217 protein-coding genes, 3 tRNA genes and 4 pseudogenes (2 of these 224 only partly in view) are annotated in these 222885 nt (G+C 63.5%); 116 read left to right on the top strand and 108 right to left on the bottom strand.

Going from position 1 to position 222885, the window contains the following annotated elements:
- Positions 1–155: pseudogene (locus tag QXZ85_RS33810) on the bottom strand (acyltransferase family protein) (its annotated part extends 949 nt beyond the left edge of the window); the annotation flags it as partial.
- 259 nt (positions 156–414) lie between these two features.
- Between QXZ85_RS33810 and QXZ85_RS20160 the strand changes: the two are divergent.
- The gene (locus QXZ85_RS20160) at positions 415–1026 is read left to right on the top strand and encodes a hypothetical protein (RefSeq protein WP_315742106.1); all 612 of its coding nucleotides are present in this window, start codon (positions 415–417) and stop codon (positions 1024–1026) included.
- 88 nt (positions 1027–1114) lie between these two features.
- Positions 1115–1534 (top strand): hypothetical protein, encoded by a 420-nt coding sequence (locus tag QXZ85_RS20155; RefSeq protein WP_315742107.1) that lies wholly within the window; start codon positions 1115–1117, stop codon positions 1532–1534.
- 214 nt (positions 1535–1748) lie between these two features.
- Here QXZ85_RS20155 and QXZ85_RS20150 read toward each other — a convergent pair whose 3' ends face one another.
- On the bottom strand, positions 1749–1991 hold the full coding sequence (locus tag QXZ85_RS20150; RefSeq protein WP_316174732.1) for a helix-turn-helix domain-containing protein: 243 nt from the start codon (positions 1989–1991) through the stop codon (positions 1749–1751).
- Positions 1984–2205, bottom strand: coding sequence for a hypothetical protein (locus QXZ85_RS20145; protein ID WP_316174730.1), 222 nt, complete (start codon positions 2203–2205; stop codon positions 1984–1986). Before QXZ85_RS20145 ends, QXZ85_RS20150 begins: the two co-directional genes overlap by 8 nt.
- Positions 2206–2464: 259 nt before the next feature.
- Here QXZ85_RS20145 and QXZ85_RS20140 point away from each other — a divergent pair, with 259 nt between their 5' ends.
- The 5 genes from QXZ85_RS20140 to QXZ85_RS20120 all read left to right on the top strand — a co-directional run bounded on the left by QXZ85_RS20140 (position 2465) and on the right by QXZ85_RS20120 (position 6280).
- Entirely contained in the window at positions 2465–3169 is a 705-nt protein-coding gene (locus QXZ85_RS20140) for a hypothetical protein (protein WP_316174728.1), read from the top strand.
- Between the two features lie 293 nt (positions 3170–3462).
- Positions 3463–3642 (top strand): hypothetical protein, encoded by a 180-nt coding sequence (locus QXZ85_RS20135; RefSeq protein ID WP_316174726.1) that lies wholly within the window; start codon positions 3463–3465, stop codon positions 3640–3642.
- A 39-nt stretch (positions 3643–3681) separates the two neighbouring features.
- On the top strand, positions 3682–4200 hold the full coding sequence (locus QXZ85_RS20130; protein WP_316174725.1) for a hypothetical protein: 519 nt from the start codon (positions 3682–3684) through the stop codon (positions 4198–4200).
- Between the two features lie 372 nt (positions 4201–4572).
- Positions 4573–4761 (top strand): hypothetical protein, encoded by a 189-nt coding sequence (locus QXZ85_RS20125; protein ID WP_316174723.1) that lies wholly within the window; start codon positions 4573–4575, stop codon positions 4759–4761.
- Positions 4762–5788: 1027 nt separating this feature from the next.
- On the top strand, positions 5789–6280 hold the full coding sequence (locus QXZ85_RS20120; protein WP_316174721.1) for a hypothetical protein: 492 nt from the start codon (positions 5789–5791) through the stop codon (positions 6278–6280).
- Between the two features lie 398 nt (positions 6281–6678).
- Here QXZ85_RS20120 and QXZ85_RS20115 read toward each other — a convergent pair whose 3' ends face one another.
- Positions 6679–7314: a hypothetical protein gene (locus tag QXZ85_RS20115; protein WP_316228790.1), complete on the bottom strand. Its 636-nt coding sequence runs from the start codon at positions 7312–7314 to the stop codon at positions 6679–6681.
- On the bottom strand, positions 7314–7601 hold the full coding sequence (locus tag QXZ85_RS20110; RefSeq protein ID WP_316174719.1) for a hypothetical protein: 288 nt from the start codon (positions 7599–7601) through the stop codon (positions 7314–7316). The genes QXZ85_RS20115 and QXZ85_RS20110 overlap by 1 nt, the downstream gene beginning before the upstream one ends.
- Positions 7602–7663: 62 nt before the next feature.
- Here QXZ85_RS20110 and QXZ85_RS20105 point away from each other — a divergent pair, with 62 nt between their 5' ends.
- The 9 genes from QXZ85_RS20105 to QXZ85_RS20065 all read left to right on the top strand — a co-directional run bounded on the left by QXZ85_RS20105 (position 7664) and on the right by QXZ85_RS20065 (position 10731).
- Positions 7664–7927 carry a hypothetical protein gene (locus QXZ85_RS20105; RefSeq protein ID WP_316174717.1) on the top strand — a complete coding sequence of 88 codons (264 nt, stop codon included), beginning with the start codon at positions 7664–7666 and terminating at the stop codon, positions 7925–7927.
- Positions 7928–7993: 66 nt separating this feature from the next.
- On the top strand, positions 7994–8212 hold the full coding sequence (locus QXZ85_RS20100; RefSeq protein ID WP_316174715.1) for a hypothetical protein: 219 nt from the start codon (positions 7994–7996) through the stop codon (positions 8210–8212).
- 13 nt (positions 8213–8225) lie between these two features.
- The gene (locus QXZ85_RS20095; RefSeq protein WP_316174713.1) at positions 8226–8612 is read left to right on the top strand and encodes a hypothetical protein; all 387 of its coding nucleotides are present in this window, start codon (positions 8226–8228) and stop codon (positions 8610–8612) included.
- Positions 8613–8615: 3 nt separating this feature from the next.
- Positions 8616–8963 carry a hypothetical protein gene (locus QXZ85_RS20090; RefSeq protein ID WP_316174711.1) on the top strand — a complete coding sequence of 116 codons (348 nt, stop codon included), beginning with the start codon at positions 8616–8618 and terminating at the stop codon, positions 8961–8963.
- A gap of 9 nt (positions 8964–8972) precedes the next feature.
- Positions 8973–9191: a hypothetical protein gene (locus QXZ85_RS20085; protein WP_316174709.1), complete on the top strand. Its 219-nt coding sequence runs from the start codon at positions 8973–8975 to the stop codon at positions 9189–9191.
- A gap of 23 nt (positions 9192–9214) precedes the next feature.
- Positions 9215–10000 (top strand): hypothetical protein, encoded by a 786-nt coding sequence (locus tag QXZ85_RS20080; RefSeq protein WP_316174707.1) that lies wholly within the window; start codon positions 9215–9217, stop codon positions 9998–10000.
- Positions 9997–10185, top strand: coding sequence for a hypothetical protein (locus QXZ85_RS20075; protein ID WP_316174706.1), 189 nt, complete (start codon positions 9997–9999; stop codon positions 10183–10185). The genes QXZ85_RS20080 and QXZ85_RS20075 overlap by 4 nt, the downstream gene beginning before the upstream one ends.
- The gene (locus QXZ85_RS20070; protein ID WP_316174705.1) at positions 10185–10367 is read left to right on the top strand and encodes a hypothetical protein; all 183 of its coding nucleotides are present in this window, start codon (positions 10185–10187) and stop codon (positions 10365–10367) included. The genes QXZ85_RS20075 and QXZ85_RS20070 overlap by 1 nt, the downstream gene beginning before the upstream one ends.
- The gene (locus QXZ85_RS20065; RefSeq protein WP_316174703.1) at positions 10345–10731 is read left to right on the top strand and encodes a hypothetical protein; all 387 of its coding nucleotides are present in this window, start codon (positions 10345–10347) and stop codon (positions 10729–10731) included. The genes QXZ85_RS20070 and QXZ85_RS20065 overlap by 23 nt, the downstream gene beginning before the upstream one ends.
- A gap of 132 nt (positions 10732–10863) precedes the next feature.
- Here QXZ85_RS20065 and QXZ85_RS20060 read toward each other — a convergent pair whose 3' ends face one another.
- Positions 10864–11643: a hypothetical protein gene (locus tag QXZ85_RS20060; protein WP_316174701.1), complete on the bottom strand. Its 780-nt coding sequence runs from the start codon at positions 11641–11643 to the stop codon at positions 10864–10866.
- Between the two features lie 312 nt (positions 11644–11955).
- On the opposite strand from QXZ85_RS20060, the gene QXZ85_RS20055 reads away from it, so the two are divergent.
- Entirely contained in the window at positions 11956–12408 is a 453-nt protein-coding gene (locus QXZ85_RS20055; RefSeq protein WP_316174700.1) for a hypothetical protein, read from the top strand.
- Positions 12409–12455: 47 nt separating this feature from the next.
- On the opposite strand, the pseudogene QXZ85_RS20050 reads toward QXZ85_RS20055, so the two are convergent.
- The 3 genes and pseudogenes from QXZ85_RS20050 to QXZ85_RS20040 all read right to left on the bottom strand — a co-directional run bounded on the left by QXZ85_RS20050 (position 12456) and on the right by QXZ85_RS20040 (position 14048).
- Positions 12456–13080 (bottom strand): annotated as a pseudogene (locus tag QXZ85_RS20050) (SOS response-associated peptidase).
- 12 nt (positions 13081–13092) lie between these two features.
- On the bottom strand, positions 13093–13599 hold the full coding sequence (locus tag QXZ85_RS20045) for a hypothetical protein (protein ID WP_316174698.1): 507 nt from the start codon (positions 13597–13599) through the stop codon (positions 13093–13095).
- A gap of 50 nt (positions 13600–13649) precedes the next feature.
- A pseudogene (locus QXZ85_RS20040) lies at positions 13650–14048 on the bottom strand (hypothetical protein).
- Positions 14049–14272: 224 nt separating this feature from the next.
- On the opposite strand from QXZ85_RS20040, the gene QXZ85_RS20035 reads away from it, so the two are divergent.
- On the top strand, positions 14273–14896 hold the full coding sequence (locus QXZ85_RS20035) for an SAM-dependent methyltransferase (RefSeq protein ID WP_316174696.1): 624 nt from the start codon (positions 14273–14275) through the stop codon (positions 14894–14896).
- On the opposite strand, the gene QXZ85_RS20030 is transcribed toward QXZ85_RS20035, so the two are convergent.
- Positions 14878–15183: a hypothetical protein gene (locus QXZ85_RS20030; protein ID WP_316174694.1), complete on the bottom strand. Its 306-nt coding sequence runs from the start codon at positions 15181–15183 to the stop codon at positions 14878–14880. The genes QXZ85_RS20035 and QXZ85_RS20030 overlap by 19 nt on opposite strands.
- Before the next feature lie 194 nt (positions 15184–15377).
- On the opposite strand from QXZ85_RS20030, the gene QXZ85_RS20025 reads away from it, so the two are divergent.
- Positions 15378–15650, top strand: a complete 273-nt coding sequence (locus QXZ85_RS20025; RefSeq protein WP_316174692.1) for a DNA -binding domain-containing protein — start codon at positions 15378–15380, stop codon at positions 15648–15650.
- A gap of 93 nt (positions 15651–15743) precedes the next feature.
- Here the strand turns inward: QXZ85_RS20025 and QXZ85_RS20020 are convergent, their stop codons facing one another.
- The 3 genes from QXZ85_RS20020 to QXZ85_RS20010 all read right to left on the bottom strand — a co-directional run bounded on the left by QXZ85_RS20020 (position 15744) and on the right by QXZ85_RS20010 (position 17856).
- A complete protein-coding gene (locus QXZ85_RS20020; protein ID WP_316174690.1) occupies positions 15744–16226 on the bottom strand; it encodes a thermonuclease family protein in 483 nt (160 codons plus the stop codon).
- 13 nt (positions 16227–16239) lie between these two features.
- A complete protein-coding gene (locus tag QXZ85_RS20015) occupies positions 16240–17553 on the bottom strand; it encodes a tyrosine-type recombinase/integrase (protein WP_316174688.1) in 1314 nt (437 codons plus the stop codon).
- A gap of 228 nt (positions 17554–17781) precedes the next feature.
- Positions 17782–17856: transfer RNA gene (locus QXZ85_RS20010), tRNA-Asn, on the bottom strand.
- Between the two features lie 402 nt (positions 17857–18258).
- On the opposite strand from QXZ85_RS20010, the gene QXZ85_RS20005 reads away from it, so the two are divergent.
- The 4 genes from QXZ85_RS20005 to QXZ85_RS19990 all read left to right on the top strand — a co-directional run bounded on the left by QXZ85_RS20005 (position 18259) and on the right by QXZ85_RS19990 (position 24950).
- Complete coding sequence (locus QXZ85_RS20005; RefSeq protein ID WP_315766189.1) at positions 18259–18924, top strand: protein-L-isoaspartate O-methyltransferase; 666 nt, start codon at positions 18259–18261, stop codon at positions 18922–18924.
- Between the two features lie 277 nt (positions 18925–19201).
- On the top strand, positions 19202–20587 hold the full coding sequence (locus QXZ85_RS20000) for a TolC family outer membrane protein (protein ID WP_315703886.1): 1386 nt from the start codon (positions 19202–19204) through the stop codon (positions 20585–20587).
- Between the two features lie 428 nt (positions 20588–21015).
- Positions 21016–21774 (top strand): DUF2497 domain-containing protein, encoded by a 759-nt coding sequence (locus QXZ85_RS19995; protein ID WP_315703887.1) that lies wholly within the window; start codon positions 21016–21018, stop codon positions 21772–21774.
- 308 nt (positions 21775–22082) lie between these two features.
- Positions 22083–24950, top strand: a complete 2868-nt coding sequence (locus QXZ85_RS19990) for a valine--tRNA ligase (protein ID WP_315704283.1) — start codon at positions 22083–22085, stop codon at positions 24948–24950.
- Positions 24951–24978: 28 nt separating this feature from the next.
- Here QXZ85_RS19990 and QXZ85_RS19985 read toward each other — a convergent pair whose 3' ends face one another.
- Positions 24979–25665, bottom strand: a complete 687-nt coding sequence (locus QXZ85_RS19985) for a DNA-3-methyladenine glycosylase (RefSeq protein ID WP_315767865.1) — start codon at positions 25663–25665, stop codon at positions 24979–24981.
- A 132-nt stretch (positions 25666–25797) separates the two neighbouring features.
- Here QXZ85_RS19985 and lipA point away from each other — a divergent pair, with 132 nt between their 5' ends.
- The 3 genes from lipA (at position 25798) to QXZ85_RS19970 (ending at position 28789) form a co-directional block, all read left to right on the top strand.
- A complete protein-coding gene (lipA, locus tag QXZ85_RS19980) occupies positions 25798–26757 on the top strand; it encodes a lipoyl synthase (protein WP_315703889.1) in 960 nt (319 codons plus the stop codon).
- Between the two features lies 1 nt (position 26758).
- Positions 26759–27232 (top strand): type II toxin-antitoxin system RatA family toxin, encoded by a 474-nt coding sequence (locus QXZ85_RS19975; protein WP_315703890.1) that lies wholly within the window; start codon positions 26759–26761, stop codon positions 27230–27232.
- Between the two features lie 1326 nt (positions 27233–28558).
- Positions 28559–28789, top strand: coding sequence for a DUF1127 domain-containing protein (locus QXZ85_RS19970; RefSeq protein ID WP_315730997.1), 231 nt, complete (start codon positions 28559–28561; stop codon positions 28787–28789).
- A 30-nt stretch (positions 28790–28819) separates the two neighbouring features.
- Here QXZ85_RS19970 and QXZ85_RS19965 read toward each other — a convergent pair whose 3' ends face one another.
- The gene (locus tag QXZ85_RS19965; RefSeq protein WP_315767864.1) at positions 28820–29791 is read right to left on the bottom strand and encodes an alpha/beta hydrolase family protein; all 972 of its coding nucleotides are present in this window, start codon (positions 29789–29791) and stop codon (positions 28820–28822) included.
- Between the two features lie 360 nt (positions 29792–30151).
- On the opposite strand from QXZ85_RS19965, the gene QXZ85_RS19960 reads away from it, so the two are divergent.
- Together QXZ85_RS19960 and QXZ85_RS19955 are read left to right on the top strand one after the other, a co-directional pair.
- Positions 30152–31372: a hypothetical protein gene (locus tag QXZ85_RS19960; protein ID WP_315767863.1), complete on the top strand. Its 1221-nt coding sequence runs from the start codon at positions 30152–30154 to the stop codon at positions 31370–31372.
- Positions 31373–31386: 14 nt separating this feature from the next.
- Positions 31387–32217 (top strand): glycoside hydrolase family 16 protein, encoded by an 831-nt coding sequence (locus QXZ85_RS19955; protein ID WP_315767862.1) that lies wholly within the window; start codon positions 31387–31389, stop codon positions 32215–32217.
- A gap of 130 nt (positions 32218–32347) precedes the next feature.
- Here the strand turns inward: QXZ85_RS19955 and QXZ85_RS19950 are convergent, their stop codons facing one another.
- From QXZ85_RS19950 to QXZ85_RS19940, 3 genes are all read right to left on the bottom strand, one after another.
- Positions 32348–33613 (bottom strand): methyl-accepting chemotaxis protein, encoded by a 1266-nt coding sequence (locus QXZ85_RS19950; protein ID WP_316174685.1) that lies wholly within the window; start codon positions 33611–33613, stop codon positions 32348–32350.
- Between the two features lie 141 nt (positions 33614–33754).
- Positions 33755–34366 carry a CinA family protein gene (locus QXZ85_RS19945; protein WP_315703895.1) on the bottom strand — a complete coding sequence of 204 codons (612 nt, stop codon included), beginning with the start codon at positions 34364–34366 and terminating at the stop codon, positions 33755–33757.
- Positions 34367–34430: 64 nt separating this feature from the next.
- Positions 34431–35612 (bottom strand): bifunctional 2-C-methyl-D-erythritol 4-phosphate cytidylyltransferase/2-C-methyl-D-erythritol 2,4-cyclodiphosphate synthase, encoded by a 1182-nt coding sequence (locus QXZ85_RS19940; RefSeq protein WP_315764361.1) that lies wholly within the window; start codon positions 35610–35612, stop codon positions 34431–34433.
- A gap of 429 nt (positions 35613–36041) precedes the next feature.
- Between QXZ85_RS19940 and dusB the strand changes: the two genes are divergently transcribed.
- The 8 genes from dusB (at position 36042) to QXZ85_RS19900 (ending at position 47040) form a co-directional block, all read left to right on the top strand.
- Positions 36042–37043, top strand: coding sequence for a tRNA dihydrouridine synthase DusB (gene dusB, locus QXZ85_RS19935; RefSeq protein WP_316174824.1), 1002 nt, complete (start codon positions 36042–36044; stop codon positions 37041–37043).
- On the top strand, positions 37040–38227 hold the full coding sequence (locus QXZ85_RS19930) for a nitrogen regulation protein NR(II) (RefSeq protein WP_315703897.1): 1188 nt from the start codon (positions 37040–37042) through the stop codon (positions 38225–38227). The genes dusB and QXZ85_RS19930 overlap by 4 nt, the downstream gene beginning before the upstream one ends.
- A gap of 9 nt (positions 38228–38236) precedes the next feature.
- A complete protein-coding gene (gene ntrC, locus QXZ85_RS19925) occupies positions 38237–39679 on the top strand; it encodes a nitrogen regulation protein NR(I) (RefSeq protein ID WP_315703898.1) in 1443 nt (480 codons plus the stop codon).
- 166 nt (positions 39680–39845) lie between these two features.
- The gene (locus QXZ85_RS19920) at positions 39846–42194 is read left to right on the top strand and encodes a PAS domain-containing sensor histidine kinase (RefSeq protein WP_316174683.1); all 2349 of its coding nucleotides are present in this window, start codon (positions 39846–39848) and stop codon (positions 42192–42194) included.
- 17 nt (positions 42195–42211) lie between these two features.
- Entirely contained in the window at positions 42212–43582 is a 1371-nt protein-coding gene (locus QXZ85_RS19915) for a sigma-54 dependent transcriptional regulator (RefSeq protein WP_315703900.1), read from the top strand.
- Between the two features lie 260 nt (positions 43583–43842).
- The gene (hfq, locus tag QXZ85_RS19910; protein WP_315703901.1) at positions 43843–44091 is read left to right on the top strand and encodes an RNA chaperone Hfq; all 249 of its coding nucleotides are present in this window, start codon (positions 43843–43845) and stop codon (positions 44089–44091) included.
- Positions 44092–44102: 11 nt separating this feature from the next.
- The gene (hflX, locus tag QXZ85_RS19905) at positions 44103–45512 is read left to right on the top strand and encodes a GTPase HflX (protein WP_315767860.1); all 1410 of its coding nucleotides are present in this window, start codon (positions 44103–44105) and stop codon (positions 45510–45512) included.
- Between the two features lie 316 nt (positions 45513–45828).
- The gene (locus tag QXZ85_RS19900; protein WP_409977816.1) at positions 45829–47040 is read left to right on the top strand and encodes a hypothetical protein; all 1212 of its coding nucleotides are present in this window, start codon (positions 45829–45831) and stop codon (positions 47038–47040) included.
- A 91-nt stretch (positions 47041–47131) separates the two neighbouring features.
- Here QXZ85_RS19900 and mazG read toward each other — a convergent pair whose 3' ends face one another.
- The gene (gene mazG, locus QXZ85_RS19895; RefSeq protein WP_315767859.1) at positions 47132–47944 is read right to left on the bottom strand and encodes a nucleoside triphosphate pyrophosphohydrolase; all 813 of its coding nucleotides are present in this window, start codon (positions 47942–47944) and stop codon (positions 47132–47134) included.
- Positions 47945–48069: 125 nt separating this feature from the next.
- On the opposite strand from mazG, the gene queC reads away from it, so the two are divergent.
- Entirely contained in the window at positions 48070–48777 is a 708-nt protein-coding gene (gene queC / locus QXZ85_RS19890) for a 7-cyano-7-deazaguanine synthase QueC (RefSeq protein ID WP_315767858.1), read from the top strand.
- Between the two features lie 70 nt (positions 48778–48847).
- Here queC and QXZ85_RS19885 read toward each other — a convergent pair whose 3' ends face one another.
- The 4 genes from QXZ85_RS19885 to nthA form a co-directional block, all read right to left on the bottom strand.
- Entirely contained in the window at positions 48848–49591 is a 744-nt protein-coding gene (locus QXZ85_RS19885) for a hypothetical protein (protein ID WP_315767857.1), read from the bottom strand.
- A 185-nt stretch (positions 49592–49776) separates the two neighbouring features.
- Entirely contained in the window at positions 49777–50163 is a 387-nt protein-coding gene (locus QXZ85_RS19880; protein WP_315703907.1) for a nitrile hydratase accessory protein, read from the bottom strand.
- The gene (gene nthB / locus QXZ85_RS19875) at positions 50160–50822 is read right to left on the bottom strand and encodes a nitrile hydratase subunit beta (RefSeq protein WP_315767856.1); all 663 of its coding nucleotides are present in this window, start codon (positions 50820–50822) and stop codon (positions 50160–50162) included. The genes QXZ85_RS19880 and nthB overlap by 4 nt, the downstream gene beginning before the upstream one ends.
- A complete protein-coding gene (gene nthA / locus QXZ85_RS19870) occupies positions 50822–51442 on the bottom strand; it encodes a nitrile hydratase subunit alpha (RefSeq protein WP_315767855.1) in 621 nt (206 codons plus the stop codon). Before nthA ends, nthB begins: the two co-directional genes overlap by 1 nt.
- Positions 51443–51636: 194 nt before the next feature.
- On the opposite strand from nthA, the gene QXZ85_RS19865 reads away from it, so the two are divergent.
- The 3 genes from QXZ85_RS19865 (at position 51637) to QXZ85_RS19855 (ending at position 55451) form a co-directional block, all read left to right on the top strand.
- A complete protein-coding gene (locus QXZ85_RS19865; RefSeq protein ID WP_316174679.1) occupies positions 51637–53106 on the top strand; it encodes a GH1 family beta-glucosidase in 1470 nt (489 codons plus the stop codon).
- A 107-nt stretch (positions 53107–53213) separates the two neighbouring features.
- A complete protein-coding gene (locus QXZ85_RS19860; protein ID WP_315703911.1) occupies positions 53214–54326 on the top strand; it encodes a S1/P1 nuclease in 1113 nt (370 codons plus the stop codon).
- Positions 54327–54581: 255 nt separating this feature from the next.
- Positions 54582–55451 (top strand): hypothetical protein, encoded by an 870-nt coding sequence (locus QXZ85_RS19855; protein WP_315703912.1) that lies wholly within the window; start codon positions 54582–54584, stop codon positions 55449–55451.
- Positions 55452–55658: 207 nt separating this feature from the next.
- Here the strand turns inward: QXZ85_RS19855 and QXZ85_RS19850 are convergent, their stop codons facing one another.
- Positions 55659–57080: an FAD/NAD(P)-binding protein gene (locus QXZ85_RS19850; RefSeq protein WP_315767853.1), complete on the bottom strand. Its 1422-nt coding sequence runs from the start codon at positions 57078–57080 to the stop codon at positions 55659–55661.
- Positions 57081–57303: 223 nt separating this feature from the next.
- Positions 57304–58134, bottom strand: coding sequence for a hypothetical protein (locus tag QXZ85_RS19845; RefSeq protein WP_315703914.1), 831 nt, complete (start codon positions 58132–58134; stop codon positions 57304–57306).
- 344 nt (positions 58135–58478) lie between these two features.
- Between QXZ85_RS19845 and QXZ85_RS19840 the strand changes: the two genes are divergently transcribed.
- Complete coding sequence (locus QXZ85_RS19840; protein WP_315703915.1) at positions 58479–60446, top strand: alkaline phosphatase family protein; 1968 nt, start codon at positions 58479–58481, stop codon at positions 60444–60446.
- A 29-nt stretch (positions 60447–60475) separates the two neighbouring features.
- Here QXZ85_RS19840 and QXZ85_RS19835 read toward each other — a convergent pair whose 3' ends face one another.
- Complete coding sequence (locus QXZ85_RS19835) at positions 60476–61093, bottom strand: helix-turn-helix domain-containing protein (RefSeq protein WP_315704286.1); 618 nt, start codon at positions 61091–61093, stop codon at positions 60476–60478.
- Positions 61094–61349: 256 nt separating this feature from the next.
- Here QXZ85_RS19835 and QXZ85_RS19830 point away from each other — a divergent pair, with 256 nt between their 5' ends.
- Genes QXZ85_RS19830 through QXZ85_RS19795 form a run of 8 tightly spaced genes read left to right on the top strand, consistent with a single transcriptional unit; the run spans position 61350 to position 69735 of the window.
- Positions 61350–62210 (top strand): xanthine dehydrogenase family protein subunit M, encoded by an 861-nt coding sequence (locus tag QXZ85_RS19830; protein WP_315703916.1) that lies wholly within the window; start codon positions 61350–61352, stop codon positions 62208–62210.
- Entirely contained in the window at positions 62207–62746 is a 540-nt protein-coding gene (locus tag QXZ85_RS19825) for a (2Fe-2S)-binding protein (RefSeq protein ID WP_315703917.1), read from the top strand. Before QXZ85_RS19830 ends, QXZ85_RS19825 begins: the two co-directional genes overlap by 4 nt.
- Positions 62743–65118: a xanthine dehydrogenase family protein molybdopterin-binding subunit gene (locus QXZ85_RS19820; RefSeq protein ID WP_316174676.1), complete on the top strand. Its 2376-nt coding sequence runs from the start codon at positions 62743–62745 to the stop codon at positions 65116–65118. Before QXZ85_RS19825 ends, QXZ85_RS19820 begins: the two co-directional genes overlap by 4 nt.
- 25 nt (positions 65119–65143) lie before the next feature.
- On the top strand, positions 65144–66394 hold the full coding sequence (locus QXZ85_RS19815) for an ABC transporter substrate-binding protein (RefSeq protein ID WP_316174675.1): 1251 nt from the start codon (positions 65144–65146) through the stop codon (positions 66392–66394).
- A gap of 9 nt (positions 66395–66403) precedes the next feature.
- A complete protein-coding gene (locus QXZ85_RS19810) occupies positions 66404–67279 on the top strand; it encodes a branched-chain amino acid ABC transporter permease (RefSeq protein WP_315742130.1) in 876 nt (291 codons plus the stop codon).
- Entirely contained in the window at positions 67276–68271 is a 996-nt protein-coding gene (locus tag QXZ85_RS19805) for a branched-chain amino acid ABC transporter permease (RefSeq protein ID WP_315703921.1), read from the top strand. The genes QXZ85_RS19810 and QXZ85_RS19805 overlap by 4 nt, the downstream gene beginning before the upstream one ends.
- On the top strand, positions 68268–69023 hold the full coding sequence (locus QXZ85_RS19800) for an ABC transporter ATP-binding protein (protein ID WP_315764334.1): 756 nt from the start codon (positions 68268–68270) through the stop codon (positions 69021–69023). Before QXZ85_RS19805 ends, QXZ85_RS19800 begins: the two co-directional genes overlap by 4 nt.
- Positions 69016–69735 (top strand): ABC transporter ATP-binding protein, encoded by a 720-nt coding sequence (locus QXZ85_RS19795; RefSeq protein WP_315764331.1) that lies wholly within the window; start codon positions 69016–69018, stop codon positions 69733–69735. The genes QXZ85_RS19800 and QXZ85_RS19795 overlap by 8 nt, the downstream gene beginning before the upstream one ends.
- Before the next feature lie 435 nt (positions 69736–70170).
- On the opposite strand, the pseudogene QXZ85_RS19790 reads toward QXZ85_RS19795, so the two are convergent.
- Positions 70171–70434: pseudogene (locus QXZ85_RS19790) on the bottom strand (IS5/IS1182 family transposase); the annotation flags it as partial.
- A 382-nt stretch (positions 70435–70816) separates the two neighbouring features.
- On the opposite strand from QXZ85_RS19790, the gene QXZ85_RS19785 reads away from it, so the two are divergent.
- From QXZ85_RS19785 to QXZ85_RS19775, 3 genes are all read left to right on the top strand, one after another.
- Positions 70817–71848: a TRAP transporter substrate-binding protein gene (locus QXZ85_RS19785; RefSeq protein WP_316174673.1), complete on the top strand. Its 1032-nt coding sequence runs from the start codon at positions 70817–70819 to the stop codon at positions 71846–71848.
- 68 nt (positions 71849–71916) lie between these two features.
- Complete coding sequence (locus QXZ85_RS19780; RefSeq protein ID WP_316168510.1) at positions 71917–73803, top strand: TRAP transporter large permease subunit; 1887 nt, start codon at positions 71917–71919, stop codon at positions 73801–73803.
- A gap of 31 nt (positions 73804–73834) precedes the next feature.
- The gene (locus QXZ85_RS19775) at positions 73835–75478 is read left to right on the top strand and encodes an acyl-CoA synthetase (protein ID WP_316174671.1); all 1644 of its coding nucleotides are present in this window, start codon (positions 73835–73837) and stop codon (positions 75476–75478) included.
- 59 nt (positions 75479–75537) lie between these two features.
- Here QXZ85_RS19775 and QXZ85_RS19770 read toward each other — a convergent pair whose 3' ends face one another.
- Entirely contained in the window at positions 75538–75780 is a 243-nt protein-coding gene (locus QXZ85_RS19770; RefSeq protein ID WP_315742133.1) for a helix-turn-helix transcriptional regulator, read from the bottom strand.
- A 9-nt stretch (positions 75781–75789) separates the two neighbouring features.
- Positions 75790–76338 (bottom strand): DUF2975 domain-containing protein, encoded by a 549-nt coding sequence (locus tag QXZ85_RS19765; RefSeq protein ID WP_315764327.1) that lies wholly within the window; start codon positions 76336–76338, stop codon positions 75790–75792.
- Between the two features lie 73 nt (positions 76339–76411).
- Between QXZ85_RS19765 and QXZ85_RS19760 the strand changes: the two genes are divergently transcribed.
- On the top strand, positions 76412–76993 hold the full coding sequence (locus tag QXZ85_RS19760) for a hypothetical protein (RefSeq protein ID WP_315742135.1): 582 nt from the start codon (positions 76412–76414) through the stop codon (positions 76991–76993).
- A gap of 4 nt (positions 76994–76997) precedes the next feature.
- On the opposite strand, the gene QXZ85_RS19755 is transcribed toward QXZ85_RS19760, so the two are convergent.
- The 4 genes from QXZ85_RS19755 to metG all read right to left on the bottom strand — a co-directional run bounded on the left by QXZ85_RS19755 (position 76998) and on the right by metG (position 80948).
- Entirely contained in the window at positions 76998–77627 is a 630-nt protein-coding gene (locus QXZ85_RS19755) for an antibiotic biosynthesis monooxygenase family protein (protein WP_315767849.1), read from the bottom strand.
- 149 nt (positions 77628–77776) lie between these two features.
- Positions 77777–78574 carry an MBL fold metallo-hydrolase gene (locus QXZ85_RS19750; RefSeq protein WP_315703931.1) on the bottom strand — a complete coding sequence of 266 codons (798 nt, stop codon included), beginning with the start codon at positions 78572–78574 and terminating at the stop codon, positions 77777–77779.
- Positions 78571–79362, bottom strand: coding sequence for a TatD family hydrolase (locus QXZ85_RS19745; RefSeq protein ID WP_315767848.1), 792 nt, complete (start codon positions 79360–79362; stop codon positions 78571–78573). Before QXZ85_RS19745 ends, QXZ85_RS19750 begins: the two co-directional genes overlap by 4 nt.
- Complete coding sequence (metG, locus tag QXZ85_RS19740) at positions 79362–80948, bottom strand: methionine--tRNA ligase (RefSeq protein ID WP_315703933.1); 1587 nt, start codon at positions 80946–80948, stop codon at positions 79362–79364. Before metG ends, QXZ85_RS19745 begins: the two co-directional genes overlap by 1 nt.
- Before the next feature lie 67 nt (positions 80949–81015).
- Between metG and QXZ85_RS19735 the strand changes: the two genes are divergently transcribed.
- Positions 81016–81450: a hypothetical protein gene (locus tag QXZ85_RS19735; RefSeq protein WP_315703934.1), complete on the top strand. Its 435-nt coding sequence runs from the start codon at positions 81016–81018 to the stop codon at positions 81448–81450.
- A gap of 23 nt (positions 81451–81473) precedes the next feature.
- On the opposite strand, the gene QXZ85_RS19730 is transcribed toward QXZ85_RS19735, so the two are convergent.
- The 4 genes from QXZ85_RS19730 to QXZ85_RS19715 all read right to left on the bottom strand — a co-directional run bounded on the left by QXZ85_RS19730 (position 81474) and on the right by QXZ85_RS19715 (position 85848).
- Entirely contained in the window at positions 81474–82514 is a 1041-nt protein-coding gene (locus tag QXZ85_RS19730; protein ID WP_315703935.1) for a DNA polymerase III subunit delta', read from the bottom strand.
- A complete protein-coding gene (gene tmk, locus QXZ85_RS19725; protein WP_315703936.1) occupies positions 82511–83194 on the bottom strand; it encodes a dTMP kinase in 684 nt (227 codons plus the stop codon). The genes QXZ85_RS19730 and tmk overlap by 4 nt, the downstream gene beginning before the upstream one ends.
- 2 nt (positions 83195–83196) lie before the next feature.
- Complete coding sequence (locus tag QXZ85_RS19720; protein WP_409977500.1) at positions 83197–84351, bottom strand: D-alanyl-D-alanine carboxypeptidase family protein; 1155 nt, start codon at positions 84349–84351, stop codon at positions 83197–83199.
- 561 nt (positions 84352–84912) lie between these two features.
- Positions 84913–85848, bottom strand: coding sequence for a septal ring lytic transglycosylase RlpA family protein (locus QXZ85_RS19715; protein WP_315703938.1), 936 nt, complete (start codon positions 85846–85848; stop codon positions 84913–84915).
- A 1315-nt stretch (positions 85849–87163) separates the two neighbouring features.
- On the opposite strand from QXZ85_RS19715, the gene QXZ85_RS19710 reads away from it, so the two are divergent.
- Positions 87164–88930: a B12-binding domain-containing radical SAM protein gene (locus tag QXZ85_RS19710; RefSeq protein WP_315767847.1), complete on the top strand. Its 1767-nt coding sequence runs from the start codon at positions 87164–87166 to the stop codon at positions 88928–88930.
- Positions 88931–89068: 138 nt separating this feature from the next.
- On the opposite strand, the gene QXZ85_RS19705 is transcribed toward QXZ85_RS19710, so the two are convergent.
- Positions 89069–89503, bottom strand: coding sequence for a MarR family winged helix-turn-helix transcriptional regulator (locus tag QXZ85_RS19705; RefSeq protein ID WP_315742141.1), 435 nt, complete (start codon positions 89501–89503; stop codon positions 89069–89071).
- Positions 89504–89588: 85 nt separating this feature from the next.
- Between QXZ85_RS19705 and QXZ85_RS19700 the strand changes: the two genes are divergently transcribed.
- Together QXZ85_RS19700 and QXZ85_RS19695 are read left to right on the top strand one after the other, a co-directional pair.
- The gene (locus tag QXZ85_RS19700; RefSeq protein WP_315703941.1) at positions 89589–89978 is read left to right on the top strand and encodes an ester cyclase; all 390 of its coding nucleotides are present in this window, start codon (positions 89589–89591) and stop codon (positions 89976–89978) included.
- A 364-nt stretch (positions 89979–90342) separates the two neighbouring features.
- Positions 90343–90660, top strand: a complete 318-nt coding sequence (locus QXZ85_RS19695; protein WP_315703942.1) for an NIPSNAP family protein — start codon at positions 90343–90345, stop codon at positions 90658–90660.
- A 338-nt stretch (positions 90661–90998) separates the two neighbouring features.
- On the opposite strand, the gene QXZ85_RS19690 is transcribed toward QXZ85_RS19695, so the two are convergent.
- Positions 90999–91688 (bottom strand): TetR/AcrR family transcriptional regulator, encoded by a 690-nt coding sequence (locus QXZ85_RS19690; RefSeq protein ID WP_315703943.1) that lies wholly within the window; start codon positions 91686–91688, stop codon positions 90999–91001.
- Between the two features lie 189 nt (positions 91689–91877).
- On the opposite strand from QXZ85_RS19690, the gene QXZ85_RS19685 reads away from it, so the two are divergent.
- Positions 91878–92198 (top strand): aldehyde dehydrogenase family protein, encoded by a 321-nt coding sequence (locus QXZ85_RS19685; RefSeq protein ID WP_316174821.1) that lies wholly within the window; start codon positions 91878–91880, stop codon positions 92196–92198.
- A gap of 45 nt (positions 92199–92243) precedes the next feature.
- A complete protein-coding gene (locus tag QXZ85_RS19680; RefSeq protein ID WP_315742144.1) occupies positions 92244–93734 on the top strand; it encodes a carotenoid oxygenase family protein in 1491 nt (496 codons plus the stop codon).
- A 290-nt stretch (positions 93735–94024) separates the two neighbouring features.
- On the opposite strand, the gene QXZ85_RS19675 is transcribed toward QXZ85_RS19680, so the two are convergent.
- The 4 genes from QXZ85_RS19675 to QXZ85_RS19660 form a co-directional block, all read right to left on the bottom strand.
- Positions 94025–94114, bottom strand: a tRNA-Ser gene (locus tag QXZ85_RS19675).
- Positions 94115–94149: 35 nt separating this feature from the next.
- Positions 94150–94578, bottom strand: coding sequence for a hypothetical protein (locus tag QXZ85_RS19670; RefSeq protein ID WP_315764313.1), 429 nt, complete (start codon positions 94576–94578; stop codon positions 94150–94152).
- 71 nt (positions 94579–94649) lie between these two features.
- Complete coding sequence (locus QXZ85_RS19665) at positions 94650–96089, bottom strand: NAD(P)-binding domain-containing protein (RefSeq protein ID WP_315806884.1); 1440 nt, start codon at positions 96087–96089, stop codon at positions 94650–94652.
- 26 nt (positions 96090–96115) lie between these two features.
- Positions 96116–96460 carry a DUF3088 domain-containing protein gene (locus QXZ85_RS19660; RefSeq protein WP_315703947.1) on the bottom strand — a complete coding sequence of 115 codons (345 nt, stop codon included), beginning with the start codon at positions 96458–96460 and terminating at the stop codon, positions 96116–96118.
- A gap of 391 nt (positions 96461–96851) precedes the next feature.
- Between QXZ85_RS19660 and QXZ85_RS19655 the strand changes: the two genes are divergently transcribed.
- The 3 genes from QXZ85_RS19655 (at position 96852) to QXZ85_RS19645 (ending at position 99994) form a co-directional block, all read left to right on the top strand.
- Complete coding sequence (locus QXZ85_RS19655; protein WP_316174666.1) at positions 96852–97667, top strand: class I SAM-dependent methyltransferase; 816 nt, start codon at positions 96852–96854, stop codon at positions 97665–97667.
- Between the two features lie 63 nt (positions 97668–97730).
- Positions 97731–99074: an LLM class flavin-dependent oxidoreductase gene (locus QXZ85_RS19650; protein ID WP_315703949.1), complete on the top strand. Its 1344-nt coding sequence runs from the start codon at positions 97731–97733 to the stop codon at positions 99072–99074.
- A gap of 77 nt (positions 99075–99151) precedes the next feature.
- Positions 99152–99994, top strand: coding sequence for a MetQ/NlpA family ABC transporter substrate-binding protein (locus QXZ85_RS19645; RefSeq protein WP_316174665.1), 843 nt, complete (start codon positions 99152–99154; stop codon positions 99992–99994).
- A 48-nt stretch (positions 99995–100042) separates the two neighbouring features.
- Here the strand turns inward: QXZ85_RS19645 and QXZ85_RS19640 are convergent, their stop codons facing one another.
- The 10 genes from QXZ85_RS19640 to QXZ85_RS19595 form a co-directional block, all read right to left on the bottom strand.
- Complete coding sequence (locus QXZ85_RS19640; RefSeq protein WP_316174819.1) at positions 100043–100969, bottom strand: TauD/TfdA family dioxygenase; 927 nt, start codon at positions 100967–100969, stop codon at positions 100043–100045.
- 226 nt (positions 100970–101195) lie between these two features.
- Positions 101196–102050, bottom strand: coding sequence for an NADPH-dependent oxidoreductase (locus QXZ85_RS19635; RefSeq protein ID WP_315703951.1), 855 nt, complete (start codon positions 102048–102050; stop codon positions 101196–101198).
- Positions 102037–102846, bottom strand: coding sequence for an ABC transporter permease (locus tag QXZ85_RS19630; RefSeq protein ID WP_316174663.1), 810 nt, complete (start codon positions 102844–102846; stop codon positions 102037–102039). Before QXZ85_RS19630 ends, QXZ85_RS19635 begins: the two co-directional genes overlap by 14 nt.
- Positions 102836–103696: an ABC transporter permease gene (locus QXZ85_RS19625; protein WP_315742148.1), complete on the bottom strand. Its 861-nt coding sequence runs from the start codon at positions 103694–103696 to the stop codon at positions 102836–102838. The genes QXZ85_RS19630 and QXZ85_RS19625 overlap by 11 nt, the downstream gene beginning before the upstream one ends.
- Positions 103693–104544: an ABC transporter ATP-binding protein gene (locus QXZ85_RS19620; RefSeq protein ID WP_315767845.1), complete on the bottom strand. Its 852-nt coding sequence runs from the start codon at positions 104542–104544 to the stop codon at positions 103693–103695. Before QXZ85_RS19620 ends, QXZ85_RS19625 begins: the two co-directional genes overlap by 4 nt.
- Positions 104541–105626, bottom strand: a complete 1086-nt coding sequence (locus QXZ85_RS19615) for an ABC transporter substrate-binding protein (protein WP_315703955.1) — start codon at positions 105624–105626, stop codon at positions 104541–104543. Before QXZ85_RS19615 ends, QXZ85_RS19620 begins: the two co-directional genes overlap by 4 nt.
- 22 nt (positions 105627–105648) lie before the next feature.
- A complete protein-coding gene (locus QXZ85_RS19610) occupies positions 105649–106878 on the bottom strand; it encodes an LLM class flavin-dependent oxidoreductase (RefSeq protein ID WP_315742150.1) in 1230 nt (409 codons plus the stop codon).
- Positions 106814–107125, bottom strand: coding sequence for a hypothetical protein (locus QXZ85_RS19605; RefSeq protein ID WP_315742151.1), 312 nt, complete (start codon positions 107123–107125; stop codon positions 106814–106816). The genes QXZ85_RS19610 and QXZ85_RS19605 overlap by 65 nt, the downstream gene beginning before the upstream one ends.
- A gap of 402 nt (positions 107126–107527) precedes the next feature.
- The gene (locus QXZ85_RS19600) at positions 107528–108316 is read right to left on the bottom strand and encodes a MetQ/NlpA family ABC transporter substrate-binding protein (protein WP_315742152.1); all 789 of its coding nucleotides are present in this window, start codon (positions 108314–108316) and stop codon (positions 107528–107530) included.
- A gap of 270 nt (positions 108317–108586) precedes the next feature.
- Positions 108587–109396 carry a MetQ/NlpA family ABC transporter substrate-binding protein gene (locus QXZ85_RS19595; RefSeq protein ID WP_315742153.1) on the bottom strand — a complete coding sequence of 270 codons (810 nt, stop codon included), beginning with the start codon at positions 109394–109396 and terminating at the stop codon, positions 108587–108589.
- Between the two features lie 251 nt (positions 109397–109647).
- On the opposite strand from QXZ85_RS19595, the gene QXZ85_RS19590 reads away from it, so the two are divergent.
- Positions 109648–111057: an LLM class flavin-dependent oxidoreductase gene (locus tag QXZ85_RS19590; protein WP_315742154.1), complete on the top strand. Its 1410-nt coding sequence runs from the start codon at positions 109648–109650 to the stop codon at positions 111055–111057.
- Between the two features lie 15 nt (positions 111058–111072).
- Here the strand turns inward: QXZ85_RS19590 and QXZ85_RS19585 are convergent, their stop codons facing one another.
- The 7 genes from QXZ85_RS19585 to QXZ85_RS19555 form a co-directional block, all read right to left on the bottom strand.
- Positions 111073–111495, bottom strand: a complete 423-nt coding sequence (locus tag QXZ85_RS19585; protein ID WP_315742155.1) for a DOPA 4,5-dioxygenase family protein — start codon at positions 111493–111495, stop codon at positions 111073–111075.
- Between the two features lie 178 nt (positions 111496–111673).
- Positions 111674–112456 (bottom strand): class II aldolase/adducin family protein, encoded by a 783-nt coding sequence (locus QXZ85_RS19580; protein ID WP_315742156.1) that lies wholly within the window; start codon positions 112454–112456, stop codon positions 111674–111676.
- Between the two features lie 218 nt (positions 112457–112674).
- Complete coding sequence (locus QXZ85_RS19575; protein WP_315742157.1) at positions 112675–113520, bottom strand: amidohydrolase family protein; 846 nt, start codon at positions 113518–113520, stop codon at positions 112675–112677.
- A gap of 28 nt (positions 113521–113548) precedes the next feature.
- Entirely contained in the window at positions 113549–114925 is a 1377-nt protein-coding gene (locus QXZ85_RS19570; protein WP_315764298.1) for an LLM class flavin-dependent oxidoreductase, read from the bottom strand.
- Positions 114926–115155: 230 nt separating this feature from the next.
- Positions 115156–116124, bottom strand: a complete 969-nt coding sequence (locus tag QXZ85_RS19565) for a sulfonate ABC transporter substrate-binding protein (RefSeq protein ID WP_315742159.1) — start codon at positions 116122–116124, stop codon at positions 115156–115158.
- A gap of 223 nt (positions 116125–116347) precedes the next feature.
- The gene (locus tag QXZ85_RS19560) at positions 116348–117130 is read right to left on the bottom strand and encodes a MetQ/NlpA family ABC transporter substrate-binding protein (protein ID WP_315703965.1); all 783 of its coding nucleotides are present in this window, start codon (positions 117128–117130) and stop codon (positions 116348–116350) included.
- 260 nt (positions 117131–117390) lie between these two features.
- A complete protein-coding gene (locus QXZ85_RS19555; protein WP_315742160.1) occupies positions 117391–118473 on the bottom strand; it encodes an LLM class flavin-dependent oxidoreductase in 1083 nt (360 codons plus the stop codon).
- A gap of 305 nt (positions 118474–118778) precedes the next feature.
- Here QXZ85_RS19555 and QXZ85_RS19550 point away from each other — a divergent pair, with 305 nt between their 5' ends.
- From QXZ85_RS19550 to QXZ85_RS19525, 6 genes are all read left to right on the top strand, one after another.
- On the top strand, positions 118779–119651 hold the full coding sequence (locus QXZ85_RS19550; RefSeq protein ID WP_315704290.1) for an ABC transporter permease subunit: 873 nt from the start codon (positions 118779–118781) through the stop codon (positions 119649–119651).
- Positions 119648–120361 carry an ABC transporter ATP-binding protein gene (locus tag QXZ85_RS19545; RefSeq protein ID WP_315703967.1) on the top strand — a complete coding sequence of 238 codons (714 nt, stop codon included), beginning with the start codon at positions 119648–119650 and terminating at the stop codon, positions 120359–120361. The genes QXZ85_RS19550 and QXZ85_RS19545 overlap by 4 nt, the downstream gene beginning before the upstream one ends.
- An 18-nt stretch (positions 120362–120379) precedes the next feature.
- Positions 120380–121405, top strand: coding sequence for an NrtA/SsuA/CpmA family ABC transporter substrate-binding protein (locus tag QXZ85_RS19540; RefSeq protein WP_315728957.1), 1026 nt, complete (start codon positions 120380–120382; stop codon positions 121403–121405).
- A 37-nt stretch (positions 121406–121442) separates the two neighbouring features.
- Complete coding sequence (locus tag QXZ85_RS19535; RefSeq protein WP_315742161.1) at positions 121443–122672, top strand: acyl-CoA dehydrogenase family protein; 1230 nt, start codon at positions 121443–121445, stop codon at positions 122670–122672.
- 61 nt (positions 122673–122733) lie between these two features.
- Positions 122734–123306, top strand: a complete 573-nt coding sequence (locus tag QXZ85_RS19530) for a flavin reductase family protein (protein ID WP_315767842.1) — start codon at positions 122734–122736, stop codon at positions 123304–123306.
- A gap of 364 nt (positions 123307–123670) precedes the next feature.
- Entirely contained in the window at positions 123671–123952 is a 282-nt protein-coding gene (locus QXZ85_RS19525; RefSeq protein ID WP_315703971.1) for a hypothetical protein, read from the top strand.
- A 125-nt stretch (positions 123953–124077) separates the two neighbouring features.
- Here the strand turns inward: QXZ85_RS19525 and QXZ85_RS19520 are convergent, their stop codons facing one another.
- The 4 genes from QXZ85_RS19520 to csgH all read right to left on the bottom strand — a co-directional run bounded on the left by QXZ85_RS19520 (position 124078) and on the right by csgH (position 126162).
- A complete protein-coding gene (locus QXZ85_RS19520) occupies positions 124078–124893 on the bottom strand; it encodes a CsgG/HfaB family protein (protein WP_315767841.1) in 816 nt (271 codons plus the stop codon).
- A 101-nt stretch (positions 124894–124994) separates the two neighbouring features.
- The gene (locus QXZ85_RS19515; RefSeq protein WP_315703973.1) at positions 124995–125336 is read right to left on the bottom strand and encodes a curli assembly protein CsgF; all 342 of its coding nucleotides are present in this window, start codon (positions 125334–125336) and stop codon (positions 124995–124997) included.
- 29 nt (positions 125337–125365) lie between these two features.
- On the bottom strand, positions 125366–125860 hold the full coding sequence (locus QXZ85_RS19510) for a hypothetical protein (RefSeq protein ID WP_315703974.1): 495 nt from the start codon (positions 125858–125860) through the stop codon (positions 125366–125368).
- Complete coding sequence (gene csgH / locus QXZ85_RS19505) at positions 125845–126162, bottom strand: curli-like amyloid fiber formation chaperone CsgH (protein ID WP_315703975.1); 318 nt, start codon at positions 126160–126162, stop codon at positions 125845–125847. Before csgH ends, QXZ85_RS19510 begins: the two co-directional genes overlap by 16 nt.
- Positions 126163–126281: 119 nt before the next feature.
- Here csgH and QXZ85_RS19500 point away from each other — a divergent pair, with 119 nt between their 5' ends.
- Positions 126282–126863: a hypothetical protein gene (locus QXZ85_RS19500; RefSeq protein WP_315703976.1), complete on the top strand. Its 582-nt coding sequence runs from the start codon at positions 126282–126284 to the stop codon at positions 126861–126863.
- On the top strand, positions 126844–127197 hold the full coding sequence (locus tag QXZ85_RS19495) for a helix-turn-helix transcriptional regulator (protein ID WP_315703977.1): 354 nt from the start codon (positions 126844–126846) through the stop codon (positions 127195–127197). The genes QXZ85_RS19500 and QXZ85_RS19495 overlap by 20 nt, the downstream gene beginning before the upstream one ends.
- A 59-nt stretch (positions 127198–127256) precedes the next feature.
- On the opposite strand, the gene QXZ85_RS19490 is transcribed toward QXZ85_RS19495, so the two are convergent.
- Positions 127257–128498, bottom strand: coding sequence for a hypothetical protein (locus tag QXZ85_RS19490; RefSeq protein WP_315703978.1), 1242 nt, complete (start codon positions 128496–128498; stop codon positions 127257–127259).
- A gap of 219 nt (positions 128499–128717) precedes the next feature.
- A complete protein-coding gene (locus QXZ85_RS19485; RefSeq protein WP_315703979.1) occupies positions 128718–129161 on the bottom strand; it encodes a hypothetical protein in 444 nt (147 codons plus the stop codon).
- A 1171-nt stretch (positions 129162–130332) separates the two neighbouring features.
- On the opposite strand from QXZ85_RS19485, the gene QXZ85_RS19480 reads away from it, so the two are divergent.
- On the top strand, positions 130333–133881 hold the full coding sequence (locus QXZ85_RS19480; RefSeq protein ID WP_315767839.1) for an autotransporter domain-containing protein: 3549 nt from the start codon (positions 130333–130335) through the stop codon (positions 133879–133881).
- Between the two features lie 124 nt (positions 133882–134005).
- On the top strand, positions 134006–134476 hold the full coding sequence (locus tag QXZ85_RS19475) for an A24 family peptidase (RefSeq protein ID WP_315703981.1): 471 nt from the start codon (positions 134006–134008) through the stop codon (positions 134474–134476).
- A gap of 24 nt (positions 134477–134500) precedes the next feature.
- Here QXZ85_RS19475 and QXZ85_RS19470 read toward each other — a convergent pair whose 3' ends face one another.
- The 10 genes from QXZ85_RS19470 to QXZ85_RS19425 are packed head-to-tail and all read right to left on the bottom strand — an operon-like array spanning position 134501 to position 142746.
- The gene (locus QXZ85_RS19470; protein WP_315767838.1) at positions 134501–135190 is read right to left on the bottom strand and encodes a hypothetical protein; all 690 of its coding nucleotides are present in this window, start codon (positions 135188–135190) and stop codon (positions 134501–134503) included.
- 11 nt (positions 135191–135201) lie between these two features.
- On the bottom strand, positions 135202–135762 hold the full coding sequence (gene gspM, locus QXZ85_RS19465) for a type II secretion system protein GspM (RefSeq protein WP_315703983.1): 561 nt from the start codon (positions 135760–135762) through the stop codon (positions 135202–135204).
- The gene (locus QXZ85_RS19460; protein WP_315742170.1) at positions 135759–136829 is read right to left on the bottom strand and encodes a PilN domain-containing protein; all 1071 of its coding nucleotides are present in this window, start codon (positions 136827–136829) and stop codon (positions 135759–135761) included. The genes gspM and QXZ85_RS19460 overlap by 4 nt, the downstream gene beginning before the upstream one ends.
- A 5-nt stretch (positions 136830–136834) precedes the next feature.
- Positions 136835–137758, bottom strand: a complete 924-nt coding sequence (locus QXZ85_RS19455) for a type II secretion system protein GspK (protein ID WP_315703985.1) — start codon at positions 137756–137758, stop codon at positions 136835–136837.
- The gene (locus QXZ85_RS19450) at positions 137758–138504 is read right to left on the bottom strand and encodes a type II secretion system protein J (RefSeq protein ID WP_315742172.1); all 747 of its coding nucleotides are present in this window, start codon (positions 138502–138504) and stop codon (positions 137758–137760) included. The genes QXZ85_RS19455 and QXZ85_RS19450 overlap by 1 nt, the downstream gene beginning before the upstream one ends.
- On the bottom strand, positions 138501–138905 hold the full coding sequence (locus tag QXZ85_RS19445; RefSeq protein WP_315742173.1) for a type II secretion system protein J: 405 nt from the start codon (positions 138903–138905) through the stop codon (positions 138501–138503). The genes QXZ85_RS19450 and QXZ85_RS19445 overlap by 4 nt, the downstream gene beginning before the upstream one ends.
- The gene (locus QXZ85_RS19440) at positions 138886–139350 is read right to left on the bottom strand and encodes a prepilin-type N-terminal cleavage/methylation domain-containing protein (RefSeq protein WP_315764263.1); all 465 of its coding nucleotides are present in this window, start codon (positions 139348–139350) and stop codon (positions 138886–138888) included. The genes QXZ85_RS19445 and QXZ85_RS19440 overlap by 20 nt, the downstream gene beginning before the upstream one ends.
- 5 nt (positions 139351–139355) lie before the next feature.
- Positions 139356–139838, bottom strand: coding sequence for a type II secretion system major pseudopilin GspG (gene gspG, locus QXZ85_RS19435; RefSeq protein WP_315742175.1), 483 nt, complete (start codon positions 139836–139838; stop codon positions 139356–139358).
- An 11-nt stretch (positions 139839–139849) separates the two neighbouring features.
- Positions 139850–141058: a type II secretion system F family protein gene (locus QXZ85_RS19430; RefSeq protein WP_315728952.1), complete on the bottom strand. Its 1209-nt coding sequence runs from the start codon at positions 141056–141058 to the stop codon at positions 139850–139852.
- A gap of 8 nt (positions 141059–141066) precedes the next feature.
- Positions 141067–142746, bottom strand: coding sequence for a GspE/PulE family protein (locus QXZ85_RS19425; protein ID WP_315728951.1), 1680 nt, complete (start codon positions 142744–142746; stop codon positions 141067–141069).
- Positions 142747–143024: 278 nt separating this feature from the next.
- Between QXZ85_RS19425 and gspD the strand changes: the two genes are divergently transcribed.
- Both gspD and QXZ85_RS19415 read left to right on the top strand, forming a co-directional pair.
- The gene (gene gspD, locus QXZ85_RS19420) at positions 143025–145370 is read left to right on the top strand and encodes a type II secretion system secretin GspD (RefSeq protein ID WP_315703992.1); all 2346 of its coding nucleotides are present in this window, start codon (positions 143025–143027) and stop codon (positions 145368–145370) included.
- Position 145371: 1 nt separating this feature from the next.
- Positions 145372–145884 (top strand): tetratricopeptide repeat protein, encoded by a 513-nt coding sequence (locus QXZ85_RS19415; RefSeq protein WP_315728950.1) that lies wholly within the window; start codon positions 145372–145374, stop codon positions 145882–145884.
- A gap of 154 nt (positions 145885–146038) precedes the next feature.
- Here the strand turns inward: QXZ85_RS19415 and QXZ85_RS19410 are convergent, their stop codons facing one another.
- Positions 146039–146698, bottom strand: coding sequence for a Spy/CpxP family protein refolding chaperone (locus QXZ85_RS19410; protein ID WP_315731148.1), 660 nt, complete (start codon positions 146696–146698; stop codon positions 146039–146041).
- Between the two features lie 516 nt (positions 146699–147214).
- Here QXZ85_RS19410 and QXZ85_RS19405 point away from each other — a divergent pair.
- From QXZ85_RS19405 to QXZ85_RS19380, 6 genes are all read left to right on the top strand, one after another.
- Entirely contained in the window at positions 147215–148555 is a 1341-nt protein-coding gene (locus QXZ85_RS19405) for an ABC transporter substrate-binding protein (RefSeq protein ID WP_315730985.1), read from the top strand.
- Positions 148556–148689: 134 nt separating this feature from the next.
- Positions 148690–149625 carry a sugar ABC transporter permease gene (locus tag QXZ85_RS19400; RefSeq protein ID WP_315730983.1) on the top strand — a complete coding sequence of 312 codons (936 nt, stop codon included), beginning with the start codon at positions 148690–148692 and terminating at the stop codon, positions 149623–149625.
- Entirely contained in the window at positions 149625–150536 is a 912-nt protein-coding gene (locus QXZ85_RS19395) for a carbohydrate ABC transporter permease (RefSeq protein ID WP_315703996.1), read from the top strand. Before QXZ85_RS19400 ends, QXZ85_RS19395 begins: the two co-directional genes overlap by 1 nt.
- Before the next feature lie 5 nt (positions 150537–150541).
- Entirely contained in the window at positions 150542–151642 is a 1101-nt protein-coding gene (locus QXZ85_RS19390) for a sn-glycerol-3-phosphate ABC transporter ATP-binding protein UgpC (RefSeq protein ID WP_316174654.1), read from the top strand.
- Between the two features lie 34 nt (positions 151643–151676).
- Positions 151677–152678, top strand: coding sequence for a hydroxyacid dehydrogenase (locus tag QXZ85_RS19385; RefSeq protein ID WP_315703998.1), 1002 nt, complete (start codon positions 151677–151679; stop codon positions 152676–152678).
- A gap of 210 nt (positions 152679–152888) precedes the next feature.
- A complete protein-coding gene (locus QXZ85_RS19380; protein ID WP_315730037.1) occupies positions 152889–153302 on the top strand; it encodes a hypothetical protein in 414 nt (137 codons plus the stop codon).
- Between the two features lie 4 nt (positions 153303–153306).
- Here QXZ85_RS19380 and QXZ85_RS19375 read toward each other — a convergent pair whose 3' ends face one another.
- Entirely contained in the window at positions 153307–153813 is a 507-nt protein-coding gene (locus QXZ85_RS19375; protein WP_316174652.1) for a DUF1993 domain-containing protein, read from the bottom strand.
- 93 nt (positions 153814–153906) lie between these two features.
- Between QXZ85_RS19375 and QXZ85_RS19370 the strand changes: the two genes are divergently transcribed.
- The 3 genes from QXZ85_RS19370 to QXZ85_RS19360 all read left to right on the top strand — a co-directional run bounded on the left by QXZ85_RS19370 (position 153907) and on the right by QXZ85_RS19360 (position 155844).
- On the top strand, positions 153907–154695 hold the full coding sequence (locus QXZ85_RS19370; RefSeq protein ID WP_316168196.1) for a transporter substrate-binding domain-containing protein: 789 nt from the start codon (positions 153907–153909) through the stop codon (positions 154693–154695).
- A gap of 92 nt (positions 154696–154787) precedes the next feature.
- Positions 154788–155357, top strand: coding sequence for a bifunctional transcriptional activator/DNA repair enzyme AdaA (locus QXZ85_RS19365; RefSeq protein WP_316168195.1), 570 nt, complete (start codon positions 154788–154790; stop codon positions 155355–155357).
- 16 nt (positions 155358–155373) lie between these two features.
- The gene (locus QXZ85_RS19360; RefSeq protein WP_410052546.1) at positions 155374–155844 is read left to right on the top strand and encodes a PaaI family thioesterase; all 471 of its coding nucleotides are present in this window, start codon (positions 155374–155376) and stop codon (positions 155842–155844) included.
- Positions 155845–156062: 218 nt separating this feature from the next.
- Here QXZ85_RS19360 and QXZ85_RS19355 read toward each other — a convergent pair whose 3' ends face one another.
- The gene (locus QXZ85_RS19355; RefSeq protein ID WP_315762022.1) at positions 156063–156758 is read right to left on the bottom strand and encodes an alpha/beta hydrolase; all 696 of its coding nucleotides are present in this window, start codon (positions 156756–156758) and stop codon (positions 156063–156065) included.
- A 608-nt stretch (positions 156759–157366) separates the two neighbouring features.
- Here QXZ85_RS19355 and QXZ85_RS19350 point away from each other — a divergent pair.
- Complete coding sequence (locus QXZ85_RS19350) at positions 157367–158086, top strand: hypothetical protein (RefSeq protein ID WP_316174650.1); 720 nt, start codon at positions 157367–157369, stop codon at positions 158084–158086.
- 317 nt (positions 158087–158403) lie between these two features.
- Here QXZ85_RS19350 and QXZ85_RS19345 read toward each other — a convergent pair whose 3' ends face one another.
- Positions 158404–158883 (bottom strand): GNAT family N-acetyltransferase, encoded by a 480-nt coding sequence (locus QXZ85_RS19345; protein ID WP_316174648.1) that lies wholly within the window; start codon positions 158881–158883, stop codon positions 158404–158406.
- A 1112-nt stretch (positions 158884–159995) separates the two neighbouring features.
- Positions 159996–161015: a 1-aminocyclopropane-1-carboxylate deaminase gene (locus QXZ85_RS19340; RefSeq protein ID WP_316174646.1), complete on the bottom strand. Its 1020-nt coding sequence runs from the start codon at positions 161013–161015 to the stop codon at positions 159996–159998.
- 144 nt (positions 161016–161159) lie between these two features.
- Between QXZ85_RS19340 and QXZ85_RS19335 the strand changes: the two genes are divergently transcribed.
- Positions 161160–161639: an Lrp/AsnC family transcriptional regulator gene (locus QXZ85_RS19335; protein WP_315704010.1), complete on the top strand. Its 480-nt coding sequence runs from the start codon at positions 161160–161162 to the stop codon at positions 161637–161639.
- A gap of 67 nt (positions 161640–161706) precedes the next feature.
- Here the strand turns inward: QXZ85_RS19335 and QXZ85_RS19330 are convergent, their stop codons facing one another.
- Both QXZ85_RS19330 and QXZ85_RS19325 read right to left on the bottom strand, forming a co-directional pair.
- Positions 161707–162114, bottom strand: coding sequence for a cupin domain-containing protein (locus QXZ85_RS19330; RefSeq protein ID WP_316174644.1), 408 nt, complete (start codon positions 162112–162114; stop codon positions 161707–161709).
- A gap of 75 nt (positions 162115–162189) precedes the next feature.
- A complete protein-coding gene (locus QXZ85_RS19325; RefSeq protein WP_316174642.1) occupies positions 162190–162888 on the bottom strand; it encodes a ribonuclease activity regulator RraA in 699 nt (232 codons plus the stop codon).
- A 248-nt stretch (positions 162889–163136) separates the two neighbouring features.
- Here QXZ85_RS19325 and pxpB point away from each other — a divergent pair, with 248 nt between their 5' ends.
- From pxpB to QXZ85_RS19310, 3 genes are read left to right on the top strand one after another with little or no spacing between them, the layout of a single operon-like run.
- The gene (gene pxpB, locus QXZ85_RS19320; protein ID WP_316174640.1) at positions 163137–163868 is read left to right on the top strand and encodes a 5-oxoprolinase subunit PxpB; all 732 of its coding nucleotides are present in this window, start codon (positions 163137–163139) and stop codon (positions 163866–163868) included.
- Positions 163865–164902 carry a biotin-dependent carboxyltransferase family protein gene (locus QXZ85_RS19315; RefSeq protein WP_315704014.1) on the top strand — a complete coding sequence of 346 codons (1038 nt, stop codon included), beginning with the start codon at positions 163865–163867 and terminating at the stop codon, positions 164900–164902. Before pxpB ends, QXZ85_RS19315 begins: the two co-directional genes overlap by 4 nt.
- Before the next feature lie 45 nt (positions 164903–164947).
- Positions 164948–165721 carry a 5-oxoprolinase subunit PxpA gene (locus QXZ85_RS19310; protein ID WP_316174638.1) on the top strand — a complete coding sequence of 258 codons (774 nt, stop codon included), beginning with the start codon at positions 164948–164950 and terminating at the stop codon, positions 165719–165721.
- Here the strand turns inward: QXZ85_RS19310 and QXZ85_RS19305 are convergent, their stop codons facing one another.
- The 5 genes from QXZ85_RS19305 to QXZ85_RS19285 form a co-directional block, all read right to left on the bottom strand.
- Positions 165722–165865, bottom strand: coding sequence for a hypothetical protein (locus QXZ85_RS19305; protein WP_315704016.1), 144 nt, complete (start codon positions 165863–165865; stop codon positions 165722–165724).
- A 149-nt stretch (positions 165866–166014) separates the two neighbouring features.
- Positions 166015–167619 (bottom strand): sulfite reductase subunit alpha, encoded by a 1605-nt coding sequence (locus tag QXZ85_RS19300; protein WP_315767834.1) that lies wholly within the window; start codon positions 167617–167619, stop codon positions 166015–166017.
- Entirely contained in the window at positions 167616–169394 is a 1779-nt protein-coding gene (locus tag QXZ85_RS19295; protein WP_315742186.1) for a NirA family protein, read from the bottom strand. The genes QXZ85_RS19300 and QXZ85_RS19295 overlap by 4 nt, the downstream gene beginning before the upstream one ends.
- A gap of 348 nt (positions 169395–169742) precedes the next feature.
- Positions 169743–170897 (bottom strand): CmpA/NrtA family ABC transporter substrate-binding protein, encoded by a 1155-nt coding sequence (locus tag QXZ85_RS19290; protein ID WP_315704019.1) that lies wholly within the window; start codon positions 170895–170897, stop codon positions 169743–169745.
- Positions 170894–171484 carry an ANTAR domain-containing response regulator gene (locus QXZ85_RS19285; protein WP_315704020.1) on the bottom strand — a complete coding sequence of 197 codons (591 nt, stop codon included), beginning with the start codon at positions 171482–171484 and terminating at the stop codon, positions 170894–170896. The genes QXZ85_RS19290 and QXZ85_RS19285 overlap by 4 nt, the downstream gene beginning before the upstream one ends.
- Before the next feature lie 111 nt (positions 171485–171595).
- Here QXZ85_RS19285 and rimO point away from each other — a divergent pair, with 111 nt between their 5' ends.
- On the top strand, positions 171596–172921 hold the full coding sequence (gene rimO, locus QXZ85_RS19280; protein WP_315704021.1) for a 30S ribosomal protein S12 methylthiotransferase RimO: 1326 nt from the start codon (positions 171596–171598) through the stop codon (positions 172919–172921).
- Positions 172922–172938: 17 nt separating this feature from the next.
- Here rimO and QXZ85_RS19275 read toward each other — a convergent pair whose 3' ends face one another.
- Positions 172939–174072 carry a DUF2336 domain-containing protein gene (locus QXZ85_RS19275; protein WP_315742187.1) on the bottom strand — a complete coding sequence of 378 codons (1134 nt, stop codon included), beginning with the start codon at positions 174070–174072 and terminating at the stop codon, positions 172939–172941.
- A gap of 371 nt (positions 174073–174443) precedes the next feature.
- Here QXZ85_RS19275 and QXZ85_RS19270 point away from each other — a divergent pair, with 371 nt between their 5' ends.
- From QXZ85_RS19270 to QXZ85_RS19260, 3 genes are all read left to right on the top strand, one after another.
- Positions 174444–175640, top strand: coding sequence for an acetylornithine transaminase (locus tag QXZ85_RS19270; RefSeq protein ID WP_315742188.1), 1197 nt, complete (start codon positions 174444–174446; stop codon positions 175638–175640).
- A gap of 120 nt (positions 175641–175760) precedes the next feature.
- The gene (locus QXZ85_RS19265) at positions 175761–176171 is read left to right on the top strand and encodes a hypothetical protein (RefSeq protein WP_315742189.1); all 411 of its coding nucleotides are present in this window, start codon (positions 175761–175763) and stop codon (positions 176169–176171) included.
- Between the two features lie 119 nt (positions 176172–176290).
- Positions 176291–176977 (top strand): YkgJ family cysteine cluster protein, encoded by a 687-nt coding sequence (locus QXZ85_RS19260; protein ID WP_315704025.1) that lies wholly within the window; start codon positions 176291–176293, stop codon positions 176975–176977.
- A 54-nt stretch (positions 176978–177031) separates the two neighbouring features.
- Here QXZ85_RS19260 and QXZ85_RS19255 read toward each other — a convergent pair whose 3' ends face one another.
- The 3 genes from QXZ85_RS19255 to pcsA form a co-directional block, all read right to left on the bottom strand.
- Entirely contained in the window at positions 177032–178006 is a 975-nt protein-coding gene (locus QXZ85_RS19255) for a quinone oxidoreductase (RefSeq protein WP_315742190.1), read from the bottom strand.
- Positions 178007–178188: 182 nt separating this feature from the next.
- Positions 178189–178926: a TerC family protein gene (locus QXZ85_RS19250; protein ID WP_315742191.1), complete on the bottom strand. Its 738-nt coding sequence runs from the start codon at positions 178924–178926 to the stop codon at positions 178189–178191.
- A complete protein-coding gene (gene pcsA, locus QXZ85_RS19245; RefSeq protein ID WP_315742192.1) occupies positions 178923–179657 on the bottom strand; it encodes a phosphatidylcholine synthase in 735 nt (244 codons plus the stop codon). The genes QXZ85_RS19250 and pcsA overlap by 4 nt, the downstream gene beginning before the upstream one ends.
- Positions 179658–179791: 134 nt before the next feature.
- On the opposite strand from pcsA, the gene QXZ85_RS19240 reads away from it, so the two are divergent.
- Positions 179792–181006 carry a UbiH/UbiF family hydroxylase gene (locus QXZ85_RS19240; RefSeq protein ID WP_315742193.1) on the top strand — a complete coding sequence of 405 codons (1215 nt, stop codon included), beginning with the start codon at positions 179792–179794 and terminating at the stop codon, positions 181004–181006.
- Between the two features lie 21 nt (positions 181007–181027).
- Here QXZ85_RS19240 and QXZ85_RS19235 read toward each other — a convergent pair whose 3' ends face one another.
- On the bottom strand, positions 181028–181981 hold the full coding sequence (locus QXZ85_RS19235; protein WP_315704030.1) for an AEC family transporter: 954 nt from the start codon (positions 181979–181981) through the stop codon (positions 181028–181030).
- A gap of 108 nt (positions 181982–182089) precedes the next feature.
- Here QXZ85_RS19235 and hspQ point away from each other — a divergent pair, with 108 nt between their 5' ends.
- Entirely contained in the window at positions 182090–182422 is a 333-nt protein-coding gene (gene hspQ, locus QXZ85_RS19230) for a heat shock protein HspQ (protein ID WP_315704031.1), read from the top strand.
- A gap of 161 nt (positions 182423–182583) precedes the next feature.
- Here the strand turns inward: hspQ and QXZ85_RS19225 are convergent, their stop codons facing one another.
- Positions 182584–183360 (bottom strand): invasion associated locus B family protein, encoded by a 777-nt coding sequence (locus QXZ85_RS19225; RefSeq protein ID WP_315742194.1) that lies wholly within the window; start codon positions 183358–183360, stop codon positions 182584–182586.
- Between the two features lie 260 nt (positions 183361–183620).
- Here QXZ85_RS19225 and QXZ85_RS19220 point away from each other — a divergent pair, with 260 nt between their 5' ends.
- From QXZ85_RS19220 to QXZ85_RS19210, 3 genes are all read left to right on the top strand, one after another.
- A complete protein-coding gene (locus QXZ85_RS19220; protein ID WP_315742269.1) occupies positions 183621–185447 on the top strand; it encodes an extracellular solute-binding protein in 1827 nt (608 codons plus the stop codon).
- 66 nt (positions 185448–185513) lie between these two features.
- A complete protein-coding gene (locus QXZ85_RS19215) occupies positions 185514–187022 on the top strand; it encodes a class I adenylate-forming enzyme family protein (protein ID WP_315704293.1) in 1509 nt (502 codons plus the stop codon).
- A gap of 81 nt (positions 187023–187103) precedes the next feature.
- On the top strand, positions 187104–188333 hold the full coding sequence (locus QXZ85_RS19210; RefSeq protein WP_315742195.1) for a GGDEF domain-containing protein: 1230 nt from the start codon (positions 187104–187106) through the stop codon (positions 188331–188333).
- Between the two features lie 882 nt (positions 188334–189215).
- Here QXZ85_RS19210 and mfd read toward each other — a convergent pair.
- Both mfd and QXZ85_RS19200 read right to left on the bottom strand, forming a co-directional pair.
- The gene (gene mfd / locus QXZ85_RS19205; RefSeq protein ID WP_315704034.1) at positions 189216–192731 is read right to left on the bottom strand and encodes a transcription-repair coupling factor; all 3516 of its coding nucleotides are present in this window, start codon (positions 192729–192731) and stop codon (positions 189216–189218) included.
- Positions 192731–193018: a succinate dehydrogenase assembly factor 2 gene (locus QXZ85_RS19200; protein ID WP_315704035.1), complete on the bottom strand. Its 288-nt coding sequence runs from the start codon at positions 193016–193018 to the stop codon at positions 192731–192733. Before QXZ85_RS19200 ends, mfd begins: the two co-directional genes overlap by 1 nt.
- 191 nt (positions 193019–193209) lie before the next feature.
- Between QXZ85_RS19200 and recG the strand changes: the two genes are divergently transcribed.
- A complete protein-coding gene (gene recG / locus QXZ85_RS19195; protein WP_315764220.1) occupies positions 193210–195312 on the top strand; it encodes an ATP-dependent DNA helicase RecG in 2103 nt (700 codons plus the stop codon).
- Positions 195313–195633: 321 nt separating this feature from the next.
- Here recG and QXZ85_RS19190 read toward each other — a convergent pair whose 3' ends face one another.
- The 3 genes from QXZ85_RS19190 to glmS all read right to left on the bottom strand — a co-directional run bounded on the left by QXZ85_RS19190 (position 195634) and on the right by glmS (position 199412).
- Entirely contained in the window at positions 195634–196494 is an 861-nt protein-coding gene (locus tag QXZ85_RS19190) for a DUF1932 domain-containing protein (RefSeq protein ID WP_315704037.1), read from the bottom strand.
- A 116-nt stretch (positions 196495–196610) separates the two neighbouring features.
- Positions 196611–197405 (bottom strand): DUF502 domain-containing protein, encoded by a 795-nt coding sequence (locus QXZ85_RS19185; RefSeq protein WP_315742197.1) that lies wholly within the window; start codon positions 197403–197405, stop codon positions 196611–196613.
- Between the two features lie 180 nt (positions 197406–197585).
- The gene (gene glmS / locus QXZ85_RS19180; protein WP_315704039.1) at positions 197586–199412 is read right to left on the bottom strand and encodes a glutamine--fructose-6-phosphate transaminase (isomerizing); all 1827 of its coding nucleotides are present in this window, start codon (positions 199410–199412) and stop codon (positions 197586–197588) included.
- A 196-nt stretch (positions 199413–199608) separates the two neighbouring features.
- On the opposite strand from glmS, the gene QXZ85_RS19175 reads away from it, so the two are divergent.
- Entirely contained in the window at positions 199609–199827 is a 219-nt protein-coding gene (locus QXZ85_RS19175; protein ID WP_315704040.1) for a hypothetical protein, read from the top strand.
- 10 nt (positions 199828–199837) lie between these two features.
- Here the strand turns inward: QXZ85_RS19175 and glmU are convergent, their stop codons facing one another.
- A complete protein-coding gene (gene glmU, locus QXZ85_RS19170) occupies positions 199838–201199 on the bottom strand; it encodes a bifunctional UDP-N-acetylglucosamine diphosphorylase/glucosamine-1-phosphate N-acetyltransferase GlmU (protein WP_315742199.1) in 1362 nt (453 codons plus the stop codon).
- A gap of 135 nt (positions 201200–201334) precedes the next feature.
- On the opposite strand from glmU, the gene QXZ85_RS19165 reads away from it, so the two are divergent.
- Both QXZ85_RS19165 and QXZ85_RS19160 read left to right on the top strand, forming a co-directional pair.
- Entirely contained in the window at positions 201335–202714 is a 1380-nt protein-coding gene (locus QXZ85_RS19165; protein WP_315742200.1) for a hypothetical protein, read from the top strand.
- 106 nt (positions 202715–202820) lie between these two features.
- Complete coding sequence (locus QXZ85_RS19160; protein ID WP_315704043.1) at positions 202821–203201, top strand: hypothetical protein; 381 nt, start codon at positions 202821–202823, stop codon at positions 203199–203201.
- Here the strand turns inward: QXZ85_RS19160 and QXZ85_RS19155 are convergent.
- Positions 203161–204783 carry a beta-(1-6) glucans synthase gene (locus QXZ85_RS19155; protein ID WP_315764211.1) on the bottom strand — a complete coding sequence of 541 codons (1623 nt, stop codon included), beginning with the start codon at positions 204781–204783 and terminating at the stop codon, positions 203161–203163. The genes QXZ85_RS19160 and QXZ85_RS19155 overlap by 41 nt on opposite strands.
- A 363-nt stretch (positions 204784–205146) precedes the next feature.
- Here QXZ85_RS19155 and QXZ85_RS19150 point away from each other — a divergent pair, with 363 nt between their 5' ends.
- From QXZ85_RS19150 to QXZ85_RS19140, 3 genes are all read left to right on the top strand, one after another.
- Entirely contained in the window at positions 205147–205740 is a 594-nt protein-coding gene (locus tag QXZ85_RS19150) for a beta-1-3, beta-1-6-glucan biosynthesis protein (protein WP_315704045.1), read from the top strand.
- A gap of 350 nt (positions 205741–206090) precedes the next feature.
- Positions 206091–208781 (top strand): glycosyltransferase, encoded by a 2691-nt coding sequence (locus QXZ85_RS19145; RefSeq protein ID WP_315767915.1) that lies wholly within the window; start codon positions 206091–206093, stop codon positions 208779–208781.
- 419 nt (positions 208782–209200) lie between these two features.
- A tRNA-Lys gene (locus tag QXZ85_RS19140) sits at positions 209201–209276 on the top strand.
- A gap of 113 nt (positions 209277–209389) precedes the next feature.
- On the opposite strand, the gene QXZ85_RS19135 is transcribed toward QXZ85_RS19140, so the two are convergent.
- The gene (locus tag QXZ85_RS19135) at positions 209390–210235 is read right to left on the bottom strand and encodes a hypothetical protein (RefSeq protein WP_315767830.1); all 846 of its coding nucleotides are present in this window, start codon (positions 210233–210235) and stop codon (positions 209390–209392) included.
- 238 nt (positions 210236–210473) lie between these two features.
- On the opposite strand from QXZ85_RS19135, the gene QXZ85_RS19130 reads away from it, so the two are divergent.
- Both QXZ85_RS19130 and QXZ85_RS19125 read left to right on the top strand, forming a co-directional pair.
- The gene (locus QXZ85_RS19130; RefSeq protein ID WP_315704047.1) at positions 210474–210935 is read left to right on the top strand and encodes a GNAT family N-acetyltransferase; all 462 of its coding nucleotides are present in this window, start codon (positions 210474–210476) and stop codon (positions 210933–210935) included.
- A 442-nt stretch (positions 210936–211377) separates the two neighbouring features.
- Positions 211378–211545, top strand: a complete 168-nt coding sequence (locus QXZ85_RS19125; protein ID WP_315704048.1) for a hypothetical protein — start codon at positions 211378–211380, stop codon at positions 211543–211545.
- Positions 211546–211749: 204 nt separating this feature from the next.
- Here the strand turns inward: QXZ85_RS19125 and QXZ85_RS19120 are convergent, their stop codons facing one another.
- Both QXZ85_RS19120 and QXZ85_RS19115 read right to left on the bottom strand, forming a co-directional pair.
- The gene (locus QXZ85_RS19120; protein WP_315728942.1) at positions 211750–212340 is read right to left on the bottom strand and encodes a hypothetical protein; all 591 of its coding nucleotides are present in this window, start codon (positions 212338–212340) and stop codon (positions 211750–211752) included.
- A 308-nt stretch (positions 212341–212648) separates the two neighbouring features.
- The gene (locus QXZ85_RS19115) at positions 212649–213047 is read right to left on the bottom strand and encodes a hypothetical protein (protein ID WP_315764206.1); all 399 of its coding nucleotides are present in this window, start codon (positions 213045–213047) and stop codon (positions 212649–212651) included.
- Between the two features lie 310 nt (positions 213048–213357).
- Between QXZ85_RS19115 and QXZ85_RS19110 the strand changes: the two genes are divergently transcribed.
- Positions 213358–213594 carry a hypothetical protein gene (locus QXZ85_RS19110; RefSeq protein WP_315704051.1) on the top strand — a complete coding sequence of 79 codons (237 nt, stop codon included), beginning with the start codon at positions 213358–213360 and terminating at the stop codon, positions 213592–213594.
- A gap of 357 nt (positions 213595–213951) precedes the next feature.
- Here the strand turns inward: QXZ85_RS19110 and QXZ85_RS19105 are convergent, their stop codons facing one another.
- Positions 213952–214176, bottom strand: coding sequence for a hypothetical protein (locus QXZ85_RS19105; RefSeq protein WP_315704052.1), 225 nt, complete (start codon positions 214174–214176; stop codon positions 213952–213954).
- A 1015-nt stretch (positions 214177–215191) separates the two neighbouring features.
- Between QXZ85_RS19105 and QXZ85_RS19100 the strand changes: the two genes are divergently transcribed.
- On the top strand, positions 215192–215605 hold the full coding sequence (locus QXZ85_RS19100; RefSeq protein ID WP_315704053.1) for a group II truncated hemoglobin: 414 nt from the start codon (positions 215192–215194) through the stop codon (positions 215603–215605).
- Between the two features lie 18 nt (positions 215606–215623).
- Here QXZ85_RS19100 and QXZ85_RS19095 read toward each other — a convergent pair whose 3' ends face one another.
- Positions 215624–215815 carry a hypothetical protein gene (locus QXZ85_RS19095; RefSeq protein ID WP_315704054.1) on the bottom strand — a complete coding sequence of 64 codons (192 nt, stop codon included), beginning with the start codon at positions 215813–215815 and terminating at the stop codon, positions 215624–215626.
- Between the two features lie 191 nt (positions 215816–216006).
- Between QXZ85_RS19095 and QXZ85_RS19090 the strand changes: the two genes are divergently transcribed.
- Positions 216007–216393, top strand: a complete 387-nt coding sequence (locus tag QXZ85_RS19090; RefSeq protein WP_409977501.1) for a hypothetical protein — start codon at positions 216007–216009, stop codon at positions 216391–216393.
- Positions 216394–216437: 44 nt separating this feature from the next.
- On the opposite strand, the gene QXZ85_RS19085 is transcribed toward QXZ85_RS19090, so the two are convergent.
- A complete protein-coding gene (locus QXZ85_RS19085; RefSeq protein ID WP_315704056.1) occupies positions 216438–216824 on the bottom strand; it encodes an NUDIX hydrolase in 387 nt (128 codons plus the stop codon).
- A 182-nt stretch (positions 216825–217006) separates the two neighbouring features.
- Between QXZ85_RS19085 and QXZ85_RS19080 the strand changes: the two genes are divergently transcribed.
- The 3 genes from QXZ85_RS19080 to QXZ85_RS19070 all read left to right on the top strand — a co-directional run bounded on the left by QXZ85_RS19080 (position 217007) and on the right by QXZ85_RS19070 (position 218380).
- Positions 217007–217201 (top strand): DUF3072 domain-containing protein, encoded by a 195-nt coding sequence (locus QXZ85_RS19080; RefSeq protein ID WP_315704057.1) that lies wholly within the window; start codon positions 217007–217009, stop codon positions 217199–217201.
- 81 nt (positions 217202–217282) lie between these two features.
- Entirely contained in the window at positions 217283–218029 is a 747-nt protein-coding gene (locus QXZ85_RS19075; protein ID WP_315704058.1) for a 4'-phosphopantetheinyl transferase family protein, read from the top strand.
- Positions 218030–218092: 63 nt separating this feature from the next.
- Positions 218093–218380: a hypothetical protein gene (locus tag QXZ85_RS19070; RefSeq protein ID WP_315704059.1), complete on the top strand. Its 288-nt coding sequence runs from the start codon at positions 218093–218095 to the stop codon at positions 218378–218380.
- Here QXZ85_RS19070 and QXZ85_RS19065 read toward each other — a convergent pair.
- Entirely contained in the window at positions 218377–219681 is a 1305-nt protein-coding gene (locus QXZ85_RS19065) for a glycoside hydrolase family 3 N-terminal domain-containing protein (RefSeq protein ID WP_316174631.1), read from the bottom strand. The two genes, QXZ85_RS19070 and QXZ85_RS19065, sit on opposite strands and share 4 nt — an antisense overlap.
- A gap of 205 nt (positions 219682–219886) precedes the next feature.
- Here QXZ85_RS19065 and QXZ85_RS19060 point away from each other — a divergent pair, with 205 nt between their 5' ends.
- The 3 genes in view from QXZ85_RS19060 to QXZ85_RS19050 are tightly spaced (at most 22 nt apart) and all read left to right on the top strand, a layout consistent with a single transcriptional unit that may run on beyond the window.
- A complete protein-coding gene (locus tag QXZ85_RS19060; protein WP_316174629.1) occupies positions 219887–221374 on the top strand; it encodes a DUF4173 domain-containing protein in 1488 nt (495 codons plus the stop codon).
- Between the two features lie 22 nt (positions 221375–221396).
- Positions 221397–222098 carry a response regulator transcription factor gene (locus QXZ85_RS19055; protein ID WP_315704062.1) on the top strand — a complete coding sequence of 234 codons (702 nt, stop codon included), beginning with the start codon at positions 221397–221399 and terminating at the stop codon, positions 222096–222098.
- Positions 222095–222885: the start of a sensor histidine kinase gene (locus tag QXZ85_RS19050; protein WP_315742241.1), read on the top strand. The gene runs 796 nt beyond the window's last position; only the first 791 of its 1587 coding nucleotides appear in the window; it begins with the start codon at positions 222095–222097; its stop codon lies beyond the right edge, outside the window. The genes QXZ85_RS19055 and QXZ85_RS19050 overlap by 4 nt, the downstream gene beginning before the upstream one ends.

Here is a 222885-nt window from a genome sequence, read left to right as displayed (position 1 = left end):
ACGAAGCCGCTGCGCAGCGCGCCCGGAAACGCGTGAAAGATCACGACCGATAGTACGGCGATGCCGCGGAGCCCATCGATATCAGGGCGATAGTGGCCCGCATAGTTGGTAGCCGGTCCGAATGCGGACACACTGCTTTTGTCGGTTCCGTGCATGTCGAGCGGCCCCCTGTCACTCGCGCGCACCGAAGGTCTAGTGCTGCGCCCCCGCCGAGCCGTCGTGATCGCCCGAACAGGGGTCAGGCATAGCATCTCAATTTGGGAGCATTCAATCCTTGCGGGTCGATCTGCCGATGCGCACCTTTCTGGGAGTTTTGCTAGAATATCAAGATTTTTCAGTGGGGTACCGCGATTTGAAGAGTTCGCGCCCTCCGCGTTCGTCACAAAAATCGTCCCAACAATGAGGCAGATCAAGATGATCGACCTGCACGGGATCTCGCAGGAGACCTTCGACGACGCCGTCGGCTACGAGGTGACCAGCCGCGATGTCTATGAGAAGCGTTGCCGGTGCCTGACCTGGCCGAACCCGCAGTCGGGGCCGACTGGCGCCATCGGCCATGATTTCGGCCAGGCGAGCCGAAAGCAGATCGCGGCCGATTGGGAGGGACAGATCTCCGACGCCGAGCTCTGGGCGCGCCGTTGTCCTGCGCCGGCGTCACCGGGCCGCGCGCGCGATCTGACGCGGCAGCTGCACGGCGTCGTCGACATTCCCTGGGATCTCGCGCTGGAGGTCCACGCGGCGTGCGACCTGCCGCGCTACACCACGATGTGCCGCGCGCATCTGCCGGGCTATGACGCGCTGTCGCCGTATTGCAAGGGCGCGCTGTTCTCGCTGGTGCTCAACCGCGGCGCCTCCTTCGACAAGCAGGGGCCGCGCTATGCCGAGATGCGCGACATCAAGGCCGCGATCAAGCGCGGCGATCTCGCCCGGGTGCCGGCGCTGCTGCGTTCGATGAAGCGGATCTGGAAGGGCACGCCTGATGAGAAGGGCCTGTCCGCGCGGCGCGAGAAGGAGGCGCAGCGCTGAGAGAGGGGGGGTCCTCGAGAACGATCCGGAGCAGCACGCGCGGCTGCCGGATCTGGCCGAGGTGCCGGATCCGGAGCTAGTTGCACGCGTGCAGCAGCAGCTGAAGAACATCAGGCTGTTCCAGGTCGACAGCGGCGATGGTTCGATGACGCCGAAAGGCAGGACCGAGGGCGCTATTCTCGACTTCCGCAATCGCGAGGGCCTGCCGCTGGCGCCGACTATCGACGACGAATTCCTGACCCGGCTGGCCAAGGCGCAGCCGATCGATGTCGCCGAGCACCGCGCCTATGCCACCTTAGAGGCCGCCGCCATCGAACATCTTGTAGGATTTTTGGCCCTGGGCTTGGCTCCCTTGATCTTGTTGTCGGTCAGCAGCTTCTCGGCCATCTTGTGCGCCCTTCTCGTTAGGCTTCCACTCGCTGGGGGCCTTTTGGAGAATAGGCCCCGAAATTGGGGCACAAGAGGCAGAGGCCCCCACCAGAGGCCCCACGGTTTCCCGCGGATTTGAACGGCCAGAGACGGCTCGGAACGGGATTGATAGGGAAAAACCGAGTGTTTTCAGGGCGCTTCAGGCGGGTTTGAAAGGAATTGAACGGGGGATTTGGCCTGAAAAGAGCTCTCTGGCTCCCCGGGCTGGATCACCTTTCGGTGATCCAGCCCTATTCTGACAGTGTTCGCGGTACGCGGGCAATTTATACCCCCAACTTTGCCCGCGCCTCGGCTCACTGATTCGCCTGCCGCTGACGGCGAGGGCCGGACCCGCCGACGGGCTTCCATTCGGGCAGGTTGGAGTTCATCGCGTCGAGGCTGTCCATGTCGATCAGCGTGGTGCCGTGGCGCTTGTAGGCCTTCACCTCTCCGGCGGCCAACCGGACATAAAGCTGGCTCTTGCTGATCTTGGCGTACTGGCAGGCTTCCTTGACGGTGCAGATGCGCGGCTTGGGCCGCGCGACCGCGTTACTCATGGCTGCCTCCGATGTTCGCAAAGATACCCCCATCGAGGAAGTCCACCAATTGGTCGAGGAGGGCCATCAGACCAGCGGCATCACCGGCTTTGGCCATTGCTCGTGCGTCCTGGCGAAACTCCTCCCAGAGTCGATGGGACTCACGCCTTTCATGCTCGGCGCGCGGCTTCGCAGCGGCCAACTGCTCTTCAGCGGCCGCGAAGAGAATACTCATACTCCTGTCTCAGGTTTGAAATCGTCCAATGTCGGACAATGTAGTTTGTAGTCGATCGCGCGTGTCCATGGAAGGCGCGACGTCAAATTGACTGTCGATAGGAGAGCTCGCAGGCGCAAGAGTCAAATCAGCTTACTGTTCAAGCGGTTATCGACGCTCCGCTTGATCGAGATGCGACAGAGGCGCATAAAAAGGCCCCGGAGACGGCGATCTCCAGGGCCAAAGAAAACCGACACGCACCCGCTAAAGAGCGTTCGATATGAGTAGACGTACAGTCGCGGCATCGAGCAATCAAGAGAAGATTGCACGTCATCAGCCGGACCGCTTCGCCCGCGACAAGGCTGGCAATCGCATCAAGCTGGAGATCGGCGAGCAGCGCAAGCGCGGCCGCAAGGTGCCGCTGGCGACCCTGCGCTGCAATGAGCTGGATCGCTTCCTCGCCGATCGATACGGCCTGATACTGCCCGACGACGACGCCGGCCGCGCCGACGCGATGATCTATCTCAGCCATCTGACCCACCGCGAAGGGATCGACAGGCAGCGCGCCATGCATGCGTGGCTCGATGAGCACGCGCCATGGCTTGTCGACGACGAACGCAGCGGCGCCATCGCCAAGGCCTTCCGGCTCATGACGAAGTACAAGCCCGACACGCTGGCCGATCTGCTTGGATTGACCTATGCGCGCCGGCAGCGCCTCAAGATCACGACGATTGGCGCAATCGACATGGACAAGGCCAAGCGCGCCGAGCTGCGCAAGGCCAAGGCCCGCGAGCGCATGCAACGCCTGCGCAAGGTGGAAGGCCGCCTGTCACACGACGACTCCATCTCGAAGATCAAGCCATGGGAAGCGGCAGGCGTCAGCCGCGCGACCTGGTACCGCCGGAAGAAGGCAAAATCACCTTATGCTGCGAACACAATTGTCTCACCGATTTCCCATGCCGTCGTCCGCATCCGGTTGGTGTGACATGAGACAGTTCTGTTCGCAGCATAATCTCTATCATTTGCTGCGCACAAAGTTGTCTCACCCAACTGCCAGGAGCCAAGACGGAACTCCAGCGTGTGACGGTAGGCGGCTACGCCCGCCGGACGTCACGCGCGCTTGGTGGATCATATCGGCCTGTGACGCGCTCTGCGGTGCCTGTCGGCACACGCGCATCACGGTCAGACAGCTCGTTGCTGGGATAGAATCTCTATCACCGGACTCGTAGCCGCGCGCGAGGCCAATCTTCTCGCATGTCACAGTGTCACGGACGTCACATGATCACGCTCACCACCTCGGCCAAGCACGCCATGCTGCTCGACATGGCCAAGCGCCGTGCGCCGAGACAGTCGCGGCTCAGGATGCTCGACACCATCGGGCGACAACTCGATGAGTATGGGACTATGACGAGCGCGCAGCTTCAGTTGTGCCACACGACACTGACGTCAAGCCGCTGAGGCCTTGGTGTTGCTATCTATCACGGCTATCATCGTGCCATGGGCTCACTTACGAACATCAGACACGAGCAGTTCTGCCGCATCATGCTGACAGCCGCAGCGAAAGGGCTGTCGCAAGCTCGCGCGTACCAGCTCGCCGGATACGACGTCGACGACAACACCGCTCGCATGGCTGCAAGCCGCCTGATGACGAGGGATAGCATCCGCATGCGTCTGGACGAGCTGCGGCGGCCAAAAGAGCAGAAAGTGAAGGCAGACGCGGCCTCGCTGATCGAAAAATCCGAGGTCGTCTACACGCGCGCCGTCGAGAAGGATCAACTCGCCGCGGCCCGTGGCGCGATTGAGCTACAAGGCAAGTTGTCGGGCGCGCTGGTCGATCGGGTTGAGATCGGCGAGCCGGGCGCATTCGCTGGCCTTACGCGGCCGGAGGAGATCGTCAGCGCGGTTCTGGCCGACAACGAAGATGCTGCAGGCTGGCCTGAGACGCTACGATGGATGGCCGACGAGATCGAGCGGCAACTCGGCGATCGGGCGCGCGTAGTCGGTTCGGAGGGATAGAGTTGGGGGCATATTTCAAGAAAGAGCAGAAAGCCAAGCAGTTTCAATGTCGATCTGCTCCTCACCCTGGAGCATGTTCTCTTTCCTTCGGGAAGCGGAACGCCGAGGCGCTAATCGACGCCGCCCGTGTTGCCGCCGCACCAGGGCAGGCCGGGCATGCCACCCGCCCGCCGCCCCCCTGCCGGGACGGGACCCAGGCCACCGGACCCCCTGTGTGGAAAACACCTCCTGGTGAAAAATCTGAGGACCCGCCCTGCTGCCCCCACACCTGCGCAGATGGGACCCGTTTTCCAGGAGGTGCATCTGCGCGGATGGGACCATCTTTGGAGTCCCGCATTAGCAGGGGCGTGGTTCCAACGGGAAGGGTGACAAGTGACCGACCGAGAGCAGTTGATCGAGGAAATCAGGAAGCAGTTGAAAGCCTTGAAGGAGGGCGTTGGGTCGCCAGATTCGCTGGCGATGGCGCACAAGTTGGCCAAGTCGTACTCGTTCCCGGTTCAAGAAATCCGCGCGATTGTCCGCAAGGAGGCGGAAGCGGCGGGCGTACAATTAGTCGACTGATGCGCGTGATCCAGGTCACGGCACGCCAGAGTTCCAGCGGCGCAACATTGCGCCGCTCGAAATCAATTACTTTGTCCGGGTCGGCCCGAATGGGCCGCGTCGTTGTTGCGGTCGCAACTCAGGGCATGCAACGCTGCTAGCGGATGGGACTCGTTAATGTGAATTTGGGGGCGGCCCGCACAACTACACGGCCATGCCCCCGATGTTCTCGTTGAGCTATCGACACCTATCGCCGTCCTTGGGCTTGCGCTTGATCAGCTATGCGCTCATAGTTCGGGGCAGGTTGATCGAGCGGTTTCTCGCACCACCAGCGTCCAGAGTGACCAGTGCCAATGTGCCCGTGCCCTATGTGGCCAGCGGCCAAGTGCGAGCGTCCAAAGTGGCCAGCGAAAGCGAGCATCAACCTATGTCCTGGTGTTGGGGCAGGTCAACACGACACATAACAACACGACAATTGCTCGGTAGTGATGTGCCGGGTGTGGTGTGGCGAGGGGCCGCCGGAATGACCACCCGGCGGCCTTTTCCGTTTTTGATGGTCACCGGCCTGCCGCAGGCCAGCCTCGCCGCACTTCGCGTGGGACATGCAATGGGCTTCCATCTTCCGTGGGCGGTGTTCGAACCATCACTGCATCGTCGTGTAGCTCAACGTGCGGACCCGTAATCTCGCGGACGAGAATATCGAAGGCCGCACAGTCCACAAAGCAAGCAGAATGACGCGAGTTCTGCGCGTTATCTAAGCGACCATGCGGCAAATGTGTGCAGTGCAACAAAATGCGCAGGCGCGGCCCGCAGGCGAGGCTTGCGGACCGAGCGGATTCGGGGTGTACTTCAGATCGGGGTAGGGGGAGCGACAGCGTCGGTCATGCACCGACGCGCCGCATCATCTGGGGCGCAGGTGCACGTGATGGCTAGCCTAGTCACACAACCGCGTGAGATTGTCGCGCGACATTGCCGCCGCCCGCCCTGCTGTTCATCAAGCATACATAGCTGCTGATCCATGCGAGCTGGTTCGCCCCAGGAACGTCGCTTGCTGATCCTTTTGGGATTGGCTGTGCTGCTCGTTTTTCTTCTATCGACGGCAGAGCTGTACACCAATCCTTCATCGGATTCCGCGAAAATTTACCAACTGTTCCTGGTTACGTTGGCGGGCAATTGGAACCCAGTGAAGGAGCTGGGACCAACGTGGAACGCGTTCTCGGGCGCGCTTGCTCTGCTTGTGAACTGGGGTCCCCTGATCGCGTTGATCACCCTATTCTGGAACGTCGCTTACCTGAGACAGGAGCAGAGAATGAAGACACTGACCTTGATCGACATTCTAAACGATCTAGTCGAGGCTCGGGTCGAAAAGGATGTCGCCACCGAGTTCGACTTTTCTGGTGAACGTCGCAGGCGACTGCAGGAGATTGTGGCAAACGCCGTCAAGGAGACGCGGGAGCACTGGGTCAGCGGCACCATTGACAGTCTACTTCCAGCGGGCAAGGCGACGAAGTTTCGCGAGGACCTTCTGCGCGACTACTGACACGCAAGTCTGAAGACCGAGAGTGATTTTTAAATGACGTAGATGAAGGCGATGGGCCACGGGGGACCCATGAATTTTGATGACCTGAACGGTATTGAGAAGTTGGCTCGGAAGCTTAAGGGACGTGGCATGACCGATGATCAGGTGCTCGACGAAGTCTGCTGGGTCTTCGGCTGCGACCGACATAGCGTAAAGTCCATCCTTCAGGGGAAAGGAATATTGAGCTAATTCTCGCGCGTCGCGGCTGCTCCGAATTCATCAGCTCCGTCAGACCTCTTGTCGGCGTCTTCCGATGTCATCGGCGTACACTCCCAATTCAGCGAGGGGCAAAACAAGAGACTCTCAATGGCGCCGCTGATGTTCGCTCCGACTCGATTAGAGATTACTCTGACGCTTCACTAGACAGCAGGCGTGAGCGCTTGCCGTTGTTGGACGACATCGGTTGTAGCTCGCCAGTGTTTGGTCGGGAGCAGCTCAATGAGGTCATGCTCGCTGCGGACGGCGGCCTGGAGCGCGAGACGAGCAAGAACAACAACGTCGTTGCACCAACTCTCACGCATGGCGAGGGCGGCGCGCTGGATCATGTCGCCGGGGAAGCCGATCGGGGCGCCCTTCGCCTTCCATGCAGGACGCGGCTTCTGAACGATATTCCGCACCTTCGGCGATGGGAGTTGCAAGCTCCTCTGCCAGCCGTTGATGATGCCGTGCGGCGTCGTAAACCGACGGCGCTTGTTTTCGGGCAGGGCGTCACGCCACCCCGCAATCGCCTCCGCATGTTCGGCCATCTGCATCGCGTAGAACTGGTCCATGCGGCTGATGTCGCCGAGGCCATGGTCGGAAAGCCAGCCATTCATCTGCAGCGAGTAGTTCGGCCCTCTCGGCTCATTGACCTTGGCCCGGATCATCGCTTCTCGGCGCCCGATTCGGCAGGCGCAACCGACCGCGCACCAGTCCTGGAATGACATCTGCTCGCCCTGACGGATGCGAGCCATGGCCTCGCGCCCCTGCGCGATGATGTCGTTGTCGCCGACCATCATCCGATTCCGACCTGGAGCGCCGTCACCGTAACACTGCCGCCCGTGCTGTTGCTGGTGAGGCGCCATGCTGCGACGGGGCATGTTGAGATCGCGCCGATTTGATTCTGTGACGACGTGACCGGCCCGCCGATTGCGCTCGCCGAGAAGACGGTCGGGCCCGCTGAAGAAGGGAAGACGTTGATCGGATCGTCCATGGTGACGTCAATCTGGTAGGTCGAACTGAGCGAAGCCACGCGGATGCCAAACCCGATCTGGATCGGGGGCTGTCCTTGCCAGTTGGTCAACTGCCATGGGCTTGATCCCGAACTACTAACAGTGACGTAACGCGGTTGCACACCCGTCTCCTATGACACAAGACGGCGCGTTGCATGCCGCCAGCTCCGGGTATAAAATGCGCTTATGTGATGGCAAGTTCAAGAAAGAACAGGTTATGAGCGATCTGGAACGCTCTGCTGCTGCGATCGCCGCAGCAGAAGCAGAAGTCCGCCGAGCAACCGCGGAATATCGGCGCGGCGGTTCACCCACCAAATTGAACAAGGCCAACGATAGGCTCGCGGACGCTTGGAGCGAATATCGCGATTGCTCCGGCGGGATCGTGCCCAGGCACTGACAGTGCGAAGGGACGTTGAGGTCGGTGCTGACGCCGATCGCGACATGCAGAGATCAGGTTGAGGTCATGGCCAAGAAGCCGCGCTTTCCGATCAAGCTGGAATTCTGGACAACTCCGGAGCAATACGCCGCTCTCGAATTGCTCGCCGAGATTTCGTTGATTGATCGATCGGACCATCTTCGGCAGGCGGTCAACATCTACCTGATGCAGCAGGGCGCAATTGCTGCTGTTCGGCAGCAGCAATCAAATGGCGCCGAACCCGGTGCACCGGGCAAGGCAATCTGACAGGAGCGTTCCGATGTCTTACAGCTATGAAGCAATTCTGACGGCGCAAGCGCAGCGCATTGAGGCCGAGCGAGCCGAGCAGGTGGCCGAGTTGGAGGCGGGCCGTATGTCCGAGGACGCCGATCGGACCAACTACGCGGCGAACCGCATTCTTGAGCTTGACGCGCAGCATGCCATGCTGGCTCAGCGCGCGAATGCGTATTTCGCTCAAGCCCCCGCGAAGCGCCAGAACCCGCATGGCCTGACTGACGAGGAGATGCAGGTCGCGTCGAATTTCAGTCAGAACCCAAACCTGTCACACGAGCAGAAACTCGAGATTTATTCACGCCAGAAGGCGCGGTACGTCCAGATGCGGCGCGACGGCAGCTATCGCGACGACCAGGGCACGGTCCGGAGGTGAGCCATGGTCTTGACGCTCAAGAGCAGCCGCGTTGCCGAGGTCTACATCGTTGAGCTTGAAGCCAATGGCGACAAGCGCATCGCCCGCGCGACGCAGATGAACAATAACCCGAAGCAATGGTCGGCGCAGATCGAGCATCCAGCAGGTGTCCGACCTTGCAGCAACATCTACGGCACGCGCGGCGATGTCGCCGTGGCGCTCGCTGAATATCTCAACCGCACCCGCAGCTCGTATCTGCAGCAGGCCGGGCGCGGCCATCGGCCGGAGCAGCGCGTGCGTGATGCCAACGTCCGCGTCGACGAGTTCGGACAACCGATGGAAGTCACGAACTTCCAGACCCGCAGCCGATAGGAGAGACTGATGTCCCGACTCCAACGACTCCGCGAATACAGGGCGATCAAGGGTCCGAGCGGGGAATCCCGTAACCAGTCAACGCTGGACTATTGGGCCGACTACGCCAGCGAGAACAGCTACACAAAGCGTCCCAGCAAGCCCAAAGCGGGCGGGCAGGGCCGGACCGACAAGAATCACGTTGGCGGGAACGACTATATGCCGAACGTCCGCCGCGTCAGCACCTGACCTCAAGCCCCCTTGGTGACCCGATGGTGACCCGTCGGAAGTATCGGAAGCCGCTGGCGTTCAAGGATGGAGGCGTCGTGCCGGTCGTTGACCATGCGCCGCCGCCAGGTACACCGTCCGAACCATCGGCAGATGCCGCGACCCATGCCGAACCGGAAGATCGGATCAAGCAAGCGCTTGAGGCGCAGCGCCGCGCCGAGGAGCTGGCGAAGCAGCCGCCGCCGCGCCCGCCCACGATCTCCGAGCAGATTGACCGCATCCCCGGCATCAGCGAGTTCAAGCGCGAGACGCTGCGGCAGTATCCCCGGCTTATGGACCCGTCCATCGCGCCGCTGGCGTCGCGGCATTACGCGGCGGCCTTGGCGGACGGTGTCGCCGACGACACGGAGCAGATGACGCATCGCATCGTCGGAGGCGTCACGGCCGACCTTGAGCTAATCGAGCGGACCCGTACAGGGGCGCTGCGGACCGACCCGGCATCGACGGCGGCACCTGCGTCGGCTCCGGTTGAGCGATCTCCCGTCCAGGCGGCTCCGCGACCAGCGGCGCCGCTACCGCGATCTATCGCTCCGGCTCGCCGAGCCATTCCAGTTTCCGCCCCCGTGTCGCGCAACATCCCATCGTCGACCGGAGGGCAGCAGAGCGGGGCGATCACGCTGTCTGCAGAGGAACGGGCCATTGCCCGCAACTCCTTTGGAGCGGTCAGCGGGCTGCGACTGCCCGACGACGAGAAAGAACGGATGTACGCCGCGAACAAGCGACGTTACCTGGAGATGCTGGCTTCCGGCCAATACGGAGGGCAGGGGTGACCTACAGCGACAATCCCCGCATCAACGAGGCCGTCGATCTCCTGATGCACGACCGGATGAGGCATCCTTGGTGTCCGGCCGGGGTGCCAAGCTGGCCACCCAAGACGCGCGCGGAGATCATCGGCGCCGTCCGAGATGAGTTCGGCGTGGTGGCGGCCGGCGGGGTCAAGATCACGGTTCACTGATGGCCATCCCGACCGCCAAGGATTTCGAGTTGCGAGCCATCGACGAGATCATGGCGAACGTGGCGACACGGCTTGTCACGCTGCGTCACACGCCGGGACGGAAAGATGTCCCCGGCCTGCGCGTGGTGTTGCAGACCCTCGTTGATAAGGTGATGGCCTATGCCCACGATTGCGAGCAGTAAACCGAGGCATGTCCCCGGCGCGCAGTTCGCCCCGCGCAAGAGCGAGGCCGAGCGGTTCGCCGCTCTCAATCGATGGGTGACAGCTCGCGGCGGCTGGATCGTGTCGCTCCCCGGCGCCGATCCGGTCGTGGTCGAGTGTCTGCCCGGATCGTTCCTGATCGATGAGCTGACGGAGGCGGGATATGAACTGACACCGGCCGGAGAGGGCGAGCGCATCATTCCCGGTCAGATCGTGCAGAGGTTCGCGACGGGAGCAAGCGGCGCATTGGAGCCGCTGACAGCCGAGTCGACCCGGCCGATCGCGGTAACGACGACTCACGCGGGGATCATCCGCGTGCTGCGTTTTGCGATTTCTGTGTTCTAGGGCAGGCCGCCTGCGTACCAATCAATACCAAGGCCGCTTGCGAGTGTGTCCGCACTCCTCCTGAGAGCAAACCGCAGCTTGGCTAGCCGCTCAGGCCCGCAATGGGGCATAATGTACCCTTATTGTCGATCCCTAAGAAAGCATGGGAAACTGATCAATTGGGAGCGCCGTATCGCCGCGCTTCTTGTACTCAAGAAATCTGTTCATCAAAATCCAAGAACGTTCAACGATTTCGGTAGTGACCGTACCCGGAATGTGCGTCCGATCGCCGTGGCGAGGCCCCCGAGAAGCGTTCGTAATAGACTGGATGTAATCCTTGGAGGCGTTGAGCGCGATCTGCATTCGCTGCCAAGCTTTATCGCGTGGGATGTTTTCGTTAGCGATCATCTCTCGCAGACCCTCAATGGCCCGCGCACAATTTGTGGACGAAACATGAGGCAGAATGATCGAGTCAATCAGATCGCGAAGACAGGGGAATATGCGATGGTCCTTCAGAACCCTTTGAAGGACGTTGTTGAAATGATTACTGGCGAGATCGGCACTCGGTCCTAGACTGAAGGCAGTACAGTATTGTGAAAGACGGAGTTCCATAGGTACGATCGGCGTGGTGACGCCGCTGGCGTCCGTGAACTGTTCGATCAGCACTGTAAAACCATACCCGGTCGCAAACGCGGCTAAATCGACCGTGGTTCGAGCGATGTCAAAGGCCCGCATATACACTGGGACAAAATGCCTTTCGTGATCGAACCGAGGTAGAGCGCAGGTTATTTCAACCCGTGAAGCAGAAATCGAGACATCGATATCGAGATCGAGGTCGATGGTTTGATCCTTCCAATTCACTCGCGGGTGTTCGGCGATGTCGAGCTTCACAGCATCTGGAAAAACCCGGCCGAAGAATTTCACTGTCGGCATAATCGACTCCTTAAAACCAGATTCTATCTGATAGGGCGGGCCCGAATCCAGGGCCAGTGGGATCGGTTTCGAGGCCAGCGACGGGCGGCAAGTCGTCATTTAATCCGCCCTGCGGCAGGTCAGCTCTGGCCAGAGGGCCAGCATGGCGTTTGGAATTCCTAACACCCGCTCCAGCTTTGACCACGGTTCGCGCATGGCTGCTCAGGGATGCTCTTGGGACTTCACATTACCATGGACGGCGAATAAGAATTGGGCTCTTCAGCTGGGTGTTTCCAATTGCCGCCACTCCAATATTGGTTTTCCGGCGCCGCCATGGGCGCGCTCTTGGCCCTCATTGTCAGCATCACGACATTGAGCTGGGCTTGGTTTTCGGCAGCGCGGAATGAATATAAGTCGTCACAGTCGACCGAGGCGGCAGACCGCGAAAAAGCTCGTCTTGCCGTGATCCGATCGAACCTTCAGTCCTTTTACATTGAAGGCGGGTCTCTCTTGGAAAAGCCGGTGCCGCAAGGCGCAAGCGCTGAGGTGATCGCGCAATACACGGAGGAAGCCGGGGCGTGGGCCACTAAGGCGAATACTTGGATAGGCACCGAACTTGGCATGGCGGCTTCGGCTAGGTTCGTCGATCGCACAGCCTACCCCTCAAGGCTTATGACCGGAGTTGATCCCGCCGTCAGCAACGCCAAAATGTTTATCGCCGATCTTCGTCAAAATCTTGCGAAGATGATCGAGACCAACGCTTGGGACGCAGGAGGGGCGAAATAGCCTGGACGGTCGCAAGTGTCTGCCGAGCCGTCCTGCTGCTACGTCGATCACGGAACATCTTCCTTCGCGTCACCCCGCACCACGATCATGAGAGCGTCATCCGGCAGTGGCCGTTGCAGCGCCTTGGCCTCATCCCATGGCGCGCGCAGCCAGACCTCGCGCTCCTCGGCCGTGGTCAGGATGACAGGCATGGCCTTGGGATGGATCGGCGCGACCACGGCATTGGGCTCGGTCGTCAGGAATCCGTAGACCAGATGCGGGCCAGGGACAGGCTTGGACTTGGTGCCCCGGTCGCCCTTGAACTCGGTCGTCGGAGAGGGCGAACCAAACCACGTCCTTTTTCTTCGTCTCCGGGTTTGGCTCCGGCGCATATTCAGCGAAGCTGTTGAACGGTACCAGACAGCGGCTCTGCGGCTTCAGCCAGCCGCGCCAGTGGGGCGAGGCCGTGTTGCGGATGTTGGTGACTGGTGGCCCGCCAGTGCGCGGAGGAGGCGGCATGCCCCATCGCATCAGGACCATCTCGCGGTCGTCGTCGTTGCCGCGAATGACTGGCGCCGGGTAGTCCGGGAAGACGCCGGGCATCGGAGGCAGGTTGCCTTCGTATCGGCGCATGATCCGGAACAGCGCGGCGATCGCGGCCTGATTGGTGGTGATGCTGTAGAGGTTGCACATAGCCGAAGAGGCCTAAAATTCCCGCTCCACCTTGCTGCACTTACCGATCTCTGAAAATTCAGTCATGACCAACCGCGCGCCGCCGAATGGCGGCTTGCCATCGAGGGTGGTTGGACTTCTGAGGAAATCCACTTCGAACGCACCAGTTATCCTGTTTATGCGGAAGGACATTGCTTCCGCGTTATCGGGGAAATTGGACAAACGCGTATTCACGTCGGCTATGATCGTCGTCTCGTTGAAGACTACTACTTGCAGATCATGGGCGTTTTTTCCGACCCATTGAATACGAGGTGACCCGAGATACTTCGGGGCTTCAATATGAAGTGCGTAGTCGGAACCTCGTTGCGGGCTGTTTACGGAGCACCGCAAATCGAAGACGTCGGTTAGAAAAGCGCCCGAAGCCTCGGTCGTCAGCGACGCGAGCGTCCCAATGACGGTGCCAATCACAAGAATTATAGGCCTTAACCTCAGCGTCTCATCACTGAAGGCCAGCCGAAGGGTAGTTTGCAGAGCTCGCATGTCCAGTGGCCCCCACGTGGCTGGCGTAAATTACCCTACCGCTCGCCGGGCTACCATGCGGATGACGGATTGTTCGCCGAAATCTTGGTCGACCGGAGGGTGACCAGCGCGCTCCGCTTATAGGGATATCCGCGCAGTGCCGAGCAATCCTTGCAGCGCATGTAGCGCTCCAGCTCATGTATCGGCGTGATCTTCGGCCGCCGGACGATGTCGAGCGCGACGGTCTAGTTGGTATCGCAGCCAAGGCAACGGACCTCAAGATAGCCGAAACCGGCGTTCAAGGCATCGCCGAGCGTCGGCGACGGCTGCGCCGGGCCGCCAGCTTCCAGCATCAGCTTGTTCCAGGCGATGCAGGCGAGGCGATCGGCTTCCTTGCGGGCGCGAGCAGCTTGCTCTGCTGCAATGCGGATGGACGACCCGTAAAGCCGCTCGCGTGATTTGGTGCTCATACCGCATGGTCCCGCTGATCGCCGCTTGAGGAAAGCCGCTAGGTGTTGCGGTGGAAAGCCGCCCAAGACACAATTGCGGTAACCGCGCCTTGATCTCCCGCTGAACTGTCGGGGCTACAGCGCCCAGTGGCATGGGGAACCATCGAACGCATTGCTATTGACGCAGTGACTCAGCCAATATCGTTATGTATTGACCTGAGATTCGTCAGTCCTTGGAAATTCGAATGCAGAACACTTCGCATGCGGTGATGGCTCAACGCAGCGAAGCTGCTGACAGCCCAGACGATTTTCCGACTCCGCCATGGGCAACACGAGCCCTCTGCGAGTATCTGCTAGCCGACGTTGACGTTACCGCACAGACTTGCCTGGAGCCAGCCTGCGGGCGGGGGCACATGGTGCGGCCCCTGAGGGAGTACTTTGGTCAGGTTGATGCGGCAGACGCTTATCACTACGGCTTCGCACCGGTGCGCGACTTCCTGACCCATCCCTACGAAACAGGGTCTCACGACTGGGTCGTCACGAACCCGCCGTTCCGCTTGGCCGAGGAGTTTGTACTTAGAGGTCTGGCGGTCGCAAAGACCGGCGTGGCCATTCTCGCCCGTACCGTCTTCTTGGAGAGCTTGGGGCGTTACGAAGACATCTTCTCGCGAACGCCGCCAGCCATATTTGCGCAGTTCGTCGAGCGCGTTCCCATGGTCAAGGGAAGGCTGGACCGCAAAGCGTCAACAGCAACCGGGTATGCGTGGTTGATCTGGAACAAGCGGCATGTGGGACACCCACAGCTAAGGTGGGTGCCTCCCTGCAGAAAATCGCTTGAACGAGACGATGACTATTCGAACTTGTTGTAGCGATCGACTCCGGCCTGTAGCTCCTTCAGCGCCGCAACGTTGTCTCCCGCTTCTAACGCCTTTATCGCCTTCTCGACGAACGCAAGAAGCCTTCGCCCCTTGATTCCAGGAGGGCCTTTTGGCGGCAACTCAGAGGTGGGGGCTGCTTCGGTGGTGCCGTACTTGCCTTGCGAGGCCTCGACTATGCGAGCCTGATTCTCGCCGAACCAAGCTGCAACGTCGTGCTGATTATCACCCCTTGCCAACATGCCAATCGCGATCTTCGCGTCATTGACCGTCATTGCCATAACGGCGCTCTCCCAAAATCAAAAAAAATCGTCTAAGTGGTGCAGCCAATCGCGCTGCTCGCAGAGATTGACCTGTAATTGCGGTTGGTTCAAGTGCAAGCGCGCTTGTCGCTCTTAGCTCTTCCCGTGCGTCGCCTTGGTCTCAACGCGAATGACAAGGTATCGTGAGTTCAGTCATGCCTGCTGGAGTGCTGATGCCAAAGCCGCCGCTTGATCCAGATGTCGCAGACCTGGCACCCGCCGGTGATTTCCTGACCGAATACGACGAGGAGCATCTCGTCACGTATCTTCGGCTCCTCGATGCCGCCGACGCAGGGGCCGACTGGCGTGAGGTGGCGCGGATCGTGCTGCATCGCGACCCGGATGCGGAGCCAGATCGGACGCCGCGGGCCTATGACAGCCATCTTGAGCGGGCTCGGTGGCTCTCGGAACAGGGCTATAACGGGTTCTTGCGAGCGCCGGGCTGATCGGGGCTGCCTGATCGCTGCGGCGGCTCCGGATCGTCGGAGCAGGCCGCAGGTCGGTCGCCAGCGCGGATGCATTCCCGGTAGCGCCAAGGCTCAACGAAGCTGCCCGCCCACATGCCGCGCTCGGCCTTCTCGGCGGCGCGTTGAAGCTCCGCATACTGCCCCCTGCGAGTACTTCGGCCAATCGAGGGCAAGGCCCTTGGAGACGAGCCATTGGCCAAGGTCGGGGCCGGGAACGCCGAGCAGGCAGACCGCTACAGTGCGGCCGTATTGGTCTTGGCTTTTCGGGGAGCAGGTGACCGGGCGGGGGATCGCGTAGAACAGCGCGGCGAGCGACGCCGCTGTCTGTCGGCCGCATGGGTAAAGGTCGCTCTCGTCGTTGCGGCAGAGTTGGTCGCTCTCCGGCGCGTCGATGCCCCATAGCCTGATGCGCTCGCCGTGGATTTCGATGGTGCCGCCGTCGACAACGGTGGCGTGGCCCACGAGATCATCAGCGAACGCCGACGCAGTCGAGGGCAAGGATGCAAGGCATGTCACTCCCAACAATGCGAAGATTGATGGGTGCGGACGCTGCATCACGGGCTCTCGCTTATGCGGCCACGGCTCGCAAATCGGGTTTCGGAGGGGTCCGCAGCTGGTCGATCTTGTCGGCCCAAAACTGCATCATCTCGGTCCGCTCGCGCCAAGCGCCATCGGCCGAGCGCTTGTAAAGCGAGCGGGTCGAATCATCGTTGTGGTCGAGCTGCATCTCAACGAGGGTGCCTTGCTCCGGCCAAAGCCAATCCGGACGGCCATTCCGCTCAATGCGGGCCTCATTGATGAGGGTCGAGGCGCTGGAGCGGAAGCCGTGGGCAACGTGCCGATTGGTGTAGCCCATGGCCTTGAGCGCGACATTGAGCGTGTTCTCGCTCATGGTCCGGGCCGACTGGCGGCCAGGGAACAGGTACGGCGTGTTCCCGGTCAAATCATGCAGCTCCTGCAGCAGGCCAATGGTCTGCCTCGCGAGCGGGACTTCGTGCGGCTTGCCCGCGCGGGGATCGTCCGCCTCTGCCCTCTGCGTCCGTTGCTTCAGGATATTGAATGGCACCGACCATTTCCGGGCCGCGAAATCGATTTGGTCCCATCGGGCGCCGATCAATTCGCCCGGCCGGACGAAGGTCAGGGCGAGCAGCTTCAATGCAATGCCCGTGAGATTGCCTTCGCGGCCCTCGTATTGGTCGATCGCCCGGAGCAATTGGCCAAACTCGACCTCGGTCACCAGAGCAGGGCGCTTCTTCCGGCTCCGCTTGGTGCCTCGGAAGGCCTTGCCGTCATTGTTGATGCCAGCGAACGGGTTGGCCGGGATGTAATGGTGGCTCTGCGCATAAGCCATGATGTTCTTGGCGACGCCCTGGAGCCGGACGCGAGTCTCGTATTTACCCTCGTCCTGGACCTTGCGCAGCAGTTCGACCAGATCGGCCCCTTTGACCTCGGCGATCTGCTTCTTGCCAAAGGCTTTGTCGAGATAGCGGACCATGCGCTCGGCGCGGTCGGCCGTCTTGCTGGCGACGCCATCGCCCAAGGCCTGCTCTTTCAGCCAGAGCGCGGAGACCTCGCGAAAGGGCACCGCCTGCTTCTGCTCCTCTTTGCGATTGCGCTTTTCGGCGTTCGGATCGCCGCCGCGCTGGACGAGCGAGGCCGCTTTGCGGTGTTCTTCGCGGGCCTCCGCAAGGGTGACGGTGGGATAGGTTCCGATCGCGAACGTCTGTTCCCTGCCGCCGATTCGGAACTTGTAACGCCAATAGCGGGCTCCGGTCGGCATGATCTGCAGGTAAAGCCCGCCGCCGTCCGACACCTTGTACGGCGCGGCCTTGGGCTTGAACGACTTGATCTTGGCGTCGGTAAGCTTATGGATCGCCTTCATTTGGGAGTATCTCCGGGCTCCGTTTGGGAACGAATGGATGATACCCCCAACTTTGCACCCCCCAAAAGGCCGGTACCCCCAACCGATACCCCCATGTCCGGGCGATGTTTGGGAAGTCTCAGGACGGGGGCGGAAGGGATTTATGCCAAAAACAATAGCAAAAGCAGGATGTTGGGCCTGCATTTTGGATCGATCTGGAATGTTTGGGAAGTGGCGGTAAGAGCCAAATGGCTCCCCGGGCTGGATTCGAACCAGCGACCATTCGATTAACAGTCGAATGCTCTACCGCTGAGCTACCGAGGAACAGGCGACCTAAGGGCCGCGAGCGGGGGAGCGTATAACAAAGCCGCATCGCCTTGCATAGGAGGAAATCACGCGATCGCACAGAACTCCGAAAAGAACGAAAAGTTTCGTTCTGACAATTACTTACTGCGGAACCAGGAGCTCGCGGGCGATCGCGTCCCCACAATCCGGTCGCAGGAAGTTTGCAAGTCGGTCGGTCTGATTGCCCGATTTTGCACGCGACTCGCGGACAATGGATTGGCGTCTTGAACCAATGCGCGACGTCGCCTCCGGATGCCTGCCGCAGAGAGCGGCCAGCTCTGCCGAAGGCTGGACGATCATCATGTTGCGTTTTCAAAAGCCTTGTACCAAAAGGTCACGCAGTTCCTTCGCGGCTTGTCCGCTTGCTTGCAGGTCTGCCCCATGTCCGCCTTTGCGATTGCACGCCAGAAAATGGTCGATAGCCAAGTGCGCACCAACGATGTCACCGATCATCGCGTGCTGGATGCAATGCTGACGGTACCGCGTGAGGCCTTCGTTCCTGAGGATCGTCGCGCGCTGGCCTACCTCGATCTCGATCTCGATGTCTCTGAAGCCGGCTCGGCCAAGCGCTTCCTGATCAAGCCGATGCTCACCGGCAAGCTGTTGCAAGCCGCGGAAATCCTCCCTACCGATCATGTTCTGGTCGTCGGCTGCGCGACCGGGTATCTGGCGGCTTTGACGGCACCGCTCGCCGAGAGAATCGTCGCCACCGAGTGCGATCCGGCGCTTGAGGGCCGCGCCAGAGGGCTGGTCGGGAAATTCGGTTTCGACAATATCACGGTCAAGGTGGCAGGATGCGCCGAGGGTGATCCGGGCGATGACTGCTACGATGTGATTCTGTTGAACGGAGCCTCAGAGGTTCCCGTGGATGGCTTGTGCCGCCAGCTCAAGGAGGGTGGACGCCTGGTGGGGGTCTTCGCCAAGACCAAGCCCGCGCGGGCCATGATCATTACCCACTCACATCAAGATTTCGGCTCACGGGTCCTGTTTGATGCCTCGGCTCCGGTCCTGCCGGGACTTGAGCGGGTTCCCGAGTTCGTTTTCTAAGACTGTTTCACCCCGAAACCGCCCCGAAATGGCCTCTGGCCGGGGCGCCCCCATGGGGATTCTGCGGCGGTCGCAGGCCTGTGGGCGGGCGGAAATCTGTTTTAAATCAGAAGTGTGGCCCGGATGCTGCAGGCGTAGAGTTTCCACACGAGTCCGATCTTGGGTGGTTTCGTCGCGCTTGCGTGGGGAATAAGGTGCGGTGGTGCGCGGGAGTCTCTCTTGTGGCTTACGGCCCGGCTTTGGCGTTGAGCCGGTAACAACGATGATTGGAACAGGGATGTTTGGGGTGAAGGTCGTCACCGCAGCGGCGGCTGCGGTCCTCCTGATTGCTTGTGCTGGACCCACGCCTGTGCTGGCCGATACGATAGAGGCCGCGCTGGTCCGTGCTTATCAGAATAACCCGCAGCTGAATGCCCAGCGTGCCGCGGTCCGCTCTACCGACGAGAACGTGCCGCAGGCCCTGTCGGGTTACCGGCCCAAGGTTTCACTCACAGCCACTGGCGGCTACCAGTACCAGGACATTCAGATCAGCGCGGGCACTGACCCCTTCCATGGAAAGACGGTCCCGCGAAGCGTCGGCGTGACCGCGACCCAGACGCTCTACAACGGCAATCAGACGGCCAACAAGACGCGAGCCGCCGAGAGCCAGGTGTCTGGCGCGCGTGAAGGTTTGCGCGTTCTGGAGCAGCAAGTGCTGTTCCAGGCCGCGACCATTTACATGGACTATCTCCGTGACGCTGCCATCGTGGAAGTTCAGCGCAGCAACACGCGGGTTCTTGAGCAGACTCTGAAACAGACCCGCGACCGCTTCAATGTCGGCGAGGTGACGCGCACTGACGTGGCGCAATCGGAGGCACAGCTCGCCGCGGGCCGGACGCAGCAGCTGACCGCTGAGTCCAACCTGACGACGACCCGTTCCAACTTCCGCCGCATCATCGGCAGCGAACCCGAGAATCTCGCCCCCGGCTCGCCGGTCGACCGTTTCCTGCCGTCCACCCTTCAGCAGGCCATCGAGACCAGCCTGACGGAAAATCCGAGTGTCACGGCGGCGATGTTTGGCATCGACGTCAATTATCTCCAGGTCAAGATCAACGAGGGGGCGCTGCTGCCGACGGTGACGGTGACGGCTCAGGCACAGCAATCCAATGAGCAGAGCTTGCAGTCCTTCCGCTCGTTCGGTGCATCGGCGGTCGCCCAGCTTACGGTTCCGATCTACCAAGGCGGCGCGGAGTATGCATTGATCCGCCAGTCGAAGGAAAATTTGGCGCAGCAGCGTCTGAACCTTGATACGACGCGCGATCAGACTCGTGCCAACGTGGTAACGGCTTGGGGACAGCTGGTCGCCGGCAAGGCTCAGGTTTCCTCTGCGCAGGCGCAGGTGACCGCGTCCGAGGTCGCTCTCAACGGCGTGCGCGAAGAAGCGAAAGCGGGACAACGCACGACGCTCGACGTTCTGAACGCGCAGCAGGCACTCGTGAACGCGCGCAACGCCTTGGTGACGGCGCAGCACGATCGGGTCGTGGCGTCATACTCGGTGCTCAATGCCATCGGACGGCTGTCGCCCCAGGTCTTGAACCTGCCCACCACGGTTTATGATCCGAGCGTCCATTACCATCAGGTTCGTGACAGCTGGGCTGGTGTTCGCACGCCAGACGGGCGGTAAACCAATCGCAAGGGTAGACGATCAACGCCTCGGCCATTGGCCGAGGCGTTTTCGTGTGTAGCGAACGCGGCAGTGTTTGTTGAGGCGACAGGCCGATGCTGTTAGAAGTTGTGGCGCGCCTGCGCCGAACGGCTACTAACTTTGCCTGCTCCACCGGTTCGCGGCCAGCGTTGCTTGCAATCATTTGTTGCCATGACATAGCCTAAAAAAGGCCGCGGAACGATTCGGAGCGCCTCGGAGTATCATTCCAAGCGGAGCTCCGACGCGGACGGCATCGTTCTTTCAACTGCATCGAGCGGCGCATAATCTGGAGACAATCGGGGCATGTCCATCAGGAAATCCGAGCCTCTTGGATCCGGAGCCTGCGAATCTTGCGGTGCTTGGGGTAAGATGACGCGTGCGACGGCGTCGATGATTTGGAGTCGGAAATGACGCAGCCCGCGAAAGTGCAAGAACCCTCGATGGAGGAGATTCTGGCGTCGATCCGGCGCATCATCGCCGACGATGAAGCCAAGCCGTCGGCTGCCGAGAAGCCTGTGGCAGCTGCAGCCGCGCCGCCACCGAAAGCTGAGAAGCCGGCGCCTAAGCCGGCGATGAACGACATCCCACCTTCAAAAATTCCTGCCGCCGTTGCTGCAACCGCAAAAGCGGCTCCTCCGCCGGCAGCGCCGCCACCAGCCGCGGCTCCGGCCAGCAATAGCCAGGACGACATCGACGCATTGCTGGCGGGATTGGATGAGACGACGGCCGAAGAGGTTCGGCCCGCAGACCCCGAACCAGAACCAGAACCTGATGTACTTGAGTTGACGGACGATATGGCAGTGGCACCTCCACCCCCCGCTCCGAGCCCCGCGCCGGCTTCATTCCGCAGGGTCGAACCGCAGAACGACATCGAGTTCATTGAACGCGCCGCGGCGAACCAGACTGTGAAGGCGCCCACGTTCGAATCGTCCTTCGATCAGACGCCTCCCAAGCAGCCGATCCTGTCGCCAACCACGGTCAATGCCGTGGAGTCGGCTTTCAACGCCCTGGCCAATACGGTGCTCAGCAACAATGCGCGCACCTTGGAGGATCTCGTCAAAGAGATGCTGCGGCCGATGTTGAAGAGCTGGCTCGACGACAATCTGCCGGCCCTGGTCGAGCGCATCGTCAAGGCGGAGATCGAGCGGGTGTCGCGCGGCCGCTGAGCGCCGGCTCCAAGCGCGTCTTCCGCTTTGCCGTCTTGCCCGCGCGCCGTCTTGGCGCGCAGACGCCCCCTCCGGGCTGCTGTTGACTTGATGCGCTGCGGGGGGTTTCTACCCATCTTCAAACTGGTGCCGCCGAGGAGGTGCCGCCGCCCGCTCGCTTGCGGTTGCCTCGGACGGTGCATCGGCTCGAAAAGAGCTTGAGAGTCATGAGCTTGCGGTGAGTTTCTCAGTTCCGATCGGAACTCTGAGGGCAGAGCTGCGAGGGTCCACGAATTTTGGAAAGCTGGCGCGTGCCGGCTGCGAACGCCATGATCGAGAAAAATTACCAGCCCGCCGACATCGAAAGCCGCATGTCGCTCGTTTGGGAGGATGCCCGTGCGTTCAGCGCCGGGCGCCCCGACCGGCGCGATGCGGAGCCGTTCACGATCGTGATCCCTCCGCCGAATGTGACGGGCTCGCTGCATATGGGCCACGCGCTCAACAACACGCTGCAGGACATCCTCTGCCGTTTCGAACGCATGCGCGGCCGCGACGTGCTCTGGCAGCCGGGCACCGACCATGCGGGCATCGCGACCCAGATGGTGGTCGAGCGCCAGCTGATGGAACGGCAGCAACCGAGCCGCCGCGAGATGGGCCGCGAAAAGTTCCTGGCGCGCGTCTGGGAATGGAAGGACGAAAGCGGCGGCACCATCATCAACCAGCTCAAGCGGCTCGGCGCGTCCTGCGACTGGAGCCGCGAGCGCTTCACCATGGACGAGGGGCTGTCCAAAGCCGTCGTGAAGGTGTTCGTCGAACTGCACCGCGCCGGCCTGATCTACAAGGACAAGCGGCTGGTTAATTGGGACCCGAAACTGCTCACCGCAATCTCCGATCTCGAGGTCCAGCAGGTCGAGCTCAAGGGCAATCTCTGGTATCTGCGCTATCCGCTGGAGGGCAGGACCTTCAGCCCCGATGATCCCACGAGTTTCATCGTCGTCGCCACCACACGGCCCGAGACCATGCTCGGCGACACCGCAGTCGCGGTGCACCCCGACGACGAGCGCTATCAGCATCTGATCGGCAAGCGCGTGATCCTGCCGCTGGTCGGGCGCGAGATTCCGATCGTCGCCGACACGTATTCCGATCCGGAGAAGGGCACCGGCGCCGTCAAGATCACGCCGGCGCATGATTTCAACGACTTCGAGGTCGGCCGCCGCCATGGCTTGGCGCAGATCAGCGTGCTCGACAAGGAAGCGTGTCTCAACCTCGTCGGCAACGAGGATTACATGCGCGACCTGCCCGAGGGCTCCGAGGAATTCGCGCGGGAGTTCCACGGCATCGAGCGGTTCGCGGCGCGCAAGAAGATCGTCGAACGTTTGGAGACGTTCGGCTTCCTCGAACGGATCGAGCCGAACACCCACATGGTGCCGCACGGCGACCGCTCCGGCGTCGTGATCGAGCCGTATCTCACCGACCAATGGTATGTCGACGCCAAGACCTTGGCCCAGCCCGCGATCGCGGCGGTCAGGTCGGGGACGACGACATTCGTCCCGAAGAATTGGGAGAAGACCTATTTCGACTGGATGGAGAACATCCAGCCGTGGTGCATCTCGCGCCAGCTCTGGTGGGGTCACCAGATCCCGGCCTGGTACGGTCCCGACGGCAAGGTGTTCGTCGCCGAGACCGAGGAGGAGGCGGTTGGCCACGCCATCGGCTACTATGTCGAGCAGGAGGTCATTACGCCGGAGCAGGGGCGGGAGATGGCGCTCGACCGCAACAAGCGCGCCGGGTTCATTACCCGCGACGAGGACGTGCTCGACACTTGGTTTTCTTCGGCGCTGTGGCCGTTCTCGACGCTCGGCTGGCCCGACGATGCGCCCGAGGTGAAGCGCTACTATCCGACCAACGTGCTGGTCACCGGCTTCGACATCATCTTCTTCTGGGTCGCCCGCATGATGATGATGGGCCTGCACTTCATGGGCGAGGTGCCGTTCTCGACCGTCTACATCCACGCGCTCGTCCGCGACGAGAAGGGCGCCAAGATGTCGAAGTCGAAGGGCAACGTCATCGACCCGCTCGCCCTGATCGACGAATACGGTGCGGACGCGCTGCGCTTCACCTTGGCGGCGATGGCCGCCCAGGGGCGCGACATCAAGCTGTCGTCGCAGCGCGTCGAGGGCTATCGCAACTTTGCGACCAAGCTCTGGAACGCCTGCCGCTTCGCCGAGATGAACGACTGCGCGATGCCGGATGGCTTCGACGCGGCAAAGGCGAAGGAGACGCTCAATCGCTGGATCGCCCATGAGGCGGCGGCTGCGACACGCGAGGTTACCGAGGCGATCGAGGCCTATCGCTTCAACGATGCGGCGGGCGCCATCTACCGCTTCGTCTGGAACGTCTATTGCGACTGGTATCTCGAGCTCGCCAAGCCGGTATTGACCGGGCCGGAGAGCCGGGCGAAGGCCGAAACCCAGGCGATGGTCGCCTGGGCGCGCGATGAGATCCTCAAGCTGTTGCATCCCTTCATGCCCTTCATCACGGAGGCGCTGTGGGAGACGACGGCGCGCCGCGACGGGCTGCTCGCACTGACGCCCTGGCCGCATCGCACCGACGTCCCGACGGTCGAGGAGATCGCGGCGCTGTCGGCGGCCAGCTTCGCCGATCCGCTGGTGCCGCCGCTCCTGATCTCGTTCGACGCCGCCAGCTTCAAGGACGAGGCCGCAGAGGCCGAAATCGGCTGGGTGGTCGATCTCGTCACCGCGATCCGCTCGGTGCGCGCCGAGATGAACATCCCGCCGGCGACCTTGATGCCGCTCGTTCTGGTCGGCACCTCGGCAGAGACAAAGGAGCGAGCACCGCGCTGGACCGATGTGATCAAGCGTCTCGCTCGGCTCTCGGACATCAGCTTCGCCGACGGGGCGCCGGAAGGCTCGGCGCAGCTCGTCGTACGCGGCGAGGTCGCCGCCCTGCCGCTGAAGGGTGTCGTCGATCTCGCCGCCGAGCGCGCGCGGCTCACCAAGGAGATCGCCAAGGCCGACGCCGACATCGAGCGGGTCGACAAGAAGCTCGGCAATCCGAACTTCGTCGCGAAGGCCGCCGAGGAGGTCGTCGAGGAAGAGCGGGAGAAGCGCGAGGCAGCGCTGGCGCGCAAGGCCAAGTTCCAGGAGGCACTGGCGCGGCTGGCGGGCGTTGGGTGACCGCTCGGCGTTGATAAGACGCGCTTTACTATTGGTCCCGGGTCTGCGCGGACTTCGTCCGCTTGCCCGGGACGACGGCTGAGGACGGGGCAGCCGGTGCCGCAAACGGCTTGCTGAGGAACCGCGAGCCCTTCAAGCCGTAGCGCCAGGGCAGTTCCACGGCTTTCGTAATACCGATGCGGACGCCCCGAATGACATCGACATCAGCCGTACGCGCGAACAGCTCGATCGGCGCAGCATCCAGCGGCAGGCCGTTGTGCGCGATCGTGATGCCCATCGCTTCCGTCAGCTTGCCAGGGCCGGAGCACAGCGCGTGGACATCCTCCAGCTTGCGCCGCCGGCGCATCTCCTCGATGCCCATTGTCGGTTCGATCGCGCGGATCAGGACCGCGCTCGCCGATCCCTCTTTCTCGCAGACGAAATTCACGCACCAATGGATGCCGTAGGAGCGGTAGACATAGGTGAAGCCGGGCGGCCCGAACATCACCGCGTTGCGCGGCGTCTGGCCGCGGAACGAATGCGCGGCGGGATCGGTGTGGTGATAGGCTTCTACCTCCACGATCATCCCGCCGACGCCGTCGACCAGGAATGTTGCCCCGATCAGCTCCGGCGCGACCTCGTGCACGCTGCGCGCAAAAAATGCACGGGTCAGCCGCTTCCCTGTCCGCGGGGCCGGCGTCCGTGAAATTGCGGGAGCGGGCGATTTTCGAGCCATTTTGAAGGGAATCAACCGGGATAAGGGCGCGGAAGACTGCCCATATCTGCCATGTCCTGCTAGGGTCGGCGAGCTGGTTGCGTCACGGCAAGCGGCGGATTAGCTAAGCCTTTTCGCAGTCTGGACCTGCCTATGGTCACCATCGTCGACACCCTCTCGAACACGCCGCTACGCCCCCGTCACCCCGAAAAGGTGAACCGGCCGGATTCCGCTTCGCCGGCAAAGCCGGCCTGGATTCGGGTCAAGGCCCCGACCAGCCGCGGCTATGCCGACACCCGCAACATCGTCCGCGAGAACAAGCTCGTGACCGTGTGCGAGGAGGCCGGCTGTCCCAACATCGGCGAATGCTGGGACAAGAAGCACGCCACCTTCATGATCATGGGCGACACCTGCACCCGGGCCTGCGCCTTCTGCAACGTCAAGACCGGGCTGCCGGACGCGCTGGATGCCAGCGAGCCGGAGCATGTCGCGGAGGCTACCTTCAAGCTCGGCCTGACCCATGTCGTCGTCACCTCGGTCGACCGCGACGATCTCACTGACGGCGGCGCGGCGCATATCGCCGCGACCATCCGGGCGATTCGCCAACAGTGCCCGACCACCACGATCGAGGTGCTGACGCCGGACTTCCTGCGCAAGGACGGCGCGCTCGAGCTCGTGGTCGCGGCCAAGCCCGACGTCTTCAACCACAATCTCGAGACGGTGCCGTCGCGCTATCTCTCGGTGCGGCCCGGCGCCCGCTACTTCCATTCGATCCGCCTGCTGCAGCGGGTCAAGGAGCTCGATCCCACCATCTTCACCAAGTCCGGCATCATGGTGGGCCTGGGCGAACAGCGCCACGAGGTGCTGCAGGTGATGGACGATCTGCGCTCGGCCGACGTCGATTTCCTCACCATCGGTCAGTATCTGCAGCCGACCCGCAAGCATCATGCTGTCATGAGCTACGTCACGCCGGAAGAATTCTCCGGCTACGAGACCGTCGCCTACACCAAGGGCTTCCTGATGGTGTCGGCGAGCCCGCTGACGCGCTCGTCGCATCATGCCGGCGAGGATTTCGCCAAGCTCAAGGCCGCGCGCGCCGCGGCCCAGCGCTGACATGCCGAGATTCTCCAACAAGCGGCGCGTTCCGCATACCGCCGACCAGATGTTCGACCTGGTCGCGGATGTCGAGCGCTATCCGGAATTCGTGCCGCTGTGCCAGGCGCTGGTCGTGCGCCAGCGCAGCGAGAAGCCTGACGGCCTCGAGGTCATCGTCGCCGACATGACGGTGTCGTTCAAGCTGGTCAAGGAGACCTTCACCAGCCGCGTCACGCTGGATCGGGCGGGCCGCAAGATCCTGGTCGAATATGTCAGCGGACCGTTCTCCTCGCTGGAGAACCGTTGGAGCTTCGAGCCGCGCGACGGCAATGCCTGCGAGGTCACTTTCTTCATCGCCTACGAGTTCAAGAGCCGCATGCTCGCGATGCTGATGGGCTCGATGTTCGACACGGCGTTTGCGCGGCTGTCCTCGGCGTTCGAGAAGCGGGCGGACGCGATCTACGGCAAGAAGCCCGCGGTGTCCTCGACCTAGGCGCTGCTCGTTGCAGGCCTCGTCCTTCCCATCGTCATTCCGGGGCGCCCGCAGGGCGAGCTCGGAATCCATACTCACGATCGTGGTTATGGATTCCGGGCTCATCGCTTCGCGATGCCCCGGAATGACGAGCTGGGAGAGTCGTCGGGTTACTACTATCCACGTCTCAAACAGCAGATGCGGGTCCGCATTCCCGCGGCGCTGACGCGCCCGAGTCTGGCGAGGCTCACACCCTCAAACAGGAAGAGGGCGCAGGGAATGCCGGGTGAAGGCCTCACCCATGGCCCGCCTGCAACAAGAAAAGCAGGCGGCAGTCACCACAGGTGCAGCCGATCAACCGGCATTCCCTGCGCGATGGGTTACGGCTTATACGTGATCTCCCTGGGGACCGGCTTGATTGCCCCCACTGCGTGATGCGAAGCATCATCGCGTCGCGACAACGCGTTTCACGCGCTGCGCTGGACGCCAGCACCGGGGCGTCAGGACCACACGATTTCGCCGTCCGCATCATCAGCCGTTCGTCTCACGGCGCGACGCGGCCATCGCTTCCCCGCCTCACGTATCGTGACGATCGGCCGAAACGTCCCTCTTGCCGAGGCGGGATGAATGAAATCAAACACGAATTCTGAAAAAACGAAACAAGAATATTTTGCGAGGAGGCTCTTGAAACGGACCTTCTCGTTGATCTGTCTTGAGAAATCAGCTGTTCGGCGCAAGCCGTGCTGCGGCTGTTCGGCGTGACAGTCGGCGCGCTCGGCTTGCGCACGCCTAACCGATTTGCCCGACAGGCACGGCACAGTCGATCAGCAGGGCGCGCTATTGTAGCTCAGTCACCTCACGCGCGGGCCCGGCGGGGGCGGCTCACGCCGCGTCCGGTCGTTGCCTCATTCCAATTACAAACGCAACGCGATCCGCAGCGATCGAAACAATGACGTAGTTCGGCGCAACGAAGCGCGCGCAACAGATCGGCGGTCGGTGCGATACTCGCTGAATGAGGATGACAATCGGGGATCGGCGCGCTATAGCGTCGGCCATGATCACCGTCGCCATCAGCCATTCCCGACGTTTTACACACGACAGCTCGCTGGCGGCGGGAGGATCGCGCTCAATCTGAGATATTGCAGCAAGACATCCGAACAGCCGCCTGATCTGGCGGCTTTTTTTATGGCCGGCAGGTCAAAGTCCCACGGGAGGCCTGCCATGCCGAGCACGACAGACGATCTTCGCGTCAGGAACATCAAGGAGCGGCCTCCGCTCCCCGACCTGATGCGAGCTCAGAGACTTGCCAGCCAACCTCGTGACCTGCCGAGGTTACCGAGTCCCTCCGTGTCTGCGACGCCGGGCGCGAACGTCTATCCTTTTGGGAAGACGGTTTCCAATCCCGACCGCGCTCCTCGCCAGACCAAGTCGGTCGTGCGGGTCTGGTGGGAGCGATGGCTGGAACGGCGCCGGTTCGCTCGCCAACTGCCATGGATGGCCGACGAGGTGCTCAAGGACTACGGCCTGACAAGGGAGCAAGCGCGCTGGCTGTGCCGCCGCCCGTTCTGGCGGGCATGAGAGGCGTCACGAACGCAGCTTCGACGGGGCCTATCTGCCCATCAGATGCTCGGAGAAGAACCTGACCACCTCAGCATCGAACACGCGATGGAACGCCGCGCGGTCGAAGTCGGGCGGATTGTCCGTGCAGATGCGCGGCACGGCGGCTGCGAGCTCCGCAGAGCAGGGCGCGAGGAAGGCGTAGTGCGCGGCGGGCACGACATGAATGTCCGGCTGATTCCAAAGACTGCCCGCCACCCGCGCGGTGCCTTCGGGATCGGCGCCATGGCCGCCAAGCCGCGAGCGCCAGATCTGCAGCGGGATCTTGATGCTGGTGAGATTGCCGTCGGCGAAAGGACCAGTCGGCGCCGTGTCTGCGAGCACGGCCGCCTTGATCCGGCGATCGTGTGCGAAGGATTTTGGAACGTCACCGCTGTGGACCTGCTCGCAGAACGGTGATCGGTCGGTGCAATAATGCGCGACGCGGCTGAAGTCCGGATCCGCTCCGGCCAGCACCAACCCTGTATAGCCGCCCTTCGAGAAGCCGAAGAAGCCGATCCGGTCAGGATCGATCGCGGCCTTATCCTTCCAATCATTCAGCATGAAGTCGATCAAGCGCACGATGTCGGCTGGCCGCGACGCCCAGTTCGACAGGCTGTCGCGCTGCGCGTCGTCGCCAAAACTGTCGCCGGGATGGCTGATCGCCGCGACGATGAAGCCGGCATCGGCCAACGCTTCGTTGAGATCGTGATGCTGGCCGAACCAGCCGCCGCGGCCGTGCGAGAACACGATCAGCGGCAGCTTCTCGCCCTTGATCGGACAGTCCTTGACGCCTGGCAGGGTCTCGACGGCCGTAACCCCGAGCTTGCCGAGCGGCACCTCCTGTGGCGCAGCTGCACAGGGCGTCCAGATGGCGCCCTTCAGCTTTGACTCGGAGTCGAGAAACTGGATCCCCGCCGCGCGGGTGGGAGAGCTTGCAAAGCAGAAGGCCAGGACGAGAGCGCAAACGATCCGATGAAGCAAACCGGCCTCCTTCGAAAACGTCATCGAAGCGAGGAGTCGCGACGGAATGATGTCAGAACCGCGCCTTCTCGGGCGATCGATCAGCGAAGGTTATCCTGACGCGCGAGCAGCGTGAGCGCCGTGCCGGCGCCCCGTTCTGGCTGGGGTGAACGGGCACGCCCCCTGAAGGGAGGCCGCTGGCGTGGGGAACACGACGGCTTGCAGTCCGATCGAGAAGAGGGATTGGCCGCTCGGCAAGGAGATACATGCGTCACGGAGTTGCGCCTGCGGCAGCAATGGGCTGCCTTCGTATTCAGCCAGAGTTCATGGCGAATGCGCCATCTTCCAGGAGGCCCTTCCTAGCGCGCATGGATGCTGCAAATGGGACAGGTTGAACGCGGCCGACATTTCATCTGGAGCTCCGAACCGTGGGAGGAGCGTAACGATCCGTTCGGCATCGATCGCTGCGGAGCGTTGAAGAAATGGGCGACGTGGCGAACCCTCCTTGCAGCTTTTGCACTCTGGCTCGCCATGATTCCCCCCGTGATAGCGGCGCCGCCCCGCGATGTGCTCCGTGGCGTCGACTTCGTGCGTCCATTGCAGTTCAGTGTCGAGGATCAGGACGCCAAGCTGGCGGAGCTGCAGTCGCTGGGTGTTCATGTGATCCGTTTCGGCACTTATGCGCAGGATGAGGACAAGACCATCGACTTCATCAAACGCGCTTACGCCCATCGGATATCAACGCTCCTCATCCTCCACGGCCTCTATACGCCAGGCGCCCCGGAGCGGCCATTTCGGCCGAAGGAGTTTCCGGGCATGTGGCCGGGGCCGCCGCTGTCCGCGCTCGACCCGGAGCGCTCGGCCAAATACTTCGAGGCGCTCATGAGCAAGCTGGAGGCGAGTGGCGTGACACTGGCTGGCCTGGAGCTGGAGAACGAGATCAATATGGCGGGCAACGATCCGGATTTCCGGCTGCCCGGTGAAGGCCGCGTGCTTGGCCTCGCCGATCTGTCACACGATCCGGAGGGCCAGCAGGTCGCCAAGGGCTATCTGCAATACCTCAAGGTGCTCGACGTGCTGAAGCAGGTGCGGGATCGCTCACAGCTCAACAGGGGCACGCCGCTCTTGCCGACCAGCCTGGTCGACATCGAACAGGAAGGGCCGTGGCCGACACCGAAATCTTACGACGGCGTCAGCGTCGGGGCGATCATGGCTTTCTTCCGCGCTCATGGCCTCGACCGGCTGGTCGATGCCTACAACCTGCACACCTATCCCTGGGGCGACCACCCCGGCGACAAGGCCTCGGCCATCCACCGCATGCAGCGCCTGCGGGCGCTGGTCGATCCGATCTGCGTCCCCGGCGGCAAGCCGTGCTGGATCACCGAGTGGGGCTTCGCCTATGCGAGCAAGGTCTGCCCTGCAGCGGAGGAGAGCGATCATGCGCATCTCGTGCAGGAAATGATGGGCGACTTCGCCCAGCTTGCGAAAGAAGGTCGGCTTGCTGGCCTGATTTACTATTCCTGGACCGGAGATTCACAGTTCGACCTCGATCGCTGCGGCGGCAGCGGCGAGGCCGGCAAGCGCGCGCTCAGCCCGTTCTGAGCAGGGAGCTGGATATGAGCGTGGATTTGATTTGGCTGAGATTCGCCCTCCTTGCAGCCGTTGCCATCGGCTTGCCGCCGATATCGCACGCCGCAACCCTGCAGAAACTTGACTGGGGTTCGCCTGACCAACCCTGGGGCACGCGGCGGGCCGTCACGGCCGCCGACCGCGCCGCGATCGCTGCATATCGGCCGGGCCGCAAGGCTCCAATTTTCTCCACCAATTTCAGTGGTACGGCCGAGTTGCAGGCGGATTGGAACGTGGTGAGTGATGACAATCGGAGTCTCACCTCCTGCCGCCGGCCCGCGAGCGTGGAGCCTTCGACGGCTGGTTTGCGTTTGAAGACGCTCCTCGCCACGGATTGCCATAGCGCCCGGTGGTCCACCGGGTATATCGCCAGCAAAGCCAAATATGGTTATGGCTTCGTCGAGGCCCGGATCAAGATCGCCGATATCAAGGGTGTCAACAATGCGGTCTGGCTGACGACCGCCGACAATTTCGAGATCGATATTGCCGAGGCGCGCTACCCGAATTACGTCCATCTCGGCCTGCAATACTGGCCGCCGAACAAGACCGAACAGCATGCCGGCATGGGCTGGGGCGCGAGCTTCGCGGAGAACCTTGCTTATGGCTTCCACGATGTCGGCCTGCTGCGAACGCCAACCGACATGATCTATGAAGTCGATGGCGAGCCGATCGCGGCCGTGCTCACGCACGGCGCGGTGAGGGGACCGGCCGCGATCCTGATCTCGACGGCGCTCGCTGACTGGGCCGGCGGCAAGGTGCCCGACCACCCCGAGAATCACGGCATGGTCGTCCAATGGCTGCACGTGTTCGCGCCTTGATCCAATAGCGGGCGAGGACGGCGGCCATACGTACTCGCCTCCGAGATAGGGCGCAGGGCGGATCGGCGAAGCCTCATCGACTACGATGACGGAGGATCTCCGGCGGGTTACGGCCTGCGGCCGACGTGCCTTACGCCGCTTGTACCGCGGTGAGGAAGTCGCGGACCTTGTCGCGCAGCGCTTCGGCTTGCTTGGCGAGTTCGCCGGCCGCGCCCAGCATTTGCCGCGCGGCTTGGCCGGCGGAATCGACGGTCTGGCTGACGGCGCCGATATTGCCGGCCACCTCGCGCGTTCCGTTCGCCGCCTGGTTGACGGAGCGGGCAATCTCCTGGGTCGCCTGGCCCTGATGCTCCACCGCGACCGCGATCGTCTTGGCGATGTCGCTGATCTGGCCGATGGTGCCACCGATCCCCTGGATCGCCGTCACCGTGTCGCCGGTGGCGCGCTGCATGGCGCTGATATGCGCGCTGATCTCGTCGGTCGCCTTGGCGGTCTGGCTGGACAGGCTCTTCACTTCGGCAGCGACCACGGCAAAGCCGCGCCCGGCGTCGCCGGCGCGCGCCGCCTCGATGGTTGCGTTGAGCGCCAGCAGATTGGTCTGGCTCGCGATCGCATTGATCATGTCGGTCACCGCGCCGATCTTGGCCGCAGCGTCGGACAGGCTGTTCACGAGCTGGTTGGTGCGGGCGGAGGCATCGACCGCCTCGGCGGCGATGGTCGAGGAGGTCGCGACCTGACGGTTGATCTCGCTCACCGAGCTCGACAGTTCCTCGGTCGCGCCGGCGACGGATTGCACGTTGGAGGAAGCGGAGCTCGAAGCCGCCGCCACGGTCGCAACCCGCTGCGCGGCCTGCTCGGCCGTCGAAGTCAGCGAGGCGGCCGTGGTTTGCACCTCACGCGATGCGGCGGAGATCGCATTGGCAATGGTGCCGACCGTGGTCTCGAGGTCCTTGGCCAGGGCGCCCAAGACGCGCTTCTTCTCCTCGCGTGCTGCGACCAGATCGGAGAGGTCGCGGCGATAGCTCAGGAGCACCGGCTTGCCTTCGATTTCGACGGGGACCAGCGTGATCTGCACCAGCGCGTGCGTGCCATCGGCGCGCTTCGTGGTCCATTCGAAGCTAGCATGGCCCTCCCGCTGGGCCTTCGCATTCATCTCGCCGACCATGTCGGCGGACCGGCGGCCGTTCGGCTGGATTTCGGGCGCCAGCGCGGCCGGCGAGCGCGACAACAGATCGGCCTTGCTGCGGAAGCCGCCGAAGCGGACAGCCGCCTCGTTGCAGGCGATGATCTTGCCCTCGGACAGCACCAGGATGGTGTCGCGACAGCGCTCAAAGATCGCATCCAGCAACAGATTGTGCTTCTGCTGCTCCGCCGCCTTGCCCGAAAAAAGCTTCATCGAATCCATCCCCCGCCCGTGACATTGTTGCCCAAGCCGTAGCAGGGGAAAATTAACCAAAACCTTATGCGCGGGTTCGTCAGTCCTCGGGTCGCGTTTCCTGCGGATGAGGAGCCGCGAGGATGTGCATGAAGCGACTGACTACGTCCGCGGCGGCCGCGGCCGCTTCACCGGATGCAGGCGCGGGGCGCGTGCCACGCGCGGGCGCAGGCGCGAGGCGGCGGCGCGTTTCGGCTTCACCGCGGTTTGCGGCCGCGCCAGCTCCATCAGCATGCGCAGCGCCTCGACCACCGAGCGGGTGCGCACCGCGCTGCGGCCGATCGCGCCGAAGCGCTGCTCGCGGTTGATGATGCGGCCGTCGCGCGCGGCGCAGGCGAAGTGCACGAGGCCAACCGGCTTGCCCGGGGTGGCGCCGCCGGGGCCGGCGATGCCGGTGATGGCGACCGCGAGATCGACGTCGGCGCGCTCCAGCGCACCGACCGCCATCTGGATTGCGGTCTCCTTGCTGACGGCGCCGAAGGTCTGCAGTGTCGAGGCGTTGACGCCAAGCATCGCCCGCTTGGCCTCGTTCGAATAGGTGACGAAGCCGCGGTCGACGACATCGGAGGAGCCGGGAATCTCGGTCAGCGCCGCGGCGACCAGGCCGCCGGTGCAGGATTCGGCGGTGGCGATGGTCAGCTTGCGCGAGCGGCAGAGATCGAGCAGCGCGCGGGCGAGGGCGCTCGTGGAGACCGTTTGACGTTCGCTAGCCATGTCCCGCGTTTCCCCATGCGAACGTCAGACCGAACTCTCCGCAGGCGTCAACTCGCTCATCACGCTAAGCGCTCCAGGGCAGGCGGATGGTGGCGCTCGCGGTCGCAGCGATGCCTTCCTCGCGGCCGGTGAAGCCGAGCTTCTCGCTGGTGGTGGCCTTCACGGCGATGCGAGAGATGTCGACCCCAGAGATCTCCGCGATTCGCGCCCGCATCTGGTCGCGCAGCGGGCCGATCTTGGGCCGCTCGCAGATCATGGTGACTTCGAGATTGGCGATGCGGCCGCCGCGCGCGGTGACGCGCTCGATGGCATATTTCAGGAACTGGTCGGAGGAGGCGCCCTTCCACTTCATGTCACTGGGGGGGAAGTGCGAGCCGATGTCGCCGTCGGCCAAAGCGCCTAAAATTGCATCAACCAGAGCGTGTAAACCGACGTCGCCGTCCGAATGAGCCAGGAAGCCTTTGCTATGCGGTACGCGCAGGCCGCAGAGCCAGACGTGATCGCCGGGCCCGAACGCATGCACGTCGTAACCGGTGCCGGTCCTGATGTCGCCGAGCGCAGCTGCCAGCCGTGCCTCCTCGCGCACGAAGTCTTCCGGTGTGGTGAGCTTCATATTGGCAACATCGCCCTCGAAGGTGGCTACGGTCAATCCCGCCCATTCGGCAATCGCCGCATCATCTGTGAACTCGGTGAGACCATCGCGCGCGGCGCGGCGATGCGCCTCCAGAATGATATCGAACTTGAACGTCTGCGGCGTCTGCGCGATCCGCAGTTTCGCGCGCTCCGGTGTCGCAGTGATGTTGCCGGTCTTGCCGACCTGCTTGATCGTGTCATTGACCGGGATCACGGGGATCGCGGCGCCGGTCCGGTTGGCCGCGACGATCGCGCGCGAGATTACGGCCGGAGAGACGAACGGGCGCGCGGCATCATGGATCAGCACGATTTCGGGCCGGTGCGGCGCCAACGCTTCGAGGCCGGCGAGCACGGAGGCCTGCCGCGTCGCGCCGCCATTCGCCGGCGCGGCATGGCGCAATCCGCTGACGGCGGCGTTGAACACATCGATGTCGTCCGGATTCACCACCGGCTGGACGATGTCGACCTCGGGGTGCTCGGAAAAGGCCGCGAGCGCGCGATGGATCACGGTGCGGCCGCCGATGCTGCGGTACTGCTTGGGGCCGCCGCTGCCGGCGCGCAGACCGCGCCCGGCCGCGACGAGGATAGCTGCAGTCCGCTGAGAAATGGTCATGGGATCAGGCTACTAACGAAGACAAAGCTTCACGGGGGAGGTTGAGGCGCGCTTCTTACATCGGCGGAGGCAGATAGGCGAGGGCGATCACGGAGGAGGCGATGCCGGATGCGTCGCCGATGATCTCGCGCCGCATCTGCTCCGCAAAGATGCGAAGGTGCCCCCGCGACGAATCGATGGTTGCCCGAGAGGCCTTGGAGCCATGCAAAAACCCGGGTCACGACCAGTTTACCATGACCGTTCAACAAGCATATTTTGCTGCGCTGCACTTGAAAGATGGGTGGTTTTGGCTAAAGTGTAGGCATAACGCTTGACTGCCCAATCGTTGTGCTCAAGAGTGCAAGGCGGTCGCAATGATGCGTCTGATCAGCTCGTGAGTCGTCCGTGACCGGTCCGGCCAAGATTAGTGCCAAATCTACCACCAAGCCCTTGAGAATAGGCGAAGTTTCGCTCGCCAACCGGGCCGTCCTGGCGCCGATGTCGGGGGTCACCGATGCGCCGTTCCGCCGCTTGGCGGCCGATCTCGGTGCCGGGCTCGTCGTCTCCGAGATGACCGCCAGCGACGATCTCGTGAGGGGGCGGTGGATATCCCGGCTGCGCTGCGAGGCCAGCGGCATTGGGCCGCATGTGGTCCAGCTCGCCGGCTGCGAGGCGCATTGGATGGCGGAAGGCGCGCGCGTCGCAGCCGATGCCGGTGCCGACATCATCGACATCAATATGGGCTGCCCGGCGCGTCACGTCACCGGCGGCCAGTCCGGCTCGGCGCTGATGCGCGACCTCGACCATGCGCTGGGCCTGATCGAGGCGACGATCGCGGCGGTCGAGGTGCCCGTGACCCTGAAGATGCGGCTCGGCTGGGACGAGCGCAGCAGGAACGCGCCGGAGCTGGCACGCCGCGCCGAAGCCGCCGGGGTCAAGCTCATCACCGTGCACGGCCGCACCCGCAGCCAGTTCTACAAGGGCGAGGCGGATTGGGCGGCGGTACGCGCGGTGAAAGATGCTGTGACCGTGCCGGTCGTCGTCAACGGCGACATCACCTCGTATGCGGACGCGCGCGCGGCGCTCGATGCCTCCGGTGCCGACGCCGTGATGATCGGCCGCGGCGCGCAAGGCGCCCCCTGGCTGCCCGGCCAGATCGGCCGCCGGCTCGACGGCGGCGCGGACGAGGGCGCGCCGGAGCTCGCGCAGCAGCTCGCCTATCTGACGACGCTCTACGACGAGATTTGCCGCCACTATGGCGAGCGGGTCGGCCTTCGCCACGCCCGCAAGCATCTCGGCTGGGGCCTCGATGTCGCCGCCCAGACGGCGCGCGCGCCCCAGGACAAATTGAAGATGTGGCGCCAGCGCATCCTCACATCAGAACAGCCGGCCGATGTGCATCGGCAGCTTCCCGACGCCTTCGATGACTTTGCCTGGAGTGCAGCCGCATGAGCACCGCCGCAGAACAGCGCAAGCAGCCGCCATCCGATGGCGATGCCGTTCTCAACGCCTTGCCCAATCCGGTGCTGGTGGTCGGGCCGGACGGGATGATCGTGGACGCCAACATGGCGGCGGAATCCTTTTTCGATTCCTCCACGCAATTCCTGCAGCGGCAGTCGCTGAAGAAACTGGTGCCGTTCGGCAGTCCGCTGTTGGCGCTGATCGACCAGGTCCGCACCACCAGCGCCCCGGTCAACGAATACAAGGTCGATCTCGGCACGCCGCGCACCGGCGCCGACCGGCTGGTCGATCTTCATGTCGCGCCGCTGCCCGAGCGGGCCGGCCATATCGTGGTGATGCTGCAGGAACGCACCATCGCCGACAAGATGGACCGCCAGCTCACCCATCGCAGCGCCGCGCGCTCGGTGATCGCGCTGGCCGCCATGCTGGCGCATGAAATCAAGAACCCGCTCTCCGGCATCCGCGGCGCCGCGCAGCTTCTCGAACAGCAGGCCTCCTCAGAAGACCGCATGCTGACGCGGCTGATCTGCGACGAGGCCGACCGCATCGTCACCCTGGTCGATCGCATGGAGGTGTTCGGCGACGATCGCCCGGTGGCGCGCGGGCCGGTCAACATCCACTCCGTGCTCGATCATGTGAAGCGGCTGGCGCAATCCGGCTTCGCCCGCAACGTCCGCTTCATCGAGGATTACGATCCTTCGCTGCCGCCGGTGCTCGCCAACCAGGATCAGCTGATCCAGGTGTTCCTGAACCTGGTCAAGAACGCCGCCGAGGCGGTGGTGGATCTCGGCACCGACGCCGAGATCCAGCTCACCACCGCGTTCCGTCCCGGCGTGCGGCTCTCGGTGCCCGGCAAGAAGTCGCGGGTGTCGCTGCCGCTGGAGTTCTGCGTCAAGGACAACGGTCCCGGCGTGCCGGAAGACCTGATGCCCAATTTGTTCGATCCGTTCGTGACCACCAAGCCGACCGGGAGCGGCCTCGGTCTTGCATTGGTCGCGAAAATCATCGGCGACCATGGTGGGATCATCGAGTGCGAGTCGCAGCCGCGCAAGACCACTTTCCGGGTGCTGATGCCGATGTACAGCGCCAACAAACAACCAGACCACAGCCCAGATAGACGACATGGCGATGACGTTGCCGGGACGCCGTTGCATGCCTCACAGGGATCAAGATGAGGACGACCCATGCCTGCAGGTAGCATTCTAGTCGCGGACGACGATACGGCGATCCGCACGGTCCTGAACCAGGCGTTGTCGCGCGCCGGCTACGAGGTCCGGCTCACCGGCAACGCTGCCACCTTGTGGCGCTGGGTCAGCCAGGGCGAGGGCGATCTCGTCATCACCGACGTGGTGATGCCGGACGAGAACGCGTTCGACCTGTTGCCGCGCATCAAGAAGATGCGGCCGAACCTGCCGGTCATCGTGATGAGCGCGCAGAACACCTTCATGACCGCGATCCGGGCGTCGGAGCGGGGGGCTTACGAATATCTGCCGAAGCCGTTCGACCTGAAGGAGCTGATCGCGATCGTTGGCCGCGCGCTGGCCGAGCCGAAGGAGCGCGCGGCGGCGCAGCCGGACGATTCCGAGTTCGAATCGATCCCGCTGGTCGGCCGCTCGCCGGCGATGCAGGAGATCTACCGCGTGTTGGCGCGGCTGATGCAGACCGACCTCACCGTGATGATCTCGGGCGAGTCCGGTACCGGCAAGGAGCTGGTGGCGCGCGCGCTGCACGATTACGGCAAGCGCCGCAATGGCCCGTTCGTCGCCGTCAACATGGCGGCGATCCCGCGCGACCTGATCGAGTCCGAGCTGTTCGGTCATGAGCGCGGCGCCTTCACCGGCGCCAATGCCCGCGCCTCCGGCCGCTTCGAGCAGGCCGAGGGCGGCACGCTGTTCCTCGACGAGATCGGCGACATGCCGATGGAAGCCCAGACGCGGCTTTTGCGCGTGCTGCAGCAGGGTGAATACACCACCGTCGGCGGCCGCACCCCGATCAAGACCGACGTGCGTATCGTCGCCGCCTCCAACAAGGACCTGCGTATCCTGATTCAGCAGGGCCTGTTCCGCGAAGACCTGTTCTTCCGCCTCAACGTGGTGCCGCTTCGGTTGCCGCCCTTGCGCGAACGCATCGAGGACCTGCCGGATCTTGTCCGGCATTTCTTCGCGCTGGCGGAGAAGGACGGGTTGCCGCCGAAGAAGCTCGATGCCGCGGCGCTGGAGCGGCTGAAGCAACACCGCTGGCCCGGCAACGTGCGCGAACTGGAAAACCTCGCCCGGCGTCTGGCCGCCCTCTATCCACAGGACGTGATCACCGCCTCCGTGATCGATGGCGAACTGGCGCCGCCGGCGGTCACGACCGGCGCCAACGCATCGCAATCGATCGACAATCTCGGCGGCGCGGTCGAGGCCTATCTGTCCTCGCACTTCCAGGGCTTCCCGAACGGCGTGCCGCCGCCGGGCCTGTATCACCGTATCCTCAAGGAGATCGAGGTGCCGCTGCTCACTGCGGCGCTGGCGGCCACCCGCGGCAACCAGATTCGGGCGGCCGACCTGCTCGGCCTCAACCGTAATACGCTGCGCAAGAAAATTCGCGACCTCGATATCCAAGTCTACCGCAGCGGGGCCTGACGGCGCATTTCGAACCAGCCGGGCTCGATTACCGCTGGAATTAAACTGGACAAGTCCGCGCCGGCTCCGAGCGCCGCGGATTTGTCGCAATTCGGCAACATTGTGGTAGGAATGCATCAGTCCGAATCGTCGGACTTCCCCGCGTTCAGCCACAACCCTTGCCGGAATGACCAACGCAGAGACCTCGGTCCCCCCGTTCGATTCGTCGCCCCCCGAAGGGCGGCGCTGGACGTGGCGTACCTTATTGGCGCCGGTGGCGGTGGCGCTGGCGCTTGGGTCCGCCTTTTTGACCTTCGTCGTGCTGGTCGGGCTGACCCCGATCGAACCGACCGAGGAGGTCGTCAACACCTTCTACCTGGTCGATGCCGGCACCATCCTGATCCTGGTCGGGATCATCATCCGCGAGGTCTGGCAGATGGTCCAGGCCCGCCGGCGGGGCCGGGCGGCGGCGCGGCTGCACGTGCAGATCGTCAGCCTGTTCTCGATCATCGCGGTGCTGCCGGCGGTGCTGGTGGCGATCGTCGCCAACGTCACCATCGACCGCGGCCTTGACCGGCTGTTTTCAGGGCCCGCGCGGGAGGCGATCCAGAATTCGCTGACGGTGGCGCGCGCCTATACTTACGAGCATGCGCAGCTGATCCGCGGCGACATTCTCGGCATGGCCAACGACATCGCCCATGCGAGGCCGCTGTTCGATCAGGATCGCGCCACCTTCCGCGAGATGCTCACCTCGAGTGCCGTGTCGCGCAATCTGCCGGGCGCGATGCTGATCGACAAGGACCGCAACGTGCTGGAAACGGCGCAGACCGGCGTCCAGTACAGCTTCCAGACCCCGCCGGCCGATTTCCTCAGCAACGTCAACGAGACCGAGCCGCAGATCGCGGTGTTCCCCGAGGCCAATTACGTCGCGGCGGTGATCCGCCTGCGTGCCTTCAACGACACCTTCCTCTATGTCGCACGGCTGCTCGATCCGCGCGTGGTGGCGCAGCTCAAGCAGACCGAGCTGTCGGTTGCCGAATATGCACAGGTCGAGTCCCGCCGCGTCGGCATCCAGGTCGCATTCGCGCTGATGTTCGCGGTGATCGCGCTGACCATCCTGATGGCCGCCGTGCTGCTCGGGCTGAATTTCGCCAACGGGCTGGTATCGCCGATCCGCCAGCTGATGAACGCGGCCAAGACAGTCTCGACCGGCGATCTCAACGTGAAGGTGCCGGTCCACGCGTCAGAGGGCGATCTTGCCCAGCTCGGCGAGACCTTCAACAAGATGACGCAGGAGTTGCGCACCCAGCGTGACGAGCTCGTCAACGCAAGCGAGCTGATCGACAGCCGCCGCCGCTTCATCGAGGCCGTGCTGTCGTCGGCCTCCGCCGGCATCATCGGGGTCGATGCGTCAGGCTCGGTCGGCATTCTCAACCGCTCGGCGGAGAAGCTGATCGGGCATGCCGAATCAGAGACGCTCGACCATCCGCTCTCGGACGTGCTGCCCGAGCTGGACGAGATGATGAAGACCGCGCGCGAAGGCAAGCAAAGGCTGGTGCAGGGCCAGATCACGATCCAGCGCGACGGCAACGAGCGTAATCTCTCGGTGCGGGTCACTGCGGAGCAGACCAACCAGGCGCGCGACAGCTACATCATCACGCTCGACGACATCACCGAATTGGTCTCGGCACAGCGTACGTCGGCCTGGGGCGACGTGGCGCGCCGCATCGCGCACGAGATCAAGAATCCGCTGACGCCGATTCAACTTTCCGCTGAACGGATTCGCCGCAAATTCGGCAAGGTCATCACCGAGGACAAGGCCGTATTTGAGCAATGTACCGAGACGATCGTGCGGCAGGTCGACGATATCAGGCGAATGGTCGACGAGTTCTCACGTTTCGCGCGGATGCCGAAGCCGGTGATGGAAGGCGAGGATGTCGCCGATACCGTGCGTCAGGCCGTGTTCCTGATGAAGGTCGCCCATCCCGAAATCGATATCGAGACGGACATCAAGCAGGATCCCCTGCGCGCGCAGTTCGATCGCCGGCTGATTTCGCAGGCGCTGACCAACATCATCAAGAACGCAACCGAGGCGATCGAGGTGGTGCCGCCGGAGGAGCTCGGCAAGGGCCGCATCGACGTGGTGGCCGCTCGGGAGGGCGAGGACGTCTTGATCGATGTGATCGACAATGGCATCGGCCTGCCCAAGGTGGCGCGGCAGCGGCTCCTTGAGCCCTACGTCACGACGCGTGCCAAGGGCACCGGCCTTGGCCTCGCGATCGTCGGCCGCGTTCTGGAGGACCACGGCGGGCGGCTCGAATTGAAGGACGCGTCCGATTTTCGTCCGGGCCAGCGCGGCGCCTGGATGCGGCTGCGCTTTGCGCTGTCGGGACAGGCGGCCAAGCCGGACGCGAAGGAGCAGGGCGGCCCGGGGGCTGCCGCACCTGCGCAAACAAATGCATCGGCCGGGGAAACCGCAGGGCCGGCAGAGACGACCAATGACGAAGCGAAAATCAAAGCCGCCTCAGGCGGCTGACGAGACAGGCGTGATCCATGGCGAGTGATATTCTGATTGTCGACGATGAGGCCGATATCCGGGAGCTGGTCGCCGGCATCCTGGACGACGAGGGCTTCACGACGCGCACCGCGCGCGACAGCGATTCGGCACTGGCCGAGATCGCGAGCCGCCGCCCGCATCTGGTGTTTCTCGACATTTGGCTGCAGGGCTCCAAGCTCGACGGTTTGCAGTTGCTGGAGCAGATCAAGAAGGATCATCCCGACCTTCCGGTCGTGATGATCTCCGGCCACGGCAACATCGAGACCGCGGTCGCCGCGATCAAGCGTGGCGCCTACGATTTCATCGAGAAGCCGTTCAAATCCGACCGGCTGATCCTGGTGGCGACACGGGCGCTGGAGAATTCGCGTCTGAAGCGCGAAGTCCGCGAACTGAAGCAGCTGGCGCCGACTGCGAGCGTGATGACGGGCCGGTCGCCTGCGATGAATCAGCTGCGCCAGACCATCGAGCGTGCAGCCAAGGCGAACAGCCGAATCCTCATCGTTGGCCCGCCTGGTTCCGGCAAGGAGCTCGCCGCGCGTACTTTGCATGCGGCTTCGCCGCGCGCCGAGGGGCCGTTCATCGTGATCAATGCCGCGGCGATCACACCGGAGCGCATGGAAGAGGAGTTGTTCGGCGTCGAGCTGTCGAATGGCGAACAGCCGCGCAAGACCGGGGCGCTCGAGGAAGCACATGGCGGCACCTTGTTCGTCGACGAGATCGCCGACATGCCGCGCGAGACCCAGAACAAGATTCTGCGGGTGCTGGTCGACCAGACCTTCCAACGCTCGGGCGGCACCACCAAGGTACATGTCGACGTCCGAATCATTTCGTCCACCGCGCGCAATCTCGAAGAGGAGATCGGGGCCGGCCGTTTCCGCGAGGATCTCTACCATCGCCTCTCGGTGGTGCCGATCCGCGTGCCTCCGCTCGCCGAACGGCGCGAGGACATTCCGGAGCTGATCGACTACTTCATGGACCAGATCTCGGCGACGACCGGCCTGCCGAAGCGGCAGATCGGACAGGACGCCATGGCCGTGCTGCAGTCGCATGTCTGGCCGGGCAATGTGCGCCAGCTCCGCAACAACGTCGAACGCGTGATGATTCTCGCCGCCGGTGGGCCTGAGGTGATCATCACCGCCGACATGCTGCCGCCCGATGTCGGCTCGATGGTGCCGGCGATGCCGACCAGCAATAATGGCGAGCACATCATGGGCTTGCCTTTGCGCGAGGCACGCGAGGTATTCGAGCGCGACTATCTGATCGCCCAGATCAGCCGTTTTTCCGGGAATATCTCGCGCACCGCGGAGTTCGTCGGGATGGAACGATCGGCCTTGCATCGCAAGTTGAAGGCGCTGGGGGTCGGGTAGTGGTGCGACGTTCGCTCTACGAGAGCGATTTTGCTCGGGACAAGGGGGCATTTTCCGCAGTTTTACGGGAGAATTGCCAGTGTTTCGGAACTGGTGTGCGCGTAAGCGGCTTGCCTATTGATCGCGGCTGCCTTCTAATCCTACCGCCCATGCTCCGCGAGGGGGATCTCACTGGAGCATAGGCAACCTGAAATGGTCCGACTGGCGTCGGATCGCGGACGGTTCAATAAGAAAAAAGCACAAGACGCGAGATAACAACAATGGCGGCAGACCGCGCTCAAAATCTACAAGACACCTTCCTCAACCACGTTCGCAAGACCAAGACACCACTGACGATCTTTCTGGTGAACGGGGTAAAGTTGCAGGGGATTGTCACTTGGTTCGACAATTTCTGCCTGCTGCTTCGGCGCGATGGGCATTCGCAGCTGGTCTACAAGCATGCGATCTCGACCATCATGCCGGGGGCACCGATCCAGCTGTTCGAAGGCGGCGAGGACTCATCGGCGTGAGAGTGATCTGATTGGAACCTCGTGAGCGCAATGGGGGCGCCGACCGATCGAGGTCGGCAGATGGTCAGGATCCCGAACGGGTTAAACACACCGGGCGGGTGGTCGTCATCGGTCCGTATTTGCGCCCACGCCGCGGCGATGGCGCCGCGCCGCAAGGCTCGTCCCAAGGCTTATCCGATGCACGCGATTTCGAGGCACGGCTCGACGAGGCCAAAGGACTGTCACGCGCCATCGACCTGACGGTGGCGGACGCGGTGATCGCGCCGATCGGCCAGATCAGGCCTGCAACCTATCTCGGCAAGGGCAAGGTCGACGAAATCGGCGCATTGATCGCCGGCCATGGCATCGAACTCGTCGTCATGGACTGCGCGCTCGCGCCGATCCAGCAGCGCAATCTGGAGAAGGCCTGGAATACCAAGGTGCTCGACCGCACCGGGCTCATTCTCGAGATCTTTGGCCGCCGCGCCAAGACCAAGGAAGGCGCGCTGCAGGTCGAGCTTGCGCATCTCAACTATCAGCGCAGCCGCCTGGTTCGCTCCTGGACCCACCTGGAGCGCCAGCGCGGTGGCTTCGGCTTCATGGGCGGTCCCGGCGAGACCCAGATCGAAGCCGACCGCCGGCTCATCGGCGAGCGCATCACCCGGCTCGAGAACGAGTTGAAGAAGGTGCAGGCGACGCGAAGGCTGCATCGTGCCGGACGCCAGCGCGTGCCCTACCGCGTGGTGGCACTGGTCGGTTACACCAATGCCGGCAAATCAACCCTGTTCAACCGGCTCACGCGCGCCGACGTGCAGGCCGCCGACATGCTGTTCGCTACGCTCGATCCGACCCTGCGCGCCATCAGCCTGCCGCATGGCGGCAAGGCCATGCTGTCCGACACCGTCGGCTTCATTTCCAACCTGCCAACCCAACTCGTCGCGGCCTTCCGCGCCACGCTGGAAGAGGTGCTGGAGGCGGACGTGATTCTGCATGTGCGCGACATCTCGCATGAAGACGCAGAGGCGCAGCAGCAGGATGTCGAGATGGTGCTGAGCCAGCTCGGCATCGATCCGCATGCCAGCGACAACCTCATCGAGGTCTGGAACAAGATCGATCGCCTGGACGCCGCCGCCCGCGAGAACCTCGTCAACACCGCGGCGCGCCGGTCGCCGGAACGGCCGTGCCTTTTGGTCTCGGCGGAAACGGGGGAGGGTGTGGATATCTTGTTGCAGGCGATCGAGGACCGGCTCGCAGCCGCGCGCATCACCCTTGATCTCTCCATCGATGCTGCCGATGGCGCTGGCATCAGCTGGCTGCATCGCAACGCCGAAGTGCTCGACAAGGAGTTGCATGACGGCCGCTACGAGATGACGGTGCGTGTCGATCCCAGCAAGCGCGACATCGTCGTCGATCGCTATCACGCCGTGCCGAGGGTGGCGTGAGGAAGCGTGAGGCCGGTCTGACGGGTCTTGGAGTGCTCCTGCGGTTCCAAGCTTCGTAATCGAGGACTCGCGAGATGATGCGGACCTTCGGAGCTGGGTACTGTTCCAGGTCCGGGTTCAACGTTGGAGTGGCGCGCCAACGCTCCGCGAGAGGTCGGACCCGAGGAGGGCAATGTGGCGGGCCGGCGACAGCGCGTGACAGGAAATGTGCTGTGCGGTCTCTCGGCAAGATCATGCCCCGAAAAAGAACCAAAGTGCGACGAGGACTTCATCCTCCGGTAATTGCGCTTCGGGCAAAGACGGCTCCTTGAGACACATGGACATCGGCGGTGATTTGATGGACGGCTCGCGCGCGGTCAGCGAGAAGGGAACCGCACGGCAGGCCACCGTTAGCCGGTCGTACCGGTGGGGGCCTGCCTGGGGCGTTTTGCTGCTTTCATGTGTGATCGTCAGGCCGGCCGCATCGACAGAAGATGCGGCACGGGTTGAATCGACCGTTGTCGACATCGAGAAGAGCCAGGGAGAGCGGGAGTCTGCACCTGCCGCCGAGGCGCAAGAACCGCGGCCGAAAATCGCTTCGCCCGTGCCCGAAGCGCAGAACCCAACGCCCGGCAACGCTGCGCCGGGAGTCTCCGCGCAGTCGGTGAAGGGAGAAACGGAAGGAGTGGCGCGATCGCCACAGGCGCAGAAATCCGACGGCAAGGCCACGGCTGCGCCGCAACTCGTGCTGCCTGCCGACGTCGCCCAGAAGGTTGGCCATAAGATCTGGCTCAACGAAACCGGCGGCAATCGCAACGCGGTCACGTCGTGGAATGCCAACGAGGACTTCGCCTCGCTGGGTGTCGGTCACTTCATCTGGTTTCCGGCCGGGAATCCGACGGCGTTCGAGGAAAGCTTTCCGGCCCTGCTCGCATTCCTGCGCAAACAAGGGGCCCATCTCCCGCCGTGGCTGGACAAGACACCCATTCCTCACTGTCCCTGGATCAACCGGGCAGAGTTCAAGAGAAACTTCAACTCGCCCGAGATGCAGCAACTGCGACAGTTTCTGCTCGCGACCGTGCCCGGACAAATTCAGTTCCTCGTAGCCAGAGCCCAGGGCGCGATCGACAAGATCCTCGAAAACACGCCTGATGTGGCCGAGCGCGAGCACATCGTCGTGCAGTTCTCGCGCATCGTACAAGCCTCCAAGGACCTCTATCCGTTGATCGACTACATCAACTTCAAGGGAGAGGGCACCAACCCGGCCGAAACGGCCGTCAACCGGCAGACCGGAAATCGGCAGGGATGGGGGCTGAAGCAAGTGCTCCTCAGCATGAACGGCACGTCGAGCGATCGGGCGGCCGTGCTCGCAGAATTTACCGATGCAGCGCAGTCGGTCCTGCAGCAAAGGGTTCGTAATCTTCCAACCAACCACATCTGGGAGGCCGGCTGGCTGCGCCGCGTCGAGACCTATCGCCGTCCGATCGCCGATCTGGACGTGAGCCCCATGCGAGGTCGGAAGCGAGTCGTCGCGCGCGAAGATGGTTAGTTGCGCGCGCGATCCGGCAACGTGCGTGTAGCTTGAACGCTAAACAGGCTGCATCACGTCGGGTGACGCCGCGCCATCGACCGGTGCGTAGCTATTTCTCCTGCGCCTTCGCCTCGTTCCACAATTCGTCCATCTCGTCGAGCGAAGCGTCGGCCGGTGCGCGGCCGTTCGCGGCAAGCGCGCCCTCGATATAGGCGAAACGCCGCTCGAACTTGGCGTTGGTCGAGCGCAGCGCCGTTTCAGGATCGACCTTGGCGTGACGGGCGAGGTTGACCAGTGCGAACAACAGGTCGCCGGTCTCTTCGGTCAGCTGCGTCGCGTCGCCGCCATCGAGTGCGGCTTCGATTTCGTCGGCCTCCTCGCGGATCTTTTGCAGCACCGCGCGCGGGTCGTTCCAGTCGAAGCCGACGGTCGATGCCCGACGCTGCAGCTCCATCGCGCGCACGAGCGCCGGCTGTCCGGCCTTCACGCCGGAGAGCAGGCTGGGTGCGGCCGCCTCGGCCGGCCGGCGGGCGGCGCGCTCGGCCTTTTCCTCTGCCTTGATACGGTCCCAAGTGCCCTTGGTCGGCTGCGTGATCTTACCGTCCTTGTCGGGAAACACGTGCGGGTGGCGCCGGATCATCTTGGTGGTGATGGCTTCGACCACGTCCCCGAACGCAAATTCCTGCTGCTCCTCGGCGATGCGGGCGTGATAGACCACCTGCAGCAGGAGGTCGCCGAGCTCCTCCTTGAGATCGTCGAGGTCGCCGCGGATGATCGCATCCGCGACTTCATAGGCCTCCTCGATTGTGTAGGGAGCGATGGTCAAAAATGTCTGCTCCAGGTCCCACGGGCAGCCGGTCACCGGCGTGCGCAGCTGGGCCATGATCTCGATGAGGCGGGAAATGTCGCGGGACGGCGTCATGTGAAGTCCTGGAACAGGCGAGTTTCGAAGGCCTGTATGCCTCAAGAGCGGCGCGCGTCCCAGCGAAAACCCGCTCAGTGCCGCACCCTGTTGGCCCCTAGCGCAGGGAGTGCTAATCGGGGCCGATGACAACTCTGGACAAAACCGCACTGGTGCTGTTCTCGGGCGGACAGGATTCCACCACCTGCCTGGCCTGGGCGTTGGACCGTTTTGTGCGGGTGGAAACCATCGGCTTCGCCTACGGCCAGCGCCATGCCATCGAGCTCGACTGCCGGACGCGGCTGGTCGACGGCATCAAGCACCTGCGGCCCGATTGGGCGGACAGGCTCGGCGAGAGCCATACGCTCGAGATCCCCACATTGGCTGCGATCTCGGAGACGGCGCTGACCCGCAATGTCGCGATCGAGATGGGAGCGGATGGCCTGCCCAATACCTTCGTGCCGGGCCGCAACCTCGTGTTCCTGACATTTGCCGCCGCGCTCGCCTATCGGCGCGGCATCGCCGATATCGTCGGCGGCATGTGCGAGACCGACTATTCCGGCTATCCGGACTGCCGGAACGAGACCATCAAGGCGCTGCAGACCGCCCTCAATCTCGGCATGGCCAGGAATTTCGAGCTCCACACACCGTTGATGTGGTTATCGAAGGCCGCGACCTGGCAACTTGCGCATGACCTCGGCGGAGCAGGGCTGGTCGATCTGATCCGCGACCATTCCCACACCTGCTATCTCGGTGAGCGTGGCGCCCGGCACGATTGGGGCTATGGCTGCGGCCAATGCCCGGCTTGCGAGTTGCGCGCCAAGGGGTGGCGCGAATACGCCGCCGGCGTTTAGTTCGTTCCGTTGCAACCAGTCATCGGGTGCTTCCGTCCGACGGCTCGCAAGACCGGGCAGCAGTCTCGGGTCAGGCGGCCGCTTCGTCGCTCTCCTCGGAAACAGTCGGATGGGCCGAAGGCGGCTCCGTTTGGGCGACGGCGCTGGCCGGCGGCTCCGCTGTTGCCTTGGTGAGATCGCGATAGGCGATCTCGCGCAGGTCCTCATCGATACCGGCCTCGTCGGCCGGCGCGGAGGGAGCGCGGACAGCGACGATGTCATCGTCGACGAGATCGGCGTCGATATCGAGCGGCAAAATAGGGGACTGCATCGGAGTATCCGTCGCAGCGCTTAGGCCGGCCTCTGCATGCAGAGTCTCTTCGAGCTCGGCGGGTGCTGGTTCGCCGGCCTCGGCATGGGGCGCCGGCATCTCGGGCTCCGCGAAGATCGCCACGGTTTCCAGAGCGGCCGCAGCCTCTGTCATCGCCGGTTCGTGCGACCGGCCCGCGCCCTCGTCATCCTTGCTCCGAACGCCGAGATCGATCGCGATCTCCTCGATCAGCCGGTCGATTGCAAGCAGGGCGCGATATTCCGGAAGGCTGTTCAGATGCTGCTCGTATCGGTTGCGGGCAAATTGCAACGAGTCGATCACTTCGGCGGCGATCGGCGACAGAGAAGCCTCGGCGTTCTGCAGTGCATGGGCCGCCCGTTCGGTCGAGCGGTCGACCTGCAGAAAGGCTTCATATTGCGGAATCAGTTTAAGCTGCTCGTGATAGTCCTGTCGCAGTGCGACCAGCGAATTCACGATGTTTCCGAAGGATTCGACCTCAGACATGTTTGCCCCCTGACTCTCTTCGCTTCGAGATCACGCGCGAGTACGCGACCGGCGCGGGCGGAATGATACGAATCTCGGCACCTATGCGCCACCACCTGACTTGCGAATTTCCCGGCGATGGTTGCGATAGGGTTGCGCCGATCTCGCACGCCGATAGGTGCGCAAACTGACGGCCTCGCACGGCTTCAATCGGAAAAATCCGCGGGTATCAGTTCGATCGGCTTGCCGTGCGGGGTGCGGTCGGCGGCGTGATCCCATGCGTCGCGATAGCGCGTCAGGGTTGTGGCCGATGTGACGCCTTTTTCCGCGACCAGCCGCTCAAGCGTCGCGAGCCAATGCAGGTAGTAGGTCTCGCCGGTGTCGGCGTCGCCGGCCGCTTGTGCGCGCGCGATCTCGTCGGCCAGTGCTGCAGCCCATTCGCCCCATGTGAACAGGCCGCGCGCATGCAGGGAGACCGCGATCGCAAATGCATGGGCTTCCCAGGGGGCGCGGAACACCGGACCCTCATCGTCGCGAGGAATGTCGGGCAGGGCACGCGCGGCCTCCCGCGCGGCGTTGCGCTCCACGCTCATCCCGCCGGCTCCAGGTAGGGCTCGAACGCATCCACCGTGACTTCGAGCATCGGATCGGGTGCGTCTGGCCACAGCTCCGCGCCGCTGAAGGAGACGGTGTAGAGCCATTGCGGATCTTCGCCGGCGCCGCTTGCATTGCTGTCGGGAAAGACGTGCACGCCCCTGACCGCTTCGATGCGGCCGGTGTGGCCGCGCACGTAGCGCGGCAGACGGGTGTGTGTCGGCGGATGAATGTCCTTGGCGCGCACGCGAGCGCCCACCGGATAGAGTGCCGGTCGTGTGACTTCGCGCTCGCTCGGGCCGCCCCGATGCAGCATTGCGGCGACGCCGTCCGCAGTCAGAATTCTTGCGACGGGCTTGGCCGGATGCAGTGATCGACCGGCGGCGATCTCATCTGCCTCCAGGAGATGACGGGCCTGCATGAGGCGTTCGAGACCGGCGAGCCAGATCTCGTAATAGCTCATGCCGAGATAGTCGGCCGCCGGCCGGTTCTCGCGCGCAAAGCGCGACATATCGATGTTCCAGCCACCCGGCATCGCCATTGCCAGGGTCATCGCAAACGCGCGACGCTCCCATTCGGCATGGAACACCGGCTCGTTCGGCTCCGGCCGCACCGGGCCGGACCAGGGCACCCCGCCCATGTCATGCGCGCCATCCATTACGCCACCTCGCCCGGTTGCTTCGGCAGGCCGGTGCCGATCATGCTGTCGCGGGTGACGAGCTCGGCGAGCTTCTCCTCGCTCCAGCCCTCGGTGCCTTCGGGGCGCATCGGCAGCACGAAATAGCGGATCTCGGCGGTCGAATCCCACACGCGGATCTTGGTGGTGGGCGGCAGCTCGAAACCGAAATCCTGCAGGACGCCGCGCGGATCCTTCACCGCCTTGGCCCGATAGGGCGCCGATTTGTACCAGACCGGCGGCAGGCCCAGGACCGGCCAGGGATAGCAGGAGCACAGGGTGCACACGACCATGTTGTGCAGCTCGGGCGTATTCTCGACCGCGACGATATGCTCGCCCTGGCGGCCGGCATAGCCGAGCTCGCCGATCGCAGGCGTCGCATCGGCCAGCAGGAGGGCGCGAAACGCGGGATCGGTCCACGCCCGGGCCACGACGCGGGCGCCGTTGCGCGGGCCGACCTTGGTCTCATAGGTCTCGATCAGCACGTCGAGCGCGGCCGGATCGATATAGCCCTTTTCGGTCAGGATGGATTCGAGCGCACGAACGCGCAGCTCGGTCTTGGTCAGCTCCGAGTGATCATGGTCGTGAGGGTGATCTGTCATGGCGCAACCATAGGCGCAATCGAGCCGGACTGTCGAGACGACGGTGCATGGCCGTAATGACCTCGATATGATGCTATGATTGGCCCGGATTCACGGCGACAGCCGTTCAAAACGCGCTGAAGATGTGGTTCCTACTGCCGTCGGCGCTCATGTACCCGGCGACGACTGAAGCCCTATGTGTTCAAGGACAGCCAATGCCAAACGATGTCTCCCGTCGCGATTTTGCCAGGCTGGCCGGTCTGGCCGCCCTTGGAACGGGAGGCGCGACTGCGACAGCACAGGAGAGGCCCGTGACGAACGAGCCAGCAGCGCCCGGCCGCCATTTCCCGCACGACTTCGTCTGGGGCACCGCGACCTCGTCCTACCAGATCGAGGGGGCAGCCAGGGCCGACGGTCGCGGGCCTTCGATCTGGGATGTCTTCACCCATGCGCCGGGCCATATCGAGGACGGCAGCACCGGTGACGTCGCCTGCGATCACTATCATCGCTACAAGGACGATGTCGGCCTGATCAAGGAACTCGGCTGCAAGGCCTATCGGTTCTCGATCGCCTGGCCGCGGCTGTTTCCGGATGGCGGCAGCACGCCGAACCCGAAAGGGCTCGATTTCTACAACAGGTTGGTGGACGAGTTGCTCGCGAACGGCATCGCGCCCTATGCCACGCTGTATCATTGGGATCTGCCGCAGGCGCTGCAAGAGCGCCTCGGCGGCTGGCGTTCGGCCGAGACCGCGAAGGCTTTCGCCGATTACGCCGGCTACGTCGCCGAGCACTTGAGCGATCGCGTCAAGACCATCTTCACCGTGAACGAATGCGGACGTTTCATCCCGTTCGGTTATGGCCTCGGCATCGACGCGCCCGGGCTGAAACTGCCGCAAGGAGAGGTGAACCAGGCGCGGCACCACGTAGCGCTGGCGCATGGGCTCGCGGTGCAGGGGATCCGGGCCAGGGGCCGCGCGGGTACGCAAGTCGGCATGGCCGAGAACATCACGGCCTGCGTACCGGCGATCGACACGCCGGAGAACATCCGTGCCGCCGAGATCGCCACGCGCGAATTGAACGCAGGCTTCCTCAACGTGATCCTGGAAGGCCGCTATACCGACGCCTTCCTGGCCTGGGCCGGCAAGGACGCCCCGAAATTCACTGCGGACGAGTTGAAGATCATCTCGGCGCCGGTCGATTTCGTTGGGCTCAACATCTATGCGCCGCAGGCCTATGTGGTCGCGAGCGACAATGCGCCCGGGTTCCAGGCGCTGCCGATGCCGTCCTCGTTCCCGCATATGAGTTCTCCCTGGCTCCTGGTCGGGCCGGAGATCGCCTATTGGGTGCCAAGGTTCGCGGCCAAGATCTGGGATCTGAAGACGATCTACATCACCGAGAACGGCACCTCCTCGGACGACAAGGTAAGTCCGGACGGCAAGATCCACGACCTCGATCGGGTGATGTACCTGCGCAACTACCTGGCCCAACTGCAGCGCGCGACCGCGGAGGGCGTGCCGGTGAAAGGCTATTTCCTCTGGAGCCTGATGGATAATTTCGAATGGGTGTTCGGCTATCGGCAGCGCTTCGGCGTCTATCACGTCGATTTCGACACCCAGGCTCGCACCCCCAAGCTCAGCGCGTCCTTTTATCGCCATGTGATCGCAAAAAATGCGCTGCTGGCGTGACGAGCGCTAACCCAACGTCATAGTTCGCGCAGAAGATGCGATGCTGCCGTTGCCGCATCGAACATTGTATGAAGGCGACAGTCACAACGGGGATCGTGGAGGCGGGCATGGGACGCATCACTTTCATCCTGGCTATGCTGTCCGCACTTTGCCTGCAGCCGGGCAGGGCGTTGGCATGGGGGGCTCAGGGGCACGAAGTGGTCGGGGACATCGCCGCGAAGCTGATCGCCGACAATGCCAATGCGACCAAGCAGGTCCATGACATCCTCAACGACCCGCTGCCGTCCGACGCCGAGATCAAGGCCATGAAAGACCGCCACGTCTGGCGCCAGATCGGGCTGCAACAGGCGGGTCCGTGGGCGGATTGCGTCAAGGCTGTCGCACACCACGATGGCAACCGCTTCAAATACGAGCTCGATCCCAACCATCCCGAATATGAAACGGCGTGCATTCCGTTCAATTCGGCACTCGAACGGGCCCGCATGGAGGACTATGTCAGCCGCAACTGGCACAGCGAAACCTGCTCCTACCAGCCGTCCGGTTTCGAACAAGGCTGCCACAACACCTTCCATTTCGACGACGTTGCGATCCAGCGCGATGCTTTCGACCGCAGCGAGGTCGGCACCAACCCCCACGACCTGGTCGCGGCGGTCAATGCCGCACTCGCCGTGCTGACCGACAAGCCGGCCCCGGCGCCGTTCTCGATCCGCGACAAGAAGGAAGCGTTGCTGCTGCTCACGCATTTCGTCGGCGACCTGCATCAGCCGCTGCATGTCGGCGCGGTCTATCTCGATGCGCAGGGCGTCCTGGTCGACCCTGATGCCGCGCGTCAGGACAATCCTGACAACCAGACCGCCGGCGGCAATCTGATCCAGGACCAGAATGTCAACCTGCACGCCGAATGGGACGACATTCCATTCGACATTGGCCACGCCGCGACGCGCGAACTGCTGGCGGCCGCACGTGCGGTGCCGGCAAGTTCCGGGCCGCTCGAGAATTGGGCGGGGGATTGGGCGACCGACACGCTGCAGGTGGCCAAGACCGCCTTTCAGGGGCTCAGCTTTGCGCAAACCGATCCACCCCCGCATCCGAAATGGGCGGTGATATTTCCGGATCGTCTGACTTACATGCACCTTGCCGACGAGATCAAACGGCAGCAACTGGCGAAGGCGGGTGCCCATCTCGCGCAGATCCTCAACACGATCTGGCCGAAGAACTGATCAGCATGAAATGCGCTTCTCGTGCCGCACGCAGCGCGTGATGCGGCCGGCACACACTGTGCAACTAATTTGAGTTGGCTGCGCTTCTGTGCCGCAGGGTTCACAGACTTGCCTTAAACCCGTGGTGCAGCCTAGTTGGCGTCGGATCACTCGTTCCGGCCATCAACCGAGATTCCGTTCATGCGCATGTATGCTTCTTCGTCAGCCGTCGCCCATCGTGCCGGCGCGTTCTGTTGCGTCCTTTTCGCGATATTCATGAGCGTGCCGGCGCACGCGCAGGCGGCCTCGCCCGAACCGTCGGCGCCGGCCGCCACTGAAAAGTCCGACCAAGCAAAGACGGTCGCGCCAGATGGGAAGCCGGCGGCAGCTGAGCAGAAGCCCGCGGCCGCTGAGTCCGGCCAATCCGGCGCGGAGCCTGAGAAGCCTGCAGCAGCCCAGGAGAAAGCGCAGACCGAACCGCAATCGGCGCCTGCGCAAGGCGACTCCGTAGCCGCGAAGGATCGGCCGTCCGCGGCGGTCGAACCCCCGGCGGCCGGCGCCGAGAAGCCCGCGGTCGCCGACGAGAAGAAAGAGTCGGACAAGCCCGCTCAGGCTGAGGAGAAATCCGCTGTCGTGCCGGAGAAAGCGGTAGCCGCACCGGAGCCCGCCGCAGCACGGAGCGACAAGGTTCCGGCGGTTGAGCCGAAGCCGTCCGAGAAGGCGGCTGCCGTTCCGGAGAAGCCGGCTGACACCAAGACGGCGCCAGCGCCTCAGGACAAGCCGACCGCCGCGGACGAGAAGAAGCCCGCAATCGAGGAGGCCAAACCAGCGGCGGCACAGGACAAGCCGGTTGCAGCGACGCCCGCGCCTGCAGCGCCGAGCCAGGCGAAGTCAGCAACTCCCCCGAAGCCGGCAGCCAAGCCGAAGGTTACGACGCGCGCCTCGGAACACGTCGAACACGATGCGCCAAAGCCGCGCAGACATCATGCACGCGACGAAGACGAGGAGCCCGTCGTCAAGCGCAAGCACCGTGCCCACGTCGCCCACCGCCACGAGGCCGATCTCAGGTGCATGCATTTCCGCACCTATGACGCGGATCGTGGCACGTACCGCGGCTACGACGGACGCATCCATTCCTGCAAATGAGCCCAGGTCGATGTGGATTGCTGGTCGCGCCAGCTCAGCACCGCGAGCCTTGATTGGTTCGGCTCGCGATGTCTGGCAGCCATGACATGCCCCGCCGGCGGACAAACGCGAAGAAAGCTGGACTGGAGCTGACTGGGCCTGGCCTGATCGCCAGTCTCGAAAATCTACCCGGCGCTGAACGCTGAAAGCCGATGCGTTGGCGCCATACTAGATCGCGACCTGCTGGTCCGTGACGGGAGGCTGCACACCGATCACCTCGGACAGCAGGGCTGCGCGGCCCTGCACGAGTTGCGCCGCGAGCGCCGCGCACTGGTTGCGGATGTCAGGGATGGCCATGATCTCCCAGAACGCGGCGCGGGTCAGCGGGCCGATCGCAAACAGCCGTTGCGACAACGTTCCGTCCGCGTGGATGATCGTGCACTCGGCCGTGACGTCGATGCCGATCCGAAGCGGATCGAGTCGCGCCAGCCCCTGATCGAACAGGCTGCGGACGGCAGGATTGATGGTTGCCCGCGGATCGCGGACGATGCCCGTGCAATCGACGATCGCACCGACCTCGATAGTTTCGGCCTCCGGCCGGCCGCGCCGGCGATAACGAACCCGAGCGCCGCTCGTGCCGCCTTCGATGCCGACCAGTTTGGCAGCCGTCACTGTCAGCTGGCCGTCCGCGATCGCCTCGACGATGCGCGCCTCGACCTCCGGCGCCATGCGGTGCCGATGCACGTCCCACCAAGCCCTGGCATGCTCCAGGAAGCTGCGCTTGGCGGAAGCTGGCAGCTCGCGCCACAGCTGGTGGCTGAAAGGTCTGACTGCATCGATCACGCTGCGCCAGTCGCCGCCCGCCGCCACATGGGCCGCGATGCGTTGCCGGAACCAGCGCAGCAAGGTGCTGGCGCCGGCGCCGAAAGGAATATCTTCCTCCCGGATGGACAGCGGCGCCGTGCGCCGATGGCCTCTGGCCATCAGGCCGCGGCGCGACATCGCGATGATGGGCCCGCGATGACCTTCGCGCAGCAAGGTCAGCACGTAGTCAGCCATGGTCAGGCCGGTGCCGAGGATCAGCACGGCCGCGTCCTTGCTGAAGCCGGGAACGGATGGAGAAATCCAGGGATCGGCGTGCCAAGCCGATCGGGCGGTCGCAGCGTCGTGACCTGTTGCGAGCACAGCGACATCGCCGACGAGACGCGAACCATCGGCCAGGCTGACAGTGACGTTGCCCCAGCCCTCGCTCACCGCGATGCATTCGCCACGGACGATCGTGAGACGCTGCTCGCCGTGCTCCGGCGATAGAAACGGATCCACCAGGCTTGCGATGTAATCGCCATAGAGGCGGCGAGGGACGAAGCAGTAGGGATCGGGGCGGAACGGCGCGGCGTTTGGACTCGTCGACAACCAGCGCCAGAAGTGATCGGGATCGTCGGGCAGGGCGCTCATATTGGCCGCGCGGACGTTGAGGAGATGATCGGCATTGCCCGTGTGATAAGCAAGCCCGCGGCCGATCTCACAGCGCTTTTCGATCAGCGTGACGCGGAAATCGGAATGTGGATGCTGCAGCAGCTGATAGGCGAGCAGCACGCCCGAGGCACCGCCGCCGATAATGATTGCGTGTCGTTCCGGGAAGCAGCTCATCCGAGGCGCCTCGTTCTTTGAGAGCGGCAAACGCGTAAGTTTTATTCTAGCACGCAACAACGCGCCCATGTTCGCATGTCGTTCAAAAAGACGAATATTCTCTTCTGCGGCGTCTTGGCGCGCCTGAACGGCCAGGAACAGCTATCTGCTCGCCCGAACTATTTTGTCCGGTCGTTCGGCCAGCGAGCATGACGCATGCGTGCAGACCGGCGAGCCACGGCCTTTATCGCGGAAACAGCGTCTGCGCGGTATTGGCGGTGCGAGGCCGCGGTGGCGGCAGCGCTGCACTTGGCGGACGCAGCGCATCCACCCGCGGCGAGGGTGCGATCGGCTTCGGCGGCTGCACCGCGGATATCCTCGCCATCTGACGCATCAGCTGGTCCTGACCGGCTTGCAACTGCTCCGCGGCTCTGGCCTGATCGCGGACGACCTGCTCCTGCCCCGCCTTGAGCTGCTCGATCCCGACCTGCAGCTCCGAGATGTCGCGCGCCAGCTTCTGGATCAACGGCATCAAGTCCCGATCGATCGAGGCCGTGGTGATATCGCCATGTTCCGCCGGCCCCTGCACGCCCGATGCAAATGAACCATTCTGCGGCGGCGCCGAGCCCAAATCCGTAGGCTGTACGGGAGGGGCAGGTGGGCGCGCGCTCGATGAAGTCAAATCGGAGGTGGAGACGTCGGCATCGTTTGTTGCCGCCGTCTTCAGAAAAGAGGGCATCCAACGCGCCATGACGGTCGTCATCGGATCCGCGTAATACCAAGCCAGCGCCGCAGTGCTCAGGCTGGCCACCATGAGAACGCCGATCGCGCCCCGCAAAGCCCTGCGGTGTAGCGATCGGCGCAAGCGTGTCGGCGGGACGCCTTTGCCGCCAGCCGGTTCGGTCGAACGAGGGGCTCCGGCTTGGGCCGCGATGTCCGCAAGCCGCTGATCGATCCGCGAGAGCACGTCACGCACGACGCGTTTATACACATCCGTGTAGGAATCCTTTTCTGGCGATAGACCGATCCCGCCCGGATCAAGCTCATTCGCGTTCGGCGTCGATTGCACTGGCATTCCTTTCAGTCCACTGCCCCTCCGGGACTCAAGGGCGCACGTCGGTTCCGAATCGTCCGACAAAACGGCGCGGCGCTTTGACCAAAGCAAGACTGTGGAGTGACAAGTACGAGGCGTTTTCGGACAGACTTACCTTCTGCACCGTCCACAAGGCGCGACAGGCACCCACCGAACTGGTCGAGGGCAGGGGGCGTCCTACGCAATCGCCCGCCCCGGAGCATCCGTCGGTTCGCATTTTAGGTTGTCAGGACATCCACACGTCACGGGCTTGTTGCGTCGCAGCGGTACGTAGTGACCGGCTTGGGGGCTCTAAGTTCAGGGACGACACAATGAGAGTTCGCAGGATGCGGGATCGGCCGGTTCATTCGCTTGCAAGTTCGATCCTTTGCCGGACTCGCCGTATTCTTCCGTTCGGCGGGACCGTTCTCGCGGCGGGGCTAGCTCTTCTCCAGACATCGGCGGCCGCGATTGCTGAACCGAACAACGCTCGGACCGCGACGCCGATCGAGCATCTGCTCGTCATCATCGGCGAAAACCAGAGCTTCGATCATGTTTTTGCCACCTATCGTGCACCTTCGGGCGATCATGTGTCGAACCTGCTGTCGAAGGGCATTGTCGATATAGACGGCCGGCCGGGTCACAACTTCGCGGCCGGTGCGCAATCGAGCGCTGTTGAGACGGGCACGTTCCAACTGGCGCCGGGAAGCAAACAAACCTACGCATTGCTGCCACCGCAAACCACGGGCAACTTGCCGCTAGGCGGAAGCGACACGGCGGGGCCGCCCTTTGCGACGGATGCCGGTGCGCTGGCATGGGAGACGATGTTCTATCACCAGTATGCGCCGCTGTTCGACCCGCACGACATGACCATCGGCGCAAATCCGTTTCCCAAATATGTGCCCGATGGGCGTATCGCCAACGTGAATGCCCTGCCGAACGGGCCCTTTCAGGTGACCGGCTTAACGCCCTACGATTTCTACATAGCCGATCCCAACCACGGCTTCTTTCCGGAGTGGCAACAGGCTGATTGCGACATAACCCATGCCACGGCAGAGAACCCGAGCGGCTGTCTCAATGATCTGTTCCCATGGGTTGAAGCGACCCGCAGTGCCAACGGCATTGGTAGCGGCGGCGTCGCGTTGGGCTTCTACAATGTCGCACGCGGTGACGCGCCATATTTTCACGCGCTTGCACGCGAGTATACGATGAGCGACAACTACCATCAGGCCATGCGTGGCCCATCGTCGCCCAACTGGAACTTTTTCGGTACTGCCGACGAAATCTACTTCAGCGATGGTCACGGCAATCCGGCAATTCCGGATGCCAGCCTGATCATGAATCCCAACCCCAAGCCTGGCGCGAACAATACGCCGATCTACGACGCGGGCACCTTCGTCAATTGTTCGGATCTGAATCAGCCCGGTGTGGCGACGATCCGGGCCTACATTGCTTCATTGCCATATCATCCTGATCCACATTGCGCACCGGGGACCTATTATCACGTTGCCAGCAGGCATCCGGGTTACTTTCCGGATGGAACGATCGATACGCTTGCCAACGCTTTGCCGCCCTCGAGCGTGCCCACGATCGGAGAAAAGCTCAGCCAGAAGGGCATTTCCTGGGCGTGGTATGCTGGTGGATATAATCGCTACGTAGCCGATCCCAATCATACGGCTTCTCCCGGCTATTGCGATAATTGCAATCCGTTTCAGTTCTCGACCGCGGTCATGTCGACGGCCGAGAGCCGCACGGCGCATCTGCGCGACGCAGAAGATCTCATCAGGGACATCCGCAGCGGCAAATTGCCGGAAGTCGCCTTCCTACGTTCGGAAGATGCTCCGAGTGGTCACCCGGACAGTTCCAAGCTCTCTTCCTTCGAAAACTACGCAAAGGTCTTTATCGAGGAGATCCAGGCGCAGCCGGAGCTTTGGGCTCACACCGCCATTCTCGTCACGTTCGACGAAGGCGGCGGCTTCTGGGACTCGGGATACGTCCAGCCCGTCGACTTTTTCGGGGATGGCGTCCGCGTCCCGGCGATTATCGTGTCACCTTACTCGCGTGGCGGTCACGTCGGGCACGTCTACTCCGATCATGCCTCCGTCGTGAAATTCATCGAGCGGAATTGGCGCCTCGGCACGCTGTCCTCGCGAAGCCGCGACAATCTTCCAAATCCGATCACCGGCCGTAATCCGTATATTCCCGTCAATGCGCCCGCGATCGGCGACTTGATGGACCTGTTTCGGTTCGGCCACGATGGTGAGGAAGCCCACCACAAGAACCGGCCTGATGGATGGGACCGCGACCGGGATTGACGCCGGTCGAGCCTTGGCGGCTGCTCATCCTATGCGGTGAGCAGTCCCGGCATGGTCGTTCGCGCGCCGTCCAGGAAGGTCCGGATCGCGTCGCGCACGATCGCGTCCAGGTCGGATGGGATCGGTGTCTCGTAGATGAATCTGCGAATGGCGATATAGAAGATGCGTCCGTGCAGGCCCCAGAACATTTCGGTCTCGCGCTCGCTGAGATGGCGCTCCGTAATGTTTGGGAGTCCCAGATCGTGACGCAGTTCGATCGCGGCGGGCTCGATGATCTCGCGGCGGACAAGGTCGAGATAACGGCCGGTGATGCCGAACGATTTCATTCCCGAGAAGACGAAGATCCGGACCCAATTGTACTCGAACACGTGGGCGACATAGTCCAGGTAGAAGCGCGTGAGACGCGCCTCCAGCGGCAGCGCGCGATCGCGGATCAGCGGCGCCCAATCGGGCGACCAGCGGCTGAGATAGACCTCCTGGTAGACGCGCTCGATCAGCGCTTCTTTGCTCGGGAAGTGGCGATAGATCGCCGAATGCGTGATGCCCATGCGCTTGGCGAGCTCGCGAGTCTGGCCTTCGAAGCCGCGCTCGGCAAAGAAGCGGATCGCCTCGTGCACTATCAGCCGCTCACGGTCGGGAGCGCGCATGTTGCGGCGCTGCGGCACGGCCTTGGGGCCCGCCTTGGTCGTTCGCCGGACCGGTCGCTTCGCCTTCTTGTGCGCTTTTCTCGCCATTGACGTCGCTGTATCGCAATTCGCGGCGGACTTCATAGCGCAATCCACATTTGTGACCAAATGGTCAATTCTGGTTGACCCAGTCTCGTCGCCGTGCGAGGATTTTGAGACCAGATGGTTACAAATTTGGCAATCCCCGCTGGCGAGCGGAGGGATCGAGGAAACGGCAGTGAAGGCGAGGGCTTTCAGCTATTTTCGTGCTGAGACGATCGAACAAGCGCTGGACGCCCATGCGCGTGCCGGCGACGACGCGCGTTTCATCGCCGGCGGACAAAGCCTCGTGCCCGCGCTGTCGCTGCGGCTGCAGGCTCCGCGGCTTCTCATCGACATCACCCATATTGCCGAACTGCGCGGCGTCGAGCGTCAAGGCGACTTCTTGCGCATCGGCGCGCTCACGCGTCACTGCGAGATGCTGAGCGAGCCTCTGATCGGGCAGTTCGCTCCGCTGCTACGCGCTGCGGCGCCGTTCGTCGCCCATCCGGCGATCCGCAATCGTGGCACGATCGGCGGCAGCGTTGCGCTCGCCGATCCTGCCTCCGAATTTCCCGCGATAACCTTGGCGCTTGCGGCCGAGATCGAGATCGCCGGGCCGGCCGGCCGCCGGCGGGTGAGAGCCGACGATTTCTTCGTCGATCTGTTCGAGACGGCGCTTGGGCCGGGTGAATTGATCACCGCGATCCACGTCCCGGTGTTCAGGAGCAATCAACGGTTCGCCTTCGACGAGCTGGCGCGTCGGCGCGGCGACTATGCGCTGGTCGGGTGCGGTCTGCTCGCGAGTTGCGAAGGCGACCGCATCGACGACATCCGCATCGCCTTCTTCTCGGTCGGCAATGTGCCGACCCGGGCCAAGACAGTGGAAGCCACGCTGGCTGGAGCCACGCTCGATCCGGCGCGCGTCGCCGCGGCGCAGACGGCGCTGGAGGCGGACCTTGCCCCACCTGAAAGCGACGAGGTGCCGCCGGCGATGCGGCTGCATCTCGCCCGCGTGCTGCTTGGGCGCCTGCTCGGCCGTCTCGGGGAGGGGGCATGAGCGTGATCGGCGAAGACGGGTTGTCTGATGAGATCGACGAGACCTTCCGCGTCCGGCTCGTCGTCAACGGCCGCAAGGTGACCTGCGATGTTGCGCCGCGCGAGACCCTGGTCGACTGCCTTCGCAATCAGCTCGAACTGACGGGAACCCACGCCGGCTGCGAGATGGGGGCCTGCGGCGCTTGTCTCGTGCAACTCGACGGACGCGCGGTGCATTCCTGCCTGATGTTCGCGGTGCAGGCCGCTGGCGCGCGGGTCGATACCATCGAGGGCCTGTCGGAGAGCGGCGCGATCGGCGATCTCCAGGCTGAATTCCATCGCCGCAACGCGCTCCAGTGCGGCTTCTGCACGCCCGGCATGCTGATCAGCGCCCATGAACTGCTGTCGCAGGTGGCGCGGCCGAGCCGCACGGAGATCCGCGATGCGCTCTCGGGCAACTACTGCCGCTGCACCGGCTACGAGGCGATCGTGGACGCCATCGAGGCGGTGGCGACGGCACGCGCCTCCGCGTCCGGAGACGATGGAGGCGCAGCATGAGTGCGCAGCTGACCTCGCTCGATCGCCCCAGTTCCTATATCGGCCGCTCGGTGCCGCGCCCCAACGCCAAGCGGCTGCTCGCCGGGCGCGGCCGCTATGTCAGCGACCTCACTCTGCCGCGTATGTTGCATGCCGCTTTCCTGCGCAGCCCGCATGCGCATGCGAAGATCGTGTCCATCGATACCGAAGCCGCGCGGGCGCACGAGGGCGTGCATCTCGTCGCGACCGGTGCTGATCTCGCCAAGATCTGCACGCCCTGGACCGGCACCTTGGATCACTTCAAGGGCATGACATCGGCGCCGCAACTGCCGCTGCCGCTGGATCGCGTGGTCTGGGCCGGGCAGGCGGTCGTCGCCGTGGTCGCTGAGAGCCGGGCGATTGCCGAGGATGCGCTCGAGTTGATCGAGGTCGATTACGAGGACCTGCCCGTCGTTGCCGATGTCGACAGCGCGCGCCAGATCGGCTCACCGTTGATCAATCCGGGTAGCGCCGGCAATGTCTGTTTCCGAAGCCAGCTCGATAGCGGCGGCGTCGATGATGCCTTTGCCGCCGCCGCTCATGTGGTGGAGGAGGAGTTCAGCTTCGGCCGCCATACCGCGGTGACGCTCGAGCCGCGCGCCATCGTCGCCGACTACGATCCCGGCGGCGAGATGCTCACGGTGCATCACGGCACCCAGACGCCGTACCAGTTTCAGGACCTCTATTCGCGCCATTATGGCATCCCGGAAGCCCGCGTCCGCGTCGTCGCCACCGACATCGGCGGCTCCTTCGGGATGAAGCTGCACGTCTATCACGAGGACATGGCGGTGGTCGGCCTTTCGATCCTGCTGGGACGACCGGTCAAATACGTCGCCGACCGCATCGAGTCCTTCGTCTCGGATATCCATGCCCGCGATCATCGCGTGCGCGCCCGCATGGCGATCGACGCGAAGGGCGGCATCCTGGCAATAGATGTGCAGGACATCACCGCGATCGGGGCCTTCTCGACCTATCCGCGCACCAGCGTGGTCGAGGGAAACCAGGTGATCCGTCTGATCGGGGCGCCATATGGGTTGAAGGCCTATCGCGCCGCGCTGGAGGTGATCTTCCAGAACAAGGTCCAGACCAGCCAATACCGCGCCGTTGGTCACCCCATCGCCTGCGCCGTCACCGAACGGCTGGTCGACATCGCCGCGGCGCGCGTCGGCCTCGATCCTTTCGCCATCCGCGCGCAGAACGTGATCGCTGACGACGCCTATCCGCAGACATCGCCGACCGGCTACAGGTTCGAGGCGCTGTCGCATCAAGCCTGCCTGCGGCGGCTGCATGCGATGATGGACTACGACGCGTTGCGCGCCGAGCAGGCGGCCTTACGGGCACGCGGCGTCTATCGGGGCATCGGCATCGCGACCTTCGTCGAGATCACCAATCCAAGTCCCGCCTTCTATGGCGTCGGCGGCGCGCGCATTTCGTCGCAGGACGGCGCGATCGTCAGCCTGACACCATCGGGCGAGGTCCGCTGCCTGATCTCGGTCACGGAGCAGGGGCAGGGCACCGAGGCGATCATCAGCCAGATCGTGGCCGACCAGCTCGGGATCGCGCAGGAGCACGTCAAGGTCATCACGGGCGATACCGAGGTGACGCCGCATGGTGGCGCCACCTGGGCCTGCCGCGGCGCCGGCATCGGCGGCGAGACCGCGCTCCAGGCGACACGTGTGCTCAAGCGCAACATTCTGGAGATCGCCGCACTCATCCTGCAGGAGCAGCCAGCGGCGCTCGACATTATCGACGGGCAGGTGGTCGATGCCGGATCGCAGCAGCAACGGCAGCCGGTCTCGGAGATTGCCCGCATCGCCTACTTCCGGTCCGACACGCTGCCGCCGGGCACGCAGGCGCAGCTCACGGTCAGTCATCATTTTGCTCCGCAGGGCTATCCGTTCGCCTTCACCAATGGGATCCAGGGCTGCTCGCTGGAAGTCGACATCGAGACCGGCTTCATCAAGCTCCTGAAGCATTTCGTGGTTGAGGATTGCGGCCGCATCATCAACCCGATGCTGGTCGATGAGCAGCTGCGCGGCGGGGTGGTGCAGGGGCTCGGCGCGGCGCTGTTCGAGGAATGCCGCTACAGCGAGACCGGCCAGCTCCAGAACGGCTCGCTTGCCGACTATCTGGTGCCGATGGCCATGGAGATGCCCGATATCGAGATCGCGCATGTGGAGACACCGACGGAGGACACCGTGCTCGGCGCCAAGGGGTGCGGGGAAGCCGGCACCGCGGCGGCGTCAGCCTGCGTGCTCAACGCCGTCAACGATGCGCTCGCGCCGTTCGACGCCTCCATCAACGCCATTCCGATCACGCCCACACGCGTCCTGAAGGCCCTCAAGCGATTCTAGAAAAAGCGATATCAGGGAGGAAACCATGCAGAAGTCCGGATCGAGATCGACCCGAATGAAGATATCCCGCCGCACCGCGCTGGCCGGGATGTCGGCCGGCCTTGCGACGTTGGCGATACCGCGGCTCGGCCGTGCCGCCGATGACACCGTCCGCATCGGCTTTCCGACCCCGCTGACCGGCCCATTCGCCGCCGAGGCGCGCGACCAGGTGAAATGCGCCGAGCTCGCGGTCAAGCTCGTCAACGACAAAGGCGGCATCGGTGGCCGCAAGGTCGAGCTCCTGGTGCGGGATGACAAGCTCAATGCCGGCGAAGCCGCCACCCGTACGCTCGAGCTGATCGAGAAGGATAAGGTGCATGCTATCGTCGGTGCGCTCTCCAGCGCCGTGCAGCTCGCGGTCAACGAGGTCACCCGTGCCCGCGGCGTGATCTACGTCTCGATCAGCCAGTCCGACACCATCAACGAGGCCAAGGACTTCAGCAAATACACCTTCCACGAGGCGCTCAATCCGCACATGACGACGGCGGCGGTGGCGGGTAAGACCATGAAGAAGGGCATGAAGGTCGCGCATCTGGTGGCTGACTATGCCTATGGTCATGAGATGCTGCGCGGCTTCAAGCGCGCGCAGGCGGCGATCGGCGCTGACAGCGTCGGCGAGATCCTGCATCCGTTCGGTGCGGCCGACTACTCCACCTTCATGCCGCGCCTGATGTCGATGCGGCCGGATGTGCTCTGCATCAGCAATTTCGGCCGCGATCAGGCCAATGCGATCAAGCAGGCGGTTGATTTCGGCGTCAAGCAGCAGATGAAGATCGTGGTGCCCGTGATCCTGCACAACCAGCGGCTCGCGGTCGGTCCCGATGTCTTTGAAGGCGTGGTCGGCGGCGCCAACTACTATTGGGGCTTGGAGACGCAGAACAGATCGGCAGCGGATTTCAACGCCGCGTTCCGGGCCGCCAATGGCGGGGCGATCCCGACCGACTACGGCGCCTATGGCTACTCCGGAGTGGCCTCGCTGCTGCTCGCCATGCAGGCCGCCGGAGGCACCGACACCGACAAGGTGGTCGATGCCCTGGAGAAGCTGCAATACGATCTCACCAAGGGGCCGCAGCACTACCGCAAATGCGACCACCAGTCGGTGCAGTCGGTCCTGGTGTTGGAGTCCAAGAAGAAGTCCGTCATGGCGAACGACAACGATCTGTTCGCGATCCTCGCAAACGAGGCGGGCGCTGACGACATGCTGCGGAGCTGCAGCGAGCTCGGCCACGCCACCTAAGCCGCGCCGATGGACCTGTCGCTGATCATCATGCAGCTGCTCTCCGGGATCGCGCTTGGCGCGGTCCTGGTGATCACCGCACTTGGGCTGACGATCGTGTTCGGCATGCTCGGTGTGGTCAATTTCGCGCATGGCGCGTTGTTCATGATCGGAGCCTATGCGGGACTGTATATTGCCTCTCTCACCGGAAGTTTCTGGTGGGGGCTGTTGCTTGCTCCGATCCTGATCGGCGCTTTCGGCATGCTGATCGAGTTCGCCCTGATCCGCAGGCTTTACGGCCGCTCGATCGACGATCCGCTGCTGCTGACGTTCGGCCTCAGCTACGTCCTGGTCGAGGGCGTACGGATCGTGTTCGGCAGCGACGGCGTGCCGTTTCCGACCCCGTCGCAGCTTATCGGCGTGGTTGATCTCGGCATCGGCTTCTTCCCGCGCTACCGGCTTTTCGTCATCGTACTGGTCGCCATTGTCTTGCTCGTGCTCTGGCTGCTGTTGGAGAAGACCCGGGTCGGCTTGATCGTGCGCGCGGGCGCGCGCGATCCCACCATCATGCAGGTGCTCGGCGTCGACATTGGCCGGGTGTGGCTGGCGATCTTCGGACTCGGCGTCGCGCTGGCCGCCCTGGGCGGCGTGCTGGCGGGACCGATGCGTAGCGTCAACCCGGAGATGGGGGCCTTGGTGCTCGCGGAGGCGTTCGTGGTTACCGTGATCGGCGGGCTCGGCTCCATCGTCGGGGCGGTCGTCGCGGGCCTCATGGTCGGCATCTCCATCAGCATGGTGGCGCTGTTTGCGCCTGAAATGGCGACCATCGTCATGTTCGCGCTGATGGCCATCGTGCTGTTGATCCGCCCGCAGGGCCTGTTCGGCGTGAAGGGTAGGGCCGCATGACGTTCCGATCCGACGAAGCGATCGCCAAATCCGCGCCGGGCGGACTCGCTTGGCTGCTGGACCAGCGGGTGCTGCTCTCCATCGCGGTCCTTGCGGTGCTGCCATGGCTGCTGCCGTCCAAGGCCCTGGCCGTCAACGTCCTGATCTACGGCGTCGTGGTGATGGGCTACAATCTCCTGTTCGGCTACACCGGCCTGCTGTCGTTCGGCCAAGCCGCCTTTTTCGGTTCGGGCGCTTATCTTACGGGCATCGCGATCGGCCGTTATGGCATGCCGTGGTTTGCCGCCGTCGCGATCGCAGTTGCGCTGAGCACGGCTTTGGCCGCGGCGATCGGCATGGTGTCGACCCGAACCCGCGGCATCTACCTGTCCATGGTGACGCTCGCGCTTGCCCAGCTCGTGTATTACGTGGCGCTGCAGGCCTCCTGGATCACGGGCGGCGAGAACGGGTTGCGCGGCTTCACCGTCGATCACATCAACCTGTTCGGCCTTCAGATCAACTTCCTCGATCCCGTCAACAAATATTACGTTCTGATGGCGTTTGCCGCCGCGGCGATGTGGTTCCAGTCACGGATCCTGAACTCGCCGTTCGGCGCGGTCATCGAGGCGATCCGCGAGAACGAACAGCGGGCGCGGGCCTGCGGCTATAATGTCGAGCGCTGCAAGCTGATCGTGTTCATGCTGTCGGGGGCGATCTCCTCGCTCGGCGGCTGCATGCTGGCGCTGCATCTGTCGATCGTGCCGTTGGACATCCTGCACTACCAGACCTCGGGCATGATCGTGATGATGGTCCTCTTGGGCGGCGCGCGGAGCTTCTTCGGCCCCTTTGTCGGCGCTGCAACCTTCCTGATTTTGGAAGACGTCATGTCGCTGTGGACGTCGCATTGGCAGATCTTCGTCGGCGCGATCTTCGTCCTCTTCGTCCTGTTTCTGCCCAAGGGTATCTGGGGCACTTTGCTCGACACAATCTCGATCGCAAGGACACGCCGATGAGCGGCAAACTGCTTCGCGCGGAGGCGATCGGCAAGCGCTTCGGCGGCTTTGTCGCCCTGCAGGATATCAGCGTGTCCTTCGCAGCCGGCCAGCTCACCTCGATCATCGGGCCGAACGGCGCCGGCAAGAGCACGTTCTTCAACATTCTCTCGGGCGCATTATCGCCGTCTTCGGGCAAGCTGCACTTCAAGGGACGCGAGTTGAGCGGGCTGGCGCAGCACCGCTTCGTGCACCAGGGCATCTCGCGGTCCTACCAGATCACGAACATATTCGCCGATCTCTCCGTGCATGAGAACGTGCGCGTGGCGGCCCAGGCGCTCAGCGTCAGCTATGACATCTGGCGCAATCGCGCGCGATTGCCGGAGCTGAATACCCGCGCCGATGCCGCCCTCGAGGCGGTCGGCCTGCTCGGTAAGCGCTGGGTGCAGGCGAAATTCCTCTCGCACGGCCAGCAGAGAGCCCTGGAGATCGCGATCGCGCTGGTCTCCGAACCGGAGCTTCTCTTGCTCGACGAGCCGACGGCGGGCATGGGGCCGGAGGAGACCAAGGACATGGTTGCGCTCCTGGAGCGGCTCGCCGAGCGGCGGACCGTGCTTCTGGTCGAACACAAGATGAAGATGGTGCTCGGCCTCAGCAAGCGCGTCGTGGTGCTGCATCATGGCCGGCTGCTTGCGGACGGCACGCCTGACGAGATCAGGAGCAATCCGGAAGTTCGCCGCGTCTACCTTGGACAGAGTGAAGGCTATGGCTGAGACTCCATTGCTTCAGATCGAGGATCTTCACGCCTGGTACGGAGCCAGCCATATCTTGCACGGCATATCCCTGCACGTGAACGAGGGCGAGGTGGTCGCCCTCGTCGGTCGCAACGGCGCGGGCAAGACCACCACGTTGCGGGCGGTGATGGGATTGATTCCGAGGGCGACGGGTCGCGTGCGCTTTGGGGGGAGGGAGCTGCTGCCGCTGCGCGCCCATCAGCGCTTTCATCTCGGGCTTGCCTATGTCCCGGAGGAGCGACGGATCGTCCCTGGCCTCTCGGTGCGTGAGAACCTGCGGCTGGGTCTCGTCGCGGCCGCAGGAGAGATCGATGAGCGCCACGCGATCGATACGGTGGCCGAGACGTTTCCGCGCCTGAAGGAGCGCCTCGATCAGGAAGGCGTGACACTGTCCGGCGGCGAGCAGCAGATGCTGGCGATTGCCCGCGCGCTGATCGCAGACCCCAGGATGATTCTGCTCGACGAGCCGTCGGAAGGCATCATGCCCGTGCTCGTCGAAGAAATGGGCGTGCTGCTCCGCCGACTGCGCGACCAGGGCAAGACGCTGCTCTTGGTCGAGCAGAACGTCGAATGGGCGCTACGCCTTGCAGACCGCGCCGTCATCATCGACCAGGGCGAGGTCGTTCACGAGAGCAGCGCTGCAGCATTGCTTGCAGATAAGGACATCCAAGAACGATATTGCGCGGTCTGATCGCGATCCGGCCGGGGCCAGTCATCGAGCTCCTTGTCCGATCCGGCACATAGGCAGCCGAAAGAGCACCGAAGCAGCCGCAATCGCAAATCCCGAAAAGTTGCCGCCGAAGGAGGTGCGGAGGACACACCAAGCCCGATGTCGTCTCTCGCTGCATCGGAGTCAGCGCGGCGGAAACGGGGTAGGCCGTTCAGGCACGTTGTTCCGCTTCCATCGGAGTCGATGCTGGTTCGATCGGAGTCGGCTGGCCGCGATGACGCTTCCTTCGGAGTCGCTCTGGCCCGAGCGGCATCCGAGGAGGGCGCTCCAATTGATGTGGAGGAGGCGATCCGGGCTTTCCGGGGACAAAAATGGCGGACTGTGTGCGAGAAATTGAGCGCCGGTTAGGTCGCGACGTTCCGGAAACCTTTGTGGCGGATGTCAGACAAGCAACGGCATTGGCATGGAGCCATAGGCGCTGTCGCCGAGAAGCCAGCTTGGATAAAGCTCAAACTTCTCGAGTGAACGCTCAATCATGCGCTTGGCGGCCAAAACTTCTGCCTGGCGGATCGCCGTGGTCGCTTCGACATCGACGATGATCGCATTCTCGACGTCGACCAGATAGTTCGTCGAGTAGGCGGAGAAGGCTTGGCCGCCGTGCGCTCCCGTCGAGCGCGCCGCCGGGTCGGAGGGCGACACAAACTTGGGCGTGACCTCCGTCGAAGCGGAAAGACTCAGGTCGAACGAGAAACGACAGCCCGACGTGAACTGCCGCATATGCGATTCGCATAAGGTATATTATGGAATATATTTATGTATAAGCAGATCAGGATCTTAGGGCAAAAACCTGAGCCCGAAGGTCAGCTGCATCCGCTTCATCGGGGCCGTTTGGAGCGTTTGCTGGCTCGCCGGGCTTCACGCGCTGACGTGGCGCGCTGGATACGCCTGATGTCCTCACCGCTTGCCGCCGCGTCGTTCGGCTGCAATAAGCGGCGAAGACGAAACCGCTGAGATCGCCGGGATTCGGTCCTCATAGGATTGAGCCGCGTGGCAGTCCAGGGTCTCGCGAAAGAACAAAAACTTTCTCAGGGAGAAACGAAGCATGAGCCTGTCACGACGCGCGCTTCTGAGGGCCTCCGCGGCGTCAGCGGTTCTCGGTGGGTTCGGTGGTGTCAGCGCACCCCATGTGGTGCGCGCGGAGAGCGCCGCCGAGTTCAGCTACAAATACGCCAACAACCTGCCCGACTCGCATCCGATGAACGTCCGGGCCAAGGAGATGGCCGCGGCCATCAAGAGCGAGACCAACGGCAGGTTCGACCTGCAGATCTTCCCAAACAACCAGCTCGGTTCCGACACCGACATGCTGAGCCAGATCCGCTCCGGCGGTGTCGAGTTCTTCACGCTGTCCGGGCTCATCCTGTCGACCTTGGTGCCGGCGGCCTCGATCAATGGCATCGGCTTCGCGTTCCCGGACTACGACACGGTCTGGAAGGCCATGGACGGTGATCTCGGCGCCTATGTTCGCGGCCAGATCAACAAGGCCGGCCTGATGGTCATGGACAAGATCTGGGACAACGGCTTCCGCCAGACCACGTCGTCGACCAAGCCGATCAACGGGCCCGACGATTTCAAGGGCTTCAAGATCCGCGTGCCGGTGTCGCCGCTGTGGACCTCGATGTTCAAGGCGTTCGAGGCGGCGCCCGCCTCGATCAATTTCAGCGAGGTCTATTCGGCGCTACAGACCAGGGTCGTCGAGGGCCAGGAAAATCCGCTGGCGATCATCTCGACCGCCAAGCTCTACGAGGTGCAGAAATACTGCTCGCTGACCAACCATATGTGGGACGGGTTCTGGTTCCTGGCCAACCGCCGCGCCTGGGAAAGCCTGCCTGAGGACGTCCGGACGATCGTCGCCAAGAACATCAACGCTGCCGCGGTGAAGGAGCGCGAGGATACGGCCAAGCTGAATGCGGGGCTGCAGCAGGAGCTCGCATCCAAGGGGCTGATCTTCAATCAGCCGACAGTGGCGCCCTTCCGCGATAAGCTCCGCACCGCCGGCTTCTACGCTGAATGGAAAGGCAAGTATGGCGAGGAGGCCTGGGGCCTGCTCGAAAAGGCCGTCGGCAAGCTGTCGTAGCAGTTTTCTCGTAGTTAGCCGCCCTCCTTGTCGCTCAGCCTTTTACCGCTCAGCCTTGGATCGATGCCATGGCGCAAGCCGAGTTCACCGAAATCGTGGTCAGCGAGGTGGTCGTCGAGGCCCCTCGCCGCCGGTCGCTGATCGGTTCGATCGAATTCGCGCTCGGCTTGCTCGTGGAGATCCCGGCGGCGCTCCTGGTCGTCGCCGAGATCGTGATCCTGTTTGCCGGCGTGGTGGCGCGCTACGCGCTGCATCAGCCATTGATCTGGTCGGACGAACTGGCGTCGATCCTGTTCCTGTGGCTCGCCATGCTGGGCGCCGTCGTCGCGTTCCGCCGCGGCGAGCACATGCGCATGACTGCGATGGTCGCGGTGGCCGGACCGCGGCTTTGGGCCTATCTCGACGTGGTGGCGACAGCCGCCGCGCTGGCGTTCCTGGTGCTGGTGGTGCGGCCGGCCTTTGACTACGCCGCGGAGGAAAGCTTCATCACGACGCCGGCGCTGCAGATCGCCAATGTCTGGCGCGCGGCAGCGCTGCCGGTCGGCATCGTCCTGATGACGCTGTTTGCGTTGCTGCGGCTGGTCCGCGCGGCCGATCGCAGGACCGTGCTGGCCGCGGTGGCGTCCGTGGCCGTCATCATCGTGCTGTTCTGGCTGGCGCAGCCCTGGCTGAAGCCGCTCGGCAATCTCAACCTGGTCATCTTCTTCGTCGGCGTGGTCGGCTTCTGCGTATTCGCCGGCGTTCCCATCGCCTTCGCGTTCGGGCTCGCGATCTTCGGCTATCTGGCTCTGACCACGCGCACGCCGTTGGTGGTGCTGGTCGGGCGGATGGACGAGGGCATGAGCCATCTGATCCTGCTCTCGGTGCCGCTGTTCGTGTTCCTCGGCCTATTGATCGAGATGACCGGCATGGCGCGCGCCATGGTCGCGTTCCTGGCGAGTCTGCTGGGCCACGTCCGGGGCGGCCTGCATTACGTGCTGGTCGGCGCGATGTACCTCGTCTCCGGCATTTCGGGCGCGAAGGCCGCCGACATGGCCGCCGTGGCGCCGGTGCTGTTTCCGGAGATGAAGGCGCGTGGCGCCCGTCCCGGCGATCTCGTCGCCCTGCTCGCAGCGACCGGCGCCCAGACCGAAACCATTCCGCCGAGCCTGGTGCTGATCACGATTGGCTCGGTCACCGGTGTCTCGATCGCCGCCCTGTTCACCGGCGGCCTGTTGCCGGGCGTCGTGCTGGCGGTGACGCTGTGCGCGCTGGTTCGCTGGCGCTACCGCAACGAGGACATGAGCGGCGTCCGGCGCGCCGCGGCGTCCGAGATCGGCCGGAGCTTCGTTGTCGCCCTACCCGCGCTGGCACTGCCCTTCGTCATTCGTTTCGCCGTCGTCGAGGGCATAGCGACCGCCACCGAAGTCTCCACCATCGGCATCGTCTACGGCCTGATCATCGGGCTCCTGATCTACCGCCGGTTCGATTGGCGACGGCTCTTGCCGATGCTGGTCGAGACCGCGGCGCTCTCCGGCGCCATCCTGCTGATCATCGGCACCGCGACCGGCATGGCCTGGGGCCTGACGCAATCCGGCTTTTCGCGCTCGCTTGCAGCCGCGATGACCGGGCTGCCGGGCGGCGCTGCCGCCTTCATCGCGGTCTCGATCCTGGCCTTCACGATCCTCGGCAGCGTGTTGGAGGGCATTCCCGCGATCGTGCTGTTCGGGCCGCTGCTGTTTCCGATCGCGCGTGCCGTCGGCGTGCACGAGGTGCATTATGCCATGATCATCATCCTGGCGATGGGGATCGGCCTGTTCGCACCGCCGTTCGGAGTTGGATATTACGCGGCCTGCGCCATCGGCCGGGTTGACCCTGCGCAAGGCATGCGGCCGATCTGGGGCTATCTGCTGGCGCTCCTGATCGGACTTGCGGTGGTTGCAATTTTTCCCTGGATTTCGATCGGGTTCCTGTAGAATCCTCAAGTGAATGCTGGAGGACGAAGCCATGAGCGCGAACCAATACAATATCGGCTTGGACAAGACCCCGGCCAATTACGTCCCGCTGACCCCGCTGAGCTTCATCGCGCGCAGCGCGGCGGTCTATCCCGATCACATCAGTACCGTCTATGAGGGCCGCAGCTTCACCTGGGCCCAGACCTACGCGCGCTGCCGCCAGTTCGCGTCCTATCTCGCCGGCCGCGGCATCGGCGAGGGCGACACGGTGGCGGCGATGTTGCCGAACATTCCGGCCATGAACGAGCTGCACTTCGCCGTCCCGATGGCCGGTGCCGTGCTGAATACGCTGAACATCCGGCTCGATGCGCCGTCGATCGCGTTCCAGCTCGATCATGGCGGGGCCAAGATCATCCTGGTCGATCCCGAGTTTTCCGGCGTCATCTCCGACGCGCTCAAGCTGATGACCGGCGCGAAACCGTTCGTGATCGACGTCGACGACATCTCGTTCACGGGCGGCAGCCGGATCGGCGAGATCGAATATGAGGACGCTCTGGCGCTCGGCGATCCCGCCTTCGAGCCGCGACGTCCGAAGGACGAATGGGACGCGATCGCGATGAGCTACACGTCCGGCACGACCGGCAATCCCAAGGGCGTCGTGACCCATCACCGCGGGGCCTATCTCAACGCCGTCAGCAACATCCTCGCCGGCAATCTCGGCCAGCATCCGGTCTATCTCTGGACGCTGCCGATGTTCCACTGCAACGGCTGGTGCTTCCCGTGGACGATGGCGGCGGCGGCCGGCGTCAATGTGTGCCTGCGCAAGGTCGAGCCGAGCAAGATCTTCGAGTTGATCCGCCTGCACGGCGTGACGCATATGTGCGGCGCGCCGATCGTCTACAATGTGCTGATCAACGCTCCCGACGCGCCAAAGGGCAAGCGGGAGAAGCCCGTCATCGGCCTAATTGCCGGCGCCGCGCCACCCGTCGCAGTGCTGGAGGGCGCCGAGGGCATCGGCATCAAGCTGACGCATGTTTATGGGTTGACCGAGGTCTATGGCCCCGCCTCGGTCTGTGCCGAGCAGCCCGGCTGGGACGAGCTTCCGCCGGCGGAGCGCGCGCAAATGAAGCGTCGGCAAGGCGTGCCCTACCCGCTCGAGGAAGCGGTCACCGTGCTCGATCCCCAAACCATGCGCGAGGTGCCGCGCGACGGCGAGACCATCGGCGAGGTCATGTTCCGCGGCAACATCGTGATGAAGGGCTATCTGAAAAACGAGAGGGCGACCAAGGAAGCCTTCGCCGGCGGCTGGTTTCACACCGGCGATCTCGGCGTGCTCGACGAGCACGGCTATGTCATCATCAAGGATCGCTCCAAGGACATCATCATCTCCGGCGGCGAGAACATCTCCTCCGTCGAGGTCGAAGACATCCTCTACAAACATCCGGCCGTGCTGTTCGCCGCAGTGGTCGCCAAGCCCGATCCGAAATGGGGCGAAGTGCCCTGTGCCTTCATCGAGCTGAAGGAGGGCGTGCAGGCGACCGAAGCCGAGATCATCGCCTATTGCCGCACCCACATGTCCGGCTTCAAGACGCCGAAGGTGGTCGTGTTCGGCCCGATCCCGAAGACGTCGACCGGCAAGATCCAGAAATATCTGCTCCGCAACGAGGTGCAGTCGGCCAAGGCGATCTCGGCGTAAGCGAAGTCGACAGGGGACGCTTGGCCAATGGCGGTGCTGCGCGCCTGCGCGCGCAACGATCACCCGCGCGCAACGCGCGGCACGGTGATATCGTCTTCACCGCTGCGATATTCCAGGATGTCTCCCGGCTGGCAGTCGAGGGCCTCGCAGATCCGCGCCAGCGTGTCGAAACGCACGCCCTTGACCTTGGCGGATTTCAGCAGCGAGACGTTCTGCTCGGTGATGCCGATGCGCTCGGCGAGTTCCTTGGAACGCATCTTGCGGCGTGCCAGCATGACGTCGAGATTGACGATGATCGGCATGTCCGGGCCTCAAACGATGCTGGCATTCTCGTCGGCGATCCGGGTTGCTTCGGCCATCACCCAGGCCACTGCAAGCAGCACGCCGCCGACGATCAGCGCGATATAGTCGTTGATCGATAGCGCGATGCCGAGCTGGCGACTGCCCGGCGGATTGCTGATGGTGAAGGCGATCAGCAGCGCGGTCGACGATAGCGGGCCGAGCGCCGCCTGCAGTAACACCGCGGCAGCAAAATCGCGCAGGCGCCGCGCAGTCGCTGGCGTGAACACGCTTCCTTGCGCGAAATCCAAAAACAGCGCGCGGACCTGCCACATTCCGTAGAGCATCACGCCGATGGGAACAGCCATCACCGCTGCACCCGCAATGGCGCGCCCGGGCGTGATCTGCAGATTGGCACCGATGCCGCCGAGACGCGCCAGCAGCAGGCTGCGCGTCAAATCCGGAAGGGCGAAAATCAGAATCGTGCCGGCCGACATCAGCAGGATGCCCAGCCCGGTAATCCGCGCCATGGCACGGGAAAAACGACGCAACCGATGGTTCTGGTCGGCAAGGTCAGTCATGGCGTAGCCCTCTTGACGAAAGAGTAAATTATCGTATTTCGATAATTATTCATTGTCAAACGGAAGTGAGCGCATGCCGATCCGAGCCCTGCCCCGCCTTCTCCTGATCTTCGGCCTCGGCTGCAGCGCCACGGGCTGTAGCCATATGCCGGTAACCTCGATGGTGAAGCTCGCCCGGGTCGATTTTCAGACCAGCGATCCGGCGCAGCTGCGCGCGGCGGTCAAGCTGCCGATCTCGCTCCGCCCGCTGCCCGGCGGTGTCGTATTGCGGATTGTGGTCAGGCGCCGCGGCGCTGCCGAGGAGCAGCGCGAGTTCGTGCTGCGCGAACTGGCAGAGCCAGCGGCCCTGGCGCGGGAAGCGGAGGCCGCGACGCGCATCTACGCTTATCGTCTGGATGAGGCCGATGCCACGAAGCTGCTCGCGTTCCGCGCCGAACTGATGGAACGGAAGAGCGCCGGTGGCGGCGGATCGGTCACGATCTCGATCGCTCCGAAAGCCTGCAAGACGTTCGAGCTGCCGGAGGGGCCGATCTATGTGACCACCTATCTGAGGACAGCCGAAACCGTCGAGTATGTCACGCTGGCGCGTGACGTCGATCTGCGCTCATTGGCTTCCGATCATCCGATCGTGGACGTTCCACGCTGCCAAATCTGACACGCTACGCATTCGGCGCCTTCGGCGGATAATACTGCGGCGCCTCGCGGCGGTTGTACATCCCGTAGTCCCTGGTGACCTCGACGATGCGGACATACTCCGTCGCGGGATCGGCCAGCAGCCTGGGGCTCAGTGCGAGCCCTGATGCGTCGTCATCGAGCTCGATCAGGTGCGCGAAGCGGCCTTCGCGATAGACGCTGGCGAAGCTCCCAACCGGCATATCCGTCGCGATGGGGAGCCGTGCACCGGACGTTTCCGTCACGAGTACATAAGTCGGCGGGCGCCGCTGCGGATTGTTGTACGGCGTGCGGCGCTCCGGCTGCCAGGCCGGCCGGTTGGGCCGGGCTTCATGGATCACCTGCGCGACACGTATCCGGTAGTCGGAGAAGACTTGGTCACGTCCGAGCGTCTGCACCTCGTGATGATGCCCATGCGCGCGCCAGGCGGTCAGGGCGCCCTCGTCCTGCCAGATCTGATAGGACAAGAGCAGATTGTCGCGCGACAGGCTCTTGAAGCGGTCGAGGAACAGGCAGCCGCCGAGCGCATCGAGCTCCGGCCTCAGCGATGCCGCGAGCTGCAGATATTGCTCGGTGCGGCCCGGCTTGATCTCGACCTCGAAGAACAAGGACATCATGGCAGCATCTCCGTGTTCTCAATGATCGGAGCTAACTCGTAGAGCGTGGGGTAGGCAAAGGCGCGGACGCGCCGTGCCCACCAATGGAGTGCACGATTGGAAACGGTGGGCACGCTTCGCTTTGCCCACCCTACAATCCTAACAACAGTCTAACCCAGCGTCAGCCGCATGCCATCATAGGCGGGGATCACACCGTCAGGCAGGCTTCGCCGCAGCACCTCGTAATCGAGATCGGAATGCATGTTGGTGATGACGGCGCGCTTCGGTTTGAAACGCTCGATCCAGGCCAGCGCATCGTTGACCGAGAAGTGGCTGGGATGCGCAGCATAGCGCAGGCCATCGAGGATCCAGAGATCGAGCTCCTCGAGCGCGCCCCAGCTCGCTTCCGGAATGTCGTTGAGGTCGGGCGTATAAGCGGCGTTGCCGATCCGGTAGCCGAGTGCCGGGATGTTGCCGTGCTGAACCAGGAAGGCGGATAGCTTGAGCTCGCCGCCCTTGCCTTCCACCGCCTGGGTCTCGCCGGCTTCGATCGCATGCTGGGTCAAGATCGGCGGATAGTCGCTGCCGGCCGGCGAGACGAAGCAGTAGGAGAACCGGTGCATGATATCCTTGGCCGTCGACTGGCTCAGATAGACCGGAATGCGCCGGCGCTGGTGCAACACCACCGAGCGCAGATCGTCGATGCCATGGGTCTGATCGGCATGCTCATGCGTGAGGAACACCGCGTCGATATGATCGACCTCGGCGTCGATCAGTTGCTCGCGCAGGTCCGGCGCGGTGTCGATCACGACACGGGTCGTGCCGTGCGCCGAGGTCCGCTCCGCCATCAGCGAGCAGCGGCGGCGGCGGTTCTTCGGATTTGACGGGTCACAGGCGCCCCATCCCAGCGCCGGGCGCGGCACGCCCGCCGAAGAGCCGCAGCCGAGGATGGTGAGCGTCAGCGTCATCGCGCAGCGTCCGGCCGTGGCACCTTGGAGAACAGCTTGAAGAACGTCTCGGTGGTCTGCAGCGAGATGTCTTCGAACGACACGCCGCGGGTGTCCGCCAGCACCTTGGCGGTCTCGACCACATAAGAGGGCTCGTTACGCTTACCGCGGAATTTGCCGGGCGCCAGATACGGCGCATCGGTCTCGACCAGGATGCGGTCGGCGGGCAGTTCGGCGGCGAGCGCGCGCAACGTTTCCGACTTCTTGAAGGTCAGGATGCCCGTGAACGAGATGTGCAGTCCGAGATCGATTGCCTTCATCGCCAGCTCGCGTCCGCCGGTGTAGCAATGCAGCACGGCGCGAAAAGGTCCCTTCGCGATCTCCTCCTCCAAGATGCGCCCGCACTGCTCGTCGGCCTCGCGGGTGTGGATCACGAGCGGCAGGCCCGTGGCGCGGGCCGCAGCGATATGAGCGCGGAAGCCGCGTTCCTGAGCGTCCTTCGAGCCGTGCTCATAGAAATTGTCGAGCCCCGCCTCGCCCAGCGCCACGACCTTTGGATGTCTGGTGAGGTCGATCAGCTCGTCGGCGGAGATGCCATCCTCCTCGTCGGCGCTATGAGGATGGGTACCGACCGAGCAGTAGACATTCTCGTAGCGCTCGGCGATGGCGAGCAGGTCCGGGAGGCGCCGCACGCGCGTCGAGATTGTCACCATGCGCCCTACCCCGGCCGCGGCGGCGCGCGCAACGATGCTATCCAGATCCTCGGCGAAATCCGGAAAATCCAGATGGCAATGACTGTCGACCAACATCACGCGGCCGAAGGTTCGATGTAGCGCGGGAACACCGCTTGCGGGGCCGGCAGCTGGGTGCCGGGGGCGATCCGCACCTCGCCGCCGAGGCGGTCGAAGCTTCGCTCGTCATCTGGAATGCCGAGGCTGTCGAGCAGCTTCGCCGAGGCCGCCGGCATCACCGGTTGAGTCAGGATCGCGACCTGCCGGATCACTTCGGCCGTGACATAGAGCACGGTGCGTTGACGCGGCGGATCGGTCTTGGCCAGCGCCCACGGCGCTTCGCCCGCGAAATAGCGGTTGGCTTCGGCCACGACTGACCACACCGCGTTGAGCCATTGGTGGATCTGCTGGGTCGCCATCGCCTTGCGCGCGGCCCCGATCATGGCGTCGGCTTCAGCCAGGATCGCCTTGTCGTTGGCCGAAAACGCGCCGGGCTCCGGCAGCACGCCACCCAATTGCTTGGCGATCATCGACAGCGAGCGCTGCGCGAGGTTGCCGAGGTCATTGGCAAGATCGGCGTTGATGCGCGCCACGATCGCCTCATGATTGTAGTTGCCGTCCTGACCGAACGGGACTTCGCGCAGGAAGAAGTAGCGCAGCTGGTCCACGCCATATTGGTCCGCAAGCGTAAAGGGGTCGACGACATTGCCGATCGACTTCGACATCTTCTCGCCCCTGTTGAACAGGAAGCCATGCGCATAGACGCGCTTGGGCACCGGCACGCCGGCCGACATCAGGAAAGCGGGCCAGTACACCGCGTGGAAGCGGATGATGTCCTTGCCGATGACATGCACATCGGCCGGCCAGTACTTCCAGTTCGGATCGTTCTGGTCGGGGAAGCCGACTCCGGTGATATAGTTGGTCAGCGCATCCACCCAGACATACATCACGTGCTCATCGTCGTGAGGCACCCGCACGCCCCAATCGAAGGTGGTGCGCGAAATCGAAAGGTCTTTCAGACCGCCCCTGACGAAACTCGTGATCTCGTTGCGTCGGGCATCCGGGCCGATGAAATCGGGCTGACTCTCATAGAGCGCGAGCAGCTTGTCCTGATAGGCCGAGAGGCGGAAGAAATAGCTCTTCTCCTCGACCCACTCCACCGGCGTGCCCTGCGGGCCGCGACGGACATTGTCCACGCCGACGACAGTTTCGTCCTCCGCGTAATAGGCCTCGTCGCGCACCGAATACCAGCCCGCATAGGTGTCGGCGTAAATGTCGCCGTTCTGCTGCATCCGATTCCAGATCGACTGCACCGAACGATGATGCGCGGGCTCGGTGGTGCGGATGAAGCGGTCGAACGAGACGTTCAGCCGCTCGTCCATCTCGCGGAAGCGGCCGGCATTGCGGGTGGCAAGCTCGGCCGGCGAAAGCCCCTCGTTCTGCGCGGTCTGGACCATCTTCAGGCCGTGCTCGTCGGTGCCGGTCAGGAAGAACACGTCCTTGCCGTCGAGGCGCGCAAAGCGCGCGATGGCGTCGGTCGCGATCGCCTCATAGGCGTGACCGATATGCGGCTGACCATTGGGATAGGCGATCGCTGTCGTGATGTAGAAGGTGTTTCTCGCGGCATTATCTGCTTGCGCGGGCGTGGCGGCTGGCTGTGGCACCGAGTCTTGAGCAGCCGCAGGCTTGGGCTTGCGCGGCGCCTTGGGCTTGGCGGAGCGCGGTGGCTTCGTGGGCTCGATCGTCGTTCTGAGCTCAGCCGCCGGTAGCGCCGGTTTACCGGCAGTGCGCTTCTTCGAGGCAGGCGCCGGCGCGCCCTTCGTCGCTTTGGCGGCCTTGGGCGCCTTGGCGGATGGTTTGGCAACCTGCTTGACGGTCTTTTTCGCAACCGTCGTTTTTGGAGGCGCCTTCTTTGGAGGCGCCTTCTTCGAGGCCGTCTTGGACGCCTTCTTCACGCCGCGCTTGGCTGCCTTCGGCGTCGAGGTCTTTCTCGAAGTCGCCTTGGCCTTTGGGCCCTTCGGCGTGCTGGCCTTGGATTTGCCAGGCTTGGATTTGCCCACCTTGGCTTTGGCGCGCGATTTGGCGGCAGCCTTCTTCGAGCCCTTCTTGACAGTCTTCTTACTGGCCTTCGCCACGGCAAATTCCTCTTCGACGTCGGACGAATGATCTCGGGATGTGACTCGGCGCGGTTACCGCGTGGCTTCGGCGAGCATCCCGAACACCGAGAAAACCAGCGGTTTTCGCTCCAGATTATAGGATTCGGTGTCGCGCGCGGCGCGGACGATCTTTTCCCATACCTCGGCCAGCCGTGCAAGGCGGGGCAGATTGGCGTTGGGATCGGGGCCGCGCAACCGCTCGGCGACCCAACGCTCGATCGTGTCGATGAAGCTCGCAAGCGCCGCACGGTCATTGGTGCCGAGCGCGTCGCCGAGCGCATGCAGCTCGTTCGGATCGAGCCGCGGCAAGGTCGCAAGCAACGCGGCGGTGCGGGTCTGCAGCTGCATCGCGTCGCCGCCGAGAAGGGTAAGCGCGCGCGAGACGCTTCCCTCGGACGCCTCTGCGGCCTCTCTGAGCGCTGGATCGGCCGGATCGATCCCGGCGGCCGCCGCGGCGGCACGGATCACATCTTCCGTCGCAAGCGGACGCAAGCTCAGCCGGCGGCAGCGCGATTTGATGGTGGCAAGCACCCGCGCCGGGGCGTGGCTGACGAGCAGAAACAGCGAGCGTTGCGGCGGTTCTTCGAGGATCTTCAACAGCGCATTGGCGGCATTGGGGTTGAGCTCGTCGACGGTGTCGACAATGCACACCCGCCAGCCCTCGACCGCCGCGGTCGAGCCGAAGAAGCTGATCGTCTCGCGCGTCTCGTCGACGGTGATGACGGTGCGCATCACGCCCTTCTCGTTGGCCGACCGCTCCAGCGAGAGCAGGCCTCCGTGGGCGCCGGAGGCGATGTGGCGCGCGGTCTGATCGTCGGGATCCACGAACAGCGTGTCGGCCGCGCGCACCAGCGGCGCGCTCGGATCACGATGGGTCAGGACGAAGCGGGCCATCCGATAGGCCAGCGTTGCCTTGCCGATGCCCGGCGCCCCGCCGAGCAGCCAGGCATGGGCCATGCGGCCGCTGCGATAGGTCGACAGCAGCGCGGCTTCCGCCTCGCGATGCCCGAAGAGCACGCTGGTTTCCCGCGGATGGCGGATTGCGATCTCGGCTTCAACCTTGCGCGCGCTCATAGCTGTCCCACCGCCGCGGGTGTGAAGAAATGCACACGAATCGTGTCCCAGACAGCATCAGCGACCCGGTCCGGATCGGCCGTGGCGTCGATCAGCACGCACCGTTCGGGATCCTCGGCCGCGATCTTGCGATAGGCCTCGCGCAGGCCGTGGTGGAACTTGATGTCTTCGCTTTCGAACCGGTCGGCAATACCGCTGCCGCGCCGCGCCGCCGCCCGCTGCATGCCGACCTCGACCGGCACATCGAGGATAATGGTCAGGTCCGGCTTCAGATCGCCGATGGTTACGCGCTGCATGGCGTTGAGGACATCGGGCGCAACCTTACCGAGGCTGCCTTGATAGGCGCGGGTCGAATCGAAGAAGCGGTCGCAGAGCACCCAGCGGCCCTGGTCGAGCGCCGGCAGGATGACGTTGCGAACATGATCGTCGCGGGCGGCCGCAAACAGCAGCGTCTCCGCTTCGGCGCCCAGCAGCTTGCCCATCCCCGACAGGACGAGATGCCGCATGATCTCCGCGCCAGTCGACCCGCCGGGTTCGCGGGTGGTGACATGACGCACGCCCGCAGCCTCAAGACGTTTGGCCAACATCTTGATCTGGGTCGATTTTCCGGCTCCCTCGCCGCCCTCGAAGGTGACGAATCTGCCGCGGCCGGGACCGCGTTGCACACCTGCTTCAGCCATTTCTACAGCTTCTCGACGCCAGCGCGGAACAGGCCGATCACCAGCTCGCTGGCGCCGTCGATTGCGCGCCGCATCGTCGATCCCCTGGCGATCGGTTCGGCGGCATAGATCGGGGTCTCCACGGCGATATTGGGGCCGCGCCAGATCCTGACAACCCCGATTCGCTGCCCCTGCTCGATCGGCGCACGCACCGGTCCACTATAGGCGATGCGGGCGATCAGCTTGTCGGTGCCGTTCTTCTGGACCATCACCTTGACCGGCTCGGGGCTGGACAATTTGACGGAACGGCTCTCTCCCCCAAAGACCCTGGCATAGCCGATCGGCTGATCGGCCGCGAACAAGGTCCGGGTCTCGAAATTGCGAAAGCCCCATTCGAGCATCTTCTTGGCTTCGCTGGCGCGATCCTCGGAATCCTCGAGCCCGTTGACGACGACGATCAGCCGGGTGCCGTTCTGCACCGCGGAGCCGACCATGCCGTAGCCACCCTCCTTGGTGTAGCCGGTCTTCAGCCCATCCGCGCCTTCCATCGCATTCAGCAGCGGATTGCGGTTCAGCTGGCGGATCTTGTTCCAGGTGAATTCCTTCTCGCCAAAGAGCTTATAGAACTCCGGATAGTCCAGGATGATGTGGCGCGCGAGCATCGCGAGCTCGCGCACGGTCATCTTGTTGCCGGGGTCCGGCAGCCCGTTGGAATTGGCGAAAGTCGATTTGGCCAGGCCGAGTTCGCGGGCGCGCTTGGTCATGAAGTCGGCGGCGAAGATCTTCTCGTTGCCTGCCATGCCTTCGGCGAGCGCAATGCAGGCATCGTTGCCGCTCTGGATGATGGCGCCGTGCAGGAGGTCGTCGACCGAGACCTTGCTGTTGATGGCGGCGAACATGGTCGAGGTGCCCGAGGGCGCCCCGCCCTTGCGCCAAGCGTTCTCGCTGATTCGATATTCGTCCGTCAGCTTGACCGTGCCCTCCTGAACCGCGTGGAATGCCACTTCGGCGGTCATCAGCTTCATCATGCTGGAGGGCGCGCGAAGCTCGTCGGCATTCTTCTCGAACAGCACGCTGCCGCTGCTGGCTTCGATCAGGATCGCGGTCGGCGCATCCCCCTCGAAGCCGCCCTCGTCCTTGCGTGCGCCCTGCACGCTCTGGTTGGCGGCGTGGAGCACGCCGCTCCAGGCGATGATCAGAGCAAGCGCGAGAGCGGGCAGCGCGCCCAGGGAGCGCCCGGAGGTCGAGACGGATCGGCGGAACGGTAAGATTTTCAATGCCATCGGCAGGGCCCCGGAGCGAGCGGGTTGTAACAGCTGGCCCGGACGCAAACAACATCGCCCGTCGTCCTCCGCCGCAACGGCAGGTGCTCAGAAATTCCAACAGCAGAACAGGAGCAGTACAAGCGCGAGCAGGATGCTGGAAATAGTTCCATCGCGGCTGAACTTTTTCCCACGATACTGCGACTCACTCTCACTGGGGATATTTCAGGGCCCAGTATTCGCCGCAGCGTTGCCTGAGAACATACTCCTCACGGCAACGCTGTTGCATTTTGAGAATTCAACCTTAAATATACATCACCGGTCGGCACCTCTTGGCCCTGAAAACCTGGTACGCCGACCTCGAAAACCCCGCGTCCAGCCCCGCGGGGTTTTCTTTTGCCGTGCTGCCGCAGTCGGCCGGCATGCCGCGAGCATGGCTCGCGCTCCATCCGCCCTGCCTGAGGCGTGTTCGTCGCGTCAATAGAGGCCGCGGCCGCTGAGGATGTCGCGCGCTTCCTGCGCCCCGTCGTCGGGAGCGTAAGCGGAGGCTGGGCTGGTGCGTGTCGCATAGCCGCCGTCTTGGTCGTAAGCCACCGCCCGCGGATTCTCCAGCGGTCGGCCCCGGGAGCGACTCGATGCAGACAGCTCCGAACTGCCGCCGACCGACGCGGCGTCTGCGGCGGTGTTGCCGAGCGTGTACGGCCGCTCCTCCGGCATCGGGACGTCGCCGCGCAACCCATGTCCCCGGGCCGGCATCTCCGGCACGAACGGCCGCGCCGAAGCCACGCGGACCAGCGACGGTGCCGGAGCCGGCGTGCCGGTGCGCAAGGTCGCCATCAGCTGGAGGTCGTCGGAGCCTTCAAGCGGCGCGCGGCCGACATATTCGACGCGGACCCGCGCAACGCCCCTGCTCTTGAATTCCAGGAGTTCGGCGGCCTTGTTGGAGACGTCGATCAGGCGGTTCTCGTGATAGGGGCCGCGATCGTTGACCCGCACGATCAGCGACTTGCCGTTGGAAAGATTGGTGATGCGGGCATAGCACGGCATCGGCAGCGTCGGATGGGCCGCCGTCAGCGACCCCATGTCGAACACCTCGCCATTGGCGGTGAGTCGGCCATGGAAGTCGTCGCCATACCAGGACGCAAGGCCCTCGGCCCGATAGTTCACATCCTCTTCCGGCACATAAACGCGCCCTGCCACGGTGTAGGGCTTGCCGACGCGGTAGACGCCACCGCCCTTGGGCACGGGCTCGCCGAATGCCACCACGCGCGGGCTCGACGACACGCCGTATTTCGGATCTAGGCGGCTTGCAAACTTGTTGGAGGACGCACAGTTCGCGACCATAAGGCACGCCGCGACCGCAACGGTTGCTCGCACCGCCCTCTCGACCGGATCTGTCCGCCGAAACTCCATCGACCCCAATAACCGTTCGCCGGCTGGCCGCCGATGGCGGCAATGCCGGACTTCTTCCCCGAGTCGCATCCCACTACGACTGAATGCGTAAGGATAACGCAACCTGAACACGGCGGAAATGGGGTGGGCTTAGCATGGTTAACCAGGGCTTACCTTCGGTGCGCTGGCCCGGAAACGGCGCGGCCGCGGCACGGTTTGGCCATGTCCCGTGTTTCCAGTGCTTCCATTATGTCACATCTGTTGCCGTGAATCCTCAGTCGGGGGGCTTCTCAGTTTTCGGGACTGAATCCTTTTGACTGTGCGGGGCCCTGCGTCGTTTGGTTCTCGCGGGGCTCAGAAGGACCTCTTACGATGATCGAAGCAATCACAGCAGTCATGGGTTTGGTCGGCGCCGGCATTTTCCTCGCCCATGCGTTCGAAGGCGTCCGTTCGCGGGCCTGACGTTCCGGCCGGTTCGCCGGCACTCCCGTTCCTCCTTTGGCATGATCTGGAATCACATGCTCGGTTGGAATGACATCCTTGGAATGACTTGAAGCTTCCCTTTTTGCGACGTGGCTTTCCGAAATTTTGATCAGTTCGGGTGAGCATCAAACGCGAGGGGTGATCCATGCGAGATCAAGATATCGTTTCGGGCGGATTTCTCGCCCTGACGGCCGTAAGCTTCGCGATCCTGTGCTCGAGCCTGATCGCGTTTGCATTCGCCTGAGCCGGAGTTCGGTCACCTCGCGAGACCGTGCCCCGGGAATAGGCCGGACCTAAGGCGTGTGACTTCTTCACCAGATCAGTCTGTCATTCGCCGGGGCGAAGCCCGGGACAGCGATAGACAAACGTCCCCTCACCTTCCGTGATTCCGACCAGCCAAGCTCCCCCTTATCTGCAAGCCCGGATGCAGAGCCGTTGGGAATAGCTGATAAGGGCTGCGAAGCATTTGGCTCAATCCTTCTGACTGTACGATCCGAACGCTGCGTCACACGGACGGGCGTACAGTTTTGTCGTCTGATTGTGTTCAATCGACTCCATGGAAACGGATTGAAACGAACGAATCCTCTTTCCAGGCTGTGCACGCTGTGAGGAATTGTAGCCTGGCGTTCGATCGGCACGCATCGGTTCCGCTGCTATTAGCGCGCTGTCGAACGATTTGTTAGCGAACGATTCGAATGGGCCGATGCTGTCTCCTCGTAACAGTTAGTTACACAAGGTCGGCTGCCTTCTCTCAGCAACCTACGCGCGACAAGTTGATCGGCTCATGGGCCTCCATGCTTGGCGCCGGGAGCATCAAGGGGTACGTTGAGGCCCGCTGAGGGGAGCGCCGCTCGTGGGATTGCACAAGTCCTTCCACCTCGTTCTGATCAAACCGTCACATTACGACGATGATGGTTACGTCATCCGATGGTGGCGCGGTGGTCTGCCCTCGAACTCGTTGGCCTGTCTCTATGGTATCGCGCTCGATTGTCGCGAGCGCCGGGTCCTCGGCGCCGATGTCGACATCAGCATCGAGGCCATAGACGAAACGAACCGGCGCATACGGGTCGATGATCTCATCCGCTCGATCACGGCGGCGGATGCCGGCATGGTGATGCTGGTCGGCGTCCAATCCAACCAGTTTCCACGATCGGTGGATCTCGCAAAACTATTCCGCCGCCGCGGTATCGCGGTTGCCGTCGGCGGCTTTCACGTGTCCGGCACGCTTGCAATGTTGCCGGAGCAAGATTCCGGTGTGCAGCAGATGCTGGACCTTGGCGTGTCGGTATTCGCCGGCGAGGCCGAAGGTCGCCTAGACCTCATTTTGAGGGATGCCGCTGCCGGCCGATTGCAGCCCCTGTACAACTTCCTCGACGACTTGCCTGATCTGGAAGATCGACCGCTGCCGATCATCCCCCGCCAGCAAATCGCGCGGGTGATCGGGCACACGACGAGCTTCGACGCGGGACGTGGCTGTCCGTTTCAATGCTCGTTCTGCACCATCATCAACGTGCAGGGCCGCAAGTCGCGACGCCGGAGCGCTGATGACATCGAGGCGTTGATCCGCGCCAACGTCGCGCAGGGCATCTACGCCTTCTTCATCACCGACGATAATTTTGCCCGCAACCGGGATTGGGAGGCCCTGCTCGACCGCATCATCGAACTTCGTGAGAAGGAGCGCTGGGACCTCCGCTTCACGATCCAGGTCGATACGCTTTGCCACAAGCTGCCGCGCTTCATCGAGAAATGCGCGCGCGCCGGCGTCAGGCGTTGTTTCATCGGCCTGGAAAACATCAATCCTGACAGTCTGGCCGGAGCCAAGAAGCGTCAGAACAAGATCACCGATTATCGCGAGATGATGCTGGCCTGGAAGCGGGCCAAGATCATCACAGTCGGCGGCTACATCCTCGGCTTCCCGAACGACACCCCCGCTTCGATCGTCCGCGACGTCAGGATCATCCAGCAGGAGCTGCCGATCGACATGCTCGAGTTCTTCCTGCTTACGCCGCTGCCCGGTTCGGAAGACCACAAGACGCTTCATTCGCAACGCGTCGCGATGGATCCGGATCTCAATAAATACGATCTGGATCACGTCACGGTCGCACACCCCACGATGTCAAAGGCCGAATGGGAACGCGCCTATGAACTGGCCTGGACGACTTATTACAGCTGGGACCACATCGAGACGCTGATGCGACGTGCGGCGGCGACCGGTAACAACATCAGCCGGATCCTGAACTACGCTCTGTATTTCAAAGGCTATCACCCGATCGAGCATGTGCATCCGCTCGAAGGAGGCGTGCTGCGGCTCAAGGGCCGGAATGAGCGCCGTCCCCATCTGGCGGTCGAACCCGTCTGGTCGTTCTATCCGCGCTATGTGGCCGAGACGGCGGTCAAGGCCGTCCGCTGGGCGACGCTCGCGAGCCGGCTTCGCCGGCTGGCGCACAAGGTCAAGACGGACCCTCGCCGGCTCGACTACATGGACCAGGCACTGATGCCGGTGGTCGACGACACCGAGAACCTCGAATTGTTCAAGACCCGATCAAGCCAGGCGTTTCTCGATCAGCGGCGGCACGTCGAGCAAGCGCAGAAGCCGAAAGCGCAAGCGCCGTCGGCTTGACGGCACCTTTGCTCGATCATGCGAACGTCGCGATAAAGCGCAGCGGCAGGGATCAGATTCCCTTAATTCGCACGCGGGGATCGAAGGTGACCCGCATTGTTCATGTCGGACGTACGATCCGCCCCGATCGACGGTCGGCTATTTTCCCAAGGCCGAATTGAGTGTTGCCAGCAGCACGCGTGCAGCAGCGATGTCCTTCAGCTGCATGTTGGCGGACAGAGCTTCCATCCACTTGGCCTGCTCCTTCATCAGCTTTCGGTACGAAGCAGAGCCCTGCGATGTGGGGGCGAGCAGCTTGGCGCGGGCGTGCCTCGGATTGGGGCTGTATGCTGCGAGCCCGTCCCGCACCATCTCATCGGCCAAACGTTGAACGCCCTGGCGTGTTTGAGAAAGGCGCCGGGCGACATCGGCCACGGTCGCGGGCTCTTGAATGATGACGCCCATGACCTGCCACCGCGCAGCAGTCAGGCCGAAGGGAGCGCTCAGCCGGTTGCCAGCTTCGATCAGGCGGCTGGCAGTTTGCAAGACGTCCCAAACGAGACGGCTCAATTCTTCACTTTGAGGGCTGTGCACGGCGGTCTCCCGAATTGTCGATCGAATATTGACAGCATATTGTCAAATGGTAAATTGACAACATGCTGTCAATCCGAGGATCGTCATGACCCCGTCTGAACTTGTCAAAGGCCTTTATGAGGACTGTCTCAATCCGCGCGTGCTCGACCGACTGCCGGATTATCTGGCGGACGGCTTCGTCGGTTCCAACGGCGAACTGGGACCGCAAGGATTCCGGCAAACCGTCGAACGCATGGTTACGGCCTTTCCCGACCTGCAATTCGAAATCCAGGATTTGTTCGCGGACGGCGACAAGGCGTGCGTTCGCTGGCGCTTCGAGGCGGCGCATCTGGGTCCACTGTCCGGCATCGCCCCGACCGGGAAGACCGCGGTTCAACAAGGGATTGCCATCTACCAAGCATGCGACGGAAAACTCGCGCGAGCGTGGCTGCAGGTCGATCGCCTGGGCGTCCTGCAGCAGATCGGGGCGGTGTAGATTGGAGCGGCTAAGAGCCGTGCGAGATAGCGATGAGAACTACAAGATCGTTGTAACTATCTGATATCGGGCCAGATATCGCATTTCGCACGGGAATCGGCAGTCTTGGGCGGGCGCCATTCCCGTTTGCGCATAGGCTCCGCCATGTTGGCAACACTCCGCCAATTGCTGGAGTCAACCAGTGTGGTCTTAGTTTGAGCTTCAGGCCAAAGGTTGCGCCATCGGGAGAGTGCAGACGTCGCGGCACAAGATCGTCGGTCCGCCGCTTGTTTATGGCACCCGTCAACTGACGAGAACATGCCGCCATGGCCTGAACCGAGGTCGTAGCAACATCCGATCATGCGGCATCAATGGGAGAAAACTCATGAAGACCTATGAAATACGCACCTACACGCTGAAATCCGCCGAGGCTGCTACGGCCTACCGTGAGATCTGGACCAAGCATATCGAGAGCCTGAAAGCGTTCGGAATCGTCACGCATGGCGTGTTTACCGTTGCGAGCGATCCAGCGAAAGTCGTCGCGCTCGTCAACTATCCCGAAGGCGTCGATCCCAAGGTGGCTACGGATCGTTATATGGCCAGTGAAATGTTCAAGGCGGACATGGCGGGTTTCGACTTCGCCTGGTTCTGCTCGGTGGAGGCGACATTGCTCATCCCCGAGACATTCTCTCCTCTCCAGTAACGGGAGACCGAGACGGCCAGCGTAACCGGCGAAACGCGTGACATCTGGAATGGAGGACCGCCCACGGCCGAGAGTTCATCCGCGCCTCGCCGCAAGGAATTCATGTCCTTCCTCCCCTTCCTCACCAAATATGAGGGCGCAAGCAAGATATCCGGCATCTACGGCGGAAAGCCGGTCAAAGGGTTCGGATATGTCGAACTCGTCGGCGCCTGGAAATAGACGTCGGGCTTGGCGGCATCGGGGCGTGGCATCCGTTTTCGCTACCGGACTTGCTGCCGCAACCCGATCCTACCGGGGAATCGCCGGTGACCGCCGCAAGCCGCTCTCGCGCTACGGCGCTATGGACAGCGCGTTTTGCGAGCGGCTTGCTCCGCCTCAGCTACCCCATTCCTGGGGATACGACCGCTCGCCTCCGATGCAGAGTTTCCGCCCGTCGCAAAGGCGGCAAGAAATACGTTGATCGCATCCTCAACCGCAACCTGTCGGGTGTGCTCATGGGGCGCTCCATCGAGCCCCCATAGCTGGCGCTCCACGAGCCCAGCCTCGCACAGTGACTTGAAATACAGCGCTGTCTGCCGAATATCCGCCCGCCTGAGTAAACCCCTTTCCATCAACGATCCGATCGTTTCACAAATGACGACCAGCGTCTTTCGCGGACCGTTGTCGTAAAATATCCGGCTCAACTGGGGTTGCCGTCCGGCCTCACCCATGACAAGGCGGTTCGCTTCGACGACATCTGGCCTGGTCACGAGATCGAGATAGGCCATTCCAAGATGGCGGAGGGCCTCCCTGAGGTTGCCTCCCGCCTTGGCTCCCTCCATCTCTTCGAGCCCACCTTTTCCTGCCTCGTTCACGAAGGCTTCGAACAGCGCTTCCTTGCTTGGAAAGTAGCCATAGAGGGTAGTCTTCGATGCGTCCGCCTCTGCGGCGACGGCTTCCATGGAGACGGACCCAAATCCCCGTTCGACAAATAGCTTTCCGGCGGCTTTGACAAAGCCCAGTCGCCGATCCTCGGTCTTTCTTCGCATTATTGATCGCCTCTTTCGACAGGCCGTGCCGCGCGCTCGTCGGTACGGTCCGCTGAATTTTAATTGAACGGTATCGTACAGGAATATTGACGCCCACGAAAGTTCCGATATAATTGAACGAAATCGTCCAGTTATGGGGACAGGGTCTCGTGATGTCAGCAATGAAGCGGAACTGGCCCACACGGAGCCATTCAGCCCGATCCGCCCCCCCCCCCGCTGGTCCGCGCCGCCAACGAGGCTGAGGCCCCGCACATGGCCGGTGGCACCGAGTTCGGCCTCTCCAGCGCGGTCTTCACCGAAGACGCGGCGCGGGACCTTCGTTTCGCGCAGGGCGCCGAGGCGGGGATAACGCACATCGACGACATTTCCCCCAGCGACGATCCGAACACGAAGTTCGGCGGGAAGAAGAACAGCGGTCGCTGCCGCTTCAACAGCGACTGGATCACCCAGGACCTGACGTCCGACGACGGGATCAGCGTGCAGCAGGAACCGCGCGCCTATCCGTTCTGAGCGTCGCTCGTTCGCCATCCATCGCAAATGTCAGGAGCAAAGACCATGAGCATGACCTTCCCCGAAATCCCCGAGTTCACCGGGCTCTACAAGCCGAGCCGCATCGAGGCGCAGATCTTCGATCTGGAGATCGAGGGCGCGGTGCCCCCCGAAATCAATGGCACCTTCTTTCAGGTCTCGCCAGACTCCTACTATCCACCGATGCTCGGTAAGGACATTTTCTTCAACGGCGATGGCCTTGTGTCCGCTTTCAAGTTCGCGAACGGCCACGTCAGCCTGCGCCGGCGCTATATCCATACCGACCGGCTGATGGCGCAATGGCGCGAACGGCGTTCGCTCAACGGCGTCTACCGCAACCTCTATACCAACGATCCGCTTGCCGCCAAGAACAACACGACGGCTAACACCACCGTGTTGTTTCACGGGGGTGTCCTGCTGGCGATGAAAGAAGACGCTCTTCCCTATGCGCTCGATCCCGAGACGCTGGAGACGCTCGGCGTCTGGGACTTCAACGGCCAGATCAAGTCGGCCACCTTCACCGCCCATCCCAAGATTGATCCCGACAACGGCGATCTTCTGTGCTTCGCCTATGAGGCGAAAGGCGACGGCACGCCCGACATCGCCTATTTCGAGATCGACGCCAGTGGCAAGTTGAAGAAGGAAATCTGGTTCAAGGGTCCGTATGCGGCGATGATCCACGACTTCGCCGTTACCGCCCGGCATGTCGTCTTCCCGCTTATCCCGCTGACCGTGGATGTCGAGCGCATGAAGGCGGGCGGGCAGCATTTCCAATGGCAGCCGGATCTGCCGCAGCTTTTCGGCGTCCTACCGCGCGACGGCAGTGCCGAGGATGTGATGTGGTTCCACGGGCCGAAGAATGGCTTCCAGGGGCACACGCTCAATTCCTACGAGGACAACGGCATGTTGCAGGTCGACATGCCGGTGACGACCGGAAACATCTTCTATTTCTTTCCTCAGGCCGATGGCTCAGTTCCGCTCCCGGAGACGCTCAGTTCGCAGCTCATGCGCTGGACGTTCAATCTCAACGGGCCGGGCGACTCCGGTGCGGACGAGCACGCGCTCAAGCCGCTCCCGCTGACCTCCTATCCCTGCGAATTCCCGCGCTGCGATGAGCGCTTCACCGGCAAGTCCTACGAGCATGGCTTCGTGCTCGCCTTCGATCCCACGCTGCCTTTTGACAAAAGCCTAGGCGAGCGTCCGTTCCAGTTCTTCAACCAACTGGCCCATGTCAATGTGAAGACCGGCAAGACCGACGCTTGGTATCCTGGCAATGCGCAGTGCTTCCAGGAGCCGATCTTCGTGCCGCGCGCGGTGGATGCGCCCGAGGGCGACGGCTATGTGATCGCGCTGCTGAACCATCTCAACGGCGCGAACACCGAGCTGTTGGTGCTCGACTCGCTGAAGATGGCGGCGGGCCCGGTCGCGCGTATCAAGATCCCCTTCCGGCTGCGCATGTCGCTGCACGGCAACTGGACGCCCGCTGCGGCGCTGGAGGCCGCAGGCGAGCGCCTCTGAGCGAAAAACCCGGCTCCGGCGCCGCTGTGCCGGAGCCGGGCGCACAACCCCTTCCTTCGCCGCCCACGCATCTTGGGTCGCAGGGCCGGACAGCATGTCGGCCGCTGCGGCAAGACAAGGAGCGAGACAAGGAGACGGGCCTCGATGACAAACAATCCCGCCAAGAAACAGGGCCACGGGATCGCCCGATGACAGTCCATCCATAAGTTTCATCATCGGATGACTCGATCACGCGTATCGTCTGCGGCAATCGGCGATATCAGCGGATGCAATCGCACAATCGGCGGAGCTGGCGGAAGGGGTGGGATTCGAACCCACGGTACCCTTGCGGGTACGCCGGTTTTCAAGACCGGTGCCTTAAACCACTCGGCCACCCTTCCGATGTAGACTTATCAAGCAGTTAGTAGGTGGAAGGTCAAGAACAGTCTGCGAACAAACCGGCTTTTGGGAGCAATCTTGGGGCAACGTTGACCCCGTCGCCTTGGGGGCACGATTTGAGGAGACTTATCCCCAAGGCGTTGAGCGTTTCCGACATCTTCTCGGCCTTCTTCTTCGTGAGCTGCGCGGTCGGTACGCAACAGGATTGCTGGGTCATCTCCAATTCTCCCCGCGCCCCGGTGAACTGGCCAACCGCGATCAAGCAGAATCGATCGAGCAGACCGTCGCTGAGGCGCGCCAGGCCAAGCGCCGTGGTCCAGGCGTGGCTGCGCGTGGCCAGCGAACGCGCCGTGATCGTGGCGCCGATGTAACAAGCCGCAACACCAACGCCGCGCCGGATTGGTGCATGGGCGGGATCGCACTTGCCGGGCGGTGCGACCGGGACCCAGGCGTCCTTGCGCAACAAGGTCGGCAGCTCCAACCTCCAGAAGCCCTGATTACGCTCGCCACGCGGCGCACGAGCACCGGCCGCTCCGGCTATTCCGCAGCGACCTCGAGCGGCCCGCGCCAGATGGCCGACGCGTAGAGTTCAGCGTTGAAATCAGGATCGACGGTGCCGTTGATGCGGACTTCATGCGCCGGCAGGTCGGCCAGGAACAGATCGCGGCTGATCCGGGCCACAACGCCCGGAATGTCGCGCCTGAAGCTCGGGATGTCGCCGACCGGCAAGCCATAACTGACAAAAGCAGCGGGGTTGAACACGTGAATATCCCTCAGGAGCGGCGCTTGCCCCGGCCGCCTCTCCAGATATTCATGGCCGGAGCCGAGGTAGGGATAGGCGCCGAGGCCTTCATCCTGCTCGTCAGCAGGTGGTTTGAACCGGTCGCGCCACAACAGGATCTCGTCGGCAAAGTCAGCCAGTTCGGGCCGGCGCCTGGCATCCACCGTAAAGCCGGTTCCCGCGATGACGAAGTCGAACTTGAATTCTCCGCGTCGCGTCACTCCGATCACTTGTGTTCCCTCGGTCCGAGCCTCGCTCCAGGGCGATGACAGGTGCAGATGGAAATTGCGGTGTTTGACCGCGCGGGCAATCGCGTCCGGCGGTGGCGTCGAGCCGGCGTGCTTGAAGCGGATCGCCTGGTGCCAGCGGATGGCATCCGGCAACGTACCGTAATTGTCGTAGGCACCGGGATAGCCCCTGATGCGGATCACCGGCAAGGAGGCGAGCTCATGTCGGCGCGCGAACAGATGCACCTGCGTCGCCCCGCTCTCGAGCGCCGCCGCAGCCGCATCGAATGCTGAAGCCGCGCTTCCGACCACAGCCACGGACTTGCCGCGCAACGCCGTGAAATCGATCGCCTGAGAGGTATGCGCATAGAGCGACGGCGGAAGGCTGCTCTCGATCACTTCGGGGACATGGGGGCCACCCGCTCCAAGAAAGCCGTTGGCCAGGACGACCTTGCGCGTGGTTTCGATCCGCGTCGCGCCGTCACGCTCGATGTGCAGCTTCAGATGGTCATTGACCGGCTCGATGCGCAGCAGCCGAGTGCCGTACTGGACCGGAATGTTCAGTACGGACCGGTACCAATCCAGATACGCAGCCCAGTCGACGCGCGGGATCCGGTCGATTTCCGAATGAGCGGCCTCGCCATGCCGCGCTTCGTACCAGGACTGAAAGCTCAGACCCGGAAGGCCGAGCTCGGGCCCCGGCAGGGCCTTCGGCGTTCGCAGCTTGTGCATCCGCGCAGTCGTGAGCCAGATGCCGCTGGCCGCCGCATCCTGAGCTGCGTCGATAATGGCGACTTTGCCGATGCCGGCGCGGCGCAGCGCGAACGCAAAGGCGCTGCCGGAATGAGCGCCGCCGACCACGACGACGTTGTGGTCGACGCCGTCGCGATCAGGCACCCAGTTCTGCGGATCAGGGCCGATCAGCCGCAGCGTGTCGCGCGCGGCCTGGTCGAGGTCTGGTTTTGGCATGCGTCGTCTCCGAAGGATGATGGAGGTCAGTGGAGATGCGGAAAGCCGTAGCGGTCCGCCAGGTAGTGCAGGATACGTTCGGAACTGTCGATGAAACGCCTGCCGTTGGCGATCTGCGCCTCGTCCGGCACCGGCTTGTTATCGTCGAACACTAGGACCGGAAGTGACTGATGCCCCTCGCCGAGCAGGTCCATGATCGCCAGCCTCGGCTTTTCGAACGGCAGCCGATGGACTTCGATCTGGGTTGCAAGACCCGGAAACGAACCGAGCAGCCCCTCGATCGCATTGCAGTGCGGGCATACGAAGAAGCGGCCCGGCCGCTCCGGATCCCGAAACCCTGGCGCTAGCAGGAATAGCCGATCTCCGCTCATGCTGTACCCTTCCGGGGAAACGATCGAGAGCAACGATCTCGCCATTTATCCTACGAGCGATCGCACCTTGGTCAATGAAACAGAACAAGCTTTGTTTTCGCAGAGATGCAATGATCGGCTGACGAAGCCGATGATCGTGAAACGAACTACGTGTTCGCTCTGATCTATCTGCATTCCCGGTCGGCCCGTGCTTCTCGCCAGACGAAACTCATTCTTTCTTCGAAAGATGCGCAGCATCCGTCCGCGCTGCGGACGATGCGTTCATGCTCGCTTCGTCGACAACAATGCAATTCCATTTCATCGACAGCATCGGGATGAAGCCGGTAGATTTCAATCCTGTACGGCCGCCTCCCATGCCTCTTTCGGCCGCAGCGCTCGGACGGATATCGCGATGTCAGACCCTCTTGCCGTCATCAGCCTCCACCAGGACACGCCGGAGCTCGCCCGCACCTATGAGCAGCTCGGCGTCATCCAGTTCAACCATGGCAAGCTCCTGCTCGAGCCGCTCGCTTTGAAGCCCGGTGAACGCGTACTCGACGTCGGCGCCGGAACGGGCCGGCTTGCGGAATTTGCGGCTCATCTCGTCGGACCCGGCGGTCGCGTCGTCGGCATCGACCCTCTCGAAAGCCGCATCGCCATCGCCCGGCTGCGCCAGTCCAGCAACCTCGTGTTCGATACCGGCCGTGCCGAGGATCTCTCGCGCTTCGGAGAAGACGAATTCGACGTCATCTATCTCAACAGCGTGCTGCACTGGATCTCCGACAAGCGGATGGTTCTACAGGAAGCCCGTCGGGCACTTCGACCGGGAGGCCGGATCGGGCTCACGATCCAGGATCCGACTGCCCCCCACGAGTCGCGTCTCCTGCTGCGCCGCGCGATTGCCGCAGCCGGACTTGATGAAGGCCGGCTGAGCGCCCATGGCGTCTATGCGGCCACCGACGACGAGCTTCGTTCGTTATTCGAGCAGGCGGGCTTCGTCGGCTACCAGAGCGAGTTACGTACCCTGGTCGAGACCCACGGCAACGTCGATGAACTGCTCGGCTGGTCCGAGAGCAGCGCATTCGGAAACTTCCTGGACAGCTTCACCTACGCCGAAGGCAGGCGGATTCGCGCCGCATTCGCCGAGCTGGTCGAAGCTCATCGGACACCGGAGGGACTGAGACTTGCGCGTTACCTACGTTATGCCTTTGCACGCAAGCCCGACTAGCGATCTACGGCCGGTGACCTTCGGTCAACCTCTCCTATCCAAGTCCCAAGACATGAGCGCCCCATGAGCCACCACCGCCAGCTGGTCTTGAACCTCTTCATCTATCCGGGCGGCCATCACGAGGCTGCGTGGCGCTATAAGGGCTCGGCGGCAAGCCGGGCGCTCGACATCAGCTACTATCAGCAGCTGGCCCGTACTGCCGAGCACTACAAGTTCGACGCGATCTTCTTTGCTGATGGTCCCGCGCTGGCGGACAATGTCCGTTACGCGCAGCGCTTCCGCTTCGAACCGATCACCTGGCTGTCGGCCATCGCCGCGGCCACCAGCCACATCGGCCTGATCGGGACCGCCTCGACCACCTATCATGAGCCCTACAACCTCGCCCGCCTGTTCGCTTCGCTCGATCATCTGAGCGGCGGTCGCGCCGGCTGGAACATCGTCACGACCAGCGCCCCGCAGGCGGCACAGAACTTCGGCCTGCCCGAACATCCGCCGCACCAGGAGCGCTACGAGCGCGCCAAGGAATTCCTCGACGTCATCACGGCGCTATGGGACAGCTGGGAAGACGACGCCGTCGTCAACGATCCCGCATCCGGCATCTTTGCCGACACCGACAAGGTTCATCCGGTCAACCATGTCGGGAAATACTTCCGCGTGCGCGGGCCGCTCAACGTGCCGCGCTCGCCGCAGGGACGGCCGGTCTATGTGCAGGCGGGCTCCTCTGATGACGGCCGGGCCTTCGCTGCGCGGTTTGCCGAGGCCATCTTTACGGCGCACCAGACGCTTGCCAGCGCGCAGGGGTTCTATGCTGACATCAAGCGCCAGGCGCGTGCGCTCGACCGCAATCCCGACCACGTCAAGATTCTTCCCGGCATCAGCCCGTTCATCGGCTCGACGCAGGCCGAGGCAGACCGTCTGCAGGGCGAGTTCAACAAACTGATCCAACCCGAATATTCGCTGGTCCAGCTGCGCCAGATGCTGGGCCTCGATCTATCCGGTTTCGACCTGGACGGGCCGTTCCCGCGGCATCTGATCGAGACGGACGGAGCGCGTGGCGTCGCCAGCCGCTTCAAGCTCGTGGTCGACATCGTCGACCGGGAAAAGCCGACGATCCGGCAACTGATCCAGCGTCTCGCCGGCGCGCGCGGCCATTGGGTAATCGCAGGCACGCCGGAGAAGATCGCTGACAACATCCAGACCTGGTTCGAGCAGGGCGCGGCCGATGGCTTCAACGTGATGCCACCCTGGCTGCCGGGCGGCTTCGACCTGTTCGCTGAGCACGTCGTGCCGATCCTGCGCAAGCGCGGCCTGTTCCGCGAGGATTACACCGGCAAGACGTTGCGCGAGCATTACGGCCTCGAGCGGCCGGCGAGCGCCTACACTCATCCGGTCCAGGCGATCGCCTGAGACCTGATCTCACGGCGGCGCGGATGCCATGCGAGGCATCGCGCCGCCTTTTGTTTGCCCCAAGCCCCGGACGTCTCATGCCGATAATGACCAGACTACGTTTCCTTTGCCTCTTGGTCGCCTTCACCGTTCAGACATTCGCCGGTCCCGGCGCATTCGCCCAAGGTCCTGAGAAGCAAGCGCCGGAGAAGAAGGATCTCAAGGTCGGCTTCGTCCCCGGTCCCTATATCGACGAATTCAAAGTCGGCGTCGCGCCCGAGCTTCAGAAAAAGGGCTATCAGATTCGCTACGTCGAATTCTCGACCGGGCTTGAAGCCAACAATGCCGTGTTCAAGAGCGAAATCGATGCCAATGTGATGCAGCACACGGTGTTTCTGAACTCCTATAACGAGCGTCAGAACACTGATCTCGTCGGCATCGTGCATGTGCCGACGCCGCCCATGGGCATCTACTCCAAGAAGCACGCGCTCGGCGAGAAGATCGGCGCAGGCGCCAAGGTCGCGGTGCCCAATGATCCCGTCAACCTGCAGCGCGCGCTGTGGATCCTGCGCGACCTCGGCCTGATCGAAATTCGCGACTCCAAGCCGGTCGACGTCACCGAGCTCGACGTGATCAAGAATCCCGGCGGCATCAAGATCGTTCCCCTGGAGGCAGCGCAAGCACCGCGCGCGCTCGACGACGTCGACTTCGCGGCGATCCAGGGCAATTTCGCGATCTTCAGTGGCCTGAAACTGACCAACGCCTTCGCCCTCGAGAAGATGACCATGCCCTATATCAACGTGGTCGCCGTCAAGCGTGGCAATGCCGAGACCGCTTGGGCGAAGGACATCGCGGCGGCGTACAAATCACCGAGCTTCAAGGCCGCGATCCTAGCGGATCGCTTCTATGACGGCTTCAGCCTGCCCGACTACATGAAGTGAGCATCAAGGACGAAGGCCCGCGCGACGTCGCGGGCCTTCGCCATAATGTCAGGCGGCCTTGCCGACCGGCTTCGGCGCCTTGATGCGCGTGACGCTACGCCGGCCGTCGATGCCGACCGGAACGCCGCCGTCGATGGTGGCGCGCCGCACGATGCGGTGCTGATCACCATAGTCGTTGACCGCGATATGCTGCGTGGCCCGATTATCCCAGATCGCCACGTCGCCCGTCTGCCAGCGCCAGCGCACCGTGTTCTCGGGCGCCGTGATGTAGGACTGGAACAGTTCGAGCAGCTTCTGACCGTCGCCCTTACGAAGTCCTACGAACCTCTGAACGAAATTCCCAAGCACGAGCGTTCGTTCGCCGGTCTCCGGATGGACTTGAACGACCGGATGCTCGGTCTCATAGATCGTACCGGTAAACACCTCGTCGAAATGCTTGCGATCTGCCTCCGTCGCCTGCGTGCGAGTCGCGGCATAATCGTAAGCATTGCTATGGACCGCCCAGAGCTCGTCCGCGAGCCGCTGCAACGGCGCCGGCAGATCCTGATAGGCCGCGGCCGTATTCGACCAGATCGTATCGCCGCCGTACTCCGGAATCACGACGCCACGCAGCACCGCAGCCTTGGGATAGGCATCGACGAAGGTCACATCCGTGTGCCAGGAATCGGCACGACCGCCGCCACGCGCGGAATCGAGTTCGAGAATGGACGCAGTGCCCTTGATCGAGCCGACCGTCGGATGCGGCACGAGATCGCCGAGCTGCTTGGCAAAACGCTCCTGCTCGGCATCATCGAGATGATCCTGACCGCGGAAAAAGACGACGCGATGCTGCAGCAGCAGATCGTTGATCTCCTTGACGGTTTCATTGGGCAAATCGCCCGATAATCTCACGTTGCGGATCTCCGCGCCGATCCGCGCCGACAGCCTGGACACGTCGGACAACGGAATCGAACGGCCCGAAAGCGGATTTGATATCGAAACTGAGTGGACGGTGGCCATGGCATGCTCCCGATGCGATACGGTTTTGTTTGCACGTCGGCGTCAGCAGATCCTCGTCGCACGAAGTCAGGACCACGCTGACAATGACGTTCGAACCAAAACTATACGCAAAGCCGGCAGAATTGGCTTTCAAACTTGGCGCATCCGGAGGAACGAGCAACTGGCGGATGGCGAGGTTACGAGAACAACGCAAGTTCTGCTGCTACTTCAGCCCGAAGCCGAGCGCACGTAACGCATCCACGAGCTTGTCGCGGCCGTTGAGCGCCTTTGCCGAACCGAGCCGGTTGAGCACCGCTTCACGCCATCCGATCGCGGCAACGCCCTGGGCGGTCTGAAAGCCGCGCAACGTCTCGTCATAGGCCGTTATTCCGTCGACCTCGTCGGACGGGGCATAGCGCTCGCGATGCACGATCACGCTTTGCCGCAGCCGCGGCTTGACGTCCTCGCCCGCCGAAAGATCGGGATAACCGACACACAGGCCGAACACGGAGAGCACGTTCGGCGGCAGGCCAAGCTCTTCGGCGACAGCCTGCGGGCGGTTGCGGATCGCGCCGATATAGACCGACCCAAGCCCGAGCGATTCCAGAGCGACCACAGCATTCTGGGCGGCGAGCGCCGCGTCAATGACGGCAACGAGAAGCGTTTCGAGGAAATGGAGTCCCTCATCGGGCCGCCCTTCCCGCTTCGCCAGACGCTCCGCACGCGACAGATCGGCGAGCCAGACTAGGAACAGCGGCGCCTCGCGGATGTGCTTCTGGTTGCCGGCGAATTCAGACAGACGCTGCTTGCGCGCCTGATCTTCGACCACGACGACACTCCAGGTCTGCAGGTTGGAGGACGACGCGGCCGATTGCGCCGCGGCCACCAGCGTCTCCACCGTCTGCCGCGGCACCGGGTCCGGCCGATAGCTGCGGATCGAACGATGCGCCAGGAGATGCGCCAGGATGTCGTTGGCGCCTGACGCGATCTCGGGAACGTGCGCGCCGTAGCGCTTACGCAGCGCTGCCGTGATGTCGTCCTCCGCGGCAATCGCCGTCGTGTTTTCAATGATCGTCATTGTGCTTCCTCATTCTCGCCGTGCGCCATTTCACCAGCCGCCGTTCGAGCAGCGTCGCGCTTCGATCCACCGCGAAGCCGACCAGTCCCACGACGACGATCCCCAACATCACGAGCGCCATCTCGAAGCGCTCGCGGCCCGAGATGATCAGGCCGCCGATCCCGGGCCCCGCCGCCATGAAATACTCGGCGCCGATGGTCGCAAGCCAAGCATAGATCAGGCCGAGATGGAGCCCGGTCAGCACCGAGGGAGTTGCGGCAGGCAGATAGAGCGACCAGGCCAGCTGCAGGCGGCTGAACCTGAAGACATCGCCGACGTCCAGGAGCTTCGTCGAGGTCGACCGCACGCCTTCGACCGTGTTGAGGATGACGGGAATGGCCGCAGCGAGCGCGATGAAGACGATCTTGGCGGCCTCGTCGAAACCGAACCATAGCGAGATGAGCGGAATCCAGGCCAGCAGCGCAATCTGTTTGAGACCGTTGAACCAGGTCGTGAAGATGCGATCGGCGATTCTAGACAGTCCGAGCAGAAGGCCGACGACGATCCCGATGCTGGCACCGAGCGCAAAGCCGAGAAGATCGCGCTTGAGGCTCGTCGCCAGCGCAAAAGGCAGTTCGCCGCTCCTGAATTCCTGCCAGGCGACCCGGCCGACCTTCTCGAGCGGCGGCAGGAACTGCGGATTGACCAAGCCGGAATGACTGCCGGCCTCCCACACAGCCAATAACAGCAGTGGCAGCACGAGACCGCGCCGCAGGGTAACTACAGCAGATCGCGTACTGAGATCGTCAGACGCCATCGGTCCGCCACCGCTGCAGCCGAGCCTCGACGGTCGCCAGCAACTTGTCGCTGGCGAAGCCGATTACGCCGATCGCCGTCATCGCGACCAGCACCGTGTCGAGCCAGAACATCTGCCGACCCCAGACCAAGAGATAACCGAGACCTTCGGATGAAGCGAGGAGCTCGACACTGACCAGCGCGATCCACGCATGGGTGAGACCATAGCGCAGCCCGGTGAAGATCGGCGGCACGGAGCCAGGCAGAACCACGTGGCGCAGCATCTGCAACCGCGTGAAACGGAACGTCTCTCCGACCTCGACCAGCGCGCGTGGTACGTTGGCGATCCCTGCACTGGTGTTCATCGTAACCGGCACGAAGGCGGCCTTGGCAATGACGACGACCTTCAGCGTCTCGCCGATCCCGAGCAGCAGCATCGCGAGCGGAATCCAGGCGAGCGCCGGCACCTGCGCGATCGCGGTGAACAACGGACGCACATGCTCGTCCACCCGCCGCGACAGTCCCATTGCTGCCCCCAGCAAGAGGCCTGCCCCGGCACCGACCGCGAAACCGAACAGCACACGCAGCAGGCTGATGCCGGCATGCTGCGCCAGCTCGCCACTGGCGATCATCTCACCGAAAGTGTGCAGCACGTCGGCCGGACGAGGCAGGATCTGCTCGGCCAGCCAGCCGCGCTCGCTGCCGATGATCCAGACCGGAAGCGCGATCGCGGGCAAGATCAGAACCCAGGCCAACGCTTTCATGCGCCCGGCGCGGGCCGAGACCGCGGCAGCACCGCGCCATTCGCGCAGGCCACTGGCGCCGAACAGGCCACGTTGACGCAGCTCCGTTTCGAGGACGGCGTCGCTCATGCGTCGCTCCCTCCGTCGTGGCCGGCTGCCGGGTCACCGTCATCCTGCTCGAGCGTCCGCAGCACTTCGTCGCGGAGCCGGATCAGCCGATCGTCGCTGCGCTCGCGTGGCCGGTCGGCCACGACATCGAAGCTGCGGGAGATTCGACCGGGCCGGGGCGCCAGCACCACGACGCGGTCGCCGAGAAATACGGCCTCCTCAACATCATGGGTCACCAGGATCATCGTGATCTTCTCTTGCGCCCAAATGCGCTGCAGCTCGTTCTGCAGCCGGGCCCTCGTCAGAGCATCGAGCGCTCCGAAGGGCTCGTCGAGCAGCAGCAGGCGCGGCCGGTTGACGAGCCCGCGCGCGATCGCCGCGCGCTGCGCCATGCCGCCGGACAGCTGATGCGGATAAGCCTCGGCAAAGCCGTCGAGACCGACCAGCGAGATGTGCGCGGCGACCGCCTCGCGCTTCTCGGCTTCGCTGATCGGCGCGTTCTTGAGGCCGAGCGCAATGTTCTGCCGGACCGTTGCCCAGGGAAACAGTCGCGGCTCCTGGAACACGATGCCGCGCTCGAGACTCGTGCCGGTGACGGCTTCGTCATCCTGCACGATGGTCCCGTCGTAGTCGTGGTCGAGCCCCGAAATCAGCCGCAGCAGCGTGGACTTGCCGCAGCCGCTGGGGCCCAGCAAGGCGACGAACTCGCCGGGCGCAACGTCCAGCGAGACGTTATCGAGTGCCGCAATCGGGGCGCCATTGACGGTGAAGGCCTTCGAGACGCTGCGTACTTCCAGCCGGCCGCGCGGCGTCGCCGCGTTCGTGGCCGGCGTCTCGGCGCGACCTGTCCGCTCAACCACGATGCTCATTGGCCGGCCGCCACCGGCTTGCCGTCGGGCCCATATTCCTGCCAATAGCCAACGAGGCCCTGGTCCTTAAGCGCCCTGTCGAGGAAGGAGCGCTCGAACCAGCCATCGATCTCGACATTCCGGCGAAGCAGGCCGAACTCCTTGGCCTGCTTGGCCTGGAAGCGATAGCTCTCGATGATCGAGGCATCGATGAGCGGCGTGTTGCGATATTTCAGCTCCTGGTCCTTGAAATCGAACCGATAGCCGGAGGCTGGAAAGCCGGAGCGTGCGGAGATCTCGAAGAAGGCGTCCCGGTTGGCTTCCTCTGACGACCAGCGCGCGGCACGCACGATGGCGGATACGACCTTCTGGGTGATGTCCGGATGGGCCGCGATGAAGGCCTCCTGCCCGATCAGCGTGGAATGCCGCTCATAGGCCGGGTTGTCGCCCTTGGTCGTATAGATGATCTCGGCGATGTTCTTGTCGACCAGGCTGGCAAGCGGGAAGTTGCCGAAGGCCGCGTCGATATCGCGCGAGGTCAAGGCTGCGTTCGTCGTCGCGGTATCCATGTTGATGACCTGGACGTCCTTCTCCTGCAGGCCGTAGCCCGCAAGCACCTTCACCGCTGCCAGATGATTGTTGGTGCCCCGGAAGATCGACACCTTGCGTCCGCGCAGATCGGCGACCTTGCGGATCGGAGAGCCCGCCGGCACCGCAAGATAGATCGGCGCATGCGCACCGGAGGCGATCAGGACCTTCGTCTTCAGGCCGTTGGCACGGCCGATGATCTCGGGCAGATCGCCCTGCAGGGCGAAATCGAGCTGATTGTTGGCGAAGGCCTCGTTGACCGCCGGCCCTGCTCCCTTGAAGAACGACCATTCGATCTTGACGTCCGGATTGTCCTTGAGTTCCTGCTCGACGTAATGCTCGGAATGCGCGATCGCGGCCGACGAGCCGCCTGAGAATTGGCGGTTGTCGGCGCCGACATTGGCAAAGCCGATGCGCACCGTCAGCGGCTCGGCTGCGGCCTGCACGAGGCCGAGCGTTGCAAAGGCGAGGGCCGCGGCCAGCGTCGTCGAAAATCGTTCTCGCATTGACGTCATCGTTTGTGTCCTCTGCTGTCGGCTATTCCGCAGCCTGTGCCGCCGCAGGATGGGCAGGCGTCTCGATCACCGGCTTGCGCAAGCCTGCCTGCTCCATCAGCGGCAACACGCGCCGACCGAAGAAATCGAGGTCCGGCTTGAAATCGTAGAACGAGAGCTGCAGGCCATCGACGCCGGCCTTCTTGAGCTGGACGAACTGCTCGACGACCTGCTCCGGCGTGCCGATCACCTCGATATTGCCGCCGATCGCCCGGCGCTTGGGTGCATCGAGCCCGCTACGGCCGCGCCAGGCATGCGCATCGCTTTCGAGATTATGAAAACTTCCGACGGGATCGGCATGGGCCACGATCGCATCGTGATAGGCCCACGTCTCACGCTCGGTCTCGCGGCAGATCACCATCGGATTGAGCAGGGTCCGCACCTCGCGACCAAGATCACGCGCGGCCTGCTTGACCCTTGCCGTATGCGCGGGCAGCGCCGGGATCGCACTCTCGAAGCTCGAGCCGGCCGGACTGGTGATGAACACGATGTCCGAATAGCGCGCAGCAAAGGCTATGCCTGCATCGGAACCGGTGGCGTTGACCAGGACCGGCCGGCCGAAGCGGGGCTTCGGTGTGACGAAGGCATCGTTGAGCTTCCAGGACGATTGGCCGGCGAACGAATAGTTTTCGGTCTCGACCCAGAGCCGCTGCAACACCTCGAGAAACTCGGCAGCCAGTTCGTAGCGACGGTCATGCTCGATCCGGCTCCAGCCGAAGGCTTCGTGCTCGGCGGCGCGATGGCCGGTCACAACGTTGATGCCCCAGCGTCCATTGGAAATGTGGTCGAGGGTGGTGCCGTATTTGGCGAGATGCAGCGGATGCCACGGGCCGTAGAGCACGTGGATGGTCGAGATCAGGATGATACGCCGGGTGAGGCTGGTCAGCGCCGCCGTCGTAACGAACGAATCGAGCGCCTCGCCGGTGAACACGCCGCCATAGCCGCCTTTGGGCAGCCATTGCGACAGCGCGAAGACGAGATCGAAGCCAAGTCCCTCGGCTGCAAGGACGAGATCGCGGTTGTAGTCAAAGTGCCAAGACGTGGTCCGCTGCAGCGTCGACGCACTCCAGCCGCCGGCCTGGATCGGCAGGAATAATCCGAGCAGCAGCGGCTGCGTCAGCGCCTGCGACAGCGGGCTCTCCGGCCATTCAGCCGGTCCAGGAAATCCGTCCCAGCCGACCAATGCTCCCGGTCGATGTGTGATGATCGTCATGCTGTCCCCTTGTCTCGTCCATCGGCTGCGCGAGCCGCGGCTTCGCCACCCGCCGAAACACCGTTTCCATCAACCATTGCTTGTTCGGAAGTTGTCCGGCCCATTCGTCCCCAGCCCGAATGCCGGCGATATTGGCCCAGCCGTCCCGAAGCCAACGTCCGACGCGACAGCCCAAGGCGCCGGCCATGCCGCCGCCGACCACGAGCACATCGGCCGTACGCGACAGCAAGTCAGGCGCGGTCGTCACGATGGGTACATCCCGTGCCGCGGCGTTGTCGTTGGCTTGCGGATGTGGCGCCTGCCACCATGCTCAAACTCCCGATATCGCGCGGGTGACGCGCGAACCAGCATGGTCATCCAGCGCACCATCCCTGGCAATTTCAGAGTTGGGCGATTTTCGATCGCTCTGTTCTCGATGCGATCAGGTGGCGAGAAAATTTCAATTGGATGAATGCGCCCCGACCGCTCGATCCACGGCGATAGCAAATTTATCGCCTCGTCCTTCCTGATGACGCGGGCGCGACAACAATTTTTGGTTTCCTTGGCACGCTGCGATCCGCTTCGTATCGGCGGCGACGCTGACAGGCTGTTGCAAGCCGGCGGACCGTGCTGCCTTCTCTGTTCGCCGACGCTCGCGCGCTGTGCCCGATCACCAGGTCGCGATATAGGCGCCCTTGAAGCGTGTCTCTAGAAATGCCTTGACCGGCTCGGACTGGTAGGCCTCGATCAGCCGCTTGACCCAGGGCTTGTCCTTATCCTCCTCGCGCACCGCGAGGATGTTGACCCACGGACCTTCGGCGTTCTCGCGCGCGATCGCATCCTTGGCGGGATTGAGCCCAGCCTGCACTGCGTAGTTATTGTTGATCGAGACCAGATCGACATCGGCGAGCGCCCGCGGCAGCTGGGCCGCGTCAAGCTCCACGAAGCGCAGCTTCTTCGGATTGTCGGTGATGTCGGCGACCGTCGAGGCAACGTTGCTCGGATCCTTGAGCTTGATCAGCCCGTGCAGCGCCAGGATCATCAGCCCGCGCGCACCATTCGACGGATCGTTGGCGATGGCGACGCGCGCGCCCTCGGGCAGCTCGGCCAGGGTCTTGTATTTCTGGGAATAGACGCCTTGCGGCGACGCGATCGTGGTCGCGACCTTGACGATCTTCCATCCCGTTTTCGAGATCTGGTTCTTGAGATATGGCTCGTGCTGAAACGAATTGGCCTCGAGATCCTTCAACGCGAGCGCCTGGTTCGGAATGACATAGTCGGTGAATTCGACGACCTTGATGTCGAGCCCACGCTCGGCGCCGACTTTCTTCACCACGTCGAGAATCTCGGCATGCGGTCCAGCCGTGACGCCGACACGGATGGTTTCGGCCTGCGCCGGCAGGGCTGGCAACGAAGCCAGCAATAAGAAGGTGGCAACGACTACGACGAGGCTACGCATGCAAGTCTCCAACGAAACAATCAGGTTCCGCTGGTCACTAGCCCCGGCTCGGTCAGGTATCAATCGCACCAATGAATAAGGTTATGACGGTCCTGCCGACGCCCGTTCTGGGGATGGGACATCCTTCTAACGGACACCTGGGGAGACTGTTTGTTCTCTCCGCCACGAATGCGCATTTGATGGCACATCGAGTCGTTAACGGCGCTCCATTCCGATTGAAGCCTGGGGACGCGATCCGCGGCCCAAAAGGCAGCATCGCCGCAATCCATATTAGGACGCTTTGTTATCGAACCCAGCCGGAATGAACGCAGGCAGCTTCTCCTCGATGAACTGCTTGACTGCCGGCGACTTGAATACCTCGATGAAGGCCTTCAGCTTCGGATTGTCTTGTCTGTCCGCCCGCGCGGTGAAGCGCAGCACCAGGCCGTCATCGATCGTGCGATCGATGACGAGGGCCGCCTTCGGATCTCCGCCGGCCGGAATCAGATATGTGATGTTGACGAGCGCGAGCGTGACGTCGTCGAGCGAGCGGTAGGTCTGGGCGGGATCCAGCTCGACGATCTTCAGGTTCTTCGGATTTTCGATGATGTCGAACTTCGAAACCGAAAAGCCCTTGCCGGCTGCCAGCTTGATGAGCCCCGCCCGCTCCAGCAGGATCAGGCCGCGCGCGCCGTTGAGGGGCTCATTGGGAATGGAGACGGAGGCGCCGTCCTTCACCTCGTCGAGCGTCTTGATCTTCTTCGAGAACAGCCCGACCGGCGCGATCACGCCGACCTTGTCGACCTGCACCAGGTTGTAGCCCCGTTGCTTGTTCTGCAGCGCCAGATAGGTCGCATGCTGAAACAGGTTGGCGTCAACCTCGCCCGAATTGATAACCTCGTTGATCGCAACCCAGTCAGACAGCTCGACGACCTTGACGTCGAGCCCCTTGTCCTTGGCGAGCTTGGCGGCAAAGCCGACTACCTGCCCCACCGGGCCCGCACTGGTCGCGATCTTCAGCGGCTCATCGGCCCGGCCGGCTGCCGAAAGACCAAATGCCAGGCCAACGGCCAGCGCTACACGCAGCAGTATCTTGATCACGTTTCAGCCTCGTCATCGGGAATGCAAACGTCACAACTCTGCGAATGATGTGCACTCGCCCCGGGCCTGTCGAGCGCTCGCGAAAAAAAGCGACGTGCGTTCTGCCGTGCTACGTGTCGGCAACACCATTTGCGGTGAAGCGGGCTTCAAATGGAAACAACGTGCTCCCGGCGAGCTGCTATCGTCGCTGTCGACGAGCGACATCGCCGACAGACGATCCATAGCACTCACGCATTCCTGAGAGCCGACCGATGGCCAAGCCCCGCGAACTCCGCTTCAACGCCTTCAACATGATGGCCCCGAGCCATAACTGGGCCGGCCTGTGGTCGCATCCGCGCGATCAGTCGATCAACTACAACACGCTCGGATATTGGGTCGACTATGCCAGGATTGCCGAACGCGGCCTGCTCGACGGCATCTTCCTGGCCGATGTCTTCGGCGTCTACGACGTCTACGGCAACAGTCCGGAGACGGCCCTTGCGCAGGCCGTCCAACTGCCCAACGCCGACCCGACATTGCTGGTCTCGGCCATGGCGTTGGTCACGAAACATCTCGGCTTCGGCATCACGTCGAACCTGACGTTCGAACACCCCTACCAGTTCGCGCGACGCTTCTCGACGCTCGATCACCTGTCAGGCGGCCGGCTCGGCTGGAACATGGTCACCGGTTATCTCGACAGCGGCGCCCGTGGAATGGGCCTCGCGAAGGGCCGCGCCCATGACGACCGCTACGACGCCGCGGACGATTTCCTCGCGGCCGTATATAAACTCTGGGAGGGAAGCTGGCAGGACGGCGCCGTCCGCCGGGATCGCGCCGGAGGCATCTTCACGGACCCGGCCAAGGTCCAGCGCGTGCGACATGATGGAGCTTATTTCCAGGTCGACGGCATCCATCTGGCCGAGCCGTCGCCGCAACGCACGCCCCTGCTCTACCAGGCCGGCACATCGAAACGCGGCCGCGCCTTCGCCGCCAAGCATTCGGAAGCCATCTTCCTCAACGGCCAGACTAAATCCGTGCTCGCCGGCGCGGTCCGCGACATCAGGACGGCCGCGAAGGAGTTCGGCCGCGATCCCCACGACATCAGGCTGTTCGCTGGCGCCACCGTCATCGTCGCGCCGACTCGCGCCGAGGCCCACGACCTCCTGGAAGAGTATGCCAGTCACGTTGATCAGGCGGGCCAGCTTGCACTGCTGTCGGGCTGGGCCGGGGTCGATTTCTCGACCTACCGCCCCGACGATCCGATCAGATACGTCCCGAGCAACGCGATCCAGTCGATGGTCGAGAACTTCACCGTCCGCAGCGATAGCCCCGTCCGGATCGGCGATCTCGCCACGCTGAGCTACGCCGGCGCGCGCTCGCCTTTCGTGGTCGGCTCGCCGCAAGAGGTCGCGGATGAACTGATCGCCTGGGCGGAGGCCACCGACGTCGACGGCTTCAACCTGTTCCGCCTGGTGGCGCCGGAATCGCTCACCGCGTTCGTCGATCTCGTCGTGCCCGAATTGCAGTCGCGCGGCGTCTACAAGACCGCGTACGCCGAGGGCACCCTGCGCGAGAAGCTGTTTCCGGGCCGCGGGCCATTGCTTCACACCACCCATCCCGGCGCGGCCTACCGCGATCCTGCGACGTGGGCAGCCGCGGCACGCCCGGATGCGGCGGAGTAGCAGCATATATGATGGTCAGGGACAAACCGTCGGTCGCGTGTTCGGCTCCCGTGGCAGCTCCGCCTCGCTTTCCTGTGGCAGCTTGTCGCCACGGATAGCGAACGGCGGTCCGATCCAGAGCGCGTGTGCCGTATGATCCGCCAGCGGCCGCGCCGTGTTCGGGTGAATGAGAACACTTAGCTTCCCGTGATTGAGCATCAGCCACGGCACCAGCGTCGGAAACACCTCGACCGCAAAGGCGACCTGGTACATCGATTGCTCATGGGGACCTACCAGCGCATCGTGCCAGTGCCCCAACGTCACGACGAAGCGTTCGCCGATCCAATCCCGGAGCTGCTGTGCATCGCCGCGCGTCCCCTCGGAATAGTAAATATGTGCATGGAAGCTGGTGATGGCATCGATCGGTTGCGGCACCGCCGCGATGTCCGGCGCTCCCATGGCGTCCTCCCTTCTTTCTTCGGGCAGAGCGGCCCCGGGTTTACCCCTTCGCACAACGCGCTTTGCTCACCGACTCTTCTACCGCAGCATAGGCGGACGCGCCATGCGCGCGATGGAGGAATAGAATGCCCGCCGGGACATCGATCCGGCCGGGCTTCCTAACGTCCCCACCTCGATCTCAGTTGAAGAGATCCGGCTCCTGCGCCGTGATCCAGTCCCATAACGGCTGGAAGCTGAAATAGCCGCCCTTGTGGGTTCCGACCTGGCTCGCCGTCAGCTTGGCGACCTCATGCGGAATCGGCTTGGTAGGACCGGCGGCCTCGGCCAGCAATTGGGTGCGCGCGGCATTGTCCATCGTGATGTACCACCACGCTGCGGCCTCGATGGTCGGACCGACCGTCAACAGTCCGTGGTTCTGCAGGATCGCAGCCTTCTTGGTGCCGAGCGCTTGCGCGATCTTCTTGCCCTCGTCGGCATCGAGCACCACGCCCGTGAACGGATCGAACAGCGCGTGGTCCTCGTAAAAGGCGCAGGCATCCTGGGTCAAGGGATCGAGCAGCCGGCCGAGCGCGGACCAGGCCTTGCCGTAGGTCGAGTGGGTATGCGCGGCAGCGATCACGTGCGGATGCGCCGCGTGAATCGCGGAATGAATAACAAAGCCAGCCTGGTTGATCGGCTTGTCGCCGACCAGAATGTTGCCGTCGTGATCGACGAGTTGCAGGTCGGAGACCTTGATCTGGCTGAAATGAGCGGAGAGCGGATTGATCCAGAACCGGTCGGTGTACTCCGGATCGCGCACGGTGACGTGCCCTGCGAGCCCCTGATCGAAGCCGTAACGGGCGAACAGGCGGAAGGTTGCGGCCAGGCGCTGCTTGCGATGCAGCCGTTCCTCTTCGAATGAAGCCGCGGGCGGACGCTCCACGAGCGAAAACTTCCTCGGCCTTTCGACGATCGTGTTCATTGCCGTTCACCTCCTGCCTCGAGCCCGCGCTCGTCGCGCGATGCGCTCACTGAGACCATGGTAGAACGACTGGCGCGAGACGATCTTTTCAAAGATCGCCGCTCTCCGAATCGAAAATTCTCTGCGGAGCTGCCGTTAGTACTCTTGTGTGGGTCTGGCTGGCCCGCAGCGAGCCAGGACACGGGCTTCCTCTCTCCGAAGCGGTCCGCTCCGTTTCCTCAAAGACTCAGCAAGCGTATGGCGTTCGTGGAGAAGACCCGCTCCAACACATCGTCGCGGAAGCCGGCAGCGGCGTAGTCGTCGATCGACTGCCGGATCGGCCGAAACGGATAAGAGGAGCCGAACAGAAATTGATCGGCGAGGAAGCTGTTGGCCGCCTTCACATAGGCCTCCTGTCCCGGCTGAAACAGATACATGTCCGGGATGAGATGGACATTGGCGTGCCGGAAGGCGACGCCAATGATCTCCTGCACTCTCGGCCAGGAGCCGTGATAAACTCCGATCTTGAGGCGCGGAAACGCTGCGGCGACGACGGCCACGCCGGACGGATCGTTGAAACGTGGATCAGGCGTCGTCGGTCCGGTCATCAGGAACAGCGGAATGTCGAGTTCCTGAAGCCGCTCGTAGATCGGCCAGTAGACGCGATCATCGGGGTGGCGAGGCGGCGCGCCGAAGCCCGGCTCGATGTCGATCCCCTTGAATCCAAGCTGGCTGACGGCGCGCTCGATCTCCTCGATCGCGGCCCGTTCGCCCTGAATGACCGGATCGACCGAGCCGATCCCGACCAGCTCCGCATGGCCGGAGACGATCTCGTGGATGCGGTCGTTCGGCAAATGCTGGAACGGCGTATGTCGCCCGACCACCACGGCCCGCGCCAGACCGGCATCATGGATCTCGGCAAGAAAGCCCTTTTGGGTCAGCGAACACGTGAAATGTGCATCATCTCCCCGCGTGCCGACGCGGCGATTGAGCCACCGCGCGGTCTCAAATTCCGGACTGCCAAGCGTAGCACCGAAAAAGTCGTGCAAATAAGCCGGGCGGCAACGCAGATCGATAATGGTCATCTGAATTCCTTAAGGATCGCAGGCCCAGCTAGATGTTGTACTGACGGCCAACCGGCCGGAACCGCCCGGCCGCATGCCGATCGGGCAGGCGGTTCCCCTCGCCGAACAGCTTGTGGCGCAGCGAACCATCCGCGTAGGCGGTCTTGTAGAGACCGCGATCCTGGAGCTCGGGAATGACGATGTCGATGAAGTCCGCATAGGTCTCGGGCACCACGATGCGGCTGAGGTTGAAGCCATCCACCTCGCCCTCCTCGATCCAGGATTGCAGTTCGTCCGCGACGGCAACGGCGTCGCCGGTGATCGTTGCATAGCGGCCGCCCAAAGCGAGTTCGTTCAGGAGATCGCGCTTGGTCAGCTTCCTCTGTGCGGCAATCGCCGTCGCCGATTGGATGGAGTTGCCGGGCGCGTAGGGAATGGGCTCATCGAGCCCGTAGCGTGAGAAATCGATGCCGGTGGACGCCGAGAAATGCGCCAGTCCGGCCTCCGGACTGGCATAGCGCAGGTATTCCGCGCGCTTGTCCTCAGCCTCGGCCTTGGTCCGGCCCGGCACCACCGCAATGCCGACGAAAACCTTGATGTCTTCCGGCCGACGGCCGGCTTGCGTCAGCTCCGCCCGGATGGCGCGCGCGGCGTTGCGCGCCGTCGCCTTGTCGCGGGCGGAGATGAAGACGCATTCGGCGTGTCGGCCGGCAAAAGCGCGCCCTCGCGGCGAGGTGCCGGCCTGGTACAGCACGGGCGTCCGCTGGATAGAGGGCTCGGAGAGGTGATAGCCGTCGACCTGAAAGAATTCGCCATGATGCGAGACGGGCCGGATCTTTGTGGGATCGGTGAAGATTCGAGCCGCGCGGTCGCGACGTACGGCATCGTCGTCCCAGCTTCCTTCCCAGAGCTTGTAGAGCACCTCGAGATATTCGTCGGCATAGTCGTAGCGGCGGTCATGCTCGGGCAGTTGCACGTCGCCCTTGCCGCGATGCGCGCTGTCGAGATAGCCGGTGACGATGTTCCAGCCGATCCGACCTCGCGTCAGGTGGTCAAGTGTCGAGAAGCGCCGTGCGAGCGTATAGGGCGCCTCGTTGTGTACGTTAACGGTGATGCCGAAGCCGAGCTGCTCCGTCGCAGCCGCCATCGCGGAGACGAGCAGAATCGGATCGTTGACCGGGAGCTGCACCGCCTCGCGCGCCGTCACATCGATCCCGCCGCCATAGATGTCATAGACCCCGATGATGTCTGCGATGAAGATCCCGTCGAACAGACCGCGCTCGAGAAGCTTGGCCTGATCGATCCAGTACGCAAGCGTGTTGTAGTCAGGCGAGCGGTCGCGCGGATGGGTCCAGAGGCCATGATTGATATGGCCGACGCAGTTCATGTTGAAGGCGTTTAGCAGGATCTGTTTCTTTGCAGCCATCAGAAAGCTCCGGACCGGGGCGGAATCCAGCGGTTAAGATGATAATGACCGATCCTACCGGTATTTCCAGCATACCGGATCGTGCAACGTGGAACGCGCACGTTGCGCCAGCGGCGGCCCTAATTGCAGCAACGAGCCCTGCCCTATGGCTCGCCTCTGCGCCTCCGCACAGTGCGTTCGCGCCGCCAAGGCAGACGGAACCAGCACCCTGTGCGTAATGTCTCGCCGACTCAGGAGGCAGGCTTCCGTACAACGGTCGCAACTGCGATCGATTTCGGGATCAGGCCAAGATAGAAGAATGTATCGGCAATTCGCTGCTGCTCGGCGACCACGCTTTCATCCAGCGGTTTGACTCCGTAGCTCTGACGTTTCAGCGCAATCTCGAGGATGGGCGCCGGAATGCCGATGCCTGGGCTGAGTTCGGCCGCGACATCCGTCACCCTGGTCTTCGCCCAGTCATCGAGCTCTGCGATCGAGGCAATCACGGCGTCGATCACCTGCGGATTGCCGTCGGAGAATTTCCTGGTTGCGAGATAGAATTGATGGTTGGGAGCAAGGTTGCTTCCATTGGTCAATGTGCGTGCATTGGTGGCGACTTCCGCGGCGGCCTGGAACGGGTCCCAGATCACCCAGGCATCGACCGAGCCGCGTTCGAACGCCGCCCGCGCATCGGCGGGGGCGAGAAAAACGGTCTCGATGTCGGTATATTTCAGGCCAGCCTTTTCCAGGGCGCGGACGAGCAGGTAGTGCACGTTCGATCCTTTGTTGAGGGCGACCTTCTTGCCCTTCAATTCGGCGACCGTCTTGATCGGAGAGTCCTTGGGCACGAGGATCGCCTCACCTTCCGGTGCCGGCGGCTCGTGCGCCACGTAGACGAAGGGTGCCCCGGCGGCTTGGGCGAAAATCGGCGGCGTCTCGCCGGCGTGACCGAAATCGATCGAGCCGACATTGAGCGCTTCGAGCAGCGGCGGGCCTGATGGAAACTCCTTCCATTCGACGCCGTATCCGAGCGGCTGCAGCTTCTTCTCGAGCCAACCCTTGCCCTTCAGCAGGATCAGGTTGCCATATTTCTGGAAGCCGATCCGGATCACCTTGTCCTGGCCTTCGGCACCAGCCGGCGAGGCGACCAATGCCGCGACGGCCAGGACCGTCGCCAACCTGACCGTCCGACGAAACAGAACGGCGGCGCGACGTCTCATTTCAGTGACCATAGCTACCTCGCAAGAAGTCAGCAAACCGCAGCTCGCGCGGTGTTTCGGGATTGCGATATATCGCGGGCGTGCTGGAATAGGCTTCCAAATATCAGAGCTGCCGCAGAGCATCGTTTCTCCGCGCGGAGATTTAAAACATGCTCCATTGCCGGTGAGTCACCCGCAGTCACCTGCAATAGACCGCCGGCCGCTAGGATCTCCGCGATCAAGCTCAAAACGCGGGAATCTGCCCCGGCAGCCTGTCTTTGATGAGCTGGCGGATGGTGTCATTCTGAAAGGCGCGGACAAGCTTCGGGACCCAGGGCGCATCCTTGTCGCGTTCGCGAACGGCAATGAAGTTGCTGTAGGGATTGTCGATGGGAGATTCGATCGCGATGGAGTCCTTTCCGGGAATGAGACCAGCCGGCACTGCGTAGTTTGTGTTGACGACGGCCGCGTCGAGATCGCCGAGACTGCGCGGCAGTTGCGCCGCGTCGATTTCCCGGAACTGGAGCTTGCGCGGATTGTCGACCACATCGAGTACGGTAGGTAACAGCCCTACCCCATCCTTCACCTTGATGAGTTTCTGTGCTTGGAGCAGCAGCAGCGCGCGGCCGCCGTTCGACGGATCGTTGGGAATGCCAATCGCCGCGCCCTGCCGGAGTTCGTCCACCGACTTCACTTTCTGCGAATAGAGGCCGATCGGCGCGATGATGGTGGTGCCGACCGGCACGATCTTATAGCCGCGGGTCTTGACCTGGTTGTCAAGGAAAGGTCTGTGCTGGAACGCATTGGCATCGAGATCGCCGGAGTCCAGCGCTGCATTCGGCAACAGATAGTCGTTGAAGACGATCACGGAGACGTCGAGGTCGTCCTTGGCGGCAATCTCCTTCACCTTGGTCCAGAGGATTTCGGAATCGCCGCCGGAAATCCCGACCTTGATCTTCTGATCGGCAAGAGCCGGCGCTGCAAACAGCGAGAGTCCGGCAATGATCGACAGCAGGCGGCGTTTCATGAAGTCTGGTCTCCGACGAATCTGACTTGGAGGCAAATAGTGGAGAGGAACGCTCGCCATGACAATGAAACGCCAAACCAAAGATGGTCGCGATCACGGAAGGAATGTCTCCGGCCCGATAGACCGCGCAGCGAGTTTTTCGACTTGCCCTCCCAATGAGTAAGCGGTGTGGCAACACATCATGTGTTAGCCGCTCGCCGACTTGAAGTCGCCGTTTGCTTCCTTATGGGTCTGTCTGGCCGTCGCCGGAACGATCAGGATCAGCCGGCGCGCAACCCAGCGGGATGCCGCACGGCCTGCCGCTGCCGCACGCGCGGAATGATTTCGTCGGCGAAGCGTCTCATCTCGGCATCGAAGGGCTGGAACTGCAGCATGAACAGTTCAATGCCCGTACGGTGGAAGTCGACGATCCGATCGGCCACCTCGTCATAGCTGCCGACCAGCCCGGCCGCAGTCCCGCCGTTGCTGCCCACGCGCGCGCCCTTCTGCATCGTCTGCATCATGACGACCTTGGGATCGGTGTTCTGCTTCTGGATGACCTTCATGGGGGCATCCTTTTCGGCAAGGCGCAGCAGCCGCAGATGCGCATGGTCGGCCTCGGCCGCGGTCGGTCGCGCCACGACGAAGGCCGACAGGCCGAAGCGCAGCGGCGCCGCGCCCGAACGCGGACGCGAGGCGACGTCGTTGATCAGCGCAGCCACATCGGCGATCGGCTGGCCGTTGATGAACCAGACATCGCCGCGATCGGCGACCAGCGCGCGCGCCGGCTCCGACTCGCCGCCGACATAGATGCGCGGCCGCGCACGGTAGAGATCCTTCGGGCGCAGCGCGTAGTCCTGCACATCGAAATATCTGCCCTTATGCGTGAGCCTTTCGCCCTGCAGGAGGCGCGACACCACGGATATCCATTCGCGCCCATATGCGTAGCGTTCGTCATGCTCGGCAAATCCGATCCCGGCCCGCTCGAGCTCCGGCCTGTTCCAGGCATTGACGAGATTGATCGCAAAGCGCCCGCGGCTGATGTTCTCGATGCCGAGCGCCATCTTGGCGAGCACCACAGGATGAAAGAGATAGGGCTTGATGGCCGTGATGATCTCGATCCGGCTGGTCAACGCGGCCAACGCCGCCGCTGCGCTCCAGGCTTCGAGCTGATCCAGATCCTCCTGATGTGGATTGATCGTGTGCTGGGCTATGAGTGTGGAATCAAAACCGAGCGCTTCCGCCGCCAGGACGAGATCGCGATTGCGCTCCCACGACGCGTCGTAGGGCTCCTCCGGATCCTGATGCGCCGCACGAGGACCGTGCACCGACGCCCAGATGCCGAAACGAAGCGGATGTGTCATTTGCTGGCCCCACGATCTGCGCTACTGGCGGTCGACGTCGACGCGGAGCGCGATTTCCTGACGCACGTACTAACAAAATCGGAAAAGAAGTTCTTGCCGCTTTTCGTGCGCGGGGGAAATCGAAAACCTCCAACCGGAACAACAATTGGAAAACGGCTCTATTTCGATTGGCCGTCATTCGTGGGAGATTTCGGCTAGCGCGCCCACGGTGCTTAGGACACTTCCGGTCGCGCGCAACAGATGCGCAGGCGCGCAACTCGGTCGTGATCGGGTTGCAAACGGATGATGACGAAGGCCGGACGACATTGAGCAATCTCGAACAGGCTGCAGGGACGATCGAGCTGTCGCAGGGCGGCCCTGGCAGCCAAGTGGACCAACAAGCACGCCAAACGGAAAGAACCGCTTCGATCAGCACCGCGCCCCTGCAGGCGCTGTCCTGGCTCGCGCCGGTGCTGCTGGTCCTGGTATGGGAAGCGCTCGCGCAAGGCGGCTATCTGTCGCCGCAGGTGTTGCCGGCCCCCAGCAAGATCCTGCGCACGGCTTTCAAGCTGGCGTCACAGGGCACGCTGGGGGACGACCTCGGCGTCAGCTTGTTGCGGGCGGCAGCCGGCTTTGCTGTCGGCGGGACGATCGGCTTTGCGCTGGGCGTTCTCGTCGGCTTCTCGCGTCTTGCGGAAGCCCTCATCGATCGCAGCATCCAGATGATCCGCGCGATTCCGTTTCTGGCGGTCCTGCCGCTCGTGATCGTATGGCTCGGTGTCGGTGAAGCCGAGAAGGTCTTCCTCGTCGCGCTCGGCGTGACTTTCCCGCTCTATATCAACACGACCCTCGGCATCCGTCAGGTCGACCCGAAGCTGATCGAGCTCGGCCGGGTTCAGGGCTTGTCGACCCTGCAGCTGATCCGCCGCGTCATCCTGCCGGGTGCCCTGCCCTCGATCCTGACCGGCGTCCGCTATGCGCTCGCCACGGCCTGGCTCGCACTCGTCGTCGCCGAAACCATCGGCGCGCAGTCGGGTCTCGGCTTCCTTGCGATGGATGCCCGCGAGTTCCTGCGCACGGACGTGATCGTGCTCACGATCGTCATCTACGCGTTGATCGGCGTTGCCGCAGACCTGATTGCGCGGTGGCTCGAGCGGCGGCTGCTCTCCTGGCATCCGAACTATGGAGCTGCACGATGACCGTCCGGTTCGCGCCGCCTCCGCACGCCGCTCCGGCCGTGGTCGTCCATGGACTGCGGCGCGCCTACGGCGATCGAACCGTGATCGACGGACTCGATCTTCGCATCGAACGCGGCGAGTTCGTGGCTCTGCTCGGCGAGAGCGGCTGCGGCAAGACCACGCTGCTGCGTGCGCTTGCGGGCCTCGACCCGGTCCAGGCCGGCCGCATCGTCGCGCCGCGCCGTCCTGCGGTCGTGTTCCAGGAGCATCGCCTGCTGCCCTGGGACAGTCTCTGGCGCAACGTTGCCCTCGGACTGGACGGTCCGGATGCTCGCCGGCGCGCCGCGGCCGCGCTCGGCGAAGTCGGTCTCGGCGACAGGGTCGATGACTGGCCGCGCAACCTCTCCGGCGGCCAGGCACAGCGGGTCGCGCTGGCCCGCGCGCTGGTGCAAGAGCCTGAGTTGCTGCTGCTCGACGAGCCGTTTGCCGCGCTCGATGCCCTGACCCGCATCCGCATGCATGTGCTGGTGCGCGAGCTCGTCGCCTGGCACCGGCCGGGCGTCTTGCTCGTCACCCACGACGTCGACGAGGCGATCGCGCTGGCCGATCGCATCCTGGTGATGCGCAAAGGTCGAATCGCATCCGAGCACCGCGCCAACGACATCGGCACGGTCGCGCGCGGCGACCTGTTAGCCGAACTCGGTGTGCTCAACGCACACGCTCCCGCTTAAATCCTGGAAGGATCGCCCATGTCGTCGGACGACTTTGAATACCCTTCACGCCGTCAGTTCCTCGGTACCGCTGCGTTCGGCGTCGGGGCGCTCGCCGGCTTCACCTTGACCGATCATGCCTGGTCGGCCGCGGGACGCATCACCGATACCGTACGCCTGACCTGGGGCCTGTCCGGGCTCAACCTGATTGCCAAAGAGCGTGGCGAATTCGAAAAGACGCTGGCGAAGGACGGCATCAAGGTCGAATGGCTGGGACCGTTCCCGAACCACGCGCCGACCTTGCAGGCCGTGACCGGCGGCACCGCCGATTTCTCGTTTGGCGGGTCGACGACGCCGGCGCTGGCGGCAATCATTGCTGGGTCGCCGCTGGTATTCACGCAGTTCGTTGTCTATGAGCCACGCACCACCGCAATTATCGCCCGCGACGATTCCGGCATCAACAAGGTTGAGGACCTCGTCGGCAAGTCGGTGGCGGTCAACCGCTCGGGGCTCGGCGAATTCCTGCTGGTCGCGGCACTGGAGAAGCACAAGGTCGACCGTTCCAAGGTCAAGTTCGTCTACCTCAACCCACCCGATGCCGCGCCCGCGCTCGCTTCGGGCAAGGTCGATGCCTGGTCGATGTGGAGCCCCGGCGTCGATATCGCGCGGCTCGACTACAAGGCGCACGACATCTTCCTGGAAGGTCGCGACCTCGAGTTCCAGATCGACTACACGTCCTACCTGACGACCCGCAAGTTCGCCACCGAGAACCCAGCTCTGGTCCGCGCCGTCAACGATGCCTTCCGCGCCGAGGGCAAATGGATTTCGGAGAATAGCAAGGACGCCGAATACATCGCGCAGAAGGCGGGCAAATACAGCGATGATGTTCGAGACCGGTTCATCGCGATGAACCGCCAGTACCGCTACTTTTCCGCGACCGACAGGCAGTTCATCGCTGACCTGCAGAAAGCAGCCGACTGGCTGGTCGAACGCAAGGTGCTGCCCGAGCCCGTCAAGGTTGCCGACCATCTCGCCCAGATCGACGAAGCGTTGCCGCAGCGCTGACCGGCCGTCCCCCTTTTCTCTCATGACGTGGTGCCTAATGAACAAGCCGCTCCCCACCAACACGCTTACCGCCGGGCCGACCGTTCCGCTCTCGCCGAGCGCTCTTGACGCCCTGCTGGCCGAGATCGCCGAAGGCGAGGCGGAGCGCGAACGCGAACGCATCCTGCCGCACCGGCAGATCGCCCTGATCAAGCAGGCGCGGCTCGGTGCATTGCGACTGCCGATCGCCGCGGGCGGCGCCGGCAGCTCGATCCGCGATCTTTTCCAGATCGTCATCCGGCTCGCCGAAGCCGATGCCAATGTGGCTCATATCCTGCGCAATCACTTCAGCGTCGTGGAGCGGCTGGTTCGCACGCCTCGCGATGACCAGGCGCGAGACTGGCAGCGGGCGATCGCCGGCGGCGCCATCATCGGGCTTGCCACCACCGAACTCGACAGCCCGCAGGTCGGCAACATCACGCCGAACACGACCTTCACGCCGGATGGCGACGACTACCTCCTGAACGGCACCAAATATTACAGCACAGGGACGCTCTATGCAGATCTCGTGCTGGTCCGTGCCGCCGATCCGAGCGGGCGTCCCGGCGCGACCATCATTCCCGTCGATCGCGACGGCATCGAGCTGGTCGACGACTGGGACGGCATGGGTCAGCGCCTGACGGCCACCGGCACCACCTACTTCCGCAATGTCAGGGTGAAACGGCAGGAGATCGTATTCGACGCCCCCGACATCGGCTATGGCGTGCCCTATTCCAACACTTTCGCGCAGCTCTTCCTGACGGCCGCGGTCGCCGGAATCAGCCGGGCCGCCCTTCGCGATGCGATTGCGCTGGTGCGGTCGCGCAAGCGGACCTTCTACTACGCGCCTCACGAGAAGCCCACGGAAGACCCGCTGCTGCAGGAGACGATCGGCAAGATCGCGAGCGCCGCGCACGCCGCGGAAGCGGTCGTCCTCGTTGCTGCCGAGGCACTCGATGCGGCCACTGACGCGTTCGACGCCGGGCGAGCCGATTCGGAAGAGCTGGCGCATCGTGCGGCCCTGCTGTCGGCGCAGGCCAAGATCGTCGCCGACGACGCCGCCATCCGCAACGGCGGCCTCATTTTCGATGTCGGCGGCGCCTCGTCGACCAAGAAAGCGACCAATTTCGATCGGCACTGGCGCAACGCGCGCACGTTGTCGTCGCACAATCCGCTCAGCTACAAGGAACGTGCCATCGGGCAATATCTGATCAACGGTACGCCGCTTCCGGCGAAGGGTTTCTTCTGACCGGACGGCGCCGCGACCAAGGGCACGAGCAGGAAGGCTCGTGCCCGAAAGGAGACGACGGATGGGCAAGCGTGACCTTCATCTTGTCCACGAGAGGATATCCGATCCGCGGCACGTCCACTCGGCGCTCCGCCGCGTTGCCGCCGGCGTCAGCATCGTGACTGCGGGACGCGGAGACGACATCACCGGCGTGACGATCGCCTCGCTGATATCCTTGTCCGTGGATCCGCCTCGGCTCATGATCAACCTCGGCCTGCAGTCATCGGCTTTTCCGCTCATCGCTAACGACGGCTGGTTCGGCGTCAACATCCTCGGCTCGGACCAGCTCTCTCTGGCGGACCGCTTCGGCACGCCACATCTGTCTCGCCGCCAGAAGTTCGATGGCGTCCGCTGGTCGCGTGGTGCTGCAGGCGTTCCTCTCCTGCAGCACGCGCAGGCGGCAATTGAATGCGAAGTCGACGAGATCATCAAGCGATATGCGCACGCGATCATCGTCGGCCGTCCTGAAAGCGTCGAGCTGGCCCCACGGCTTTCGGGCCTGCTTTACTGGAATGAGCAGTATGTCGAGGTCGACCGCAATGCCGACCTGGACCTGCTCGCAGAGGTCAGCGTTCCACTGAATCATGTGCGGTGAGACGAACGGCATGCGCGGGCCGCGGCGGAGACGACGAAGATGAGGCACGGACATCCCTTCGGCTCCGAGCGCATCGCAACCGGATCCGCCTCGGACAGTAACCCGTAGGCAGGTCCGCTTGAGGGCGATACGCGAATCGTCAACGAGGGCCACTGCGGGTGGGCCTTCCGGACTGGCCCATCTGCAACCACCTGCGAGGTGACGGAATGGGCCCTGCGCACGAGGCCATGCGCCCTGCTCTTTTTTCCGCAGACATCTTGGAAAATGCCTGGAACCATGGTCTGTGTCCGGCGTCAGCTCACGGAGCTGCGCGTCGCGCGGAATGCGATGTGAGGACAACAAGAGACCGAACGGGCGTCATCCGATGATCGTCAATACTGCCAGACCGATAACGCTTGCACTGCTCGCCGCCGTCGTCCTTGTCGCGTCGGGCTCGCCGGCCGCCCTTGCCGGCTCCGAAGTCTACATCCAGCAGGCCCGTGGCAATGTCGCGGGAACGACGGTGGTGACGAAGCCGCCGCCCGAAGCAGCTGCGCCGGCCAACACTGCGGGGTCCGCGCCGACCGCGCCGGAAACCTGCAATGCACAGAATGCATCGTCGCAGGCCTGCTATACCGCGACCCAGCAGGCGCGGCCATCACGGTAGCATAAGAGCCCAGCCAACAGCGTTCACGCCGTGTTTGAGGGCTCGGACCGCTGAGTGCCCGGGCCGCGCGACATCAGCCGTGCGGTTGCCCGCACGGCCGCCCTCCTCTCCTGCATTCTGTCAGATCAGCTCTTGGGGACGTCGATCTTGATGGCCGCCGCCTCTTGATTCTTCTCCAGCTCGCGCATGAAGGCGTCGCCCGCCGCGCGGTCCTTGAACTCCCACAGATGGTTCTTCACGCCCTCGAAGATCAGGGCATAGACCGCGAGTTGGACGCCCTCACGTACGCCGAGGGTCGCCGGCGAGTTCTTGGTGAAGCCAAGCTCCGCCTGAAGCAATTGATCGATGGCAGCAAACATGTAGGCCGAGCTATGGACCTGGACGGAATAGATCGTCTTTGTGGTCGTGACGCTTGCCAGCACGCGTCCGCTCTGCACGCTCACCGCGCGCAGCGCTACCGTGATGACATCCTGCCGATACTGCGTGTCGGCGCCGATGCCGAGATAATTGGCGCCGATCCCGCCGGTGGTCTCGTCGCTGTCATAGCCGATGATGCCGCCTTCGAGCAGGATGCCGGCGAAGCGCAGCGGCGGCAGGCTCGGCGCGCTGTCGCCCTCGGCGGCGGCGCGCGTGGTCTGGATGATCTGCCGTTCCTGCAAGAGCGGCTGCAAATCGTTGCGTTCCACCACGTTGAACCAGGCGCCGCTGCCGGCCTTGGTGAGCACGTCGATCAGCACGGCGCTGGCGCCTTGCGTCAATGCGCGGGAGAATTCCGCGAAATTGTCATTCGGCTTGTTCTGTCCGGTCAGGTCGGGAAAGTTGTAGACGGAGACATCGAGCTTGCGGCGGGGTGGCGGCAGGCGATCGAGCACCACACCGGTCTTGGTCTCCGGCACCAGCTTGGCTGGGCGCGCAAACGGGTCCTTGGCCGATCCGGACATGCATCCGGCCAAGCTGAGAGAAAGCATCGCAATGGCAGCGATGCCTCGAAGCTGTTTGTTCATCATGTCAGATCCGGCGCCGGTTCGGCGATTTCAACGTATCAGGGAACGATGGAGCGTACGGCGCTTGGGGATGTCGTCGTGCCGCTGCCCGTTCCGGAGCCCGACGTGCCGGTGCCCGTACCGTTGCCGCCGATAATGACGGCGCCCGAGCCGAGATTGCTCAAGGCGCTGTTGAGACCCGAAAGATCAGGACCTTGCGAACCGGACTTCACGCCGTGTCCCTGTGCCTGCGCCTGTGAAAGTAGATACGAACCATTGAGCCCGCTGCCCCCGAACGTCGGATTCGTGGGATGATAGACGATCTCGGACGCCGCCGCGGCGGACAAGCCGATGCCGATCGCGGATGCAATCGCAAATACAAACAAACCAAACTTACGCATGATACAGATCTCGATTCGAAGTTATGAGGTCATCGCTTGATCAACAGGCTTCCGTTCGGAAGTTTGGCAATCAGCATGTTGATCGGCGCGGATCCGGGCGGCTGGAGCACCGCGATGTTCAGGCTCTGGGTATTGATGAGGTTCACGTTGGAATAGTCGCGGCCGCCCTGGAGCACGGTAACGTTGTTGTTCGAGCCGCCGATGGTGCCTACATTGGAGTAGTTGTTGCCGCCTGACTGCGCCTGCAGCACGCGATTGTTGTTGCCGATCTGCAATGTTGTGGCGATGTTATTGCCGCGCGCGGATTGCGCCGCCTCCGGCGTCGGCACATAAGCGGGTTGTCGAGGCACGTAGGATGCGGTCGGGATCAGCTGGACAGGCTGTGACGCGGTGGTCGAAACCGTCACTCCTGCCTTGGCGTTCACTTGGGCAATATAGGCGGACTCCGCGTGGGCCGAAGCGCCGATGGTCAAGACCACGCCCATAATGCCGATCGCGATTGCTTGCTTCATGGCGACGTGCACGTCAGCCTCCCCTGGTCGGATTCCAACGTCAGCTCTGCGCGATAGTGATCGGCGGCCGAACGATCCAGGATGATCGTCGTGAGCACTTGCTCTTGTCCGGGCTGCAGCACAAAGCTCCCGCTTTGGGTGTTGCTGGAGCGTCCGGTGCTGCTCTGCTTGTCGATCAGGAAGCGATATTGACCACGGGCGGGACGGACGGATCGGACAGTCGCGTCAATTCTCAGGTAGCCGGACTGTGGGGCCGCCCGTATCGCGCATTCGATCACCGCGGCTGCATTAGGCTGCATCGGCTTGTCACTCACCTCTTACGCACTGGAACTGCCGCATATACGGCAATTTTGGGGGGACCCTATCGGTCGTTCTTTGCTCTTTTTTGACAATTCGTACATTCGCATTCGGCTTGACGGACTGAGGTGAAGCCGTGATCACTCTGCAACATGAGGAGAGCGGATCGTATAGACTTCAGGTTTGTGCTAAGCTGCGTCACCACCTGACTAATGCATCGATTGTTCCTGTCATGCCCACCATCTCGGACCTCGTGGCCAGCGGGGCGATCGTCAAGATCGAGGTTGAGCTCAGCGCGCACGAACAGCAGCTGCGCCTGCTCTACGGCACGCCGTCGTTCGTCGCCTGGCTGGAAGAGATCCTTGCAGGCGCAGTGCCGCCGCGACCGCTCGGCGAGCTATCACCGGCGCAGCAAATCGACGATCTGTTTTATTCGTTCTTGAGTGGCGCGCCGCTCGTCTTTAACAGACAGTTTCGTGCTATCCGCGCAGAGGACAATGCGGTCTGGGAATTGAAGACGGCGGATGTCCGCATCTTCGGCTGGTTCATGGCCAAAGACTGCTTTGTCGCAGTATTCGGAAACTGGGCTGATATCATCAAGGATCATGATCTCTATCGCGGCTACCGGATCGCGATCCGGCGACTGCGCCGTGAACTTGGGATCGATGCGACGCTGTGCGTGAAGGGGGGCGCACCGGATGACGTTCTTTCGATTTGATATCGACGCGCGTTCGCGCAAGGTCAGCCGGCTGCTGGGGCGGGTGCGACGCGAGCTGCTCAAGGCCGTCATGGAAGAACGGCGCGCAGGATTGACGCAGCAGCAGCTTGCACAGCGGCTGAAGACGCGCCGTGCGATCGTCAATCGCAAATTGTCAGGAGAATCGGAGATCACCCTGCGCGAGCTCGCCGATCTCGCCTGGGCGCTCGACCGCGAAATCAGCCTTGAACTGCGCCGGCCGGACCAGATGGCGGGCGACAACATCGCCCCCCGCACGTCGACGGTCGGCTATCGGCCGGCCAGGATCGTCGCACCGAAGCGCTCCGACGATTAGTTGGATGCCGGCACCGGATTTGAAACAGGCGGCGGGAGATGCCCCGCCGCCTGCATGACCTACTTCTGCGAGACCGTCGCGACGTTGTGGATGCCGTATTGGGCCGTGAACGACGTGTTCGACACGTTGGCGCCGGTGGCCTGAACCAGCTGGATCACGTTGCCCTGACCCACCTGCATCGAGACCTGGCTGTTGTTGCCGGCGCTCGCCTGCTGGCCGACGCTCTGCGCCGCGTTGACCACGTTGGAGCCGCCAATCTGCGAGATCAGCGAGTTGTTGCTGCCGAGCGCGAGCGGAACGGCCACCGACTGACTGACGCTGGCGAGGTTCTTCGAGCCATGCTGCAAGGTCAGCGCATTGTTGCTGGCGTTGCCGGTGCCGAAGGTCTGGGTGCTCTGCTCGATGGTCGCAGCGTTCTTGTAGCCGTGCTGGAACAGCGCCTGGGTGTTGGCACCGTTGGCCTGCTCGACCTCGGCGACGTTCTTGACACCGGCTTGACCGATGAACGAGGCGTTCGTGTAGTTCGCGCGCTGTTCCTCCGGCGTGTCGCCGAAGCTGCCTGCGACGCCGCCACCTTGCTTGGTGGAGGCCAGATTCTTGTTGCCGATCTGCACTGTCGCAGCCGCATTCCGCGGCCCTTCAGCAGTGCCGCCGACCGAGGTCTGTTCGGTCGCGACTTCGTTGCGGTTGCCGATCTGCGTCGTCATCGCGGCGTTGCTGTGGCCCGGCTGGAAGTCACCGTCAGCCGTGCTGTCGGCGCTCTTCTGCGACACCGCGGCGAGATTTTTGTCGCCGATCTGCTTCGTCACGGCGCCGTTGGCGCCTCCGACCGGGGTCGCGGACGACGGCGTCACGCTCGAATTGGCCTGGACGACCTGCGACACGTTCAGATTGCCGACTTGCAGCGTCGCCTGGTTGTTCTTGCCGCCGTCCTGCTTGGCGAGCGCGGTGTTCCTGTCGCCATATTGTGCGCTGAACGAGTTGTTCTTGTAGCCGACGTCCTTTGCCTCTGCGTTGGGCGCGCTGTTGGTCTGCAGGGTGGACGCAAAGTTCTCGTTGCCGACCTGGACGTTGCCGGAGTTGTTCCGGCCATGGGCAAGCTTGCCCGTCTGGCGGGTCAGAACGGTGTTGTCCTCGCCGGCCTGAGCCGTGGCCTGATTGTTCCTGCCGCCCTTCTGCTGGATCGTCGCCTGATTGCGGGCGCCGACCTGCTCAATGAAGGATTCGTTGTTGCGGGCGCCGGCAGCATTCGCGGCCGAAGCGCTCGCGAGGATGAGTGCCAAGGCAGTCATCGTTCTCATGAAGATAGTCCTTGCGTTGTCCAAAGCGGGGTCGGCGGGGATCGCCGCCCTCGGCGCGAGTTAAAACATTGTTAACCTAACGACCGAATGACAACTCTCCGACTGAGCAGGCCAAATCGCGCTGGGTCCCGCGGCGTGGAACTCCATGCGCATCGACCGCGTAGGCCCGTGCGGCAGCGTCGACCGCAGCGCGTTCTCAGCAGCCCTTTTCAGCTTTCTTCAGTGATCTTGCGCTTCGATCCGCAACGATCCGAGTCGCACTTCCTGCTCGGCATCGACGATGGCACGGATCTTCATCAGGCCGCCGGAGCGCAGTTGGAGCGGCGTGAAGATGAGGCTGGTGGCGGCCACGATATAGAGCGGTGCGCTGGTCTCCGGCTTTAGGTTGGTGACCAGCTCGGTCTGCTCGTTGCGCCGCGGGGTCTCGATCGGCTCTTCAGCGAACGGCTGCTCGTCGCCCGGCAGATAGCAGCGTACGACGATCGAGTTGAAGGGCCGCGACGCCGGAGAGAAGATATGGATGTGAACGCATAGTTTGGGCAGGACCAGAGGAAAACGGCCCGAGATGAAGATCACACCGTTGTAGCAGCCAATGAAGCTGAGCTTGCCGCCAGGTTCGTTGCGAATATCGTCGCAGAAGATTGAATACCCGTACCGATCCATGATCGCAGACCGTCGACACGGCCGCTCCTCACCCATACAGCCCGGCTGTCTTCGCGCAGCAGTGTGACGACATGATTACAGGCCTGTTCCTGTCCAGCGATCCGTCGGGTCTTGACCTCACGGTCGTTAGTTATGGGCACCTAACTCTGTCTCGCTTCGTCGAATGCGCTCCAGCCGTATCGCCGGATCTAACTTGCCGAAGGCAGCGCGTTGGGGTCGTGGCAGAAGACCCGGCCGCAGATCGTGTATTAGACGGAGCAATTTCACCCTTCCCTGCGCCTGCATTCCAATTGTGTCGCCTCCCCCGCGGCGGCTGACGAGGAGCTTTTTCGCAGTCGAGGAAAAGCTTTCCTGACTGGTCTTCCTAAACCTCCTCCCCGACCGGCGTTTAGGTTCGCCTGACGCTCATCGGTTTGCGGCAATGGCCAATATGAAGCGCTGCACCCTGACATGCCGGCGTGATGCCGAATATGCACCGGCTCGGTACTGCCCTGGATCACCGTTCGAATGCGCTGGATGGCCTCGGCGTGAGCCTTTCGACGAGGTTGCCGGGCATGATGCGCTGCGTCATGCCGGGGGGATGATGCGCTGCGTCTAGGGCGGACATCGCGGACAACATCATATCTGATCTTGGCGCAACCCGGTCGTGATCGCAGTTCCGGCAACACCTCGACGCGAACGATGTGGTCTCCGGAAACGCTCGTACCCACGAGCTGTAGCCCTCGGGCTGCCTTGACCTTTGCCCGGGGCACTCAGCTCTTTGCCTGTTGGAATCGCGGCCGAAGTCCGAAATGAAACTGGGTCGCATCTGCGGAACTCGACCTTGTGGCCTTCTCGACACAGGAAAGCACAAATCGGGCCAGCCGGCTCATCCGCCAATAGCGCTTCTCGGCGACACACCTGTAAATTGCACCAAATCTTTGCCCGATTTGGCCTCCTCGCCGGTATTCCTGCCTTACGGAACTCGCAGATGGCTCCGCTTCCCAGGATGAACTCCGAGTCAATGAGAAGGTTTGTGGGGCAGAACCTTACTCCGGCTCTCCCGGATGACGACCGCGCTCCAAATCCTGCCAAATGGTCAGCACTCGGGCCACGCTTACCTCGGGTTCTGACGATACCGCCGGTCCCAAAAAGCGAGTGCGGGTGCTTCCGCCGGAATCGTGGCCGCACAATGAGAGCCGCGGGTTTCCCTCTCACCCTGATCATTCTCGCCTCGGCTTTCCTTCTGCCAATGCTCGTCGCCGACGAGTCCCGCGCGCAAACAGGGCCATTTGTGTTCGTACCCCAAGATGCTTTTGGCATCAGCTTTACGACGATGTCGACAATCGACACGTCCAACAACAACGTGCTTACCCCGCTCGTCACCGGCGCTCAACCAACAGCCGCTGTCGTGCGCGGAGACGAATCGATAGTTTACTTGAGCAACAGCAATAGCAGTTTTGCTTCTCCCAACACCGTATACGCTATCGACACTGCCACTAACGCAATCATTGCCACTATTAATGTCGGAGGAGGAGCAAATCCTCTCGGCATTTCAATTAGTCCGGACAACACTCGGCTCTATGTGGCGAACGCGGCCGTCAACGACATTGCGGTCATCGACACCACGACCAACACAGTGGTCGCCACCATTCCGGTAGGCAATCGTCCGACCATGACCGCAGTCAGTCCGGACGGCACGCGCGTCTATGCGACGAATTTGTTCGGTAACACAGTTTCGGTCATCGACACGGCGACGAACTCGGTGACCACAACGATTAACGTCGGCGTAAACCCTGCCGGGGTCACATTTAGTCCGGATGGAACGCGCGCGTATGTGGCCAACCAGACCAGCAACACGATTTCAGTCGTCGATACGGCGACCAACGCCGTGCTCACGAATATCGGAGTCGCAGCCGGGGCCAGCCCTCGTCAAATCGCGGTCAGTCCCGACGGGACGCGCCTTTATGTGACCAACTTCAATAACGACACCGTTTCCGTTATTAACGCCGTGACGAACACCGTTATCACCAACATCGCCGTAGGGACTGATCCTTTTGGGGTGGTGATCAGTCCGGACGGCTCTCGGGTTTACGTCACCAACCGCACCAGCAACAACGTGTCGGTCATCGACACAGCCTCCAATACGGTCCTGACGACCCTCGCCGTCTCGTCCAGCCCAGGTATTGCCAGCATCTGCTCGAACGGCAACGCATTGCTTGCGGCCGGGCTCACCTTCAAGGCCAATACGTCGGGAGCGCTCGCCTGCACGCTGGCCTCCGGCCCAAGCGGCGCGTCGGGTCCGATCTTTACCGGTGGGACCTTGCAGTTCGCAGCGGGCGGAATCTCGACTTCGTTGCCAATCACGCTGCTGAGCCAGGGTGGTACGTTTGACACCGCCGGCAACAACGCGACCTTGTCCGGCACCATCAGCGGGCCGGGCGGATTTACCAAGATCGGCGCCGGCACGCTGACCTTGTCGGGCGCAGGCACCTATTCCGGGCCCACTTTCGTCAACGCAGGCACACTGCAGGCCGGCATCGTCAACGCGTTTTCACCGAACAGTGCCTACACGATTGCGAGCGGCGCAACTGTCGATCTCGGCAGCTTCAACCAATCGATCGGATCGCTGGCAGGCAGCGGGAGCGTGACGCTCGGCTCTGCGACGCTGACAACCGGGAACAACGGCACCTCGACTGCCTTCAGCGGCGTGATCAGCGGAACGGGCAGACTTACCAAGATTGGCGCGGGTGCGTTTACGCTGTCGGGCAGCAACACCTATAGCGGCGGCACGGCCGTCAATGCCGGTACGCTGGTGATCGGCAACAACAGCGCGCTGGGGACCGGCTTATTGTCGTTGGCCGCCGGAACGACTTTATCGTTCCTCGACACGGCCAATTTCACCATTACCAACAATATCCAGATTTCGGGCGATCCCTTCTTCACGCCGCCGGCGGGCACGACGCAAACCATCTCCAGCGTCATCTCCGACGGCACCATTGCCGGAACGCTCGATATGAGCGGCGCCGGCACGCTCGTGCTGACCGGCAACAACACGTATACCGGCGCGACCAGCATCAACTCCGGCATCCTTGTCGTCGATGGCTCGATTGCTCCTTCCGCTTCGACCATCAATGGCGGCGGCACGCTCGCGGGCAGCGGTACCGTGGGCAACGTCATGGTGGGCAGCGGCGGCATTTTGGCCCCCGGACCGCTAACCTCACCCGGCAGCATGACGATTGCCGGCAACCTCGCCTTTCAGGCGGGCGCTTTCTATCTCGTCCAGACCAATTCGACCGCCTCGCTCGCCAACGTCTCCGGGATCGCAACGCTGACCGGAGGCACCGTGTTAGCGTCCGGGCTGTTCACGCAGGACAGATACCATATCCTGCACGCGAACGGCGGCTTGGGTGGCACCACGTTCGCCGGCGCAATAACGAGTAGTCCGACCGTCTCCGCGACCCTGAGCTATACTGGCACCGACGTCTTCCTGGATTTGGTGGCGCAGCTGACCAATCTCAGCAGCACCGTCGGCTTGAGCGTCAATCAGTTCAATGTCGCCAGTGCCGTCGACGACTTCTTCAACAGCGGCGGCGTGCTGCCGCCGCGCTTCGCCGAGCTGTTTGCGCTCAACCCCGCTGCCTTGAAGAGCACGCTCACGCAGTTGTCCGGCGAAGCGGCGACCGGCGCGCAGCAAGGGGCGTTCCAGCTCGGCGGTCAATTCCTGAACGTGATGCTCGATCCATTCGTGGACGGCCGAGGCGGAACGGCGGGAATGACCGGTCCGGCCTTCGGCTTTGCGCCGGAGCGCGAGGCGCTGCCGGATGATGTTGCGTTCGCCTACGCAAAGGCGATGAAGGCTCCGATGGCCACCAAGGCGCCGCCGCTGCTCTCCGCTACCCAGCCGCTATGGACCGCATGGGGCACGGCCTATGGCGGCTCCAACAACACGAACGGCAATCCGGTAATCGGGAGTCATGATCTTAGCGCCCGGGTCGCCGGCTTTGCCGGCGGCCTGGACTATCACGTGATGCGCGACACCGTGCTGGGCTTTGCCTTTGCAGGTGGTGCAACGAACTGGTCCCTTGCACAAGGCCTCGGCGGCGGCCGAAGCGATGCCTTCCAGGCCGGCGCCTACGCCGTCACTCGGTCGGGTCCCGCCTATCTTGCAGCCTCGGCCGCCTTCACCAATCACTGGATATCGACGGACCGCTTCGCGGCGTTCGCCGATCACCTTACGGCAAACTTCAACGCCCAGAGCTTTGGCGCGCGCGTCGAGGGTGGCTATCGCTTCGGCCTCGGTGCATTCGGCGTGTCGCCCTATGCCGCCTTGCAGGCCCAGGCCTTCCGAACGCCGACCTACAGCGAGGCCGACCTCAGCCTCGGCGGCTTCGGTCTCTCCTATAATGGGCGCACGGCTACCGATACCCGCAGCGAATTGGGCGCGCGGTTCGATTACATCGCGGCAGTCATGCCGGACGCGGTGATTACGCTGCGCTCGCGTCTGGGGTGGGCGCACGACTGGGTCAGTGATCCCAGCCTGACGGCGCTGTTCCAGTCGCTGCCGGGGGCCAGCTTCGTCGTCAACGGCGCCTCCCCCGCGAAGGATTCCGCGCTCGTCTCGGCTGGCGCCGAGTTTCGTCTCGCCAACGGCATCTCGCTGCTCGCGAAGTTCGACGGCGAGTTCGCCGGCCATGCGCAAACCTACGCCGGAACCGGGACCGTCCGTTACAGCTGGTAGTTGCGCGAAGCTACGGCGCCGCAGCGGACGACAGGACGGCTGTCTCGAGCATCAGATCCGGGGCAGACCGCCGGTGTGGGATCGTGTATCAGACGCGCGTCGCACATGGTCCGGCGTATTCTTGATGGTCACCCTGCTCTGCCTGTCTCTGCTCGGGCTTGCCTGCCTGCTTCTCGCCTGGATCGACTTCCGCCAGGGCATCATTCCGGATTGGCTCAACCTTGCGATCGCGGCGCTCGGCGCGATGCACGCCGCGGCTCTCGGCGGCGTGGCCTTCCTGGCTGAAGCCATCGTGGAAGCCGCGATCATCGGCGGCGCGGTCTGGCTGCTGCATCGGCTATATTTCATGCTGCGCGGCCTGCAGGGGCTTGGGCTCGGCGACGTCAAGCTGCTGGCGGCCTCCGCCCTGTGGGTCGGAGCGACCGGGATTCCGATGCAGCTGCTTGTTGCCTCCCTCACGGCCCTGCTCGCAGCGGTCGGCCTGCAGCTTGGCGGACAGGCGATGACGCGGCAAACGGCGCTGCCGTTCGGGCCGTTCCTCGTGCTCGGGCTCTTGATCACCCTGGCACTGCAGCAGACCGGCTGGCTGGACTAGATCGCCCCCATCCAACGGGATGGGTTAGCGCTTCCGGCGGCGCTGGACCGGATCTGCCTCGTCATCGATAAAAGCATTCTCCGCCTGGATTGGTGGTGACACACCCGCCGTCGTGGCCTCAGGTCCCGGCTCTGGAAGGCTGATGATGGCGGTCTGATCGTCACGCTTGAGCGTGACCTCCCGTCCCTGAACCGCCTGCAAACGCCAGCCCTGGAAATCTTCCCCGATGCGCAGCCGCAGGGCCGTCCGCGTGCTCTGATCGATGAAGATCCCGAAGCTCTGGTCGGCGCCGACGATCGTGCCGACCAGCGACAATTGTGGCCGCTCGACCCGCGGCGGCTTCGGCGGCGGAGGCGGCGCGCTGACCATCGCAACGGGCGCGGCAGGGGGCGGCGGCGGCCGGCGCGAGGCGGAAAAGATCGGCCGCTCGCGCGTATTAGACAAGCTTGCCAGCGGAATGGCCCAAAGCGGATTGGCGCTGACCGCCGGCGCCGCCGCAGCCGGCTTCGGCCGGACGGGTACGGAGGCTGCGCCAGCCGGCGCATCCCAGATTGATGGCGCGGCCGGAGCGTCCGCTTGGCGCGGTGGATCGAGCTCCATATCGGAAGCGGCAATCGACAGCGCCGTGCGCGCCGCGAGAAGGCTGAATACGGCCGCGAGCAGCACGACCAGGCCGATCGCTCTTGGCTTGCTCGGCAGCGTCCTTGGGAGCATGGTCCGGTCCGTCATTTCGCGCCTTGCCATTGTCCGGAGACAGTGAGGAGTATCCGCAATTTGCTGTCTCCTGCCTCGGCCACGTTCGTTGGTGCCTGCACCACCAGCTGATCGACAAACAGGAACGGCATGCCCGCTTCGATGTCATAGAGCAGCCGCTGCAGCCCTACCTGGTCGATGTCGCAGCTCGCGATCATCGTGATGAATCCGGTTTTGGATTGCGTTCCCTGCAGGTCGATCTGCGACGACTGCACGTTGCCGCCGAGCTTGGTGATCGCGCCGGTCACGCGCTGCAGTAGCGCGGCGCCGGCGACAGTGACGGTGGCGCCTTCCAGGAACGGCGAGCCGGACGGCGCGGTGCCCTCGGCGCCGGTTCTACGCGCCAAGGCGGGTTTGTGACCATCGAGCTGCTCGAGCATCGCAGCCGTCGCAGCAACGTTGGCGCGGCGGCCCAGCACATCGGTCGCGGAGCTCGCGATCACGACCAGGAAGGCCAGCATCACGCCGAGATAGGTGATCGCGGCGGGCACAGGCCGCGCGAGGACTTTGGCCAGGGTTGCGTTCTGGTTCATGAGCCTGACCCGAAATACGGCGTGACGTGCGCCTCGATGTGAAACCGCTCGCCCGGGTCTTCGGGCGCGCGCGTGGTCGGGGCAAAGAACGTGGCACGAGTGAATTGCGGTGACTGTTCCAGCAAGCGGATCAAGGATGGCGCATCCTGGGTCAATCCGACCACCTGCATCTTGTCGCCCTCGATCCGCAGCTCCGTCGTATAGGTGCTGTCGGGCAGCACGCGCGACAGCGCTTCAAGCACCATCACGCTCGAGGCTGTGCTCCGCTTGCGCTGCGCGAGCAACTGCTCCGCGGAGCTTGCGCCCTGATTGAGGCGGAGCGCCGCGCGCCGCTGGGTGAGCTGCTGTTGCAGCTCCTGGAGCTGCGTATCTAATCGCGCGCCGAGATAGGCTGACAACGCAAAGCTTGCGGCGGCCGCCACGCCGCCGCCCAGCAGCAGCCCGCGCAGCAGACTCGGAATGCTCACGGCGAAGCGGCCGGCTTGCACCAGCCTTGCATTGAACAGCCGAATGGTTTCGCCGGCGACCTGGTCCTGCGGAACGGCGACCACTGCCGAGATCGACGCTGCGCCAAGTCCGGTCGCCAGTTCGACCAACGGCTGAATTCTCGCCCGCGCGGTCGCGGCCAGCATCAATACGATACGATCGTTGGGACCTGGCTGCGGCGCCGTCAGGCCATAGACGGCCTCGCCGGCCGTCCAGGGGGTCAGCCGGTCGATCTGGGTCCGAACCATGCCGTCGAGAAACTCGGCCGCCTGTTTGGGGAAGTCGACCTCACGGAACAGGACCTGATCCGGCCGCATCTCGACCTCGACGGTGCTGCTGCGGAACGCCGCGCGCCATTGCGGCGGCAGCGCCGGCTCGAGCCGTCCATGCATCAGGCGGAAGGACACCGGCGCCAGGCCTGCGTCCTGGCCTGCCGAGCCGGATCGCGCCGTGAAGTGGCCGCCATCCTCTTCCCGCAGCACGACCCTGCGCCGCGATGTGAGCCGGCCCATGGCCGCCTGGATCGCCACGGCCACGGCTGCGATCCAGGTTGCAAGCAGCTCCTTCAATTCCACCAGCATCGCACTCACAACTCCATTCCGCCGGCACCACCGATTCCATCGCGCCACGCCAGCACGCGGTACGGATTAGCCGCACTCTTCAAACCGATCACGACTTCGGAAGCGGTCTGCCAACCGTTCCTGAGCCGGAGCCGGACCAGGATGCGATAGGCCTCGCATTTGTCTTGGGTCGCGCTGGCCTTGGCCTCGCCGAGCGCCCGCGCGATGGCTTGGGGATCGTTGTCCAGCCCGTCGCGATCGGCAAGAAACTGCTTCAGGATCAGCGGCGTCATGCCCGGCAAGGCCGCGATCACCTCGGGTCTCGCATTGATCGCGTCAACTCCGGGGGAGCCGCTGAACACGGTCACGAAGGGAAGCGCGCGCGCCACCAGTGCCGGCGGCAGCCCCAGCACGAGGCTGAGCTCGTTGATGTGGGCGAACGGTGCCTGGCGCGGGCCGTAGGAGCGACCGGCGGCACGATAGAGCGCATCTTCACCGCTGGCGGCACTGCCGGGCGCGGCACGCTTCCGCCATCCGGCGATACGGTCGGCATACTCTCTTGCATTTTCGGGGCTGGCGCCGAGCACGCTCATCAGGCCAGCGAGTAATTCTTTCGGCGCGTTGTTGAGGTCGATGCGGGCGGTCTCGGAGGTAAAGGTCACCGACATCTCGGCACCGTTCAACGCGGCATGGAAACTGCCGTGCGCCGGCGGGTTCTCGCCGGACGAAGTCAGCTTATAGGCGGTCAATTCGACGGCGGCAGACACCAGAGCTTCGGTCTGCAGCGCATTGTCGTTGACGGCGATGGCGCGCGCTGAGTTGGCCAGAAAGGCCGAGAAGATCATCGCGAGTGCGGCAAGCGCCGCCAGAATCCACAGCACGGCAACGAGCACGAATCCGCGCTCGGCGCCGCGACGGTCGCAAGCTGCGCTGCAGGTCCGGCGCGCCATCACGAGCCTCCCTGCTTCGCGCCAGCGCCGGCCGGCCTGTTGTCGTCGGTGGCTTTCTTATTGCCATCGGTATCGGTCTTGCCGCCCTCCTCGGACGAACCGCCGGAGGCAGCCGCCTCGACATGAACCGGCGTGACGGTGGAGACCGCAAGAATGCGCTCGCTGCCGGCATCGCGAACCGTCAGCCTGATCGCCGCCGGCAGCCGGTCGCTCTCGTGCCAGTTGTCGCGGAAGACCCGATCCACGCCCGCATAGGCGAACGACAAGCGGAACGGCGGCGTCAGCAGCACGACAGGATCGCGGGTGCGGATCGCCTCCGACAGCGAGACGCCCTGCGGGAGCGGCGCAAACGCCGCGCGCGAGCGGACCATCACCAGCCGTCCCTGATCCACTGTTTCTGCGATCCGGACGATGTCGAGGCCCGGGCCTACATTCGGCCCGATGGCCGTGCGCACGAAGGTGACCGACAGCGCCGAGCCGTCGAACAGCGGCTTGCGCAGGTCGCGTCCGGGAGAGACGAATTCCGCTGCGGCAAGATCAGCCGCGATGCGCTGCATGGCAATGCCGATCAGCTCGCTGCGCTGGACGCGGTCGACGCCATGGTTCCAGTTCGGCAGCCATTGCGCGGTGACTTTGGCCAGCGCCGACAACACGAGCCCGATCAGCGCAAGCGCGACCAGCGCCTCGATCAGGCTGAATCCCCGCTCGCCTGCGTGCGCGTCGCGATGCTCAGCTGTCGTCGTCATTGCTTCGGCTTCGGCATCAGACGAACCGTCTCCAGCGTGATCATGCCGCCGGCCGGCCCGCGCACACGCACTTTGACCAGTTCAGGAATCCAGTTCACATCGTCCTTGTCCGAGATCCAGTCGTCGCCGACCGGACCGATGTCGATCTGCCAGCGCGTCTCGCCGTTGCGACCGCTCAGCTGTCCCGGCGCCAGCGCGCTTCGTTGCGGGATCTGCATCGCCAGCACGGTTTGCGCCGACTGAACCAAGGCGACGTGGTTCTCCAACGAGCGAACCCCGCGGGCATTGGTCGACATCACCTGCCCGATCGCAACGATCGACACGGCGACGACCGCAAGTGCGATCAGCACCTCGATGATCGTGAAGCCGGCATCGGGCCGGTCAGTTGGCGAGCGGGACACGGGATGAAACCTCTACCCTGCCGGTCAACCAATTGACGCGGATCTCGTAGGTCGTATCGAGCCGGCTGAGTGCGATCGCCCCGCCGCACGACATGCCGTCGGCGAAGAAACTGATGGTGGAGAATGCCGCGCGATTGCGACAGGTCTGCGGGAGGGTGGCGTCGAAGCGAACGTCGTCGGGAATGCGCAACGCCTCGCGGCTGGCACCGGAGCGGATGGCGCGCGCATGCGGATCGACCAGGGTCGATACGTCGCGCTGGCGCCGGATCGCGGCGCTGCGGTCCATCTTCAGAAGCGTCGCCGCCTCGAGTGCGTAGGCCTGCAGCCTTGCGCGCGATGTCTGACGCGGCACGAAAGGCAACAGCACGGCCGTGACCAGAGCGATGAGCGCGAGCACGCACACCATCTCCAGCAGTGTGAAGCCGTGCTGATCCTTCTTGGTCATCAGTTTCAATTCGTGGCCGAAGCGCTGAGACGATCGAGCGAAATGTCGGCGGCCGCGCCGCTGCCGCCCTCCTGCCCGTCGGAGCCGAGCGAGACGATGTCGTAAGCGCCGTGTTCGCCCGGCACACGATAGATGTAGGCATGGTTCCAAGGGTCGTTGGGAACGCTGGCGCCCTTCAGATAAGGCCCGTTCCAGGCGCCGCCGCCGGTCGGCCGCACCAGGGCGGCAAGGCCTTCGGCGGAGGACGGATAGCGGCCGGTATCGAGGTTGTAGAGGTCCAGCGCGCTGGCGAAGCTCTGCATCTGGATCTTCGCCGCCTTGACCTTGGACTCGCTGAGATAATTGAGCACGCGCGGGCCGATCAGGCCCATGATGAGGCCGATGATCGTGATCACGACCAGCATCTCCACCAGCGTGAAGCCGGCTTCCGAGCTCTGCACGTTGGCGCCGTATCGCCTCGGCGACTTGGCGGAATTCTGTTTCGACATTGTCTTCCCCTTCATCCCACGAGTTGGGTAACCGACAAAAGCGCGGTCATGACCGAGACGATCAGCCCGCCCACCACGGTGCTGATCGTGACGATCGCGAGCGGGCCGATGATGCCCACGATCCGATCGAGGCTGCGCTGGAGCTTGGCCTCGTAGAATTCGGCGACGCGTGCGGCGAGCGCGGGCAGCTGGCCGGTTTCCTCGCCGAGCCGCAGCATCCGCACCGCCATCGGCGGCAGGCTGCTGGCGGCCGAAAGCGCATCGGACAGCTTGCCGCCATGTCTCACCCGCTCGGCCGCTGCCGACCAGGTCGCGACGTTGCCGGTCACCGCCATGATGTCGATCAGGATGCGCAGCGTTGCCGTCAGGCTGACGCCGCTCGCGAGCAGCACGCCGAGATTCCGGCAGAACAGGCTGGTCCGGTAGAACTGAAAGATGCCCGCAATGCCCGGAACGCGGGCGGCGGCGCTGATGATGGCCGCGCGGGTGGCAGGCCTGCGCAACAGCCACCAGACGCCGGCAATGACCGCCGCAGCCCCGAGCGAGAGCGCGACGGCGTTGGCGTGCATCGCATCCGACAGGTCGATGAAGAAGCCAAGCGCAGTGTCGGACTTGCCGCCGAAATCTTGCAGCACGGAGGAGAATTGCGGCAGCACGACCAGGATGAAGAACAGCATCACGCAGACGGCTGCGATCAGCACGAAGACGGGATACTGCATGGCATCGGTCAGCTTGCGGCGCGTCTGCTCGGCCCGCGCGCGCTCGGCCCCAAGCGCCTCCAGCACCTGATCGAGCGTGCCGGAGACCTCGCCGACACGAACCAAAGCCACATACATCGCCGGGAACAGCTCCGGATGCGCAGCAACGGCGTCGGCAAGACTTTCGCCGCTCAACAGCGCGACCCGCAGCTTGGCGACCACGGGACGGAGCCGACCGACGTCGGCATCTCCGGCAAGCAGCTCAAGGGCATCGTCGAGCCGCGCACCGGCGCGAAGCAGCAAGGCCAGATCGCGGGTGAACGTCGTGACTTCGGCGGCGCTCGGCCGATTGAACGGACCGAAGCCGACGGAAGACGACGGCTTCTTGTCCTCGATGGTCTCGATCGGCAACAGCCGCAGATATTCGATCCGCGCGGCGACCTCGCGCGCGCTCGGGGCCTGCAGCGTGCCGTGGACGATCTCGCCGTTTTGCGTCAGCGCGCGATAGCGGAAATTGGGCACGGTTCACCTCAGCGCGCTGTCGTGACCCGAAGGATTTCGGCGGGTGAGGTCAATCCGGCGCGGCATTTGGCAAGACCGTCGTCGAGCATCGTCGTCATGCCCGCCCGAATGGCCGCCTGGTCGATCTTATGACCGTCGGTTTTCTCCCCGATCAGGCTGCGCAGCTCGTTGTCGACCTCGAGCACTTCGAACACGCCGAGCCGTCCGCGATAGCCGGAGCCGCTGCAGCGTTCGCATCCCACGGGATGATGGGTGATCTCGCCGGCGCGCAGGCCGAGCGCCGCAAGCCGCGGGTCCTCGGTAAAATCCGCGTCCGTCAACGGCCGCGCCGTCTTGCAGCGCTCGCAGAGCTGCCGCACCAAGCGCTGTGCGATCACCGCACGCAAGGTCGATCGCAACAGATAGGCTTCGATGCCGAGATCGAGCAGGCGCGGCAAGGCCGCCGCCGCGGTTTCCGTGTGCAACGTGGTCAGGACCAAGTGACCGGTCAGCGCGGCGTGCACGGCCACATGGGCTGTCTCGGCGTCGCGCACCTCACCGACCATGATCACATCCGGATCCTGGCGGACGAACGAGCGCAGCGCCGTCGCAAAGGTCAGCCCGATCGCGGGCTTGACCTGGGACTGGTTGACGCCGGGGATCTCATATTCGACCGGATCCTCGATGGTGAGAATCTTACGGGTCGGCTCGTTGAGGATGGAGAGAATCGTGGCGAGGGTCGTGGTCTTGCCGCTGCCGGTCGGTCCGGTGATGACGATCATGCCGTGCGGCAGCTTGAGCAACCGACGCAGCTTGACCTCGTCGGTCGCTGAAAAGCCGAGCTTGTCCATGACCAGCAGCCCACGATCCTTGGGCAGGATGCGGATGACGGCGGATTCGCCGTGTTGCGCCGGCATGATGGCGACGCGGATATCGATGTCGGTGCGGCCGACGCGCAACCGGGCCGCACCGTCCTGCGGCAATCGCCGCTCGGCGATATTGAGGCTGGCGACGATCTTGATGCGCGAGATCACGGCCTGTGGCAGCACGCCGGCCGGCGCCGGCACCGGGCGAAGCAGGCCGTCGATCCGCAGGCGCACGACGAGGCCGCTCTGAAACGGCTCGATATGGATGTCGCTGGCCCGGAGTTCGACGGCTTTCTCCAGGAGATCGTTGACGGCGCGGACCACCGGCGCGCCGCTGGCGAGGTCCCGCAGGCTCTCGATGTCGTCTTCGCGAAGCTGCGGCAGTCCCTCAGCCTCGCCCTGCCCTCCGTCATTGCCGTCCTCGGCAAGCCGCCGGTCCAGCACGATCGACAGGTCCTCGAAGGAGGCAACCTGGAGCGCAAAATCGCCTCCCAGCACGATCTCGGCGGCACGGCGTGCGGCCTGGTCGGTCGGGTCGGCGACGGCGAGAATCACGCCTCCACCCTCTGCCCGGTATGGAAACAGCAGGGTCTCGCGCAGGAAGCGCTGCGAGAACGGAGCCACCAGCGGCTCGGCGGTCAACAGGTCCTGTAACGCAACACGATCGAGCCCATAAAACCGTGCGGCTTCGTCCGCGAACTCGTTCGCCGACAGGTCCGTCAGCTCCCACAATTTTATCGCCGGACTTCCGCCCCCGCCGGCTTCTTCCGTGGCGGCTGCCGCCTTGAGGTGCCGCATCTGGCGAAGATGCTCGACAAACGGCAATGACTGATGACCGGTCATGCGTCTTTCCAGTCGCACTGCGTGGTGAGCGGATGCGGCGGGGCGTGCCCGTCAGGCCGCGGATCGCCGGAGCCCTGCTTATCGATCTCGAATATGACACCCGTACGAAACGGATCGGCTCCGTCCACCGGGCCGGAATGCCACAGTCACCACTCATTCGCGACAACGGGCCGCGCTCTAATCGTTCTGTCATATTGGCGCGCTAGGCAGGCAACACGCCAGGGAACGCCTCACGCGATCCGTGACGGTGCTTTTCTTTGGAGTTGATCGGCGAAAGTATGGTGCGTGTTGGCTATAAGCGCCGGTCTCAGACGGCTAAAGGCGATTTGCGTCCGAGAGTTGTCGCGATCGCGGCAGCATGGGGCATCCTGACCCTGTTGTCCGCGTGCAATTCTGCAACTGTCGGCACTGTCGCTCCGGGCGATATCGATCCGCTCGACAAGGTGCGATCGCTCGATATCATGCCGCGTCAGGCGGACGGCCCGGGCGGGTCGCAGGCGGCCACCCCGCGCAATAGCCGCGCTGCAGTCTACGAAGGGACCGAGATCAACGACGTTCCCGACGCGCGGCCCCGCCCGGTCGCGAGCGGCGGCGGCTATGATCTGAACTTCGAAAACACGCCGGTCGGCACCGTTGCCAAGGTGGTGCTCGGCGACATCCTGGGCACCGGCTATACGATTGACCCCCGGGTCCAGGGCACGGTCAGCCTGGTCTCGGTCCGGCCCGTGCCGAAATCCGATATCGTCTTCGTGCTGGAGAATGCGCTGCGGCTGAGCGGCGTGGTCCTGATTCACGATGCGACCGGTTATCGATTGACGCCGCTCGGCGACGCCGTTGGCGCCGGCCGGGTCGATGCGGAGGCGGCCAATCCTGAGCCCGGTTACGGCGTCTCGGTGGTGCCCTTACAATATGTGTCGGCGCCGACCATCCTCAAGCTGATGGATTCGTTCGCCACCAAACCCGGGAGCGTACGCGCCGATTCCACCCGCAACCTGCTGCTGATTCAGGGCACCGGCGCCGAGCGGCGCAATGCGGTGGAGACGGTCATGAGCTTTGACGTGGATTGGATGCGCGGCCAGTCGGTCGGGATCTATCCGCTCAGCAACAGCGCACCCGAGCCTCTCATCGCCGAACTCGAGAAGATCATGGACTCCGGAGAATCCGGATTGAGCCAGGGCGTGCTCAAGTTCCAGGCTGTGGCCCGGATGAATGCGATCATGGTGGTCAGCCGCAAGCCGGCGCTGCTGCAGACTGCGGCGACCTGGATCAAGCGCCTCGACCGCGAGGACGCGGCCCGGAACAGCGTCCACGTCTATCAGGTCAAGTACGGCGAGGCGAAGCAGATCGCGCGCGTGCTCAACGACATGTTCATCGGCGGCTCGTCCTCGTCCTCGCTCGACAGCGCCGACAATCAGCTCGCACCAGGATCGGGATCGACGACCTCATCGAGTGTGGCGGACCGGTTGTCGCTGAACTCGAATTCCTCGTCGAACTCGCAGTCGAACGGCTTCGGCTCCCGGCAGTCCGGCACCTCCTCGAGCAGCGGCATGTCCGGTTTCGGCCAGTCGCAGTCGGCCGGCACGACCGGCAAGAGCAGCGGAAGCAGTGGGCCCGACGCGCTCGACAGCAGCCGCAGCGGCTCCGGCGGCAACGGGCAGGCGCTCCTGCAGGGCGTGCGCATCACGCCCGACGTCGTCAACAATACGCTCCTGATCTATGCCGACCAGGCCAACTACAAGATCATCGAGGGGACGCTGCGCCAGGTCGACCAGGCGCCGCTGCAGGTCGCGATCGAAGCGACGATTGCCGAGGTGACGCTGACCAACGAGCTCAGCTATGGTGTCCAGTTCTACATCACCAGCAAATACAGCTCGCTTCTGAACACGCAGTCCACCTCCGCGCCGACATCGACAACGTCGACGGTCAACGGCGTGACGTCCACCGTGACGAACGCGCTGATCAATCGCGCCTTCCCCGGATTCAACTTTTTGATTGGATCGGATTCGAACCCGAAGGCAATTCTCGATGCGCTGCACGCGGTCACCAGCGTGAAGGTGTTGTCGAACCCCTCGCTCGTCGTCATCAACAATCAGGCTGCGACCTTGCAGGTCGGCGACGTGGTCCCGGTCTCGACCGGCAGCGCCACGGTGCTGAGTTCGAGCAACACGGTCGTCAACACCATCGATTATCGCAATACGGGCATCATCCTCCGGGTGTCGCCGCGGATCAACGCCAATGGCAATGTCCGGCTCGAGGTCGAGCAGGAGATCAGCAACGTCTCGCCGCAGACTGCCACGAGCCTGACGCCGACCGTTTCGGAGCGGCGGGTCAAGAGCTCGGTCTCGGTCGTGTCCGGACAGACCGTGCTGCTTGCCGGTCTGATCAGCGAGCAGCAGAATGGCAGCCGCAACGGCATTCCGATTTTGGATGAGATCCCGCATTTCGGCGACGCTTTCGGATATCAGGACAAGAAGGGCACGCGCACCGAGCTGATCATCTTCATCCGGCCGCAGATCATCCGCAACGGAACCGATGCCCACCATGTGGCCGAGGAACTGCGGTCGAAGCTGCGCGGCAGCGTGGGAGCGAGCACCGACGACCTCACCATGCACACGGTTCATTGACATGGCCGACCGGATCAAGCTCCGCTGTTCGCAACTCGTGCTCGGCCTGCTCGTCGCCTGCAGCCTTGGTTCGATCCAGCCGGCGCGCGCAGACGGCGTGGCGCGGGCGACCTCGGCCTACGCTCGCGGCGACTATCTGACGACCGTGCGGATCCTGACCCCGCTCGCGCTGCGCGGCAATGCCAAGGCACAATCCTTTCTCGGCTTCATGTATGAGAACGGCTACGGCGCGCCGCAGGCCTATGTGGCAGCGGTCGACCTCTACATGAAGGCTGCGGTTTGCGGCAATCCCTTCGGCCAAGTCATGCTCGGGCTGATGTACGACAAGGGTCATGGCGTTCCGCAGGATTTCGTGCTGGCCTACAAGTGGCTCAATCTCGGCGCCGCCCGGGCTTCGCGGCGCGACCGCGACTATTACCTGCGCCTGCGCAATGCGGTGGCGTTCAAGATGTCGCCCGCTCAGATCGCCGAGGGCCAGCAGCTTGCCCTGATGTGGGCGCCGGGCCTGCCGTAAGAGGCCGATCCCATTTCCGTGGCGCCAGGCGCCCGCACTCTGTGCGCACGCGGGGCGCCCGGGCCGCGGGTAGAGACCGGTGAACGGCCTATGCCACGCGACTTCAGCTCGCCGTATGGCGCTCATCCGTCCTGCCCGTGGCCTACCCGCCGGCCTAGTCCAGGCCGCGCTCGTGGCTGAGGCGAACCATCTCGTCGATGAAGATCTGCTTCTGCTTATCGTCGAGGCTCATATAGAGTGGGTCGGCGGAATCGGCGACGCTGCGCTGGTCTGCGGCGCGATCGACCAGGAACTGCGCCTCATTGCGCATCTGCTCGATGATGTCGTCCGGCGGATCGCGCTTGGCGCGGGCGATGCGCAGGTTCAGGCGCTCGGCTCCATTGTGGCCGAGATAGTGCATCGCGCTCGCGAACGCTCCCCAGTGCTTCTCCTGCTCCGGGGTGAGGCTCAGTTCCTTCTTGATGCGCTCGATATTGGCGTCGCTGTTGGCGACGATCTGCTCGGCGGTGAGCTGCGGTACGCCTTGCTGGGTCAGCATGGCCGGCGCCTTGGCCATCTTGCTGGCCTTGCCCGGCTTTGCCGGTTTCGCCTTCTGCGCTTCGTTGGGGGCCGGCGCAGGCTGAGCATTCTGGTTGTTGGTGCCAGACCGGCTGTTGGTGTCGGTGAGGGTTCCGGTCACGCCGGTGACCACACCGACCACGCCGCCAATCGCGCCGCCCAACACACCGCCGACCGGACCGGCAGCCTTGTTACCCTCGCGGGCGCCCTGCTCGACTCCCTTGAACAGCCCCTGCGCGTCAACCTGCCGCGGCAGGCTGAGTGTTCCGCTCGTCAGCAGCCCGATCCCTATTGCAATGCACAGCCGCCATCGCTTGCGCATCGTCGGCATAGGGAAAGTCATGGGCGGGTCTCCGTGGCGGGTTAGCTGAGCAAGTCGGCCGACGCCAGATCATTGGATAGGCGATCCCGATTTCCGATTCGAATCTTACCGGTCTCGCAACGCCCAAGTCCATCTCTCGCAACGCGCTGCATTGCCACGCTTCAGAAGAGTAGGACAGGCATCCTGGTAGTTCCGGCCAACCTCGCTCGATCGTCTCTGCAGATGTGCAGCGCGAAAGATGCGTCGCTGCAATGCAGCTTCAGCTACCGTCTCCGACTTTCGGCGCAAGCCATCAGTTCAACATTTGGCCTCACCTCGTTTCTCGACAGCCGCCGGCAATTCTGCTCTGATTGCGATCAGCAAACTCTCGAACAGGCCCATGAGGCCGCAATTCAAAACAACGGGAGTTTCTCAAACAGAATCCGATTGGCCTACCAGGGAGGGAACGCCATGTTACGGAGGAAGCTTACTCGCCGACAATTTGTTGCCGCTACCGCTGCTACCACCACCGCGCTCGTTGCCGCGCCTTACGTCCGCAGTGCCCATGCCGCCGGAAAGGTCTCGATCGGCTTCTGGGACCACTGGGTGCCCGGAGCCAACCAGGCATCGACTGATCTCGTCAAGGAATGGGGCGAGAAGGAGAAGGTCGAAGTCCAGATCGACTACATCACGAGCCAAGGCAACAAGAACCTCGTGACCATCGCCGCCGAGGCGCAGGCCAAGTCCGGCCATGACATCTTCCAAATGCCGACCTGGTGGTGTCACTCCAACTCGGACCTCATGGAGCCGGTCAACGACATCATGGAGCCGATCATCAAGGAGAACGGCGATGTCAACGGCACGGTCAAATATCTCGGCATGCTCGATGGCAAGTGGATGGGCGTGCCGGCCTGTGTCGGCAGCCAGATCAAGGGCCCCTGCGCCCGCATCGATTTGATGAAGAAATATGCCGGGATCGACGTGCAGGAGATGTATCCGGCAGGCTCGCCGCCCAAGGCTGATAACTGGACGCTGGACGCGTTCCTCAAGGCGGCCGAAGCCTGCCACAAGGGCGGTTATCCGTTCGGCATCGGGCTCGGCGAAACGACCGACAGCGTCGATTCAGCCGGCGCATTCTTCCAGGCGTTCGGCGCCGATCTCGTCAATGCCAAAGGTGACATCACGGTCAAGACCGATGCGGTACGGCAGGCGCTCGACTTCTACAAGCGGCTGATCGCGTTCCTGCCGCCGGATGTCGCGGCCTGGGACGACGCCTCCAACAACAAATGGCTGGTCGCCGGCAAGGGCGCGATGATCATGAACCCGCCAAGCGCCTGGGCGGTGGCCAAGCGCGACGCGCCGCAGGTCGCCGAGCAGCTCTGGACCCACGGCTTCCCGATCGGCCCGAAAGGACGCTACGCGCCGTTCCTGCCCTACTTCTGGTCGATCTGGAGCTTCTCCAAGAACAAGGAGGCAGCCAAGAGCCTGCTGGTGCATCTGTCCAAGCCGGCCTCGATCGAGAAGATGGTCAATGCCAGCGGCGGCTACGACCTGCCGGCCTTCGAGAAGCTGACCACGCTGAAGATCTGGGCGGAGGCCGAGCCGCCGAAGGGCACGCTCTATCACTATCCGAACCCCTACCATCACCAGACGCTGTCGATCGCGGCATCGCCGGCGCCGCCCAAGATCGCGCAGCAGATCTACTTCCAGGCCACGCAGACCAAGATGTGCCTGCGCTATGCGCAAGGTGAGAAGATGGAGGACACGCTCGCCTGGGCCGAGGGCGAGTGTGAAGGCTTCCTGCGCAGCTAGCCGGACTCCGTTTGCGGAAGGGGCGGCCGCGCCATCAGCCGGCCGCCCCGCCCTCACCTGTTTGCCCCCGATCAGCCGCATCACGTCGCACCAATCGGCGTGGCGGCGAGCAATCCTGCAAGGATGACTGCTTCATGGCCGATGTCGCCTTTCAACAGAACCGGATCGCCCGCTCGTCGCCGGCAAAACGTACGACGCTGCACAAGGCGCTGAAGCGCAAATCCACCGTCGCGTTCCTGATGACGCTGCCGTTGATCGCCCTGATCGCGGTGCTCGTGGTCTATCCCGCGTTCTACTCGCTGCATCTGGCGACCCTGAACAAGGCGATGACGAAGTTCGTCGGCGTCGGCAACTTCACCTTCCTGTTCAAGCGCGACACGTTCTGGATGGTAGTCAAGCAGTCCTGTATCTTCGCGATCACGGCTGTCGTCTTCAAGGCGCTGATCGGATTCATCGTCGCCCATTTCGTGCACTACATCCCGGCCAAGGGCCAGCGCAAATGGCGCGGCATGCTGCTGGTGCCGTGGGTGATCCCGCCCGCCATGAGCACGCTGGCCTGGCTGTGGCTGTTCGACCCCTCCTACAGCGCGTTCAACTACACGCTCTCGTTCTTCGGCATCGGCCCGATTCCCTGGCTCGGCGACGCGCTGTGGGCGCGGTTCTCCGTCATCCTCGTCAATGTCTGGTACGGTGCGCCGTTCTTCATGATCATGTACCTGGCGGCGTTGAAGTCGGTCCCGGAGCAGCTATACGAGGCGGCGGCGATCGACGGCTGCAACTGGTGGCAGCGCATCTGGTACGTGACCCTGCCGATGATGCGCAACATCATCGCGATCACGACGCTGTTCTCGCTGATCGTGACCTTTGCCAATTTCGACATCGTCCGGATCCTGACCTCGGGCGGGCCGCTCGACCGCACCCATCTGTTCGCGACCTGGGCCTTCAAGCTCGGCATCGAAAGCGGCGACATTCCGCTCGGTGCCAGCGTGTCGCTGTTCATGTTCCCGATCCTGGCGATCGCCGCGATCTTCATCCTGCGCGATGTCTCCAAACGAGGGAACGAAGCCTGATGAGCACGCTCACCGTCGACAAGGCCGGCCCGAGCCGCACGGTCAGCCGCGGCAGCATCAGCCGCGACCGCGCATGGGCACTGCGCTGGTCCTATTTCTTCCTGATCCTGTTCACGATCGTCTCGCTGACGCCGCCATTCTACATGCTGATCACGTCGCTGAAGGGCAGCGCCGAGATCTCGGCGGCGACCAATCCGTGGTGGGTGTTCCATCCCACCTTGTCGAACTATGCCGAACTGCTGGGCTCAAGCCGGTTCCTGCGCTTCTTCCTCAATTCCGCACTGGTCTCCGTCCTCGTCGTGATCATCACGATGCTGATCAGCATCCCGGCGGCATTCGCGCTATCGCGCATGAAGTTCTGGGGCTCGGCGACGCTCGCCACCGGCGTGTTTCTCACCTATCTGATCCCGGACTCGCTGCTGTTCCTGCCGCTGTTCAAGATGTTCTCCCATTTCAGCGAGCTGACCGGCATCCCGCTGATCAACCGCTGGTACGTGCTCGTGCTGGTCTATCCGACCCTCACGGTGCCGTTCTGCACCTGGATCATGATCGGCTATTTCGCCTCGATCCCGAAGGAGCTCGACGAAGCCGCGATCATCGACGGCGCCTCCTGGCTGCAGACCTTGACGCGGATCTTCATTCCGGTCGCGCTACCCGGCCTGATCGCCGCGACCATTTTCGCCTTCACGGTCTCCTGGGCCCAGTTCCTCTATCCCATGGTGTTCACGACCTCGGAGAACCAATTGGTGCTGCCGGTCGGCATCGTCACCACCCTGATCAAGGGCGACGTCTTCAACTGGGGGCAGATCATGACCGGCGCGCTGCTTGGCGCCGCGCCGCCGCTGATCATCTACGCATTCCTGATGGACTACTACATTGCCGGCCTGACCGCCGGCGCGACGAAAGGTTGAGCGCGATGGCTGAGGTGAACCTGCGGAAGGTGGTGAAGCGCTACGACGATGTCGAGGCTGTGAGAGGCATCGATCTCGACATCGCCGACCACGAATTCGTCGTGCTTGTCGGCCCCTCCGGCTGCGGCAAGTCGACCACCTTGCGGATGATCGCGGGTCTTGAGGATATTTCCGACGGCGACATCATGATCGGCGGCGACGTCGTCAACGACGTGCCGCCGAAAGACCGCGACATCGCGATGGTGTTCCAGAACTATGCGCTCTACCCGCACATGACGGTCGCCGAGAACATGTCGTTCGGGCTGCGGCTGAAGCATTATCCCAAGGCCGAGATCAAGAGCCGGGTCACGGAAGCCGCGCGCATGCTCGACATCACCGACCTGATCGATCGCAAGCCGAAGCAGCTCTCCGGCGGCCAGCGCCAGCGGGTGGCGATGGGCCGCGCCATCGTGCGCAATCCGAAAGTGTTCCTGTTCGACGAGCCGCTCTCCAATCTCGATGCCAAGCTGCGGGTGCAGATGCGGATCGAGATCAAGAAGGTTCACCAGAAGGTGCGCACCACCACGGTCTATGTCACCCACGACCAGGTCGAGGCGATGACCTTGGCCGATCGCGTCGTGGTCATGAACAAGGGACGGATCGAGCAGATCGGAACCCCGAACGAGCTCTATCATCACCCCGCCACCCGCTTCGTCGCCGGCTTCATCGGCTCGCCCGCGATGAACTTCCTGCCCTGCCGGCTGGAAGAGGCCAGCGGACGGCTGCACGTGAGGCTGACCGATCGCCTGGCGTTTCCGCTGCCGCCGGCGCGGGCCGCGCGCTATCAGTCCGTGTCGCGGAATGAGCCGCTGCTGCTCGGCATCCGCCCCGAGCACATCACCGAGGCGAGGCCGCATGCCGAGCCCGGCGTGGAGCCGTTCGAAGCCATGCTGGACGTGACCGAGCCGATGGGCATGGAGACGCTGGTCTACTTCACGCTCGATGCCACCCAGGTCTGCGGGCGCGTCAGTCCGAACGCCGCCGCGCGCGATGGTGCCCCGCTCAGAATGGCGATGGACCTCAATAATATGCACCTGCTAAATGAAGCCACAGGCCTCGTCATCTGACGAGGCCGACAAGAACGTGCTTCAAGGGCAGGAAATGACAACGAACACGGCTGCAAGCAACAAGAAGAAAGTCCTCGTCACCGAATCCTTCTCAGCCAAAGGCCGCGCGCTGCTCGCGGCGCGCGACGACGTCGAGATGGTCGAGTTCTCCAACATGATCTCGGCCGCCGACTTCAATGCGCTGTTGCAGACGCATGCGCCGGTGCACGGCGTCGCGCTCGGCGCGACCCGGTTCGGCGAACCCGAACTCGACTCCTCCGGCGGCATCGAGGTCGTGACCCGCATCGGCGTCGGCTACGACGCGGTCGATGTTCCCGCCTTGAGCCGGCGCAAGGTGCCGCTGATGGTGGCGGGCACGGCGAACTCCCCTTCGGTCGCCGAGCAGGCGCTGTTCATGATGCTGACGCTGGCGAAGCGCGCCAACGAGATGCACGCGATGGTCAAGGACGGCACCTGGGCCTCGCGGCTCGGCGTGCTGCCGTTCGATCTCTACGGCAAGACCGTGCTGATCATCGGCTTCGGCCGCATCGGCACCCGCACCGCCAAGCGGTGCCTCGCGATGGAGATGCAGGTGCTGGTCTACGATCCCTATAAGCCTGCCGCGGAGATCACGGCGGCCGGTTGCGAGCCGGTCGCCGATCTCGATGCCGCCCTGCCGCGCGCCGATTTCGTCAGCATCCACTGCCCGAAGACGCCGGAGACCGTCGGCATGTTCAACGCGGCACGCCTGCGGCTGATGAAGCCGACCGCCTATCTGATCAACACCGCGCGCGGCGGCCTGATCGACGAGGCGGCGCTGTACGACGCGCTGGTCACGGAAAAGATCGCGGGCGCCGGCCTCGACGTGTTCGAGCAGGAGCCGCCACCGGTCGGCCATGCGCTGCATAGCCTTCCCAACGTGATCATGGCCCCGCATGTCGCCGGCGTCACCCGCGAGGCGGTGGATCGGATGAGCGAGCAGACCGCCCGCAACATCCTGAGCGTGCTCGACGGCGCGCCGATCGCCGAGAACGTCATCAACAAGGACGTGCTCTGACGATCTTGGCCGCACCGGATTCGGACAAGGAGTCCAAGGATTTGCGGCCATTTCCCAAACTGTGTCGGCAGCTCTGGGCCGGCCCGGCGTGACATCCGGCCCATTCAGCTTCGCCATCCAATCGTCATATTGCGGGAGACCCCGAAAACCGGCTACAACCATCGGCATAGGCAGCCCGCATTTGCGCGCGTCAGTAAGGGGGTGCTGCTGATGAGTGTTGCGACCGATCATGCGCTGGCGACCATCGCGAGCATCCTGCACAGGCCGGAATTGTTGCCGGACGCGGGCAAAGCCGTGTCTCCCGATGTTGTGGAGACGGCCGCCGAACTCGATAGCGACCAGATCGCGGCCGCCGACGGCTACAGCAAGACCGGCCCGGGACCGATGGCCGCCATCCGTTTCAAATGGACCGTACGCCGAGGCGACGATGGCCATTATGTCGACGAGACCGTCGGCGCCGGTTCGGCGACGGTCAGCAATGGCCCGATGAGCGCCGGGGCAGCGATCAAATTCGCCGACGACCGCGCGGCCGAAGCACATGCGCGGTTCGAGGCCCTGAAGAGCGAGATGACCGGCCGGGGCCCGATCGTCCCGTTCCTGCCAACCGGCGTCGGCGAGAAGTAACGCCCTACACCGATCGCGGCGGCCCGAGAAAGTCCGGCTTGGCAAGCGGCACGCCGGCGTGGCGCAGAATGTCGTAGGCCGTCGTCACGTGGAAGAAGAACTGCGGCAGGCTGAAGGTCAGCAGCAGCGATCGCCCCGTGAATGCGCGTGTGGCGCCGCTGCGGAAGGTGAACACGACCTCCCGATCGGCGCTGGCCTGAATTGCCTCCACCGGCAGGCTCTGCACGAAGGCGACGGCGCGGCCGATCCGCGCCTTCAATTCCGGGATGTCGGCATCTGTTTCCTCCGTCGCGGGCGCCGCCTGCCCCGCCAGCAATGCGCAGGCGATGACGGCGTGACGATTGGCCTCGCAGACCTGGCGCGTCAAATTGAACATGTCGGGCGCAAGGCGCATCGCGAGCAGCGCGGCAGCGTCGATGTGCTGCGCATCGGCATAGGCCGCCGCGCGATCGAGCAGGCCGGAGAGATTGGTCAGATACGGGACAAAGACGTCGACCGATGCCTCAACCATCGAGATGCTCACAGAGGTCGCTCTCCCACTCGCCGAAGAACTGCGCCTCGTGTACACAGGGCGCCAATCACGAACAAAGGAAGGTTATAAGGGATGAAAGGTCTGAAGGCTTCAATTTCCGTCTTGGTCGCGGCTGCCGCCTGCCTTCTCAACGTCTCCGCAAGCGCCGAGCCCGCCTCGCGGCTCGACGAGATCATCCAGCGCGGCACGTTGCGGGTCGGCATGACCGGCGATTACAGGCCTTTCACCTATCTCGACAAGACGACAGGCCAGTTCACCGGCTTCGATGTCGACATGGCCGATGCCCTGGGCAAGGCGCTGGGCGTCAAGGTCGAGTTCGTGCCGACGGCGTGGCCGCAGATGATGAAGGATTTCGAGGCCGACAAGTTCGACATCGCCATGGGTGGCGTCTCCATCACGCTCGACCGGCAAAAGAAGGGCTTGTTCTCGACGCCCATCATGCGCGAAGGCAAGACCCCGATCGCGCGCTGCGCTGATACCGGCAAATACCAGACGCTCGCCGATATCGACAAGCCGGGCACCCGCGTGATCGTCAATCCCGGCGGCACCAACGAGCGCTTCGCCCGCGCCAACATCAAGGCGGCCGAGGTCAAGGTCTACAACGACAACGTCACCATCTTCGACGAGATCGCCAAGGGCGATGCGGACCTGATGATCACCGACGCCTCCGAGACCCGCTACCAGCAGAAGCTCCATCCCGGGGTGCTCTGCGCCATGCATCCCGACAAGCCGTTCGACTTCGCCGAGAAAGCCTACTGGCTGCAGCGCGACGTGCCGCTGAAGGACTTCGTCGATCAATGGCTGCACATTTCGATGGAGAATGGCAGCTTCAAGAAGATCTACGCGGCGTGGTTCGAATAGGGTCGATGGTCCGGAAACGCGATCGGTCGTTTTCGGACCTCGTCATCAGCTCCCGCTCGCACCATCAAGGCCATCGCGCTACATCGCGAGCCATGCACGATCTTGCCGCCCTCTACGAAGCCTTTTGCCGCCGTGACCCGGTGATCGACGGCGTCGTCTTCGTCGCCGTCAAGACCACCGGCGTCTACTGCCGGCCCGTCTGTCCGGCGCGGACGCCGCTGGCGCGGAATGTCCGCTTCTACCGAAGCGCCGCGGCCGCCGAACAGGCCGGCTATCGGCCCTGCCTGCGCTGCCGCCCCGAGACCGCACCGTTCTGCCCGGCCTGGAAGGGAACGCAGAGCACAGTGGATCGCGCGCTGACGCTGATCGAAGCCGGCGCGCTCGATCATGACGGCCTCGATGCGCTGGCGGACCAGCTCGGCATCAGCGCCCGCCATCTGACGCGGCTGTTCGCGGCGCATCTCGACGCGTCGCCGACCCAGATTGCGCAGTCGCTCCGCGTCCAACGCGCCAAGCGGTTGCTCGACGACACGACGCTCCCGCTCGCGCAGATCGCAAGCCGCGCTGGCTTTTCCAGCCCGCGCCGCATGAGCGCGACTTTCGTCAGTCTCTACGGTCGTCCGCCATCGAGACTACGCGCAAGCAGGCGAACGACGCACTAACAGCAAAGGACAGGATATGTCGGGCAAGACCTACGGGACTGTCGAAGATAGCAGGCGAAAAGAGATGAGCGGCCTCCAGTTCGTCCAGGGGCTCGCGGACGGAACGCTGCCGCTCAACACCATCGCACGCACGCTTGGCTACGACGTCGCCGAGGCATCGAAGGGGCGGGTCGCCGTAACAGCATTGCCGACCGAAGCCCATCTCAATCCCGCCGGCACCGTGCATGGCGGCCTCGCCGCAACGCTGCTGGACAGCTGCATGGGCCTTGCCATCTGGTCGATGCTCGACAAGGGCTTGAGCCAAACGACGCTCGAGTTCAAGATTTCCTTGCTCCGCCCGATCACGCCAGCGACGGGAGCCATCCGTGCCGAAGGTGCCGTCCTCACCTGCGGTCGCCGCGTCGGCACCGCCGAGGGCCGCATCACCGATGCCGGCGGCCGCCTGCTCGCACATGGCACGACCACCTGCCTGATCTTCGATGCGTGATGGGCCATCGCCCGAAGTCGCTTTTTGACCAAAGGCGGACCTTTGCGACCGAGTCACCGGCGTCCGCATTCAGCCCATTACGGACGTGGAGGGCTGCTGGTATTCACGATCGAACCGAGCTGGATCACTATGTCCGGGTTACCTCCGGTCGCGACCGTCAGCGCGGACATCGAAGGTCGGCAGCCATGGGCCACATTCGGACACCGAACAACTATGGTTCAATGAAAGCCAGCGGCGAGCTCAACCACCTGGCCATCGAGGCCATTGAATCCGTGATAGGCGTCCGCGTAGCATGGATTGCCCTCGTTGACGCCGCCCAGCAGCCAGCTTACACGCGCGCGGCCGCCAGCCCATTCGATGAAGGGCGCAACGCCGGCGGGCCGGGTAAGATTGCAGCCGTCGTAACGGTGATGAATCACGAGTGTGGGCGGCAGCGCCGATGGCGAGCCGACGATTGATTCAAAGTTGCGTGACGCCGGGCCCGACTCCGGGCTGAGGATGCCCGATGTCAGCACCAGTGCGTCTGGCCTTGCACCACGGGCAATCCCCTCTGCCGCGCGCCACGTGCCAGCGCTGGTGGCAATCACTGTTACCGGCCGCTTGATCGCAGCCATATAATCGACTGCGCTCCTAAGGTCAGTGCTGACATCGACGACCAGAACCGCGAGCCCGCGGGCCACATAAGCGTAGCGAGTACGAATAAGCTGGTTGCCGTTCAGGCCGTGGATTTCGCCATGGTTACCAGCCTGGATTATACCATCGCTGCCCGGCATGAGAATCACGCTCGCCTGCGGAGACGCCGGCTTGATCAGTACCGCGCGGGAGCCCGCGATGGTGACGGTCTCGGCGGCACATGCGGGGGCAATGGTGAGGACGGCGGTTAGGCCGAGAAAGGCAGCAAAGAAGCACTTCATCGTCAGGTCCGCAGCGTTAGCGGGAGTTAACGGCAAACATCGTCTCCAATTGTGGCAACGTCTGCAACGGGTCAAAGACTGAAATTCTCATGCCGAGTAGATCTCTTCTGCACAACCTCGAATAACCGACGTGGCATGGCCCTGACGGCCTTTCTCTGCCGGGCCATGGGCTATCCTCCGAAATGGGGTGGCGCTATGGCCGGTGTACCCCGGATAACAGGCGACTTGCCGCAGCGCCGCAAGTCGGCAGCCATGGGCCATGAGCCGACTCATGCAGCGCGGCAAGATCATTGCTACTCGATGATCTCGTTGGTGTCGGCTGCTTAGCCCGAACGGAACGGAAATACCGAGCGCGATAGCATGAGGAGAAATGCCTTACTTTCACGACCGTGTGACCTAAATCCGGGTTTCTACGGGCGCGCGGCACTGAGGCTTTGAAAACACTCAGTCGGATCAAGCGCTTGCAACCACCTGTTGATAGCATTGAAGGTGCCACGCTTGCTTGCGCCGTCCATTGCGAAAGACGAGCCCTCAACGTTTACTAATCAATGCGTGCACATCCCGAGTCGTTGAGAGCGCAACGACATTGGAGAACCGAGACTAATCGAATGATGGACTATCGAGGTTATCTCCGCAGAGTTTCTACAGCCTACACCTTGTACGGGTTGTTGCCAACGACGTGGCAGCTTGCGATCATTTCAGTGGTTTCCGCTGCGGGCACATTTCTTGGCTTCTATTTCGGTGATCCATATCGAGCCTTCGTGGGGCTGATGATCGCTTTTGGCATGGGATCGATGGGGATGTTTTTCGTCCAATCGATAATTCGGAACGCGACGGTATATTCTAAGCTCGGGATCGGAACTATCGGTATCGCGAACGCGGCAGCTGACATCAAATCGAATGTCGTTAAAGAGTTCTATGCGATCACGATGCAAGTCGGTGTTCAGAACACGGGAGTTCGCGACATCTTCTTCAAGTTTATCCGATGCGACTTATCGATTCTGAACTTAGTGAATCAAGATGCCAAGGCTGACCAGAACATACATCTAATCCCGGCCGGCTTTCCGCAAACCTTCAATCTTGCGACAATCCAGCACATCAAGGTGCCGATTTTCCGCGTAGGCGCTCCTACTCCTGTCGTTGGAAAATTGAAGATTGAGATCGCTTATGGGCCAAGAAAGGATGCGTGGGCCTATAGGTTCGTTTATGAGGCTGATCTCTCCTTCGCGTGGAGCCTAAATCCTCCACTCAAGGGAGGACAGCAAACAGCGCAGGTCTACGTGGGAAACTCGATCACAAAAAACACCCATGAGGTTTACCACGGCTAATCTGGTGTGCCCCAATGGCTGTGGCAAGGAGAGTCAGCTAAGGGTTTTGGCTGTGTAAAAACGCGAAGGCGAACAATCGCGATAGAACAAGTTCATCGTTCAAGACCGTTTGATGTGCCCACATCGCAAGCGCATTCAATTTTGAAATCGAAATCAAGAATATCATTCTCGTTGCGCTTTGAACTTTTGGGTTTTCACCCAGCCAGGGTCACATCCGGAAGAACTCAGGTTGAAAAAATCGAGTCCGCTTCAACCAAAAGAGCAGACTTCTGGCGGACATGTCGGGTCGGCCGCTTAGGGCCAACACCGGACACGCTCTACACCGGGTCGAACGCCATGATGGTGCGCCTCTTCCCCAGATATTCGACATCTTCAAGAGCCGTCCAGCCAAGGCCCCGATAGTAAGGGGGCAATGTACCCGACGTGTAGAGATAAACTCGTCGGAAACCTAGCCCGGTGGCGTGCGTGAGCGCAGCCTTCACAAGCGCATTTCCAACGCCCTTGCCACGCTCCGCGTCTACCACGAACAATTGCGCCATCCACGGCGAAAGTGCGGGACGTATCGTCATTTCGCGAGCAAGCAGATTAACCGATCCAACCAAGCTCTCGCCGCGCCTGGCCACCAAAACGGTTGGCAAGCCTTTCGAATAGGCTGCTTCGCTGAGAAACTGCTCATATTCAGCGGCTGTATCGTAGCCAGTCAGCGCGCCCCAAAGCGCGAACTGCAACCCGGCAATAGTCGCCGGCATATCTGAATGCACGGGTAAACGCCCGACCTGAAAGAATTGTGTGCCCATCGTACAAAGAGTGTCCCAGAAGGGCACCTAGATCGTCAACTGGGGTAAGTCAGCTGTGGGTCACGAGCTGCCTTCCCGAACGAGCTAGCGTCACGGCCTTTGTACCTCAGATAGTTGCCGACTTGGTGCAGCGCCGCAAGTCGGCAGCCTCCGGGGCGATTCACGGCCCAGTCGGGCGGCCCTGTCACGTCCGCAATTCGCCCTTAACGGGCATTCCCGGACTCTGATGAGAGGTACGTAGTTGGCCCAGAGCGGACGTGCGTCCAAGTGACCACGACGTTCAATGATGCCCGCGATCGATCGCCGAGAGCTCTCCACGCAGCGATCAGTGCCAATCCACCACCGAGCCAAACGTCCTGCGCCTAAACACGATGTTCGCGAGCATTTTCAAGGCGAAGCACCTTGTCCAGTCCTGTTGGTGAAAATATTCTTGTTTCTGTTTTTCAGAATTCGTGGTTGACTGCAGCCATCCCACCTCGGCAAGAGGGGCGTTTCGGCCGATCGTCACGACACGTGAGGTGGGGAAGCGATGGCCGCGTCGCGCCGTGAGACGAACGGCGGATGATGCGGACGGCGAAATCGTGTGGTCCGGGCGCCCCGGTGCTGGCGCCAGCGCAACGCGCGTAGCGCGGCGTTGTCGCGATACGGGGGCAATCAAGCCGGTCCCCGCGGAGATCACGTATAAGGCGTAAGCCCATCGCGCAGGGAATGCCGGATGTTCGGCTGAACCTGTGGTGACTGCCGCCTGCTTTCTTTGTTGCAGGCGGGCCATGGGCGAGGCCAGCGCCCGGCATTCCCTGCGCCCTCTTGATTGCAGAGGGTCACGATGATGCATCACTCGGACGCGAATAGCGCCGCGAGAAGGTGAGGCCATGTGTGGATCGACTCGGTCGACATACTCGGAGTCGTCCCGGCCCCTGAGCCGGGACCCATACTCACAGATCCCAGTTTGAGGTACGTCGGGTCTTGTCAGCAGTCGCAAGAACGGCAAGGCCGGTGGCTATGTGTCCCGGCGTTCGCCGGGACGACAGTGAGGTGCTGCGACGCTTGAGCGTCAATCGCCCGACTGCGTCGCCCGGTCAAGCCGGGCGACGGCGGAGGAACTAATGAGCTCACCCGTTCCGATACGTGTAGCTGTAGCCGTTCAGCGCCGGCGCGCCGCCGAGATGGGCGTAGAGCACCTTGGAGCCTTGGGGGAAGTAGCCTTTCTTGACGAGGTCGATCAGGCCCTGCATCGATTTGCCTTCGTAGACGGGGTCGGTGATCATCGCTTCGGTGCGCGCGGCAAGCCGGATGGCCTCGTTGGTCTCGGCGCTCGGCACGCCATAGGCCGGATAGGCATAGTCCTCGAGGATCACGATCTCGTCGTCGCGCACCTTGCGCCCGAGCTCGACCAGCTCGGCCGTGTTGTCGACGATCTCGCGGACCTGGGCGCGGGTCTGGGCGGGCGTGCCGGAGGCGTCGATGCCGATCACGCGATCGGCGCGGCCGTCCGCGGCAAAGCCGACGATCATGCCGCCCTGGGTCGAGCCGGTCACCACGCAGACGATGACGTAGTCGAACTTGAAGCCGAGCTCGGCTTCCTGCGCCCTCACCTCCTCGGCGAAGCCGACATAGCCGAGGCCACCATATTTGTGCACGGACGCCCCGGCCGGAATGCCGTAAGGCTTGCCGCCGGCGTCTTTCACCGACTGGATCGCCTCTTCCCAGCTCTTGCGGATGCCGATGTCGAAACCGTCGGGCACGATGCGGCTGTCGGCGCCCATCAGGCGGGTCAAGAGGATGTTGCCGACGCGGTCGTAGACCGCGTCCTCATGCGGCACCCAGCTCTCCTGCACCACCACGCATTTCATGCCGATTTTGGCGGCAGTCGCCGCCACCATGCGGGTGTGGTTCGACTGCACGCCACCGATCGAGACCAGCGTGTCGGCGTTCGACTCGATGGCGTCGGGCACGATGTATTCGAGCTTGCGCAGCTTGTTGCCGCCGAACGCGAGCCCCGAATTGCAATCGTCGCGCTTGGCGTAGATCTGGACCTTGCCGCCGAGGGCCTCCGTCAGCCGCGGCAAATGCTCGATCGGCGTGGGTCCGAAGGTAAGCGGATATTTCTTGAACTTGTCGAGCCGAAGCACCTGGCATCTCGCTGCTGGAGGGAAATCGGCTGGAAAGATAGTTTCAAAGTGCAGAAAGGTGCTCTCTTTCTTGCTCGTAAAACCTATGCTTTCGTACGGACTTGAGCGTGTATGCGAAACTTAATCCGTCATGGACGACATAAAATGAAAGAACCTTCCGTCCCGGAATCCCTTGATCGGATCGACCGCAAGATCCTGCATCTGCTGCAGCGGGACGGCCGCATGACCAACGCCGATCTGGCCGAGGCGGTGAATGTCAGTCCGGCGACCTGCCATCGGCGGACGCAGCGGCTGTTCGAAGATGGCTACATCAAGAGCGTGCGCGCCGAGGTGGCGCCGGAGAAGGTCGAGCGCAGCGCGCTGGTGCTGGTCGGTGTCGTGCTGGACCGCTCGACGCCGGAAAGCTTCCGCACCTTCGAGGCCGCGATCAAGAAGCTGAAATTCGTGCTCGACTGCCACCTGGTCGCCGGCGACTTCGACTTCTTCCTGAAGATTCGCGTTCGCGACATCCACGATTTCAACCGGCTGCACGGCGATCAGCTGATCTCGCTGCCCGGCGTGCGCCAGACCCGCACCTTCTTCGTGATGAAGGAGGTGGTGGACAATGCGCCGTTGGACTTCTGATCGAGGCGATGACAATGCGGGGCGCGGTCATCCGCCGCGCCCTCGCGTTTCGATCAATGCGAAAGCCCTAGCCGACGGGCGTCGCATATTCCTCGTCGGTGACGTGCTCCATCCAGGTGACGTGAACGCCATCGAGCGATTCATGCATCGCCACATGCACCATGCCGGTGCCGGGCGCGGCGCCGTGCCAGTGCTTCTCGCCCGGCGGGATCCAGACGACGTCGCCGGCCTTGATCTCGCGGACCGGGCCGCCCTTGGCCTGCACCCGCCCGACGCCCTGAATCACATAGAGCGTCTGGCCGAGCGGATGGGTGTGCCACACAGTGCGTGCACCCGGCTCGAAGGCGACGCGCGCAGAGGCGACGCGCGCCGGCGCCTGCGGCGTGATGATCGGGTCCTGCCAGACCGTACCCGTAAAGCTTTCGGCCGCAGCGCGGCGCGTCGGGCGCGAGCCCGCGAGATAAACGTCCACCATGTTCTGTCTCCTTTGATTCACCTGCAGTCGCAAAGGCCGGCACAGACGGAGCGCCGGCCTTGCGCCGAAAACGAACTACTTCTTCGACGCCGCGTAGCGCGCCTTGGTTTCCGCATTCATCGGATAAAGGCCGGGCAGCACCGCGCCCTCGTTCACCTCGTCGACGATCCAGGCTTCCATGCGCTCCTGCTCCGGCCCCTCGGCCAGCACGTGGTCGAGCATCGCCTGTGGGATCAGCACTGCGCCGTCCTGGTCGGCGACCACCACGTCGTTCGGAAACACAGCGACGCCGCCGCAGCCGATCGGCTCGCCCCAGCCGACGAAGGTGAGGCCCGCCACCGAAGGCGGGGCCGCATAACCATCGCACCACACCGGCAGGCCGGTGCCGAGCACGCCTTCGACGTCGCGCACGACGCCGTCGGTGATCAGCGCGCTGACGCCGCGCTTGGCCATGCGCGCGCACAGGATGTCACCGAAGATGCCGGCGTCCTTGGTGCCCATCGCATCGACGACGGCGATGCAGCCCTCAGGCATCGCTTCGATCGCGGCACGGGTCGAGATCGGCGAGGCCCAGGATTCCGGCGTGGCAAGATCCTCGCGTGCCGGGACGAAACGCAGGGTGAAGGCAGAGCCGACCAGCCGCTTCTGGCCGGGCCGCAGCGGACGCGCGCCGCGCATCCAGACGTTTCGCAATCCCTTCTTGAGCAGGACCGTCGTAATGGTCGCGGTGGTGACGTTGGAAAGGATGGCGATCGCGTCGGGGGTCAGGGACATCTTCGGACTTCGGCTCCAATGGGAGAGATGAAAGGAAGCGCGCATCTTGCGAGGCGCGGCGTCAGCGTCAAGGGCTGCGGCTACGCGTTCAACGGATGGTGTCATGCAGGGAGATTGATAATGCCGATTTATCGCGTGACATCGGATTAATTTATTGAATTGACGGCAAATTTTCTCGCGAGGCCAATTCCGCTCACACCCAAAAGACGCTACAGCAGGATCGATCGAACGTTGATGTTCCAGAGGCCATGGCCGACACGCTTCCACCCCCTCGCCTGCTGCCCAGTGGCGATGCCGCCATCACCGTCGAGTTCAGCCGCACCATCGACGACACGGCCAACCGCAAGGTGCTGGCGCTCGACCGAGCGCTGGCGGCCGCGCCGATTACCGGCATCACGGAGACGGTGCCAACCTATCGCTCGCTGCTGGTGCATTATGATCCCGCCGCTGTCGACTACGACACGCTCGGTGCACAGCTGATGGCCCTCGCGACCGGACCGCTCCCGCTCGACAGCCAGACGCGACGCTGGCGCATTCCGGTCTGCTACGGCGGTGAGAACGGAATCGATCTGGAGGATGTCGCCAAGGCGCTGAAGACCACGCCGGACGACATCGTAGCGCGCCATGCGGCCGGCCGTTACCGTGTCGCGATGATCGGCTTCACCCCGGGCTGGTCTTATCTTTCGGGACTCGACAAGTTCCTGCACATGTCGCGGCGCGAAAGCCCGCGCCTGTTGACGCCCGCAGGCACGATCGCGATCGGCGGCATCCAGACCGGCATCCAGTGTCTTGCCGGTCCCAGCGGCTGGCACCTGCTCGGACGCACGCCGGTCAGGACCTATCAGTTGCATCGCGACCCGACCTTTCTGCTCGAGCCGGGCAACGAGGTGACGTTCTACGCCATCGACACCAAGATGTTCGCCGAGCAGGAGCGCGCCGCCGAGGCCGGCGAAATCATCGCTGAGCGAGTTGCGGCATGAGCACGCTGGTCGTCTCCAGCATCGGTCCGGCCAGTTCGGTCCAGGACGGCGGCCGCTTCGGCGCGCAACGCTATGGCCTCACGCCGTCGGGCGCGATGGACAAGCTGTCGCTGGCCGCCGCGAACGCGCTGGTCGGCAACGCACCGCTGGCGGCCGCGATCGAAATCGGCCCGTTCGGCGCGGCCTTTACCGCCAAGGATGGCGCCGTGCGCGTGAGCCTCGCCGGTGCGCCGCGCCCCGCCGACATCGCCAAGCGGCCGGTCGAGATCAACACGTCGATGACGCTGGCCGAGGGCGAGACCTTGACGCTGGGGTTCGCCCGCGGGGCGTCGTTCAGTTATCTCGCGATCGAAGGCGGCATCACCGGCGAGGCTGTGTTCGGCAGTCTTTCGGTTAATGCCCGCGCCGGGCTCGGCAGTCCCTATCCGCGGCCGTTACACACCGGCGATGTCTTGGACGCCAAGACGCCCAACGGCGCCACCGAGCGCCGGATCGAACTGCCCAAGCCTGTTTCCGGTCCGATCCGCGTCGTGCTCGGGCCGCAGGACGATGAGTTCACCGACGAGATGAAGGCGCTGTTCCTCGACAGCGAATGGAGGATTTCGGCCACCAGCGACCGCATGGGCTATCGTCTCGAAGGTCCGGCGATCCGCCACATGCACGGACATAACATCGTGTCCGACGGCACGGTGGATGGCAGCATCCAGGTGACCGGCAGCGGCGCGCCGATCGTCCTGATGTCGGACCGCGGCACCAGCGGCGGCTATCCCAAGATCGCAACCATCATCACCGCCGATTACGGCCGGCTGGCCCAGACGCCGGCAGGCACCGCCTTCCGCTTCCGCGCCGTGACCATGGCCGAGGCGCAGGCGGCGGCGCGGCAATTCAAGGATTTGCTCCGCAGGCTGCCCGATCACGTCAGCGATATCGCGGATACGACACTGAACTGCGATGCACTGTTCACGGCTAATGTCGCAGGACACGCCGTCAGCGCCACCGACGCCGCGACCTGGCTTGCGGTGAAGCCCGACTAGCCCGAACGAGTCCCTGCTTCGAACATTCAACGAGCGGATATTCCCATGACCAGCACCATCGATCTGAACTGCGATCTCGGCGAAAGCTTCGGCCCCTGGGAAATGGGCAATGACGCCGCCATGATCGAGCTTGCGACTTCGGTCAACGTGGCCTGCGGCTTCCATGCCGGCGACGCCGACATCATGCGCAGGACGGTCGAGATGGCGAAGGCCCGCGGCGTCAGCGTCGGCGCGCATCCCGGCTATCGCGATCTGCACGGTTTCGGCCGCCGTCCGGTGCCGGGCCTGAAATCATCGGAGATCGAGAACCTGGTCGCCTATCAGATCGGCGCGCTGCAGGCGATCGCGACCGCGGCGGGCTACAAGGTCACGCATGTCAAGGCGCACGGCGCCCTCTCCAACGTCGCCTGCGAGGACGACATGACCGCGAACGCGATCGCCAGCGCGATCAAGGCGGTCGATCCGAACCTGATCTTCGTCGTTCTTGCCAATTCCAAGCTGGTGCAGGCCGGTGAAAAGGCCAACCTGCCGATGGTGCATGAGGTGTTCGCCGACCGCGCCTATGGCGATGACGGCCTCTTGGTGTCGCGGAGCAAGCCAGGCGCGGTGCTGCACGATGCGAAGGTGATTGCCGATCGCGTGGTACGGATGGTGCAGGATGGGGCCGTGGTTTCCGTCACCGGCAAGGTCATCAAGATGCGCACCGACACCGTCTGCATCCACGGCGACACCGCAGGAGCCGTTGAGATCGCCCGCGAGGTGCGCAAAGCCCTGGACGCTGCCGGGATCAAGGTGGTGCCGTTCAAGACGGCGCGGTGATCAGAACGGATGGACCGAGGTGGTGCCGAAAGCGATCGCCGCGATCAGCGCAAAGGCGCTGAAGAACGCCACGATCGGCCACGCCGCGCCGACCCGGTCGAGCGGGCGGGTTTGCATCTGACGCGAGGGCTCTGACGTCCGCATGGCCGGCCTCCTGAGGGTTCCGGCCATGACAAAAGCGCTCTCGCGGCCGGTCGCAAGACAACCGGCAAAATAACGATGATCCCCCTGCCAAAGGTTCCAGGCAGATGAAAAAATTCTCGTCCGGTTCAGCTCTTCAACCGGAAACTCCCTCAGTAGACATCGAGCTGGAACCGGCCCTTCTTCTTGAGCTCCGTGACAAAAGCCACAGCCTCGTCGGTCGACCGCGCGCCGAACTGGGCGACGATATCGACCAGCGCGCGCTCGACATCCTTGGCCATGCGTTTGGCATCGCCGCAAACGTAAAGATGCGCACCCTCGGCGAGCCAGTTCCAGACCTCGCGGCCGACCTCGCGCATCCGGTCCTGCACGTAGAACTTCTTCTCGCCGTCGCGCGACCAGGCCAGCGACAGCCGCGTCAGCAGCCCGGACGTCTTCATCGCGTTGAGCTCGTCGGCGTAGAAGAAGTCGCAATCCGAGCGCTGGTGGCCGAAGAATAGCCAGTTCTTCCCCGGCGCGCCGGTCGCCTTGCGGTCGAGCAGGAATGCACGGAACGGCGCAATGCCGGTGCCCGGCCCGATCATGATGATCGGCGTCTTCTGGTCTGCCGGCAAAGCGAAGCCATGGGCCTTCTGCACATAGACCTTCAGCTTGTCGCCGGGGGTAATGCGCTCGGCCAGGAAGGTCGAAGCGAGCCCGAGCCGTTTGCGCTTGCCGACGACGTAGCGGACGCAGTCGACGGTGAGCGACAGTTTTCCGGGTGTTGCATTGTGGGAGGATGAAATCGAATAGAGGCGCGGCTGCAACGGCTCGAGGGCTTCGACGAAGGCTTCAGGGTGCGGCCGCACGCCGGAGAACTTCTGCAGTGCTGCCATGACGTCGAGCGTCGCGGCATCGCCGTCCGGATTCTCGCCTTGCGCCAGACGTCGCGCCTTCTCCCGCGCAGCGCCGCCGGTGATGAAGGAAATCAGCTCGAACAGCGTGTCGGGTGCAGGCGCTAACGAGACGTCTTCGAGCAGGCATTGCCGCAACGTCTTGCCCTTCACCTCGGTGGTGTGGGAGGCGCCGAGCAGCGCGATGATCTGATCGACCAGGCCGAGATCGTTCTTGGCGAAGATACCGAAGGAATCGCCGACGACGTAGTCGAGGCCCGCTTCCGACAGATCGAATTCGATGTGCCACGTTTCCTTTTCCGAACCGGGCTTGTTGAGAAGCCGGCGCGATAGGAACGTCGCCTCGATCGGATTGTCACGCGAACGGCCGGCCTCGCTGACGACAACGGAGACAGCAGCCGGAGTGACTTGCTCTTTCGGCCTAGGACCGGCGGCCGCCTGATCCAGCTCCGCGTGGAGCGTCTTCAACATCCGCGCGGTCTCCTTGCCGCCGGGGACGCAGAGATTAAGACGTGCTTCGCTGCGAGAGGCGATCGCCTCGGAATAGTCGCGGCAATTGTAGCCGCACTGGCCGCAATCCTGCTGCGCCATCGCTGCCATCATCCGCCGGCGGAGGGGGCGACCGTCGGCGAGCTTCATGCGCTCGGCGATCGGCAAGGTCTGATCGTGCCATGGCTCCTCGCCATCATCGGCCTCGCCCGAGGGAGCCAATAAAGCGACGTTCTGTGCCGGTGACAGCGGTACGGAGCCGTCGAGCCCAAGGGCACCGGCGAGAAAGCCGTTCAACCAGGCGCGCTGCGCATCCGAGAACGGCGCGCTAGAGGGGATGATCTCGATCTTGGAGGGAGGGGTGATCTGGTTCATGCGGACACCTCAGCTTCGGCGAGCTTGCGCAGGCTCTCGCCGTCATGCCGGCGGGCAAAGGCAAGAAAGGTTTCGTCGGGAGAGACGCGGTGGGTGATATAGGCCTTCAGCAACTTTTCGACCGTGCGCGGCGCATCATCAGCCTTGATGTCGCGATAGACCTCCTGACCAATCTCGGCCTGTGGCCCGAAGCCTCCTCCGGCAAACAGATGATAGCCCTCCACGGTCTCGTCGCTCTCGCCGAGCGGGACCTTGGCTGCGATCAGGCCGATGTCGCTGATGTAGTGCTGGGCACAGGAGTGATGGCAACCGGTCAGATGGATGTTGAGCGGCGTGTCGATCGCCACCCGGCTCTCGCACCAGTCGCCGATTTCCGCCGCATGGCGCTTAGTGTTGGAGGCGGCGAATTTGCAGCCGGCATTGCCGGTGCAGGCGATCAGGCCGGCGCGGATCTGCGACGCCTTCACGGAGAGCCCGATCTGCTCGATCGCAGCGCTTGCCAGCGCAATGTTCTCGTCGCGCACGCCCGAAATCAACAGGTTTTGCCAGACGGTGAGCCGGAGTTCGCCGTCGCCAAGATCCTGGGCGATCTTGGCGAGCCCACGCATTTGCGCGCAGGTGAGCTTGCCGACCGGCAGGACCACGCCGATCCAGTTCAGCCCTTCCTGCTTCTGCTTGTGCACGCCGATATGGGCCATGCGATCGGCTTCGGGGCGTCGCAGCAGCGCCTCTTCCGGCACGCGCGCGAATTTGCGGCCGAGTTTCTGCTCGACGGCCTCCATGAACTTGTCGACACCCATACCGTCGAGCACATATTTGAGCCGCGCCTTCAGTCGATTGGTGCGATCGCCGGTCTCGATGAAAACACGGACGATGGCATCGGCCACTGCAGTCGTCTCCTCCGGCTTGACGACGATGCCGGTGGACCTGGCGAAATCCTTGTGGCCAGTGATGCCGCCAATGCCGAGCTTGAACCAAATTCCGGCCTCGGCACCGAATCCATCCTCCACTTCGACTGCAGAAAAGGCGATGTCGTTGGTATCTTCGAGCGCCGCGATCTTGCCTGCACCGTCGAACGCGACATTGAACTTGCGCGGCAGGCCGTAGAGCGAGCGATCATTGAGGATGTGATAGTGCCACTCGCGCGCGTAAGGGCGCGTGTCCAGGAGCTCGTGCGGGTCGATGCCGGCCGTCGGCGTGCCGGTCACGTTACGGATGTTGTCGGCCCCTGAGCCCCGTGAGCACAGGCCGAGCTCCTGGATGCCCTCGAGCAACGCCACCGCATGCTTGGGCGGAATCTCGCGCAGCTGCAGATTGGCGCGGGTCGTGATGTGGCTATACGGTCCGCAGAGCTGCTCGGCGAGATCGGCAAGCCCGGACAATTGCCAGTGTTTCATGATCCCGTTCGGGATGCGCAGCCGGCACATGTAGGAATCCTGCGCCGGCGCGACATGGAAAAGTCCGTAGTAGCGCCAGCGGAAATTATCGGCCGCTGACGGCGCGGCGTTGTTGCGTGCCTGCTCCTTGAGCCGCTCATAAGCGTCGAACGGATGCAGCTCGCGCTTGAACCTCTCCTGGTCAGCGAGCTTTCTGCCGGCAGCGATCACCCCGTCCTGCGCCTTGAGATGGATGGCGTCAGGTCCGCTCGGCTCGGCGGACGCGGCACTGCCGCCGAGCGCGCGTCCAGCCTGGCTGACCTTGAGGCCTGCAGCCAGCCCTTCCAGATAGCGCTTCTGTTCGTCGGTGAAGTCGACTGAAAGCGTCTCGATTTTCATGGTCTGCGACGAAGCTCCAGCTGCCACATCAGGTGGCATCAAAGGATTTGGGGAACTGACCCCGCCTCGATCGACTCGACACGGGCCGAGTAGATCCTGGCTTGGTCCGACCAGCTTCGTTGCTGCGGAAATCCAACACGGATTGCTGTCAGCGGCATCTGCGGCGGCTGACTGCAATGCAGCATTCAAATTGCGTGCCAGCGCCAAATGTAAAAAAGGGCGTGATAAATCAATCGCCTGATGGAATCACTTCATGCCGATTGCTACGGTGGGCTCACTGCAATTGGGCAATGAGCCCAAAAATTAGCCTGATACCGGCTAGTGCCTCGTTTCCGTGCGGCCGCTCGCTCAAGCCGTCCAGCGGCCGATCTTGAACGCCTTCAGGTGACCCGGAACATCGTCAGCGGCAAAGGGCGGCCCGGCAAAGGCGCCGATGGGAGCTGCCTCGGCTGCGGCTGGCGCGCCGAGTGCGTGGTCGTAAATGTCGGGCCTGAAGACCGCCATCGCAGTTTTCAACGCATCCGGGCTCAATGGGGTTTGTCCCCACCGCACCATCTGCGCATAGAGCCAAGCGGCCTGCACCGGATCGGGGCGTCCCGCGCCCTCCCGTCCGACCAGGAGATAGCGCGCGTGTTCGCGCAAGACACCATCGGGCGCGATCTTCAATCGCCCATCGAGGGTGCGCTGGACGACGTCTGCGCCGACCCCGATCCTTTCCGGTTGCGACAGGATATGCGCGGCCTCGGCATGATTGTGCTCGATGAAATCCGCCGCACGCGAGCAGGCACGAATGAGAGCGGCGACCGTGTCCGGATTCTTCTCTGCCCAGCTCTGCCTCAGCGCCAACACCTTCTCGACGGCCCGCACCAGGATGTCGGAGACGAAATGCAGGATGTAGCCGATGCCGAGGTCGACCGCGATCGAATTCCAGGGCGCACCGACGCAGAAGCCGTCGACGTGCCCGCTCTTGATGCTGTCGACCATGTAGGGCGGCGGCAGGACAACCAGCCGCACGTCCTCGTCCGGATCGACGCCGCCGGCGGCCATCCAGAAGCGGAGCTGGTAGTTGTGGGTCGAGAACGGGAAGGTCATCCCGAAGGTCAGGGGTTCCGCGCCCTTCTTACGGCGCTTGGCGACGACTCGTGCGAGCGCGAGCGCGGTCGCCATCGGATCGAAGCGATCGCCATCGAGATGAGCCATCAGATCGGCATGCAGCGCCGGTGTGACCGTAATCGCGTTGCCGTTGACCCCGAGATTGAAGGGCGCTGATATCGGAACCTTGACATGGCCGATGCCTAGGCTGGACGCGATCGCAACGGGCGCCAGCAAATGCGCCGCGTCGAACAGGCCGATATTGAGCTTGTCGCGAACGTTCGACCAGGAGACCTCGCGGATCAGGGTGACCTCGAGCCCCTCGGCCGCCGTAAAACCCTTGTCGACGGCCACGATCAGCGCGGCAGCGTCGACCAGGGGAATGAAACCGATCCGAAGGGGCGCGCTCATTTCAGCATCTCCGATGCGGTCAGGATCGACTGGGCGATCTCGCCGATCTTCTTCTTCTCGCGCATCGCGGTGGAGCGCAAAAGGACGTAGGCCTCTTCCTCGGTGAAGCCCTTCATCTTCATCAGGATTCCCTTGGCGCGGTCGATCACCTTGCGGTCTTCGAGGGCGGATTTGGTCCGCTCCAGCTCGTCCTGCAGCTTGGCGAAGGCGTTGAAGCGGGAGATGCAGAGGTCGAGGATCGGCTTGATCCGCTCCTTCTTCAGGCCATCGACGATATAGGCCGACACGCCGGCCTCGACCGAGGCCTGGATCGAGGCCGCATCGCTCTGATCGACGAACATCGCGATCGGCCGCCGCACCGCGCGGCTGACCTGGAACATCTGTTCGAGCACATCGCGGCTGGGATTTTCCAGGTCGATCACGATGACATCCGGATCGAGCGCGTAGATCCGCGCCAGCAACCCCTGCATCTCGCTGATATGGACCACGCCGGTGAAGCCGGCCTCGCGCAGCCCCTCTTCCAGGATCGCGGCGCGGATTGGGCTCTCATCGACAATGACGATTTTAGGCGATTGCTCGGCGGTCATCGCTGGACGGGTCTCCGGGCTGTCATCCATATCATGGTCTGGGGCGGCTTAAAGTCTTGTCTTTATGGGCAATTGGGACTAGCTGACCGATATCAATCAGGCAGTTTCAGGATGCAGCAGGCCGCAGCGCCCAAGATCAGCTTTGTCTCGCTCGGATGCCCCAAGGCTTTGGTGGATTCCGAGCGCATCATCACTCGGCTGCGCGCCGAGGGTTATGAACTCGCCCGCAAGCATGACGGCGCCGATGTCGTCATCGTCAATACCTGCGGATTTCTCGACAGCGCCAAGCAGGAATCGCTGTCGGCCATTGGCGCCGCGATGGCCGAGAACGGCAAGGTGATCGTCACCGGCTGCATGGGCGCGGAGCCCGAGGCCATCGAACAGGCGTATCCGAGCGTGTTGTCGATCACCGGGCCGCAGCAATATGAGAGCGTGCTCGAAGCCGTGCACCGGGCGCTACCGCCGGTGCACAATCCGCACATCGACCTGGTGCCGCCTCAGGGCATCAAGCTGACCCCGCGGCACTACGCCTATTTGAAGATATCGGAAGGCTGCAACAACCGTTGCAGCTTCTGCATCATTCCGAAGCTCCGCGGCGACCTGGTGTCGCGCCCCGCCGCCGACGTGCTGCGTGAAGCCGAGCGACTCGTCGACGCTGGCGTCAGGGAGCTTCTGGTCATCTCCCAGGATACCTCCGCCTACGGGCTCGACCTGAAATATGCCGAGAGCCAGTGGAAGGATCGCGCGGTGCGCGCCAAGTTCATTGATTTGGCCAGGGAGCTTGGCGAACTCGGTGCTTGGGTGCGCCTGCATTACGTCTACCCCTACCCTCACGTCGACGAGGTTATCGGGCTGATGGCCGAAGGAAAGGTGTTACCGTACCTCGACATTCCGTTCCAGCACGCCAGCCCGAACGTCCTGAAGGCGATGCGCCGGCCTGCCGCGCAGGATCAGACGCTGGACCGCATCAAGGCCTGGCGGGAGCAATGTCCGGATCTCACCCTGCGCTCGACCTTCATCGTCGGCTTCCCCGGCGAGACCGATGCCGATTTCAATTATCTGCTCGACTGGTTGGATGAGGCCGAGATCGACCGGCTGGGTTGCTTCAAATACGAGCCGGTGGCGGGCGCCACCTCGAACGCGCTGCCCGGTCAGATCCCAGATGAAATCAAGCAAGAGCGCTGGGACGCGTTGATGGCTCGTCAGCAGAAGATCTCCGCGCGCAAGCTCAAGCGCAAGGTCGGCACGCGGCAGCAGGTCATCATCGACGAGGTCGGCCCGACCGTGGCCAAGGGCCGCTCCAAGGCGGATGCGCCGGAGATCGACGGCGCCGTCTATCTGTCGAGCCGCCGGCCTCTTCGGGTCGGCGAGATCGTTACGGCGAAGATCGAGCGCGCGGACGAATATGACCTGCACGGCACCGTGGCCGGCTTCTGAGGCAATCTGCGTTCGCCTCAGGGCTTCTTGGGCGGGGTGTCCAATCGCACCGTCCAGAGCTTCAACAGCCGGTGCGCTTCCTCTGCAGTGAGCGCGTTGTATTTGGTCCTGAGCTTGTCGAGTTCGTCAGGGTGGGTGGCGCCCGACATGAAGCGACTATCAAGGACCGCGTGAACTGTTTCCCAGCGTAGACCTGCCGCCTTGCATGGGATCAGAATGCCGTCGCTGCGCAGACTTTGCATCAAGGGCCGCACCACCTCGATGCTCGACTTCGACAGTTCGGCGAGGGCAGCGATGGTCTCCTCGTAGCGACGCTGGATGGCAAACTCGTGCAGGGTGCTATCGCTGAGACTGCCTTCCTTCATCAGCCGCGCCGTGGTCAGTTTGGCGCCGACGAAGTCGCGACTGCGCGACATGTCCCTGGCTGTACCAGCCAAGGCAGCGGCGATCGCAGCGCGAATTTCCTCATAAAGATGGGGCGGTGCTGACGACAACAGGCGCGCCCTCACCGCCTCCGTCGCCCCCCGCAAGAGCTTCAGACGCAGGTCCGGCGGCAGATCGGTACGAATGCCGGTGATGACAGCCAAATCCGGGTCTCCGACGGCCTGCCCGATGATGGCCGCGAAACCGGCCGCCGATATTCGCGCGCCCGGATTCTTCATCAGCCGATGGCTGACGCTCGGGTAGCGCCGGGCCAGCAGCGCATCGGACACGACCTCCTGCAGCCACCAGCGGCCCGCAATGGCCAGCAGGTGCTTTTCGCCTTTTGTCTCTGCGAGTTCGGTCAGATCGGAAGCGGTCAGTCGCGGCGATTCGGACAGCACGGGTCCGGCGACGGCGATGTCCTCGCTATGAGCCAGCCGGCGGATGATCGATACCGGAGCCTGGGATACCGGCGCCAACTGCGCGCTCAGTTCAGCGAGAGCGATGCGCGCACTCGCATCGGCCAGCGCCCGCAATTCGATCGTGTTGACGAGCCGCTCGAAGATATCGGCAAACAGCGCGTGTTGCTCGAGATCGAAAGTGCCGGCGGAGGCCGCGAACAGCGAGCCAACCCGTCCGGCCATTGCGCAGCAGCGATCGGCGGAGCCTGCAGCTATCGCCGCCTCCACTTCGTCAGCGATCGTCCGGCTCGCGTCGACATCGCCCATTCCGAGCGCCTGTATCTCCGATGTTCCGGATCAAGGTAGATGTCTTTACCTAAATGTTTCGTAAAATTGCCCTCAACCCGGCCGCGAGCGGCTCGCTTTCCGCCATTGCCGCTGGCGCCAACCGGAACATACCTTGACACCGTCAGCGCTCCGACTGTATGGCTCCGGCATGATCACCATTCGGACCAGCCGCCGCGCCGCCGCTTGCCGTCGTCACCGCCGTGACGACGCCGGGGCGCGCCATGTCCGAGCACGACGCTGATCAGCTAACAGCACATCAGCTTCAGGTTTCGAGAAGGCCGCTCCCACAAAGGAGCGGCCTTCTCGCTTTTCAGCCCCCAAATTCTCATCCCACCCCAGGAGTGTCCGCGATGCTGACTGCCCAATACCCCTACGACGCGCTGATGGAGATCACCGCGCGTCCGAAGATCGTATTCGTCCAGGGCAAAGGCTCGCGTCTTTGGGACGACAGCGGCAAACGCTATCTCGATTTCATCCAGGGCTGGGCCGTCAACGCGTTGGGCCATGCCCCGCCGGCGGTGGCCAAGGCCCTGGCGGACCAGGCGACGCGGCTGATCACGCCGAGCCCTGCCTATTTCAACGACACCAGCCTCAAGCTTGCGAAGGCGCTGGTCGAGCAATCCTGCTTCGACCAGGTGTTCTTCGCCAATTCAGGCGCAGAGGCCAATGAAGGCGCCATCAAGCTGGCGCGTAAATATGGAACGCGCCACAGAAACGGCGCCTATGAGATCATCACCTTTGCCGGCGGCTTCCACGGCCGGACGCTTGCAACCATGTCGGCGTCCGGCAAGAAGGCATTCGAGCCGCTGTTCGAACCCAAGGTGTCTGGTTTTCCAAAGGCTCGCCTGAATGACATTGCATCCGTCGAAGCGCTGATTTCGGACCGGACCATCGCGATCATGCTCGAGCCGATCCAGGGCGAAGCCGGCGTGTGGCCGGCCACCGATCAGTTCCTGCGTGAGCTGCGTGCCTTGACCACGCAGCACGGCTTGCTCCTGATCGTCGACGAGATCCAGACCGGCATGGGACGAACCGGCAAACTGTTCGCCTATGAGCATGCAGAGATCACGCCCGACATCATGACGCTCGGCAAGGGAATCGGCGGCGGCGTGCCGCTGGCCGCCCTGCTCGCGACCGAGCAGACCTCCTGCTTCGAGCATGGCGACCAGGGCGGCACGTTCAACGGCAATCCGTTGATGTGCGCGGCAGGGCTCGCGGTGATGGAAGAGATCGGTAGTCCCGGCTTCATGAAGTCCGCGGCCGAGACCGGCCTGCATCTCGAGGCCGAACTGCAGCGGCTCTCGGCGCGGCATGGGCTCGGCGAGGTGCGTGGCCGCGGTCTTCTGCTGGCGCTTGATCTGAAACTCCCGATAGCGAGCGCCATCGCGAGCCAGGCGTTTGAAGCCGGCCTGCTGCTCAATGCGCCGCAGCCGGACACGCTGCGCTTCATGCCGGCGCTGAACGTCACGCGGGAGGAGATCGCGGAGATGATCGCAACGCTCGACGCGATCCTGACCAAAGCCGGCGCCGCCCGGCTCGTCGCGTAGCCTTCCTCACGTCAAACGCAAGCAGGCTCACGTCGAACGACGCGAGCCTGTGCGGTTTGATTTATGTCAAAGACAGCGGCGGTCGTTCGCGTGGATGGTTTACGCGCCGAACACCTGCGAATGGCTGACCATCGTTATATCAGTTTGACTATAACGATTGCACGGAAAATGTCCAGCCTGCCGAGGAAAGCGGCACTTGCCGGGAGCAAGCGGAAGATCAACGGGCCGACAACGAGGTCGGCCGGAACAGGAGATAAGATGGCAAGAGACAATCTGGCGCGGGTTTCGCCCGTCGGCGAGGCCGTTGCGCCGAACCCGGTGAATGAGGAGGTGCTGATCCACGTCCGCTTCTTCCCCAGCTCTGAAATCAATTCGATCGGTGAGAAGCCTGCTCATTTGACCGCGAATGCGTGGTACGAACTCCTGCTCGAGAAAGCCCGCCCGCATTACCAGACCTTCGCCGGCGGTCGCGGCTTTTTCCGCATCCCCCGTCCCCGCTTCGAGGCGATCCTGAAGGACACCGCCGCCTGATCCGATTGATCTTGCCGAGGCGGTGAGCGTCCCTACCGCCGAAGCTGTCGACCGCGACGTGCCGGGCGCCGCGGTCGACGAGCCAATACGCATCGTCAACCATGCGCCGGAGAGCGCCCGTGAGTGATGCCGCATTTGCCCGGCTGCAGGTCGCCTTCGACTCGATCCTGGCCCCATTGTCCGGCTCAAGCAGCCTCGTCGAGGCGCTGGTCAACCGGGCGTTCGACCTGTTCGAAGCCAATATCGGCACACAGACGGCGCATCTGCCGCCGCTCGCGTGCTGCAAAGGTTGTCCATCCTGCTGCGCACTCCGGGTGACCGCGACAGCGGCAGAAATCTTCCTGATCGCGCGCTATGTCCGCCAGATTGACGACAGCCCGTCGGGTTCGGCCGTCGGTTTGTCGCGTCGGATCACGCACGCCAACCGGGCGACGCAAGGCTTGAGCGAAGCCGAGCGCATGGCGCGGCGCCAGCCCTGTCCGTTCCTCGTCCGCGGCGCCTGCATCATCCACCCCGTTCGGCCGTTGGCCTGTCGAGGGCACGCCTCGTTCGATCGGCGCGCTTGTGCGCAGGCCATGGCCGGACGGGACGTCGATGTTCCGGTCTCGGCGCCACACCTCGCGCTGCGCGGTCTCATTCAGGATGCGCTCAGGTCCGCGTTGAGCCGCGCTGGGTTGGTCGCGGGCCTCTATGAGCTGAACCACGGGCTGGTCCTCGCGCTCGGCGACAGGACGCGCGAGCGGGACTGGACGCTCGGATTGGACAGCCTTGAACCCGCGGGGATCGCGATGGTGGCGACAGCGTGACTGGCCTCTGCCCGAGTGGCCCAGCAGGCGAACCGCAAGAGCAGACCGTATCCGTCAGGGCTTCAGGATCGAGGCGCCCGTGGTGGCGCGGCTTTCGAGATCGGCATGCGCCTTCGCGGCATCCTTCAGCGCATAGGCGTGATTGATCTGGACATGCAGCTTGCCGCTGATCACCGCCGCGAACAGCGTATCGGCGCCTTCGAGCAGCTCGGCGCGCTTGCCGATATAATCGTTGAGCTTCGGCCGCGTCGCAAACAGCGAGCCGTGGTTGTTGAGCTCGGCGATGGAAAACGGCGGCACCGGGCCTGAGGCATTGCCGAAGCTGACGAACAGTCCGCGTGGCTTCAGGCAGGACAGCGAGCCGGGAAAGGTGTCCTTGCCGACGCCGTCATAGACCACGTCGCAGAGTTCGTTGCGGGTGACCTGTTTGACGCGCGCGACGAAATCCTCCTCGTTGTAGAGGATCACATGGTCGCAGCCATTGGCGAGTGCGAGCTCGGCCTTCGCCCTCGATCCGACCGTGCCGATCACATGTGCGCCGAGCGCTCGCGCCCATTGGCAGGCGAGCAGGCCGATGCCGCCGGCCGCCGCATGGATCAGCACGCGGTGATGCGGTTCAACCTTGAAGGTCTTGTGCAGGAGATACCAGACCGTGAGGCCCTTGAGCATCAGCACCGCGCCCTGCTCGTAGGTGATGTGATCCGGCAGCTTGACGAGGCGCTCCCAGGGAATGTTGCGCTCGGTCGCGTAAGCGCCGAGGTTGTGGTAGTAGGCAACGCGATCGCCGGGATGAAAATGGGTGACGCCCGGTCCGACCGCGGTCACCTCACCGGCGGCCTCGTTGCCGATGACGAAGGGCAGCCCGGGCGCCTTGTAGAGGCCGGTGCGATAATAGACGTCGATGAAGTTGAGGCCGACCGCGTGCTGCCGGATGCGTACTTCGCCGACGGCCGGTGCGTCGATCTCGACGGGCTCGTAGACGAGGGCGTCCGGGCCACCCACCTTGTGTACGCGCACCGCCTTGACCATTGCGTCTGCTCCTCCGGGCATTTGCGGCCGCGTGTTCTGGGGCTGGCCGAACAGATTGTGACAAATATCTGATTCTCTTAGAATATCAGGATCAGCCGATATCCCCGTGCAAAGCCCAAGGACGGGGTCGCGGCTGCCTGCTCGCAAGCCAAGGCGATCACGGCCCCCTTGTCAACCGCGGCTCAGACGTTGCGCTTCCTGCGGTTACGGCCTGCCAGCACGTTGAAGAACTCGACCGCGACGGCAAAGACGATCGCGAAGTAGATATACCCGCGCGGGATGTGGAACTTGAAGCCATCTGCCACCAGGGCGACGCCGATCAGCACCAGGAAGGCGAGCGCCAGCATTTTGGTGGTTGGGTGCGCCGCGACGAAGCGCGCCACCGGTCCCGACGAGAGATACATGATGACCATGGCGATCATGACCGCCGCGATCATGATCTCGAGCTCCTGGGCCATGCCGATCGCGGTGATGATCGAGTCCAGCGAGAAGATGAGATCGATGACGATGATCTGCAGGACGACCAACAGGAATCCCCTGCTGCTGCCGCTCTTCTGCTCGGCCTCATCCTGCGCTTCCACCTCCGCATGGATCTCATGCGTCGCCTTGGCGATCAGGAACAGGCCGCCGCCGATCAGGATCAGGTCGCGCCAAGAGAACTGCTCGGAAAAACCGAGACCGCGCACCGAGAACACCGGCTCGGTCAAGCCGATCAGCCAGACCAGCATGCTGAGCAGCAGGATGCGAAAGATCAGTGCGAGCGCGAGACCGATCTGCCGCGCCAGCCTCGCCTGCGGCCGCGGAATGCGCGCAACGATCACCGACAGGAAGATGACATTGTCGATGCCAAGGACGATTTCGAGCGCGGTGAGCGTGAGCAGCGCGGCCCATGCCTCGGGGCTGGTCAGAAGTTCAATCATGCTTTCAGGGATCTCAGGAGACGGATCGCGGAATCGCTCGCCACGACATAAATGCCAATGACACAAAGGAGCGCTACGACCGGCAGGCCGACATCGAAGTCGCGCGCCAACACATCGATCGCGAGCACTCCCCAGACCACCATCAGCGCCAGCGTCAGCCAGCGCAGCCGAACCACGCGGACAGGGTGGATGACGTGGAACGGCACAAAGGTCAGCACGATGAGTGCCGCCACAGCCAGGCTCGCCAGGGCCGCCGGCGGATGCAGCAGGAAGAGATAGAAGGCTGCGATATTCCAAAGGCCGGGGAAGCCCCGAAAATGGTTGTCGTCGCTCTTCATCCGCCGATCGGCAAAGTAGAGCGCACCGGTAACGGCAACCCCGACCCCGAGCAGCGGCGCGGCGAGCGGCAGCAGCAAACCGCTCGCTGTGATCGCATAGGCCGGCACGAACACATAAGTGACGAAATCGACCACGAGATCGAGCACGTCACCGGACCAGTATGGCTGCACTGTCATGACGTCCAATCGGCGCGCCATCGGACCATCGAGACCGTCGATGACGAGAGCCACACCCAGCCACCAGAACATTGCCGTCCAATGTTCGCGGACGGCCTCGAGCATGGCGAGCAGCGCCACGCCAGCACCGAGCGCGGTGAAGACGTGAACTGAAAATGCCGCCGCCCGGTGCGTCGGCGTTGCCAATGCGTCGCCCTCTGGTTTCAACTGATCCATGACCACGGCAGTGCTAGCAGGAATCGGAACGAATTGCACATCGGCCGCTGCGCCCTATCGCCGCGTATTTACTACATAGACCGTCATGCTTAGGTAGGCTTGAAAAAGTCCGCGAGAAGGTCGATGTTCCCAACATGACTGATACACCCGCCTCTTTCGATGTCGTCGTGGTCGGTGGCGGTCCCGCGGGACTCGCGGCCGCCATCGCACTTGCGCAAAGCGGCGCCGCGACCGCTCTGGTCGCCCGGCGTGCCCCATACGCCGACAACCGCACCACTGCCCTGCTCGGCGGCTCGGTCGACTTTCTCGATGAGCTCGGGGTCTGGCAACTCTGCAAGGACCGGGCTGCGGGATTGAAGGCGATGCGGCTCGTGGATGACACCGGCCGCCTGATCCGCGCTCCCGAAGTCCGCTTCGTCGCGGACGAAATCGGGCTCGACGTCTTCGGCTACAACGTCGCCAACAGCGTGCTCGTCGAGGCGCTCGAGCAGCGCGCCGCGGAGTTGCCCAGCCTGGTCCGGATCGACCAGGAGGCCGAACGCGTGTTCCCGCAAGAGGACGAGGTACAGGTCACAACCCCGTCGGGCCTGGTCATATCCGCCCCGCTCGTCGTCGGTGCCGATGGACGGCACTCGATGTGCCGTGATGCGGCCGGCATCGGTGTGTCCACGCGAGCGCTGAACCAGGCCGCGCTGACTTTCAACATCAGCCACGCGCGGCCGCATCACAACGTGTCCACCGAGTTCCACACGCCTCACGGACCGTGCGTGTTCGTACCGCTTCCCGGTGACCGCTGCAGTGTCGTCTGGGTCGCCGCGCCGAAAGAGGCCGATCGGCTGTTCGCGCTCGACGACGACGCCTTGTCGGCCGCAGCCGAACGGCAGTCGCACGCCATCTTCGGCCGCGTCCAGGTCGAGCCCGGCCGCTATCTCTTCCCGCTCGCGATCGAGCGCCCCCATCATTATGCCCGCAGGCGCATTGCGCTCGTCGGCGAGTCCGCCCATGTGGTGCCGCCGATCGGCGCGCAAGGCCTCAATCTGGGTCTGCGCGATGCGATGGACATTGCGGCCATCGTGAGCAAGGCCAGAGCCGCAGGAGAGGATCCCGGTGCAGCCTCGGTCCTTACGCGCTACGGCGCGGCGCGGCGCGCCGATATCTTGAGCCGCACCTTCGTGATCGATGTCGCCAATCGCTCTCTGCTCAGCGATTTCGTGCCGATGCAGTCGCTGCGCGCGTTCGGCATGCATCTGATCGGCTCGATCGGCCCGCTGCGTCGGCTTGCGATGCGCGAGGGGCTGGCGCCCTCATGGCGGCCGAACGCGATCGGCCCCCATCGTCGCGCGAGTTAGTCTTAGCTGCGCCAGACCGTCTCACGGAAAGACGAGCCGGCCGCTTTGGATCAGCCACATCACGCTGGTCAGCGTGACGACGGACGCGAATGTACCGATCAGCACCGTAACCGAGGCCGGCTCGACCCAGGTCTCATTCTGACGCGCGATCACGAACACATTGAGCGCCGGCGGCAACGAGGCCATCAACACAGCGGTCGCCGCCCAGGGCTGGGCGAACGGACCGAATGCGAGCATCAGGCCGAACGAGAGCAGCGGGTGGATCAGCAGCTTCACCGTGATCACGGCAGGCACCTCCCACGGCACGCGCTTGAAGGACCGGAGCGCCACAGTGACCCCAAGCACGAACAAGGCGCTGGGGGCTGCTGCGTTCTGCAGGAACTGCAAGGTGCGATCGAGCGCAACCGGAGGCTGGAAATGCATCGCGGCGGCGACCGCGCCGGCGCAGGTCGACATGATCAGCGGGTTGAGGAGGATCTGACGCAGCACGACACGCAATGCGTGTAGCAGCGAGGGGTGATCGCGGTCCGTCAGCTCGATCAGCAGCGGCACGATCGAGAACAGGAAGATGCTGTCGCAGCAGAAGATCAGCGCGGTCGGCGCGGCGGCCTGGCTGCCGAGCACTGCGAGGGCCAGGCCCGGTCCCATGTAGCCGATATTGCCATAACCACCGGCAAGCCCCGCCATGGTCGCCTCACGCAACGACAGCCGCCCCGCGACACGCCCGACCACCAGCGCGAACGCGAACGCCAGCATGGTCGACAGCGTGGTGGCGACCAGAAATGGCGGGTTGTTCAATTCCGCGAACGGCGTGCGCGCCATGATCCCGAACAGCAGCGCCGGCAGCGACACGTAGAGGAGGAAGAAATTCATCCAGGCGAGCCCGGCATCGGGCAGCCGTTTCAATTTACCGCAGGCGAAGCCGATGAAGACGACGCCGAAATACGGCAGCGCCAGGTTCAGGATATCGATCATGAAAGCGTCGGGATGAGTATTTGCGCGGCGGGACTCGACTCCCCTCCTTAGATTAAATCGGTCCCGGGGGCACTAGCGTCAGCCGCAATCCTGGTCTATTCGGAAAGGATGATCAAAGCGCGAACTGCCAAGTTCCAGATCGGCCAGATCGTCCGGCACCGGATTTTCTCATTTCGGGGCGTGATCTTCGACATTGATCCGGAATTCAACAACACCGAGGAGTGGTGGCTGTCGATCCCTGAAGAGGTGCGCCCTCACAAGGATCAGCCGTTTTATCATCTGCTGGCGGAGAACGCGGACTCCGAATATGTCGCCTATGTGTCGGAGCAGAACCTGCTGCCCGACAACTCCGGCGAGCCGATCCGCCATTCCCAGCTTTCCGACCTCTTCATCAAGGACAAGTCAGGCGGCTATCGTCCGCGTAATTCGTCCTTGAACTGAATCGGCTGCCCGCGATCTGCGCGGGCCACCAGTCCAAACTAACAAAGAACCCACAAAAAAGGCGCCCTTCCGAGCGCCTTTTTTGCTTGTCCGACAGTCCGATGCCACCACTGCGGTGGCGTGGCAGGTGCGGAACGAACGTCAGGTCCGCTCCGCTTGCCTCATTTCGCGGCTGTGGGCGGTGCGGCTTCGAGCTTCTTGCGAGCTTCCTCAGCGCGCTTCTGCAGCTCTTCCTGCAGCTTCTTCTGGTTCTCTTCGAACTGTTTCGGGTCGGTTGGCGGGCCGTCATAGGCCTTGGCGAAGCTGCTTCCCGTATCCTTCTCCTGCAGCGGCAGCGGCAAGGTCAGCGCAGCGCCGTTGGAGTTGATCGCCTGGACGTACAGATTCTGGCCCTTCTTCATGCTGGCGATGAACTCGGGCGTCGCCTCATAGTCGGACATGCAGCCGTTCTGGAAGCAGATCACGTAGGGGTTCTGCATCGGCGGGTTGTTGTCGACGACGATCCGGGTCCCCGGCTGAAGCTGCATGCCAAGCGGCAGGGTGACGCGCAGGATCTTCTTCGGCTCACCTTCCGGCTCGATGATGACGGCGGCGACCACGGGCTGGCCGGACTCGATACGGCCGTCCTTGCCGATGAAGCAAACCTGCTTGGCGTTCGCGTCCTGCCCCTTGAGACAGAATTTGGTCCAGGGCGCATAGATCAGCTGGATCTGCTGGTCGGGCGCCGGCTGCTGGCCCGGAGCCTGGGCCGGCGCGCCAGCAGCGGGTGGCGCGCCAGGCGCCTGCGCAGCCGGTGCTCTAGGCGCGGCCGGGCCCTTCCCCTTCGCGCCAGGGGCCTGGGCTTGCGCGGCAGAGGAAACAGCCAGCGCGGTTGCCGCCAGCAAGGCGACGAGCCGCCCACGCGGCCCAACCGACGAGGCCAAGTCACGGAAATTCATTGCGGAAAACCCTTTCTGAACGGCAGCGCCCGAGACCGCCAAAGACGCCACACCAAGCCGTTTCGCGCGGCTGTCTCCTCAGGAATTGAGGCGGTTAAGTGACAGGCGTTGCTGCTTTGCCCGATCGCCCGCCTTCATAACGTGGCGGGCGGAAAGATCAATGCCGAGGCAGCCTGCGTCGGCGCGATCTACCGGCTCGCGGCCTGTGCTAAAAGACGCTTGTGAGCTGTTCCGAATCAAATGCTTGCGTTCCTATGTTCATGCTCCGGTGCATGCGGCTTGCCGCCGGGGCAGTTTGTGCTGTTATCGCGGTGCTGTTGCAAACGATCTACACTGCACCTGCAGGCGCGACCGAGAGCCATGCCATCGCCATGCACGGCCTGCCGGCGCTGCCCGCCGATTTCACCCATCTGCCCTATGTCGATCCGGCCGCTCCCCAAGGCGGTCGCCTGACCTGGGGCTTGCTCGGAACCTTCGACAGCCTCAATCCCTTCATCGTCAAGGGTATTGCAGTGCAGCAAGTGCGCGGCTACGTGGTCGAGAGTCTGCTCGCCCGCGGCAATGACGAGGCCTTCACGCTCTACGCGCTCCTGGCCAGGAGCGTCGAGACCGATGACGCAAGAACCTACGTCACGTTCCGGCTGGACCCGCATGCCCGATTCTCCGATGGCGAGCCGGTCCGTGCCGAGGACGTTCTGTTCTCCTGGGCGCTGCTCCGCGACCATGGCCGGCCCAATCATCGGCAGTATTACAGCAAGGTCGCCAAGGCCGAGGCACTGGACCCGCTCACGGTCCGGTTCGACTTCGGCGGTGTCGAAGATCGCGAACTGCCGCTGATTCTCGGGCTGATGCCGATCCTGCCGCGGCATGCGACCGACGTGTCGAGATTTGAAGAGACCACGATGACGGCGCCGATCGGCTCCGGTCCTTATCGCGTCACCGCGGTGCGGCCAGGAGCCAGCGTGACCCTGACCCGAAATCCGGACTATTGGGGCCGCGACCTCCCGATCAACCGTGGATTGTGGAACTTCGATGAGATCCGGTTGGACTTCTATCGCGAGGCAAATGGTTCCTTCGAAGCATTCAAGCGCGGGCTCTACGACTTCCGGGTCGAGGACGAACCTCTGCGCTGGCACGATGGCTACAATTTTCCGGCCGCAAGGACCGGCGAGGTCGTCCGCGATACCGTGACCTCGGGCATGCCGCAGCCCTCGCAGTTTCTCGTCTTCAACACCCGCCGGCCGGTCTTCTCCGACATCCGGGTGCGCCGCGCCCTAACGCTGCTGTTCGATTTCGAATGGATCAACCGCAACTATTTCTTCGGACTGTACAAGCGCAGCGGCGGCTATTTTGCAGGGTCGGAACTGTCGGCCTACGGGCGTCCCGCCGATACGGTCGAACGAGAGCTGCTCAAACCGTTTGCCGGCGAGATCCCACCCGACATCCTCGACGGCAGCTATCGCCTTCCGATCACCGATGGCTCAGGTCGCGACCGCCAGACGTTGCGCACCGCACTGAACCTGCTGTCCGAGGCCGGATATCAGCTCGATGGCGCGGTGTTGCGGCAGCGCTCGAGCCATGCGCCGCTCGCCTTCGAAATCTTGGTGACGACCAGGGATCAGGAGCGCATTGCGCTCGCGTACTCCGATAGCCTCAAGCGCGCCGGGATCGCGGCCGCGGTGCGCGTCGTCGATCCCGTGCAATTCGATCAACGCCGGATCGGCTTCGAATTCGACATGATCCAGAATCGCTGGGACCAGTCGCTGTCGCCGGGCAACGAACAGGCCTTCTACTGGGGGAGCGAGGCTGCGGACCAGCCGGGCAGCCGCAATTACATGGGCGCCAAGGACCCGGCCATCGATGCGATGATCGCCGCGCTGTTGCGCGCTCGCGACAGGTCCGACTTTGTTGCGGCCGTCCGCGCCCTGGACCGCGCGCTGATGGCTGGCTTCTACGCAATTCCAGTGCTTAATGCGGCCGACGAATGGATTGCACGCTGGAATCGGATAGAACGTCCAAAGCGAACAGCTCTGTCGGGATCGCTCCCCGAGAGTTGGTGGCGGCGGCCGGACATGACGCCGAAATGATCGGCTGTGGCAGGACCATTTTCGGAGATCCGGGTTTCCGCCACACCGGGAATGATGGGGCAGCAGGTGAACCAGGTTACGACATCGCCGACGCTTGACGGGTTGTTCCAGCGTATCCTGGCGCGTAAGCCGGATGCGGTCGCATTGATAGATCCGGTCAACAAGCCGCGGGTCACCGGCCAGCCCCAGCGGATACTGACCTATGCCGACGCCGATCGGATCATTGCCGCGCTCGCAGCGCATTTCATCGACGCTGGGCTTCCGACGAATTCGGTGATCGCGGTGCAGCTGCCGAACACCGTGGAATTCATGCTGACCGTGCTCGCCGCGCATCGCGCCGGGCTCGTCGTAGCGGTGTTCCCGCTGCTGTGGCGCCAGGCGGAGCTGGTGGCGGCGTTGAACCGCATCAGTGCTCGCGCAATCGTCACCACCACCAAGGTCGACGGCGTGATCCATGCCGATCTCGCGATGCATGCTGCGGCGGAAGCGTTCTCGATCCGCCACGTCTGCGGGTTCGGCAGCGAGCTGCCGGAGGGCATGTTTTCGCTGGATCAGGCGATTGCAAAGCCGTCGCGCTCGGCGCGAAACGTCCTGCAGGACGGCCGCAAGGCCGCGATCATCTCCTTCGATGTCACCGGCGACGGCTTCCGCGCCGTGCCGCGCAGCCATTTGAGCCTGATCGCGGGGGGACTTGCGGTCTCGCTGGAGAGCGATCTGCCGCAGGGTGCCAACATGATGTCGGCCTTCGTGCCGTCGTCCTTCGCCGGCCTCACCTCCTCGCTCGTCACCTGGCTGCTATCGGGCGGCAGCCTCGCCCTGCATCATCCGTTCGATTCCGATACGCTGGAGCAGCAGATCAACGAGCTCGGCTGCAATGCCCTGATCGCGCCGGCGCAGCTGGCGCTGCGGCTCGATGAGGGCGATCTCGCGGCTCGTCTGCCAAGCTTGCGGCACGTCATCGGCATGTGGCGGGCGCCCGAGCAGGTGGGATCGAGCCCGGCCTGGATTTCGCAGCAGGTCGAGATGACCGACGTGTATTTGTTCGGCGAGGCCGGAATGTTCGCGGTTCGTCGCACGACGCCGGACGGCGCGCCCGGTCCGGTCAAGCCGGGGTTGCAAGGCGTGCCACGCGACCAGCCGGGCTCCTCGATTGCGGGCGAGGTGCTGGTGACGCCAAAGGGCACCCTCGGACTGCGCGGCCCCATGGTCGTCGTTGCAGCCTATGCGCCCCCGGCACCGCCGAGCGACTCTCTGGTCCCGGCGCAACCGCGAGATTACGTCGATACCGAATACGCCGTTCGTCTCGACCGCGTCCGGGACGTGATCTCGATCACCGCGCCGCCGGCCGGCGTAATGGCGGTGGGCGGCTATCGCTTCCTGGCGCAGGACCTGCACGAGTGGTCGCGACGGCTGGGCCAGGGGGCCCTGCTGACCGCCCTGCCCGATCGTCTCAGCGGCCACCGGCTGGCTGGGCGTGCCATGGACAATGCGCGGGCCCGCGAGGCGCTGGCGGAGCTCGGGCTCAACCCCCTCATGGTAGAGGCATTTCGGGACCGGACCAGCACTTCGGCCTGAAGCAGCACACATTGCTAACGGCGCGTTAACGCAGGCAACTTAGGATCACAGGCCCAATCGCCTGCGTTTCTGAGTATCCTTATGTCCCAGCAAGGCCCGCTTCTTCTCGTCTCCAATTCCGCACGGCCTTCGCTGGTGGCCGCCCTCGAGGCAGCCCAGCTATCCCCCTCGGTCCAGACCACCTGGCGCGAGGCGGTGCGCGCTTCGTCCGAGCTGCAACCCGCAGTCGTGCTGGCGGCATTGGACGGTGCACCCGAGGCCGACATCGCAGCCGTGGCGCGACAGATGGTCGCGCGAAAACCCTACGTTCCGGTGATCGCGCTCGGGCCTCACGGCCAGCTGCCGGATAATGCCGTGCCTTTCCGGACCGAGAACGACACTGACCGTCTCGTGGCCCGCGTGCGAGCCGCGCTCCGCCTTCGCGGCCTGCATGCAACGGTGCTGCGGCGGCTCAGCGAAGCCCGTGCCGAACCCATCTCCCTGCCGGATAGCGATCCGCTCAACGACGCCACCGTGCTGCTGCTCGGCCGCGGCACGTCCTATCCAGAGCTTTCGGTCGCGCTCGGCGAGCGCATGGCGGTGGTCGGCGCGCTCAGTATCGAGGCGGCCGCCAAGCATCTCGCGAGCCGCGAGATCGATGGGGTCGTGCTCGGCGACGGCTTCACGCCGCGCGTCGTCGATGCCTTTCTCACCGTGCTGTCCGAGGACACGCGCTTCCGCAGCCTGGCCGTCGTGGTGACCTGCAGCGTTCCCGCGCCGCCGGTCGCGCTGGCCAATCTCGAGGTCGTCACCGGCGACCCCGCGCACATTGCCGCCAACGCCTTGCCGCTGATCCGTCAGCACGCCCTCGAGGCGCGTTTGAACCGGACGCTCAGGGCAATCGAAGCCGGCGGGATGCTCGATCCGCAGACCGGTCTGTTGACCAAGTCTGCCTTCGCCCGCGACTTCGCGACCGCCGTGAGCCAGGCTTTGAAGCGAGGCAGCGGGCTTGCAGCCGCACGCTTTGCCTTCGACCCGACGCATCCCCGCGCGCAGTTCGACGGCGCCCGGATCATCGGCCGGCTGATGCGGCGGACCGATTTCGGCACCCGCGAGGACAACGGCTCGGTGATCGTGGTGTTCGCCGAGACCGATCTGCGCGCCGCGCACGGGATCGCGCGTCGCCTGACGAGCGTGATGCGCCACACTTCGCACGGCAAACGTGACGCACGCGCTGAGCCATCCATCACCGTCGCCGCGCTGCAGCCGGGCGATACCGCACGCAGCCTGCTCGCGCGGCTGTACGACGAGACACACCGCGCAGCGTCTTGATATAGTCGAAGGCACACTGCCGTCATTGCGAGGAGCGAAGCGACGAAACAATCCAGCATCGCCGTTATGGCGCGAGATACTGGATTGCTTCGTTGCGCCCGCAATGACGGCTGAATCTGGCAGACGGCGCTCCATTCGCAATGCCTTGCTGATATCGGACGCTCGCTGCCGCCGGCTTCATCACGATCTCAACCCAACACCTACATTCCGCGACCGCGCATTCGCCCCACTCGTCTGATTTCGTCGTTTCGGACCTGGGGGCCTCCTGTACAGAGGAGCATTGCACGTGCAGAAACAACAATCTCGCGACGAGACCGACTGGGTGAGCGTGATCGTGATCGTTCTGGTCTTCGCTGTCGCCACCTGTGCGCTGCATTTCGGCTGGTTGCTGAGATAAGCCGTCACCTAGCTTCCACGCACTTCAGAAGCGATCTGATTGCGACGGTGCGTTCTCCGCCAAAAAGGGGCGCCGAAAGCTTCAGTGTATCCGCAACGTCCAATAGCTCAGCAGGAAGCCGACTCGAGCCGATCGGAGCATCGGGAATGGCGACGAGCTCATAACCGCCCGTTTCATTCTTTCCTGTACGATGGACGTCGGTCCAATCGTAGACGAATAGCCCTCTTTCGCACAACGCGATGAAGCTGTCCGGCCGCGGCACCCCGACAAGCTGACGATAGGACGATACGACCGGCAAACGGCACAACTGCTCTTCAAGATTCTCTATCGGGAGAAGCTACACCTCCAATGCGATCGAAGGGGATTGGTCCGGCACCTGCAGTCATGAACGCGCCAGATGTCCCTGGCGATCGGACGCAAGCCACGTACATTCAATCCCAATCGGGTATTGTCTCATATTCATCTGATGCCGAGCCTTTGCAGGACTACGCCGCCTTCTTCTTCTCTGCGAGCTCGGCAAGGTCCTTCAGGATATCCGTGGCCCCCGCGAGCCGCTCTTCCGGCGTCTCCCAATCCTGCAGGAACACCACTTTCATGTCGGGCCGCACCTTGGCAGCCTGGCCATGGCGCTTGATGAAGGCCACCAGCCGCTCGGGGTGGGCAAAGCTGTTGTCGCGGAAGGCAATGACCGCGCCCTTCGGACCGGCATCGACCTTCTCGACGTTGGCCCTGCGGCAGTAGTTCTTGATCGCCGCGACCTTGAACAGATAGCGCGTCTCGTCCGGCAGCTTGCCGAAGCGGTCGCGCAGCTCGGCGGCGAAGTTCTCGATCTCCTCGTCGGTCTCCAAATCTGCGAGCCGGCGATACAGCGACAGCCGCACCGAGAGATCTGAGACGTAGTCCTCCGGAATGAGCACGGGCATGCCGATCGTGATCTGCGGCGACCAGCGGTCGACGGTGGGCTCGGTGACGCCGGCCTTGAGGTTCTCGATCGCCTCCTCCAGCATCGACTGGTACAGCTCGAAGCCGACTTCCTTGATGTGGCCGGACTGTTCCTCGCCGAGCAGATTGCCGGCGCCGCGAATGTCGAGGTCGTGGGAGGCGAGCTGGAATCCCGCGCCCAGCGTCTCTAGCGACTGCAGCACGGTCAGGCGTTTCTCCGCCTGCGCGCTGATCTTGTGCGTCGACGGCAGCGTGAACAGCGCGTAGGCGCGCAGCTTGGAGCGGCCGACGCGGCCACGTAGCTGATAGAGCTGGGCGAGGCCGAACATGTCGGCGCGGTGCACGATCAGCGTGTTGGCCCTGGGAATGTCGAGGCCGGATTCCACGATCGTGGTCGAAAGCAGGATGTCGAACTTACCGTCGTAGAAGGCGGAGATGATGTCCTCGATCACGGTCGGCGCCATCTGACCGTGCGCGACTGCGACCTTCATCTCCGGCACGGTCTTGTCGAGGAACTCCTTGACCTCGGCAAGATCGTCGATGCGCGGCACGACGTAGAAGGCCTGGCCGCCGCGATAGCGTTCACGCAGCAGCGCCTCGCGGATCATCACGGGATCATGCGGCGCGACGAAGGTGCGCACGGCCAAGCGATCGACCGGGGGCGAAGCAATGATCGACAGCTCACGCACGCCGGTCAGGGCCAGCTGCAGCGTGCGCGGGATCGGCGTAGCCGACAGCGTCAGCACATGCACCTCGGCGCGCAGCTGCTTCAGCCGTTCCTTGTGGCTGACGCCGAAATGCTGCTCCTCGTCGACGATGAGCAGGCCGAGATCGCGGAACTTGATCGATTTGCCGAGCAGCGCGTGAGTGCCGACCACGATGTCGACCGAGCCGTCGGTCAGCCCCTTCTTGACCTGGTTGAGCTCCTTGGTCGAGACGAGGCGCGAGGCCTGCGCGACATTGACCGGAAAGCCGCGGAAGCGCTCGGTGAAGGTCTTGGCATGCTGGCGCGCGAGCAGCGTCGTCGGTACCACGACAGCGACCTGCTTGCCGTCGAGCGCCACCGCGAACGCCGCGCGCAGGGCGACTTCCGTCTTGCCGAAACCGACATCGCCGCAGATCAGCCGGTCCATCGGACGTCCGGCTTCGAGATCGCCGAGCGTCGCCTGGATCGCGGCGAGCTGGTCCTCGGTCTCATCATAGGGGAAGCGCGCACAGAACTCGTCGTAGAGCCCGGCCTGGACCGGCAGCTTCGGCGCCTCGTGCAGCATGCGTTCGGCCGCGATCTTGATCAGCTCGCCCGCCATTTCGCGGATGCGGTTCTTCAGCTTGGCCTTGCGGGTCTGCCAGCCCGAGCCGCCGAGCTTGTCGAGTTCGACATTGGTCTGGTCGGAGCCGTAGCGCGACAACAGCTCGATGTTCTCTACCGGCAGATACAGCTTGGTCTCGCCGGCATAGCGCAGCTCGAGACAGTCATGCGGCGCGCCGGCGACCTCGAGCGTCTGCAGGCCAACGAAGCGGCCGATGCCGTGATCGACATGGACCACGATGTCGCCGACGCCAAGACTGGTGACCTCTGAGATGAAATTGTCGAGCTTGCGGCTGGCGCGGCGCGGCCGCACCAGGCGGTCGCCGAGGATGTCCTGCTCGGAGATGACGGCGATCTGGTCTGTCTCGAAGCCGGTCTCGAGCCCGAGCACCGCCAGCATGGTCTCGTTGCGCGGGGTGGCCTGCACCATGCGCCAGGTGTTGACGCTGGTGACCAGCGTCAGCTTGTGATCCCGCAGCATGCTGGTCATACGGTCGCGCGAGCCTTCGCTCCACAGCGCGATCACCACCTTCTTGCGCTGCGCCTGCAGCGCCTGCACATGCGCCACGACGGCTTCGAATACGTTGACCGCGGCATCGTTGCGCTCGGGCGCGAAATTGCGGCCCTGGCGGGCGCCGATGTCGGCCACGCCAGCCGCTTCCGGCACGGCAAACGGCGTCAGCTTGGCGACCGGCGCCGCATCGAGCCGCGCCGTCCATTCGGCTTCGCTCAGATAGAGCCGGTCAGGCGGCAGCGGCTTGTAGATCGCGCCGCCGCCGGGATGCTCCATCGCCTCGCGCCGCGCGTCGTAATAGTCGGCGATCTGCTTGAAGCGCTCGCGCGCGGCATCCTCGCCCTGCGACTCGATGATGACGGGCGTGCCGGCGAGATAATCGAACAGCGTCTCCATGTTGTCGTGGAACAGCGGCAGCCAGTGCTCCATGCCGGGATAGCGGCGGCCCTCGCTGACGGCCTCGTAGAGCGCATCGTCGCGCTCGGGCGCGCCGAACTCGGCGACATAGCCCATGCGGAAGCGGCGGATGGTGTCGGTGACGAGCTGGAATTCGGAGACCGGCACCAGGTCGAGCGAGCGCATGTCCAAGAGCGTGCGCTGGGTCTCCGCATCGAAGGTGCGGATCGACTCCAGCGAGTCGCCGAAGAAGTCGAAGCGCACCGGCTGATCGAGCCCGGCCGGAAACAGATCGAGGATGCCGCCGCGCACGGCATATTCGCCGCTCTCGCGCACCGTCGACGACCTATTATAGCCGTTGTGCTCCAGCCAGGCGACGACCGAGTCCATCGGCACGACATGGCCTGGCGCCACCGACAGCGCCTGTCCCGCCATGGTCTCGCGCGCCGGCACGCGCTGCACGGCCGCATTCACCGTCGTGAGCACGATCAGCGGCTTGTCGCTGCCGGCCAGCCGCGACAGCCGCGCCAGCGTGGTGACGCGCTGCGCCAGGATGCCGCCATGCGGCGAGACGCGATCGTAAGGCTGGCAGTCCCAGGCCGGGAATTGCATCACGGGCAGATCGGGCGCGAAGAACTCCAACGCACGCGCGAGCTGCTGCATCCGTGCGCCGTCGCGGCAGATCACGGCAAGGCTGACCGCCGGCGGCTTCGGCCGCGCGGCAACGGCACGGGCAAGATCGGCGGCGACCAGACCTTCGGCGCCTTCCGCGACATTGGCGAGCGTCAGCGCGCGTCCAGGCGCCAGCAGCTCGGCAGGCGATTTGACAGGGCTCTTCATCAATCCAAACCCACGGCGCGGAACGCCTTGATGCGCAGAAACAGCGCGCCGGCCGCCTCGGGCGGCAGCGGCCCGTGGCCAGTCACCGCCGCGTAGAAATCCTGATCCGGAATTTCGAGCAGCTGCTCGAGCTCGGCCAATTCGTCATCGGCAAGCGTCGCGATCTCGGCATCGGCGAAACGGCCCAGGATCAGGTCCATTTCCCGCGTGCCACGGTGCCAGCAGCGAAACAGCAGCCGCTTGCGGCGGTCATCAAGCCCCTGGCTCGATCGGGTCGTCCCAGTCATCGCGATATCCTTGCGGTACAACGCCAAAAGCCCGGACGGAGCCGGGCGCGGTTCATATAGCGACCGTCCCCGGTCCTGTCAGCCCTGTCCGACGCAGAACCGACATGTTCGGGCCGTTCGCGGACGAAAAAACAGGTGGACGCCGGCCAAGGAGCGGATATGCCCGGCCGAAACGGTCTTAAGTGTCGTCGATGCGCCCTGCTCTGCTCAATCCGCTATTTGCTCCGGTCACGAGCCTCGCCGGCGTCGGTCCGAAACAGGACCAGCTGCTGCGCTACCTGCTCAGCACGACCGACACCCCGCGTCTGGTCGATCTGCTGCTGCATCTGCCCTCGAGCGTGATCGACCGCCGCAACAGGCCCAAGATCCGGGATGCCGAGGTCGGAACGATGGTGACCTTGGAGGTGACGGTGGAGCGGCACCGGCCGTCGCGCAATGCGCGGGCGCCTTACCTGGTCTATGCCAGCGACGACACCGGCGACGTCGTACTGACCTTCTTCCGTGCCAAGGGCGACTACATTGAGAAGCAGCTGCCGGTCGGGGCCAAGCGCTACGTTTCCGGCACCATCCAGCGCTATGACGGGATGCCGCAGATCGTTCATCCCGACCGCATCCTCGATGAAGCTGCGTTCACAAAGCTGTCCGGCATCGATCCGGTTTATCCGCTCACCGAGGGGCTCGCGCTAGGCTCATTGCGGCGCGCGATCGCGCTGGCGCTCACCAAGCTGCCGAACCTGCCGGAATGGATCAGCCCGGAGGTTCTGAGCCGCTGCGGCTTCCCGCCGCTCAAGGAGGCGCTGACGCGCGTGCACGTTCCGCAGGAGCTGACGGACGTGCTGCCGGAAAATCCATACTGGTCGCGGCTGGCCTTCGATGAACTGCTCGCCGGCCAGTTGGCGCTGGCGCTGGTGCGGGCGCAATTGCGCCGTCCCGCGGGCAACCGCCACGCCGGCGACGGCCATCTCCGCCGCAAGATCATCGACGCCCTGCCCTATGCACTGACGAACTCGCAGGCCCAGGCGATGGCCGCGATCTCGGAGGATCTCGGCAAGCCCGTGCGCATGCTGCGGCTGCTGCAGGGCGATGTCGGCTCCGGCAAGACCGTCGTGGCGCTGCTGGCCGCGGCGGCCGTCGCCGAAGCGGGCAAGCAGGCGGCGCTGATGGCGCCGACCGAGATTCTGGCACGTCAACACGCCAAGACCATCGCTCCCCTGGCCGAACGTGCCGGCATGCAGGTGGCAATTCTCACCGGCCGCGAGAAGGGCAAGGAGCGTCGCGATATTCTCGCACGGCTGGAGGCCGGCGAGATCGATCTCCTGGTCGGCACCCATGCGCTGATCCAGGACGATGTCGTCTTCAAGGCCTTGGCGCTCGCGATCGTCGACGAGCAGCACCGCTTCGGCGTGCGGGAGCGGCTGGCGCTGACGTCCAAGGGCGAGGCGGTGGACGTGCTGGTCCTCAGCGCGACCCCGATCCCACGCACCTTGGTGCTGACCTATTTCGGCGACATGGACATCTCCGAACTGCGCGAGAAGCCGGCCGGACGTCAGCCGATCGACACCCGCGCCGTCGCGGACACGCGCCTCGGCGAGGTGATGGATGCGGTCGGCCGCGCCCTCAACGCCGGCAAGCTGGTCTATTGGATCTGCCCGCTGGTCGAGGAATCCGAGGCCGAGGGCACCGATCATCTGACCAATGCGACCGAGCGGTTCGAGAGCCTGCAAAAACGTTTCGGCGATCGCGTCGGTCTCGTCCACGGCCAGATGAAAGGCACCGAGAAAGACCGTGTCATGGGCCAGTTTGCAGCTCATGAAATCCGGCTTCTGGTTGCCACCACCGTGGTCGAGGTCGGCGTCGACGTGCCGGCAGCGACCATCATGGTGATCGAGAATGCCGAGCGCTTCGGGCTCGCGCAGCTGCATCAATTGCGCGGCCGCATCGGCCGCGGCTCGGAAGCCTCGACCTGCATCCTGCTCTATCACGAGCCGCTCGGGCAGATGTCGAAATCGCGGCTCGCCGTGATCCGCGAAACCACCGACGGTTTTCGCATTGCCGAGGAGGATCTGAAGCTGCGCGGCGAAGGTGACGTGCTCGGCATCCGCCAGAGCGGCCTGCCCGGCTATCGCATCGCGCGCCCCGAGGTGCACGCCCAGCTGATCACGCAGGCCCGCGACGAGGCACTGCGCGTGTTGAAGGAGAACCCCAAGCTTGAGGGCCCGCGCGGCGAGGCGCTGCGTTGTCTGCTCTATCTCTACGAACGCGACGAGGCGATTCCATTGCTGACGGCGGGGTAGATCGGCGCGTGCTTCCGTAGGCTGCGCAAAGGCGCGTTGAACGGTGCTTCTGCCTCAGCCGGTGTGGGAGGCCCGCCGTGCCCACCCTTCGCCTTCTGCATCGACTAACAACGCTGTCGTCACGGCCTTGAGCCGGGCCCCATAATCCCGGATAGCAGTTTGAGGCGGGCGGGCGTTGACCGGCTCGCCTGCCAGATCCGCCGCGGCGTATGGGTCCCGGATCGGCGCCGCGACGGCGCTGGCGCGCGTCGCGGCTTGCCCGGGACGACGAGAGGGAGTTCTGGATGGCTTCGCATCCATCGCAATATTGCGTGGAGACAGCTACGCGGACTTCTTCACCTTGCAGCTCTCGGCAAAAGCGACCAGCTTGGCACCTTCGGTTCCTGCGCCCTGCGCATCGGCCGCGATGTGCTCGAACAGGCGGGCAAAACCTTCGTAGATCAGAGCCGCCGGATGATCCTCTCCCAGGAAGCCCGCGATCTCGCGCATCTCGGCGACCCAGCGATAGGCTTTCGGAATCATGTCCGGCAGCGCGTTGGCGAGACGGGCTTGCACCGCTGGCGCGCTCAGCGCGAGTTCGTCGCGTAGCGCATCGGCCGCGCCGGCGTCCGTCGCCGCCAGCACCATCGCCGTGCCAACCCCGGTCAGGCCTTTGCTGATGCCGGCATAGGACATCTTGAGCGCCGACGCCGCGCCGACCGGCCCATCAATGATGCGTAGATCGAGCCCGAGATCACGCAGCGCCGCGACGTTCTTGGCGCTGTCGCCGCTGACGTAAAGCGCCGGCCCCTTCGTGCCCGGCTTCGGCGGCAGCCCGATGATGGCGGCATCGACGAAGCGCGCACCAGCGGACAATACGATCGCTTCGATCTTGGCGATCGTCTCGACGTTGACCGCGTTGCAGTCGACGATCACCGGCTTTTTCGCATTCTTCGTGATCAGGGTTGCCAACTGCCCGGCCAGCGTAACCGCCTCGGCCGGCGGCACGATCGACAGGATGATGTCGGCATTGACGATCGCGGCGGCGTCGGCCGCGATCATGCCGGCCTTCGCGGCGCGTGCCGTGGTTGCCGCGCTGCGGCCCTCCAGCGACGTCAAAACCTTCGCGCCATGCTCGGCGAGCCGCGCCGCCACCGCGCTGCCCATGGCGCCGGGCGCAAGAATCGCAATGCTGGGGATCATCGACGGCTCCGGTCGTTGCACATCGCAGAGTACGCGACTCCGCCCAAGCATGAACTGTCGAAACGTCAGAGCCCTCTACCAGCAGCGCGGACTTGCGCTCCTTGGCTGAATGAAGATCAATCCGCCTTCGCCGGCTCAGGCTCGAGCGCATCCGTGCGCGCAGATGAATTGGCGATCCGCGCCATATTGGCCATGTTGCCCAGCGCCGCCGCCTTCTTCTGCGGATCGGAGCCCGGCTGCACCACGCCTGCCGACATGATCAGCGTCGCCGCATCCTCTGCCTTCATGTCGATCTCGACGATCTTGCTCTTCGGCACGTAGAAGAAGAAGCCGGTCGTCGGGTTCGGCGCACAGGGCAGGAACACCGAGATGTGATCCTCCTGCCCGGGCAGGCTGTTCGCGATGTCGGGGTTCGGCGGCTGCGAGATCAGCACGATCGACCACATGCCCGGCGAGGGAAACTCGACCAGCCCAACCCGGCGCAGGCTCGAGCCCTTGCCGGAGAACAAGGTCTCGAACACTTGCTTCAGGCCGCGATAGATGGCGCGCACCGCCGGAATCCGGCCGAGAATGCGTTCGCCGAGATCGACCAGCGTGCGGCCGATCAGGTTCGCGGTGAGGAAGCCGAGCAAGGTCAGGCCAACCACCGCAACGATCAGTCCGGAGCCGGGGATGCCGAACGGCAGATAAGTTTCGGGCCGGTAGGCGGAGGGCACGAACGGCCGCACCAAGCCATCGACCCAGGTGACGAACCACCAGGTGATATAGAGCGTAATGGCCACCGGGCCGGCCACCACGAGGCCGGTCAGGAAATAGTTGCGGAACCGAAACATCAACCCGTGGTGGGTGATTTCGGCAGGCGCATCGGCCGGAGGCTCAGGCTGGGGCGGCAAGTCGTCGCGGGAACTCATGCAGGCTTCCGGGTCGGATCAAATCTCAGCTAAGCCTCTTAGCAGATTTTTGAAGGGGAATGGCCCCCTTTCCGTCCTCGAATCGGCTTCTTTGCCGCTCGCGACCTTCGGACGCAGGCAACGGTCTGTCTTACGGATTCCGCTGATCCCAAGCCGCTTCGATCGGCAAGCAGATCGTGGCTATTCCACGGTCACCGATTTCGCGAGATTTCTGGGCTGGTCGACGTCCGTCCCCATGATCACGGCGGTGTGGTAGGCAAGAAGCTGCACCGGAATCGCGTAGACCATCGGCGTGAAGGTCGAGCCCATATCCGGCAAGGTGATCGTCACCAGCGAATCGACCGTCGCTTCGGCCGCCCCCTTCGCGTCCGTCATCAGGATGATGTTGCCGCCCCGGGCGGCGACCTCCTGCATGTTGGATACGGTCTTTTCGAATACGCGATCGTGCGGCGCGATCACCACGACCGGGATGTTCTCGTCGATCAGCGCGATCGGGCCGTGTTTGAGTTCGCCGGCGGCGTAGCCTTCGGCGTGAATGTAGGAGATTTCCTTCAGCTTCAGCGCCCCCTCCAGCGCCAGCGGGTACGATGTGCCGCGGCCGAGATAGAGCACGTCTGTCGATTTTGCGATGTCGCGGGCGAGGCGTTCGATCTGGGGCTCGATCGACAATGCCGCCGTCATCAGCCGCGGAATCTCGACCAGACTATGGACGAGCTTGGCCTCATCGGTCTCCGACAATTCGCCGCGGGCGCGGCCAGCCGCCACCGCGAGGGTCGCCAGCACCATCAGCTGGCAGGTGAATGCTTTTGTCGAGGCGACGCCGATTTCGGGACCAGCGAGCGTCGGCATCACGATCTCGCTTTCACGCGCGATCGTCGAGGTCGGAACGTTGACCACGGACAGCGTGTGCACGCCCTGTGCCTTGGCGTAGCGGAGCGCGGCCAAGGTGTCGGCGGTCTCGCCGGACTGGGAGATGAAGATCGCGAGGTCGCCCTTGCGCAATGGCGCTTCCCGATAGCGAAACTCGGAGGCGACATCGAGCTCGACCGGCAGTCTCGCGAAGCGTTCGAACCAGTATTTGGCGACATGGCCGGCATAACTCGCCGTGCCGCAGGCGGTGATCGAAATCCGCTGGATGTCCTTGAAGTCGAACGGCAAGGCGGCGGGGAGCGCGATGCGCTCGCTCGCCATGTCGATATAGCGCGCCAAGGTGTGGCCGACGACTTCCGGCTGCTCGTGGATCTCCTTGGCCATGAAGTGGCGGAAGTTCGCCTTGTCGACCAGGGAGGTCGCCGGACCGTGCTTGACGATCTCGCGACTGACGACGGCATTGTTGCGGTCGTAGATCGTCGCACCGTCGTGCGTCAGCACCGCCCAATCGCCGTCTTCCAGATAGCTGATGTTGTCCGTGAACGGACCCAGCGCGATCGCGTCCGAGCCCAGATACATCTCGCCTTTGCCATAGCCGACCGCAAGCGGCGGGCCATTGCGCGCGCCGATCATCAGATCGTCCTGGCCTGCGAAGATAAAGCCAAGCGCGAACGCGCCCTTCAGCTTGCCGAGCGTCTCCTTGACGGCATCGACCGGCGGCACGCCCTGGCCGAGCAGTTCGTCCACGAGATGCAAGACGATTTCGGTGTCGGTCTCGGTTGCGAACACCGTTCCCTTCTTCTGCAGGGCCTCGCGCAGCTCATGGAAATTCTCGATGATGCCGTTATGGACGACGGCGACGCGTTCGGTCGCATGCGGATGCGCGTTGGTCTCGGTCGGCTTGCCATGTGTGGCCCAGCGCGTGTGCCCGATCCCGGTGAAGCCCTTGAGCGGCTCGGCACGAAGCCGCGCTTCCAAATTCTTCAGCTTGCCTTCGGCGCGCCGACGTTCCAGGCGCCCGCCTTCGAGGGTCGCGACGCCAGCCGAGTCATAGCCCCGGTATTCGAGACGTTTGAGCGAATCGACCAGTTGCTCGGCGACCGGCCCGCGTCCCAAAATGCCGACAATCCCGCACATTCCGCGCCTTCCCCAATCGTCGAAAAGTTACTCAAAAGCCTCGGTTTCTCTTAACGAAATCCGATCACATTCAGGATTCAATAATTATTGCGGATTGCGACAGGGTTAAGTGGAAAGCCTAACCCGCCGAACCGCGCACGAGCCTTAACGCGCCATCAAGGCTTTGGGCAAACAATGCGGGCACGGAGGCTGTCCCATGACCGATCGCAAATGGCCTGACCCCAAAGGCACCAGCCCACTGCATGCACACGACACCGGCAGCCATCTCGCCCATTGGCCACCGCCGAGCATGGGCCGCGAGCTGAAGCCGATGGCCATCAAGCACAAGACCAGCGAGCCAATCAAGCATTCGACGCGGCGTGGGTGGCGCCTGACCCGGGCGATGTTCTCGGAGTTCGAGGACGGCGAGGATTAGACGCGGCCTCCTATTCCTTGGTCTTGGCCTTCTTTGCCTTCAATTTCACCTCGCGATAGCGCGTAGCGCCGCCTTCGCGAATGGTCTGTTGGCTGCGCTCGAGCGCCATCGCGTCGTCGGGAACGTCGCGCGTGATCACCGAGCCTGAGCCGATATAGGCGCCCGCACCGATCTTGATCGGCGCGACCAGCGATGAGTTCGTGCCGATGAAGGCACCCTTGCCGATCATGGTCTTGTGCTTGAGGAAGCCGTCATAGTTGCAGGTGATGGTGCCGGCGCCGATATTCGTATTGGCGCCGACCTCGGCATCTCCGATGTAGGAGAGGTGGTTGACCTTGACACCCTCCTCCAGAACAGCTGCTTTGGTCTCGACGAAATTGCCGATCCGCGCGCCATCGCCGAGCGAGGTGCCCGGCCGCATCCGCGCATATGGCCCGACCGAGGTGTTTCGGCCGATGCTAGACTGCACGACATGTGAGAAGGCGTGGATCACGGCACCATCGCCGATCGAGACGCCGGGGCCGATCACAACGAACGGTTCGATCGTCACATCCGTGCCGAACGTCGTATCGGCGGCGAGATACACCGTCTCCGGCGCGATCAAGGTGACGCCGGCATCCATGGCGGCACGGCGGAGTCGGGTCTGCATCACGCTCTCGGCCTCCGCAAGCTGCGCCTTGGTGTTCACGCCGCGCACTTCATCTTCCGAGGTTTCGATCACGACGGCATCGAGTCCCATCTCGCGCGCGATCGCGACCGCGTCGACCAGATAATATTCGCCCTTCTTGTTCGCATTGCCGATCTTGTCCAGGATCTCGAGCGCGCGTGCGCCGTCAAACGCCATCACGCCGGCATTGCACAGGGTGACCTTGCGCTCCTCGTCGCTCGCATCCGCATGCTCGCGGATCGCAACCAGGCGATCGCCGTTCAGCAGGAGACGCCCATAACCCGTCGGATCGGCCGCACGAAAGCCAAGCACCGCAAGGGCTGCACCTTGCGCCAGGGGGGCGCGCAGCCGTGCGAAGGTCTCCGCCGAGATCAAGGGCGTGTCGCCGAAGGCGATGAGCAGATCATCGGCCCCCCGCGCGATCGCTTCGCGCGCCGCGAGCACCGCATGCGCGGTGCCGAGCCGCTCGCGTTGAACGAAAATGTCGGCATCTCCGCGCAGTCGCTTGGCCTCTTGTGCGACGGCATCATGCCCAGGACCGATCACCACCGCCAATCGCGCGCCCGCGCCCTTCGGGGCGGCCGCGAGCACATGCGCCAGCAAGGTCTCGCCTGCGATCGGATGCAGCACTTTCGGCAGAGTTGTCCGCATCCGCGTCCCCTCGCCTGCCGCGAGCACAATTGTGAGACTGGATCGAGCGGTCATGAGACACCTTGTTGCGGGACACGGGATTTTGCGCCGTCTTAAAGCGGTTTTCTGTTCGCAGCAAACCGTACCGGCGAAGGCCACCGGTGCTTTTCCTGTTAATGTTCCGGCGTGATTCGGCAGGGCTGCAGGTGAATGGTAAAGGACTCCGACAAAAAGGCCGGTGCTCTCGGGGCTGACAAAACCGGCGGCACACTATCCGGACTGCTTGCCGAGGAGAATGCATTCGATCGCCGCACCTTGTGGCGGATCGGCTGGTGGGCTGCAGCGGCGCTTTGTGCTGTTGTGGTTGCCGTACTTGCCAACCAGGCGGCTCTCGGGTGGCGGCGCGACCGCGTTTCCGCAGCGGATATGGCGCGCCAGACGCAACTCATCCAGTCGCTGGCCCGTGACAGCCAAAGCGAGCAGCGGCAGCTCGCTTCCGCGATCGAAACCCTGAACAACGATCGCGATCGGCTCTATGCGCGAGTCACCGTGCTGGAGCAGAGCCTGGATTCCGTTACCGGCGCGCTCGCCAAGCAGAGTTCCGGCCCGGCGGCGGCTCCGATTCTCGGCAAGACGTCGCAAGCCGTGGTGGCATCTGCCGAGCCACAGCCGGCGGCGAGTCCTCCCCCTGTACAGGCGGCCTTATCGGCGTCGGCTGCCGCGAGCGGTCCGACCGTGGCAAACGTGATCGGCGCGCCGACGGTGGCGCCTGTCGCTTCGGGCGCGCCCGGCGTTTCTGAGCCTCTTCGCGCCGAGGGCGGCAAGCCCGGCGCCGGTTCAGTCCAGGCCGCTCACGCACAGATGCCTGCCGGCTCTTCCCCAGGACCGAACCAAGCTGGTTCAAATGTACCGACGACATCGGCCGCAGCCTCATTGTTCGCGGCCAAGTCGGCGCCTGCCCCGTCCGATTCGGCGGCCGGCAAGCCGGCCGGGCCGGACAAGCTGGCGAATGTCGAGCCGGCCCCTGCAGCCGATGCCGAGAACACCAAGCCGACAGACGCAGCCGACACCAATGCTGGCGCGACCCCCGTGCAGAAGACCGAATTCGCGGTCGATCTCGGCACGGCCAATTCGCTGAACGGCCTGCGTGCGCTGTGGCGCGGTCTCTCCAAGAGCCACAAGGAGCTTGCGGCGCTCCGTCCGATCATCATCGTGAAGGAAGGCAACAGCGGCCTCGGGATGCAGCTCCGGCTCGGCGCCGGGCCGCTCGCCGACGCTGCGGCGGCCGCGAGGATCTGCGCCAATCTTGCAGAAAGCCAGCGGGCTTGTGAAACCACCGTCTATGACGGCCAGCGCCTCGCCATTCGCAGCGATGACGCCAACCAGCCCGATGCCGCCAAGCCGGCCGCCGCGTCGACAGCCACGAAGCCGGTTTACCCGCAGCGGCGTCGCGCAGCCCCGCCGCCGCCACCGCAGCAGCATCACGGTGCAGCACGCGAGGAGCCGCCCCCGCCGGCGCCGCCGCCTCCTGCCGCCGCCCCGCCGCCGGCGGAATCATCGACGCTGTCGTCCTTCTTCCGGCGTTCCTGATCACGATTAGTGCCGGCATTTCAAGGATCTCGGCCGGATTGCGGATGCAGTCCGGCAAGTCCTTTCGGCCCTTGTCCACGCCACCTTTCCGCAGCATAGTCCGCGCATGAAGAAGACCCCGTTCCGCCTCACGCCCTATCAGGTGCAATGGCTCCTGATCGTCGGTTTCGCCACCGTCGGCTACGCGCTCTATCTGCGCTATCTCGCGATCGAGTTCTCCACTGTCGCACTCGCCTGCGACGCAGGCTTGCAGACCACGATCTGCAAGGCGCGGCTGGTGGCGACTGCGCTGTTCAAGAGTTCGGTGTTCGGCGGAACGGCGCTGGTGATCGCGATCCTGCACGTGATGCGGCCGTCGATCGTGCTCCTGACCGGCGGCGTGATCGCGGCCGGCCTCGGAATCGTGCTCTACAATATCGTGCTGTCCGGCCTTGCGATCGGCTTGCTCATTCTGGGCTTTGCGCGGCCCGCGCCCGCCACAGCGTAAAGGCAAGCACGAGGTAGGCCGCACAGGTCCACAGCGCCTGCCAGTTCTCCCGGCCCTCGTTGAACAGGATATAGATCGCGGACGCCGCGAGCAGTCCGGCAAAGGTCGCCTCGGCGATCGGTCGTGGCCCTTGCACGGGGCGATTGCCGAGCAGCAGCGCGAACGGGACCACCGCCATGGTCAGGCTGGCGAACGGAAAGTCGCGGTAGCGCGGGTCGAACACGAAACCGAGCGCGGTTTCTGCCGCGATCAGCACGGTGACGACCAGCATCAGGCCAAGCAGATAGGTCGCCAGCGTATGCTTGCGCCCGTCGGCCGGACCCAGCAAGTCGAGGAAGGTCGGCAGCGGCCGGCCGGCCATGGCGGCATTCGCACCGAACAGCGGCGCCAACACCCCGGCCGCCAGCAGCGCGCCCCAGTGCACCCAGCCGCCGACGCCAAGGCTCTCGTAGAACATCTTGTCCGCCGCGATCCCGAACAGGATGCCGGTCGAGGTTGCCGAGACCGCAACGCCCAGCCAGGCCGACCAATGCGGAGCCCAAGGCCTGCCGCGGACGGTGAGCCAGCCAACCAGGAAGACGGCAAAACTCAAGATCATCCCGCCGCCCATCTGCAACTTCCAGAGCGGATAATTGCTGACGGGCTCTCCGGGCGGATATTTCAAGACCCGTTTGGCGGCGTCGAAGAGGCCCCAATAGCCGCCGACCGTGCCCTCGAGCTGGCGTTTCCAGGGCTGGTCATAGGCCTCGATCAGGTTGACCCGGAAATTCTCGCGCTTGGCGAGGTCGAGGATCTCCGAGACGATACGGGCCTGGTTGGCGCGCGACGGCAGCGCACCTTCGCGCATCCGTCCCTCGCTCGGCCAGCCGGTCTCTCCGATCAGGATCTCCTTGTTCGGAAACGCGACCGCGACCTGTCGTCTGATGGCATCGACATGGACTGCCGCGAACTTGGCGCGGACCGGAAAATCCTCCCAGTAAGGCAGGATGTGGACCGTGACGAAATCCACGAGGTCGTACAGTTCGCGGTTGCGCAGCCAATATTCCCAGACATCGGCATAGGTGACGGGAACGGTGACCTGCGCCTTCACGCTGCGGATGATCGCGGCGAGGTCGGCGGTGGTCATTTCCCCCCGCAGCAGGACCTCATTGCCGACCACCACGGCGGTGATGACCTGCGGATAATGCTTCACCAGGCTGACCGCCACCGCGATCTGCTCCTGGTTCTTGAGCTTGTTGCTGCCGAGCCAGATGCCCTGGATGACCTTGATGCCGACCTTGGCTGCAATCGCCGGCACCTGGTCGAGACCGTTCTCGATCGAATAGGTGCGGACGCATTCTGAAATCTTGGCGAGTTGCGTCAGATCCTGCTCGATCTGATCGGCGTCGATATAGGTGGTCGGATCCAGCGGGGTCTGCGCGCCACGGAACGGGGCATAGGACACGCATTGCAGCTTGGCGGCGGGTTCGATCGGGGCGCGCGCGAGCTTGATGGGCGTGGCCAGCCACCACCACATGGCAGCGATTGCACCCAGCGATATGAGCAGAAGCGCCAGCGGTGTGCGAAGAGATTTCAGTTCCATTCTCCAGCCAGGGGACCGGTGCTTACCCGGTTGCTGGCCGTCTGCCAAGACCTGGTGCCAAGACCTGGTGCCAGGACCTAGTGCCCGGACCTGGTGCTGGAGACGCACCTGCGGCGTTCGGTCCCGCCGCCCGGGCCGCGCCTTTACGATGCGGCGAGGATGCGCCGATTAGGCTGTGGCATTGCTGGACAAAATCCGCGATTCCGGTCATTGGCATTCGGCAAGCGGTCGCTTCGCAATGCCATCCTTGAGGAACGATATGCGGCAGTCGGAATCAACCACCCGCCGCATTCGGGACCCATTTGATCGGCATCAACACTGCGGCCGCAGCGGGACGGCATGAAGGCAACTATCGGGGAATTTATGGGTCGACGCGTGCTTCAGTTCAAGGTTTCGATCGTGCGCCATCTCGCCGCCGCCGGGCTCGTCCTGCTGATGGGAAGCCAGGCGAGCATCGCCCAGAGCGGCGGTGACAATCATGGCCAGGATCAAAACAAGCAGCAGGCCGCCAATCCGGCAGACCTCTCGAAGGAGAATCAGCGCAAGGTCGACGAGTTCGCGGAAGCGGCCCAGGCGCTCAACGGCGGCCCCGCCGGCAATCCCGAATGCGTCTGGCTCGGCCGTCGCGTCGTCCAGCTGATGTATAATGACGACCTCGATACCGCATTTCGCCATCTCGACCTGTACGACCGGTTCGGCTGCCCGGGCGGTCACGTCCAGGCCGCGTTCCGCTGCCTGACGCGCTTCATCGCGCAGATCGACCCGAAGGTGCAGAACTCGCTGAGCAACCACGTCCACACCTGCTGGATCAATCCGGACGCGCGACCACAAGTCGCAGCCGCGCCGACCCCGGCTCCGCAGACAACGCCGGCTCCGCAGGCGGTGTCCCCAGGCGCAGGCGCTGCGGCACAGCCGCCGGCGCCGCAGGGGCAACCCTCCCCGCCACCGGCGAAATAGCGGGCTCGGCGGCGTATGCGCCGCGCCCATAGGAGCAAGGGCAATTCGGCGGGTTAGCGTCGCAGTATTGTTCTTGAAATCGCGGGCGTGCTGGTCGAACCTCGCGCCGCGGTTCAGGTCCTGTTCAGCGTTTGAGCGGTAGCGGTCTTGGGGTCATGATGCTCTCGGAACACGTTAGCGCTCACAGAACGTGCCTGAGCCGGAACCGCACGAGACGAGTAGGTTTCTGGTGTCCTTTCCCAATCGACGTTCGCTGACGGGTTTGCCAGGCGATCGCACCCGCGGGGTGGGACAGCAGCGGACAGTTTCGCTTCGTCCTGTCACCTGACCCCGGAATGGTTGCTTCATCGATGCGCGCGATCGTCGCCGTCCTGCTGTTCGTCACTGCAGCTCATGCCGCGTTGTGGGGATTGTTGCAGGAAAAGCAGCAGGCCCCCGACTTCACCGGCCTGCTGCAAAGCATGTCATACGATCCGCACGAAGGGACCGGGTCACCCACGATCGACACGGTTGCGCCGCCGGAACGCATTCGGGAGGACATGAAGAAGCTGGCCACAATGACGCGCGCGATCCGGCTTTACACCTCGACCGGCGGCGTTGAAGTGGTGCCGCCGCTCGCGGCTGAGGCTGGGCTGAAGGTCATGCTCGGCGTCTGGATCGACAAGGATGCCGATCGCAACGAGCGGGAGATCCAGTCCGCGATCAATCTCGCCCGCCACAACAGCAATGTAATCGGCATCGTGGTCGGCAACGAGACCATCCTCACGGCGACGCAGAAGGTCGATGAGCTGATCGAGAAGATCAAGCGTGTAAAGAAATCGGTTAACGTGCCCGTGACCACCGGCGATGTCTGGAACACATGGCGCGACAATCCCGAACTCGCCTCCAATGTCGATTTTATCGCCGCGCATGTGCTGCCCTATTGGGAGTTCTTCACCGACGATCAGGCCGTCGATCAGGCGGTGGACCGCTATCAGCTCCTGAAAAAGCAGTTCCCCGGCAAGCGCATCATGATCGCCGAATTCGGCTGGCCAAGCCAGGGTTACAACCGTAGCGGCGACAACCGTGGTCCCGCCGTGCCGGGTCCGTTTCGACAGGCAAAGGTTCTGCGCAACTTCCTGGCCCAGGCCTCGGCCATCGGCATGGAATACAACATCGTCGAGGCGATCGATCAGCCCTGGAAATATTTCGAGGGTGGCGTCGGGCCGTATTGGGGTGTGCTCAACGCGGCGCGCGAGCCGAAATTCTCCTGGACCGGGCCGATCGTGAATCCCGACTATTGGAAGCTCGCAACCATTGCGCTGCTCGTCGGCGTGCTGCTGTCGCTACCGATCCTGCGGATCGTGCGCGCGACAATGCCGCAGGCCTTCGTGCTGGCTGTTGCCGCGCATGCCGTCGGCGCCTGGGTCTCCACGATCTTCGCCTATTGGGCGGTGCATTACTTCGTCTGGGGATCGGCCTTCGCGCTGACCCTCGGCCTCACGTTGCTGGTGCCGTTGATCCTGATCGCAATGGCGCGGATCGAGGAGATCGCGGCGGTTGCCTTCGGCCATCCGCCGCGCCGGTTGCTGACCAAGGACAAGGTCGCCGAGAACACCAAGGCCGCGCCGGAAGGCTATTGTCCGAAGGTCTCGATCCACGTCCCGGCCTATTTCGAGCCGCCGGAGATGCTGAAGCAGACGCTCGATGCGCTGGCGCAGCTCGATTATCCGAACTACGAATGCGTGATCATCATCAACAACACGCCTGATCCCGCGTTCTGGCAGCCGATCCAGGATCACTGCCGCATGCTCGGCGAGCGCTTCGTGTTCATCAATGCCGAGAAGGTCAAGGGCTTCAAGGCCGGCGCGCTGCGCATCGCGATGGACCGCACTGCGGCCGATGCGGAGATCATCGGCATCATCGACGCCGACTATGTTGTCGAGAAGAACTGGCTGAAGGACCTGGTGCCGGCATTTGCCGATCCATCGGTCGGCCTGGTGCAGGCGCCGCAGGAGCATCGCGACGAAGACCTGTCGCTGATGCACTACATCATGAACGGCGAATATGCCGGCTTCTTCGACATCGGCATGGTCCAGCGCAACGAGGCGAACGCGATCATCGTGCATGGCACGATGTGCCTGATCCGCCGTGCGGCGATGGACATGGCCGGCGGCTGGTCGAGCGACACGATCTGCGAGGACACCGATCTTGGCCTTGCCATCCAGGAGCTCGGCTGGACTACCCATTACACCAGCACCCGCTATGGCAGCGGCGTGCTGCCCGACACCTATGAAGCCTTCAAGAAGCAGCGCCACCGCTGGGCCTATGGCGGCTTCCAGATCGTCAAGAAGCACTGGCGGCGTTTCCTGCCGGGTAAGACCCGGCTCTCCCGCGACCAGAAGCGCGAGTTTCTGCTCGGCTGGCTGAACTGGCTCGGCGCCGAAAGCCTCGGCGTGGTGGTCGCGATCCTCAACCTCATCTGGGTGCCGATCGTCGCATTCGCCGGCATCGCCATTCCCGACAAGATCCTGACCATCCCGATCATCGCCGCCTTCGTGGTCTCGCTCGCCCACTTTCTCATCCTGTACCGGCTGCGGGTCAGGATCGGGCCGTGGCAGATGCTGGGAGCGATGGTGGCAGCGATGAGCGTGCAATGGACGGTCTCCCGCGCGGTGGCGCAGGGCCTCATCACCGAGCACATCGCCTTCGCCCGGACCTCCAAGGGCGGGCTGTCGCGGATGTCGATCGAGTTCCAGGCGTTCTGGGAGGCCGTGATCGGCGCCCTGCTCCTGATCGGCGCCGGCATCCTGATCGGCACCAACACCTACCAGATCACCGAGCTCTACATCTTCGCGGCCGTCCTGATCTTGGAGAGCCTGCCGTTCCTGTCGGCGGTAGCGATCGCGGTCCTGGAGATGTCGCGGCTCAATTCCTTCGAATTCTGGCGCTACAGCGCGGTGCGCACCGCCGAATTGATCGGCCTGCGCCCGGTCTATGTGCCGGAGCTCGCCGCCCTGGTCGCGCAGAAGCCGGCGGGCAAGGTCGCCGAGAAGGTCTAAGCCGTGCCGCCCTGATGCGCTCGGCCGTCCACGGCCGGGGCCGCTCCCCTGAATCGCGCGACGCCGGCCAGACTACCCTGCCCTGGAGGGGAGGGTTCGGCTGCCCTCGCTCGCGATGAGAGCTGGGTGGGGTGAGCTTCGACACGGAGCGCTGAGAATATGGGCCGTTGCCGCGCTCGTTCGCACCCGCGGCTCACAGGGGAGCCCTTCAACTGCCCCTGTGGTTTGCCCGCGAGCCCTATTGACCGAAACCGCCCTGCCCCCTACACAGCGCGTGCGAACGGCCGTGACCGGCTTTGGGCGCGGCTGGTGCCGTTCCCGCAAGGAGCCGCTGAACCGCCGGAGCACCGCCGACGTTGAGATGGCGGACTGCAGACGACCGGGCCCGACGACCTCACCGTCGGTCTAGCCTTGGGAGCGAGCGCGTAGCTCAGCCGGTAGAGCACGTGACTTTTAATCACGGGGTCCTGGGTTCGAGCCCCAGCGCGCTCACCAACCAAAGTCCATAAAACCTCTCACGTCGCTCGGTCGTTAACCCAGGGTGCAAACCGACCGCAACAAATAGCGGCAGATGTCCCGCCATCGCGCCTTCGATCGCCGGATCCGCTTCATCGGCCGTTTGACGTGAAGAACCGACCCAACCGATTTACAAACGGAATGGTGCGATTGCCGCCCTTCCGGTAACGCCTCAACATCTTCCGGTCGGCAACGGAGTGGGCCGTCGCGATCTCGAGGGAGACGCGGAACGGCGCGTCGATTGTCTTGCGCAGAATGACATGGATGTTCAGCGCAGGGATGCGATTGTTTCCATTCAAGTGACCGGCTGGCTTCAATAGCGTCTCGCCGTCCAGCGATGGCAGGCCGAGTTCGTCGATCCTGCTTTCGCCCGCGTGCGTTACGATCATCTGCTCGATCGTATAGGCGTTCGCGGCCGCCAATTCCCGGAAGAACAAGGGCGTATAGCAGAAATATCCGTGATCGAGATACCCGCTGGCCGGCAGCTGATGGTAGACGACCCCATCCACCTTCAAGGCATCGTGGATGACTTCAAAGCAGTTCCACTGGTTGAAGATGTGCTCGGTTGTCCCGAAATTGAAAACGACATCGTAGCGTCCGCGAAGCGCGTCCGGCAGCACATCGAAGTTCAAATCCAGGATGTGCGTGTTCTTCAGGCCAGGACACACGTCGATGGACGCATATTCGATATTGGCCAGGTCGGTGATTTCCGACAGCATGGTGGTCCGCTCACCCGGACGCGGCGTCGAGAAATAGACGAGGCGCTCTACGGTTGCCGTGTCCGAGGCTGACACGCCCTGCCGCTCGACGATTTCCCTGATCTGTTCCGGCCGTGCGAAATAGATGGTCTGGGGACCGATATCCAGAATCCTATTCCTGGCCGGCGACAAATATCCCTGTCGCTGCAAGTAGATAGGAGCATCCAAATTCATGCCCATGAGAGCCCACCCGAAACAGATAGAAACAAAATCTCTTAACACCCTCCAGACGCAACTCGCAATCATTGCTTTATGACAGAAATACAATTGTAGGTCGGATTCAAAAACTGGATGTTGGATTCGTTCTTAAATATCTTCTTCGCGGCTGCACGCGCTTTGTGCGCGCCAGATTGTCATTGACATCGCTTCCTGGGCGACCGAGACGAATGCGACTGTGCGGGAGGGAGAGAGGGATCAAATGACGGACGTTCAGACCTTCGTCGTGGCGCCAGGCACCCCTGAGCTGGCGATCTGCGCGCGATGGCGTGCAAACGCCTTCTCAGTGCTCGAAGCGACCTTCGAGCAGGAGTTGAGGTCGCTGGAGCTGTTTGCTTCGGATCAGAGCCACGGTGTCGCGCTGGGGGCGAAGGCCGATGGTGAGCTGATAGGAACTTGCCTCCTGGTCGAGTCCGAGATCGAGCCGAACCACGATGTCGCGCCATGGCTTGCAGGCCTGTTTGTCGTCCCGGAGCATCGGCGCAAGGGTGCGGGCGCTGTGTTGGTTCGGGCGATCGAGGATCAAGCGCGACAGCGCGGCTTTCCGCGGCTGCATCTCTACACCACGGAGGCAGCCGGATTCTATGCGCGGCTCGGTTGGTCGCTCGCCGATCGCACCAACTGGAAAGGCCGGGACACCGCTTTCATGGTCCGCGATCTCTAACTTCCGCGAGGGCCAGTGAACCGTGTCGGGTGACGCAATCGAGATTGTCGGGGACGCGCGAGCGGATGCGGTCCAATGCAGGCAGCCGTTCGGGAATATCGCTTGCCGTTTGAAACGCTTGCGACGGACATGATCTCGCGGGAGCGCAGCCAAACAGACACCTGCGCTCCGGACCGGTCTCCTACACATATGCATCGAACGATCTCCGGGACGCTCCACCGCTTCGCCCGTAGATCGTGACAGATCATGTCGGATCTCATCGCGAGCCCTTGGATTCGAACCCAGCGTCCTCATTCAACTTAACAATCACTTACGTCCTGAAACGAGATCGTCCCGAAAATACCCTGTCGGCAGCGTGTCTCCAGAGGCGTGTCGCGCGCGATTGCTTGCACAGGGCTGGCAGCGGCGGGGCACGCCATCTGCGTGATCTCGGAGCTTGTCGATGCAATCACAGACCAGGACGAAAAGCCGCACCGTGTTGCTCGTGCTGCTCGTGATGCTGGCCCCGCTCTGCCTCGCCGCGGCGATCGTCTGGTCGCCACGGTGTTCGAGCAGTCCGTCGGCGCAAATCGGGGGCGCGATGTTGGTGGCCGGATGCGAACAGCGGTGAGACGCGAAACTGACGCTGCAGCAGCGGCGAGGCTAGTGCGGCGCTCCCCGCAGTCGGGGTTGCCGCGTGACAGCTCGTTTTATCAGTTGAGGCTGGGCATAGCGGAAGGAAGCACAGCGAGGAGTCGCTGAATGATGCCATCTGCCTCAACTAATGAGTACCGAGCACTGTGCGCGATGCGCCTGTTCGCGCACGCTCGGCCAACTACGCGATCGCCCGCGGTCGCCACCAATCATTGATCAGATCCTCGCGCATGCGAGCATGATCCAGAAGGTCGGGACGATAGTCCCTTGGAAGGGCGGCTTCCAACCGGCTCAGGGAACGTGACGCCTCGATCGCATCGTTCTTGTCGGCAAACCGGCGGGCATCGATCAGCCGGACGTTCGGCATCATGTGCTGAAAACCGAAATTGGCGAGGCCTCCCAGTTGCAGCATTTCGACGAGAGAAAGGTCGAGCCGGATTCGGCCTTCTGCGGGAGCCTTACGTCTAACGCCTGCGGCATGGCCCTTGACCCAGCAGGCGTCTCCCAAGGCCGCCCCCAAAGCCCACAGCCGCGCGTGGATGGTGTCGGGAGGCAGATCCTGCCGTCGCGCGGCATCGTCCAGGACAATCTTCAACGCGACTTCGGCCTTCGCCAGATCGCTGGGGATCGCACCTTGATCGAGCTGCGATGTCATCCCCAATCGAATCTGCTGCGCAGCCTCGCGCATCCCTTGGATGCGTCCCCTCTCGTAATAGGAACGTCCAATCGACCAACTGCACCAGGCCAACATGACAGTCAGCCCGAGCGGCACCCAAAGCAGCCAATCCACGGCCCCACCCCGATCCTGAATATGCCCCCCATCGTCAAAAATAGCTCGGGCGCGTTAAGAACCCGTGCAAAGGCTAACCCAAACTTCACCATACCGTTGCGACGTCGGGACGAGTTGGCCCCATCACATGGCGTCAGGAGAACGATTGCAGGGGTGAACGTAATGGCGACGCCAGCAGCTCCGCTGCGCTCTCGTCGATGCGACCGATCGCCGTGCCGGCTCGGCGCTCATGGGGGCAGTGTGGCGAGATCAGACGCGAGACAAGGTCCGGCGCAATCGAGCCGATCTTGCTACCTTGAGGGTGGTTTCGGCAGCCGGTCGGGATCGAATTTGACGGGGGCCCACTCCCGCCGCGGCTCGGGCTCCTCGCCCTGCGATCGCATCAGCGTCGCCTCGAAGGGCATGCCGGGCACTTCGTCCGCCGCGCCGGTGCAGACAGCCAGTGTGTCCTTGCAGTGTCCGGTGAGCCGCAGGGTCAGGTCATCAACACCGAACACGGTTCGATGGCCCGGCGTATGGCGCTTGGTTCGGATGACCGCGGTGAAGCGTTCGCCGTCGGTCTCATAGGATCCGGCATAGGTCAGGATGCTGTCGCGACCCGAGATCCTGCCGGTATCGAGATGCACAGTGCCGGTTCCCTCACCGGCAGGCGTCTTGAACCAAGCGGCATAGTCGCCGTCTTTCAACATTCGCTTCGCTTCCGTGTTCTATCGAACGGGACCTTGCCAGACGCCGATTAATGCGTCCTGAACCAAGATGATGAGCGACACTGCAGCTATCCTCCACATGTTGCATGGCAGGTCTGTCGCCGTCCGCGCGATGTCAGGACACGGGCGGCTTTCGAGCGTTGAACTCGCAGCCCGCTCTGATGCTGCCTTGAGCGCGGGTCGACAACTCCCATTCGCGACGATGTGACGGGTTATGACGTCCCCTTGAGGATTGGAGCACCGCGGCGATGTTCCTACATTGGAGCCGAAGCTATCGTCCGGAGCCGGTTCGATGTATCGGGCATTTGCATTGTTTTTTGCTTTGGGTCCTTTGATCGGCCTGATCGAGCCTGCTGAGGCCGCGCCGGCACATCACGCCCGGGCACGCCATCATACCGTCGCGCGTCCGGTCCCGAGCGGCGCGATTCCAGGCGCGATCCCACCTGGGTGGTACAAGTTTCCCGGCTATCAGCCGATCCCTCCCGAGCAGAACCGAAATCTCGACCCCTCCAATTTCGGCGGCGGTTGATCGCGCGCATCGAGCCCGAGATCGCGATCAGCGCGAAACCAAGGACCAGAAGTTAGTCGCGCAAAATTCTCCTGCGCGGCGCAGCTGCGACATTATCAAGGCATCCAGGATGGTCTTTGCGTCAGGCCAGCAACCCGGAGCCTGCGGCCATCAGCAAGGAAGGCAGAATTTTCGGAGCGATCATCACGCGCCCGAGCCGCAGGAACGATGATCCTTCCTACCAGGAAACCGCTTATCGCGCCCGACGGTCTTGCTACACGACCAAGCGCGACAGACATAGTGAGCCGCTGCGTGCGATTGCCGAAGCAAGATGCTTGTCGACAACGAGCACCGCGAGTGGAACGGATATCACGTCCGCTAAGGCACATCGCCGCGCTTGCGGCTGCCACCGATTGAATGCGGCTTATTCCAGAAGTACTCGCGATTTCCTGTCGCAGCCTCGGCATACTGGTCGATCGCGACAATGATCGCCTGGACGTGGTGGTAGCACCACCCTTCTCGCCCGGCCTGGCGCCGCACCTCGTTGAGGGCTTTCAGAAATGGCGGGGGATTCGTTTCGTCATCGAACCATCGGCCTTGCATGTCGACCTCCGTCTCAGAGGAACGAATTAGAACAAACAAAGAACAATCAATCAAGCACCTGGAGGTAGTTCGACAGCCGTTTGAAACGCGGCGATGATCGGCACGCTGGCGCGTTATGAACGACGACGTGTACATGCGGGTAAGACGGGCGGATCGCATGACCGCCGCTACGTATGTACCTATGGAAGGCGTAGCTGCCGGTCATCTCGGCGGGCACGCCTCAAGCTACGACGCCCGATGGGGCCTGGGGCGCCGCAGGTGGTTTGCCCGACAGGCGCGTTTCGAAATCTTGAGATCGTAACTCCTCCGTCGCGGGCCTCATCGGCGTTGCGCGGGAAAACTTATTTCGACAACCGTATCAACGCGGTCGCGCCAATTGCGTCCTCAGCGTCAAATATTTCTATTTCGCTTTTTCAGAAATCATGTTTTCATCTGCGCATCCCGCCTCGCGCGAGGGGCGTACGCGTCGTCACGATACGTAGAGGCGGGCTGCGATGGACGGTGTTGCGTCAGGCGCATCTGCGCAAGACGACTGACGCAGCAGCGGACGGCGAAATCGTGTGGTCCTGACACCCCGACGCTGGTGTCCCGCGCAACGCGCCTCGGTGCGTTGTCGCGCATGGTGGCCAGAAAGCCCGGTGCACCAGGGAGATCACGTATAAGCCGTAAAGCCATCGCGCAGGGAATGCCGGATGATCCGGCTGATCCTGTGGTGACTGCCGCCTGCTTTTCTTGTTGCAGGCGGGCCATGGGTGAGGCCTTCACCCGGCATTCCCTGCGCCCTCCGTCTCGGACGGAAGGTTTCATGGATTCACCTCGGACGCCGACGGCGCCGCGAGAGCGGTTTTGTTTGCCTGCAATTGAATGAGACGCCTCGGATGCACGCCTGCCCTGGCCCGCTGAAAGCCACGTCAATATCGCCGGTTGCGATGAGTTGGCACGGATTGATGCAGATCAACGCATCATCCGCCTGCGGCCTATTGGGTCCGATCTGGACCGACCGGGAAGAGACGTGATGACAGCGACCGACGCGACCAGCAATGCCGCAATTCCCGAAGCCACGCCCTATGAACTGATCGGCGGCGAGGCCGTCGTGCGGCGGCTGGCCAATCGTTTTTACGAGATCATGGACAGCAGTCCCGACGCCGGCCGAATCCGCGCCATGCATGGCGAGGACCTCGGCCCGATCAAGCAGATGCTGTTCGAATTCTTGAGCGGCTGGCTCGGCGGTCCCCCGCTCTATTTCGATCGGACCCCGCACCGTTGCATCATGTCGGCGCATCGGCCTTATCCGATCGGTGAGGCCGAGCGCGACGAATGGATGATGTGCATGCGGGCTGCGATGGCTGATTGCGAACTGCCGGCAGAGATGCGCGCGCTGCTCGACCAGGCCTTCCTGCGCATGGCCAACGTGATGCGAAGCCGCTGACCGGCCGACGGTGACGGGCTACTCCACCTTCTGTGCCTCGCGCGCCAAGCGTTCGGCCCTGAGCCGCTCGCGGTTGGCATTAAACGCCCGTTGGGCCTCCTGATGTTCGCGCATGGCCTGCTCGGCATCGGCCCTGCGCGCCGCATCGCGGGCGCGGCGTTCTTCGGGCGTCAGGATCCGTGGCGGACGGATTGGGGTCTTGTCTGACATGAACTCTCAACGCCGGTCGGGCCCAGATGTTCCGGAGCGGAGGCCAATTTGCGCCTCGGATGCTGACAAATCGGGCACCATAGCCGCAAGCGGCACGCGGACACTTGACGGCGGGGGTCACAAGCCTGACAAATTCATGCGCCCAATTGTCACAGCGGAGGTGGCGCGTGAGACATGTCGACGCCGTAGTGATGTTCGTCAGCCTGTGGCTCCTGGCCTCGATGCTCCTCGATGCCCTGACGCCGCCCGAGCTGAACGTCTATATGATCGGCCCGGCCCTGGCGCCGGCCATTTTCGTCACGGCTGTGCTGTACTGGCTGCGGATCCCGGCGCTCGACTTCGCCGTGGTGTTCGCGACCGTCTGGATGGCGTCCGAGATGGTGCTCGAAATGATCACGCCGAAACCGCTCTCGCCGTTCTTCGCCTTGATCGCGGCCGCGCCGCTGCTGGTGGTCGGTTCGGTCTTCAATTTTCAGTGCTGGTATCGCTCCAAACGCCCGACGCGCCCGGTTCTGTCGCCATCGATCTCCGGCCTTTCCTCGCCGGGCCAGGTCTCCAAGCGGGCCCATCAGGTCTGATCCTGCTGCGGCTTGCAAGCCTTCCAATCACCGGCGCTACTAATCTAATTGTCCCGCTTCGGAAACAGACGGTCGCAGATGTAGCGCGAAGTCGGGGTCAGGCGGACGCCACGCGGCTTTTGCCATTCGGCGCGATCGAGCTCCCTGGTATCACCGATCTCGAGCCGGCCCTTGGCATACTTGGCGATGAAGATGGCATCACTCATCCTCCGCCCGGACCGCTTGTTCTTGGCCGTGACCTCCTTCCAGAGCCTGAGACGGCCAAGCTTGAGCTTGGGCAGCTCCTCCTTGATCTCGCGCTTGAGACATGCCTTGTCCGTCTCGCGAGGTCGCTTGCGGCCGCCGGGAAACATCCACAGACCGTCGACTCGCCGCCGAACCAGGAGAACCTTGCCGCGTCTGACCGCAACGAGCTTGGATGCCTTCGCCATTGCTACTTCGCACTTCCTCCTGATCAAAAGTGGATAGTAGTCTTCCAGGTTTCAAAGAGTCGCGCGATCTGTAACTGTCCGTATCGGCGGCGTCTCTGTAAAGCGAGTATATCGACGCCAGAACATATCAGGAACAATCGGTCGTCGGAGCCGTTCGGGCCCTGATACAATTAGAGAACTATATGGCTGACAATATGAAGAAAGACCCTGACGATTGGGTTTCAGGGCGCGACCCAATGACCGGCGCCCAGGCGCCCTATATGAAAACTCAAAGCGAGCAGGCGCACGCGCCAGACCCGAGTGGGAAGCAACTGACCAAGGCGAAAGCATCGGAGTTGATCGATCGGTTGCGTGAGCAAGCCGGCATCGACAAATGACGCGATGCTCCGCGGTCCAAAATTGACGGTCACCCTGATGCCTGATTTTCGTCCGAGCCCCGCGCTGATCAGGCAGAACGCATGACCGCCAAATGCAATGAGATCCGCCTCTGGCTGATGGAAGTCGATGCTGCTCCGCCAGCACTGCTGGCCCATTGGCGCGCTTGCCTGAACGCGCAGGAGCTGGCGCGCGCCGACCGGTTCTACTTCGACGCCGACCGTGAGATCTACCTCGCCGCGCATTGGCTGCTCCGGCAGGCGCTGAGCCACGCAGCTCCGTTGGCGCCGGAGGCTTGGCAGTTCGCGAGCGAGCAATTTGGCAAGCCGCGCATCGCGCCGGGGCTCGGATATGGGAGCCTCAAGTTCAACCTGTCGCACACCAGGGGATTTGTCGCCTGCGCCGTCGGCTATGACGCCGAGATCGGGGTGGACGTGGAACGGATTGCGCCCAAGCACGCCAGCCTCGACATCGCCGAGCGCTATTTCAGCGCAAGCGAAGTTGCCCTCATGCGGGCTGCTCCCGCCGCGGACCGGGCGATGATCTTCTTCCGTCTCTGGACGTTGAAGGAGGCGCTGATCAAGGCGACCGGCGAGGGTCTGTCGCGCGCACTCGACAGCTTCTCGTTTGCTTTCGCGCCGACCGCGATCACCTTTCAGCCGTCCGATCCAAGCGAGGCGGCCAGATGGATGTTCCTGGAGGATCGGCCGACTCCACATCACGCGCTCGCGTTGGCGATTCGGTCCGGCACAGCCGGCAGGGCCATCCCAGTTTCCCGTGTATCTGTCGAGCCCGGCGAGATGAACGTCCTTGATCGGAGCGCTCGATGAGGGGCGAAAATGTCGCGAATCACCGCTGCGTTGTTTACTCTTGGAACGACCGAGGAGTTCAGCATGGTTGCGGACAGTGACAGCAGGATCGCCTGGCATCGCGCACAGCTCAAGAAGAATCGTGCGGCGTTGAGGCAGATCGAAACCGCACGCTTCACGATCGGTGAGAGCTCGGATGCCAAGGCGCTCGAACGGGCCAAGCGGCAGTTTTCGGACCTTCAAGCCAAAATCCGTGAATCCGAACAGGTGCTCGCCCAGCACGAACGCCAGACCCGACGGCCGCTCGGCACAGATCTGCGCAGCCTGTCGCGCGTGTCCTGGCGCGATTGGACCGGCAACGGGCAACGCTAATCCGCTTCGCTGAGGTGCCGGCGTCGCAGCCGCTCTTCGCTGCGCGCCAACGCGGCGAAATCGAGCTGTCCCTGTTCGAGCGCCCGTCGCGCGCAGCCGAAGATGCGGTAGAATTGCGCGCCGTCATAAGCGACGAGCAAGAGGTCGGCCCCGCCGTTCAGCGCTTCGACCACGGCCTTGCAGACGTCGCCGCCATAGATGGCGCCCATGACGAGATCGTCGGTGATGATGATACCGTTATAGTTCCAGCTCTGCCGGATCAGACCATCGAGCACCGCCTTCGAATGCGACGCCGGCCGCTTCGGGTCGAGGGCCTCGAGCTTGACGTGGCCGACCATCAGCACGGCTTGCGTCTCCTTGAGAACCTCGCGGAACGGGCGCCAATCCGAAGCCGCGAGCTCAGCAACCGGCGTCTGCAGCTGTGCTGCAAACTGGTGCGTATCGGCCGTCACCCGCCCAAGGCCCGGGAAATGCTTCACGGCAGCACCAACCCCGCTGGCCGCAAGCCCGTGGATGTAGCTGGTCGCGATCTCGCTGACGACGGCGGGATCACTGGCGATCGCGCGCTGGCCGATCAGGGTGTTGAAGTCGAAACGAATATGCTGCCGGTCCGGACGAAGATCGAGCACCGGGGCCAGGTTGAGCGTGACGCCGACATCCGCCAGCGCTGCGCCTTGGCGGCGGCCGACCGCCCCGGCCTCACGGCGGCGCCGCTCCGGCGCGAGATCGGCGAGCGAGGACAGCGCGTCCTCGTGCGGCAATGGCGGCGACAGGTGCGCAACGATACCGCCCTCCTGATCAGCAGTCACGATGAGGCGCGGCAAGCCTGCGCCGGCGCGCCTCGCCTGCAGCGCCGCGATCTCGGCCTTCAGTTCGGCAGCCGTCCGCCCGCTTGCGTTGTGACGGGTCACATAGACGCCGCCAATCAGTCCTCGCTCGGCCAGCACCGCGGCTTCCTCCGGCGCGGCATAGCCGACCACGAAATGCGCGCCGAGCAGCCGCGCGACCGCAGCATCACTCGTCAGCACCTCGTATTTGCGCCAGGCAAATGACGTCTGCGCAGCGACGAAGGCTATGAGCGGCATACACCAGAGCAGCAGCAGAATCCGGCTCGCGACCCTGCCCTCGCGCCATGCACCGCACCGGAGCAGCAGAATGGGAACGCCGGCGCTCACAACCAGCAGAACCACTTGGCCCGCACCACGAAGATGGACCAGATAGGGTTCGTTGCTGTTTGCGGCAACGACGACCAGAAGCAGCGCCATCGGCCAGAGCGCCACGATGCGGAGACGTTTGATCATCGCGTAAATCGGTTTGTCGTTGGACCTGTTGCTCGCCTAGCAGCGCCTTCGCGCACGCACCAGTCGAGAACGGGTGCCTGCACGAAATCTGCAAAACAATCCTGAATGCCTGCAAAACCCCTCCCCGGTCGCTGCACCATCCCGCGTCAAGGTTCATCTCGCCAGCCGACAGCTGGCCGAACGATGACTCATGCGAGGACCACAGATGACAGGTTTTGCCGCGCCGGCCGTGGAGAATACACCGCAACAGAATTTTGCGCTCAAGTTCACGATCGCCATTGGCCTCGCCGCACTCGCCGATGCACTGTTCTATGATCAACGGATCGGACTGTCGTTGACCGTCTTTACGATCGCACTGGTCGCGGCCTCGCTCATTACCAACCGGGCCCAGCTCGATCGAAAGCGCGCAGTCGCGGCGAGCATCATCTTCGTTGCGAGCGTGTTGCCCGCCGTCGAGCAGCTGAGCACGCTCTCGTTCCTGTTCCTGTTGCTTGGGACGATCAGCAGTATCGCACTATGGACCAATCCGGCGATCGTCGGCTCGAGGGCGCCGCTCACGGCGTTCCGTCAGTTCCTGCTGATTGGCCCGTTCAGACTTGGCCCAGATATCTTGGCGGCCATGCGTGCCCCCGGGTTATCCCGCTCCATTCTCGGATGGTGCGTACCCGTTGCATTCGGGCTGGTGTTTCTGGCTCTCTTCGCAGAGGCCAACCCGTTGATAGAGCAATGGGTGGACATGCTGAGGCCTCACAGAGTGGCTGCGGATTTCGATCAGATCCACGTACTGTTCTGGCTTGCGATGCTGTCGCTGATCTGGCCCTTCATCCATCTCCGATGGCGCCCGAAGGCGGTGCGCCCTACCGGCTTCGCGCCCGCTGCGGCAGCATCACAGGGATCGATCGCGACGGCGCAGGCCGCTCTCCTGGGACCGGGCACCGTGTTGCACTCGCTGCTCCTGTTCAACCTGCTGTTCGCCGTCCAGAGCGCAACTGATCTCGTCTATCTCTGGGGAGGAGTACAACTGCCGGACGGGCTGACCTATGCAAGCTATGCACATCGCGGCGCCTATCCGCTGGTCTTCACGGCTTTGCTCGCCGCATCCTTCGTCGTCCTCGCGATCCGTCCGAACGACACCAAGCCGCAATCGCTCTCGGCGCGCGTCCTGCTCTATCTCTGGGTCAGCCAAAACCTGCTGCTCGTCATATCCTCGATGCTGCGGCTCAAGCTCTATGTCGACAGCTACCTCTTGACCTATTGGCGCATCGCGGCCCTACTCTGGATGGGTCTCGTCGCTCTCGGCCTGATCTTGATCACACTGCGGATCACGATGAATCGCTCTCATCGCTGGCTTCTCCAGATGAACCTGCTGGCCGTGGCCGCGACTCTCTATGTATGCGCGCTGACCAATTTCGATGCCATCATTGCCGGCTACAATGTGACCCACAGCCGGGACGCGGGCGGCAAGGGAGTGATGCTCGATGTATCTTATCTCGCGAGCCTCGGTCCCCAGGCGCTCCCTGCCATCGATCGGGCCATCGCATCCCACCTATCCGAATCCCATCTTTCGGCGTGTCGCGACCGGCTGCTGCAGGCACAGGCCAGCGACATGGCATCCTGGCGAACCTGGAGCTTCCGCGGCTGGCGCCTGCAGCATTATCTCAACACTCATCCGGTACCGTCTCCGCCGAGCTGATTTTGTTTGCACGCAGGCTACCATGACCCATCGTATTCTCGTCGTCGACGACGACCCGCATATCCGCGAGGTGATCCGGGTTGCGCTCAGCAAGGCCGGCATGGACGTAACCGAGGCAGCCGACGGCAAGGCGGCCCTCGCCCGCTTCGAGCGCGACCGGCCCGATCTGATCGTACTCGACGTCGGCATGCCCGAGTTCGACGGGCTCGAAGTTTGCCGGCGAATTCGCCGCAACTCAGACCTGCCGATCTTGTTCCTGTCGGCGCGCGACGAGGAGATCGACCGCATCTTAGGACTCGAGATCGGCGGCGACGACTACGTCACCAAGCCATTCAGCCCGCGCGAACTGGTCGCGCGCGTCAATGTGATCTTGCGGCGGGCAACGTCGCGTAGACTTGACCGCGCGGATCCGGTCGAACTGCATCATGGCAGGCTTCGCCTCGACCCAGCGCAGCACGCCGCGCATTTCGGTGAGATGCCACTGCGCCTGACTGCGCTCGAGTTCGGCATTCTGCGGGCGTTCCTGAGCCGTCCAACCGTCGTATTCAGCCGCGAGCAGATCATGGCGACGGCCTATCAGATGAATATTCAGGTCTCCGACCGGACCATCGACAGCCATATCCGCAACATCAGAGCCAAGCTTGCAGCTGCCGAATGCGACGATGTGATCGAGACGGTCCATGGGGTCGGCTTCCGGCTCGGCCGCTGCGGCGGCCCGGCATGATCGCACCCCGCCGCAAGTGGCGGCCCTCGCTGCGCCAGATCGTCTTCGGAGTGCTAGCGCTCGTCGCCACCCTGCCCTTGGTCGGCCTGTTCTTCTTCCGTATCTACGACAACCAGCTGATACGCCAGACCCAGGCCGAGTTGATCGCCCAAAGCCGTGTTCTCGCCGCGCTCTACGCCGAGGAAGTGACTGCGCGGCTCGGCGCCGGAATTCCGCTCGGCGCGGAGATTCCGCCTGACTTGCGTCCCGATCCCCCAGATGCGGTTACGCCGATCCGGCCACTGCTCGATCTGGCCGCCGACGACCTGTTCGTGCGGCGACCGGATGCGCGTCCGGCCGCCCACCCCGCCGATCCCGCCTATGTCGCGATCGGCGCCCGGCTGATGCCGATCCTGCTGGAGACTCAGAAGGTCACGCTGGCCGGCTTCCGCATTCTCGATCCGCATGGGGTGGTGATTGCGGGCCGCGATGAGGTCGGCCAGTCGCTGGCCCATATCGAGGAAGTCGCGACCGCATTGGAGGGGCAATACAAGGCCGCGCTGCGCATTCGCAAGCCCGACAAGGCGCCGCCGCCGATCTATTCGCTGAGCCGCGGCGTCGGCGTCCACGTCTTCTCTGCGATGCCGATCATCGTCGATAACCACGTGGCCGGCGTCATCTACACCTCGCGCACGCCGCGCAACATCTTCGAGCACCTGTATCAGGAGCGCGGCAAGTTCATCGCGGCTGGCTCCGCTGTCGCGCTGACGACATTGTTGATCGGCTTCATCGTGGCGCGCACGATCAC

This window comes from Bradyrhizobium sp. SZCCHNGR1005, assembly GCF_032489995.1.
Taxonomy (GTDB): domain Bacteria; phylum Pseudomonadota; class Alphaproteobacteria; order Rhizobiales; family Xanthobacteraceae; genus Bradyrhizobium.
This window is presented reverse-complemented; position numbering and strand designations above follow the sequence as displayed.

Excerpts from the sequence above, each read along its gene's own strand:
- QXZ85_RS20160 (WP_315742106.1), top strand. The coding sequence starts at position 415 with ATGATCGACCTGCACGGGATCTCGCAGGAGACCTTCGACGACGCCGTC.
- QXZ85_RS20150 (WP_316174732.1), bottom strand. The coding sequence starts at position 1,991 with ATGAGTAACGCGGTCGCGCGGCCCAAGCCGCGCATCTGCACCGTCAAG.
- QXZ85_RS20145 (WP_316174730.1), bottom strand. The coding sequence starts at position 2,205 with ATGAGTATTCTCTTCGCGGCCGCTGAAGAGCAGTTGGCCGCTGCGAAG.
- QXZ85_RS20140 (WP_316174728.1), top strand. The coding sequence starts at position 2,465 with ATGAGTAGACGTACAGTCGCGGCATCGAGCAATCAAGAGAAGATTGCA.
- QXZ85_RS20135 (WP_316174726.1), top strand. The coding sequence starts at position 3,463 with ATGATCACGCTCACCACCTCGGCCAAGCACGCCATGCTGCTCGACATG.
- QXZ85_RS20130 (WP_316174725.1), top strand. The coding sequence starts at position 3,682 with ATGGGCTCACTTACGAACATCAGACACGAGCAGTTCTGCCGCATCATG.
- QXZ85_RS20115 (WP_316228790.1), bottom strand. The coding sequence starts at position 7,314 with ATGGTCGGCGACAACGACATCATCGCGCAGGGGCGCGAGGCCATGGCT.
- QXZ85_RS20105 (WP_316174717.1), top strand. The coding sequence starts at position 7,664 with ATGACACAAGACGGCGCGTTGCATGCCGCCAGCTCCGGGTATAAAATG.
- QXZ85_RS20100 (WP_316174715.1), top strand. The coding sequence starts at position 7,994 with ATGGCCAAGAAGCCGCGCTTTCCGATCAAGCTGGAATTCTGGACAACT.
- QXZ85_RS20095 (WP_316174713.1), top strand. The coding sequence starts at position 8,226 with ATGTCTTACAGCTATGAAGCAATTCTGACGGCGCAAGCGCAGCGCATT.
- QXZ85_RS20090 (WP_316174711.1), top strand. The coding sequence starts at position 8,616 with ATGGTCTTGACGCTCAAGAGCAGCCGCGTTGCCGAGGTCTACATCGTT.
- QXZ85_RS20085 (WP_316174709.1), top strand. The coding sequence starts at position 8,973 with ATGTCCCGACTCCAACGACTCCGCGAATACAGGGCGATCAAGGGTCCG.
- QXZ85_RS20080 (WP_316174707.1), top strand. The coding sequence starts at position 9,215 with ATGGTGACCCGTCGGAAGTATCGGAAGCCGCTGGCGTTCAAGGATGGA.
- QXZ85_RS20070 (WP_316174705.1), top strand. The coding sequence starts at position 10,185 with ATGGCCATCCCGACCGCCAAGGATTTCGAGTTGCGAGCCATCGACGAG.
- QXZ85_RS20065 (WP_316174703.1), top strand. The coding sequence starts at position 10,345 with ATGCCCACGATTGCGAGCAGTAAACCGAGGCATGTCCCCGGCGCGCAG.
- QXZ85_RS20060 (WP_316174701.1), bottom strand. The coding sequence starts at position 11,643 with ATGCCGACAGTGAAATTCTTCGGCCGGGTTTTTCCAGATGCTGTGAAG.
- QXZ85_RS20055 (WP_316174700.1), top strand. The coding sequence starts at position 11,956 with ATGGGCGCGCTCTTGGCCCTCATTGTCAGCATCACGACATTGAGCTGG.
- QXZ85_RS20045 (WP_316174698.1), bottom strand. The coding sequence starts at position 13,599 with ATGCGAGCTCTGCAAACTACCCTTCGGCTGGCCTTCAGTGATGAGACG.
- QXZ85_RS20035 (WP_316174696.1), top strand. The coding sequence starts at position 14,273 with ATGCAGAACACTTCGCATGCGGTGATGGCTCAACGCAGCGAAGCTGCT.
- QXZ85_RS20030 (WP_316174694.1), bottom strand. The coding sequence starts at position 15,183 with ATGGCAATGACGGTCAATGACGCGAAGATCGCGATTGGCATGTTGGCA.
- QXZ85_RS20025 (WP_316174692.1), top strand. The coding sequence starts at position 15,378 with ATGCCAAAGCCGCCGCTTGATCCAGATGTCGCAGACCTGGCACCCGCC.
- QXZ85_RS20020 (WP_316174690.1), bottom strand. The coding sequence starts at position 16,226 with ATGCAGCGTCCGCACCCATCAATCTTCGCATTGTTGGGAGTGACATGC.
- QXZ85_RS20015 (WP_316174688.1), bottom strand. The coding sequence starts at position 17,553 with ATGAAGGCGATCCATAAGCTTACCGACGCCAAGATCAAGTCGTTCAAG.
- QXZ85_RS20005 (WP_315766189.1), top strand. The coding sequence starts at position 18,259 with ATGTCCGCCTTTGCGATTGCACGCCAGAAAATGGTCGATAGCCAAGTG.
- QXZ85_RS20000 (WP_315703886.1), top strand. The coding sequence starts at position 19,202 with ATGTTTGGGGTGAAGGTCGTCACCGCAGCGGCGGCTGCGGTCCTCCTG.
- QXZ85_RS19995 (WP_315703887.1), top strand. The coding sequence starts at position 21,016 with ATGACGCAGCCCGCGAAAGTGCAAGAACCCTCGATGGAGGAGATTCTG.
- QXZ85_RS19990 (WP_315704283.1), top strand. The coding sequence starts at position 22,083 with ATGATCGAGAAAAATTACCAGCCCGCCGACATCGAAAGCCGCATGTCG.
- QXZ85_RS19985 (WP_315767865.1), bottom strand. The coding sequence starts at position 25,665 with ATGGCTCGAAAATCGCCCGCTCCCGCAATTTCACGGACGCCGGCCCCG.
- lipA (WP_315703889.1), top strand. The coding sequence starts at position 25,798 with ATGGTCACCATCGTCGACACCCTCTCGAACACGCCGCTACGCCCCCGT.
- QXZ85_RS19975 (WP_315703890.1), top strand. The coding sequence starts at position 26,759 with ATGCCGAGATTCTCCAACAAGCGGCGCGTTCCGCATACCGCCGACCAG.
- QXZ85_RS19960 (WP_315767863.1), top strand. The coding sequence starts at position 30,152 with ATGGGACAGGTTGAACGCGGCCGACATTTCATCTGGAGCTCCGAACCG.
- QXZ85_RS19955 (WP_315767862.1), top strand. The coding sequence starts at position 31,387 with ATGAGCGTGGATTTGATTTGGCTGAGATTCGCCCTCCTTGCAGCCGTT.
- QXZ85_RS19950 (WP_316174685.1), bottom strand. The coding sequence starts at position 33,613 with ATGAAGCTTTTTTCGGGCAAGGCGGCGGAGCAGCAGAAGCACAATCTG.
- QXZ85_RS19945 (WP_315703895.1), bottom strand. The coding sequence starts at position 34,366 with ATGGCTAGCGAACGTCAAACGGTCTCCACGAGCGCCCTCGCCCGCGCG.
- QXZ85_RS19940 (WP_315764361.1), bottom strand. The coding sequence starts at position 35,612 with ATGACCATTTCTCAGCGGACTGCAGCTATCCTCGTCGCGGCCGGGCGC.
- QXZ85_RS19930 (WP_315703897.1), top strand. The coding sequence starts at position 37,040 with ATGAGCACCGCCGCAGAACAGCGCAAGCAGCCGCCATCCGATGGCGAT.
- ntrC (WP_315703898.1), top strand. The coding sequence starts at position 38,237 with ATGCCTGCAGGTAGCATTCTAGTCGCGGACGACGATACGGCGATCCGC.
- QXZ85_RS19920 (WP_316174683.1), top strand. The coding sequence starts at position 39,846 with ATGACCAACGCAGAGACCTCGGTCCCCCCGTTCGATTCGTCGCCCCCC.
- QXZ85_RS19915 (WP_315703900.1), top strand. The coding sequence starts at position 42,212 with ATGGCGAGTGATATTCTGATTGTCGACGATGAGGCCGATATCCGGGAG.
- hfq (WP_315703901.1), top strand. The coding sequence starts at position 43,843 with ATGGCGGCAGACCGCGCTCAAAATCTACAAGACACCTTCCTCAACCAC.
- QXZ85_RS19900 (WP_409977816.1), top strand. The coding sequence starts at position 45,829 with ATGGACATCGGCGGTGATTTGATGGACGGCTCGCGCGCGGTCAGCGAG.
- mazG (WP_315767859.1), bottom strand. The coding sequence starts at position 47,944 with ATGACGCCGTCCCGCGACATTTCCCGCCTCATCGAGATCATGGCCCAG.
- queC (WP_315767858.1), top strand. The coding sequence starts at position 48,070 with ATGACAACTCTGGACAAAACCGCACTGGTGCTGTTCTCGGGCGGACAG.
- QXZ85_RS19885 (WP_315767857.1), bottom strand. The coding sequence starts at position 49,591 with ATGTCTGAGGTCGAATCCTTCGGAAACATCGTGAATTCGCTGGTCGCA.
- QXZ85_RS19880 (WP_315703907.1), bottom strand. The coding sequence starts at position 50,163 with ATGAGCGTGGAGCGCAACGCCGCGCGGGAGGCCGCGCGTGCCCTGCCC.
- nthB (WP_315767856.1), bottom strand. The coding sequence starts at position 50,822 with ATGGATGGCGCGCATGACATGGGCGGGGTGCCCTGGTCCGGCCCGGTG.
- nthA (WP_315767855.1), bottom strand. The coding sequence starts at position 51,442 with ATGACAGATCACCCTCACGACCATGATCACTCGGAGCTGACCAAGACC.
- QXZ85_RS19865 (WP_316174679.1), top strand. The coding sequence starts at position 51,637 with ATGCCAAACGATGTCTCCCGTCGCGATTTTGCCAGGCTGGCCGGTCTG.
- QXZ85_RS19860 (WP_315703911.1), top strand. The coding sequence starts at position 53,214 with ATGGGACGCATCACTTTCATCCTGGCTATGCTGTCCGCACTTTGCCTG.
- QXZ85_RS19855 (WP_315703912.1), top strand. The coding sequence starts at position 54,582 with ATGAGCGTGCCGGCGCACGCGCAGGCGGCCTCGCCCGAACCGTCGGCG.
- QXZ85_RS19850 (WP_315767853.1), bottom strand. The coding sequence starts at position 57,080 with ATGAGCTGCTTCCCGGAACGACACGCAATCATTATCGGCGGCGGTGCC.
- QXZ85_RS19845 (WP_315703914.1), bottom strand. The coding sequence starts at position 58,134 with ATGCCAGTGCAATCGACGCCGAACGCGAATGAGCTTGATCCGGGCGGG.
- QXZ85_RS19840 (WP_315703915.1), top strand. The coding sequence starts at position 58,479 with ATGCGGGATCGGCCGGTTCATTCGCTTGCAAGTTCGATCCTTTGCCGG.
- QXZ85_RS19835 (WP_315704286.1), bottom strand. The coding sequence starts at position 61,093 with ATGCGCGCTCCCGACCGTGAGCGGCTGATAGTGCACGAGGCGATCCGC.
- QXZ85_RS19825 (WP_315703917.1), top strand. The coding sequence starts at position 62,207 with ATGAGCGTGATCGGCGAAGACGGGTTGTCTGATGAGATCGACGAGACC.
- QXZ85_RS19820 (WP_316174676.1), top strand. The coding sequence starts at position 62,743 with ATGAGTGCGCAGCTGACCTCGCTCGATCGCCCCAGTTCCTATATCGGC.
- QXZ85_RS19815 (WP_316174675.1), top strand. The coding sequence starts at position 65,144 with ATGCAGAAGTCCGGATCGAGATCGACCCGAATGAAGATATCCCGCCGC.
- QXZ85_RS19810 (WP_315742130.1), top strand. The coding sequence starts at position 66,404 with ATGGACCTGTCGCTGATCATCATGCAGCTGCTCTCCGGGATCGCGCTT.
- QXZ85_RS19805 (WP_315703921.1), top strand. The coding sequence starts at position 67,276 with ATGACGTTCCGATCCGACGAAGCGATCGCCAAATCCGCGCCGGGCGGA.
- QXZ85_RS19800 (WP_315764334.1), top strand. The coding sequence starts at position 68,268 with ATGAGCGGCAAACTGCTTCGCGCGGAGGCGATCGGCAAGCGCTTCGGC.
- QXZ85_RS19795 (WP_315764331.1), top strand. The coding sequence starts at position 69,016 with ATGGCTGAGACTCCATTGCTTCAGATCGAGGATCTTCACGCCTGGTAC.
- QXZ85_RS19785 (WP_316174673.1), top strand. The coding sequence starts at position 70,817 with ATGAGCCTGTCACGACGCGCGCTTCTGAGGGCCTCCGCGGCGTCAGCG.
- QXZ85_RS19780 (WP_316168510.1), top strand. The coding sequence starts at position 71,917 with ATGGCGCAAGCCGAGTTCACCGAAATCGTGGTCAGCGAGGTGGTCGTC.
- QXZ85_RS19775 (WP_316174671.1), top strand. The coding sequence starts at position 73,835 with ATGAGCGCGAACCAATACAATATCGGCTTGGACAAGACCCCGGCCAAT.
- QXZ85_RS19770 (WP_315742133.1), bottom strand. The coding sequence starts at position 75,780 with ATGCCGATCATCGTCAATCTCGACGTCATGCTGGCACGCCGCAAGATG.
- QXZ85_RS19765 (WP_315764327.1), bottom strand. The coding sequence starts at position 76,338 with ATGACTGACCTTGCCGACCAGAACCATCGGTTGCGTCGTTTTTCCCGT.
- QXZ85_RS19760 (WP_315742135.1), top strand. The coding sequence starts at position 76,412 with ATGCCGATCCGAGCCCTGCCCCGCCTTCTCCTGATCTTCGGCCTCGGC.
- QXZ85_RS19755 (WP_315767849.1), bottom strand. The coding sequence starts at position 77,627 with ATGATGTCCTTGTTCTTCGAGGTCGAGATCAAGCCGGGCCGCACCGAG.
- QXZ85_RS19750 (WP_315703931.1), bottom strand. The coding sequence starts at position 78,574 with ATGACGCTGACGCTCACCATCCTCGGCTGCGGCTCTTCGGCGGGCGTG.
- QXZ85_RS19745 (WP_315767848.1), bottom strand. The coding sequence starts at position 79,362 with ATGTTGGTCGACAGTCATTGCCATCTGGATTTTCCGGATTTCGCCGAG.
- QXZ85_RS19730 (WP_315703935.1), bottom strand. The coding sequence starts at position 82,514 with ATGAGCGCGCGCAAGGTTGAAGCCGAGATCGCAATCCGCCATCCGCGG.
- tmk (WP_315703936.1), bottom strand. The coding sequence starts at position 83,194 with ATGGCTGAAGCAGGTGTGCAACGCGGTCCCGGCCGCGGCAGATTCGTC.
- QXZ85_RS19715 (WP_315703938.1), bottom strand. The coding sequence starts at position 85,848 with ATGGAGTTTCGGCGGACAGATCCGGTCGAGAGGGCGGTGCGAGCAACC.
- QXZ85_RS19700 (WP_315703941.1), top strand. The coding sequence starts at position 89,589 with ATGACCCCGTCTGAACTTGTCAAAGGCCTTTATGAGGACTGTCTCAAT.
- QXZ85_RS19695 (WP_315703942.1), top strand. The coding sequence starts at position 90,343 with ATGAAGACCTATGAAATACGCACCTACACGCTGAAATCCGCCGAGGCT.
- QXZ85_RS19690 (WP_315703943.1), bottom strand. The coding sequence starts at position 91,688 with ATGCGAAGAAAGACCGAGGATCGGCGACTGGGCTTTGTCAAAGCCGCC.
- QXZ85_RS19680 (WP_315742144.1), top strand. The coding sequence starts at position 92,244 with ATGAGCATGACCTTCCCCGAAATCCCCGAGTTCACCGGGCTCTACAAG.
- QXZ85_RS19665 (WP_315806884.1), bottom strand. The coding sequence starts at position 96,089 with ATGCCAAAACCAGACCTCGACCAGGCCGCGCGCGACACGCTGCGGCTG.
- QXZ85_RS19660 (WP_315703947.1), bottom strand. The coding sequence starts at position 96,460 with ATGAGCGGAGATCGGCTATTCCTGCTAGCGCCAGGGTTTCGGGATCCG.
- QXZ85_RS19655 (WP_316174666.1), top strand. The coding sequence starts at position 96,852 with ATGTCAGACCCTCTTGCCGTCATCAGCCTCCACCAGGACACGCCGGAG.
- QXZ85_RS19650 (WP_315703949.1), top strand. The coding sequence starts at position 97,731 with ATGAGCCACCACCGCCAGCTGGTCTTGAACCTCTTCATCTATCCGGGC.
- QXZ85_RS19645 (WP_316174665.1), top strand. The coding sequence starts at position 99,152 with ATGCCGATAATGACCAGACTACGTTTCCTTTGCCTCTTGGTCGCCTTC.
- QXZ85_RS19635 (WP_315703951.1), bottom strand. The coding sequence starts at position 102,050 with ATGACGATCATTGAAAACACGACGGCGATTGCCGCGGAGGACGACATC.
- QXZ85_RS19630 (WP_316174663.1), bottom strand. The coding sequence starts at position 102,846 with ATGGCGTCTGACGATCTCAGTACGCGATCTGCTGTAGTTACCCTGCGG.
- QXZ85_RS19625 (WP_315742148.1), bottom strand. The coding sequence starts at position 103,696 with ATGAGCGACGCCGTCCTCGAAACGGAGCTGCGTCAACGTGGCCTGTTC.
- QXZ85_RS19620 (WP_315767845.1), bottom strand. The coding sequence starts at position 104,544 with ATGAGCATCGTGGTTGAGCGGACAGGTCGCGCCGAGACGCCGGCCACG.
- QXZ85_RS19615 (WP_315703955.1), bottom strand. The coding sequence starts at position 105,626 with ATGACGTCAATGCGAGAACGATTTTCGACGACGCTGGCCGCGGCCCTC.
- QXZ85_RS19610 (WP_315742150.1), bottom strand. The coding sequence starts at position 106,878 with ATGACGATCATCACACATCGACCGGGAGCATTGGTCGGCTGGGACGGA.
- QXZ85_RS19600 (WP_315742152.1), bottom strand. The coding sequence starts at position 108,316 with ATGCGTAGCCTCGTCGTAGTCGTTGCCACCTTCTTATTGCTGGCTTCG.
- QXZ85_RS19590 (WP_315742154.1), top strand. The coding sequence starts at position 109,648 with ATGGCCAAGCCCCGCGAACTCCGCTTCAACGCCTTCAACATGATGGCC.
- QXZ85_RS19585 (WP_315742155.1), bottom strand. The coding sequence starts at position 111,495 with ATGGGAGCGCCGGACATCGCGGCGGTGCCGCAACCGATCGATGCCATC.
- QXZ85_RS19580 (WP_315742156.1), bottom strand. The coding sequence starts at position 112,456 with ATGAACACGATCGTCGAAAGGCCGAGGAAGTTTTCGCTCGTGGAGCGT.
- QXZ85_RS19575 (WP_315742157.1), bottom strand. The coding sequence starts at position 113,520 with ATGACCATTATCGATCTGCGTTGCCGCCCGGCTTATTTGCACGACTTT.
- QXZ85_RS19570 (WP_315764298.1), bottom strand. The coding sequence starts at position 114,925 with ATGGCTGCAAAGAAACAGATCCTGCTAAACGCCTTCAACATGAACTGC.
- QXZ85_RS19565 (WP_315742159.1), bottom strand. The coding sequence starts at position 116,124 with ATGAGACGTCGCGCCGCCGTTCTGTTTCGTCGGACGGTCAGGTTGGCG.
- QXZ85_RS19560 (WP_315703965.1), bottom strand. The coding sequence starts at position 117,130 with ATGAAACGCCGCCTGCTGTCGATCATTGCCGGACTCTCGCTGTTTGCA.
- QXZ85_RS19555 (WP_315742160.1), bottom strand. The coding sequence starts at position 118,473 with ATGACACATCCGCTTCGTTTCGGCATCTGGGCGTCGGTGCACGGTCCT.
- QXZ85_RS19545 (WP_315703967.1), top strand. The coding sequence starts at position 119,648 with ATGACCGTCCGGTTCGCGCCGCCTCCGCACGCCGCTCCGGCCGTGGTC.
- QXZ85_RS19540 (WP_315728957.1), top strand. The coding sequence starts at position 120,380 with ATGTCGTCGGACGACTTTGAATACCCTTCACGCCGTCAGTTCCTCGGT.
- QXZ85_RS19535 (WP_315742161.1), top strand. The coding sequence starts at position 121,443 with ATGAACAAGCCGCTCCCCACCAACACGCTTACCGCCGGGCCGACCGTT.
- QXZ85_RS19530 (WP_315767842.1), top strand. The coding sequence starts at position 122,734 with ATGGGCAAGCGTGACCTTCATCTTGTCCACGAGAGGATATCCGATCCG.
- QXZ85_RS19525 (WP_315703971.1), top strand. The coding sequence starts at position 123,671 with ATGATCGTCAATACTGCCAGACCGATAACGCTTGCACTGCTCGCCGCC.
- QXZ85_RS19520 (WP_315767841.1), bottom strand. The coding sequence starts at position 124,893 with ATGTCCGGATCGGCCAAGGACCCGTTTGCGCGCCCAGCCAAGCTGGTG.
- QXZ85_RS19515 (WP_315703973.1), bottom strand. The coding sequence starts at position 125,336 with ATGCGTAAGTTTGGTTTGTTTGTATTTGCGATTGCATCCGCGATCGGC.
- QXZ85_RS19495 (WP_315703977.1), top strand. The coding sequence starts at position 126,844 with ATGACGTTCTTTCGATTTGATATCGACGCGCGTTCGCGCAAGGTCAGC.
- QXZ85_RS19490 (WP_315703978.1), bottom strand. The coding sequence starts at position 128,498 with ATGAGAACGATGACTGCCTTGGCACTCATCCTCGCGAGCGCTTCGGCC.
- QXZ85_RS19485 (WP_315703979.1), bottom strand. The coding sequence starts at position 129,161 with ATGGATCGGTACGGGTATTCAATCTTCTGCGACGATATTCGCAACGAA.
- QXZ85_RS19480 (WP_315767839.1), top strand. The coding sequence starts at position 130,333 with ATGAGAGCCGCGGGTTTCCCTCTCACCCTGATCATTCTCGCCTCGGCT.
- QXZ85_RS19475 (WP_315703981.1), top strand. The coding sequence starts at position 134,006 with ATGGTCACCCTGCTCTGCCTGTCTCTGCTCGGGCTTGCCTGCCTGCTT.
- QXZ85_RS19470 (WP_315767838.1), bottom strand. The coding sequence starts at position 135,190 with ATGCTCCCAAGGACGCTGCCGAGCAAGCCAAGAGCGATCGGCCTGGTC.
- gspM (WP_315703983.1), bottom strand. The coding sequence starts at position 135,762 with ATGAACCAGAACGCAACCCTGGCCAAAGTCCTCGCGCGGCCTGTGCCC.
- QXZ85_RS19460 (WP_315742170.1), bottom strand. The coding sequence starts at position 136,829 with ATGCTGGTGGAATTGAAGGAGCTGCTTGCAACCTGGATCGCAGCCGTG.
- QXZ85_RS19455 (WP_315703985.1), bottom strand. The coding sequence starts at position 137,758 with ATGGCGCGCCGGACCTGCAGCGCAGCTTGCGACCGTCGCGGCGCCGAG.
- QXZ85_RS19450 (WP_315742172.1), bottom strand. The coding sequence starts at position 138,504 with ATGACGACGACAGCTGAGCATCGCGACGCGCACGCAGGCGAGCGGGGA.
- QXZ85_RS19440 (WP_315764263.1), bottom strand. The coding sequence starts at position 139,350 with ATGACCAAGAAGGATCAGCACGGCTTCACACTGCTGGAGATGGTGTGC.
- gspG (WP_315742175.1), bottom strand. The coding sequence starts at position 139,838 with ATGTCGAAACAGAATTCCGCCAAGTCGCCGAGGCGATACGGCGCCAAC.
- QXZ85_RS19425 (WP_315728951.1), bottom strand. The coding sequence starts at position 142,746 with ATGACCGGTCATCAGTCATTGCCGTTTGTCGAGCATCTTCGCCAGATG.
- gspD (WP_315703992.1), top strand. The coding sequence starts at position 143,025 with ATGGTGCGTGTTGGCTATAAGCGCCGGTCTCAGACGGCTAAAGGCGAT.
- QXZ85_RS19415 (WP_315728950.1), top strand. The coding sequence starts at position 145,372 with ATGGCCGACCGGATCAAGCTCCGCTGTTCGCAACTCGTGCTCGGCCTG.
- QXZ85_RS19405 (WP_315730985.1), top strand. The coding sequence starts at position 147,215 with ATGTTACGGAGGAAGCTTACTCGCCGACAATTTGTTGCCGCTACCGCT.
- QXZ85_RS19400 (WP_315730983.1), top strand. The coding sequence starts at position 148,690 with ATGGCCGATGTCGCCTTTCAACAGAACCGGATCGCCCGCTCGTCGCCG.
- QXZ85_RS19395 (WP_315703996.1), top strand. The coding sequence starts at position 149,625 with ATGAGCACGCTCACCGTCGACAAGGCCGGCCCGAGCCGCACGGTCAGC.
- QXZ85_RS19390 (WP_316174654.1), top strand. The coding sequence starts at position 150,542 with ATGGCTGAGGTGAACCTGCGGAAGGTGGTGAAGCGCTACGACGATGTC.
- QXZ85_RS19385 (WP_315703998.1), top strand. The coding sequence starts at position 151,677 with ATGACAACGAACACGGCTGCAAGCAACAAGAAGAAAGTCCTCGTCACC.
- QXZ85_RS19380 (WP_315730037.1), top strand. The coding sequence starts at position 152,889 with ATGAGTGTTGCGACCGATCATGCGCTGGCGACCATCGCGAGCATCCTG.
- QXZ85_RS19375 (WP_316174652.1), bottom strand. The coding sequence starts at position 153,813 with ATGGTTGAGGCATCGGTCGACGTCTTTGTCCCGTATCTGACCAATCTC.
- QXZ85_RS19370 (WP_316168196.1), top strand. The coding sequence starts at position 153,907 with ATGAAAGGTCTGAAGGCTTCAATTTCCGTCTTGGTCGCGGCTGCCGCC.
- QXZ85_RS19365 (WP_316168195.1), top strand. The coding sequence starts at position 154,788 with ATGCACGATCTTGCCGCCCTCTACGAAGCCTTTTGCCGCCGTGACCCG.
- QXZ85_RS19360 (WP_410052546.1), top strand. The coding sequence starts at position 155,374 with ATGTCGGGCAAGACCTACGGGACTGTCGAAGATAGCAGGCGAAAAGAG.
- QXZ85_RS19355 (WP_315762022.1), bottom strand. The coding sequence starts at position 156,758 with ATGAAGTGCTTCTTTGCTGCCTTTCTCGGCCTAACCGCCGTCCTCACC.
- QXZ85_RS19350 (WP_316174650.1), top strand. The coding sequence starts at position 157,367 with ATGATGGACTATCGAGGTTATCTCCGCAGAGTTTCTACAGCCTACACC.
- QXZ85_RS19345 (WP_316174648.1), bottom strand. The coding sequence starts at position 158,883 with ATGGGCACACAATTCTTTCAGGTCGGGCGTTTACCCGTGCATTCAGAT.
- QXZ85_RS19335 (WP_315704010.1), top strand. The coding sequence starts at position 161,160 with ATGAAAGAACCTTCCGTCCCGGAATCCCTTGATCGGATCGACCGCAAG.
- QXZ85_RS19330 (WP_316174644.1), bottom strand. The coding sequence starts at position 162,114 with ATGGTGGACGTTTATCTCGCGGGCTCGCGCCCGACGCGCCGCGCTGCG.
- QXZ85_RS19325 (WP_316174642.1), bottom strand. The coding sequence starts at position 162,888 with ATGTCCCTGACCCCCGACGCGATCGCCATCCTTTCCAACGTCACCACC.
- pxpB (WP_316174640.1), top strand. The coding sequence starts at position 163,137 with ATGGCCGACACGCTTCCACCCCCTCGCCTGCTGCCCAGTGGCGATGCC.
- QXZ85_RS19315 (WP_315704014.1), top strand. The coding sequence starts at position 163,865 with ATGAGCACGCTGGTCGTCTCCAGCATCGGTCCGGCCAGTTCGGTCCAG.
- QXZ85_RS19310 (WP_316174638.1), top strand. The coding sequence starts at position 164,948 with ATGACCAGCACCATCGATCTGAACTGCGATCTCGGCGAAAGCTTCGGC.
- QXZ85_RS19305 (WP_315704016.1), bottom strand. The coding sequence starts at position 165,865 with ATGCGGACGTCAGAGCCCTCGCGTCAGATGCAAACCCGCCCGCTCGAC.
- QXZ85_RS19300 (WP_315767834.1), bottom strand. The coding sequence starts at position 167,619 with ATGAACCAGATCACCCCTCCCTCCAAGATCGAGATCATCCCCTCTAGC.
- QXZ85_RS19295 (WP_315742186.1), bottom strand. The coding sequence starts at position 169,394 with ATGAAAATCGAGACGCTTTCAGTCGACTTCACCGACGAACAGAAGCGC.
- QXZ85_RS19290 (WP_315704019.1), bottom strand. The coding sequence starts at position 170,897 with ATGAGCGCGCCCCTTCGGATCGGTTTCATTCCCCTGGTCGACGCTGCC.
- QXZ85_RS19285 (WP_315704020.1), bottom strand. The coding sequence starts at position 171,484 with ATGACCGCCGAGCAATCGCCTAAAATCGTCATTGTCGATGAGAGCCCA.
- rimO (WP_315704021.1), top strand. The coding sequence starts at position 171,596 with ATGCAGCAGGCCGCAGCGCCCAAGATCAGCTTTGTCTCGCTCGGATGC.
- QXZ85_RS19275 (WP_315742187.1), bottom strand. The coding sequence starts at position 174,072 with ATGGGCGATGTCGACGCGAGCCGGACGATCGCTGACGAAGTGGAGGCG.
- QXZ85_RS19270 (WP_315742188.1), top strand. The coding sequence starts at position 174,444 with ATGCTGACTGCCCAATACCCCTACGACGCGCTGATGGAGATCACCGCG.
- QXZ85_RS19265 (WP_315742189.1), top strand. The coding sequence starts at position 175,761 with ATGGCTGACCATCGTTATATCAGTTTGACTATAACGATTGCACGGAAA.
- QXZ85_RS19255 (WP_315742190.1), bottom strand. The coding sequence starts at position 178,006 with ATGGTCAAGGCGGTGCGCGTACACAAGGTGGGTGGCCCGGACGCCCTC.
- QXZ85_RS19250 (WP_315742191.1), bottom strand. The coding sequence starts at position 178,926 with ATGATTGAACTTCTGACCAGCCCCGAGGCATGGGCCGCGCTGCTCACG.
- pcsA (WP_315742192.1), bottom strand. The coding sequence starts at position 179,657 with ATGGATCAGTTGAAACCAGAGGGCGACGCATTGGCAACGCCGACGCAC.
- QXZ85_RS19240 (WP_315742193.1), top strand. The coding sequence starts at position 179,792 with ATGACTGATACACCCGCCTCTTTCGATGTCGTCGTGGTCGGTGGCGGT.
- QXZ85_RS19235 (WP_315704030.1), bottom strand. The coding sequence starts at position 181,981 with ATGATCGATATCCTGAACCTGGCGCTGCCGTATTTCGGCGTCGTCTTC.
- hspQ (WP_315704031.1), top strand. The coding sequence starts at position 182,090 with ATGATCAAAGCGCGAACTGCCAAGTTCCAGATCGGCCAGATCGTCCGG.
- QXZ85_RS19225 (WP_315742194.1), bottom strand. The coding sequence starts at position 183,360 with ATGAATTTCCGTGACTTGGCCTCGTCGGTTGGGCCGCGTGGGCGGCTC.
- QXZ85_RS19220 (WP_315742269.1), top strand. The coding sequence starts at position 183,621 with ATGCTCCGGTGCATGCGGCTTGCCGCCGGGGCAGTTTGTGCTGTTATC.
- QXZ85_RS19210 (WP_315742195.1), top strand. The coding sequence starts at position 187,104 with ATGTCCCAGCAAGGCCCGCTTCTTCTCGTCTCCAATTCCGCACGGCCT.
- mfd (WP_315704034.1), bottom strand. The coding sequence starts at position 192,731 with ATGAAGAGCCCTGTCAAATCGCCTGCCGAGCTGCTGGCGCCTGGACGC.
- QXZ85_RS19200 (WP_315704035.1), bottom strand. The coding sequence starts at position 193,018 with ATGACTGGGACGACCCGATCGAGCCAGGGGCTTGATGACCGCCGCAAG.
- recG (WP_315764220.1), top strand. The coding sequence starts at position 193,210 with ATGCGCCCTGCTCTGCTCAATCCGCTATTTGCTCCGGTCACGAGCCTC.
- QXZ85_RS19190 (WP_315704037.1), bottom strand. The coding sequence starts at position 196,494 with ATGATCCCCAGCATTGCGATTCTTGCGCCCGGCGCCATGGGCAGCGCG.
- QXZ85_RS19185 (WP_315742197.1), bottom strand. The coding sequence starts at position 197,405 with ATGAGTTCCCGCGACGACTTGCCGCCCCAGCCTGAGCCTCCGGCCGAT.
- glmS (WP_315704039.1), bottom strand. The coding sequence starts at position 199,412 with ATGTGCGGGATTGTCGGCATTTTGGGACGCGGGCCGGTCGCCGAGCAA.
- QXZ85_RS19175 (WP_315704040.1), top strand. The coding sequence starts at position 199,609 with ATGACCGATCGCAAATGGCCTGACCCCAAAGGCACCAGCCCACTGCAT.
- glmU (WP_315742199.1), bottom strand. The coding sequence starts at position 201,199 with ATGACCGCTCGATCCAGTCTCACAATTGTGCTCGCGGCAGGCGAGGGG.
- QXZ85_RS19165 (WP_315742200.1), top strand. The coding sequence starts at position 201,335 with ATGGTAAAGGACTCCGACAAAAAGGCCGGTGCTCTCGGGGCTGACAAA.
- QXZ85_RS19160 (WP_315704043.1), top strand. The coding sequence starts at position 202,821 with ATGAAGAAGACCCCGTTCCGCCTCACGCCCTATCAGGTGCAATGGCTC.
- QXZ85_RS19155 (WP_315764211.1), bottom strand. The coding sequence starts at position 204,783 with ATGGAACTGAAATCTCTTCGCACACCGCTGGCGCTTCTGCTCATATCG.
- QXZ85_RS19150 (WP_315704045.1), top strand. The coding sequence starts at position 205,147 with ATGGGTCGACGCGTGCTTCAGTTCAAGGTTTCGATCGTGCGCCATCTC.
- QXZ85_RS19145 (WP_315767915.1), top strand. The coding sequence starts at position 206,091 with ATGCGCGCGATCGTCGCCGTCCTGCTGTTCGTCACTGCAGCTCATGCC.
- QXZ85_RS19135 (WP_315767830.1), bottom strand. The coding sequence starts at position 210,235 with ATGGGCATGAATTTGGATGCTCCTATCTACTTGCAGCGACAGGGATAT.
- QXZ85_RS19130 (WP_315704047.1), top strand. The coding sequence starts at position 210,474 with ATGACGGACGTTCAGACCTTCGTCGTGGCGCCAGGCACCCCTGAGCTG.
- QXZ85_RS19125 (WP_315704048.1), top strand. The coding sequence starts at position 211,378 with ATGCAATCACAGACCAGGACGAAAAGCCGCACCGTGTTGCTCGTGCTG.
- QXZ85_RS19115 (WP_315764206.1), bottom strand. The coding sequence starts at position 213,047 with ATGTTGAAAGACGGCGACTATGCCGCTTGGTTCAAGACGCCTGCCGGT.
- QXZ85_RS19110 (WP_315704051.1), top strand. The coding sequence starts at position 213,358 with ATGTATCGGGCATTTGCATTGTTTTTTGCTTTGGGTCCTTTGATCGGC.
- QXZ85_RS19105 (WP_315704052.1), bottom strand. The coding sequence starts at position 214,176 with ATGCAAGGCCGATGGTTCGATGACGAAACGAATCCCCCGCCATTTCTG.
- QXZ85_RS19100 (WP_315704053.1), top strand. The coding sequence starts at position 215,192 with ATGACAGCGACCGACGCGACCAGCAATGCCGCAATTCCCGAAGCCACG.
- QXZ85_RS19095 (WP_315704054.1), bottom strand. The coding sequence starts at position 215,815 with ATGTCAGACAAGACCCCAATCCGTCCGCCACGGATCCTGACGCCCGAA.
- QXZ85_RS19090 (WP_409977501.1), top strand. The coding sequence starts at position 216,007 with ATGTTCGTCAGCCTGTGGCTCCTGGCCTCGATGCTCCTCGATGCCCTG.
- QXZ85_RS19085 (WP_315704056.1), bottom strand. The coding sequence starts at position 216,824 with ATGGCGAAGGCATCCAAGCTCGTTGCGGTCAGACGCGGCAAGGTTCTC.
- QXZ85_RS19080 (WP_315704057.1), top strand. The coding sequence starts at position 217,007 with ATGGCTGACAATATGAAGAAAGACCCTGACGATTGGGTTTCAGGGCGC.
- QXZ85_RS19075 (WP_315704058.1), top strand. The coding sequence starts at position 217,283 with ATGACCGCCAAATGCAATGAGATCCGCCTCTGGCTGATGGAAGTCGAT.
- QXZ85_RS19070 (WP_315704059.1), top strand. The coding sequence starts at position 218,093 with ATGGTTGCGGACAGTGACAGCAGGATCGCCTGGCATCGCGCACAGCTC.
- QXZ85_RS19065 (WP_316174631.1), bottom strand. The coding sequence starts at position 219,681 with ATGATCAAACGTCTCCGCATCGTGGCGCTCTGGCCGATGGCGCTGCTT.
- QXZ85_RS19060 (WP_316174629.1), top strand. The coding sequence starts at position 219,887 with ATGACAGGTTTTGCCGCGCCGGCCGTGGAGAATACACCGCAACAGAAT.
- QXZ85_RS19055 (WP_315704062.1), top strand. The coding sequence starts at position 221,397 with ATGACCCATCGTATTCTCGTCGTCGACGACGACCCGCATATCCGCGAG.